This window comes from Nocardia vinacea, from assembly GCF_035920345.1.
Classification (GTDB): Bacteria; Actinomycetota; Actinomycetes; order Mycobacteriales; family Mycobacteriaceae; genus Nocardia; species Nocardia vinacea_A.
Genome location: NZ_CP109149.1, coordinates 738,557 through 967,730 on the forward strand (window position 1 = coordinate 738,557; position 229,174 = coordinate 967,730).

General features: G+C 65.9%; 204 protein-coding genes and 12 pseudogenes (1 of these 216 only partly in view). 104 read left to right on the plus strand and 112 right to left on the minus strand.

Annotated features, from left to right (window positions below; genetic code table 11):
* The first annotated feature begins 76 nt into the window (after window positions 1-76).
* Window positions 77-634, plus strand: a complete 558-nt coding sequence (locus OIE68_RS03540; RefSeq protein ID WP_327097964.1) for a helix-turn-helix domain-containing protein — start codon at window positions 77-79, stop codon at window positions 632-634.
* Window positions 635-699: 65 nt separating this feature from the next.
* The gene (locus tag OIE68_RS03545; protein ID WP_327097965.1) at window positions 700-1,368 is read left to right on the plus strand and encodes a cyclase family protein; all 669 of its coding nucleotides are present in this window, start codon (window positions 700-702) and stop codon (window positions 1,366-1,368) included.
* Here OIE68_RS03545 and OIE68_RS03550 read toward each other — a convergent pair.
* From OIE68_RS03550 to pruA, 9 genes are all read right to left on the minus strand, one after another.
* Window positions 1,354-2,631 (minus strand): glucarate dehydratase family protein, encoded by a 1,278-nt coding sequence (locus OIE68_RS03550; protein WP_327097966.1) that lies wholly within the window; start codon window positions 2,629-2,631, stop codon window positions 1,354-1,356. The genes OIE68_RS03545 and OIE68_RS03550 overlap by 15 nt on opposite strands.
* 1 nt (window position 2,632) lies before the next feature.
* Window positions 2,633-4,111 carry an aldehyde dehydrogenase (NADP(+)) gene (locus OIE68_RS03555; RefSeq protein WP_327097967.1) on the minus strand — a complete coding sequence of 493 codons (1,479 nt, stop codon included), beginning with the start codon at window positions 4,109-4,111 and terminating at the stop codon, window positions 2,633-2,635.
* On the minus strand, window positions 4,108-5,022 hold the full coding sequence (gene kdgD / locus OIE68_RS03560) for a 5-dehydro-4-deoxyglucarate dehydratase (RefSeq protein ID WP_327097968.1): 915 nt from the start codon (window positions 5,020-5,022) through the stop codon (window positions 4,108-4,110). The genes OIE68_RS03555 and kdgD overlap by 4 nt, the downstream gene beginning before the upstream one ends.
* 10 nt (window positions 5,023-5,032) lie before the next feature.
* Window positions 5,033-5,923, minus strand: a complete 891-nt coding sequence (locus OIE68_RS03565) for a LysR family transcriptional regulator (protein WP_327097969.1) — start codon at window positions 5,921-5,923, stop codon at window positions 5,033-5,035.
* A gap of 124 nt (window positions 5,924-6,047) precedes the next feature.
* A complete protein-coding gene (locus OIE68_RS03570; protein WP_327097970.1) occupies window positions 6,048-6,314 on the minus strand; it encodes a beta-propeller fold lactonase family protein in 267 nt (88 codons plus the stop codon).
* Between the two features lie 54 nt (window positions 6,315-6,368).
* A complete protein-coding gene (locus tag OIE68_RS03575; RefSeq protein WP_327097971.1) occupies window positions 6,369-7,169 on the minus strand; it encodes an NAD(P)-dependent oxidoreductase in 801 nt (266 codons plus the stop codon).
* A gap of 231 nt (window positions 7,170-7,400) precedes the next feature.
* Complete coding sequence (locus OIE68_RS03580; RefSeq protein WP_327097972.1) at window positions 7,401-8,834, minus strand: amino acid permease; 1,434 nt, start codon at window positions 8,832-8,834, stop codon at window positions 7,401-7,403.
* Between the two features lie 165 nt (window positions 8,835-8,999).
* Window positions 9,000-9,959, minus strand: coding sequence for a proline dehydrogenase family protein (locus OIE68_RS03585; RefSeq protein ID WP_327097973.1), 960 nt, complete (start codon window positions 9,957-9,959; stop codon window positions 9,000-9,002).
* Window positions 9,959-11,605 carry an L-glutamate gamma-semialdehyde dehydrogenase gene (gene pruA / locus OIE68_RS03590; protein ID WP_327097974.1) on the minus strand — a complete coding sequence of 549 codons (1,647 nt, stop codon included), beginning with the start codon at window positions 11,603-11,605 and terminating at the stop codon, window positions 9,959-9,961. The genes OIE68_RS03585 and pruA overlap by 1 nt, the downstream gene beginning before the upstream one ends.
* 180 nt (window positions 11,606-11,785) lie before the next feature.
* Here pruA and OIE68_RS03595 point away from each other — a divergent pair.
* Both OIE68_RS03595 and OIE68_RS03600 read left to right on the plus strand, forming a co-directional pair.
* Window positions 11,786-12,979: pseudogene (locus OIE68_RS03595) on the plus strand (PucR family transcriptional regulator); the annotation flags it as partial.
* Window positions 12,980-13,062: 83 nt separating this feature from the next.
* The gene (locus OIE68_RS03600; RefSeq protein WP_327097975.1) at window positions 13,063-13,677 is read left to right on the plus strand and encodes a dihydrofolate reductase family protein; all 615 of its coding nucleotides are present in this window, start codon (window positions 13,063-13,065) and stop codon (window positions 13,675-13,677) included.
* Between the two features lie 76 nt (window positions 13,678-13,753).
* Here OIE68_RS03600 and OIE68_RS03605 read toward each other — a convergent pair whose 3' ends face one another.
* The 3 genes from OIE68_RS03605 to OIE68_RS03615 all read right to left on the minus strand — a co-directional run bounded on the left by OIE68_RS03605 (window position 13,754) and on the right by OIE68_RS03615 (window position 19,018).
* Window positions 13,754-14,914 (minus strand): glycoside hydrolase family 19 protein, encoded by a 1,161-nt coding sequence (locus OIE68_RS03605; RefSeq protein WP_327097976.1) that lies wholly within the window; start codon window positions 14,912-14,914, stop codon window positions 13,754-13,756.
* A gap of 116 nt (window positions 14,915-15,030) precedes the next feature.
* The gene (locus tag OIE68_RS03610; protein ID WP_327097977.1) at window positions 15,031-17,424 is read right to left on the minus strand and encodes an ATP-binding protein; all 2,394 of its coding nucleotides are present in this window, start codon (window positions 17,422-17,424) and stop codon (window positions 15,031-15,033) included.
* 43 nt (window positions 17,425-17,467) lie between these two features.
* Window positions 17,468-19,018, minus strand: coding sequence for an amino acid permease (locus tag OIE68_RS03615; RefSeq protein ID WP_327097978.1), 1,551 nt, complete (start codon window positions 19,016-19,018; stop codon window positions 17,468-17,470).
* Window positions 19,019-19,188: 170 nt separating this feature from the next.
* Between OIE68_RS03615 and OIE68_RS03620 the strand changes: the two genes are divergently transcribed.
* Window positions 19,189-20,718, plus strand: coding sequence for an NAD(P)/FAD-dependent oxidoreductase (locus OIE68_RS03620; protein WP_327097979.1), 1,530 nt, complete (start codon window positions 19,189-19,191; stop codon window positions 20,716-20,718).
* A 358-nt stretch (window positions 20,719-21,076) separates the two neighbouring features.
* Window positions 21,077-21,781, plus strand: a complete 705-nt coding sequence (locus OIE68_RS03625; protein WP_327097980.1) for a hypothetical protein — start codon at window positions 21,077-21,079, stop codon at window positions 21,779-21,781.
* Window positions 21,782-21,865: 84 nt separating this feature from the next.
* Here OIE68_RS03625 and OIE68_RS03630 read toward each other — a convergent pair whose 3' ends face one another.
* Together OIE68_RS03630 and OIE68_RS03635 are read right to left on the minus strand one after the other, a co-directional pair.
* Window positions 21,866-25,138, minus strand: coding sequence for a protein kinase domain-containing protein (locus tag OIE68_RS03630; RefSeq protein WP_327097981.1), 3,273 nt, complete (start codon window positions 25,136-25,138; stop codon window positions 21,866-21,868).
* A gap of 205 nt (window positions 25,139-25,343) precedes the next feature.
* A complete protein-coding gene (locus OIE68_RS03635; protein ID WP_327097982.1) occupies window positions 25,344-25,472 on the minus strand; it encodes a hypothetical protein in 129 nt (42 codons plus the stop codon).
* Window positions 25,473-25,605: 133 nt separating this feature from the next.
* Here OIE68_RS03635 and OIE68_RS03640 point away from each other — a divergent pair, with 133 nt between their 5' ends.
* The 3 genes from OIE68_RS03640 to OIE68_RS03650 all read left to right on the plus strand — a co-directional run bounded on the left by OIE68_RS03640 (window position 25,606) and on the right by OIE68_RS03650 (window position 27,680).
* Complete coding sequence (locus OIE68_RS03640) at window positions 25,606-26,487, plus strand: LysR substrate-binding domain-containing protein (RefSeq protein WP_327097984.1); 882 nt, start codon at window positions 25,606-25,608, stop codon at window positions 26,485-26,487.
* A gap of 151 nt (window positions 26,488-26,638) precedes the next feature.
* Window positions 26,639-26,824: a 4-oxalocrotonate tautomerase DmpI gene (dmpI, locus tag OIE68_RS03645; protein WP_040689632.1), complete on the plus strand. Its 186-nt coding sequence runs from the start codon at window positions 26,639-26,641 to the stop codon at window positions 26,822-26,824.
* A gap of 97 nt (window positions 26,825-26,921) precedes the next feature.
* Window positions 26,922-27,680 (plus strand): YoaK family protein, encoded by a 759-nt coding sequence (locus OIE68_RS03650; protein WP_327097985.1) that lies wholly within the window; start codon window positions 26,922-26,924, stop codon window positions 27,678-27,680.
* 90 nt (window positions 27,681-27,770) lie between these two features.
* Here OIE68_RS03650 and OIE68_RS03655 read toward each other — a convergent pair whose 3' ends face one another.
* Together OIE68_RS03655 and OIE68_RS03660 are read right to left on the minus strand one after the other, a co-directional pair.
* Window positions 27,771-29,093: a family 1 glycosylhydrolase gene (locus tag OIE68_RS03655; RefSeq protein WP_327097986.1), complete on the minus strand. Its 1,323-nt coding sequence runs from the start codon at window positions 29,091-29,093 to the stop codon at window positions 27,771-27,773.
* 174 nt (window positions 29,094-29,267) lie between these two features.
* Entirely contained in the window at window positions 29,268-30,050 is a 783-nt protein-coding gene (locus OIE68_RS03660; protein WP_327097987.1) for an IclR family transcriptional regulator, read from the minus strand.
* Window positions 30,051-30,146: 96 nt separating this feature from the next.
* Here OIE68_RS03660 and hutH point away from each other — a divergent pair, with 96 nt between their 5' ends.
* From hutH to hutI, 5 genes are all read left to right on the plus strand, one after another.
* Complete coding sequence (gene hutH, locus OIE68_RS03665; RefSeq protein ID WP_327097988.1) at window positions 30,147-31,703, plus strand: histidine ammonia-lyase; 1,557 nt, start codon at window positions 30,147-30,149, stop codon at window positions 31,701-31,703.
* 140 nt (window positions 31,704-31,843) lie between these two features.
* On the plus strand, window positions 31,844-33,496 hold the full coding sequence (gene hutU / locus OIE68_RS03670; protein ID WP_327097989.1) for a urocanate hydratase: 1,653 nt from the start codon (window positions 31,844-31,846) through the stop codon (window positions 33,494-33,496).
* Window positions 33,493-34,692 carry an allantoate amidohydrolase gene (locus OIE68_RS03675; protein WP_327097990.1) on the plus strand — a complete coding sequence of 400 codons (1,200 nt, stop codon included), beginning with the start codon at window positions 33,493-33,495 and terminating at the stop codon, window positions 34,690-34,692. Before hutU ends, OIE68_RS03675 begins: the two co-directional genes overlap by 4 nt.
* A gap of 73 nt (window positions 34,693-34,765) precedes the next feature.
* Window positions 34,766-36,070 carry a formimidoylglutamate deiminase gene (locus OIE68_RS03680; RefSeq protein WP_327097991.1) on the plus strand — a complete coding sequence of 435 codons (1,305 nt, stop codon included), beginning with the start codon at window positions 34,766-34,768 and terminating at the stop codon, window positions 36,068-36,070.
* A gap of 49 nt (window positions 36,071-36,119) precedes the next feature.
* Window positions 36,120-37,289, plus strand: coding sequence for an imidazolonepropionase (gene hutI / locus OIE68_RS03685; RefSeq protein WP_327097992.1), 1,170 nt, complete (start codon window positions 36,120-36,122; stop codon window positions 37,287-37,289).
* Window positions 37,290-37,308: 19 nt separating this feature from the next.
* On the opposite strand, the gene OIE68_RS03690 is transcribed toward hutI, so the two are convergent.
* Window positions 37,309-37,959, minus strand: a complete 651-nt coding sequence (locus tag OIE68_RS03690; protein ID WP_327097993.1) for a TetR/AcrR family transcriptional regulator — start codon at window positions 37,957-37,959, stop codon at window positions 37,309-37,311.
* 146 nt (window positions 37,960-38,105) lie between these two features.
* On the opposite strand from OIE68_RS03690, the gene OIE68_RS03695 reads away from it, so the two are divergent.
* Complete coding sequence (locus tag OIE68_RS03695; RefSeq protein WP_327097994.1) at window positions 38,106-38,795, plus strand: hemerythrin domain-containing protein; 690 nt, start codon at window positions 38,106-38,108, stop codon at window positions 38,793-38,795.
* Between the two features lie 6 nt (window positions 38,796-38,801).
* Here OIE68_RS03695 and OIE68_RS03700 read toward each other — a convergent pair whose 3' ends face one another.
* Entirely contained in the window at window positions 38,802-39,884 is a 1,083-nt protein-coding gene (locus OIE68_RS03700; RefSeq protein ID WP_327097995.1) for a PQQ-dependent sugar dehydrogenase, read from the minus strand.
* Window positions 39,885-40,011: 127 nt separating this feature from the next.
* On the opposite strand from OIE68_RS03700, the gene OIE68_RS03705 reads away from it, so the two are divergent.
* Window positions 40,012-40,767: a DJ-1/PfpI family protein gene (locus OIE68_RS03705; RefSeq protein WP_327097996.1), complete on the plus strand. Its 756-nt coding sequence runs from the start codon at window positions 40,012-40,014 to the stop codon at window positions 40,765-40,767.
* On the opposite strand, the gene OIE68_RS03710 is transcribed toward OIE68_RS03705, so the two are convergent.
* From OIE68_RS03710 to OIE68_RS03720, 3 genes are all read right to left on the minus strand, one after another.
* The gene (locus OIE68_RS03710) at window positions 40,764-41,132 is read right to left on the minus strand and encodes a DUF1304 domain-containing protein (protein WP_327097997.1); all 369 of its coding nucleotides are present in this window, start codon (window positions 41,130-41,132) and stop codon (window positions 40,764-40,766) included. The two genes, OIE68_RS03705 and OIE68_RS03710, sit on opposite strands and share 4 nt — an antisense overlap.
* A 109-nt stretch (window positions 41,133-41,241) precedes the next feature.
* The gene (locus tag OIE68_RS03715; protein WP_327097998.1) at window positions 41,242-42,936 is read right to left on the minus strand and encodes a serine/threonine-protein kinase; all 1,695 of its coding nucleotides are present in this window, start codon (window positions 42,934-42,936) and stop codon (window positions 41,242-41,244) included.
* Window positions 42,937-43,029: 93 nt separating this feature from the next.
* Window positions 43,030-43,920 (minus strand): bile acid:sodium symporter family protein, encoded by an 891-nt coding sequence (locus tag OIE68_RS03720; protein ID WP_327097999.1) that lies wholly within the window; start codon window positions 43,918-43,920, stop codon window positions 43,030-43,032.
* Between the two features lie 168 nt (window positions 43,921-44,088).
* Between OIE68_RS03720 and OIE68_RS03725 the strand changes: the two genes are divergently transcribed.
* Window positions 44,089-44,637 (plus strand): LppP/LprE family lipoprotein, encoded by a 549-nt coding sequence (locus OIE68_RS03725; protein WP_327098000.1) that lies wholly within the window; start codon window positions 44,089-44,091, stop codon window positions 44,635-44,637.
* Between the two features lie 8 nt (window positions 44,638-44,645).
* On the opposite strand, the gene OIE68_RS03730 is transcribed toward OIE68_RS03725, so the two are convergent.
* Window positions 44,646-46,154, minus strand: a complete 1,509-nt coding sequence (locus tag OIE68_RS03730) for an FAD-dependent monooxygenase (protein ID WP_327098001.1) — start codon at window positions 46,152-46,154, stop codon at window positions 44,646-44,648.
* 153 nt (window positions 46,155-46,307) lie between these two features.
* On the opposite strand from OIE68_RS03730, the gene OIE68_RS03735 reads away from it, so the two are divergent.
* The 3 genes from OIE68_RS03735 (at window position 46,308) to OIE68_RS03745 (ending at window position 53,091) form a co-directional block, all read left to right on the plus strand.
* Window positions 46,308-47,039, plus strand: coding sequence for a TetR/AcrR family transcriptional regulator (locus OIE68_RS03735; protein ID WP_327098002.1), 732 nt, complete (start codon window positions 46,308-46,310; stop codon window positions 47,037-47,039).
* A 263-nt stretch (window positions 47,040-47,302) separates the two neighbouring features.
* Window positions 47,303-49,327 (plus strand): CocE/NonD family hydrolase, encoded by a 2,025-nt coding sequence (locus OIE68_RS03740; protein ID WP_327098003.1) that lies wholly within the window; start codon window positions 47,303-47,305, stop codon window positions 49,325-49,327.
* A 317-nt stretch (window positions 49,328-49,644) separates the two neighbouring features.
* Entirely contained in the window at window positions 49,645-53,091 is a 3,447-nt protein-coding gene (locus OIE68_RS03745; RefSeq protein ID WP_327098004.1) for a DNA-directed RNA polymerase subunit beta, read from the plus strand.
* Here OIE68_RS03745 and OIE68_RS03750 read toward each other — a convergent pair.
* On the minus strand, window positions 53,080-54,000 hold the full coding sequence (locus OIE68_RS03750; RefSeq protein ID WP_327098005.1) for an LLM class F420-dependent oxidoreductase: 921 nt from the start codon (window positions 53,998-54,000) through the stop codon (window positions 53,080-53,082). The two genes, OIE68_RS03745 and OIE68_RS03750, sit on opposite strands and share 12 nt — an antisense overlap.
* A 67-nt stretch (window positions 54,001-54,067) precedes the next feature.
* On the opposite strand from OIE68_RS03750, the gene OIE68_RS03755 reads away from it, so the two are divergent.
* The gene (locus OIE68_RS03755) at window positions 54,068-58,012 is read left to right on the plus strand and encodes a hypothetical protein (protein WP_327098006.1); all 3,945 of its coding nucleotides are present in this window, start codon (window positions 54,068-54,070) and stop codon (window positions 58,010-58,012) included.
* Between the two features lie 47 nt (window positions 58,013-58,059).
* On the opposite strand, the gene OIE68_RS03760 is transcribed toward OIE68_RS03755, so the two are convergent.
* Window positions 58,060-59,154, minus strand: coding sequence for a serine hydrolase domain-containing protein (locus OIE68_RS03760; protein ID WP_327098007.1), 1,095 nt, complete (start codon window positions 59,152-59,154; stop codon window positions 58,060-58,062).
* 284 nt (window positions 59,155-59,438) lie between these two features.
* On the opposite strand from OIE68_RS03760, the gene OIE68_RS03765 reads away from it, so the two are divergent.
* Both OIE68_RS03765 and OIE68_RS03770 read left to right on the plus strand, forming a co-directional pair.
* Window positions 59,439-59,957, plus strand: a complete 519-nt coding sequence (locus tag OIE68_RS03765) for an RDD family protein (RefSeq protein WP_327098008.1) — start codon at window positions 59,439-59,441, stop codon at window positions 59,955-59,957.
* A 41-nt stretch (window positions 59,958-59,998) separates the two neighbouring features.
* A complete protein-coding gene (locus tag OIE68_RS03770; RefSeq protein ID WP_327098009.1) occupies window positions 59,999-60,529 on the plus strand; it encodes a gluconokinase in 531 nt (176 codons plus the stop codon).
* A gap of 1 nt (window position 60,530) precedes the next feature.
* Here OIE68_RS03770 and OIE68_RS03775 read toward each other — a convergent pair whose 3' ends face one another.
* Window positions 60,531-60,752 carry a hypothetical protein gene (locus OIE68_RS03775; RefSeq protein WP_327098010.1) on the minus strand — a complete coding sequence of 74 codons (222 nt, stop codon included), beginning with the start codon at window positions 60,750-60,752 and terminating at the stop codon, window positions 60,531-60,533.
* 289 nt (window positions 60,753-61,041) lie between these two features.
* On the opposite strand from OIE68_RS03775, the pseudogene OIE68_RS03780 reads away from it, so the two are divergent.
* Window positions 61,042-61,440 (plus strand): annotated as a pseudogene (locus OIE68_RS03780) (phosphatase PAP2 family protein); the annotation flags it as partial.
* Window positions 61,441-61,457: 17 nt separating this feature from the next.
* On the opposite strand, the gene OIE68_RS03785 reads toward OIE68_RS03780, so the two are convergent.
* From OIE68_RS03785 to OIE68_RS03795, 3 genes and pseudogenes are all read right to left on the minus strand, one after another.
* Complete coding sequence (locus OIE68_RS03785; RefSeq protein WP_327098011.1) at window positions 61,458-62,258, minus strand: M50 family metallopeptidase; 801 nt, start codon at window positions 62,256-62,258, stop codon at window positions 61,458-61,460.
* A 51-nt stretch (window positions 62,259-62,309) separates the two neighbouring features.
* Window positions 62,310-63,359, minus strand: coding sequence for a Gfo/Idh/MocA family oxidoreductase (locus tag OIE68_RS03790; protein ID WP_327098012.1), 1,050 nt, complete (start codon window positions 63,357-63,359; stop codon window positions 62,310-62,312).
* 283 nt (window positions 63,360-63,642) lie between these two features.
* Window positions 63,643-64,197: pseudogene (locus OIE68_RS03795) on the minus strand (nitrate reductase subunit alpha); the annotation flags it as partial.
* A gap of 145 nt (window positions 64,198-64,342) precedes the next feature.
* On the opposite strand from OIE68_RS03795, the gene OIE68_RS03800 reads away from it, so the two are divergent.
* Together OIE68_RS03800 and OIE68_RS03805 are read left to right on the plus strand one after the other, a co-directional pair.
* A complete protein-coding gene (locus OIE68_RS03800) occupies window positions 64,343-65,284 on the plus strand; it encodes a tellurite resistance/C4-dicarboxylate transporter family protein (protein ID WP_327098013.1) in 942 nt (313 codons plus the stop codon).
* 115 nt (window positions 65,285-65,399) lie between these two features.
* Window positions 65,400-66,035: a LysE family translocator gene (locus OIE68_RS03805; RefSeq protein WP_327098014.1), complete on the plus strand. Its 636-nt coding sequence runs from the start codon at window positions 65,400-65,402 to the stop codon at window positions 66,033-66,035.
* Between the two features lie 3 nt (window positions 66,036-66,038).
* Here OIE68_RS03805 and OIE68_RS03810 read toward each other — a convergent pair whose 3' ends face one another.
* The 3 genes from OIE68_RS03810 to OIE68_RS03820 form a co-directional block, all read right to left on the minus strand.
* Window positions 66,039-66,578, minus strand: coding sequence for a hypothetical protein (locus OIE68_RS03810; protein ID WP_327098015.1), 540 nt, complete (start codon window positions 66,576-66,578; stop codon window positions 66,039-66,041).
* 126 nt (window positions 66,579-66,704) lie between these two features.
* Window positions 66,705-67,379: a response regulator gene (locus OIE68_RS03815; protein ID WP_327098016.1), complete on the minus strand. Its 675-nt coding sequence runs from the start codon at window positions 67,377-67,379 to the stop codon at window positions 66,705-66,707.
* The gene (locus tag OIE68_RS03820) at window positions 67,361-69,061 is read right to left on the minus strand and encodes a sensor histidine kinase (protein WP_327098017.1); all 1,701 of its coding nucleotides are present in this window, start codon (window positions 69,059-69,061) and stop codon (window positions 67,361-67,363) included. The genes OIE68_RS03815 and OIE68_RS03820 overlap by 19 nt, the downstream gene beginning before the upstream one ends.
* Before the next feature lie 146 nt (window positions 69,062-69,207).
* Here OIE68_RS03820 and OIE68_RS03825 point away from each other — a divergent pair, with 146 nt between their 5' ends.
* Genes OIE68_RS03825 through OIE68_RS03835 form a run of 3 tightly spaced genes read left to right on the plus strand, consistent with a single transcriptional unit; the run spans window position 69,208 to window position 71,946 of the window.
* Window positions 69,208-70,014 (plus strand): ABC transporter ATP-binding protein, encoded by an 807-nt coding sequence (locus OIE68_RS03825; protein WP_327098018.1) that lies wholly within the window; start codon window positions 69,208-69,210, stop codon window positions 70,012-70,014.
* Window positions 70,004-70,891, plus strand: a complete 888-nt coding sequence (locus OIE68_RS03830; protein WP_327098019.1) for an ABC transporter permease — start codon at window positions 70,004-70,006, stop codon at window positions 70,889-70,891. Before OIE68_RS03825 ends, OIE68_RS03830 begins: the two co-directional genes overlap by 11 nt.
* Window positions 70,852-71,946, plus strand: coding sequence for an ABC transporter substrate-binding protein (locus OIE68_RS03835; protein WP_327098020.1), 1,095 nt, complete (start codon window positions 70,852-70,854; stop codon window positions 71,944-71,946). The genes OIE68_RS03830 and OIE68_RS03835 overlap by 40 nt, the downstream gene beginning before the upstream one ends.
* Before the next feature lie 60 nt (window positions 71,947-72,006).
* Here the strand turns inward: OIE68_RS03835 and OIE68_RS03840 are convergent, their stop codons facing one another.
* Window positions 72,007-72,771, minus strand: a complete 765-nt coding sequence (locus tag OIE68_RS03840) for a siderophore-interacting protein (protein WP_327098021.1) — start codon at window positions 72,769-72,771, stop codon at window positions 72,007-72,009.
* Window positions 72,772-72,882: 111 nt separating this feature from the next.
* Here OIE68_RS03840 and OIE68_RS03845 point away from each other — a divergent pair, with 111 nt between their 5' ends.
* From OIE68_RS03845 to OIE68_RS03860, 4 genes are all read left to right on the plus strand, one after another.
* Window positions 72,883-73,710 carry an NADPH-dependent oxidoreductase gene (locus OIE68_RS03845; protein ID WP_327098022.1) on the plus strand — a complete coding sequence of 276 codons (828 nt, stop codon included), beginning with the start codon at window positions 72,883-72,885 and terminating at the stop codon, window positions 73,708-73,710.
* A gap of 97 nt (window positions 73,711-73,807) precedes the next feature.
* Window positions 73,808-75,238 (plus strand): amino acid permease, encoded by a 1,431-nt coding sequence (locus OIE68_RS03850; protein ID WP_327098023.1) that lies wholly within the window; start codon window positions 73,808-73,810, stop codon window positions 75,236-75,238.
* A 23-nt stretch (window positions 75,239-75,261) separates the two neighbouring features.
* Complete coding sequence (locus tag OIE68_RS03855) at window positions 75,262-76,284, plus strand: FAD-dependent oxidoreductase (protein WP_327098024.1); 1,023 nt, start codon at window positions 75,262-75,264, stop codon at window positions 76,282-76,284.
* A gap of 25 nt (window positions 76,285-76,309) precedes the next feature.
* Window positions 76,310-76,969 (plus strand): class I SAM-dependent methyltransferase, encoded by a 660-nt coding sequence (locus OIE68_RS03860; protein WP_327098025.1) that lies wholly within the window; start codon window positions 76,310-76,312, stop codon window positions 76,967-76,969.
* A gap of 14 nt (window positions 76,970-76,983) precedes the next feature.
* On the opposite strand, the gene OIE68_RS03865 is transcribed toward OIE68_RS03860, so the two are convergent.
* Entirely contained in the window at window positions 76,984-78,369 is a 1,386-nt protein-coding gene (locus tag OIE68_RS03865; protein WP_327098026.1) for a flavin monoamine oxidase family protein, read from the minus strand.
* Window positions 78,370-78,531: 162 nt separating this feature from the next.
* On the opposite strand from OIE68_RS03865, the gene OIE68_RS03870 reads away from it, so the two are divergent.
* The gene (locus OIE68_RS03870; protein WP_327098027.1) at window positions 78,532-78,741 is read left to right on the plus strand and encodes a hypothetical protein; all 210 of its coding nucleotides are present in this window, start codon (window positions 78,532-78,534) and stop codon (window positions 78,739-78,741) included.
* A complete protein-coding gene (locus tag OIE68_RS03875; protein ID WP_327098028.1) occupies window positions 78,738-79,481 on the plus strand; it encodes a hypothetical protein in 744 nt (247 codons plus the stop codon). Before OIE68_RS03870 ends, OIE68_RS03875 begins: the two co-directional genes overlap by 4 nt.
* 151 nt (window positions 79,482-79,632) lie before the next feature.
* Here the strand turns inward: OIE68_RS03875 and OIE68_RS03880 are convergent, their stop codons facing one another.
* Entirely contained in the window at window positions 79,633-81,045 is a 1,413-nt protein-coding gene (locus OIE68_RS03880) for an MDR family MFS transporter (RefSeq protein WP_327098029.1), read from the minus strand.
* 321 nt (window positions 81,046-81,366) lie between these two features.
* Here OIE68_RS03880 and OIE68_RS03885 point away from each other — a divergent pair, with 321 nt between their 5' ends.
* From OIE68_RS03885 to OIE68_RS03895, 3 genes are all read left to right on the plus strand, one after another.
* Entirely contained in the window at window positions 81,367-81,762 is a 396-nt protein-coding gene (locus tag OIE68_RS03885; protein ID WP_327098030.1) for a hypothetical protein, read from the plus strand.
* Window positions 81,762-82,280 carry a hypothetical protein gene (locus OIE68_RS03890; protein ID WP_327098031.1) on the plus strand — a complete coding sequence of 173 codons (519 nt, stop codon included), beginning with the start codon at window positions 81,762-81,764 and terminating at the stop codon, window positions 82,278-82,280. The genes OIE68_RS03885 and OIE68_RS03890 overlap by 1 nt, the downstream gene beginning before the upstream one ends.
* Before the next feature lie 178 nt (window positions 82,281-82,458).
* A complete protein-coding gene (locus OIE68_RS03895) occupies window positions 82,459-83,340 on the plus strand; it encodes an SDR family oxidoreductase (RefSeq protein ID WP_327098032.1) in 882 nt (293 codons plus the stop codon).
* A gap of 12 nt (window positions 83,341-83,352) precedes the next feature.
* On the opposite strand, the gene OIE68_RS03900 is transcribed toward OIE68_RS03895, so the two are convergent.
* Window positions 83,353-84,102, minus strand: a complete 750-nt coding sequence (locus OIE68_RS03900) for a hypothetical protein (protein ID WP_327098033.1) — start codon at window positions 84,100-84,102, stop codon at window positions 83,353-83,355.
* 158 nt (window positions 84,103-84,260) lie between these two features.
* Between OIE68_RS03900 and OIE68_RS03905 the strand changes: the two genes are divergently transcribed.
* The gene (locus tag OIE68_RS03905; RefSeq protein WP_327098034.1) at window positions 84,261-85,277 is read left to right on the plus strand and encodes an NADP-dependent oxidoreductase; all 1,017 of its coding nucleotides are present in this window, start codon (window positions 84,261-84,263) and stop codon (window positions 85,275-85,277) included.
* A 15-nt stretch (window positions 85,278-85,292) separates the two neighbouring features.
* On the opposite strand, the gene OIE68_RS03910 is transcribed toward OIE68_RS03905, so the two are convergent.
* The 5 genes from OIE68_RS03910 to OIE68_RS03930 all read right to left on the minus strand — a co-directional run bounded on the left by OIE68_RS03910 (window position 85,293) and on the right by OIE68_RS03930 (window position 88,506).
* The gene (locus OIE68_RS03910; protein ID WP_327098035.1) at window positions 85,293-86,279 is read right to left on the minus strand and encodes a zinc-binding dehydrogenase; all 987 of its coding nucleotides are present in this window, start codon (window positions 86,277-86,279) and stop codon (window positions 85,293-85,295) included.
* A gap of 15 nt (window positions 86,280-86,294) precedes the next feature.
* On the minus strand, window positions 86,295-86,717 hold the full coding sequence (locus tag OIE68_RS03915) for an organic hydroperoxide resistance protein (protein WP_327098036.1): 423 nt from the start codon (window positions 86,715-86,717) through the stop codon (window positions 86,295-86,297).
* The gene (locus OIE68_RS03920; RefSeq protein ID WP_327098037.1) at window positions 86,714-87,169 is read right to left on the minus strand and encodes a MarR family winged helix-turn-helix transcriptional regulator; all 456 of its coding nucleotides are present in this window, start codon (window positions 87,167-87,169) and stop codon (window positions 86,714-86,716) included. The genes OIE68_RS03915 and OIE68_RS03920 overlap by 4 nt, the downstream gene beginning before the upstream one ends.
* Window positions 87,170-87,249: 80 nt before the next feature.
* Window positions 87,250-87,609, minus strand: a complete 360-nt coding sequence (locus tag OIE68_RS03925; protein ID WP_327098038.1) for a hypothetical protein — start codon at window positions 87,607-87,609, stop codon at window positions 87,250-87,252.
* Window positions 87,610-87,657: 48 nt separating this feature from the next.
* On the minus strand, window positions 87,658-88,506 hold the full coding sequence (locus OIE68_RS03930) for an SAM-dependent methyltransferase (protein ID WP_327098039.1): 849 nt from the start codon (window positions 88,504-88,506) through the stop codon (window positions 87,658-87,660).
* A gap of 280 nt (window positions 88,507-88,786) precedes the next feature.
* On the opposite strand from OIE68_RS03930, the gene OIE68_RS03935 reads away from it, so the two are divergent.
* From OIE68_RS03935 to OIE68_RS03945, 3 genes are all read left to right on the plus strand, one after another.
* The gene (locus tag OIE68_RS03935; RefSeq protein WP_327101563.1) at window positions 88,787-89,062 is read left to right on the plus strand and encodes a hypothetical protein; all 276 of its coding nucleotides are present in this window, start codon (window positions 88,787-88,789) and stop codon (window positions 89,060-89,062) included.
* An 83-nt stretch (window positions 89,063-89,145) separates the two neighbouring features.
* Entirely contained in the window at window positions 89,146-90,141 is a 996-nt protein-coding gene (locus OIE68_RS03940) for a pyridoxal phosphate-dependent aminotransferase (RefSeq protein WP_327098040.1), read from the plus strand.
* A gap of 804 nt (window positions 90,142-90,945) precedes the next feature.
* Window positions 90,946-91,413 carry a hypothetical protein gene (locus OIE68_RS03945; RefSeq protein WP_327098041.1) on the plus strand — a complete coding sequence of 156 codons (468 nt, stop codon included), beginning with the start codon at window positions 90,946-90,948 and terminating at the stop codon, window positions 91,411-91,413.
* 197 nt (window positions 91,414-91,610) lie between these two features.
* Here the strand turns inward: OIE68_RS03945 and OIE68_RS03950 are convergent, their stop codons facing one another.
* Both OIE68_RS03950 and OIE68_RS03955 read right to left on the minus strand, forming a co-directional pair.
* On the minus strand, window positions 91,611-92,201 hold the full coding sequence (locus OIE68_RS03950) for a dihydrofolate reductase family protein (protein ID WP_327098042.1): 591 nt from the start codon (window positions 92,199-92,201) through the stop codon (window positions 91,611-91,613).
* A gap of 102 nt (window positions 92,202-92,303) precedes the next feature.
* Complete coding sequence (locus OIE68_RS03955; RefSeq protein ID WP_327098043.1) at window positions 92,304-93,317, minus strand: AraC family transcriptional regulator; 1,014 nt, start codon at window positions 93,315-93,317, stop codon at window positions 92,304-92,306.
* Window positions 93,318-93,432: 115 nt separating this feature from the next.
* Here OIE68_RS03955 and OIE68_RS03960 point away from each other — a divergent pair, with 115 nt between their 5' ends.
* Genes OIE68_RS03960 through OIE68_RS03970 form a run of 3 tightly spaced genes read left to right on the plus strand, consistent with a single transcriptional unit; the run spans window position 93,433 to window position 97,447 of the window.
* Entirely contained in the window at window positions 93,433-94,290 is an 858-nt protein-coding gene (locus tag OIE68_RS03960) for an SDR family NAD(P)-dependent oxidoreductase (protein WP_327098044.1), read from the plus strand.
* Window positions 94,291-94,322: 32 nt separating this feature from the next.
* On the plus strand, window positions 94,323-95,972 hold the full coding sequence (locus OIE68_RS03965; protein ID WP_327098045.1) for an acyl-CoA synthetase: 1,650 nt from the start codon (window positions 94,323-94,325) through the stop codon (window positions 95,970-95,972).
* The gene (locus tag OIE68_RS03970) at window positions 95,969-97,447 is read left to right on the plus strand and encodes an NAD(P)/FAD-dependent oxidoreductase (protein ID WP_327098046.1); all 1,479 of its coding nucleotides are present in this window, start codon (window positions 95,969-95,971) and stop codon (window positions 97,445-97,447) included. Before OIE68_RS03965 ends, OIE68_RS03970 begins: the two co-directional genes overlap by 4 nt.
* 224 nt (window positions 97,448-97,671) lie before the next feature.
* Here the strand turns inward: OIE68_RS03970 and fadD11 are convergent, their stop codons facing one another.
* The 7 genes from fadD11 to OIE68_RS04005 all read right to left on the minus strand — a co-directional run bounded on the left by fadD11 (window position 97,672) and on the right by OIE68_RS04005 (window position 106,317).
* Entirely contained in the window at window positions 97,672-99,492 is a 1,821-nt protein-coding gene (gene fadD11, locus OIE68_RS03975) for a fatty acid--CoA ligase FadD11 (protein ID WP_327098047.1), read from the minus strand.
* A 13-nt stretch (window positions 99,493-99,505) separates the two neighbouring features.
* Complete coding sequence (locus OIE68_RS03980; RefSeq protein ID WP_327098048.1) at window positions 99,506-100,480, minus strand: alpha/beta hydrolase; 975 nt, start codon at window positions 100,478-100,480, stop codon at window positions 99,506-99,508.
* A gap of 79 nt (window positions 100,481-100,559) precedes the next feature.
* Window positions 100,560-101,417, minus strand: a complete 858-nt coding sequence (locus OIE68_RS03985) for a short-chain dehydrogenase/reductase (protein ID WP_327098049.1) — start codon at window positions 101,415-101,417, stop codon at window positions 100,560-100,562.
* A complete protein-coding gene (locus tag OIE68_RS03990) occupies window positions 101,414-102,871 on the minus strand; it encodes an NAD(P)/FAD-dependent oxidoreductase (protein ID WP_327098050.1) in 1,458 nt (485 codons plus the stop codon). The genes OIE68_RS03985 and OIE68_RS03990 overlap by 4 nt, the downstream gene beginning before the upstream one ends.
* The gene (locus OIE68_RS03995) at window positions 102,872-104,365 is read right to left on the minus strand and encodes an aldehyde dehydrogenase family protein (RefSeq protein WP_327098051.1); all 1,494 of its coding nucleotides are present in this window, start codon (window positions 104,363-104,365) and stop codon (window positions 102,872-102,874) included.
* Window positions 104,366-104,383: 18 nt separating this feature from the next.
* On the minus strand, window positions 104,384-105,424 hold the full coding sequence (locus OIE68_RS04000) for a PDR/VanB family oxidoreductase (protein ID WP_327098052.1): 1,041 nt from the start codon (window positions 105,422-105,424) through the stop codon (window positions 104,384-104,386).
* Window positions 105,424-106,317, minus strand: coding sequence for a metal-dependent hydrolase (locus OIE68_RS04005; protein ID WP_327098053.1), 894 nt, complete (start codon window positions 106,315-106,317; stop codon window positions 105,424-105,426). Before OIE68_RS04005 ends, OIE68_RS04000 begins: the two co-directional genes overlap by 1 nt.
* A 99-nt stretch (window positions 106,318-106,416) precedes the next feature.
* Here OIE68_RS04005 and OIE68_RS04010 point away from each other — a divergent pair, with 99 nt between their 5' ends.
* A complete protein-coding gene (locus OIE68_RS04010; RefSeq protein WP_327098054.1) occupies window positions 106,417-107,037 on the plus strand; it encodes a helix-turn-helix domain-containing protein in 621 nt (206 codons plus the stop codon).
* Window positions 107,038-107,090: 53 nt separating this feature from the next.
* On the opposite strand, the gene OIE68_RS04015 is transcribed toward OIE68_RS04010, so the two are convergent.
* Entirely contained in the window at window positions 107,091-107,675 is a 585-nt protein-coding gene (locus OIE68_RS04015; RefSeq protein WP_327098055.1) for a TetR/AcrR family transcriptional regulator, read from the minus strand.
* A gap of 96 nt (window positions 107,676-107,771) precedes the next feature.
* Between OIE68_RS04015 and OIE68_RS04020 the strand changes: the two genes are divergently transcribed.
* The 5 genes from OIE68_RS04020 (at window position 107,772) to OIE68_RS04040 (ending at window position 112,958) form a co-directional block, all read left to right on the plus strand.
* Complete coding sequence (locus OIE68_RS04020) at window positions 107,772-108,911, plus strand: acyl-CoA dehydrogenase family protein (protein WP_327098056.1); 1,140 nt, start codon at window positions 107,772-107,774, stop codon at window positions 108,909-108,911.
* A gap of 764 nt (window positions 108,912-109,675) precedes the next feature.
* Entirely contained in the window at window positions 109,676-110,992 is a 1,317-nt protein-coding gene (locus OIE68_RS04025) for a glycosyltransferase 87 family protein (RefSeq protein WP_327098057.1), read from the plus strand.
* Between the two features lie 374 nt (window positions 110,993-111,366).
* On the plus strand, window positions 111,367-111,543 hold the full coding sequence (locus OIE68_RS04030; protein ID WP_327098058.1) for a hypothetical protein: 177 nt from the start codon (window positions 111,367-111,369) through the stop codon (window positions 111,541-111,543).
* A 355-nt stretch (window positions 111,544-111,898) separates the two neighbouring features.
* Window positions 111,899-112,552, plus strand: a complete 654-nt coding sequence (locus OIE68_RS04035) for a hypothetical protein (protein ID WP_327098059.1) — start codon at window positions 111,899-111,901, stop codon at window positions 112,550-112,552.
* Between the two features lie 4 nt (window positions 112,553-112,556).
* A complete protein-coding gene (locus OIE68_RS04040) occupies window positions 112,557-112,958 on the plus strand; it encodes a hypothetical protein (protein WP_327098060.1) in 402 nt (133 codons plus the stop codon).
* 184 nt (window positions 112,959-113,142) lie between these two features.
* On the opposite strand, the gene OIE68_RS04045 is transcribed toward OIE68_RS04040, so the two are convergent.
* Window positions 113,143-113,511, minus strand: a complete 369-nt coding sequence (locus OIE68_RS04045; protein WP_319753851.1) for a VOC family protein — start codon at window positions 113,509-113,511, stop codon at window positions 113,143-113,145.
* Between the two features lie 63 nt (window positions 113,512-113,574).
* Here OIE68_RS04045 and OIE68_RS04050 point away from each other — a divergent pair, with 63 nt between their 5' ends.
* Together OIE68_RS04050 and OIE68_RS04055 are read left to right on the plus strand one after the other, a co-directional pair.
* Window positions 113,575-114,033 carry a MarR family transcriptional regulator gene (locus OIE68_RS04050; RefSeq protein ID WP_327098061.1) on the plus strand — a complete coding sequence of 153 codons (459 nt, stop codon included), beginning with the start codon at window positions 113,575-113,577 and terminating at the stop codon, window positions 114,031-114,033.
* Between the two features lie 182 nt (window positions 114,034-114,215).
* On the plus strand, window positions 114,216-114,710 hold the full coding sequence (locus OIE68_RS04055; protein WP_327101564.1) for an amidase family protein: 495 nt from the start codon (window positions 114,216-114,218) through the stop codon (window positions 114,708-114,710).
* Between the two features lie 11 nt (window positions 114,711-114,721).
* On the opposite strand, the gene OIE68_RS04060 is transcribed toward OIE68_RS04055, so the two are convergent.
* Genes OIE68_RS04060 through OIE68_RS04075 form a run of 4 tightly spaced genes read right to left on the minus strand, consistent with a single transcriptional unit; the run spans window position 114,722 to window position 119,810 of the window.
* Window positions 114,722-115,819 (minus strand): MCE family protein, encoded by a 1,098-nt coding sequence (locus tag OIE68_RS04060; protein ID WP_327098062.1) that lies wholly within the window; start codon window positions 115,817-115,819, stop codon window positions 114,722-114,724.
* Window positions 115,820-115,828: 9 nt separating this feature from the next.
* On the minus strand, window positions 115,829-117,787 hold the full coding sequence (locus tag OIE68_RS04065; protein ID WP_327098063.1) for an acetoacetate--CoA ligase: 1,959 nt from the start codon (window positions 117,785-117,787) through the stop codon (window positions 115,829-115,831).
* The gene (locus tag OIE68_RS04070) at window positions 117,784-118,737 is read right to left on the minus strand and encodes a cyclase family protein (RefSeq protein ID WP_327098064.1); all 954 of its coding nucleotides are present in this window, start codon (window positions 118,735-118,737) and stop codon (window positions 117,784-117,786) included. Before OIE68_RS04070 ends, OIE68_RS04065 begins: the two co-directional genes overlap by 4 nt.
* Window positions 118,734-119,810 (minus strand): alpha/beta fold hydrolase, encoded by a 1,077-nt coding sequence (locus OIE68_RS04075; protein WP_327098065.1) that lies wholly within the window; start codon window positions 119,808-119,810, stop codon window positions 118,734-118,736. The genes OIE68_RS04070 and OIE68_RS04075 overlap by 4 nt, the downstream gene beginning before the upstream one ends.
* A gap of 107 nt (window positions 119,811-119,917) precedes the next feature.
* On the opposite strand from OIE68_RS04075, the gene OIE68_RS04080 reads away from it, so the two are divergent.
* Complete coding sequence (locus OIE68_RS04080) at window positions 119,918-120,535, plus strand: TetR/AcrR family transcriptional regulator (RefSeq protein ID WP_327098066.1); 618 nt, start codon at window positions 119,918-119,920, stop codon at window positions 120,533-120,535.
* A gap of 90 nt (window positions 120,536-120,625) precedes the next feature.
* Here OIE68_RS04080 and OIE68_RS04085 read toward each other — a convergent pair whose 3' ends face one another.
* Window positions 120,626-120,799, minus strand: coding sequence for a hypothetical protein (locus OIE68_RS04085; RefSeq protein ID WP_327098067.1), 174 nt, complete (start codon window positions 120,797-120,799; stop codon window positions 120,626-120,628).
* Window positions 120,800-120,820: 21 nt separating this feature from the next.
* Here OIE68_RS04085 and OIE68_RS04090 point away from each other — a divergent pair, with 21 nt between their 5' ends.
* Complete coding sequence (locus OIE68_RS04090) at window positions 120,821-121,999, plus strand: alpha/beta hydrolase family protein (protein WP_327098068.1); 1,179 nt, start codon at window positions 120,821-120,823, stop codon at window positions 121,997-121,999.
* Window positions 122,000-122,124: 125 nt separating this feature from the next.
* On the opposite strand, the gene OIE68_RS04095 is transcribed toward OIE68_RS04090, so the two are convergent.
* Entirely contained in the window at window positions 122,125-122,811 is a 687-nt protein-coding gene (locus OIE68_RS04095; protein WP_419150671.1) for a site-specific integrase, read from the minus strand.
* A 240-nt stretch (window positions 122,812-123,051) separates the two neighbouring features.
* Here OIE68_RS04095 and OIE68_RS04100 point away from each other — a divergent pair.
* The 4 genes and pseudogenes from OIE68_RS04100 to OIE68_RS04125 form a co-directional block, all read left to right on the plus strand.
* Window positions 123,052-123,246 (plus strand): annotated as a pseudogene (locus tag OIE68_RS04100) (IS3 family transposase); the annotation flags it as partial.
* Window positions 123,247-123,693: 447 nt separating this feature from the next.
* On the plus strand, window positions 123,694-124,191 hold the full coding sequence (locus OIE68_RS04110) for a MarR family winged helix-turn-helix transcriptional regulator (RefSeq protein ID WP_327101565.1): 498 nt from the start codon (window positions 123,694-123,696) through the stop codon (window positions 124,189-124,191).
* The gene (locus tag OIE68_RS46945) at window positions 124,184-126,772 is read left to right on the plus strand and encodes an MFS transporter (protein WP_419150672.1); all 2,589 of its coding nucleotides are present in this window, start codon (window positions 124,184-124,186) and stop codon (window positions 126,770-126,772) included. The genes OIE68_RS04110 and OIE68_RS46945 overlap by 8 nt, the downstream gene beginning before the upstream one ends.
* Entirely contained in the window at window positions 126,772-127,593 is an 822-nt protein-coding gene (locus tag OIE68_RS04125) for a YceI family protein (RefSeq protein WP_327098069.1), read from the plus strand. The genes OIE68_RS46945 and OIE68_RS04125 overlap by 1 nt, the downstream gene beginning before the upstream one ends.
* Here OIE68_RS04125 and OIE68_RS04130 read toward each other — a convergent pair whose 3' ends face one another.
* Window positions 127,594-128,133: a hypothetical protein gene (locus OIE68_RS04130; RefSeq protein ID WP_327098070.1), complete on the minus strand. Its 540-nt coding sequence runs from the start codon at window positions 128,131-128,133 to the stop codon at window positions 127,594-127,596. It lies immediately after the preceding gene.
* Window positions 128,130-128,594, minus strand: a complete 465-nt coding sequence (locus OIE68_RS04135) for a hypothetical protein (protein ID WP_327098071.1) — start codon at window positions 128,592-128,594, stop codon at window positions 128,130-128,132. Before OIE68_RS04135 ends, OIE68_RS04130 begins: the two co-directional genes overlap by 4 nt.
* A gap of 78 nt (window positions 128,595-128,672) precedes the next feature.
* Between OIE68_RS04135 and OIE68_RS04140 the strand changes: the two genes are divergently transcribed.
* Window positions 128,673-129,212 carry a MarR family transcriptional regulator gene (locus tag OIE68_RS04140; RefSeq protein ID WP_327098072.1) on the plus strand — a complete coding sequence of 180 codons (540 nt, stop codon included), beginning with the start codon at window positions 128,673-128,675 and terminating at the stop codon, window positions 129,210-129,212.
* Window positions 129,213-129,580: 368 nt separating this feature from the next.
* Here the strand turns inward: OIE68_RS04140 and OIE68_RS46950 are convergent, their stop codons facing one another.
* A complete protein-coding gene (locus tag OIE68_RS46950) occupies window positions 129,581-130,660 on the minus strand; it encodes a transposase (RefSeq protein WP_419150747.1) in 1,080 nt (359 codons plus the stop codon).
* Between the two features lie 334 nt (window positions 130,661-130,994).
* On the opposite strand from OIE68_RS46950, the gene OIE68_RS04150 reads away from it, so the two are divergent.
* From OIE68_RS04150 to OIE68_RS04165, 4 genes are all read left to right on the plus strand, one after another.
* A complete protein-coding gene (locus OIE68_RS04150; RefSeq protein ID WP_327098073.1) occupies window positions 130,995-131,906 on the plus strand; it encodes an SGNH/GDSL hydrolase family protein in 912 nt (303 codons plus the stop codon).
* Between the two features lie 132 nt (window positions 131,907-132,038).
* Complete coding sequence (locus tag OIE68_RS04155; RefSeq protein WP_327098074.1) at window positions 132,039-132,410, plus strand: hypothetical protein; 372 nt, start codon at window positions 132,039-132,041, stop codon at window positions 132,408-132,410.
* Window positions 132,411-132,527: 117 nt separating this feature from the next.
* Complete coding sequence (locus OIE68_RS04160; protein WP_327098075.1) at window positions 132,528-132,938, plus strand: hypothetical protein; 411 nt, start codon at window positions 132,528-132,530, stop codon at window positions 132,936-132,938.
* Entirely contained in the window at window positions 132,935-134,203 is a 1,269-nt protein-coding gene (locus OIE68_RS04165; RefSeq protein WP_327098076.1) for an acyltransferase, read from the plus strand. The genes OIE68_RS04160 and OIE68_RS04165 overlap by 4 nt, the downstream gene beginning before the upstream one ends.
* Before the next feature lie 102 nt (window positions 134,204-134,305).
* Here OIE68_RS04165 and OIE68_RS04170 read toward each other — a convergent pair.
* The 3 genes and pseudogenes from OIE68_RS04170 to OIE68_RS04180 form a co-directional block, all read right to left on the minus strand.
* A pseudogene (locus OIE68_RS04170) lies at window positions 134,306-134,623 on the minus strand (phosphoribosyltransferase); the annotation flags it as partial.
* A gap of 48 nt (window positions 134,624-134,671) precedes the next feature.
* The gene (locus OIE68_RS04175) at window positions 134,672-135,727 is read right to left on the minus strand and encodes a site-specific integrase (RefSeq protein WP_327098077.1); all 1,056 of its coding nucleotides are present in this window, start codon (window positions 135,725-135,727) and stop codon (window positions 134,672-134,674) included.
* A gap of 1,205 nt (window positions 135,728-136,932) precedes the next feature.
* A complete protein-coding gene (locus tag OIE68_RS04180; protein WP_327098078.1) occupies window positions 136,933-137,538 on the minus strand; it encodes an alpha/beta hydrolase in 606 nt (201 codons plus the stop codon).
* 745 nt (window positions 137,539-138,283) lie between these two features.
* On the opposite strand from OIE68_RS04180, the pseudogene OIE68_RS04185 reads away from it, so the two are divergent.
* Window positions 138,284-138,481, plus strand: a pseudogene (locus OIE68_RS04185) (cutinase family protein); the annotation flags it as partial.
* Between the two features lie 85 nt (window positions 138,482-138,566).
* Window positions 138,567-139,049: pseudogene (locus tag OIE68_RS04190) on the plus strand (FAD-dependent oxidoreductase); the annotation flags it as partial.
* 111 nt (window positions 139,050-139,160) lie between these two features.
* Here OIE68_RS04190 and OIE68_RS04195 read toward each other — a convergent pair.
* From OIE68_RS04195 to OIE68_RS04210, 4 genes and pseudogenes are all read right to left on the minus strand, one after another.
* Window positions 139,161-140,966 (minus strand): serine/threonine-protein kinase PknD, encoded by a 1,806-nt coding sequence (locus OIE68_RS04195; RefSeq protein ID WP_327098079.1) that lies wholly within the window; start codon window positions 140,964-140,966, stop codon window positions 139,161-139,163.
* A gap of 491 nt (window positions 140,967-141,457) precedes the next feature.
* Window positions 141,458-141,733, minus strand: a pseudogene (locus OIE68_RS04200) (hypothetical protein); the annotation flags it as partial.
* A gap of 549 nt (window positions 141,734-142,282) precedes the next feature.
* Window positions 142,283-143,302 carry an NAD(P)/FAD-dependent oxidoreductase gene (locus OIE68_RS04205; protein ID WP_327101567.1) on the minus strand — a complete coding sequence of 340 codons (1,020 nt, stop codon included), beginning with the start codon at window positions 143,300-143,302 and terminating at the stop codon, window positions 142,283-142,285.
* 48 nt (window positions 143,303-143,350) lie between these two features.
* Window positions 143,351-143,605 (minus strand): hypothetical protein, encoded by a 255-nt coding sequence (locus tag OIE68_RS04210; protein WP_327098080.1) that lies wholly within the window; start codon window positions 143,603-143,605, stop codon window positions 143,351-143,353.
* A 427-nt stretch (window positions 143,606-144,032) separates the two neighbouring features.
* On the opposite strand from OIE68_RS04210, the gene OIE68_RS04215 reads away from it, so the two are divergent.
* Complete coding sequence (locus tag OIE68_RS04215) at window positions 144,033-144,791, plus strand: hypothetical protein (RefSeq protein WP_327098082.1); 759 nt, start codon at window positions 144,033-144,035, stop codon at window positions 144,789-144,791.
* 208 nt (window positions 144,792-144,999) lie between these two features.
* Here the strand turns inward: OIE68_RS04215 and OIE68_RS04220 are convergent, their stop codons facing one another.
* The 9 genes from OIE68_RS04220 to OIE68_RS04260 all read right to left on the minus strand — a co-directional run bounded on the left by OIE68_RS04220 (window position 145,000) and on the right by OIE68_RS04260 (window position 153,449).
* Entirely contained in the window at window positions 145,000-147,750 is a 2,751-nt protein-coding gene (locus OIE68_RS04220) for a cation-transporting P-type ATPase (RefSeq protein WP_327098083.1), read from the minus strand.
* A 29-nt stretch (window positions 147,751-147,779) separates the two neighbouring features.
* A complete protein-coding gene (locus OIE68_RS04225) occupies window positions 147,780-147,902 on the minus strand; it encodes a universal stress protein (protein ID WP_419150673.1) in 123 nt (40 codons plus the stop codon).
* A complete protein-coding gene (locus OIE68_RS04230; RefSeq protein ID WP_327102063.1) occupies window positions 147,892-148,239 on the minus strand; it encodes a hypothetical protein in 348 nt (115 codons plus the stop codon). Before OIE68_RS04230 ends, OIE68_RS04225 begins: the two co-directional genes overlap by 11 nt.
* A 67-nt stretch (window positions 148,240-148,306) precedes the next feature.
* Window positions 148,307-148,519 (minus strand): hypothetical protein, encoded by a 213-nt coding sequence (locus OIE68_RS04235; protein WP_327098084.1) that lies wholly within the window; start codon window positions 148,517-148,519, stop codon window positions 148,307-148,309.
* 192 nt (window positions 148,520-148,711) lie between these two features.
* Window positions 148,712-149,359, minus strand: a complete 648-nt coding sequence (locus OIE68_RS04240) for a response regulator transcription factor (RefSeq protein ID WP_327098085.1) — start codon at window positions 149,357-149,359, stop codon at window positions 148,712-148,714.
* 27 nt (window positions 149,360-149,386) lie between these two features.
* Window positions 149,387-150,922, minus strand: coding sequence for an AAA family ATPase (locus OIE68_RS04245; RefSeq protein WP_327098086.1), 1,536 nt, complete (start codon window positions 150,920-150,922; stop codon window positions 149,387-149,389).
* A gap of 194 nt (window positions 150,923-151,116) precedes the next feature.
* Window positions 151,117-151,596, minus strand: a complete 480-nt coding sequence (locus tag OIE68_RS04250; RefSeq protein ID WP_327098087.1) for a GNAT family N-acetyltransferase — start codon at window positions 151,594-151,596, stop codon at window positions 151,117-151,119.
* Between the two features lie 163 nt (window positions 151,597-151,759).
* On the minus strand, window positions 151,760-152,680 hold the full coding sequence (locus OIE68_RS04255; protein WP_327098088.1) for a universal stress protein: 921 nt from the start codon (window positions 152,678-152,680) through the stop codon (window positions 151,760-151,762).
* Between the two features lie 322 nt (window positions 152,681-153,002).
* Window positions 153,003-153,449, minus strand: a complete 447-nt coding sequence (locus OIE68_RS04260) for a CBS domain-containing protein (protein ID WP_327098089.1) — start codon at window positions 153,447-153,449, stop codon at window positions 153,003-153,005.
* 389 nt (window positions 153,450-153,838) lie between these two features.
* Between OIE68_RS04260 and OIE68_RS04265 the strand changes: the two genes are divergently transcribed.
* Entirely contained in the window at window positions 153,839-154,804 is a 966-nt protein-coding gene (locus OIE68_RS04265) for an Acg family FMN-binding oxidoreductase (RefSeq protein WP_327098090.1), read from the plus strand.
* A gap of 455 nt (window positions 154,805-155,259) precedes the next feature.
* A complete protein-coding gene (gene ppsA, locus OIE68_RS04270) occupies window positions 155,260-157,539 on the plus strand; it encodes a phosphoenolpyruvate synthase (protein WP_327098091.1) in 2,280 nt (759 codons plus the stop codon).
* Between the two features lie 64 nt (window positions 157,540-157,603).
* Here the strand turns inward: ppsA and OIE68_RS04275 are convergent, their stop codons facing one another.
* Entirely contained in the window at window positions 157,604-158,500 is an 897-nt protein-coding gene (locus tag OIE68_RS04275) for a universal stress protein (RefSeq protein WP_327098092.1), read from the minus strand.
* A 33-nt stretch (window positions 158,501-158,533) separates the two neighbouring features.
* Window positions 158,534-159,427, minus strand: a complete 894-nt coding sequence (locus OIE68_RS04280) for a universal stress protein (RefSeq protein WP_327098093.1) — start codon at window positions 159,425-159,427, stop codon at window positions 158,534-158,536.
* Window positions 159,428-159,684: 257 nt separating this feature from the next.
* On the opposite strand from OIE68_RS04280, the gene OIE68_RS04285 reads away from it, so the two are divergent.
* The 4 genes and pseudogenes from OIE68_RS04285 (at window position 159,685) to OIE68_RS04300 (ending at window position 163,403) form a co-directional block, all read left to right on the plus strand.
* The gene (locus tag OIE68_RS04285) at window positions 159,685-159,879 is read left to right on the plus strand and encodes a hypothetical protein (protein ID WP_327098094.1); all 195 of its coding nucleotides are present in this window, start codon (window positions 159,685-159,687) and stop codon (window positions 159,877-159,879) included.
* A gap of 239 nt (window positions 159,880-160,118) precedes the next feature.
* Window positions 160,119-161,832, plus strand: a pseudogene (locus tag OIE68_RS04290) (SulP family inorganic anion transporter).
* 78 nt (window positions 161,833-161,910) lie between these two features.
* Complete coding sequence (locus OIE68_RS04295; RefSeq protein WP_327098095.1) at window positions 161,911-162,513, plus strand: hypothetical protein; 603 nt, start codon at window positions 161,911-161,913, stop codon at window positions 162,511-162,513.
* Window positions 162,510-163,403: a universal stress protein gene (locus OIE68_RS04300; protein WP_327098096.1), complete on the plus strand. Its 894-nt coding sequence runs from the start codon at window positions 162,510-162,512 to the stop codon at window positions 163,401-163,403. Before OIE68_RS04295 ends, OIE68_RS04300 begins: the two co-directional genes overlap by 4 nt.
* Window positions 163,404-163,688: 285 nt before the next feature.
* Here OIE68_RS04300 and OIE68_RS04305 read toward each other — a convergent pair whose 3' ends face one another.
* From OIE68_RS04305 to OIE68_RS04325, 5 genes are read right to left on the minus strand one after another with little or no spacing between them, the layout of a single operon-like run.
* Window positions 163,689-166,109 (minus strand): lysylphosphatidylglycerol synthase domain-containing protein, encoded by a 2,421-nt coding sequence (locus tag OIE68_RS04305; RefSeq protein ID WP_327098097.1) that lies wholly within the window; start codon window positions 166,107-166,109, stop codon window positions 163,689-163,691.
* Window positions 166,106-166,348: a hypothetical protein gene (locus OIE68_RS04310; RefSeq protein WP_327098098.1), complete on the minus strand. Its 243-nt coding sequence runs from the start codon at window positions 166,346-166,348 to the stop codon at window positions 166,106-166,108. The genes OIE68_RS04305 and OIE68_RS04310 overlap by 4 nt, the downstream gene beginning before the upstream one ends.
* A gap of 26 nt (window positions 166,349-166,374) precedes the next feature.
* Window positions 166,375-168,399 carry an erythromycin esterase family protein gene (locus OIE68_RS04315; protein WP_327098099.1) on the minus strand — a complete coding sequence of 675 codons (2,025 nt, stop codon included), beginning with the start codon at window positions 168,397-168,399 and terminating at the stop codon, window positions 166,375-166,377.
* A gap of 40 nt (window positions 168,400-168,439) precedes the next feature.
* The gene (locus OIE68_RS04320) at window positions 168,440-169,606 is read right to left on the minus strand and encodes a site-2 protease family protein (protein ID WP_327098100.1); all 1,167 of its coding nucleotides are present in this window, start codon (window positions 169,604-169,606) and stop codon (window positions 168,440-168,442) included.
* Between the two features lies 1 nt (window position 169,607).
* A complete protein-coding gene (locus tag OIE68_RS04325) occupies window positions 169,608-170,273 on the minus strand; it encodes a DUF2267 domain-containing protein (protein ID WP_327098101.1) in 666 nt (221 codons plus the stop codon).
* Window positions 170,274-170,548: 275 nt separating this feature from the next.
* Here OIE68_RS04325 and acsA point away from each other — a divergent pair.
* The 5 genes and pseudogenes from acsA (at window position 170,549) to OIE68_RS04350 (ending at window position 176,225) form a co-directional block, all read left to right on the plus strand.
* Window positions 170,549-172,353: pseudogene (gene acsA, locus OIE68_RS04330) on the plus strand (acetate--CoA ligase).
* Window positions 172,350-173,327 (plus strand): pyruvate dehydrogenase (acetyl-transferring) E1 component subunit alpha, encoded by a 978-nt coding sequence (pdhA, locus tag OIE68_RS04335; RefSeq protein ID WP_327098102.1) that lies wholly within the window; start codon window positions 172,350-172,352, stop codon window positions 173,325-173,327. The pseudogene acsA and the gene pdhA overlap by 4 nt, the downstream one beginning before the upstream one ends.
* The gene (locus OIE68_RS04340; protein WP_327098103.1) at window positions 173,324-174,292 is read left to right on the plus strand and encodes an alpha-ketoacid dehydrogenase subunit beta; all 969 of its coding nucleotides are present in this window, start codon (window positions 173,324-173,326) and stop codon (window positions 174,290-174,292) included. Before pdhA ends, OIE68_RS04340 begins: the two co-directional genes overlap by 4 nt.
* Window positions 174,293-175,948, plus strand: coding sequence for a 2-oxo acid dehydrogenase subunit E2 (locus tag OIE68_RS04345; protein ID WP_327098104.1), 1,656 nt, complete (start codon window positions 174,293-174,295; stop codon window positions 175,946-175,948).
* A 22-nt stretch (window positions 175,949-175,970) separates the two neighbouring features.
* On the plus strand, window positions 175,971-176,225 hold the full coding sequence (locus tag OIE68_RS04350) for a phosphopantetheine-binding protein (protein ID WP_327098105.1): 255 nt from the start codon (window positions 175,971-175,973) through the stop codon (window positions 176,223-176,225).
* Between the two features lie 171 nt (window positions 176,226-176,396).
* On the opposite strand, the gene OIE68_RS04355 is transcribed toward OIE68_RS04350, so the two are convergent.
* Window positions 176,397-177,251, minus strand: a complete 855-nt coding sequence (locus OIE68_RS04355; protein WP_327098106.1) for a universal stress protein — start codon at window positions 177,249-177,251, stop codon at window positions 176,397-176,399.
* A 402-nt stretch (window positions 177,252-177,653) separates the two neighbouring features.
* On the opposite strand from OIE68_RS04355, the gene OIE68_RS04360 reads away from it, so the two are divergent.
* From OIE68_RS04360 to OIE68_RS04395, 8 genes are all read left to right on the plus strand, one after another.
* Window positions 177,654-179,000, plus strand: a complete 1,347-nt coding sequence (locus OIE68_RS04360; RefSeq protein ID WP_327098107.1) for a phosphoribosyltransferase family protein — start codon at window positions 177,654-177,656, stop codon at window positions 178,998-179,000.
* Window positions 179,001-179,057: 57 nt separating this feature from the next.
* Window positions 179,058-179,300 carry a universal stress protein gene (locus OIE68_RS04365; RefSeq protein WP_327098108.1) on the plus strand — a complete coding sequence of 81 codons (243 nt, stop codon included), beginning with the start codon at window positions 179,058-179,060 and terminating at the stop codon, window positions 179,298-179,300.
* Window positions 179,301-179,652: 352 nt separating this feature from the next.
* Entirely contained in the window at window positions 179,653-180,024 is a 372-nt protein-coding gene (locus tag OIE68_RS04370; protein ID WP_327098109.1) for a hypothetical protein, read from the plus strand.
* Complete coding sequence (locus tag OIE68_RS04375; RefSeq protein ID WP_327098110.1) at window positions 180,021-180,746, plus strand: hypothetical protein; 726 nt, start codon at window positions 180,021-180,023, stop codon at window positions 180,744-180,746. The genes OIE68_RS04370 and OIE68_RS04375 overlap by 4 nt, the downstream gene beginning before the upstream one ends.
* Window positions 180,747-180,759: 13 nt before the next feature.
* On the plus strand, window positions 180,760-181,011 hold the full coding sequence (locus OIE68_RS04380) for a DUF1918 domain-containing protein (protein ID WP_327098111.1): 252 nt from the start codon (window positions 180,760-180,762) through the stop codon (window positions 181,009-181,011).
* Between the two features lie 77 nt (window positions 181,012-181,088).
* Complete coding sequence (locus OIE68_RS04385) at window positions 181,089-181,706, plus strand: lipocalin family protein (protein WP_419150674.1); 618 nt, start codon at window positions 181,089-181,091, stop codon at window positions 181,704-181,706.
* Between the two features lie 227 nt (window positions 181,707-181,933).
* On the plus strand, window positions 181,934-182,815 hold the full coding sequence (locus tag OIE68_RS04390; protein WP_327098112.1) for an ABC transporter ATP-binding protein: 882 nt from the start codon (window positions 181,934-181,936) through the stop codon (window positions 182,813-182,815).
* A gap of 6 nt (window positions 182,816-182,821) precedes the next feature.
* Window positions 182,822-183,616, plus strand: coding sequence for an ABC transporter permease (locus OIE68_RS04395; protein WP_327098113.1), 795 nt, complete (start codon window positions 182,822-182,824; stop codon window positions 183,614-183,616).
* Between the two features lie 145 nt (window positions 183,617-183,761).
* On the opposite strand, the gene OIE68_RS04400 is transcribed toward OIE68_RS04395, so the two are convergent.
* From OIE68_RS04400 to OIE68_RS04455, 12 genes are all read right to left on the minus strand, one after another.
* Window positions 183,762-184,763, minus strand: a complete 1,002-nt coding sequence (locus tag OIE68_RS04400; protein ID WP_327098114.1) for an Acg family FMN-binding oxidoreductase — start codon at window positions 184,761-184,763, stop codon at window positions 183,762-183,764.
* 345 nt (window positions 184,764-185,108) lie between these two features.
* Entirely contained in the window at window positions 185,109-185,447 is a 339-nt protein-coding gene (locus OIE68_RS04405) for an Hsp20/alpha crystallin family protein (protein ID WP_327101569.1), read from the minus strand.
* Between the two features lie 59 nt (window positions 185,448-185,506).
* Window positions 185,507-186,427, minus strand: coding sequence for a 1-phosphofructokinase family hexose kinase (locus OIE68_RS04410; RefSeq protein WP_327098115.1), 921 nt, complete (start codon window positions 186,425-186,427; stop codon window positions 185,507-185,509).
* Between the two features lie 168 nt (window positions 186,428-186,595).
* Window positions 186,596-187,510 carry a universal stress protein gene (locus OIE68_RS04415; RefSeq protein WP_327098116.1) on the minus strand — a complete coding sequence of 305 codons (915 nt, stop codon included), beginning with the start codon at window positions 187,508-187,510 and terminating at the stop codon, window positions 186,596-186,598.
* Between the two features lie 242 nt (window positions 187,511-187,752).
* Entirely contained in the window at window positions 187,753-188,226 is a 474-nt protein-coding gene (locus OIE68_RS04420) for a hydrogenase maturation protease (RefSeq protein ID WP_327098117.1), read from the minus strand.
* Window positions 188,223-189,515 carry a Ni/Fe hydrogenase subunit alpha gene (locus tag OIE68_RS04425; RefSeq protein ID WP_327098118.1) on the minus strand — a complete coding sequence of 431 codons (1,293 nt, stop codon included), beginning with the start codon at window positions 189,513-189,515 and terminating at the stop codon, window positions 188,223-188,225. The genes OIE68_RS04420 and OIE68_RS04425 overlap by 4 nt, the downstream gene beginning before the upstream one ends.
* Window positions 189,499-190,287: an oxidoreductase gene (locus OIE68_RS04430; RefSeq protein ID WP_327098119.1), complete on the minus strand. Its 789-nt coding sequence runs from the start codon at window positions 190,285-190,287 to the stop codon at window positions 189,499-189,501. The genes OIE68_RS04425 and OIE68_RS04430 overlap by 17 nt, the downstream gene beginning before the upstream one ends.
* Window positions 190,287-191,159, minus strand: a complete 873-nt coding sequence (locus OIE68_RS04435) for an FAD/NAD(P)-binding protein (protein WP_419150675.1) — start codon at window positions 191,157-191,159, stop codon at window positions 190,287-190,289. The genes OIE68_RS04430 and OIE68_RS04435 overlap by 1 nt, the downstream gene beginning before the upstream one ends.
* Window positions 191,156-191,668: a cyclic nucleotide-binding domain-containing protein gene (locus OIE68_RS04440; RefSeq protein ID WP_327098120.1), complete on the minus strand. Its 513-nt coding sequence runs from the start codon at window positions 191,666-191,668 to the stop codon at window positions 191,156-191,158. Before OIE68_RS04440 ends, OIE68_RS04435 begins: the two co-directional genes overlap by 4 nt.
* Complete coding sequence (locus tag OIE68_RS04445) at window positions 191,655-192,776, minus strand: 4Fe-4S dicluster domain-containing protein (protein WP_327098121.1); 1,122 nt, start codon at window positions 192,774-192,776, stop codon at window positions 191,655-191,657. Before OIE68_RS04445 ends, OIE68_RS04440 begins: the two co-directional genes overlap by 14 nt.
* A gap of 138 nt (window positions 192,777-192,914) precedes the next feature.
* On the minus strand, window positions 192,915-193,076 hold the full coding sequence (locus tag OIE68_RS04450; protein WP_327098122.1) for a hypothetical protein: 162 nt from the start codon (window positions 193,074-193,076) through the stop codon (window positions 192,915-192,917).
* A gap of 106 nt (window positions 193,077-193,182) precedes the next feature.
* Window positions 193,183-194,580: a wax ester/triacylglycerol synthase domain-containing protein gene (locus OIE68_RS04455; RefSeq protein ID WP_327098123.1), complete on the minus strand. Its 1,398-nt coding sequence runs from the start codon at window positions 194,578-194,580 to the stop codon at window positions 193,183-193,185.
* A gap of 648 nt (window positions 194,581-195,228) precedes the next feature.
* On the opposite strand from OIE68_RS04455, the gene OIE68_RS04460 reads away from it, so the two are divergent.
* Window positions 195,229-197,601 carry a heavy metal translocating P-type ATPase gene (locus tag OIE68_RS04460; RefSeq protein ID WP_327098124.1) on the plus strand — a complete coding sequence of 791 codons (2,373 nt, stop codon included), beginning with the start codon at window positions 195,229-195,231 and terminating at the stop codon, window positions 197,599-197,601.
* 118 nt (window positions 197,602-197,719) lie between these two features.
* The gene (locus OIE68_RS04465; RefSeq protein ID WP_327098125.1) at window positions 197,720-199,558 is read left to right on the plus strand and encodes a long-chain fatty acid--CoA ligase; all 1,839 of its coding nucleotides are present in this window, start codon (window positions 197,720-197,722) and stop codon (window positions 199,556-199,558) included.
* 406 nt (window positions 199,559-199,964) lie between these two features.
* On the opposite strand, the gene OIE68_RS04470 is transcribed toward OIE68_RS04465, so the two are convergent.
* The 4 genes from OIE68_RS04470 to OIE68_RS04485 form a co-directional block, all read right to left on the minus strand.
* Window positions 199,965-200,837 (minus strand): universal stress protein, encoded by an 873-nt coding sequence (locus OIE68_RS04470; RefSeq protein WP_327098126.1) that lies wholly within the window; start codon window positions 200,835-200,837, stop codon window positions 199,965-199,967.
* Window positions 200,838-200,874: 37 nt separating this feature from the next.
* Window positions 200,875-201,792, minus strand: coding sequence for a universal stress protein (locus OIE68_RS04475; RefSeq protein WP_327098127.1), 918 nt, complete (start codon window positions 201,790-201,792; stop codon window positions 200,875-200,877).
* Between the two features lie 191 nt (window positions 201,793-201,983).
* Window positions 201,984-203,729 carry a GAF domain-containing sensor histidine kinase gene (locus tag OIE68_RS04480; RefSeq protein WP_327098128.1) on the minus strand — a complete coding sequence of 582 codons (1,746 nt, stop codon included), beginning with the start codon at window positions 203,727-203,729 and terminating at the stop codon, window positions 201,984-201,986.
* A gap of 258 nt (window positions 203,730-203,987) precedes the next feature.
* Complete coding sequence (locus tag OIE68_RS04485; RefSeq protein ID WP_327098129.1) at window positions 203,988-204,752, minus strand: SDR family NAD(P)-dependent oxidoreductase; 765 nt, start codon at window positions 204,750-204,752, stop codon at window positions 203,988-203,990.
* 251 nt (window positions 204,753-205,003) lie between these two features.
* Here OIE68_RS04485 and OIE68_RS04490 point away from each other — a divergent pair, with 251 nt between their 5' ends.
* Window positions 205,004-205,924: an NAD(P)H nitroreductase gene (locus tag OIE68_RS04490; protein ID WP_327101571.1), complete on the plus strand. Its 921-nt coding sequence runs from the start codon at window positions 205,004-205,006 to the stop codon at window positions 205,922-205,924.
* 11 nt (window positions 205,925-205,935) lie between these two features.
* Here OIE68_RS04490 and OIE68_RS04495 read toward each other — a convergent pair whose 3' ends face one another.
* Together OIE68_RS04495 and OIE68_RS04500 are read right to left on the minus strand one after the other, a co-directional pair.
* Window positions 205,936-206,844, minus strand: a complete 909-nt coding sequence (locus tag OIE68_RS04495; protein WP_327098130.1) for a DUF302 domain-containing protein — start codon at window positions 206,842-206,844, stop codon at window positions 205,936-205,938.
* 8 nt (window positions 206,845-206,852) lie between these two features.
* A complete protein-coding gene (locus OIE68_RS04500; RefSeq protein WP_327098131.1) occupies window positions 206,853-207,380 on the minus strand; it encodes a flavodoxin domain-containing protein in 528 nt (175 codons plus the stop codon).
* A 124-nt stretch (window positions 207,381-207,504) separates the two neighbouring features.
* Here OIE68_RS04500 and OIE68_RS04505 point away from each other — a divergent pair, with 124 nt between their 5' ends.
* Window positions 207,505-207,708 (plus strand): hypothetical protein, encoded by a 204-nt coding sequence (locus OIE68_RS04505; RefSeq protein WP_327098132.1) that lies wholly within the window; start codon window positions 207,505-207,507, stop codon window positions 207,706-207,708.
* Between the two features lie 25 nt (window positions 207,709-207,733).
* On the opposite strand, the gene OIE68_RS04510 is transcribed toward OIE68_RS04505, so the two are convergent.
* Window positions 207,734-208,726, minus strand: a complete 993-nt coding sequence (locus tag OIE68_RS04510) for an Acg family FMN-binding oxidoreductase (RefSeq protein WP_327098133.1) — start codon at window positions 208,724-208,726, stop codon at window positions 207,734-207,736.
* A 298-nt stretch (window positions 208,727-209,024) separates the two neighbouring features.
* Window positions 209,025-210,029 (minus strand): Acg family FMN-binding oxidoreductase, encoded by a 1,005-nt coding sequence (locus tag OIE68_RS04515; RefSeq protein WP_327098134.1) that lies wholly within the window; start codon window positions 210,027-210,029, stop codon window positions 209,025-209,027.
* Between the two features lie 240 nt (window positions 210,030-210,269).
* Here OIE68_RS04515 and OIE68_RS04520 point away from each other — a divergent pair, with 240 nt between their 5' ends.
* Both OIE68_RS04520 and OIE68_RS04525 read left to right on the plus strand, forming a co-directional pair.
* Entirely contained in the window at window positions 210,270-211,172 is a 903-nt protein-coding gene (locus OIE68_RS04520) for a universal stress protein (RefSeq protein ID WP_327098135.1), read from the plus strand.
* 392 nt (window positions 211,173-211,564) lie between these two features.
* A complete protein-coding gene (locus OIE68_RS04525) occupies window positions 211,565-211,945 on the plus strand; it encodes a carboxymuconolactone decarboxylase family protein (protein WP_327098136.1) in 381 nt (126 codons plus the stop codon).
* 191 nt (window positions 211,946-212,136) lie between these two features.
* Here the strand turns inward: OIE68_RS04525 and OIE68_RS04530 are convergent, their stop codons facing one another.
* The 4 genes from OIE68_RS04530 to OIE68_RS04545 form a co-directional block, all read right to left on the minus strand.
* Window positions 212,137-212,367 (minus strand): hypothetical protein, encoded by a 231-nt coding sequence (locus OIE68_RS04530; RefSeq protein ID WP_327098137.1) that lies wholly within the window; start codon window positions 212,365-212,367, stop codon window positions 212,137-212,139.
* Window positions 212,368-212,509: 142 nt separating this feature from the next.
* Complete coding sequence (locus tag OIE68_RS04535; protein WP_327098139.1) at window positions 212,510-213,049, minus strand: hypothetical protein; 540 nt, start codon at window positions 213,047-213,049, stop codon at window positions 212,510-212,512.
* Between the two features lie 545 nt (window positions 213,050-213,594).
* A complete protein-coding gene (locus OIE68_RS04540) occupies window positions 213,595-214,275 on the minus strand; it encodes an SRPBCC family protein (protein WP_327098140.1) in 681 nt (226 codons plus the stop codon).
* 38 nt (window positions 214,276-214,313) lie between these two features.
* On the minus strand, window positions 214,314-214,448 hold the full coding sequence (locus OIE68_RS04545) for a hypothetical protein (RefSeq protein WP_327098141.1): 135 nt from the start codon (window positions 214,446-214,448) through the stop codon (window positions 214,314-214,316).
* A gap of 209 nt (window positions 214,449-214,657) precedes the next feature.
* Here OIE68_RS04545 and OIE68_RS04550 point away from each other — a divergent pair, with 209 nt between their 5' ends.
* From OIE68_RS04550 to OIE68_RS04560, 3 genes are read left to right on the plus strand one after another with little or no spacing between them, the layout of a single operon-like run.
* A complete protein-coding gene (locus OIE68_RS04550; protein WP_327098142.1) occupies window positions 214,658-214,900 on the plus strand; it encodes a hypothetical protein in 243 nt (80 codons plus the stop codon).
* A gap of 52 nt (window positions 214,901-214,952) precedes the next feature.
* Window positions 214,953-215,099 (plus strand): hypothetical protein, encoded by a 147-nt coding sequence (locus tag OIE68_RS04555; RefSeq protein WP_327098143.1) that lies wholly within the window; start codon window positions 214,953-214,955, stop codon window positions 215,097-215,099.
* Between the two features lie 59 nt (window positions 215,100-215,158).
* On the plus strand, window positions 215,159-215,353 hold the full coding sequence (locus OIE68_RS04560) for a hypothetical protein (protein WP_327098144.1): 195 nt from the start codon (window positions 215,159-215,161) through the stop codon (window positions 215,351-215,353).
* A gap of 76 nt (window positions 215,354-215,429) precedes the next feature.
* Here OIE68_RS04560 and OIE68_RS04565 read toward each other — a convergent pair whose 3' ends face one another.
* Entirely contained in the window at window positions 215,430-215,957 is a 528-nt protein-coding gene (locus OIE68_RS04565; RefSeq protein ID WP_327098145.1) for a hypothetical protein, read from the minus strand.
* Window positions 215,958-216,172: 215 nt separating this feature from the next.
* On the minus strand, window positions 216,173-216,727 hold the full coding sequence (locus OIE68_RS04570; RefSeq protein WP_327098146.1) for a flavodoxin domain-containing protein: 555 nt from the start codon (window positions 216,725-216,727) through the stop codon (window positions 216,173-216,175).
* 149 nt (window positions 216,728-216,876) lie between these two features.
* On the opposite strand from OIE68_RS04570, the gene OIE68_RS46955 reads away from it, so the two are divergent.
* The 9 genes and pseudogenes from OIE68_RS46955 to OIE68_RS04605 all read left to right on the plus strand — a co-directional run bounded on the left by OIE68_RS46955 (window position 216,877) and on the right by OIE68_RS04605 (window position 227,116).
* Window positions 216,877-217,041 (plus strand): hypothetical protein, encoded by a 165-nt coding sequence (locus tag OIE68_RS46955; RefSeq protein ID WP_419150676.1) that lies wholly within the window; start codon window positions 216,877-216,879, stop codon window positions 217,039-217,041.
* Between the two features lie 31 nt (window positions 217,042-217,072).
* A pseudogene (locus OIE68_RS46960) lies at window positions 217,073-217,120 on the plus strand (hypothetical protein); the annotation flags it as partial.
* 24 nt (window positions 217,121-217,144) lie between these two features.
* Window positions 217,145-217,363 (plus strand): hypothetical protein, encoded by a 219-nt coding sequence (locus tag OIE68_RS46965; protein ID WP_419150677.1) that lies wholly within the window; start codon window positions 217,145-217,147, stop codon window positions 217,361-217,363.
* Between the two features lie 143 nt (window positions 217,364-217,506).
* A complete protein-coding gene (locus tag OIE68_RS04580) occupies window positions 217,507-217,782 on the plus strand; it encodes a hypothetical protein (RefSeq protein WP_327101572.1) in 276 nt (91 codons plus the stop codon).
* Window positions 217,783-217,817: 35 nt separating this feature from the next.
* On the plus strand, window positions 217,818-219,248 hold the full coding sequence (locus tag OIE68_RS04585; protein ID WP_327098147.1) for a serine hydrolase domain-containing protein: 1,431 nt from the start codon (window positions 217,818-217,820) through the stop codon (window positions 219,246-219,248).
* A gap of 295 nt (window positions 219,249-219,543) precedes the next feature.
* Window positions 219,544-223,509: a trehalose-phosphatase gene (gene otsB, locus OIE68_RS04590; RefSeq protein ID WP_327098148.1), complete on the plus strand. Its 3,966-nt coding sequence runs from the start codon at window positions 219,544-219,546 to the stop codon at window positions 223,507-223,509.
* Window positions 223,510-223,556: 47 nt separating this feature from the next.
* A complete protein-coding gene (locus OIE68_RS04595) occupies window positions 223,557-224,027 on the plus strand; it encodes a nitroreductase family deazaflavin-dependent oxidoreductase (RefSeq protein ID WP_327098149.1) in 471 nt (156 codons plus the stop codon).
* 200 nt (window positions 224,028-224,227) lie between these two features.
* Window positions 224,228-225,592 (plus strand): wax ester/triacylglycerol synthase family O-acyltransferase, encoded by a 1,365-nt coding sequence (locus OIE68_RS04600; RefSeq protein ID WP_327098150.1) that lies wholly within the window; start codon window positions 224,228-224,230, stop codon window positions 225,590-225,592.
* Window positions 225,593-226,756: 1,164 nt separating this feature from the next.
* Window positions 226,757-227,116: an ArsR/SmtB family transcription factor gene (locus OIE68_RS04605; protein WP_419150678.1), complete on the plus strand. Its 360-nt coding sequence runs from the start codon at window positions 226,757-226,759 to the stop codon at window positions 227,114-227,116.
* Window positions 227,117-227,252: 136 nt separating this feature from the next.
* Here OIE68_RS04605 and OIE68_RS04610 read toward each other — a convergent pair.
* Window positions 227,253-227,839: pseudogene (locus tag OIE68_RS04610) on the minus strand (formate hydrogenase); the annotation flags it as partial.
* Between the two features lie 90 nt (window positions 227,840-227,929).
* Window positions 227,930-229,174: the 3' portion of a SulP family inorganic anion transporter gene (locus tag OIE68_RS04615; protein ID WP_327098151.1), read on the minus strand. The gene runs 438 nt beyond the window's last position; 1,245 of the gene's 1,683 nt are visible here — the last part of the coding sequence; its start codon lies beyond the right edge, outside the window; its stop codon occupies window positions 227,930-227,932.

The window sequence follows — 229,174 nt, forward strand, 5'->3', positions numbered from 1 at the left end:
AACCGGACGGTCTTGTCCGGTTGGTTCGACAGTTTGCTGGAGACTGTCGGCGGAGTCAAGCGGTAGCGTTGGGTGGATGACAGCGTCGCGCCGACAGAACCCGGGGCCCAAAGCCGCTGCCGAAAACCGGGCGGCGCTGATTCGGGCGGCTCGAACTGTGTTCGCGGAGAACGGTTTCGACGCACCGTTCAGTTTGATAGCGCGCGCGGCGGGTGTCGGGCAGGGTGTGCTGTACCGGCATTTTCCGACCAGGGAGAGCATGGCGCTCGCGGTATTCGAGGAGAATATCGTCGAGATCGAAGTACTTGCCGCCGACCCGGCGACCACGGTCGCGGACGTGCTGGCCCTGATAGTCGATCAACTGACGGCGTCCGCGGCCTTTATCGCCATGATCTACCCGACGAACACCGAGGATGAGGAGTTGCTCGGCACGGGATGGCGGCTGCTCGGCCTCATCGCGGAGATGCTCGACGACCCCCGCCGGCGTGGCGAGATCCGGGCCGATGTCACGGCGACGGATATCGTCATAGCGGTGGCGATGCTTGCGACACTGCTGGCGAAGATCGACCCGCAATCCAGGGAGGTCACCTCCCGGCAGGCATGGGCACTTTTGGAGCGTGGCCTGCACGCGTGAGGTGCGTGGCATGGGTGTGTAGTAGCTCGCCGCGCGGCGTGGGATCGGCGAGTACGGTCTCTAGCATGAGCAAGGCCATAGTTGAGCTGTCTCATCCGATCTCGGACGGCATGCTCACCTATCCGGGCCTGCCTGAGCCGCGAGTCACCACACACATTGCGCGTGACCGGTCGGCGCTGATCGATATGACCTACGAGATCGCGCGCATTGATACCGTCGGCAAAACGGGGACATTTATCGACGCGCCCTTCCACTTCCACGCCGAAGGCGCCGATATCGCGGAGTTGCCGCTGGAACGGTTGTTCAACGTGCCGATCGTAATGATCCGCGCGATGGGAACACGCGTAGTCGGGCCGGATGTGCTCGGCGACCCGGCACGGCTATGGGGCAAGGCGGTGCTCGTGCACACCGGATGGTCGGCGCGATGGGGTTCGTCCGAGTATCGAGGCCCCGGTCATCCGTACTTGGTCGGCGAGGTCGCCGATGCGCTGGTCGCCGCCAATGTGGCGCTGGTCGGCATCGACTCGCTCGACGTCGACGACACGTCTCTGCCGACGCGGCCGTGCCACCACACGCTGCTCGGGGCGGGAATCCCGATCATCGAGCAACTGACGAACCTGGACGCGGTCCCCGACACCGGTGCCAGGCTGGTCGCGCTCCCGGCGCCGGTGCGTGGGATGGGCTCGTTCCCGATACGCGCGGTCGCCTGGACCGATTCCTCAGTATTTGGGTGAGGTCGGCGGCTGGTACGCCGGATCGACCAGGCGCATGCCCGCGATGTCATCGCGATTGTGCCACTGCGGCAAGGCTTTCCAGCGATGATGGAGGCGCTCCAGTCCGTCTGTATCGAGTTGGATGCCGAGGCCGGGTGCATCGGGGACGGTGACGGCTCCCCCTTCGAAGACGATGGGTTCGGCGATCACGTCTTCGGGTTGCCACGGGTAATGGGTGTCGCAGGCGTAGGTCAACTCGGGGACGGTGGCGGCCACATGGGTCATTGCCGCCAGGCTGATTCCGAGGTGGGTGTTGGAGTGCATCGAAACGCCTTTGCCGTAGGCGTGGCAGACGGCGGCCAGGTCGCGGGTGGCGAATAGTCCGCCCCAGAAGTGATGGTCGGACAGCACGATCTGGACGGCATCGAGATCGAAGGCGGGACGGACCTCCTCGATCGAGGTGACGATCATATTGGTGGCCAACGGCATTCCGGTGCGACGATGCACTTCCGCCATATCCTCGCGGCGGGCGGTCGGGTCTTCCAGATATTCGACGACACCCGAAAGTTGTTCGGCAACAGTCGTTGCGTTGCTCAGCGACCAACCGCCGTTGGGATCCAGCCGCAGCGGATGATCCGGAAATGCCTTGGCCAGTGCCTCGATCGCGGCGACTTCCTCCTCGGGCGGGAATACGCCGCCCTTGAGTTTGAAGGAGCGGAATCCGCCATGGGCGGCAAACTTCTCGGCCAAACGGACGACGCCGTCGGGATCGATGACCTCGCCCCAGTCATCGGTCGGTGCGTCGGGGAACGGATGGTCGGCCCACTTGTAGAACAGATAGCCCGAATAGTCGACCCGGTCGCGAACCTTGCCGCCGAGCAAGGCGTGCACCGGCAGGCCGAGTTCGCGACCGTGGGCGTCGAGTGCGGCCGATTCGAAGGCCGATATCACGCTGAGTCGGACCTTGTCGGTGGTGAGGGTGCCACGCAGTCCGCCCGCGATCGGGTTGTCGATCAGCACCTCCCCGGTGGTGTTCGCGCCGAGCATGCGGATGGCGTTGACCGCGGCGATCGGCATGCCGATCAACTGTGGGGCGAGGTCGGCCGCGCGATCGAGGTAGACGCGGTCGCCATAGGTTTCGCCGAGACCGCAAGCGCCGCTGTCGGTTTCGATCTCGACGATCAGGCGCGGCGTATACGGCTGGTGCACGCCACCGACATTGAGCAGGGGAGCGTCGGCGATGAGGATCGGGGTCAGTCGAACATCGGTGATAACGGGGGACATATTAGTCTCGCTTTCCGTCGACGCGGCGCGGCAGCCGCCACGGGTTGGCCTCGCGCAGCGCGGGTGGGAGCAGTTGATCCGGGAAGCCCTGCCAGGCGATCGGCCGCAGGAAGCGGGCGATGGCGGCGGTACCCACCGAGGTGGTGGTCGGTGCGGTCGTGGCCGGGTAGGGGCCGCCGTGCTGTTGGGCCCAGCTGACCGTGACACCGGTGGGCCAGTCGTTCCACAGCAGGCGGCCGGCGAGTGCGGCGAGGGCGGGCAGGAGGGGGCGCACATCGTCGATCTCGGAGTTCTCCGCAACGATCGTCGCAGTGAGTCCGGGCTCGAGCTGGTGCAGAACCTGTTCCAACTCAATGGGATTCGCGTATTCGACGACCAGCGCCGCCGGGCCGAAGCATTCCGCCTGCAGGGCCGCACCGCCTGACCGGAAATCGGTGGCGCGCACGCTCAGTAAGGTCGGTGCGAGCAGCTCGTCGGGTGCCGAAAGGGCAGTGACTGCGGAATTTCCGCGCAGGGTGGTGACGCGCGATCGGAAGCCGTTGGCGATGTGCTCGTTGAGTAGCGGCCGGTGCGGCACGGCCGCGACCGCGGTGGTCAGCGCATCGGTGAGTCCGTGCTCCGAAGGCAGCAGCAGCACACCGGGTTTGGTGCAGAACTGTCCGGCACCGAGGGTGAACGATCCGACGAAACCCTCGACGATCTGTTGTCCGCGCGCGCGAATCGCGCCGGGGAGTACCACTACCGGATTGACGCTGCCGAGTTCGCCGTAGAACGGGATCGGACGCGGTCGTGACGATGCGATATCGAACAGCGCCCGGCCACCCGCCAGTGAACCGGTGAACGATGCGGCGGCGATATCTGGATGGCGCAAAGCGGTAGTGCCCGCTTCGACGCCGTGGATGACCGCGAAGGTGCCGTCCGGTGCCCCGGCCGCTGTCAATGCTTCGCGCACAATCGTGCCGGTCCGATCGGACAGTCGCGGGTGACCCGGATGTGCCTTGAGGACAACGGGACAGCCCGCCGCCAGTGCCGAAGCGGTATCGCCACCCGCGACGCTGAACGCGAACGGAAAGTTGCTCGCGGCGAAAACGAGCGTGGGGCCGATCGGTACGAGGCTGCGCCGGATATCGGGTCGCGGTCCCATCGGCCAGCTCGGATCGGCGTGATCCACGGTGGCGGCGAGGAATTCTCCATCGGCGAGCACGTCGGCGAACAGTCGCAACTGAAAGGTGGTGCGGGTCAATTCGCCACGCAAGCGGGGTGTTTCGGGCAGATGGGTCTCGGCTGCGGCGAGCGGTACGAGTTCATCGGCGGCGGCATCCAGGGCATCGGCGATATGGGTGAGCCACTGTGCGCGTTCGGTGGGTGTGGTGTCGGCGAGGCGGCCTGCGGCGTCGGTCGCAGCGGCGATGATCCGCACGAGTTCGTCGAGGTCGGTGTCCATGGAATCCTCCCGAAGGTTGTGGGTGGTGCTGTTCATGCGATCGTGTCGACCAGTGCGGTCAGTTCGGCGAGCTCGGGCGCGGTGAGATCGGTCAGGGGCGGCCGTACCGGCCCAGCCGGGTGACCGATGGCGGTCAGCCCGGCCTTGACGATGGACACCGCATAACCGGGAGCACGGTCACGGATATCGAGATAGGGGATGACGAAGTCGCGCAACCGCCGGTAGACCTCGTCGCGGTCATGGGCCCGCACGGCCCGGTAGAAGTCGAGTGCGAACTCCGGCACGAAGTTGAAGATCGCGGAAGAGTATGTGGTGACACCCATTTCGGTATAGGGCAGCGCGAAGGTCTCCGCCGTCGGCAGCCCGCCGATATAGGTGAGCCGGTCGCCGAGCCGGGCATAGATGCGGGTCATCGTCTCGATATTGCCGACACCGTCCTTGAACCCGACCAGATTCGGGCAACGCTCGGCCATCCTGGCCAAGGTCACGTCATTGCATGTCGCGTTGGCGCGGCTGTAGAAGATGACACCGAGCGAGGTGGCGGCGCAGATGGCCGCGACATGTTCGACCAGCCCGTCCGGCCCGGCCTCGGTGAGATACGGCGGCATGAGCAGAATGCCTTCGGCCCCAGCGGCTTCGGCGGAGCGGGCCTGTTCGATCGCCGCGGCAGTGCCCGCGGTGGCCGGTGCGACAACCGGGATCCGGCCACCGGTCTCGGTGACCGCGGCGCGCACCACCTGATCGATTTCGGGTGGCGTCAGCGAGAAACCCTCACCCGTACCGCCCGCGGCGAACAGACCCGCCACCTCGTATTCGGACAGCCAGGCAATGTGTTTGCGGTAGGCGGCCTCGTCGAAGGCCAGCTCCGCATCGAAATGCGTGACGGGGAAGGACAATAGCCCGCGGCCAAGTGCCGGGCCCAGCTCGTCGGCGGACAGATGGGACATGTGGTTCCTCTCATGGAGCGGGCGGCAGCGAATCGAGCAGTTCGATGACTCGGTGCAGCGCCGGATTGGCGCAGTCACGCCGCCAGACCGCGTGCAGGACGACGGGATCCTCGACACCGATGAGCGGCCGGAACCGCACGCCGTCGGGATGCAGATGGGTGGAGGTTTCCGGTACCAGGGCCAAGCCGCGTCCGGCGGCCACCAGCGCGAGCATGGTGTGCACCTGGGTGAGTTCATGGGTGGCGGTGTAGGGCACGGCGGCGAGGATGCCGGAGACCAGATCGGCGAAATAGCGGGCCGGGCCCGGCGCATACACCAGCAGAGTTTCGCCGCCCAGCTCCTCGATCGCGATCGGATCGTCCCCGGCCAGCTTGTGCTGTTCCGGAACCGCCAGCATCAAGCCTTCGGAATGCACCAGCCGCGAATCGAATTCGGTGCGGTCGAACGGCGGGCGGGCCAGCGCGAGATCGAGGCTGCCGCTGCGCAGGTTCTCGAACTGGTCGGAACTCACCATCTCACGCAGCACGATCTCGACGCGGTCGAGTCCGGCCTCGATGTGATTGAGGAATCGGCCGAGGAAGCCGAAGCCCGACGCCGCGGTGAAGCCGATCCGCACCGTGCCGGCCCCGCCGGCGGCTACCAAGCGGGCGGTGCCGGGCGCTGCGCCTGCCAGGGCAAGGAGACGGCGCGCCTCGGTCAGGAAGACCTCCCCGGCCGGGGTCAGTTGGACCTGCCGCTGGGTGCGGTCGAAGAGTTCCACGCCGATATCGCGTTCGAGCTTCTGAATCTGGCGGCTCAGCGGCGGCTGCGTCATCCGCAAGCGTTCGGCCGCCCGCCGGAAATTACCCTCCTCGGCCACTGTGACGAAGCCGCGGACCTGCTCCAGCGACAGCATCGACATCGTTCTCCTCCTGCGTTGTGGCGTGCACTCCGCCTGGCCCGCAGATTGCGCTCTCCGCAGGCTATGACTCGCTACTGATACTCGTCCAACGCCAATTAGGCATCAACCGATACCTTGAAGGTATTCATCGGCGGGCGACGATCTCGACCCAGTTAGGGTCGCGGCCGACCTCGAGCCGCTGTCGTGGGGTGAGCGAGCCGGTCACCGGATCGATGGCGTAGCTGGTGACGGCATGAGATTTCTGGCCCGCGACCACGAGGAACCGCCCGCTCGGATCGATGGCGAATCCGCGCGGCTGGGTCTCGGTGGGTGTGTGTCCGAGCGGATCGAGCAGGCCGGTTGCCGGGTCGATACGAAATCCCGTGATCGTGCTCGAAGTCCGTTCGGCCACATTCGGAGAAAGACGATTCCGTCTGCGTATCGAGTGATGCGTTTTCGGTGGAGGTCAGAGCGGATTCGGTTTGCCGAGTGGCGTTTCCACGAAGGGGCCGCCGATAAGCCACGGGCCGGGTTCGCCGACGACCGGAATATCGATGGCGAACTGTTCGGCGTCGTCCTGGCTGCGGTAGCCGAGTTCTTCGGCCTCGCGCAGGGATACGACGGCACGGGTGTTGGCGGAGACGCCCCAGATCACCCGATAGCCGGGTCGCTCGGCGGCCAAGCAGGCTTCGAACAGTCGCGCACAATCATTGGGGGACAACCACATCGACAGTCCGCGTGCATCATGTGGACGCTCGAAACACGAGCCGATCCGAATACAGATCACATCCATGCCGAACCGGGAGTGGTAGAGACTGCCGAGCGCCTCGACGGCCACTTTGCTGACACCGTAAAAGGTATCGGGCCGGGGCGAAGCGTCGCCGGGAATCGGTTCATCGCCCACGGCGCGGAAGCCCACGGCATGATTACTCGAGGCGAGCACGATCCGCGGCACACCAGCCTGCCACGCCGCCTCCAAAACTGTATGCGTGCCATCGATATTGACGGCGAGCACGTTGTCCCAGCTGTCTTCTCGGCTGATCCCGCCGAGATGGATGATCGCATCCACATCCCGGCAGGCCCCTGCCATGGTGGCCGGATCGGTGAGCGATCCGGTGACGATCTCGACCCGCTCGCCCGCTGTCGGCGCGGGGAGTTCGGTCAGATCCAGTAGCCGCAGAATCCGATCGGGACGCTGTAGACGGGGCCGCATGAGCGTGCCGATACCACCGCCGGCCCCGGTAATGAGAATTCGGTGATCATTCATGCGGCATCGGTCTCGCTGTGCGTACCCACGCCGCCGACTGCCATCCCCCTGGTACAGCCGAAAATGTCGACAGAACTGCTGTTTTCGCACATTGTGTCCTCCTGTGTGCGAGCGGCAGTGTGGGGTAGGTCACTTCCGCTCGAACGTGTCAGAAGGGTATGGCGCTGAATTGATGCCTGTCCAAGACCGTTTCTGTATCGACCGATGCCGTAGCGGCATCGGTCGATCGCCCTACTTCGCCAGCGAGACGTCGCCGCCGCGCTCCAGCTTGGAATGCATCCGCGAGTATCCGAAGTACACGGCGAGCCCGATCACCAGCCACACCGCGAAGCGCAGCCAGGTCTCCCACGGCAGCGACCAGATCAGGTAGATCGAGAAGCCGATGCCGACCAGCGGCACCACCGGCATGAGCGGCAATTTGAACGCGCGCGGCTCATCGGGTCGAGTGCGGCGCAGCACCATCACCGCGACGGAGACCACGATGAAGGCCATCAGAATGCCGATATTCGTCAGCTCGGCGACCACGGTGATATCGAGCAGTCCGGCCATGGTCGCGGATCCGATGCCGACGATCCAGGTCACCCGGGTCGGCACCTTGCGGACCGGATGCGTCTTGGCGAACCATTCCGGCAGCAGCCCGTCGCGGCTCATCGCGAACCACACGCGGGTCACGCCGAGCATGAAGGTGAGCACCACGGTGATAATGCCGACGATGGCGCCGATCGCGATGATATTCGCGACGCCCGGCATGCCGACCGACTCGAAAGCGGTGGAGAAACCGCTGGTCGGGCTGATCTCGGTGTACTTCTGCATCCCGGTCAGTACCAGCGTGGCCAGCACATACAGCACCATCGCGATGGCCAGCGAGTAGATGATGGCCTTGGGCAGATGCTTCTTGCCGTCGACGGATTCCTCGGCGGCGGTGCTCATTGCGTCATAGCCGAAGACGGCGAAGAAGACCGTTGCCGCACCGGTCCACACCGCGCCCGCACCGAATGGGAAGTACGGGGTGTAGTTGGAGCTGTCGATGTGGAAGACGCCGAGCACGATGATCAGCACGACCAAGGCGACCTTGATGCCGACGGCGACCGTCTCGAAGCGGCCGACGCTCTTGATGCCGCGCGAGAGCAACCACGCGGTGCCCAGACAGAACAGCACCGCGAAGACATCGATCACGTGCCCCTCTCCGGTGCCGTGCGCGCCCATCATCCAATCGGGCAGCGTGATATCGACTTGTCCCAGTAGGAATTTGAAGTATCCGGAGACGCCGATCGCGACCACCGCCGCCACCGCGATGTATTCCAGCAGCAGATCCCAGCCGATGAACCAGCCCGCGATTTCGCCGAGGGAGACATAGCCGTAGGTGTAGGCGGATCCGGCCTTCGGCACCATCCCGGCGAATTCCGCGTAACACAGCGCCGCGCAGGCACTGGCGACACCGGCGATCAGGAACGAGATGAGTACCGCCGGGCCCGTGACGGAATGCGCGACCGAACCGGCCAGGGCGAAAATGCCCGCGCCGATGATGCCGCCGACGCCGATCGCCGTGAGCTGCCACAGTCCGAGTGACCGCTTCAGTTGCTCGTCCGCGGGCCCGGCCTCCTCCTCGATCTGCTCGAGAGGTTTGCGGCGCAACATCTGGCTGCGCAACTCCGCGAGGAACATGGGTCTTCCTTTCGTCCTCTGCGATACCCGACAGTGCAGTAACGCAGATCACAATCTGAGCAGCACTCAGCTAATCGGACCACAAACGCGCTGTGATCGGCGAGTTGGATAAATAAACTTCGGCGGCCTTGTCCGACTGCACAGACAAGGCCACCGAGCTGTGCATCAGCGCTGGCTGCCCGGTCGCAGCGAGCGCAGGAAGAACGCCACATTGGCCGGGCGTTCGGCGAGTCGGCGCATGAAGTAGCCGTACCACTGATCGCCATAGGGCACATAGACCCGAACGTGGCGCTCTTCGCGGACGAGTCGGCGCTGTTCGGCGTCGCGGATGCCGTAGAGCATCTGGAACTCGAAATCGTCGGAGCTGCGCCGGGTTGCAGTGGCGAATACCTCGGCGGCCTCGATGAGTGCCGGATCGTGGGTGGCGACCATCGGATAGCCGTCACCGTTCATCAGCACCCGCAGACAGTCCAGATAGGACTGGTCGACCTCGGCCCGGCCCTGATACGCCACCGACGCGGGTTCGCGATATGCGCCCTTGCACAGGCGAATTCGCGAGCCCGGACCGGAAAAGTCTCGGCAGTCGGCCTCGGTGCGTCGCAGATAGGCCTGCAGGACGGTGCCGAGCGACGGGAAGTCGGCGCGCAACTCCCGCACGATCGAGAGGGTCGAATCGGTGGTCGTGTGATCCTCGGCGTCGATGGTGACCAGCACGCCCGCATCCGCTGCGGCGGTACAGATCTGGTGCGCGTGCTCGTGGGCGATCGCATGACCGTCCGCGGGCAAGGATTGCCCGAGCGCCGAGAGCTTGAGCGAAACCTCCAGCGGCCCAACGGTTCCTGAGTCACGCAGCAATGTGAGCAGCGACAGCAGCGACAGATAATGCGTCACCGTATTGCGTGCCTGCTCGATATCGGTGGTGTCCTCGCCGAGGTAGTCGACGGTGATATAGCGACCCGAACTCAGCAGATTCTCCACGGCCGCAACCGCATTCGGCTCGGATTCACCGGCGACGAAGCGGTCCACCAGCTTCTTGGTGGTCGACATGCGGGTGACGGTGCGCTCCATGCGCGGCGAGCGTGAGGCGGCCAGCATGGCGGGGCGAAGCAGACCGGAAATGGCCATCAGATCTCCTCGGGTGCCTGGTGCGGATAGGTGTGCTCGGTCGGCGGGACGAAGGTCTCCTTGATGGTGCGGGCGGAGGTCCAGCGCAACAGATTCTGCGGCGAGCCGGCCTTGTCATTGGTGCCCGACGCGCGAGATCCGCCGAAGGGCTGCTGACCGACGACCGCGCCGGTGGGCTTGTCGTTGATATAGAAGTTGCCCGCGGTGAAGCGCAGACTTTCGGTCGCCTTGGCCACGGCGTTGCGGTCGTCGGCGATGATCGCGCCGGTCAGGCCATAGGCCGAACCGCCGTCGACCAGTTCGAGTGCTGCATCGAAGGATCCGGCGACCGAATCGTCGTACACGTGGACCGCGAGAATCGGGCCGAAGTATTCGGTGCTGAATGCCTCGTCGGTGGGGTCGTCGCCGAGCAGGATGGTCGGGTCGACGAAATATCCGACGGTGTCGTCGGCATGTCCGCCCGCCGCGATGGTCAAGCCCGAGGTGGCCTTGGCGCGGGCGATGGCGTCGGCATTGCGATCGAAGGCACGCTGGTCGATGACCGCGCCGCCGAAGTTCGCGAAATCGGTGACATCGCCGTAGCGCAGCGCACCGACCTTGTCGATGAGATCGCGGCCCATTCTGGCCCACACCGACTTCGGGACGAACGCGCGCGAGGCGGCCGAGCACTTCTGGCCCTGATAGTCGAAGGCGCCGCGGATCAGCGCGGTGGTCAGCACATCCGGATCCGCCGAGCTGTGTGCCAGCACGAAATCCTTACCGCCGGTCTCACCGACCAGGCGCGGATAGGTGTTGTAGTCGGCGATATTCATCGCTACCGAACGCCACAGATGCTGGAAGGTCGCGGTCGAACCGGTGAAGTGGATGCCCGCCAGCCGCCGATCGGTCAGCGCGACATCGGAGATCTTCGGGCCCGCGCCGTGCACCATATTGATGACACCGGGCGGCAGACCCGCGGCCTCCAGCAGTTTCATCGTCCAATACGCGGCCACCGCCTGGGTGGGCGACGGCTTCCACAGGACCGTATTGCCCATCAGGGCGGGCGCGGTCGGCAGATTGCCCGCGATCGCGGTGAAGTTGAACGGGGTGATCGCATAGACGAAGCCCTCCAGCGGACGGTACTCGACCTTGTTCCACACACCCGGGGTCGAGATCGGCTGGTCGGCCAGGATCTGCCGGGCGAAATGCACATTGAAGCGCCAGAAGTCGACCAGTTCGCACGGTGCGTCGATTTCGGCCTGGTAGGCGGTCTTGGACTGCCCCAACATGGTTGCGGCGGCAATGGTTTCGCGCCACGGACCGGATAGCAGATCCGCGGCCCGCAGGAAGATCGCGGCGCGATCCTCGAAGGACAGCGCCCGCCAGCCGGGTGCGGCGGCGGAGGCGGCGGCGATCGCATCCTCGACATCGCCGGCCTCGGCGGTGGTGAGGGTGCCGAGTACGGCGGCATGATTGTGCGGCTGCACGACGTCGATACTCTTACCCGAGGTGCGTCGATGCTCGCCGCCGATGACATGGTGGATCTCGGTCGGCGCCGCGGCGAGTTCGGTCAGTTTCGCCCGCAGTCGTGTGCGTTCGGCGCTGCCCGGTGCGAAGGTGCCGACCGGCTCGTTGGCCGGGCGTGGCGTGGACACGATGGCGTCCATGAGTCCTCCTGTGGTGTTTCGAGCGATCTGCAAGCAATCGCTAGCGGCGCTGGTATATGACGGTGAGCCGAAGTCAACACGGCAAAACAGCCCGCAGAATCGGACAAGCGGACAAAGATGGGATGACCGGATTGGCGAGTCGTATGAAAGTGGGCAGTGGTCGTGGCTAGCGAGGGTGAGTTGGTGGCCGCGGACCTGGACCTGTTCGGATTGGCGCAAATGGTCGCCCAGAATGCGGGCGGGATGGTGTCCATCGAGGACCCGCAATCGCATGTGCTCGCGTATTCGGCCTCGGATCAGGCGGCCGACCAGCTGCGGGTGCTATCGATCCTCGGCCGGGAGGGGCCGCGCGACTATCTGCAGGTGCTGCGCAAGTGGGGTGTGTTCGATCGGCTGCGCGGTACCGACGATGTCATCGACATACCGGCGCACGAAGAGCTGGATATCAAGCGCCGCCTCGTGGTGAGCATTCGCGAGCATGCCGAGGGGAGTGCCCCGCGGGTGCTCGGCGCGATCTGGCTGCAGCAGGGGGACCGGCCGTTCAAACCGGATGCCGCGGAGATCCTGCGCGGTGCGTCGGCCATCGCCGCCCGGCTGATTTCGCGCAGCCTGGACGCGCCCTCCACCGAGGCGCTGCTGATTCAACGGCTGTTCGGGGGTGGAGGCACTGCCGATGTGCCCGCCGTGGCGAGTGCGTTGAATCTGTCGCTGACCGGTCCGGCCGCGGTGGTCGGCTTCGCGGTCGCTCCCGGTGTGAAGTCGCCGGCCGCCTTCGGCAATATGCTTCGCTTGCGCGCCAGCTCATTTCGCGGTGATTCGGTGACCACCATCCTCGGCGATCGGGTGTATGTGCTGCTGCCGCAGTACCGATCCGCGCATGCGGTGACCGCATGGACTCGTCAACTGGTCGAACAGCTCGAAGCCAAATTCGAATTGCGCGCCGCCATCGCCTGCCCCATACCGGATCTGGCTCATGTTGCGGGCGCGCGGTCCGAGGTGGACCGGGTCCTCGACAGCACAGCCGCGACCTATCCGCGCGGCCGGGTGACCACGCTGGCCGAATCGCGCACCGCGGTACTGATCGGAGAAATCCTCGATCTCGTCGGCACGCGGCCGGAACTGCACGATCCGCGCCTGCGCAAGCTATTGGACTACGACCGCAAGCATTCCGCGAATCTGTGCGAGAGCGTCGAGACCTATCTGCGTGAACACGGCGATGTGCGCAATGCCGCGACGGCGCTGCAGGTGCATCCGAATACCCTGCGCTACCGGATCCGCCGGGTCGAGGACATTCTCGGGATGGACCTCACCGATCCCGCCGATCGCCTGCTGCTCGAACTCCAACTCGCCCTGCATCGCCGATCGCCCGAATAGGCGCGCACGCGAGCGATGATTTTTCCGGCTCCCGTCCGTCTGTTCTGGTGACGCGGCATCAACCACCGACCAAGGAGATACCGATGCGGAAAATCACCGCCGGACTGTTCATCGCACTCGACGGCGTTGTCGAGAACCCCCAGGATTGGCACTTCCCGTACTTCAACGAGGAGATGGCCTCGGCCGTCGACAGTCAGCTCGGCGCGGCCGATACGCTGCTGTTGGGACGCAAGACCTACGAGGGGTTCGCCGGGGCATGGCCGGAGCGGGAGGCCGCGGGCGATGTGGACGCCGAGATGGCCAAGAAGCTCGGCGACGCGCGCAAGATCGTGGTCACGCATCAGGATCTCACCTTCACCTGGCGCAATTCCGAAGTGCTGAAAGGTGATCTGGCAGAGGCCGTCGCGGCGTTGAAGGATGAGCCCGGCGACGCACCCATCGGCATCAGCGGATCGGTATCCGTTGTCCGCCAACTGCTCGAGCTCGGACTCTTGGACGAACTGCACCTGCTGGTGCACCCGATCGCGGTGCGCAAGGGCTTGCGATTGTTCGAGGAGACCGACGCTGCGCTTCCACTGCAACTGCTTTCGTCCAACACCTTCGAAACCGGTGTCGTCCACCTGGTGTACGCCAAGGCGGCTGCCGAAGGTACCGAAGGGTACGAGTACGCGAAACAGTTCCTGCCCCAAGAGGATTGAGCTATAAGTGGCACATGGTTTCGTAACCATGTGCCACTCTGGCAGCTACGATGGCGGAGCCATCGTCTTCGTTCGATCATTCTGCGTCGAGGACCTTACGCGCGCGGCTGTAATTCTCGTTGCGCTCCGCGCTCCCGTTGCTTCCGCCATTGATCGCATGTGTGATCGCGTCAATATCCGATTTATCTGCGTCGTCGTTCAAATCCTTTGAGTCCCAGTACCATCCCGCAGTAGCGAAGGCGTACTTCGGGTCTTTGGCCCGGTCGGGGTTTCCGACGAAATCGACCTCGAGGGCATCGCTTGCCTTCCGGTAGTTGGTGCGCCCGGTCAATTGCAGAGCGCCGCGACCGTGAAAGTTTGCGCCGTCACTGGGCCGCTCGTTTCCGAGGTCCTTGCGCGCCCCGTAGTTCCGCTCGAAGTAGGCCTTGTCACCGTATTCTTCGAGGGTTTTCAGATTGTCGGTCTCCACTCCGACCTGTGCAAGGAAAGCGGCCGCACGTTTGGGCGTGTCGATCCCGTAGTCACGCATCGCCTGATCGAGGTAGGGGAGATACCTCGCTAGTTTACTCTTGGGTGTGTCGGGGAAAATCTTCTCGAGTTGTTCCAGTGTTACGGGGCTAATCTGCTCAGCCCGGTCCGAATTGGTTCCGAGAAGGTCGCGGAAGTCCTTCTCCACATGCAGGACCCGCGTGACAATGTCGGTCAACAGCGACTTTTCCTCACTCGCCGTCAGCTTGCCCGATCGCGCGGAGATCGCCAACGAGGCCGCCTGCAGTACCAACCCCAGCATTTGCGCTTCGTCCCGGATCTCCTTGGCCATCTTCGCGTTATCGCCCGCGACATCGCCAACCTTGCCGGAGAGCTTGGTATCCCGCTCTTTCAAACCAGTGGTCAGCTCTGCGATTTTCGCCGATTTCGTATTGTAATGCGCGGTCACTACAGACTTATTGGCCACATCGTAGAGGTTCGCCGCATCGAGCTGAGCCGTCAGATCAAGGGCATCGGAGGGGTTTCCGGTGCCGAGTTGGTCGACCGCCAATCGAAATGCCGTCCGAGCGAGTTCGACCGTGCGTTGCACGGCGTCCGACGCACCCGGCGGAGCGGCGAGCTTATCGATCTGCGCGCGCGCCTCCGCCACCACTGGCGATACGGTCGGCTTTTGCTCTTTCGGCGGTAGCAGTCCGTATTGCGCTCCCGCCCAAGGATCATCGGTGACCGGGTCGTACTGGGAGCCCATCCGTGGGATTCTCGCACAACCGCCTCGGCGCTTTCGGGCCTCGACTCCCCAGCGGTGGCCGGGGACAAGTCCACTGTCCTTCAGTGTTCGCGGCGATCGCTCCTACGATGCTCGCTCTACTCAGATAGCGCCTGGTCGGCGCGGGGGATAGTCAAGGACCAGGCGGTTTCGGTGGGTATGGGCGTAGTGACTGTCAGGTTTGCGCCGTAGCCGACAAGTGTTTCCGACAATGGTTCGGGCTCATGGTTCGATAATGCGAGATCAGTTGGCGTCCAAGTGATTTCGTGCATGACGATGGCAAGTTGGCGGTCGTCGAGGATGACGTTGACTCGGATATCCTCGGCGACTGCCCGCTGGCGCATTGTCCGCAGTACCCGCGCTACGACTTCGAGCGCTGCGGATGTGAGAGCGGGATCGAGATCGTTGACCGGTCCGGTGAAGCCGACTTGGGACTGTGCGCCGAGTGCCTCGGCGGCCTCGCTGGCGAGTTCCATGATCTCCGTGCGGAATGGGGTCTCCTTTTCGACTTCCGAGGCGAGTTCCGCGACGGTGTCGCGGATGTGATCGATGACGGCGTCGAGTTCTTGGACCGCATCGTCGATGCGGGTGGCAACGGCCGGCGCGCGGGCCAGGGGACGGATCCCGCTCAATCGCATCCCGATGCCGAACAGTTGATCGATCACCGTTCGGTGCAGTTCGTGGGCGATGCGGTCGCGTTCATTGATGATCCGCAAGGCTCGCAGTTGTGTCTCGGCCAGCCGGAGGTTCACCAGATTGTCCACCCGTGCTCGGAGTTCGGCGACCTCGAATGGTTTCCGCAGGAAGTCGTTGGCACCGGCACGCAGCAGATCCAGCCGCGACCGCTCGTCTGCGCGTGCGCTGACGATGAGTACCGGGGTGTTGCGCAGCTCGTGGTCGGTGCGGATCTCGTGCAGAAGTTCGTCGCCGCTCATGCCCGGCATCATGAGGTCGCACAGGATCAGATCCGGCCGGTGTGCTCGGGCGAGCAGCAGTCCCATGCCGCCGTTGTCGGCGGCGGTGACCCGATAGGACTCGGAAAGCGCTTCCCGCATCAGGGCGTTGAGGTCGGCGTTGTCCTCGACGACAATGACCGACGGCTTCGGTTCCGACTCATCCGATCCGGTATCCGGGTGTGTGGTGCGGTCGCCGCTTTCGGGCGTCAGCTCCGCGATCAGCGCGTCGGCGGCGTTACCTGCCCGAATCGGTGTGGGCTCGGTGGCCGAGTGGCGGACCGGGGTGCCCGGTGGGGCGGCTCGCGGCAGCTCGATCACGATCATCGTGCCGCCCTCCGGTGCGTCGGTGATAGTGATATCCCCATGCTGCAGGCGCACCAGGTCACGGACGATGCTGAGGCCCAAACCCGTGCCGCCCACCGCGCGGGTCGCCGCGCCATCGACTTGGCGGAACCGCTCGAAGACCGCGGTACGGTGCGATGCCGGTATGCCGGGGCCGCTATCGGCGATCTCGATGACCACATCGTCACCGGCAGGACGTACGGTGCAGCGGATCATGCCGCCTTCGGGTACGAACTTGAAGGCGTTGGACAGCAGGTTCAGCAGAATGCGCTGCAGGTGTTCGGGATCGAGTGCGGCGGGGACGGGCTGCGGCGCGTCGACGGCCAGGCGGATGCCGCGGTCAACCGCCATGGACTCGAAGAAGGCCGAGCCGAGCCGCACCTGCTCGGTGACATCGATCCAGGCATAGTCGGGTCGTATCGCACCCGACTCCAGCTTCGAGGCGTCGAGCAGATCGTCGATCTGACGCTGCAGTATGCGCGCATTGCGCAGGATCAGCTCGAGCTCATCGCGGTCGGCCGGCCCGCACCGGTCGAGCAACTTTTGTGTCGGCGCCAAGATCAACATGAGCGGGGTTCGCAGCTCGTGGCTGATATTGGCGACGAACTGGCTCTTCAGTTCGTCCAGTTCCTTCGCGCGAGCGTACAACTGAGCCAGCTCGACATTGGCCTCCTTGAGCTGCCTGCTGGTTTCGGCGACCTCACGGGCTCGGGCGAACACCTCCTGTTCCATTTCCCGGCTCGAAGCCCGCAGCGCGGCCGTTTCCTCTTGTTTCGCCGCGTCGGATGCTTCGAGCCGGATGAAATCGGTGACATCCTCGACGCGGTGGATGACATAGCGCAGCTCGCCTGCGGTGCCGAGGACCGGGGAGTTGGTCGGACTCCAGAATCGCGGTTCGAAGGCGCCGTCGGGCTTGCGGATGTCGTAGCGCTGAACCGGCATCGCATCGGTGATCCGGTCACGCAGCACCCGTTCCAGCGATACCCGCAGGTTACGGACGCCTTCGGCCGTCGGATCGTCCGGATTGTCCGGAAATGCCTCGAAAATGCTCTTCCCGAGGATGTCCTGTCGTTCGGTCATCGTCGCGGCGACATATGCGTCGGTCACCGCGACGATACACAGGTCGGCGTCGAGTACCAGGTACAGACCTGGTGCGGACTCGAACACGGCGCGGAAATCGATTTCCACGGACACACGTCGACTCTATCCCCACCGTGCGGCCACCGATATGGCCAGGTCAGGCCTGTACGGGTGCCTCGGACTTGCCGGTGTCGACGACCGTTCGCCTGGGGCCGGTAAACCAGTGTTTGGCCGATGCGAGCCACCAGATGCCGATCGCGCCCACCACACCGACCAGGGTGATCGGTGCGTAATTGACGGTGTTCCAAGTGAACTCGCTGTTCCACGGATAGCCGCGGTCATCGGTCGGCAGGATGAACAGCAGGCTGATCAGCACGATCCAGATCAGGGCGATGATGCCGACGGGTCGATACCACGGGCCGAGTTGCCAAGGGCCGGTGTGGAATCGGCTGCCATGCAGTTGGCGTAACAGGATCGGGATGCCGTAGGCGATGTAGAGGCCGATGGTCGCGACGGAGGTCGCTGCCGCGTAGGCGGTAGGCGCGTTTTCCGCGGGCACGAGCATCGATGGGATCAGCAGGACGAACGAGAAGAACGAGATGAACAGCACCGCGTGCACCGGCACCTTGCGGGCCGAAAGTCGGGACCAGTAGGCCGATCCCGGCACCGCGCCGTCACGGGAGAAGGCGAACAGCATGCGTGAGGCCGAGGTGACCGAGGCGTAGCCGCAGAACAGCTGCGCGATCGCGGCGATGATCAGCAGCAGCCCGGACCAGAACGAATTCAGCGAGTTCTCCAGGATGTAGATCACCGGGTAACCGCTGTTCTTCGTCGGATCCAGGGCATCGTCGAGATTCGGAATGGCGAAGGTCACCGCCATGATGAGCAGATATCCGGCAACGGCCGAGACGACAATGGTATTGATGATGCCTTTGGCCGCCGTCCGCGCGGCATCGTGGGTTTCCTCCGACATATGCGCCGATGCGTCGTACCCGGTGAACGTGTACTGCGCGTGCAGCAATCCGAGCAGGAAACTGAACGCCACCCCGCCGAAGCCGACCGCGCTGTTGTCGACAGTTTCGGTGAAGACGAAGCCGACGCTCTGATGGTGGCTCGCGCCGAACCCGAGTACCACGACGAAGATCGCCACACCGCCGACATGCCACCAAGCGGAGATATTGTTGATCACCGCGGACAGATGCGGGCCGATCGCATTCAGTACGGCGTGCAGGATCAGGATCGCGGTGAAGACCAAAAAGATTGCGGTGCGGTCGGTTCCGATATCGATGCCGATCACATTGAGCACCGCGGTGGTGAAGATGGCCGCGCCGTAGTCGATGGCGGCGGTCACCGCGATCTGGCCGATCAGGTTGAACCACCCGGTGAACCAGCCCCAGACCGGACCGCCCAATTCGGACGCCCACCAGTACAGACCGCCGGAAGTCGGGTAGGCCGAGGCCAATTCGGCCATCGCCAGGCCCACGAACAACACCATGACCGAGACCAGCGGCCAGCCCCACGCCATGGTGATCGGGCCGCCGTTGGCCAGACCGATGCCATAACTGGCCAATCCGCCGGTCAGGATGGAGACGATGGTGAAGCTGATGGCGAAGTTGGAGAATCCGGACCAGGATCTGGCCAATTCCTGTTTGTAGCCGAGTTCGGCGAGGCGCCGTTCGTCATCGGATGGTGTGGTGGCTTCGGTCATGATCGCTCCCGGGTGAAAACGCCGCCCTCATACAGCGTTTGCCAGAAGCTAAGTGTGAAGTGAGTGCTGGTCAATCGCAGGAGAATATGGAAACCGGGCCGTAATCTCTCGGCATCGCACATTCCGGGCGTGATCCGCGTGATCCGTGGTAGGCAGGATGGATGCGACCGATGCGCTCCTCCTATGACGCGGTGGTGGTCGGTGGTGGTCACAATGGGCTGGTGGCCGCCGCATACCTGGCGCGAGCCGGGCGTTCGGTGCTGGTGCTGGAGCGGCAGGAGCACACCGGTGGGGCCGCGGTTTCGGCGCGGGTGTTTCCGGGCGTCGATGCGCGATTGTCGCGGTATTCGTATCTGGTGAGCCTGCTGCCGCGGCAGATCGTCGAGGAACTCGGGCTGCGGTTCGCGACGCGGCGTCGGCGGATCTCCTCGTATACGCCGGTCGGGGACGGTGGACTGCTGGTCGATACCGGTTCCGAGGCCAGGACCAGGGAGAGCTTCGTGCGGCTCACCGGATCGGACCGGGATTTCCGAGCGTGGCAGGAGTTCTACGGCGCGACCGGGCGGCTCGCGCAGCGGGTGTTTCCGACGCTGACGCAACCGTTGCCGACGCGGTCGGAGCTCGAGCGGGTTGTCGACGATCCCGCCACCTGGTCGGCGCTGTTCGAGCGGCCGCTGGGGGAGACGGTCGAGTCGACCTTTGTCGACGACACCGTGCGCGGGGTCGTACTCACCGACGCACTCATCGGGACCTTCACCCATGCGCACGATCCTGAGCTGTGCCAGAACCGGTGCTTCCTCTATCACGTGATCGGTGGCGGCACCGGCGACTGGGATGTGCCGATCGGCGGTATGGGCGCACTCACCGACGCACTCGCCGACGCGGTTCGCGCCGCCGGTGCGGAGCTGATCACCGGCTGTGCCGTGACCGGGGTCGAATCCGACGATTTCACAGCCGAAGTGCGCTATGAGGACGGTGTGATCAGTGCGCGGCATGTGCTCGTCAATGCGGCACCGCATGAGCTCGCGCGGCTGCTCGGCATACCAGGGGAGCCGAAACCCGAAGGCTCCCAACTGAAAGTGAATATGGTGCTGCGGCGGTTACCTCGGCTGCGCGACGTTTCGACAGATCCGCACGAGGCATTCGCCGGGACATTTCATATCGCCGAATCGTATTCGCAACTGGAGCAGGCATATCGGGAGGCGTCCGGCGGACGGATCCCGTCGGCCCCACCATCGGAGATCTACTGTCACACCCTCACCGATCCCTCGATCCTGGCGTCAGACTCCGATCTGCACACCCTCACACTTTTCGGATTACACACTCCGGCAAGGCTTTTCGAGTCCGATCCGGAGGCGGCGAAGGCGATGGCCGTGAAAGCCGCACTGGCCCAACTGGATGCGGTACTCGCCGAACCGCTTGTCGATTGCCTGGCCCTCGACGAGGATGGCGCACCCTGTATCGAGGCCAAGTCACCGGTAGACCTGGAACGTGAGGTGGGTCTCCCCGGCGGGCATATCTTCCACCGAGACCTGGCCTTCCCTTATCGCTCCGACGAAGCCGATACTCCGGCGGCTCGCTGGGGTGTGGCTACCGACGTCCCCAACGTCTTCATCTGCGGTGCGGGCGCGATTCGTGGCGGCGGTGTCAGCGGTATCCCCGGTCACAATGCCGCCATGGCGGTTCTCGAAACGCGCTGACTACGAGTGGGTCACCAATGTGAGCGGAATCACATTGGGAATTATGTCATGCGTATTCCGCATTACTGTCCCGCGCGGGGTGGTCGAAGCCGGATGTGTCGTGGCGGTTTTTTGGGGGAGGATTTGCGTTTGCGCATGATGGAATCCGATTGCGGCGTTCCGATTTCCCGCATGAGGTGCCATCGGCTGGCGTCAACGCTGATCGGGATATCAATGTGATGTAGATCTCATCGCGATCGACTTGAGCATGACTCTGCGGCAATTGATGGGCAAATGGTAACAATTTGATCACGCACCATTGGCGCGCTGCGGCTTTAATGGGGCTGCTTCCGAAGTCCACCCCGTTAGGAACCAAAGCATGTTGATGAGGAAATTCGCCGCGACCTCGGCGCTGGTGATCGCGGCGCTCGGTGTCACGGCCGGGACCGTGAATGCCGCTCCCGAAACCGACAACGGCGTCGTGAACTACACGGCCACCACGACCCCGTCCTCGACCATTATCAAGACCGATGTCGGTTCGCTGGTCGACGAGAACGGTGTCTTCAAGATCAAGGCCGTCGACGGAACCACCCTTGCGGGCACCGACCTTTCGTTCCGGGTGGACGATTACGTCTTCCCGATCGCGGCGGATATCCAGGATCACACGGCGACGCTGACTCCGCAGTTCGATATGGCCCACGCCGTGTACAAGCCGGTCGCGCTGCCGTTCGAGGACAAGGCCCCGTGGAAGTCCGACTACGACCGTGAGCAAGCCGCCTGGAACCGCCTGACCAGCACCATCAGCATGGGCGCCACCGTCGGCACCCTGGTCGGCGGTCTCGGCGGCGGCGCCGTCGGCTGTGTCCTCGGCGGTATCGCGGGCGCGACCGTCGCCGCGGCCACCATTGTCGGCCTCTTCGGCCCATTCATCCCGGCCGCGGCCATCGGCTGCATCGGCGGCATCATCGCCGTCGGCGCGCTCGGCACCCTCGCCGGACAGATTTTCATCACGGCCCCCGTCGCCATCGCCGCCGCAATCCAGTACTTCACCACCATCAACCAGCCCTTCGCGGCACCGAAGTAAATTCGGCATACCGATCGGCGGGCGCTCCTACCGAGCGCCCGCCGATTGTTCTGTCGGGCGCAGAAGCCGGATGTCGGGCAGAGGTCAAAGACTCTCTTGTTTGGATTCCTCCACGATCCAGGCCGCGATCTGAGAGCGCGAGGTGAAGCCGAGTTTGGTGAGGATGTGTTCGACGTGGCCTTCGGCGGTGCGTTGCGAGATCACGAATTTGGTGGCGATCTGCTTGTTGCTGAGCCCCTGGGCAACAAGGTCGGCGACCTGCAGTTCACGCTTGGTCAATTTCGTGGATGCGCGCGCCGTATCGGCGGGCTGTTCCCCGAGTGCGTACGTGACAGCGGCGCCGATACCCATCGCCTGGCCTTGGCGGAAGGCCGCGTCGAATCCGCGGGTGCCGAGGGTGCGCCGCGCTGTCTGCTCACAGTTTTCGTGAAAGCGCGCCATGTCCGGGAAGACGGCTCCAACGCTGCTCCCTACGAGCCAGATTCCTTGCGCGGTTCCCAGCAGCACGGCCGCGCGATCAGCGTCGCCCTGGTCGGCAACAATCCAGGCCAGCGCCTCGAGACTGAATGCGGTGAGCACCGGGCTATTCGGCCGCCGGTTGACTCGCAGCGCTTCCTCGAGCAGCTGTTGGGCTTTCTCCCGCTCGCCTTGCTGCCATGCAGCCACGCCCAATCCGCGTAGCGCAGCCGATCGATAGAGCAGTTCGCCCTGCGCTTCGGTGATGGAAAATACCCGGCGATAATACTCGGTTGCTCGAGTCATGTCGCCGCGTAGCTCATATGCCCAGCCGAGGACGGTCAGGGTACCGATGTAGAGAGCCCCGGTCCTGTCCCAGCTGAGTGTCTCGATGTCATGTTCGAGGGACGACGCTACGTTGACCGTTTCGCCGCTAGCGAGTGCGAGAAGGGCGGTCGCGTAGGCGATCTGCGCCTGGATCGCGGGGGCGGGGGCCTGTTCGGCGAGCACTCGTCCCTGCTGCAGAAGGGCGGCCGCGGACTGGATATCCCCCTGCGGCGCGGCCAGTTGGCAGCCGACGCAGAACGCCTTGATGCGGTCGAGTGCCGGTTGCGCGCCAGGGTGAGCAAGAACGCGGTCGATCCAGGATCGGCCTTCCCCATACAGACCGCATAAGCTCCAGAAATCGTACAGTGCGGCTGTGGTGCGCAGCCCTGCTTCAGCTGCTTCCTGGGTGTCCTCGGACAGGCAGGATTCGAGCGCTTCGCGCAGGTTGGGTAGTTCGCGTTCGAGGCGGATGATCCAGTCGAGCTGCCGGGCGCTGATCCACCCGGCTTCCGCGTCCAGCGCCAACTGCCGATACCAGTCACGGTGCCGTCGGCGCAGCTCGGTGTGTTCGCCGGACTCTCGTAGCTTTTCCCGGCCGTAGTCGCGAATTGTCTCGAGCATGCGGAAACGCACGACGGTGTCCGATTCCTCCCGGATCAGGATGGACTTGTCCACCAGGGAGGAAAGCACATCGAGCGGCGTGTCCGGTGCCAGGTCTGTGCCACATATCTGCTCGATGGCGTCGAGTTCGAAGCTGCCGGCGAACACCGACATCCGGGCCCATAGTCGCTGTTCGGTCCCGGTGCACAACTCGTAGCTCCAGTCGATGCTCCATCGCAGCGTCTGCTGCCGTGTCGGGGCTGTACGACTGCCGCGGGTGAGCAGCGTGTACCGGTCGGTGAGCCGGGCCAGGATCTGCTGCGGTGACATCGTGCGCATTCGGGCCGCGGCCAGCTCGATTGCCAGCGGCAAACCGTCCAGCCGCGCACAAATCCAGGCCACGGCGGACTTGTTGTCCTCATCGAGCTCGAAACCCGGCACCGCTGCCGCAGCGCGGTCGGCGAACAATTTCACCGCATCGAAACCGGGCAGCCCTACCAGCGTCGGCTCTCGGTCGGGGTCGGGGACCGACAGTGGTGCCACCCGCAGTACCGCTTCCCCGGCGATATTCAGAGGTTCGCGGCTGGTGGTGAGAATCCGCAGCTCCGGAGAAGTCCGCAGCAACGTCTCGGTCAGCTTGGCCACGGCCTCCACGATCTGCTCGCAGTTGTCCAGAACGAGCAGTGTTTCTCGCGAACTCAGGAAGTCGATCAGAACCTCGAGCAACGGGGTGGCCGACTCGTTGCGCACACCGAGCGTGGCCGCCACCACGTCGACCAGCAGCGCCGGATCGGACACATCGGCCAGTTCGATCGACCACACACCGTCGGCGAAACCGCGTCGCGCACTGGATGCGGCCCGCAGCGCCAGTCGCGTCTTGCCGACACCTCCGGTCCCGGTCAATGTCACCAGCCGCGCGCTCGACAGCAGATTCTTCAGCTCCGATACCTCGGTGCGTCGATTGATGAAGCTGGTCAGCTCGAGCGGCAGATTGCCGCTGTGGTCCCGAGTAGCCGCTGTCCGCTTGCGCGCTGCCCGCATCGGTGGCTTCTGGTCGGGCTCCTCGAGATTCGGTTCGCCCCCCACCGCCATCTCGCCCACCGCGAACCCGTGGCGCTGCTGCAGTTGCCGAAATGTCTCCCCCAGCGCCGCCGCCGACGGCCGCTCCTTGCGGTCGCGGCTCATCGCTGTTGCCACCACCGCCGACACGTCCTCGGGGATGCCGTTCTCCTGCAGGTCGGGCACCGGCTGGGTGGTGATCCGGACAAACTGCGCGACCATGTTCTCACCGCTACGCCGCTCGAACGCGGCGTGCCCGGTCAGTGCGCAGAACAGGGTGGCGCCGAGCCCGTAGACGTCCGCGGCCGGGGTCGGATCGTCGCCTTCGAGCACTTCCGGTGCGGTGAATGCCGGTGATCCGGTCACGATGCTGGCGGTCGTCTGGAACCCACCGGTGATGTGGGCGATACCGAAATCGGTCAGGGCTGGTTCACCGTATTCGGTGAGCAGAATGTTTCCCGGTTTCACGTCCCGATGCACGATTCCGAGCCGATGCGCGCTGGCCAGTGCCCCAGCGATCTTCACCCCGATCTGCGCCACCTTCTCCAAAGGAAGCGGTCCATTCTCGCGGATCCATCCGTCCAGGGAACCCAGCGGGTGATACGGCATCACGAGATAGGGCCGCCCGCTCTCGGTGGTACCGGCCTCGAGCACGGTGACGATGTTCGGATGCCCGGTCAACCGGCCCGTCGCGTGCTGCTCCCGCACAAACCGCGCCTGATTGTCTTCGTCCAGTTCCGCGGTCAGAATCTTCACCGCCACCGTCCGATCCAACTTCGGCTGCCAGCAGCGATACACCACCCCGAAACCGCCGTGTCCGATTTCCACGGCGTCCTCGAAACCAACCGCAGTCAACTCCGCCGCTGCGGGCGTCACCACCTCACGGCGCGTCGGCAGCGGATCATTATCAGTCATCGGCCGGGTGTGATCCGACCAGCATCTCTCCGGACACCAGGCAACATGCACTCACCTTTCGCCAATGTCAGCGTATCGCCGAAAACCTCGCCGGAGGAATATCGAGCTGGAGGCGCGTAGAGCGCGACACCGACCGCCATCACCGGACCTGCATCAACTTCGTCAGCGGGATCGGCTGCTCCAACGCGGAGGAAGGAGCAGCACGTCATACGGCGTGATCGATCACGGCGAGTTTCGGGGCCTTGCTCAACGTGCTCGATTCGGACTGGTACTGAGCTTCCTTGCCGACTATCCGATCCACCACAGCCGGTCCCTCGGCATGGATTCCGGGCAATTCGGGCTCTCCCTCAAGAGCAGCCCAGCTGCAGTAATCCCTGGCACATCGAGGACGGATGGCGGCGCAGTACGGGCGCGCGGCGGCTGGTTCTATGGACCGACAGGACCGCTATCTCTCGAGGAGCCACCCCATGGAGCTGCGCCAATTGCGCTATTTCGTCACCGTGGCCGAGGAACTGCACTTCGGGCGCGCGGCCGCGCGGCTGCATATCGCGCAACCGGCGGTGAGTCAGCAGGTGCAGCGGCTCGAGCGGGAATTGAAGGTTCAGTTGCTGGACCGGTCGCCGCGGCGGGTGCGGCTGACCGAAGCCGGGCAGCGGTTTCTGCCCGCGGCGCGCGGTGTGTTGATCGCGGCGGATCAGGCGCGGGCATCGGTGGCCGATCTGGCGGGTGCGCGGGCCGAGGTGTTCCGGCTCGGCACGGTCACCGGACTCGGCGTGCGGCTGGACGCGATCCTGGATGCCTTTGCTGAGCGGCTTCCGCAGGTGCGGATCGAGTTGGTCACGCTGCCGGTGCGCGAGCGGTTGGCGCAGGTGGCCGACGGACGACTGGATGCGGCCTTCGTGCGTGCGCCCGCCACCGACGACACTCCGGAGCTGGAGTATTTGCGCGCATGGGATGATCCGCTCGTCGCGGTGCTCCCGGCCCGGCATCCGCTGGCCGCGCACGAGACGGTGCGATTGGCCGATCTGGCCTCGGTGCCGCTGCGGATGACCGAGCGGCGCAATCATCCGGCACTGGTGGATCTGGTGCTGATGTCTTGTCAGCGTGCGGGTTTCGAGCCGGTTCCGGCACCGACCGCCACCACGCTGCAGGACAATTTGGCCGCGATCGGCACCGCCGCCGCGATGTGGACAGTGATCTACGCCGCGAATGCCGACCAGGTACACAACCCTCGAGTGGCCTTCCGTCCGTTCGCCGACGGCGGCCTGAGCCTGCCGATTGCCGTCGCCCTGCGAGCCGGGACCGATTCGCCGAGCTCGGAGTTGTTGCGCGACCTCCTGGCGAAGTGAGCCGCCGACAATAAGCGTTCGTTATCGCTGCGCGAACGAACTGGCCCTTGGTCGACGATCTTTGTTCGGGTGAACTGATAACAGACCGCCGAACAACTCGGAATCAGCCGGATGCGGTCTGTCCCAACCTTTTTCAGTCAGGAGATCAGTCATGCCCATCGTTACCGTCCAGCAGGGTCCGCGCACCGTCGAACTCAAGCGGGATCTGGTCCGCCGGATCACCGACGCCTTCGTCGACGCCTACCAAATTCCGGCCGAAACCGTCCAGGTGTGGATTCACGAGACGCCCGCCGACAGCTGGGGTGCGGCCGGACAGCTGACCGCCGATAAGAAATAGCCGAAATATCGAAATGCCGCCGGTTCGTCGCGGTCGACGGGTTCCGTAGCCTGTCCCGCGGCGGATCGTATCCGGCACCGATTTCGCGAAGCCCGCTATGCCGATCGCGGTAACCGAGCGCGTCGCCTCGGCAGCGGTCATCGACATCGATAGCGTCGCAGTTATGCCGATGAAGCACCAACTTACCCAGTGGCTTCCGGTCGGACCCGCGGTGCTGGTTCTGTTGTCCGCGGGGGCGGGCGCGACCGACGCCTTGGTCTTCACCGAACTCGGTAAGGTGTTCGCTAGCATCCTGACCGGCAATCTGGTGCTGCTCGGTGCGGCCGTCGGGCTGTCCGGTATCGAACTGATGCCGCCGTTCACCGTGCTCGCCGCCTATCTCGTCGGTGTGGCTGTGGCCGCGCGTTGGTGTCGCGCAATGCCGCCGGGGATGCGGCGCACCGCACGCATCCGTCACTGCCTCGCGGGTGAGGCGACATTGGTGGTTGTCGTGGCCGTTATTGCCTTGGTCGCCGATGCAATTGGTGCTGTTCGCATCGTCCTGCTGGCGGTGGCGGCTCTCGCCATGGGTGTCCAGTCCGCCGCGGTCCTCGTCATCGATCGCGGATCGCCGACCACCTACATGACGAGCACATTCACCGGCCTGGTCAGCGACCTGGCCGCGGAGCGCCGTGCCGATCCGCTAGCCGTCGCCCGAATCGCCGCCGTGGTTCTCGGAGCCACCGCCGCTGTCGCACTCTATTCCGCAAGTGCCCATTGGGGTTTCGTCATCCCCGCCGCCCTGATCGCATCGGCCGTAACTCTCGCGTACACCCGCTCGTGGCGTGACGTCGCGCAACCGATGCTGGACGAATAGCCACCTGTCGCATCAACGGCGTAATCGGGCGACGGCAGGGTTGAATCAGTCGTTCGAATCCGGCTCGGGCGAACCCCGATCCAATTTCGGCTAGGGAACGGCGACGGTTTCGTCGCAGCTGTCGGGTGGGTCGACCAATCCGCATTCGACTGGTGGGCGGGTCGGGTGGTAGCTGGTGGGGACGCCGCCGGATTGGATGATGCCGCGGTAGGCGTCGACGGCGTCGGTGGGTTTGCGGGTCAGGGTGGGGTCGGTGCGGACGTCGACGGTGTAGAGGCCGAAACGTGGTGTGTAGCTGCCCCATTCGTAGTTGTCGGTGAGGCTCCAGTAGTTGTAGCCGACGACATTCATTCCGTCGGACTTGGCGCGCTGGAGCCAGTAGACGGTGTCGCGGAGGTGGTCGGAGCGGGTGTATCCGTCGACGCGCGGTTTACCGTCCTCGGTAGGCATGCCGTTCTCCACGACATACAGTGGGCGGTCGGGAAACAACTGCGCGTAATGGCGCAGCGCGTAGTAGATGCCCTCGGTGTGAATCGGGAGTTCCCAGATCGCCGGACCTTCGTTCGAACCACCCTGTACCGCTTTATTCGTTTCCGGCAGGGGCGCGAAATAATAGTCGACGCCGATGAAATCGAGCTTATCGGCGATCCGGTCCACGAGCGGCTGGTTCACCTCGGTTTCGGCGCCCGCGACATAGCCGAGGTTGCTGGTGACCTGCGCGTCGGGCATGTTTTGATGGATGGTGTCGTAGATCGCGTTGTGCGCCTGGGCGATTCGGTCCAGCATCGCTGGCGCTTCGTCCGGCGTGATGGCACCGATGCGCAGTTCGGTGCCGATGTAGGCGGCGGGCTCGTTGAAGGTGACCCACAGTGGGTTGCGAGAGGTATATCGGTTCACCACCTTTCGCATACTGGCCAGCCAATCCTCGACCATGCCCGGATTGCGCCAGCCGCCGCGATCGGCGGCCCAGCCTGGATACACCCAATGATCCAGGGTGAGCATCGGCCGCATGCCGGTGGCGAGGATGCGCGCGATCACGTTGTCGTAGAAGCCGAATGCCGTCTCGTCCCAGGTATCGGGTTGCGGCTGTATCCGTGCCCATTCGATGCCTATCCGATACACCCGGACCCCGAGATGGGCGGCCAGGTTGATGTCGGAGATGTAGCGCTTGTAGAAGTCGACCGAATTCTCGTAGTCGTCCCCGGCCATGCCGGTTTCGATATAGCGGGTCCAATTGCTGTCCGGCGCACGGCCTTCGGATTGAAAGCCCGATGATGCGACGCCCCAGAGGAATTCCCGGCCGAACGGTGCGATGGTGGCCTGTGCGGTCGGCATGGCGAGGCTCGGCAGCAGTAGCGCGCTCGCGATGATCGCGAGCCCGACCAGGGCGCGGCGGCGCATCGGTGTTCGCATCGTGCTCCTGTCCCCATCCGGCACTGTTGGTCGTGCGTCACCCGGCGGGCATTGCCCGGTCGGTGATCCATCAGCGTAACTGTCTGATTGCTGAAATCCGGATAGTCGGTCGGTGTGTCGCGATTGCAGCCGAAGGACCTGGGAGTTTCTCCTTGTTGCTATCTATTCACTTCGTCAGCTCACCCGCCCGCCGATGCGGCGGGTGAGATCGTCAGCGGTCGATCGCACCTGAGCGGCGAGACCGGACCAATCGGCAGCACAGGGGATCTGCTCGCAGTGGTGCCGCAGCGTCACGCTGATCGCCGCGATCGGCCGATGGTCGTGATCGAATGTCGGATAGGCGACCGAGGCGAATCCAGCGGTGACATGTCCGTCCTCGCTCGCCCAGCCGCGGCGACGCTCGACGGCCAGGATGGTGCGCAGCGCCGCGAGGCTGGTCGGCCCGCGATCGGTGCGGCGTACGAAGGCCGCCGCCGACGGGAACAGCGCACGCACATGGGCGGCGGGCAGATGCGCCAGGATCGCCCGGCCCGATGCGGTCAGCTGGGCGGGCAGGCGCACGCCGACATCGGTCACCAGCGTTTCGGGACGCGCTGGGCGTTCTTTGATCAGATACAGCAGTTCACTGCCGTGCAGGACCCCGAGGTGCGCGTTGTGCCCGACCCGTCCGGCCAACTCGCGCAGCAACGGTCCGGCCACCCGCTCCAGCGGATCGTGACGCAGATAGGCCGAACCCAACTCGAAGGCGGCGATACCGAGGCCGTAGCGCCGTTCGGCGGGCAGCCGGGTGACGAAGCGGGCCTGCTCCAACTCCGCGAGCAGGTGATAGGTGGTGGAGCGGGGGATGTCGAGCTCGCGCGCGATTGTGGATGCGGAGACCGGTCCGGCACGGGTCGCCATCAGCTGCAGCACCGCCAAGCCGCGCCGCAGCGCCGGGATATCGGTGCTCGTTCCCATGCCACTTCCTCGGATTGTCTCGGAATGTCTCGGATACCAGACAGAACCTGGCTCAGCCTCATTCTCCACCCGCCCCCGTGGCGGTGGAATGGGCCTATGCCGGATACCACGCAGTTACCGCCCGTGGAGCTGGACGGGCCGCTGACCGTCGAACGCATCGTCGCCGTTGCCCGCGACGGCGCGGAAGTTCGATTCAGCGAGGCCGCCGAGAAGCGGCTGACCTACGCGCGCCAGCATGTCGACGCGCTGGCGGCGGGCACGGTCCCGACCTACGGCGTCTCGACCGGCTTCGGTGCACTGGCCACCCGCCACATTCCGCCGGAGAGCCGGGCCGCGCTACAGCGGTCGCTGATCCGCTCGCATGCCGCGGGCGCGGGCGCGGCGGTCGAGACCGAGGTAGTGCGCGCCATGATGCTGCTGCGGCTGCGCACGTTGGCCACCGGACATACCGGTGTGCGACCGGAGACGGCGCTCACCTTGGCCGCGTTGATCAATGCGGGCATTACGCCGGTGGTGCACGAGTTCGGATCGCTCGGCTGCTCCGGCGATCTCGCGCCACTGGCTGCGGTCGCACTGGCGCTGATGGGGGAGGGGGAGGTCACGGACTCCGCTGGCAATGTGGTTACGGCGGCAGAAGCCTTGCACGCCAAGGGAATCAAGCCGGTGACCCTTGCCGAGAAAGAAGGGCTCGCGCTCACCAACGGCACGGACGGCATGCTGGGCATGCTGGCGCTCGCGATCAATGACCTGCGCCAACTGCTCGACGTCGCCGATATCACCGCCGCCATGAGCGTGGAGGCGCTGCTCGGCACCGACCGGGTCTTCGCCGATGATCTACAGGCGCTGCGCCCGCATCCCGGCCAAGCCCGCTCGGCACGGCGCATGGCGGCCGCGCTCGCGGGATCGGAAATCGTTGCCAGCCACCGGGGTCCGGACTGCAACCGGGTGCAGGACGCGTATTCATTGCGTTGCGCACCGCAGGTGCACGGCGCCGCCCGCGACACCCTCACGCACGCCGAACTGGTCGCCGAGCGCGAAATGGCCTCGGCGATCGACAATCCCGTCGTGCTCGCCGATGGCAGATTGGAATCCAACGGCAACTTCCACGGTGCTCCGGTGGCGTATGTGCTGGACTTCCTGGCCATTCCGGTCGCCGATGTAGCGAGCATGGCCGAGCGGCGCACCGACCGGATGCTGGATGTCGCACGCTCACACGGCCTGCCGGCCTTCCTCGCGGCCGATCCGGGGGTCGATTCCGGTCACATGATCGCGCAGTACACCCAGGCGGGAATCGTCAGCGAGCTCAAGCGCCTCGCGATGCCGGCCTCGGTGGATTCGATTCCGAGCAGCGCGATGCAGGAAGACCATGTGTCGATGGGCTGGTCGGCCGCGCGCAAATTGCGCAGGGCCGTCGACGGGCTGGTTACCGTGCTCGCCGTCGAATATCTCACGGCTGCAAGGGCATTGGACTTGCGATCCCCGCTGCGTCCCGGCCCGGCAACCGCGGCCGCCCGCGCTCTGCTTCGCACCGAGGTCGACGGCCCGGGACCGGACCGGCACCTCGCCCCGGAAATCGCCGCCGCTACGGAACTTATTCGTTCCGGCGAACTGCTGGCCGCGGTCACACCCCACCTCGACACCTCAGGAAAGTGAGCTCCCTTGCCAACACCCGAAGCAATCCGGTTCCCGCATAGCGAATCGGGCTCGTGCACATGGTCATACGAGGTCACCAGTAGCTATGCGACACCGACCTGCGGGGCGGACGGAAAATTCGTTGATATGGAGGCAATCCGATGACACGGACAGTACGCGCGGCACGTGGCACGCAACTGACGGCCAAGAACTGGCAGACCGAGGGCGCACTCCGGATGCTGCAGAACAATCTCGATCCCGAGGTGGCGGAGCGCCCGCAGGACTTGGTCGTGTACGGCGGCACCGGTAAGGCGGCGCGGAACTGGGCAAGCTTCGATGCGATCAGCCGCACGCTCACCACACTCGAGGCCGATGAGACCCTGCTGGTTCAGTCGGGTAAGCCCGTCGGCGTATTCCGGACGCACGAATGGGCGCCGCGGGTGTTGATCGCCAATTCGAATCTGGTGGGGGACTGGGCGACCTGGCCCGAGTTCCGCAGACTGGAATCGCTCGGCCTCACCATGTACGGCCAGATGACCGCGGGTTCGTGGATCTACATCGGCACCCAGGGCATTCTGCAGGGCACCTACGAGACCTTCGCCGCCGTGGCGGATAAGCGTTTCGGCGGCACCCTCGCCGGAACCCTCACGCTCACAGCGGGATTGGGTGGCATGGGCGGTGCGCAGCCGCTGGCCGTCACCATGAACGGCGGTGTCGCCCTGGTCGTCGAATGCGATCCGGCCCGTGCCGAGCGGCGGGTGCACGACCGCTATCTCGACGAGATCGCCACCGATTTCGATGATGCGGTGCGCCGGGTCTCGAAAGCACGTACGGAGCGAAAGGCATTGTCGGTCGGTCTGATCGGCAATGCCTCCGAGGTGCTGCCGAGGCTGTTGGCGGCAGGAGTCGAGATCGATATCGTCACCGACCAGACCTCGGCGCACGACCCCCTCGCGTACCTGCCGCGCGGTGTCGCACTCGAAGACTGGGCCGATTACGCCGCGAAGAAGCCCGACGAATTCACCGATCGCTCCCGCGAATCCATGGCCGAACACGTCGATGCGATGCTCGGGTTTCTCGATCGCGGCGCCGAGGTCTTCGACTACGGCAATTCACTGCGCGGCGAGGCGAAACTCGGTGGCTGCGAACGGGCCTTCGACTTCCCGGGATTCGTGCCCGCCTACATCCGGCCGCTGTTCTGTGAGGGCAAGGGGCCGTTCCGTTGGGCCGCGCTCTCCGGTGATCCGGCGGATATCGCCGCGACCGATCGCGCCATGCTGGAACTGTTCCCGGAGAACGAATCCCTGCGTCGATGGATCACCATGGCCGGGGAAAGCATTGCCTACCAAGGACTTCCGGCCCGCATCTGCTGGCTCGGCTACGGTGAACGGCACCTCGCCGGACTCCGCTTCAACGAGATGGTCGCCAACGGCGAGTTGCAGGCTCCGGTGGTGATCGGCCGTGACCACCTCGACTCCGGTAGTGTCGCCTCGCCGTATCGCGAAACCGAGGCCATGGCCGATGGATCCGATGCCATTGCCGACTGGCCGCTGCTCAACGCACTGGTCAACACCGCTTCGGGCGCGAGCTGGGTATCGATCCACCACGGTGGTGGCGTCGGCATGGGCCGGTCCATCCACGCCGGACAGGTCTGTGTCGCCGACGGAACCGCGTTGGCCGGACAGAAGATCGAGCGTGTGCTCACCAATGACCCCGGTATGGGCGTCATTCGGCATGTGGATGCCGGGTACGAGCGGGCCGGCGCGGTCGCCGAGCAGCGTGGCGTGCGAATCCCCATGCAGGAGAACAAGTGACAGCGAACGGCCTGCTCGCCGAAATTGCCGATGTGGGCCGGGATACGCGGCGCGGCGGATACTCTCGACACGCCTTCGACCGTGCCGAACTGGAATTGCGGGACTGGTTCATCGAGCAGGCGGCCCGGCGCAGTCTGGATGTGACGACCGACCGCAACGGGAACATCTGGGCGTGGTGGGGGAGGCCCGGTTCCGGTGCGGTGGTCACTGGGAGTCATCTGGACTCGGTGCCCGGCGGCGGCGCATTCGACGGACCGCTCGGGGTGACGAGCGCCCTCGCCGCCGTGGATATCCTGCGCGCCAAGGGCTTCACTCCCGCGAAGCCGCTTGCGCTATTGGTGTTCGCGGAGGAGGAGGGCGGACGTTTCGGTGTGCCGTGTCTGGGATCCAGACTGCTCACCGGTGCCATCGACGCCGACCGCGCCCGCGGACTGCGGGACGCCGCCGGGATCACCTTCGCCGAGGCCGCGGCCAACGCGGGGCAGGACCCGGATAGATTCGGCGCAGATCCCGAGGCGCTCGCCAGCATCGGCTGCTTCGTCGAATTGCATGTCGAACAGGGACGCGGGCTGATCGACCTGGACAGCGCGGTCGCCACCGGCAGCAGCATCATCGCGCACGGCCGCTACCGGTTCTCCTTCACCGGACAGGGCAATCACGCGGGCGCGACACGCATACCCGACCGCCACGATCCGATGCTGCCCGCGGCCGCTGTGATCGCGGCTGCCCGCCGGGTTGCCGCGGCTACCGACGATGCCAGGGCCACCGTCGGCAAGCTGATACCCACACCGGGCGGCACGAATGTCATTGCCTCGACGGTGGATCTGTGGCTGGATGCGCGCGTCGCCGGAGACGGACGCACCGCCGCATTGGTCGAGGATATCGCCGGATTCGCACGCGAGGCCGCGGCTGCCGAGGGCTGCGAGGTCACCGTGACCGAGGAATCTTATTCCGACGATGTCGTTTTCGACGAGACGCTGCGGGGCCGAATGGACGCGGTACTCGGCGGCGTGCCCGCCCTGCCGACCGGCGCGGGGCACGACGCGGGCATTCTGGCCGCGCACGTGCCATCCGGCATGCTCTATGTGCGCAATCCGACCGGTATCAGCCATGCGCCGCAGGAGTATTCGGAACCGGCGGATGTGGACTTCGGTGCCGAGAGCCTGGCTCGTGTGCTCGAGGACTTGGCGAAATGAGCGCGGATCACTGGGCGCGCGTTCAGATGTCGTATCGGCGCGACCGGAATCCGATGTGCGGGAGTTCGGCCAAATGAGCGTCTATTGGGCCGAATATGCCTGGCTACCAGACGGATTGGCCGAGCGGGTGACGATCGATGTCGCCGGATCGACGATCCGCTCGGTGGCCCGGGGAACCGAGCCGAATGGAAATGTGTTGCACGGCTTGACCGTTCCCGGTTTCGCGAATGCGCATTCACACGCTTTCCATCGCGCCTTGCGCGGGCGTACCCACCATGGCCCGGGCTCGTTCTGGACGTGGCGGGAACGTATGTACGCGGTCGCAGATCGACTGGATCCCGACTCCTACTACCGGCTGGCACGCGGGGTCTACGCGGAGATGGTGCTTGCCGGTTACACCAGCGTCGGCGAATTCCACTATCTGCATCACGCACCCGGCGGCGTGGCCTATACCGATCCGAATGCGATGAGCGCCGCCCTGGCCGCGGCGGCACAGGACGCCGGAATACGGCTTACTCTGCTCGATACCTGCTATCTCAATGGCGGATTCGGTCAGCAGCCGGACGAACATCAGCGTCGCTTCAGTGATGGTGATGCGGCGGCCTGGGCCGAGCGATCCGCCGCATTCAAGCCGGAATCGGAGTTGGTGCGCACGGGTGTGGCCGCACATTCGGTGCGCGCGGTGCCCCCGCGAGCACTGGCCGTGGTCGCCCAGCAGGCCGACGGTCGGCCGGTGCACGTCCACCTCTCCGAACAACCCGCCGAGAATCTTGATTGCCTTGCTGCACACGGGCTTACGCCGACCGCGCTGTTGGCAGATAGCGGGTTGCTCGGGCCGGATACGGTGGCCGTGCATGCCACGCATATGAGCACCGCCGATATCCAGATGCTGGCCGACGCAAGGTCACGGGCATGCTTCTGCCCGACCACCGAACGCGATCTCGGCGACGGCATCGGCCCCGCCCGCGAACTTCTCGATGCCGGAGTCCGGCTGTGCCTCGGCACTGACAGTCACGCGGTCGTCGACGGCTTCGAAGAGTGGCGTGCGCTGGAGTTGAACGAACGTCTCGCCTCCCACACCCGCGGACGATTCGAGATTGCGGAGTTGTTCGGTGCGGCAACAGATCACGAATCGATCGGCTGGCCGGAAGTAGGTCGCATCGAAGCGGGTGCGGCGGCCGATCTGGTCACCGTCGATCTCGACTCGATCCGGACCGCGGGCACCGAACCAGCGGCCGCACTGTTCGCCGCCTCGGCCACCGATATCCGCGAGGTGCTGATCGCCGGTCGGCAGGTGGTCTCCGAAGGCCGTCATGTATCGGTGGAAAGTCCCGAAATTATTCTGCGCGAAGAGATTCGGGCCTTGTGCACACCGTGAGCATTCGCGGAAACGAAAAGACAGAATCTCCACCGACAGAAAGGGCACCGTGTCGACCCTCATCACTGGAATCGGCGAGCTGACCACCAACGCCCCGGACGGCCCGCTGCACGATGCCGCAGTGGTGCTCGAGGGTGAACGCTTCGCCTGGATCGGCCCGGCGGGGTCCGCACCCGCCGCCGATGATCAGGTCGATATCGGCGGCCGCGCGGCGTTGCCCGGGTGGGTCGACAGCCACACCCACCTGGTCTTCGCCGGTGATCGCACCGCCGAATTCGAGGCCAGAATGGCCGGTCAGCCCTACCGTGCCGGTGGTATCGCAACGACGGTCGCCGCCACCAGAAGTGCCTCGGACGAACAGCTTTCGGCCAACCTGCGCCGCCACGTCATCGAGGCCTACCGCCAGGGCACGACCTGCCTGGAGACCAAGACCGGATACGGTCTCAGCGTGCCCGACGAAGCACGCTCGGCCCGCATCGCCGCCGCCATCGCCGACGAAGTGACCTACCTCGGCGCACACTTGGTGCCGCCCGGTGCCGATGCCGAAACCTACGTGGACCTGGTCTGCGGCGATATGCTCGACGCGGTCGCACCGCATGTGCGCTGGGCCGACGTCTTCTGCGAGACAGGCGCTTTCGACGAGGATCAGTCCGATCGCGTCCTGCGCGCCGCCGCCGCACGCGGACTCGGTCTGCGCGTCCACGGCAACCAATTGGGCACCGGCCCCGGCGTGCAACTGGCCGTTCGGCACGGCGCGGCCAGCGTGGATCACTGCACCTACCTCACCGACGCCGATGTCGAGGCCCTCGCCGCCTCGGACACCGTCGCCACCGTCCTGCCCGCCTGTGACCTCTCCACCCGCCAACCCCTCGCTCCCGCCCGCGCACTGCTCGACGCGGGTGCGACCGTCGCACTGGCCACCAATGCCAATCCGGGCAGTTCCTACACCACATCGATGGCCTATTGCGTCGCAACGGCCGTACTCCAGATGGGCCTCTCGATCGCCGAAGCGGTGTACGCGGCCACCGCAGCGGGCGCGAAAGCATTGCGCCGCGACGATGTCGGGGTCGTCGAAGTCGGTGCCCGAGCCGATCTGCAGGTGCTCGACGCCCCCTCGGCCACCCACATCGCCTACCGTCCGGGCGTGCCACTGACGCTGGCCGTCTGGCGCTCGGGACAACGCATATCGACGGCCGAATGGCCGAGTGTCACAGGATGATCGAGTGCGGCGCTGCGGCCTATGAGTTTTCGAGCGAGCGTAGCGCGGCATCCACGAGAGTCGTTGCGGTGCGGGCACATACCTCGACAGCCTTATCGGGCTCGAGGCCGCGCACATCGATCAGCACGATGAACGCCTCCCAACCCACCACGAGCGCGATACTCGACACGAGATCGTCGAACTGCCGCTGGGGCAGGCGATCACGCAATGGTTCGAGCGCCCATTCGATCCAACGCACCCGACGATGCCCACGTCGTGGTGCGTCCTCCGCGGGTGGGTCGACGGTGAGCTTCACCAGCCGCCGCCCCATCGGTAGCAGCTCGGTGATCTCCGCACCCATCGCCCGCACCAGTTCGGCGATGCGTACGCGCGGGTCCGCGGAATGGATATTCGTCAGCGCCTCATCGGTATTCGCGCTGAGCAGGCCGATGGTGGCGTCGAGCATCAACTGGTCGAGAGTGGGGAAATGCAGGTAGACGGTGCGTCTGGACACGTCCGCAGCGGCGGCGATGTCGTTGACCGAGGGTTCGATGCCGCGGTTCAGCAGTGTCATGGAGGCGTCGACGATGGCCTTGCGGGTGCGTCGGCGCTGGGCGACGCGGCCCGAAGTGAGCTGGGCGGTTTCCTCGACCTGGGTGGTCTCGCTGCCCCGGGCGCGGTGCTCGGTCATTCGCTGCGTGTCCTCCGAGTGACATCTTGACAGTGTTAGCTCGGCCAAAAGTATACTAAGTTGCACTTATTGCACAGGAGTGCATTTAGTATCGGGAGGAACTAAATGGCTATCGGGGATCTTCTGTCTGCGCTGGAGCAGGTGTTATGAGCCGCCGGGCGGCCGAGTCGCCAGGTTGTGATACCCACGACATGGTGCTGGTGCACCGGGTGTTCCGACGCGAATTCCGTTTGCTGGCAGACATTGTCGAGGCGACCTCGCCCATGGATGCCGAACAGGTAGTGCGGGTGAGCGCACATGCGCGCGAGATGCTCGCCGCTCTGCATCATCATCACAGCAATGAGGACGAGCTGGTTTGGCCGAAACTGCGTTGGGCGGAACTGGATTCGACGCTGGTCGACCTCATGCAGACCCAGCACGAAGAGGTCGATGCGCTCATGCGCCGCGTCGATTCCGAACTGTCCGAGTGGGAACATCAGGGCGGCGCGGAAACGGCGGATCTGCTGGTCGAGGGGTTACGCCGACTACATGAGGCGCTCACCGAACATCTTCGCCTGGAGGAAGATTCGGTACTGCCGATGGTGGCCGAGACCTTGACCGAGTCGGAGTGGGCCGAGCTCGGCAAGCGTGGTTTGGCATCGTTTTCGAAGGGGCGGGCGCTGGTATTCCTCGGTCATATCGCCGAGGAGGCCGATGAGCGTGAATGGTCGGAATTCGCCGGGCATATCCCGGCTCCTGTCCGGCTGCTGTATCGAGTATTCGGCCGCCGTGGCTATGCCAGGGAGACCGCACTGCTGCGCCGCGATCTGCGCTCGGTCGGAAACGTTGTGAAATAAGGGAACTCAGCGCGCCGGGAAACGGATGATCCGATCATCACCGGCACGGACGTCACCGCGGCCGTCCGTATTGGAGGTGGTCAGCCACAGTGCGCCGTCCGGGGCTATCGTCACCGTGCGCAGGCGGCCCAGGTCGGGCAACTGGGTCTGTGGTGTGCCCAGCGTGCCGTCGTGCAGTGGAACCGTCCACAGTCGTTCGCCGCGCAGCGCCGCGACATAGAGGGTGTCGCCGGAGATGGCAATGCCGGACGGCGATGCCTCCGAAGGTTTCCAAATGACTTGGGGGTCGGTGAATCCCCGATCGGTGCCGCCTTTACCTTCGACGATCGGCCAGCCGTAGTTGCGGCCCGGCTCGATCAGATTGATCTCGTCGAAGGTGTTCTGGCCGAACTCCGCGGCGAAGAATCTGCCTGCCCGATCCCAAGCCAGACCTTGCACATTGCGGTGTCCCAGGCTGTACACCGGCGAACCGGACGTTGGATTGTCCGGTGCCGGAGCGCCATCGGGTGTCAGCCGCAGGATCTTGCCGTTGGGGCTCGCCGGATCCTGAGATCTGGCGCCCTGCCCCGCATCTCCGGTTCCGACATACAACATGCCGTCGGGCCCGAACGCGATCCGGCCGCCATTGTGGTTGCCGGCCTTGGCGAGACCGGCGAAGATGACCTCCGGTTGCCCGTCGAGCCGGAACCGCACGATCCGATTGTCGTCGGCCGCGGTGAAATACGCATAGATATACCGTGTTTCGGCATAGTCCGCCGCCACCGCGAGCCCGAGCAGACCGCCCTCGCCGCGCGCGACCACACCCGGAACCTCGTACACCTGCTCGGGCTCGCGTCCAGGCACCACCCGCAGGATTCGGCCGGTATCTCGCTCCGCGACCAGGGCACCACCATCAGGCAGAAAGGCCAGTCCCCACGGCACATCGATACCGTGCGCGATTTCCTCCCCCGCCGCCAGATCCGGCACCCCCGATGACGTGCTGGGCGCGGTGCTCGTGACAATGTCCGGCCCGGCGCCGGAATCGTTGCCGCATCCGGCCACCGCGCCGACCATCAGCACGGCGATCGCGAGCTCGATGAATCTCCGCATGCGTATCCCTCCGATTGATCATTCGGCGGTGCTGTCTCGATGGTGCCCGCTTACGTGCAGGTCCGCCATCCACCGCACCATCAGGGGCTACTGTCGAGGGCGGGATCCACCATGGGAGGGAAGGTAAATGCAGATCGCCATCGTCGTCTATCCGGGTATGACCGCGCTCGATGTGATCGGGCCGTACGAGGTGCTGCGGATGCTGCCTGGTGCGCGGCTGCGCTTCGTCTGGCACGAGCCGGGACCGATCACCACCGACAGCGGTGTGCTGTTGCTCGGCGCGACGCACTCCCTCGATGAGACGCCTTCTCCCGATATCGTGCTCATCGGCGGCTCGGGTCCCGCGACCGCGGCCACGGCGGCCGACGAAAAGCTGCTCGCCTGGCTGCGTCAGGTGCACGAGACCTCGACCTGGACCACTTCGGTGTGCACCGGATCGGTGATCCTCGCCGCCGCCGGGATTCTGAAAGGTAAGCCCGCGACATCGCATTGGGCCGGTTTGCCGATGTTGAAGGCGCTCGGTGCCGAACCACGCGCCGAGGAACGAATCGTGCGCGATGGCAAGATCGTCACCGCCGCGGGCGTGTCCGCTGGAATCGACCTCGGGCTGTGGCTGGCCGGTGAGATCGCGGGCAAGGACCAAGCCGAGGCAATCCAGCTGATGATCGAATACGATCCCCAGCCGCCCTTCGACAGCGGCCATATGAGCAAGGCGAGTTCGGCGACGCGACGCAAGGTGACCGGCCTGGTAGGTCGGGAGGGTGTCGATCTGCTTACTGCCGATCCGCGTGCCGTCGTGCGGGAGGCGAGCGCCATCGCGAAGCTGTCCTGGGCGGCGACCATCGAGCGAGCCCGCGCGCGTCGACGGTTCGGCAAGCGTTAGTTGCTGCCCGCGATCAGCACGGCGACCAGGGCGATCGCTCCGGGCAGCGCTTGGACGAACAGGATCCGACGGTTCGCGGTCGCCGCACCGTAGATCCCGGCGACGACAACGCATGCGGTGAAGAAGATCATCGCGGCGAATCCGACCGGGTCCGAGGCGATGATGCCCCAGATCAGACCGGCCGCAAGGAAGCCGTTGTAGAGGCCTTGGTTGGCGGCCAGAACCTTGGTCTGCTCGGCGAATTCGGCGGTGCTGCCGAAGGACGCGCGCACCCGCGGCGCGGTCCACAGGAACATCTCCATGACCAGGATGTAGATGTGCAGCAACGCCACCAGGCCGACCAGCACCTCGGCTACTACGCGCATTCGATGATCCCTTCACACAGGTACGGCTCGTTGTCGAACCGGTGATCGTCCACAGGATGGACGATCGGCGTCGAGTGCGTCGGAAGGCGCGCCCGACGAATGCCGCGCCTTAATTCTTGTGCAGAGTGCCGGTGACATCGCCGAGCACACCGCTGAAACCGCCGCTGAAGCTGTAGGTGACCGAACCGTCCGGCTGCAGGATGACCTTCGAGGTCGACCCTTCGTCCATACACCCGCTCGCACCGCCGCTGAGCCGTGCCACGAAGGTGAGCTGGGCGTCGGTGGCATTGGTCAGACGTTCGGCGCGTTCGCACCGACTGCGCGATGCCTGACCGGTATTGGCCGAGGTGGCGACCTCCTCGCCGATTTTCCCGTCGTGAATGGTCAGCTCGATATCGAAGGTGGCGAGCGCATCCCTTGCCGTGCCGGTCCACTTGCCGACGAACGCTTCGGGTACCGCCGAATCCGTGGCCGCTGCCGAAGTGCTCGTCGCGGAGGTCTGACTCGTCGCGGTGGTCGTGGGCGCGACGGAGGTGACCACCGCCGAAGTGCTCACCGTCGCTGCGGAATCGGAGGACTTGTCGGTCAGTTGCGTGCCGATGAGGAATGCGCCGCCCGCGACGATGAGACCGACCACCACGGCCGCGACGGTCCATGCGGTCCGACGTGAACGACTCTTCGGCGCAGGCGGCGGGTAGTAGTAGGCAGGTTGCGGCCCCGACTGGTCCTGTGCCGGCGGATACGGCGCGTACACACGGCTCGAATTGGCTTGCGGCCCAGGGGGTCCGGATTGCCATGCGGTATTTCCGGATTGCCAAGCCACCGTATCGGCCGCAGGCCGGGACAGCGCGTGGGGCGGTGTGTGTGGCCCCGAATTCGATTGTGGCAGCGGCCGCGAAATCGTCGCCGCCGACCGCGCCGGATCCGGTCCGACCGCCTCGACCGGCCCGGATTCCAGATCGAGCAGCGCAACCGCCCGCCTGCTCACCTCTTCGAGCACCGGCGCGGGCAGCCAGCCGCCGCGTTCCGGAACCCCGAGTTCGGCAAGCTGATCGAGCAACTGCTGCGGTGTCGGGCGCGCCGCCACATCCTTGTTCAGGCACGCCGCGACGAGCGGCCGCAGCCGGTCCGGCACCGCCGTGAGCCGTGGCTCCTCGTACACCACCCGATACAGCATCTGCACGGTCTCGCCGGCGCCGAACGGCCCCTGCCCGGTCGCCGCGTAGACGAGCACGCCGCCGAGTGCGAATACATCACCTTCGGGTCCCATGGTCGGTCCGACCACCTGCTCCGGACACATGAATCCCGGTGAGCCGATGACATTTCCGGTGGTCGTCAATGCGCTGTCCTCGGCGGCGCGCGCGATGCCGAAGTCGATCACCTTCGGACCGTCCACGGCCAGCAGCACATTGGACGGTTTCAGATCGCGATGCACGATCCCGGCACCGTGCACGGCGATCAATGCCTCGGCCAGACCGTGCGCGAGCACCAGCAGCGTGTTCTCGCTGAACGTGCCGAACTGCTCGACCGCATCGGTCAACGAGAATCCGGCCACGTAGCCGGTCGCCAGCCACGGCGGCGTCGAATCCACATCCGCGTCGAGCACCGGCGCGGTGAACTTCCCGCCGACCCGCCGCGCCGCGGTGACCTCGCGCCGGAACCGCTCCCGGAACTCGTTGCCGATCAGATCCGGCCGGATCACCTTCACCGCGACCGTGCGGCCACCCGCGCTGCGCCCGAGGTACACCCGGCCCATACCGCCCGCACCGAGCAGGCCGAGTAGCCGGTAGTCCCCGATCCGCATGGGATCGTCTGTGCCGAGCGGTCGCATCGCGAACTGGGGTCCTCTCACCTGACGTCGAACACGCAAAGGCTACCCAGGCCGCGCTCGGTTGCCCTAGCCGGTGGCGGCCGGAATCGGTGTGGGAGCCGCGCGGCGCAGCTGCCGCGCCAACAAGTATGCGGCGATGGCGGCGGGCACATTCATCAGCACCCCGTAGACCGCGGGCGGCACCGCCATCTGCGAATTGTGCAGCACACTGGAGGCGACCGCGATCGCCAACGCGCCGTTGTGGATGCCGATCTCCATCGCCGAGGCGATCGCCTGATCGGTCTCCACCCGGAACAAGCGCGGCACGGTGTACCCGATGACGAAGCTCAGCGTCGACAACAGCAAGCTGAGGGTGGCGAGCTTGCCGATGTTCTCGGTCAATGTGTCGAACTCGCGCCCCACCGCCGCCACCACGACCAGCAGCAGCACCACCGCCGAGACGATCTTGACGTTCTTGCGCATCCGCTCGGCCCAGTCGGTGAACCGGCGATGCACCCACATTCCCACCGCGACCGGGACCAGCACGATCGCGAACACCTGGGCGAACTTATCCGGCCGCAACCCGATCGCGGCGTCATCGTCCATGAACAGCGTGAACGACAGCGTGACCACCAGCGGCAGGGTGAAGACGGCGAGAATCGAATTGATCGCGGTCAGCGTGATGTTCAGGGCCACATTGCCACCGGCGATATGGCTGAACAGATTCGCCGACGGCCCGCCCGGCGAGGCCACGAGCAACATCACTCCGACGGCCAGCGCACCCTCGAGCCGGAATAGATAGACCAGACCCAGGCAAATCGCGGGCAGCACGATCATCTGGCACACCAGCGCGACCACCGCCGCCTTGGGATACCGCAGCACTCTGGCGAAATCGTCGACGGTCAAGGTCAACCCGAGTCCGAACATCACCAGCGCCAGGGCCAGCGGTAGGAACACGGCGAAAATCGTTGAACCCATTCAGATCTCCTCATCAGGACTCGGACGGATATCGACGTTATCTACTCACCGTCCGGGCAGCGACCCCACCCGTGGGAGTCCGGCCGCGGCGACCGCCGGATTCGACGATGCGATGATGGTGAGTGGAGCGCGATCGAGATATTCGTCCGACCTGAAGGGCTTTCCTCGATGCAGATCTATCGGCTCGTTTTGCTCAGCCTCGGTATTGGACTCACCTGTGTGACCGGGTGCGGCTCGGGCGATAACAGTGGCCGGATAACCGATTTCGACCCGACCACTACGGTGGCGACCACGTCGAGTGCTGCGCCTACGGCGAAATGCGGCGTCGACCTGACCGCACCGGTGATCGGTTCCGCCATCGCGACGCTGCCCGTCGATCCGCTTACCAAGGTGCCGTGGTCCACCGATCCGGCCGGATTCGAGGGCACCTTCGATCCGTGCGTCACACTGTCGGCCGTGATCATTACGGTTGAGGGCGCGACCGGCAGTTCACCGAATCAAGTGCTGCTGTTCCACAAGGGCGAGTTCGTCGGCACGGCGACGCACGAGAGTCTCGGGTTCACGTCACTGGATCCCGGACGCACGACCGATGACACCGTCGGCGTGACCTACAAGTCGCCCGGAAGTTGTAATGCCTGCCCGGACGGCACGCTGACGCCGGTCCAATTCCATTGGGATGGAAAGCAAGTCCGGACGATCGGGACGCCACCGAAATAACCGCAGGCTCATCGCATTATGCGATCCAGGGCTGCATGCAGCTCGGCGGCCGGATCGCTCGGCAGGCTCGGCATACGCCAGGCAATGATCTGATCGGGGCGCACGAGGAGTGCGCCGGTAGGGGAGAGGCCGACCGTGTCGGGCCAATCCTGGTCCAGCTCATGTACTTCCGGCGGTAGATGGGACTTCCATGCGGTGCCTGCTGGGCCGACCAAGACAGCGCAGGAGGTTCCGATGAGGTCGAGCGTCGAGCGCCCGTCGGTCAGCCAACGATGAGGCAGCCGGGTGCCGGGTTGGCCGGTGAGATCGAGATGCGCCATGGTGTGCGTGCTGCCGTCGTCGATGAGTGCCCCCGCGCGGTAGCGATTGCCCAGGATCAGAGCGATCGGATCGGCGAGTGGCGTGGCGTCGGTGGCTTCGCGATTCATGGTGCGCAGGTCGGCGGTTCGGATGCTCGACTGGTCTGCGATGTACCAGCCGACCGGGTGGCGTTCGGTGTGGTAGGTGTCCAGCAATGCCGGATCGGCCTCGTCGCGCAGGACGGCCGCCAACTTCCAGGCGAGGTTGTGCACGTCCTCGATACCGGTATTCGCGCCCGCGGCGGCGAAGGGCGGCATGACATGAGCCGCGTCACCAGCCAGGAAGACGCGACCCGCACGGTATTGCTCGGCGACGAACATCCCTGGCTCCCAAGGCAATACGCTGAGCAGCTCGATCGGCATATCGGGAACACCGATGGCCGTTCGCAATACGCTCGGCCATTCATCCGGGGAACGGTCGACTCCCTCGGTGGTGGTGAATATCCAGCGCTGTACGCCATCGATCGAGGCGAAAGCTCCTGGCACATCGGCATTCTCGATCTGGCAGAGGTTGAATTCGCGGCCGCGCACCAGCTCGGTGAGATCGGCGCGGAAGTAGACATTGACGGCTCGGCCGAGCGTGCCACGACCATCGCGCGCAATACCGAGCCGCTCGCGGATCGGACTCGCCGCACCGTCGGCGGCAATCAGATAGTCCGCGCGCAACCGCTCGACCGTGCCGTCGTCGGCGCGAATCGTGGCGGTGATGCCGTCGGGCTCATCGGCGAAGTCCGTTAGCTCGACGCCGAACCGCACATCGCAGCCGCGATCCACGGCGATGCGCCGCAGCACCGGCTCCAGCAGATCCTGGGCACACAGGCAGGCGGCCGCCGGGGTGATGGTCGACCAGTCCGGCACCCCGCCGGGCAGTGTGAAGGGGATCCGTTCGGCCTGCGCGAGCGTCGGACCGGCCGCGAAGTGCTGGTACGCCGCGAGGTCACGGGCCGCGTCCAGAACCTCCTGGGCAATGTCGAGCTGGCCGAACAGTTCCATGGTCCGGATATTGATGCGCCGGGCCTTGGGCTGCGGTGAGGTGGTCGGCCTGCGTTCGACCAGCACCGTCGCCACGCCCTGCCGGCGCAGGAACAGTGCGGCCGACAGTCCGACCAGTCCGCCGCCGACGATGAGAACACCAGGTGCGTGTACGTTGTACATCATGTGTACTTTGTACACGAATGGTTGAATGCCCGGCAAGGAGGTGGCAGTGAGCGAGCTCAGCGAGCGAACCATCAACACAGCCGAGCACTCGCTCGTGCCGGAACCGAGCGCCGGCGAGGTGGAGGCATGAGCGAGCGCCGGCGAGGTGGAGGCATGGGCGAGGAATCGTCGCCGCCTGGACCGTTGATCTGGTCGCTACCCGAACCGCCGGGCCGACCGACCACGACGTTGAGTCGGGCGAGCATCCTGCGTGCGGCATTGACCGTGGCCGATGCCGAGGGTGCGCGGGCACTGACCATGCGGCGGATCGCCACGGCGGTCGGTGCGTCCACGCCGATGTCGCTGTATCGCTATGTCGGGAGCAAGGATGGTCTCGTCGACTTGATGATCGACGCCGTCTACGGTGAGATTCCGCTACCCGCAACACCTTCGGGCCACTGGCGCACCGCACTCGAAGAGCTTTCGCTGGCCACCTGGTCGGTGATCCAGCGACACCTCTGGTTCGGTGAACTCGTGCACACACGACCGCCGCTCGGGCCGAATGCGCTGTGCTACTTCGACTTCCGTTTCGCCCTCTTGGAACCCCTCGATATCGCCGCCGACGATATGACGCTGATCACCGCCGCCGTCGACGGCCATCTCATCGGCGCCGCACTGCAACTCGCCGAGGAGAACCGCATGCGGGCCCGCTCCGGACTGCACACCGACGACGAGTTGGCCGCCGCCGCGCAACCGATGCTGGCGCCGATCCTCGCCGACGGTCGCTACCCGGCCTTCGCACGCTGGATCGCCGCTCGTACCACCACCGGTGGCGTAGACCCCGTCGAGTGGACGCTGTCCAGCCTGCTCGACGGCATCACCGATCGCCTCGGCCTGCCGAAGTAGGCCGTTGGCTCAGTTCGCGGCATCGAGCGGGAGGTGGCGCACGAGGATGTTGTCGGAGTCGTCACGGTTCGATAACGCCTCGGTGTGGGTCCAGCGAGTCTGCGGGGAAATCCGACGAACCGAATGGACCGTACCTAGCGGGAGATTCGCCAATGGATTGCTATGTGGTCGTCGCGCGTCGATCGGGCGATCTCGTCTGCATGCTGCGTACCAGCCGAGAGGGGATCACGAGTTTGTCGGGGCATGGAGTGACACCTGCGCTTATGCGTTTGGTCCGTCTGGCGACCGTTGTCGCGGCCGTGGTGGCACTGGCTTCGAGTGGCGGCGGCTCCGCGACCGCCGAGCAAAGCGTCGACAGCACCCTCGGCGAGCGGTGGACCGCTATGCACGACGGTCCGCAGGAGTATGCCGATGTCCATATCGACTGGGATGTCCCGATTCGCATGAGCGACGGCGTCGTACTCAAGGCCAATGTGTATCGGCCCGTCGATGCGGCGAAGACAGTGGTAGGCAAGCCGTTGCCGACAATCGTGAACCTCACGCCGTACACCAAACTCATGGGCAATCTGATCGATTCGGCATTCGCCGCGCCCGGACTGCGGCCCTTCACCATGGATATGGTCCGGCGCATCAATCTGTCCGGCACGCCGATCAGCGGATTCGGCGAGCTGATGCACGCACTCGACGGCGGCATGCTCCAGACTGTGCTCGGCATCGACCGCAATCTCATCCGCAGCGGGTACACGTTGGTGGTCGCGGACGTCCGCGGCACCGGCTTCTCCCAGGGCGCCTGGAACACGCTCGGTAAGCGTGAACAATTGGACACCCGCGAGGTGATCGATTGGGCGGCGCAGCAGCCGTGGTCCAACGGCACTGTCGGAATGAGCGGCGGTTCCTACGCGGGCATCAATCAGCTTCGCGCGGCCGAAAACGCCCCTGCCGCACTGAAAGCCATCTTCCCGGTGGAGGCGGGTAGCGATCTGATGCGTGATGTCGTCGCGCCGGGCGGCGGCGTCGGCACGACCTTCCTGCCGCTGTGGTTGAACAATGTGAACCAGACGAAGTTGATTCCCGACGTGCAGTCGATGCTCAATGGCACCTTCGACTGGAAATGGCTCCAGGCCAGGTTGGCCGATCCGGCAACCAATTCCGATCTGCTGGCCCAGGCGCTGCTCACCCCGTCGCTGGACCGGGTGCCGACGACGTTGGCCGCCGCGCTCGACGACGATAGTGAATTCCGCCAGGGGATTCTCGGACATCCCGACCGAATTACGGTGCCCACCTTCATGTATGGCGGCTGGCATGACATCTTCGCCAATAGCGCGTCCAAACTCTACAACGTGATCCCACTGCCACAGGCGAAGAAGCAGTTGCTGATCGGCGATACCTATCATGCGAATCCGGGTGCCGGTACGGGTGCGGCCGGCGCGCCGCCCCGGCTGGATGTGCTGCAGCGGGTGTGGTTCGACAAGTGGCTCAAGGGCATCGATAACGGCATCGGTGACTTCGGGCCGATCACGCTGTGGGAGCAGGGCTCGGGGTGGAAGACCTTGGGGCAGTTCCCGGAATACGGTGTCACGCATCGTCGTGTCTATCTGTCCTCGGTGTCGAGCGATACCGCCGACCATGCGGTGCACGACGGATCACTGTCCTCGACGAAGCCGAAGGAGCGCACTGCACTGCAGGTGGCGCCCGGGATGACCATGGTGTGCTCACGTGATGCCGCTCAGGGCTCCGCCGGTCTCGCAGCGCCATTCGATATCTGCGCCAAGGATTCTCGCGTCGCCGAGGGCAACGGGCTGACCTTCACCAGTGCGGAGATGAGTGAGCCGACGGTGATATCCGGGCCGATCAATGTGCACCTCAATGCGGTTCACGATGCGACGGACGGCTATTGGGACGTCACCGTCAACGATGTCTCGCCCGATGGCACGTCGACCGTGTTGTCCACCGGCCAGCTCACCGCGTCGCTGCGTGCGGTGGACGAGGCGAGGAGCATGCGCTCGGCGAGTGGCGATTACACCGCGCCGTACAACCCGATCACCCTGGAGAGCCTGCTGCCCGTCGTGCCGGGCAAGCCGATGACGCTGGATATCGCGGTCATCCCGACGCAGGCCGTCTTGTCGCCCGGCCACCGGCTGCGGGTGGATGTGTTCGCCGGAAACGTGCCGAAGGCATTGGCTTTTAGGCCGATGCTCAACGCCACCGAACTCAAGCCGCAGTACCTGCAGCTCGATCCGGATGCGCCCAGCTTCGTCAATGTGCCTACGAACCGGCCCATCGCCTGAAATGTTGCGAAAACCTTGACGCAGCCTGGATGCGCAAGTTATTCTATAAATGGGAAGCAATTCAGCGCGGGTCCGACGTGGCCCAAAAACATTGATTCCTATTCTGATTCCGCACTCGACATTCAGCGAGTGCGAGTGTAATTTTGGACGTTGCGCTGGTTGCCTCCTGTCCACCTCACGAACCAATCGTTGTAAACATCATCCGCTGTGGTGATGTTTCCTTCGTGGTGCGCGAGTTTCGTTCGGGTGCGCGGCCGGGGCGGAATTCGTCAGTAGACAAGCGATGTTCACGCATTGCGTGAGGGGAAGGACGCACCTTGTCAGAATCGAGCCGGACGGTCGGTGCACCGAAGCGGATTTCCTTCGCCAGGATCCGGGAGCCACTGGAGGCCCCCGGCCTGCTCGACGTGCAGACCGATTCGTTTGCCTGGTTGATCGGCGGCCCGGAATGGGAAGCCCGCGCCGCCGAGCTCGGCGTGGGTAATTCAGTGGGCGGGCTGCAGGAGGTGCTCGAGGAGCTCTCGCCGATCGAGGACTTCTCCGGGTCGATGTCCCTTTCTTTCTCGGATCCTCGTTTCGAGGAGGTCAAGGCCTCCATCGACGAGTGCAAAGACAAGGACATGACCTACGCGGCGCCGTTGTTCGTGACCGCTGAGTTCATCAACAACAACACCGGTGAGATCAAGAGCCAGACGGTCTTCATGGGTGATTTCCCGATGATGACCGATAAGGGCACGTTCATCATCAACGGCACCGAGCGCGTCGTCGTTTCGCAGCTGGTGCGTTCGCCGGGTGTGTACTTCGATCACAGCGTCGACAAGGCCACGGAGAAGGATCTGCACAGTGTGCGGGTGATTCCGTCGCGTGGCGCTTGGCTGGAGTTCGATATCGATAAGCGCGACACGGTCGGTGTGCGCATCGACCGCAAGCGCCGCCAACCCGTGACGGTCTTCCTCAAGGCGCTGGGCTGGAGTTCCGAGCAGATCACGCAGCGCTTCGGTTTCTCCGAGGTCATGATGTCGACCCTGGAGAAGGACCATACGGTCGGCACCGACGACGCCTTGCTCGATATCTATCGCAAGCTGCGTCCGGGTGAGCCGCCCACCAAGGAGTCCGCGCAAGCGCTCCTGGAGAACCTGTTCTTCAAGGAGAAGCGCTACGACCTGGCGCGCGTGGGTCGCTACAAGGTGAACAAGAAGCTCGGCATCAGCACCACCACGGACCAGGTGCTGACCGAGGAGGATCTCGTCGCGATCATCGAATACCTGGTCCGGTTGCACGCGGGCGAAAGGACCATGACGGCGCCCGGTGGTGTCGAAGTGCGGGTCGAGGTCGATGACATCGACCATTTCGGTAACCGTCGCCTGCGCAGGGTCGGCGAGTTGATCCAGAACCAGCTCCGGGTCGGCATGTCGCGGATCGAGCGGGTGGTTCGCGAGCGGATGACCACCCAGGACGTCGAGGCCATCACCCCGCAGACGCTGATCAATATCCGTCCGGTCACCGCGTCGATCAGGGAGTTCTTCGGAACCTCGCAGCTGTCGGTGTTCATGGACCAGAACAACCCGCTGTCTGGTCTGACCAATAAGCGTCGGCTCTCGGCGCTGGGCCCGGGTGGTCTGTCCCGTGAGCGCGCCAGCCTCGAACTGCGCGATGTGCACCACAGTCACTACGGCCGGATGTGCCCGATCGAGACCCCGGAGGGCCCGAATATCGGCCTGATCGGCTACTTGTCGGTGTACGCGCGGGTCAATCCGTTCGGCTTCATCGAGACGCCGTACCGCAAGGTGGTCGATGGCAGGGTGACCGATGAGGTCGAGTACCTCACCGCCGATGAAGAGGAACGGTATGTGCGTGCGCAGGCCAATTCGCTGACCGACGCGGACGGATACCTGGTGGAGGACAAGATCCTGGCCCGGCGCCTCGGCGAGGAGGTCGGATCGGTTCCGGCCGACGAGGTCGACTACATGGATGTTTCGCCGCGCCAAATGGTTTCGGTCGCGACCGCGATGATTCCCTTCCTCGAACACGACGACGCCAACCGTGCCCTCATGGGTGCGAACATGCAGCGTCAGGCCGTGCCACTGATCCGCTCCGAGTCGCCGATCGTCGGCACCGGTATGGAGTTTCGTGCCGCCCTCGATTCGGGTGATGTGGTCGTAAATGTGAAAGCCGGTGTGGTCGAGGAGGTTTCGGGCGACTTCATCACCGTCATGGCCGACGACGGCACCCGCAAGAGCTACCGGTTACGCAAGTTCGCCCGCTCGAACCAAGGCAATTGCGTCAATCAACGCCCGATCGTGGACGAGGGTCAGCGGGTCGAGTCCGGTCAAGTGCTCGCCGATGGTCCGTGCACCGAGAACGGTGAGATGGCGCTCGGCAAGAATCTGCTGGTGGCGATCATGCCATGGGAAGGGCACAACTACGAGGACGCGATCATCCTGTCGCAGCGCATCGTCGAACAGGATGTGCTCACCTCGATCCACATCGAGGAGCACGAAGTCGATGCCCGCGATACGAAACTCGGTGCCGAGGAGATCACCCGCGATATCCCGAACGTCTCCGACGAGGTGCTCGCCGATCTCGACGAGCGCGGCATCATCCGGGTCGGTGCGGAGGTGCGACACGGCGACATCCTGGTCGGCAAGGTCACTCCCAAGGGCGAGACCGAGCTGACGCCGGAGGAACGATTGCTGCGGGCGATCTTCGGTGAGAAGGCGCGCGAAGTGCGCGACACCTCGCTGAAGGTGCCGCATGGTCAGTCGGGCAAAGTTATTGGTATTCGGGTGTTTTCGCGCGAGGACGACGATGATCTGCCGCCCGGTGTCAATGAACTCGTGCGCGTCTATGTGGCGCAGCAGCGCAAGATCCAGGACGGCGACAAGCTCGCCGGCCGTCACGGCAACAAGGGTGTCATCGGCAAGATCCTCGCGACCGAGGACATGCCGTTCCTGCCCGATGGGACCCCGGTGGACATCATCCTGAACAGTCACGGTGTGCCGCGTCGTATGAACATCGGCCAGATCTTGGAGACCCACCTCGGCTGGATCGGCAAGGCGGGCTGGGAGATTCAGGGCACACCCGACTGGGCGATTTCGCTGCCCGAGGAGATGCGGGCCGCGCCTGCGGACAGCAATCTCGCCACCCCGGTCTTCGACGGCGCACGTGAGGAAGAGCTCAGCGGGCTGCTCGGCTGCACACTGCCCAACCGCGACGGCGAGGTGATGGTCGGTGCGGATGGTAAAGCGACATTGTTCGACGGACGCTCCGGTGAACCGTTCCCGTACCCGGTGGCCGTCGGCTACATGTACATCCTGAAGCTGCACCACCTGGTCGACGACAAGATCCACGCCCGTTCGACCGGTCCGTACTCGATGATCACCCAGCAGCCGCTCGGTGGTAAGGCGCAGTTCGGTGGTCAGCGCTTCGGTGAGATGGAGTGCTGGGCCATGCAGGCCTACGGCGCCGCTTACACGCTGCAGGAGCTGCTCACCATCAAATCCGACGATATCGCGGGCCGGGTCAAGGTCTACGAGGCGATCGTCAAGGGCGAGAACATTCCGGAGCCGGGCATTCCGGAGTCGTTCAAGGTGCTCCTGAAGGAGCTCCAGTCGCTGTGTCTCAACGTCGAGGTGCTGTCCTCCGACGGCGCCGCCATCGAAATGGGCGGCGCCGACGAGGACGATATCGATCGGACGGCGGCAAATCTGGGCATCAACCTGTCCCGCAACGAATCCGCCACCGTGGACGATCTACAGCTTTGACATCACCTGGGCCGCAATGAGTTCCAGGTGCGATAGATCATCGAGGTCGAGGATCTGGAGATAGAGACGGGACGCGCCGATTTCGGCGTAGCGGGCGATCTTGTCGACGACTTCGGCGGGGGAGCCCGCGAGCCCGTTGGTCTTCAGTTCCCCGACCTCGCGGCCGATGGCGGCGGCCCGGCGCGCCACCTCGGCATCTGAGGCGCCGACACAGGCCACCAGGGCATTGGAGTAGATCAGATCGTCCGGGCGGCGGCCGCGAGCCTCGGCGGCGGCGCGCACGCGGTCGAATTGACGGGCGCTGTCCTCGAGCGAGGAGAACGGCATATTGAATTCGGTCGCGTAGGTGGCGGCAAGGCGCGGAGTGCGCGCCGCACCGTGCCCGCCGATGAGCAGCGGCACCGGGTCCTGCACCGGCTTCGGCAACGCGGGGGAGTCCGTGATCTGGTAGTGCGCACCGTCGAAGGTGAACTTATCGCCGACCTTTGTCGCCCACAGGCCGGTGATGATGGCCAGCTGCTCCTCGAACCTGGTGAACTTGTCCTGGGGGAACGGGATGCCGTAGGCGGCGTGCTCCTCGGCGAACCAGCCGCTGCCGAGCCCGAACTCGACCCGACCGCCGGACATCTGATCGACCTGGGCGACCTGGATGGCCAGCGGTCCGGGCAGTCGGAAGGTTGCGGCCGTCACCAGGGTGCCGAGCCGGATGCGCTTGGTCTCCCTGGCCAGCCCGGCCAGGGTGAGCCAGGCGTCGGTCGGTCCCGGCAGGCCATCGATGCCGCCCATGGCCAGGTAATGGTCGGAGCGGAAGAACGCATCGAATCCAAGATCCTCGGTTGCTTTGGCGACGGCGAGCAGCGTGTCGTAGCTCGCTCCCTGCTGCGGTTCGGTGAAGATGCGTAGTTCCATGCCGACCATGGTGCCCGAAATCGATCTTGTTGGTCGGGTCCGGACCGCCCCCGCTTATCATTGGCCCGTGGTTGGCGCGGTCGAATCGGAATCCGATCTACGCAAGGGCGTGTCGCCGAGATCGGTGTTCGCCCAACGTCTGGTGAGCCTGTTCGAGGCCGCGGGCAATCCGAAACTCCGGCAGGTGGCCACCGCGGCCGAGGCGCGCATGAAGGCCACCCGCGGGCCGGCCAAGGGCGGTACCGCATCACTGCAGCGGATCAGTGACTGGCGCTCGGGCCGGAATGTACCCGCGCAATTCGAGACGCTGCTGCCGATTCTGCTGACCTTGATCGATCTGGCCAAGAAGTCGGCCGCGCCGGTGCAGCGCCCGCTGGTAGATCTGCCGGAATGGCGGCGGCTGTGGCAGGCGGCTGTCAGCTGGAAACCGGAGCACGATCGGGCCACCGCCGTGTGCCCCTATCGTGGGCTGACGTCGTATCAATCCGATGACGCCGCATGGTTTTTCGGTCGCATCCGGGCCACTACCGATTTCACCGAACTGGTGTCGAGCACGCTCGATGCGCCCCAGGGCGGGATAGTCGCCCTGGTCGGCGCGTCGGGTGCGGGCAAATCCTCGCTGCTGCACGCGGGTTTGATACCGGCGGTCAGGAAGGTCGAAAAGGATTGGCAGATAGCGACTGTCACTCCCGGCGCACAACCGCGGACCATGCTGGCCGAGGCCGTTGGCGACGACTGGGCGATCGGCAGATGCGGCTTGTTGATCGTGGACCAGTTCGAGGAACTGTTCACTGCCTGTCAGGACGAGCAGGAGCGCGAGGATTTCCTCTCCGCGCTGGCCGATCTGGGCGGCCGGCACGAAAATCGCTGGGTTACTGTGGTGTTAGCCGTCCGCGCCGACTTCTACGCGCCGTGCCTGGACTATCCGCTCCTCGAAGACGTACTGAACAACCGGGGTTATGTGCTCGGCCCGATGCGCCTGAGCGAACTGTCCGAGGCCATTACGGGCCCGGCCGCGGCGGCGGGGCTCGAACTCGAGCCCGGCTTGGTCGAATTGGTGGTCACCGAACTCTGTGGCCTCGGCGATCACCAGAACCGGCGCAGCTACGATCCCGGCGCACTGCCGCTGCTCTCCCATGTCATGGCGGCGACCTGGGAACATCGGGAACGACTACGCCTCACAGTGGTCGGTTATCGCAAGGCGGGCGGGGTCACGGGCTCGGTCGCGGCGACGGCCGAACAGGCCTGGGACGAACTCACCGTCAGCCAGCGGATCGAGGCGAAACCGCTACTGCTGAGCCTGGTCAGCGTCGGCTCGGACGGTCACGACACCAGGCGTCGCGCCGCCCGCGCCGAATTGATCACTCGGGCAGTGGATTCCGAGGCTGCCGATGCGGTGCTGGAAACGCTGGTGCGCGCCAGACTGGTCACCTCCGATGCCGACAGCGCCTACTTCACCCACGAAATCGTGTTGCGCGCCTGGCCCCGACTGCGGGCCTGGATCGAGGAGGATCGGGTCGGCTATCTGGTGCGCCAACGGCTGGAAGCCGACGCGGCGGACTGGTCCGCATCGGACAATGATCCCGCCCTGCTCTACCGCGGCACCCGGCTGGCAACCGCGAAGGAAGCCGCCGACCGGCACCCGGCCACCGAAACGGTGACCGAATTCCTCACCGCGGCACAGACTTCCCGAACAAGGTCACGACGCTGGGCCGCCGCGACCCGTGCGGTGCTCGCCCTGCTCGGCGTCGGTGTGCTCGTCCTCGGCATCGCAGCCTACGGCCAGGTCCGGCTGAAGGACGAGCAGCAGGACAATGCCCTGCTGTCAGCGGTGCTCGCCGAATCCGAGAGCCTGCGCAACACAGATCCCACCCTGTCGGCCCAACTCGCCCTGGTCGCCCATCGTCTCAAACCCGATGACCCGGACGTGAATTCGCGACTGCTGAGCACCCAGAATCTGCCGCTGGCCACCCCGCTGTCCGGCCATGTCGGCGCGGTCGACCAGCTCGCGTATCAACCGGGCGGCGCGCTGCTCGCCTCGGCGGGCGAGGACCACACCATCCGACTGTGGGATCTGACCGATCGCGCGCATCCGCAACCCACGGGCAAGCCATTGAGCTGCGAAGGCGCGGCGACCTCGGTGACGTTCAGCCCCGACGGGAAACTCCTCGCGGCGGCCTGCGGCAAGGTATTACAGCTGTGGAACGTCGAGGATCCGCGACATCCGGCCCCGGCGGCGGCCCCGATTGCCGGGGGTGTGTTACAGGTGGCCTTCGGTCCGAGCGGACGGATGCTCGCGGCGGCCGACAACAATCGCACCGTCACGCTGTGGAATCTGCAGAATCCGGCGACTCCGGCGAAAATAGGTGCCCCGCTGCCGATTCCGCAACAGATTCGATCGATGTCTTTCCACCCCAAGGGATCCTGGCTCGCCGTCGCCTACGACGATGCGATCCAACTCTGGACCATCGGGGCTGCCCCGGCACCGCTGGGCGCGCCGATCCCGATTCCGGCGCGGCCGGTACGTGCGGTGGCGGTCGGCCCGGACGGTGTGACCCTGGCGGTCGGCAGCGGTGGCGATTCGCCGTGGGCGGAGAATACCGGCGACGCCACCGTCGGCCTGTGGGATATCGCCGATCCGGTCCGGCCCGTCTTCCGCAGTTCGCTGCTCGCGGCCGCCAACTCGGCGGTGCGTTCGCTCGCGTTCGGCCCGGACGGCGACGTCCTCGCCGCGGGCAACCGCAATGGCGTCACGGTGTGGAACATCGCCGACCGTGCCAATCCGAGGCCGCTCGGTGAACCGCTGCTGGCATCGTCGTCGCCGTGCCCCGAGGTCAGCACCATGCTGGTCTGTCAGGACGCGCAGAACTCGCTCGCCTTCGGTCCGGACGGACATACCGTCGCCGCCGCGGGCGCGCTCGGCGTGGTCCGGCTCTGGTCGCTGGCGCCCGCCGTGCTCCCAGGGCGGCTCGGGTGGTTGCCGGTGCCGCCCACATTCAGCACCGAGGGCACCATGGTGACCGGCGCGATCAACGGTCGGGTCGCGCTGTGGGATGTGCGCGATCGCGCCGAACTGCGCAAACTCGCCGACCTCGGCCCCGGGCCGACCGAGCTTTATGCGGCGGGAGCCACGCTGAGCCGAGACGGACGCACGGCCACCTCGACGGTCGGAGCACCGCCGCGCGTGCTCGTGCACGACCTCAGCGATCCCGCGCATGCGCACACGATCGCGGAACTGCCCGGCGTCTTCGCCGCCATGATCAGTCCGGGCGGTCGCTATCTGTGGACCATTGCCGACGACGCGGCCTGGTCGTTTCAAGTATGGGATCTGGCCGACCGGGCCCATCCGGTCCCACTCGGTCGCCGGATGCCGCTGGCCACCGGCAGCGGGGGTGCATTCGCCATGTACGGCGTGCACGACGATTTGATGGCCAGCCTGTCATCGGATCGGTCGGATACCGGCCAGGAGCGATACGTCATCCGGCTCTGGGATCTGTCGAACCCGGCCGAACCCCGTGTGGTGAGCGAGGTTCCGAGCGAGCCCGGCAAACCGTTCGGCTGGATCGGCATCACACCTGACGGTAAGACACTGGTCAGTCTCGCCGCCGACACCCTGCAGACCTGGGATATCTCCGATCCCGCCGCGGTGCGCAGCCTGGGGGAGCCGATCGCGACGCACGGTTTGAACATCGTGTCCGTCGACTTCAGTCCGGACAGCGCGGCGATGGCGACCTCGAGCGCCGATTCGACAGTGCGAGTCTGGGATTTCACCGACCGTGCGCATCCGAAACCGCTCGGCCATTCGATTACCGTGCCGAGCACGACGAGCTGGCAGTTGGCCTTCGATCCGGCGGGCCGATATCTGATCGGCACCGGGAACGGCGTGATGAGCATGTGGGATCTGGATCCGCAGCACGCGATCGCGCGGATCTGCGATGTCGGTCGCGCGGTACTGACCCGCGAGGTGTGGCAGGCGCATGTGCCGCGCATGGCCTATCGTCCGCCCTGCTGATCAGAGGGGATGGCAGCCGACGGAGCTTGCGGAGGCGGCGGGGTGGGTCAATACAGTGCGCAGAAGGTTCGCGTGGCCGCATCGTCGAGAAACCGTGCGGCGGAGGCGTTGTCGGCGAGGTAGTGGAATTCGTTACCGGTGAGCAGCACTATGCGGCTGCCGTCCGGGCTGGCGACGACCCGATTGTCGTAGCCGAGTGTCCGGCCGAGGTAGGTCCAGACCGGACCGCAGGGTGCCTGCGCATGCAGGACGCCGAGTCCGTAGCCGTTGCCCGCATCGGGTGTCGGCACGGTGGTGGTGAGCTCGGTCTGTTGCGCGGGTGGCAGCAGTCGGCCGGAGTACAGGGCGTGGGTGAAGACGGCGAAGTCGTCCAGGGTGGAGACCATCGCGCCCGCCGCGCCGAAGATCTGTGGATCGACGACCGAGATATCGCGTTGCCAGGTGTAGCCGTGCAGCCAGTTGCCGTGTGGGTTCGGGTCGGTGACGGGAAAGGTGGTGTCGCGCAGCCGTAGCGGTTCGATAATGCGTTCGCGCACTTCGTCGGCCGTATGTCGGCCGGTCACGGAAGTGATCACCATGCTCGCGAGGACATAGTTGGTGTTGGCGTAGGAAAACCGCTCGCCGGGCGCTCCGGTCCGACCCCGCTGCAGCGCGATATCGACCTCCGCCTGGGGCGACCACGCAGGCCATGCCCTTACCCCGGCGATATAGGGCAGCGAGATCCTGGGATCGTCGGCGTATTCCGGCAGCCCGGAGGTGTGGTTGAGCAGTTGGCGCACTGTGATACCCGCACTGTCGGGCACCGCGCCGGGAATCCAGCGGTCGATGGGGTCGTCGAGGGACAGTCGATGTTCGGCCTCCAGTTGCAGCAGTACCACGGCCACGAACGCCTTCGTGAAGCTGCCGATGCGGAACCGCGCCTTCGGGTCGGCGGGGGTGCGCGTGGACAGCTCGCCGTAGCCCGCGTGCACGTATCGCGTTTCGGCTCCGTTCCGGACCATTCCGATGACGCCCGGAAAACCGTTCGCGACTCCGGCGTCGGCACCCGCCTGCAAGATATCGCCCGGTTCCTCGGCCCGCGCGACGCCGGGTATTGCCAACACGACGAGCACAGCGGCGACCATCCCCCTGATGGCAGTCATTCCCCTCCTGCGGCATGCGAGCCTGTTGCGAGACTCAAGCTACCGCAACCGGTCTGACACACCGGCATTCCGGTCCGGAATTCCGGTCTGCGTTCGTGAACTGCGCGGATGCGCCACTCGGCTTGCCGGTCGCTGGCTGCGTGCTCGCGTCGCCGCATAACGTCGGCTCGTCGAGCGGGAACAGGAATCACGCCGGCCGGGCCATGCGGAGGGGAGTTCGGCGGGTACGACTCCTGTTCCCGCCGCACGCCGCGATGCCACCAACCACACACCCGAGGGGAATTTTGAGCACGTCCAGTACCGCCTACCTCACCATCCCCTCCGGTCGGTATCGGCTCGCGGGCATGGGGACCCGGCTGGGCGCGCGGCTCATCGATACCGTCATCGTCGGCATACCGATCGGTATTGTCGCCGCGGTCGTGCTCGCGAACACAGACTCGTCGCATGAATTCCCCGCCGATAGCGATACCGATTCCGGATTCGGACTGGCGACCGCGCTGCTGGTCGTCGCACTCGGTTTGCTCGCCTGCATCGCCTACGAGGTCGGCTTGACCGCGACCCAGGGCGCGACCTTCGGGAAGAAGGCGCTCGGCATTCGCGTCGTGCGGATCGACACCGCCGACGCGCCGGGCGAAGGTATCGGCGGTGCGGCCGCCTTGATTCGCTGGGCGACGCTCATGCTCCCCAGCGTGCTGTGCGGTGTGTGGGGTGTGGTCTGTGCGGCGTCGCCGTATTTCGATCATCTCGCCCGGCAGGGCTGGCACGACAAGGTTGCCAAGACTTTCGTCCTCGCGGCGTTGTAGCGGATAGGGTCGCGGGTGCCCGACGAATAAGTGGAGGCCACATGGCGGCAACATCCTCGATGAAGGGTCCGCCCGATCGGCCCGTTGTCGTCGTGATGGGCGTCTCCGGATGCGGAAAATCCACGGTCGGTGCCCTGCTTGCCGAGACGCTGCAGGTCGAGTATGCCGAGGGTGACGATTTCCATCCGGCGTCGAATATCGAGAAGATGGCGGCCGGTGTGCCGCTGACGGATGCGGATCGCCTGCCATGGCTCGATATCGTCGCGGCATGGCTGGGGGAGCGGCGCGAGCGCGGCGGGGTGGTCAGCTGCTCGGCGCTGAAGCGCGACTACCGTGATCGGCTGCGGGCGGCCGCACCCGAGACGTTTTTCGTTCATCTGTCCGCATCGCGCGCGGAACTGGCCCGCCGAATGGAGACCCGCCGCGGCCATTTCATGCCCGCGACCTTGCTGGACTCGCAGCTGGCCGCGTTGCAGCCATTGGCCACGGATGAATTCGGTATCACCGTGGACGCGACCGAGGACCCCGCCGAGCTGGTCCGCGAGGCGGTAGCCGCCTGGGAGTCGAGCTGACTCAGGTGTCTGTGCGGCGCCGTGCGACCCGGGTCGCGAGCCAGGCCACACCGAGAATGAGCAGTGGGGTGAGCAGCAGCAGCGGTACCGTCGCCGCACCCGCGAGCGGATGCAGCCAGCCCGCGACGGTATCGCATATCGCGTCGATCAGGCCGCGAGCCAACTCTGCCACTGGCGAGTGCTCGTCCGGTCCGGTGCTGGCGTGGTCCGGCCATCGATTCACGGCCAACACCCTACGACATCGGAGCGGTATGTCCGGTAGATCCACGGCCGGACACTCAGCAACCTCACAGCTGCGGATCTGGCATCGTGGAGGTATGGCAAGTCGTTCGCTACCGGTTTGGAGCATCGCGGTGCTGACCGCGATGGTCTTCGCCATTACCGGAAGCGTGCTCGGACGCGACGGCATCACCGCGATCGATCAGCCGGGGACCGAGTGGATGGTCCAGCGTCGTACCGCGCCGGTGACGCCGGTCGCGATCGGGGCCAGCTACTTGGGTGGCACGCTGGCGATGACCGTGCTTGCGGTGGTCCTGTGTGTCGTGCTGGCCTGGCGTCGGAGGTGGCCGGAGGTGGTACTGGCTGGTGTGGCATCCGCAGGTGCGTGGCCGCTCGTTGTGGTCGGCAAACATCTCGTCGGACGTACGCGCCCGCCCGAGGCGGATCGTCTCGTCACCGTGACCAATCAGGCGTTTCCGTCCGGACACAGTCTCGGATCGATCGTGGTGGTCGGACTCCTTGCCGCGGTGGTGCTATTGCAACTGCACCGCCCGGCCGCCCGCCGGATCGCGGTGACCGTCGCGGCCGTATTCGTTGTGGCCGTTGGTCTTTCCCGCTGGTATCTCGGCGTGCACTGGCCGACCGATGTGCTCGGCGGCTGGTGTATCGGCGCGCTGTGGCTCGCGCTGTGTCTGGCGGCGTACCGGGCCTATCTGGTCGGCAGGGCCGGTGTGGTGCACTCTCCGCCGGAGACATTGGGAATGCACACACCCGCGGCCTCGGACAGCAGCAGCGCCCCGCCGACCAGCGCGGCCACCGCGATCGCGCCGAAGACGAATACCCACAGCAGCGCGGGGATATGAGTGAGCCGGGCGAGCTGATCGGCGTCGGAGTCCGCGCCCTGCGGCATATTCCAGCGGCGGACCCGTCCGCGCTGCAATTCGATCACCGGCCGGGTGCCCGCGAGCAGTAGGAACCACGCGCCGAGATATGCGAAACCGGCCTGGACCGTATCCGTTCCGAACCAGGAGACCGCGAAGATGAGAGCGCCCAAGCCGAATACCGTCAGCAGTCCGTAGACGTTGCGCACCTTGATCAGGACGGCGGCGAGCAAAGCGATCGCGGTCCAGAGCATGAGGGTGATCCGGTTGGCGCCGAGCAGTGCGGCGAAGCCGAGACCGAGCAGCGGTGGCGAGGGATAGCCCGCTACCGCGGTCAGAATCATGCCGAGGCCGTAGGGTTTTCCGCTCGATACGGTCAGGCCGGAGGTGTCGGAGTGCAGTGTGATGCTGTTGAGCCTGCGGCCGGTGAGCAGCGCGGTGAGTGCGTGGCCGCCCTCGTGCGCGATGGTGACCACATTGCGGGTGATCCGCCACAGCGGGCTGTATCCGACCAGAATCAGGGCCGCGACTGCTGTCGCGATGACCAACCACCATGGTGGCGCGGCCTGGGTTGTGGTGAGCCGGTCCGCGATGGAGGCACCGCGCTCGACGAATTCCGCTGTTTGCACCGCCGCACCTTATCCGGCCGCGGCGAGCTTCGCTGAGTCGTCGCGAGCCGGTCAGGTGGTGACGAGCTCGCCGAGATCCGCCGATCTGCGGGCAGCGTCGAGCAATCGCAAGGTGGTGACGGCGTCGCGTGGGTCGACCGGAACGGGTGCGCCGTCGAGGAGTGCGGCGGCCATGGCCTCGTAGAACGCGGGGTAGTCGCCTGCGATCGTGGGGACGGGTTCGACGGCGGGTTCCGCGCCCACCGTGCCCCACCGCTCGGGTTCGACTGTGCCCCATGGGCCGTCACCGGGGCGACGGCCCGACCGCAGAGCCTCTTCTTGTGGATCCAATCCGTAAGTGACGTAACCGGCTTCGGAGCCGAGCACCCGAAAACGTGGTCCCAGCTGCGGAGTTACCGCGCTCATCCAGAGGTGTGATCGCACACCCGAGATGTGGGTGAGTGCGACGAAGGCGTCGTCATCGGTCTGGATATTCGGCCGTCGCCGGTCCAGCTCGCCGTACACCGAGCGCACCGGACCGAACAGCGTCACCGCCTGATCGATCAGATGACTGCCGAGGTCGAACAGTAGTCCGGCGCCGTCGTCGGCGGAACCGACCTCGCGCCAGCCGCCCTTTGGTACCGGACGCCACCGCTCGAACCGGGACTCGAAACGGCGCACTTCGCCGAGCCGCCCATCCGCGATCAGCTGCCGCACCGTCAGGAAATCGCCGTCCCAGCGCCGGTTCTGGAATACCGATAGCGCCAGACCGGCATGCTCGGCCCGCGTGATCAGATCCTCGCCCTCGGTCACGTTCACCGCGAACGGCTTGTCGACGACCACCGGCAGCCCGGCGTCCAGCGCTTGCCGAGCCAGCGGCGCATGCGTTCGATTCGGCGTCGCGATAACCACGAGATCAATTCCCGCGATATCGGCGAACAGTTCGTCCGCGCTCGCCAGCACCCGCACCCCGGGATGCTCGCGCCGCGCCTGCTCCGCCCGCACAGATGACCCCGTAACCACCGCCGCCACCCGCATCCTCGGCTGCGCGGCGATCAGCGGTGCATGGAACACCGACCCGGCCAATCCGTACCCGACTATGGCGACCTGCAGGCTGCTCATCGTTCCGACGCTACCGGACCTCTCGACAACAACCTTCCGGCTGATCTGGGAGCGCGGCATTCGCACCGATATGCAGCTGACCATCGCGGCGCTGGAGCTCGCGGCTGAACCCACAAGGCCCGCTGATGAGTCCGGGCTTCTGGCTGCATCACGCCTCGCTGGAATGGCGCGCCATCGTAGAACGCAACCTGCGCCCCCTCGGACTTACCCTCACGGTCTGCTGCTGGATCATCGGCCCGGATTGGAATTACTGCGCCCTTTGCGCGACCCCGCCCGGCCCGTCGCCGCGCGATTTGATGGTGTGCACTTGAGCGGTGGCGATGATTTCGACGACTTCATCCCAATTCGCCCGCACCAGACCGTATTTGCCCCTGAATTGCTGGTATTCCCGACGCAGTACTGGATCGGCCTGGATTTCGGCCCATTCGGTGACCGGATCACCGGTGCGATGCTCGGCATCTCGATACATTTGCAGGAGCATGCCGTGGATATAGGGATAGTGGATCCGGGTCGGCGAATAGGTGTATCAGGAGAACACGTCATCGCGCGGGTAACCCCGTGGCTCGTATTCGGGACGGTCCGCGCCGACCGAGGGATAGTCGGTCGCCTGAGTCTCCCAGATGATGATTCCGTCTTTGACGTACACCTTCCGGCGGCAGGATCCGGTGCAGTTCACCCCGTATGTCGAGTACACGACCTTGTCGTCGCTCCTGCGGTCGCGGTAGAAGGTGTCGCCTTCGCGACCGCCGACATACTGCATGGTGTGCAGGTCCGGAGACAGTCGCTCGCGGTGAAAGAATTTCCCGGTATGCAACAACAGCGCATCCGGTTCGGTCATAGATCCTGCCACCTACCTTCGGACGGTGTGTACGACTATCCGGCTCCATCAAAACCCAATTGTGTCGCATTCCCCAGCCGCCTCGCCGAAATCGCTTGCTATCGAGTTGCTTGACCAAGATCGCATTTCGAGATGTGATATCGGGGTGGCACAGCGATGGTGGCAGGACCTACCGCCGATGGCGGGGGCGTTCGTCATGGCGACCGGAATCGTGTCGGTGGGGTTGCATCTCACCGGATTCGAGGTTGTCTCGTGGCTGGTATTCGCACTTGCGGCGGCGGTCTGGCTGCTGCTCGCGATCGACTTCGGCACGCGACTGCTGTGGCATCGTTCGCAATGGGAGGCCGAGGCCGATACCCCACCCGCATTGACCGGAGTCGCGGCGACAACGGTGCTCGGGACACGGTTATCACTGTCGGGCTGGCAGATTGCGGCTTGCGCATTATTGGTGCTGGCCGCGGCGATCTGGCTCGGACTATTGCTCGCGGTACTGCGACATTGGAATCGGCGAATGCCGGGCGGGGCATTCCTGGTTTGTGTTTCTACTCAGGGCCTCGCGGTGCTGGCGGGGACACTGGCCCTGGCCGATGTCGGTGATTGGCTCGTCTGGGTGGCGTTGGCGTTGTTCTGTGTCGGCGTGCTGCTTTATCTCGCGGCCTTCACTCATTTCGATATTCGGCAGGTGTGGATCGGTGCGGGCGATCAATGGGTCGCCACCGGTGCGCTGGCGATTTCGACGCTGGCGGCCGCCGAACTCGTTGGCGCACACCAGTGGACCGGCGCCGCGCATCTGCTGCTCGCGGTGGTCGCGCTGATCGTCCTCGGCCTCAACCTGTTCGGCTACACGATCCTTCTGGTCGCCGAGGTGATCCGCCCGCGACCCGAGTACGACATCCGGCGTTGGGCCACGGTTTTCCCGCTCGGCATGACCGCGGTGGCGACGCTGGCCACCAGTACGGCCACCGACCTGCCCGCACTGCGCACGCTCGGCGACCTGCTGCTCCTGGTTGCGGTGGGCGCGTGGGCGCTCACCTTCGCCGTATTGCTCGCGGACCGAACGACATTCGAATCCGGTCGGTCCGCGTGATCGACATCGGATTCGCTGGGCCTCCAGCACCCAGGCCCGCGCGTCGGCGTAAACACGAAAAGGCAAGGTCGAAGACGATGATTGGAACGGGTGTCGAAGCGGTAGGCTCCGACGAATGGTGCCCGCCTCTCACTTGGCCGCTTTCGCCTTGGCCGCACTGATCATCATCGTAATTCCCGGCCCGAATGTGCTTTTCGCGATCGGACGAGCCTTGGCACACGGTCGGCGCACGGCATTGCTTTCGGTGTTGGGGGCGACGGTGGGGTCGGCGGTTCCGCTGATTGCCGTTGCACTGGGGTTGGGTGTGGTGCTCGCGGCGTCGGCCGTGCTGCTGACGATCGTCAAGGTGGTGGGTGCGGGTTATCTGATCTACCTGGGCGTCATGGCGATTCGGGAAAGGAAGAGTCTCGCGGGGGCGCTGCGTTCGCCCGCGCTGGAAGCGAATCCGCGACGCATGTTCCGGCAAGGTGTGATCGTCGGCGCGACGAATCCGAAGACCATCGTGTTCTTCGCCGCCGTCCTACCGCAGTTCGCCGACCCAGCTACGGGCGCATTGCCTTTGCAGTTGCTGACGCTCGGGTCGGTAGGGCTCGGCATCCAAATACTCTCCGATGGAACGTGGGCCATGATCGCGGGTGCCGCGCGATCGTGGTTCGTCCGTTCACCGCGCCGCCTCGAATCCGTCGGCGCCACCGGCGGATTGATGATCATCGGCGTTGGTGCGAGCGTCGCGCTGAGCGGTACCAACTGAGGATTACGCGTGGTTGGTGGTGTTCCAGAACCCGATCCAGAGCGCACCCCACCAGCATGCCTGGGAGATGAGCAGGGTTAGCGCGCCGCGGGCGATCAGTGGTCGATCGAGGATGCCGCCATGGGCTGCGACTCGGTCGGTGAAGGCGGATGCTTGTAGACCGTTCAGCGTCAGGGCGACGACCAGCGCCATTTTGGTCTGGGTGGTGTGGTTGGCGATATTCGGTTCGAGGAGTACGCCGCTGGCGACCAGGCCGGTGACGCCCAGCCAGATGGGCAGTTGGAGGCGGTCGGCGACGGTCAGCATTTCGCGCAGGGGTGTGCGGCGCAGGACCCAGGCCACGGCGAAATAGTCGACCGCCAGCACCGCGCCGAAGCCGAGGACCAGCGATGCCAGGTGGATGAGCAACGCCGCATGGTGTAGTGCTGGCGTGCAGTGCAATTGGGTCGACAGCCAGATCGCCGTCGCGAGCGCGGCGCAGGTGGCAACCGTCCGGATTGCGAAACCGCGCCGGGTATGTACCCCGCCCACCAGCGCCGTCATCGGCGCCGCTTCAAGTCGCGGCCCTGCATTGTCGATCCTCACTCACACATAACTCGCCCGACCTGGTTAAGGTTAGGCACGCCTAATGCTAGTGTCTCCGATTTCGGTCGAGATCAACAGGGGTATTCAGCGGCGGCGCGGTGCTGCGGTGTACTCCTGTTCGGGGCGGCCGGTGGTGCCGTAGCGCAGCCGCATCTGGACCGTGCCCGCGGCGACCAGGGTGGCGAGATAGCGCTGGGCGGTGGCGCGGGAGATGCCGATGGCGGTGGCCACCTCGGCGGCGGAAAGCGGTGCGGTGGCCTCGAGAATGGTGTGCAGGACGAGGTCTTTGGTGGGGGAGGCGATGACGGTGGTCGCGGTGGGCGTCGAGGTCGGGCGTAGCGCTTGGAGTGCGGCTTCGATGCTCGCGTTATCGATCTGGGGTGCGGCGAGGGTGCGGCGGTAGCGGGCGTATCCGGCAAGGCGGGCCGCGAGCATGGTGTGCGGGAAAGGTTTCACCAAGTATGCGAGTGCGCCTGCGGCGAATGCGGCTCGCACGGTTGCGCTTTCGGTGGCGGCGGTCAATACCATGGCGTCGCAGTGCAATTCGCGCACGAGGTCGATGCCCGAACCGTCCGGCAGGTACACATCGACCAGCGCCAGGTCGATCGCATTGGCGGCGTTGAGTTCTCGCGCGGCGGCCAGGGTGTTCGCGGTGCCCGCGACAGTGAAACCCGAGATGGATTCGACGATTCCGGCGTGCAGATTGGCCACGCGGAAGTCGTCGTCCACCACCAGCACGGTCAGATCTGTTGCGGCCATGGCATCTCGCTGTCTACCAGTACTCCGGGGATTCGGGCGATGAATTCGGCGCCGGTGAGCGGCGGCGCACCACCGCGCGCACTGGCGAGCCGGACATCGCCGCCGTGCGCGCGGGCGATCTGGCGGATCAGCGCGAGGCCGACCCCCCGCCCGCCCGGCACGCCGTGATCGTCGCGAGTGGAGGTGCCCTCGGTGAATAGGGTGTCGATCATTTCGGGTGCGACACCGTCACCGCTGTCCACGACCGCGATGTGCAGCGTCGAATCCTCCTGCACCAGTTCGACTTCCACCTGTTTGGTGGGATCGGCGGCGATGCGCGCCGCCTCGATGGCGTTGTCGAGCAGATTGCCGAGCACGGTCGTGACATCGACGGGTTCGGCGAGATTGCCGTCCACCCAGGTATTCGGACCGAGTACGAGTTCGACGCCGCTCTCGCGCGAATGCGCCGCCTTGGCTGCGAGGAAGGCCTGCAGATACGCGTCGTGGATCGCGTCGATGCCGGGCGTCGCCGCACCGAGCGGGCCCGCACCGATCAGCTCATCGATGACATGTGACGCCTCGTCCGTGCGCCCGCCGTGCAGCAGTCCGCTGAGCAGGTGCATCTTGTTGGAGAACTCGTGGCGCTGGGCGCGCAGCACGGTACTCATCGATTGCACCGCGTCGAGTTGGCGGGTCAATGCCTCCACATCGGTGCGATCGCGCACGGTGAGCACGGCACCGAGGTTGCGCCCATCGCGGGTGACCGGTCGGGCCGCGACCACCACGATATGCGAGCCGATGGTGGCGGGCGTCGGCTGTTCGTCGAGCGCACGGAAGACCTCCAGCACCCGTGGCGTCAAACCGATCTCGTCGACCGGACTGCCGATCTCGGCGCTGATACCGAGCAGCCGTCGCGCCTCGTCATTGACAAACGTTGTGCGCCAAGCGGAATCGGCGGCGAGCACACCGCGGCCGATGCCGTGCAGCACCGCCGCCTGACCTTGGACGAGTTCGGCAAGTTCGGCGGGTTCGAGTCCGAGCGTCAACCCGCGCCATCGCCACGCCAGCAATGCCGAACCCGCGACGCCGATCAGTAGCGCAGCGGCGATGAACAGCGCCGCGGTGCGCAGATCGGAGAGCAACTGCCCGCGAACCGCGGTGGTCGAGATACCAACGCTCACCGCACCGACAATGCGATCCGAACCAGCTTCCACCACAGGAACTTTCGCGCGCACCGAAGGCCCGAGCGTACCGCGCTCCTTAACGATCACCTCTCGGCCCGCCAGTGCCTCCGACGGATCCGTGCTCACATGTTCGGTCAGTCGCGCCTCGTCCGGATGTGCCAACCGGATTCCGGCATCGTCGGTGATCACCACGAACAGCGCGCCCGTGCGCTGCGTTGTATCAATGGCTATCCGCTCCAGCGGTCCCGCGGTGAGCTCGGGCCGCAACTCGGGTGTCACCGTGCCGGGCGCGTATCGGGCGACCTCTTCACGTACCACCGGTTCGGCCGCGATGCTGCGCGCGATGGCCAGCGCACGCTGCCCGTACTGGTCGTTGAGGCGTTGGCCGCTGACGTAGCCGAATACCGCGAAGGCGGCGCCGAGGGTCACCGAGACGATCACGATCTGCAGCAGCAGCACCTGGGTGCGCAACCGGAAGTGTCCGGTCGTGCGCCGTCGTGCTCTGCCGTCCTTGGCCATTTCCGCAGCATAAACCACGCAGACGGGCGTGAGCAGAATGCGCACAACCTTCGAATCGGTCGTTTGCGCCGGTTGTGCGCACAAGCCTCGAAGTGTGACCCGGCCCACGTAGGTTCGCTCTACCTGATCCGCTAGGAGCAAGAAAAATGACCGAACCACTTATCGAGCTGCGGAGCGCGACGAAGCGCTTCCCCGGCACCGGCGGCGGAATCCATACCGCCGTTCGCAATCTCGATCTCGCGGTGCAACCCGGCGAATTCGTCGCCGTGGTCGGCCCGACGGGTTGCGGAAAGTCGACGACGCTGTCGTTGGTGTCCGGGCTGGAACCGGCCTCGGCCGGGCGGACGCTGGTGCGCGGCAAGGATGTCCACGGCATCCCGGACGGCATCGGCTACATGTTCCAGCAGGACGCGGTGCTGCCGTGGAAGAGCGTGATCGATAACGTCGCCCTCGGCCCGCGCCTGCGTGGCAAGTCCAAGGCCGAAGCGCGCGAACAGGCCCGCGGCTGGGTGCGCAAGGTCGGTCTCGCCGGATTCGAGAGCTACTATCCGCATCAGCTCTCCGGCGGTATGCGCAAGCGCGTCGCGCTCGCGCAGACATTGGTCAACGATCCCGAGATCCTGTTGATGGACGAGCCGTTCAGCGCGCTGGACGTGCAGACCAGGCAGCTGATGCAGGACGAACTGCTGCGCGTGTGGGCGGGTACCGGCGCGGCCGTCATCTTCGTGACCCACGATCTGGAAGAGGCCATCGTCCTCGCCGACCGGGTCGTCGTCATGACCGCCAGCCCGGCCACGGTCTGCGGCAACTTCCCGGTCTCGCTGGAACGTCCGCGCGATGTCGAAGAGGTCCGGCTCACCAACGAATTCCGGGACATCTACAGGGAAATTTGGGAAACGCTGCGCGATCAGGTCGAGGCAGCCCGAGGCAAGGGAGCCTCCCGTGTCGCATAACGTGCTCGAAGATGTGGCGAAGTCCTCGCCCGAGGTCGAAATCGAAACCGAGGAGCAGATTCTCGCGCGCGTGCGGACCAACCTCCGGCGCAACCGACTGCGCACCTGGGGTCTGCGGATCGCACTGATCGCCGTGTGGCTGGGCGCCTGGGAGCTCACCGCCACGCTGTGGATCGACCCGTTCTTCTATTCCAAGCCCTCGCTGATCTGGGACCGCCTGGTCGAATGGTTCACCGAAGGAACGCAATTCGGCTCGATCTGGCTGCAGATGTACACCACCGTGCAGGAAGCGGTGCTCGGCTTCGTCATCGGCGCGGTGGCCGGTGTCGTACTCGGCACGCTGCTCGGCCGCAGCCGGTACTGGGCCGAGGTGCTCGCGCCGTTCATCAAGGCGCTCAACGCCGTTCCACGTATCGTGCTGGCGTCGCTGTTCATCATCTGGTTCGGTCTCGGGCTCAGCTCGAAGGTCGCGACGGTCGTGGTGCTGGTGTTCTTCGCCGTATTCTTCAACGCCTTCACCGGTGCGCGTGAGGTCGACGGCAATGTCATCAATAACGCCCGCATCCTCGGTGCGAGCAAGCGTCAGGTACTGAGCTCGATCGTGTTGCCCAGCGCGACCACCTGGATCTTGTCCAGCCTGCACACCGCCTTCGGTTTCGCGCTGATCGGTGCGGTCGTCGGTGAATACGCCGGGGCCAGTAAGGGTTTGGGTCTGCTGATCAGCAACGCCCAGGGCACCTTCGATTCGGCCGGTATCTACGCGGGCATGATCATCATCACCGTCATCGCGTTGCTGGCCGAATGGGCGATCGGTGCGGCGGAGGGCCGATTGCTGAAATGGCGTCCGTCGCAGGCGACTTCGAACCACGGGATCTGATCATGCGGTACGTCAAACATCTGACGATCATTGTCGGGGTCATCGCGGCGCTGCTGCTGGCGACCGGTTGCCGGGACTCCCGAACCATTCCGATGGCCAACGGCCGGCCCCAGATCACCATTATGGTCGGCGGTTTGGAAAAGGTGATCTACCTGCCCGCCATGCTCACCGAGAAGCTCGGCTTTTTCGAGAAGAACGATATCGACGTCAAACTGCTCGGCGAGCAGTCCGGCGCGAGTGCCGAAACCGCGCTGCTGACCGGCGATGTGCAGGCCGTGGTGGGCTTCTACGACCACACCATCGACCTGCAGGCCAAGGAACAGTGCCTGACCTCGGTGGTCCAATTCGCCGATGTGCCGGGCGAAGTGGAGCTCGTCTCCAAGGCGGATGCGGCGGGAATCAATTCGCTGGCGGATCTGCGCGGCAAGAACCTCGGTGTGACCTCGCTCGGCTCCTCGACCGACTTCCTCACCCAGGCGCTCACCGGGCAGTCGGGTATGACCACCGCCGACTACACGCGCGTGAAAGTCGGTGCGGGACAGACCTTTATCGCGGGTATGAACCACAACGGCATCGATGCGGGCATGACCACCGACCCGACGGTCGCCACCATGGTGAACTCCGGTGATGCGAAGATCCTGGTGGATATGCGCACCGAGGAAGGTACCCGCGCCGCATTGGGCGGGCTGTATCCGGCATCGTCGCTCTACATGCGCTGCGACACCGTCGACGCGCATCCGGATGTCGTGCAGAAGATCGCGACCGCCTTCGTGCAGACGCTGCAGTGGATCAAGACGCACACCGCCGAGGAGATCGCCGCCAAGATGCCCTCGCAATACGCGAGCGCGGGCCGGGATCTCTACGTCCAGTCCATCCGCGACTCGATCGGCATGTTCAACGGCACCGGCCTGATGAAATCCGAAGGCGCCGAAAATGTGCTGAACGTGCTCGGCAAATACTCGAAGAACGTTGCGCCCATGCGGGACCGCATCGATCTCTCGAAGACCTACACGACCCAGTTCGTGCAGGAGGCGCTGCGCGCGAATCAGCAGTAGCGACACCACGGAATCCCATGGCGACCGGCGAACATCCGGGCGCCATGGGATTCCGGCCGTTCACCTGGTCGGCGCATCCTCGGTGTCCTGGGCCTTGAATTCGGCCTTCCATTCGCGGAAGCCCTCCTCGGTGCGGCCGCGCCGCCAATAGCCGGAGATCGAGTTCGCCCATTCGGCGGAGACGCCACGTTCACGGCGGACGTAGCGGCGCAGGTCCTGCATGACGGCGCGGGCCTCGCCGTGGATGAACACCTGCACCTGGCCCTCGCGCCACGTCGCCGCGCGTACAGCTTCGGCCAGCGCATCGCCGGGCTCGCGTGAGCCGCGATACAGCCAGGTCAGCTCGATGCCGGTCGGCTTGTCCAGCTTCAGTTCGTCATCGGGTCCGGCGACCTCGACGAAGGCCTGTCCGACCGCGTCGGCGGACATACCCTCCAGCGCGGCCGCGATCGCGGGCAGTGCTGCCTCGTCGCCCGCCAGCAGGTGCCAGTCGGCATCGGCACGCGGCGCATAGGCTCCGCCCGGTCCGAAGCAGTCGATGGTGTCGCCTGGCTGCACCGAAGCGGCCCACGGACCGGCAATGCCCTCGTCGCCGTGGTAGACGAAGTCCACGGCCAGCTCACGGGCCTCCGGATCGACCGAGCGCACAGTGTAGGTGCGCAACACATCGATACCGTCGTGCGGGTAAATGAACTTCACATACGAGTCGGTGAACTCGCTCGGCCGAAACGCGGCGAATCCGGGTCCGCCGAAATACACCCGGATCAGATGCGGGGTCAGCCGCTCGGTGCGCTGCACCGTCAGGGTGGTGCGGGGTCGTGCCAAGGTAACCTCCACTAATTGCTAATTAGGCTTGCCTTACCAACCGTACCCGGTTCGGTTCATGCTGAGGGTTACCGCAGACGGGCGCGCCGTAGATGTCACAGGATGATCGGCATGACGCAGACCGTGCCGAGCCCCGCCCACGCCGTCCAGCAGCGCTATCGGGATCCCGATCCGACCGAGCCCGCCGAGTGGAATCCGGTGCTGCAGGTGCTGCATGAGCACCGTTCGGTGCGCCGCTACCTCGCCGATCCGGTCTCCGACGACACCCTGCGGTTGCTCATCTCGGCGGCCCAATCCGCGCCGACCTCCTCCAATCTGCAGGTGTGGAGCGTCATCGCGGTCCGCGATCCGGCGCGCAAGGCCCGCCTGGCCGCGCTGGCCGGCGGGCAGGCACATATCGAACAGGCGCCGGTGCTGCTGGTGTTCACCGCCGATTTCGCCCGGCTGCGCCAACTGGCCGAGGACCACGAAGCGCCACTGGCCGGTGCCGACTACCTCGAATCGAGCTATGTCGGTTTCATCGATGCCGCCCTGGCCGCGCAGAACGCGGTCGTCGCCGCGGAATCCCTCGGCCTCGGCACCGTCTACATCGGTGCGATCCGCAACAACCCGGAACAGGTTGCGGCGGAACTGAAACTGCCCGAACAGGTCTTCGCGGTCTTCGGACTCGTTGTCGGACATCCGGATCCGAGCGAGGACGCCCGCGTCAAACCGCGCCTCCCGCAACCGGCGGTCCTCCACCACGAAACCTACGACCTGCCCACCCAACGCACCCACGTCGCGGCCTACGAAGACCGCATCGCCGAGTTCTACGCCGAACAGCGACTCTCGCACTCCTGGACCGAGCGCGTCCTGGCCCGCCTCGCCTCCGCCGCCAGCCTCAACGGCCGCCACCGGCTCCGCGAGTCCCTGGCGAATCACGGCTTCCGCCTGCACTGATCGCGGTGTGGTTCGGGTCGCCCGGCGCTCCGGTGGTGCGGCCGGTAGCGTGACGGGCTGATCGATCTCGAGCTCCAGGGGAAGGACCGCACGATCCATGACAGCCTCTGACCGTCAGCTACAAGCTGATTCGGCGCCCACTGACCCGGCCGTATCCGGTGAAGAGGGGTACTCCCGGGGGCTGAGCCCGCGGACCATTCAGATGATCGCGATCGGTGGTGCGATCGGCACGGGTCTTTTCTATGGTGCGGGCGGTGCGATCGAGCAGGCGGGGCCGGGGCTGATCCTGGCCTATCTCGCGGCGGGTCTGGCGATCTTCGTGATCATGCGGGCGCTGGGGGAGTTACTGACCTACCGGCCGATCTCGGGCAGCTTCGCCGAGTACGCGCACGAATTCCTCGGGCGCTTCGCGGGATTCGTCACCGGGTGGTCGTACTGGGCGGTGTGGGTGGCCACTTGTATGGCCGAGATCACTGTCGCCGGGAAGTATGTGCAGTACTGGTTCGATATCGCGCCGTGGCTGACCGCGCTGGTGGTGTTGGCGGTCATGTTCTGCGCCAACCTGATCTCGGTGCGGCTGTTCGGTGAGGGCGAATTCTGGTTCTCCGCCATCAAGGTCACCGCGATCGTCGCGATGATCCTCATCGGCATCGGAGTGCTGACGATCGGCTTCGGCCATGCCGCCAACCCGACGGTCACCAATCTGTGGGCCGATGGCGGTATGTTCCCGAACGGTTTCGGACAGTCGCTGCTGGTGCTGCAGATCGTGCTGTTCGCCTACGTCGGCGTCGAACTGGTCGGTGTGACCGCGGGCGAGGCGCGGGATCCGCGCACGACGCTGCGCAAGGCGATCAACACCCTGCCGTTCCGCATCGGCCTGTTCTATGTGGGCGCGCTCGTGGTGATCATGTCGGTGGCCAGCTGGCGTAACTTCCACGCGGGTAACAGCCCGTTTGTCGAGGTGTTCCAGCAGATCGGCATTCCAGGTGCCGCGGGAATCATCAATTTCGTGCTGCTCACCGCGGCGCTGTCGTCGTGCAATTCGGGCATCTACTCCACCGGCCGCATGCTGCGCACCCTGTCGCTGCACGGGGAAGCGCCCGCGGGGCTGAACAAGCTCAGTTCGCGCGCGGTGCCGTATGTCGGCATCATCGCTTCGGCGGCCGCGATGGTCATCGGGGTGATCGTCAATGTGATCTCGCCGGACAAGGCGTTCAACTACATCACCTCGGTCAGCACCATCGGCATCATCTTCGTCTGGGGCGTAATCTTGGTGTGTCACTTGATCTATCGCGCCAAGGTCGGCCGTGGTGAACTGCCCGCCAGCGATTACCGCCTGCCCGGCGCGCCGATTACCACCTGGCTGGCGCTGGCCTTCCTCGGTTTGGTTGTCGTCCTGCTGTTCTGGACCGACAGCGGGCGCACCGCGATTATCGTCGGAGCGGTCTGGGGTGTGCTGGTCTGCGGCGGCTATCTGGCGATGACCAAGCTCGGCAAGGGCGGCGCGGTAACCGAACCGGTGGCATAGGGGACGGCGGCCTGAGGAGGCACATGGTCACGATCATCGGCGGTGGTATCGCGGGCACTGTGCTCGCCGGCGCCCTTGCGCGCGAGGGACTTCCGGCCATCGTGTACGAACGGCGGCCCAGCGTCGACGCCGGTGCGTTTCTCACCCTCGACAGCCGGGCGCATGCGGCGCTGGGCGAACTCGGGATCGGCCGCGACGACCTATCCGCCGCCTCGTGTGAGGTGCGCGCGCTCGGCTTGCATGACCTCACCGGGTATCGCGCTCAGCCCTGTGACGGTCGGCGGCTCTACCTCCGCCCGGATCTGCTACGAGTGCTCACCGACTTCGCCCACGCCACGGCTGCGGAGTTCCACTACGACCGTCCGGTGACCGATCTGGAAATCGAGAGCGGAACCCTAAGTCTCGCAAGCGAATCAGTGACACCGGACGGGCCGGTGATCGCCGCGGACGGTATCGACTCGCTCGTGCGCGCCCGCCTGGAACCCGACCGGCCCGCTGTTTATGCCGGTCAGGTCGTCGTCTATGGGGTCACCACGACCCCGATCACCCTGCCCACCGAAGAATCGGTACTGCACTTCCATCGCACCGGCAATGCCCGGCCGACCGACACCTTCGGGCACCTGTGGAACGACGAGACGGCGGTGTGGTTCGCCAGAATCCGCCGCCCGCCGATCCCGGTGGCGGACAACGGTTTCCAGCCCGTCGAGGCCTGGGCGGAGCAGATCCATGCCGCGCTGCCGGCCATCCCGGGACTGATCGACTCGCTACTCTCGATCACCGAGACGGTGCACGTCAGCAATGCTCGCAATGTGCCGTTGACCAATCCCCGCCCGCCCCGAGACGATGTAATCCTTTGTGGCGACGCCGATCATGCCATCAGTCCCGCCGCGGGCGTCGGCGCTCGCGATGCGATCGAAGACGCCGCCGCCCTCTACCGTGCCGTCCTCGCGAAGACCTCGATAGCCGAGACCATGGCGAACCGCCGCCGCCAGATCCTCATCGAGCGAGCGGAGGTCGCCGAAGCCTTCCGGCGGGGGCGCTTCTGATATCTGCCCGTGCGAGACTGGCTGGATGGCCTTGAATCGAGATGCCGATGCCAGCAGGTTGGCCGCGGAGTCGCTCGCGCAGGATGATCCGACCGGGTGGTTCGAGCAACTGTATGCGGAGGCCGCCGCCGGGGACGCGATTGTGCCGTGGGATCGCGATGAGCCCAATCCGATGGTGGTCGAGTGGGCCGAGCGGCGCGCGGGGGACGGGGCCGGGCGTCGGGCATTGGTGATCGGCTGCGGGTACGGGCAGGACGCGGAGTACATCGCGCGGATCGGCTTCGCGACCACCGCTTTCGATATTTCGCCGACCGCGATAGCTGAAGTGCGCCAACGGTTTCCGGAGTCGGCGGTGGAGTATGTAGTGGCCGATCTGCTGGATCCGCCCGCCGCGTGGCGGGATGCGTTCGATCTCGTCGTCGAGTCGATCACGGTGCAGTCGATGCCGGTGTCGGTGCGCGACATCGCGATCGCCAATATCCGTCGGGCCGTGGCGCCCGGTGGTCAGTTGATCGTGATCGCCGGAATCGCGGCGGAAGGGGAGGAGGTCAACGGACCGCCGTGGCCACTCACGAGGTCGGAAATCAATTCTTTTGCGGCCGAGGGAATTCGGACAGTGGATATCGAAACGAATCACGAGACGCAACGGTGGCGGGCCGAATTCACCCGATCGGCTGCGGGATAAGCCGCACCCGAGGGTCAGATGACCGCTGTGGGCTTCCGGTCCCCAGCAACCAACGCGGCGATCTCGGCGGCGGCACGTTCACCCGAGCGGATCGCCCCGTCCATGTAACCCATCCATACGGTCGCGGTTTCGGCTCCGGCCCAATGGATTCGGCCGATCGGTGCGCGTAGGGCCGGGCCGTATTCGGTCCAGGTGTTGGGTGGCATGAAGGCCCCGTAGCAGCCGCGGGTCCATTCGTCGGCGGACCAGTCCTTCTCGATGTAGTCGATGGGCGTGGCCGCTGCCGAGCCGAAAAACCTGGTGAGGCTGGAGATCACGATATCGCGCCGTTCCTCGACCGGGTATCGGCCCAGTCGCCGGGCATCGCCGCCTTCCAGGAAGGCGAGCAGCACACCGGGGTTCCCGTCCGGTGGGGAGTTGTCGAAGGTGACCTTCACAGGTCCGGTGGCCGCGGTGACCTGTCCGGACAGCCCATCGGCACGCCAGAAGGGTGTGTCGTATACAGCCATGGTCTTGATGACCGAGCCGTTCGGCATGCGCTGAGTGAGCTGGTCACGATCGGCGGGCAGCGCAGGGGAGTACACCAGCCGACCTGCCAGTGCCGGGCTCATCGCCACGATCACGCGGCGGGCCAGAATCCGGGTGTCATCGCCGTGTACGACGACGGAACCCTGGGTCTGCTCGATCTTGCGCACCGGCGTATTCAGCAGCACGTGCTCGCCCAACCGCTCCGCCAGCGCGATCGAGATTCGTTGCGAACCGCCCACGATGCGGGTTTGCTGTGCGCCACCGTCGGTCTCGATCATCGAATCCACACCGCCACCGGCATTGAGATAGGCCAGCAGATGCAGCAGTGACACGTCGGCCGGATCGGCGGCCCACACCGCCTTGCAGACCATCGTGATGGCCCGGCGCGCGATCTCCGAATGCAGATTGCGTCGCATCCACGACTCGACGGTCTCGGCGTCCCATTGCCTCGCCCGCGCCGCCGACCAAGGGGCGTCCGCTGGTACCAGGCGGGACATCCGATCCAACCGCTGCAGACCGATATAGGCATCCAGCAGGGCGGCGGAGGCGATCAACGGAATCCGACCGCGATAGCGCCGCAGCTTCCCGCGGTATTCGAACAGATGCCGACCGGTGGTGTAAGTGGGAAACGTCTCCAGCCCCAATTCGTCGATCAGAGCCAGCACCCGGTCCTGACCGGGACCTACCCACTGCCCACCGACCTCGACGATCTTGCCGCTCCCGATCGGGTGGTTCAGTGTGCGACCACCTACCCGGTCCCGCGCCTCGACGACAAGCGCATCGAATCCGTCGCGCCGCAACTGACGGGCCGCCGTCAATCCGGCCAGTCCGCCGCCGATCACCGCGATATCCACCGTGCGCTCGACACCCATGGCGACCACCGATCCACCCGTGACCGATCGGACGACTCGGTCGTATGCTCCGACGTTAGGGCACACGACCCCGTCATTGACCCCGAACAGCACCGTTTCCTTGCATCCAGCCGCAAATCGCCCCACGTGATCATGAACCCGACGCGCCCGACGGAGGCAACCATGACAGAGCAGACGCTGGCCGAACTTATAACCGATGACCTACCCCCGGGCATTGCCGCGCTGAGCCCGGAGCGGCAAGCCGAACTCGCGCAGGCGATCGTCGATGCCCGATGGCGGGAGGCGAACGAGTTGAAGGCCGCGGCCTTCGGCATGCTCGACTTTCTGCCGCGCTTCCTGCGTGGCCCGGTCAAGAAGGCGGCCGGACTATGACCGCGCAATTGCTGAAACTCGCACGGACACTAGGGGTTCCGGTCGAGCAGCTCGCTTACCTCGCCGACGTACCCGATGCGGATCTGCGGGAATTCCGCCGTCAGGTCACGGATCTGTTCGTGGCCGGACAGGAGGCCGGACTGCGGCGGGTCGCCCAGGCGTCCAAAGTGATTCCGACGTCTATCACCGCGAAAATGGTGGCGCGCAGCCGCGGTGCACTGCTCGCGGCCCGGATGTCGGGCGTGCTCGATCCGTCGCATGCGGTGGATGTCGCCAAACGCCTGCCGGTCGACTTCCTCGCCGAAATCGCCGCACGACTCGATCCACGCCATTCCGCGGCAATTATCGGTGGTTTGCCCGAGGCGACCATTGTCGCCGTGGGCAAAGAGCTTGCGGCACGCGAAGATTGGATCACGCTCGGCGAGCTGGTCGCGTCGATCCCCGATACCGCGGCCCGCGCCACCGAATCCGCACTCGATGGCATCGCACTCGTCCGCTCCGCCCACCTCGTCGACGATGCCGCACAGCTGGAACGCTTCGTCAACCTCGCTCCTCGGGACAAGATCGTCGAAATGCTGTGGGCCACCGCCGAATACGATCTATGGCCGGAGTATCGCGGCACGCTGGACGTGCTCTCCGAATCCGCGATAGACGTGGTCCGCGCCGCCGCCGAAGAGTTGCCTGTCGAGCAGCGTGATCGCGTGTTGACCGAAATCGCCGATCGGCGTTCTGCTTGGTAACGACGGATCTGACCGATCACTCGGCGATCGTCGGGCGGGGCAGCCGCACCTCCACATCGCGCGGATCGAGTCCTGGCGGCAACGGCACAGACGACGACCGCGTGGGTGTCGTTCGCAGGGTATGTGGTGGAGGTGGGCGGGTTCGCTGCACCTAGGCGGCGTTCGCGCCCCGGCGCGGCATCATCGCGGATGCGATCACCATGACCAAGGCCATCGCGGCGACCGCGAGGAAAACCAGATGCACCGCCGAGGACAACAATGCCGGAGCCGGATGGTCGGTGTCGCCGACGCGCGAGTTCACGATCGCGCCGAATATCGCGACACCGACCGCGCTGCCCAATGACCTGGCGAACATATTCGCCGAGGTGACCACGCCGCGCTCGGACCACTCCGCCGTCGTCTGCGCCGCGATCAGGGTGGGGGTGGCAACAAGGCCCATGCCGGTGCCGATCACGAAACACGAAGCGGCGACCTGGATCAGCGTGGAATTCTCATCGATCAGCAGGGTGGTGGCGGCACCGAGCGTGGCCAAGGTGCTACCGATCAGCGCGGTCGCGCGAAAACCGATGCGCAGGTAAACCTTTCCGGCCTGGGAGGCGGCCAGCGGCCAGCCGAGGGTGAGCGCACCGACGGTGAGACCGGCGATCAACGCCCCGGTGCCGAGCACACCCTGGGTGAAAGTCGGTACATACGAGGTCATGCCGAGCAGGATCGCGCCGACCAGCACCGAGACCAGACTGCTGGCGATAATGACCCGTCGCGTGAAAACCCACAGTGGCAGAATCGGATTCGCGGCCCGACGCTCCACCAGGCCGAACAGCACCAGCACGAGTGCGCTGCCCACGAAGATGCCGATACCGGTGGGCGACGACCAGGCCCAGGCCTGTCCACCCTCGAGCAAGCCGAGAATCAGCGCACCCGCGCCGATGGTGAGCAGTGCCGCACCGAGATAGTCGACGCGCTGTTTGCGCCGCACCGTGCTCTCCTGGAAGCTGCGCACCAACATCCACGCGGCGAGTGCGGACAGCGGGATATTGATCAGGAAGATCCAGCGCCAGCTGATGTATTCGGCGAACAGTCCGCCCAGCAGTGGCCCGACCACCGCCGAGATGGCCCACACACTGGCCAGATAGCCCTGTACCTTGGCGCGTTCGGTCAGGGTGTAGAGATCACCAGCGATTGTCATGGTCATCGGCATGATGGCGCCCGCACCGATACCCTGCACCGCGCGGAAAATGATCAGCCCCAACATGCTCGTCGCCACACCGCAGAGCAGTGAGCCGAGCGCGAAAACCGCGATGCCGAACAGGATTACCGGCTTGCGTCCGACCGTATCGGCAACCTTGCCGTACACCGGAACCGTAACCGCTTGGGTCAGTAGGTAAATCGAGAACAACCACGGGAATTGCGAGAAGCCGCCGAGGCTGTCGGTGATGGTCAGCACCGCAGTGGCGATAATGGTGGAATCCAGCGCGACCAGCCCCGTCGCGAGCATCAGCGAAGCAAGGATCGCACCTCGATCGGATCGCAGACCGACGGACGATTCCATTGCCTCGGTTGCCACCGACCGGCCCCTCTCCTTCGCTTCACTAACCACCCCGAAGCAACGTAGCGCGGCCGCAGCTATTCCCGCACGGAATTATTCGGCACTGGTTGGTCGCGATCTTCGCTGCCGTCACCTTGTGGCGGGCACCGCGTCTCTTGGCTGGGCACCCCATGCGCGGGATGCCTGTTCCTTGTATGCCGGATCGATGTCTACTAATCAAGTACGTGACATCCATCGCAATCACACTGAAAATGCCTGCTAGATATGGTGATGAATTTTCTCAGGTTGCTCATCTACTGTTTATCTCAGTAGTTGGAGCACCGAGGCAAAGGGGCCATGATGCATCGAACAACAACCACGACCAAGCGCGGTGGGGCACGAGGCAGGGCCCTCGCACTGTTCGTCGGCGCGATCACCCTGGGCACGGTGGTCGGCGCGGGCGAGGCGCTCGCGAATCCGGATGCGCGCTCGGACCATTCGAACAATCGCGGCAGTACCAGCGGTCGCGATACCACCGGCTGGCATCACATCGATCCGTTCGGCTACCACCACACCCCGCAGAATTCGTTGCGGCGCAACGAACAACAGAACAATCTGCGTGAATACCGCAGCCAGAACGTGTCCGGCGCGGATTCCTCCGGCAACCGTACCGGTGGCACGACGACATGGACCCGGGTACCGCGTCCGGACGGCGACGGCTGGACCGTATGCCGCGCCGCGGCGAGGACGTGCTGATGATCACGACTGTGCGAAAAGCCAAGGCATTCACCCTGCTGGCGGCCGCCGCTGTCACCGCTGGCGGCCTGGAATTCGGTGTCGGGACCGCATCGGCGAGTACCGGATCCGGTGGCACCTGTCTCTGGGCGGGCACTGCGCACGCTCAGGGCGCGACCGTTGTCGCGGGTGGCCGCGACTTCCGTTGCGAATCCGACAGCCGCGGCGCGGCGCACTGGTCGAAGGGCGGACCGACGAACCGGCCGAGTACCGTGCCGAACCCGGGTGCGTACGCGCACCCGCACCGGCTGTTCAGCGCGGGTGCGCACCAGCCCGGCACCGAGTACACCGACTATTGCGTCGGCAACCAGCTCGTCGACGGTGCGGACGATGTGTACCGAGTGGTCGCGGACGGCAGCGGTGGGCTCTATTGGAAGGCCGCAGGGCCGATTTCGGATTGGACCTTCGATTCCGATTCCCCGCGCCCGGGACCGTCGTCGCGGACCGCGAGTCTGTGTTACGAAGGAAACCTGACCTGATCGGGCAATCCAGCGAAATGCGTTGGGGCGTAAAGCAAGCGCTCCACCGTTTCGCTGGCTGACCGAGTCTCGGGGACGCTGTAGCCACATACGGCCCACCCGGTCGCCAGGTCACCGACCCGTGACGATGCAGCGATGTGGATGCTGCCAGGTAGCGGACGGTTTAGAATTCAGGACCATGACCGCCTTCAACGGCAAGGTCGTACTCATCACCGGCGGCGCGCGCGGCATCGGCGCAGAGGTCGCCCGGCGGCTGCGTGCGCGAGGCGCGCACCTTGTGCTCATCGATATCGACTCACCCCCGCTGCGAGAACTCGCGGCCGAACTCGGCGGCGACGAGCATGTGGTGGCGGCTTCTGCCGACGTGCGCGACTTCACCGCGATGCAGGCCGCGGTCGCGCAGGGGATCGAGAGGTTCGGCGGCATCGACATCGTCGTCGCGAACGCGGGAATCGCCAGCTACGGGTCGGTCCTGACGGTGGACCCCGCGGCCTTCCGGCGGGTGATCGAGGTCAACCTTGTCGGTTGTTTCCACACCGTGCGCGCCGCTCTGCCATCGGTCATCGAGCGGCGCGGGTACGTGCTGATCGTCTCCTCCCTCGCGGCCTATATGGCGATGCCGGGGATGACGGCCTACGACGCCTCCAAGGCCGGGGTCGAGCACTTCGCGAACGCATTGCGGCTCGAGGTCGCGCACCGCGGCGTCGATGTCGGGTCCGCGCACATGTCGTGGATCGACACCCCGCTCGTGCGGGAAAGCTTCGCCGATCTGCCCGCGGTCGGGCGAGCGCTCGCCGCACTTCCGAGGCCGATCCGCAAGACGACCTCGGTGCAGAAATGCGCCGCCAGATTCGAGCGGGGAATCGAGCGGCGCGCCAGACGGATCAACGTGCCCGTCTGGGTCGGCGCCCTGCGTTGGCTGAGGCCGCTGCTGCAGACGCCGGCCGCCGAGCGCGCGGGCAGCAAGACCACCTCGACGTGGCTGCCGGATATGGACGCCGAGGTGGCCGGGCTGGGTCGTTCGCTCAGCGCCCGGACGCAGGCGCTCGGCGAGGACTAGGGTCGGTTTTCATCAGGGCTGCCAGGTGATCCGACCGCCCTGGAAGTCCTGCGCCTTCCCACCCTGGTAGTCGTATTCCTCGCCCGTCGGGAACCCATAGCGCCCGGATTCCGCGCCATTGGACACCCACAGATCGCGTATAGCACCCCAGACGACATGCGCACCGGTACGCGCGGACCAATAGATCGCGCCACCGGGGAACAGGTTGTAGCGTCCGTTGTCCGCGCGCGCGGACGCCTCATCGGTGAGCGGGAACCCGAGCGCACCGCTCTCCCAGCCGTAGGCCCCCCACTTGTCGCGGATCGGGCCGCCGATCTGGTGCGCGGCGGTACCGAGAGACCAGTAAATGGACCCGCCCTGGAAAACGTTGTAGGCGCCGGATCCCGACGGCGTCGAGAGCTGACGGGTGACGGGGTAGCGCAGCACACCGGTTTCCCAGCCGAGATCACGCCACTTGTCGCGGATCGCGCCGCCGACCGCATTGGCGCCGGTATCGGGATGCCAATAGATCGAGGCATTGCGCTCGAAGGTCTGATACCGGCCGCCGTTGGCGGCATCGGCTTCGGGTGCGGTCGGGTCGCCGAGCGCGCCGGGGCCGCCCACCTGGTCGTATTCGACCTCGATGGCTCCGCCGACGTCGAACGGACCGACAGGGCGCGCCGTTGCGGTGCCGAGGCCGACGCTCAGCAGCAGGGCCAGTGCGGCGGTGGTCGATGTGAGTGCTGCCCGCGCGGGGCGTGCGGTGCGAAATTGCGGTGCCAATTGAACTCCTGAGCAGGTCGTAGTCGAATACGAACTTCAGTGAAGCCGCGAACTGTCGTCAGAGGAGTCGACAGCCTTCTATCGGTGGCAGCGCGATATCCGTTAGCCAACCTAGCTATTCCGTGCTTCGCTGAGTGGCCAGCGATAGGCTAGAGCATATGGTCGAGTCGACGAGGATTGTGCTGGTATCCCGGCCGGAGGGCGCACCGACCCCGGCGAATTTCCGCATCGAGACCGCGGCACTTCCCGAGCCCGGCGAGGGCGAGGTGCTGCTGCGCACCCTGTACTTATCCCTCGATCCGTATATGCGCGGGCGGATGAGTGCCGCCAAGTCGTATGCGGCGCCGGTAGAGGTCGGCGATGTGATGGTCGGCGGCACCGTCGCCGAGGTGCTCGAATCCGGGGATCCGTCGATCGCGAAAGGTGATGTGGTGCAGGCCTATTCGGGCTGGCAGACGCATCAGGTCGCGCCCGCGTCGGGGCTGCGCAAGTTGGATCTGGACAAAGCGCCGATATCGACCGCGCTGGGTGTGCTCGGCATGCCGGGGTTCACGGCGTATTCCGGGCTATTGAAGATCGGGCAGCCGAAGGCGGGGGAGACCCTGGTGGTCGCCGCGGCCAGTGGCCCGGTCGGTTCCGCCGTCGGCCAGATCGCCCGTATCAAGGGTGTGCGGGCGATCGGCATTGCGGGTGGCCCGGAGAAATGCGCTTATGTGCGTGAAGAATTGGGCTTCGAAGCCGCAATCGACCATCGCGCAACAGATTTCGCCGATCAACTGCGCGCCGCAGTGCCCGACGGCATCGATATCTATTTCGAAAATGTTGGTGGCGCGGTGGCGGACGCGGTGTATCCGCTGCTGAATACCTATGCGCGCGTGCCTGTTTGCGGACTCATCGCGAATTACAACGCGACTGGCGCACCCGAGGGGTCGGATCGCTTGCCCGGTTTCTACGGTCGCATTCTGACCAAGAGTCTCACGGTGCGGGGATTCATCCAGACCGAATTCGTCCGGGAGATGTACAAGGACTTCCTGCACGAGATGTCCGGCTGGATCGCCGAGGACCTGGTCCGCTACCGCGAGGACATTGTCGAAGGCCTCGAGCATGCACCGGAGGCGTTTATCGGCATGCTCGAGGGCCGTAACTTCGGCAAACTCGTGGTACGGGTCGGGTAGCGGACCAGGATCGGATTACACCGGCTGCGGCGACAGCGCGATCTTGGCCGACCGTCCCGGTGTTTCGCTCGCGGCCGCGGCATCGGCGGCGGACTCCAGCGGATACACGGCCTCGACATCGAGGCGCAGTGCACCCGTCGCCGCCATCCCAACGAGTTCACCGATCAGGCGCCGCATATCCTCGCCGCTGGTCTGCTCAGCCCGCTTGGAGCCCCAAAAGCCCTTGACCACAGCCTGTTTGAAGATCAGCGGACCGGGATTGATGGACAGCGGCTGACCGGACAGTGCACCGAACGAGATCAGCTCACCGTCCTGGCCGAGCAGCGAAAGCAGCGCATCGGCCGCCCGGCCACCGACCTGGTCAACGGCGCGCACGATCGGCGCACCCGCCGTCGCCGCGACCGCCTGGTCGAGCCAGCCCTCGGATTCGGTATCGAAGACCCGTTCGAAACCCAACTCCTGCAACGCTTTAACGGAAGCTGGGCCGCGAACCAGGTTGAGCACATTGAGACCGCGTTGCCGCGCAAGCACATTCACCAGGCGACCGACCGCGCCATTGGCGGCATTGATCGCAATCCAGTCGCCCGGCGAAACCTGCAGATCCTCCAGCAGCATCAGGGAGCTGAGCGGCATCGCGAGCAACTGCGCCGCCGTCTCATCGGAAATGCTGTCCGGCAGCGGAACCACCTGCGTCGCCTTGGCCACGAAATACTCTGCCCACACATTGTGGATGCCGGAAACGCTCACGCGCTGACCGACTTCCAGGCCGGTCACATCCGATCCCAGTGCATCGATCCGACCCACGGCCTCGGTTCCCGGAATCGCGGGCAGCGACGGCTTGTAGCCGTAAACCCCGCGAATGGTCGCCAGATCGTGGTTGTGAATGGGCGCGAGGATCAGCTCGATCCGCACCTGTCCGGGCCCGGGTTCGGGCGTCGGCTGCTGTGCTGTGGTGAGCACATCCTTCGGCTCGCCGAAACTTTCGATGACTACGGCACGCATGGTGGATTCCTTTCGTCAGTCGTCGGCGAGGGTGACCTGGACGTCGATATTGCCGCGGGTCGCGTTCGAGTACGGGCACACCTGGTGCGCCTTGTCGGCGATGGTCTGCGCCTCGGCGGGGGACAGGTGCGGCAGCGAGATCTCGAGGGTGACGGTCAGCTCGAAGCCGCCCCCGTCGTTCGGGCCGATGCCGACCTTCGCGCCGACCGCGGAATCGTCGACATTCGCGCCTTCGCGCTTGCCGACCAGGCGTAGCGCACTGTGGAAGCAGGCCGCGTAGCCCGCCGCGAAGAGTTGCTCCGGGTTGGTGCCCACGCCGCTGCCACCCATTTCCTTGGGGATGTCCAGCGCGAGGTCGATCTTGCCGTCGGAGGTGCGGGCGTGGCCGTTGCGTCCGTCGCCGGTCGCGAGGGCTTCGGCGGTATACAGGGCGGTCATGTCTGGCTCTCTTTCGATGGGGGTTGGGATACCAGCGAATCGGCAAGTCGCCGAAGGGTTTCGCGTAGTGCGACGAATTCATCAGGGGTCAGGCCGCTGACCTCGCCCATTTCCGTTGGTAGACAACGGGCTTCGGACCGCAATTCGCGGCCGCGTTCGGTGAGTTGGATATCGACGCGACGTTCGTCGGCCGCTGCCCGGCGCCGTTCGACCAGGCCTGCCGCCTCCAACCGCTTGAGCAGCGGCGACAGCGTTCCGGAGTCGAGTAGCAGTGCTTCGCAGAGGTCGCCGACGCTGCGACCGTCGCGTTCCCACAGTGCCAACATCACCAGGTACTGCGGATAGGTGAGCCCTAAGCGTTCGAGCTTCGGGCGATAGACCGCCGTCATCGCCCGCGACGCGGCATACAGCCGGAAGCACAACTGCTCGTCGAGGGTGAGGTGATCGGTCATGCCCATGACGGTAGTGGGCAATTAAATTGTGCACAACCAAATTGGCTATGCTTCACGTCACACCCGATAGGCGCCTGCGCTCAGCCGGCGACGCTGCCGCCGCCGATGCCCAGGTAGACGATCATCATGGTGAACAGGAACCAGCCCGCGCCCTGCCAGATCGGCCAACTCCGGCCGCGCCGCCACACGCGATAGGTCTGCACGAATGCGCAGATACCGCCGAGCATCAGCACCACGGTCGGTCCGGTCAGGATCGCGGTCTTCGCGGCGGTGTCACAGAGCATCGTCTCCGCGGCCGCGCAGGCCCTCCGGTCGGCCGCCCATATCGCGGTGATCACGAAGACGAACGCGGCCACCACGAGCACCGCCGCCACATAGATCGCCACCCGGCGAAACGTCCGCTCGTCCGCCGTCCACCGCTTCTCCAGATCGTTGACCATGATCGCTCACCTCATGGGTGGAGTTGCCGACCGTCGCGGACCCAAACGTCAGGACTTGCGGCCCACGCCCGCCCAGTACCAAGCGGACTCCGGGTCTGCCGGAATGGCTTGCATTCGACCCGATAGGTCGCCGATCAACTCCGGATGCCAGGTGACGACGGGGACGACGCCCGGTTCGACGATTTCGGTTCCGGCGAACAGAGTTTCGGTTTCGGTGCGGCTGCGCGGATTGAAGGTGATGCCGGCGGATTCGGCCGAGGCCACCACCCTGGCCATGGCGCGGGCGTCGAAATCGGCCGTGGGATGGGTGATCACGATAAAGCTGCCGGAGGGAACCGATTCCAGCAGGTTCTCGATGATGGCGTGCGGATCGTCGCTGTCGCGGAAATACATCATGATCGCGACCAGTATGATGGCGACCGGACGGTTCAGGTCCAGAGTCGCGGTCAGGGACGGATCACGCAATATCGAGGCCGGATCGTGCAGATCCGCATGAATAAAGGCCGTTTTGCCCGCACGGGTGCTGGACATGAGTGCCCGCGCGTGCGCGAGAACGATGGGGTCGTTGTCCACATAGACCACGCGCGCGTCCGAAGCGATGCCCTGGGCGATTTCGTGGGTATTGCCCGCGGTGGGGATTCCGGTGCCGATATCGAGGAACTGGGTGACGCCCGCATCGACGACGTAGCGCACCGCGCGGCCGAGGAAGGCCCGGTTGGCGCGGGCCATACTGCGGATTGCCGGAATATGGGTGGCTATCGCATCGCCGAGTGCCCGGTCGGCCGGGTAATTATCCTTTCCGCCGAGCCAATAATCGTAAACACGAGCTTCATGAGCCACAGTCGCGTCGATTGTGGTCGGCAATCCAGTGGCGGTTTCGGCCCAGCTATCCGGCATGACGATTCCCTCCTGTGGCGGGGCGGGCCGTCGGGTGCCCACAACCGCCGAGCCGCCCACTGTCGGCGGCATACTCCGTCGAATTTTCCTCGCTCAGGATAGGGGTGGCGAACGGCGGGCATGCCGGGATTCGGACTGCATTAGGGGATCGATTTCGGTGTGTCGGCTGCATCACGTGATCTTGATGAGGTTGAATCATGAGGTCAATGCGTTGCAGCGGTCCATTGCGAAGTCTGTTCTTCTCCCAGCACCGGCATGCGACAAGGAGCTTGAAGTGAGCATGATTCTCGCCGCGTTACACGACACTGTGCTAGCCGAGGTCAGTAATCCGGAACCGGAGGCGCCGCCGATGGCGGACAAACTGATGCAAATGGGCCGGTATTTCACCTGGCTGATTCAGTTGTCCGGGGTCACCGCCATTACCTACGGCGGCGGTCGGTTCGCCTGGGAGAAATGGTCCGGAGGCGGGCTGCAGTCGCCGAAGATGATTGCCAGTGCGATGGCTGGTGGCGCGGTCGCCACCAGTGCGGGCACGATCATGAATACCGTGCTCTAGCGACCGCATAGCATCCGTTCGAATCGAGCGCCCGCACGAATAGTCGTGCGGGCATTCATCGACGCTGAGCGAGGGGATTCGATATGTCGCCGACCTCGGAACTGGAGCATCGGCTCGCGCTCGACGAAAACCCTTATGGCCCTTTACCATCCGTGCGTGCCGCGCTGCGTGGCGCACGGATGGCGGCGAACCGGTATCCGGAGTACCTGCCGCGCAGGCTGCCCGGGGTGATCGCCGAACGGCTCGGCGTGCCGCCCGACCAGGTGGTGGTCGGAGCGGGTGCCACCGGGGTCATCACGTATATCCTGCGGGAGTTCGTCGCGCCCGGCGACGGCGTCGTTATGGCGACGCCGACGTTCGACGGGTTTCCGTTGCTGACCGAGACCATCGGCGGTCGGGCGGTGCAGATTCCGCTCACCGCGGACGGTCATCAGGATCTCGACGCCATGGTTGATGCCGTCGATACGCGCACGCCGGTGGTTGTGCTGTGCAGTCCGCACAATCCGACCGGCACCTGTATAGCGAAGGCCGAAATCGAAGAGTTCCTCGATCGGATCGATCCGTCGGTCACGGTCGTGCTCGACGAGGCGTACATCGACTTCGTCGCCGTGGCGGATCGGGTGGACACGGCCGCCCTGTTGGCGCGGTATCCGAATCTGGTTGTGACACGGACCTTCTCCAAGGCGCACGGGTTGGCGGCGCCGCGGGTCGGATATGCGATCGGGGCGGTCCCGATGATCGCGCGAATTCGACGGTGGCAGTTGCCGTTCGGGGTGACCGCGCTGGCCGAGACCGGTGTGCTGGCATGTTATGACGCCGAGACGGAATTGGCGGTGCGCACCGCCGCGATCACCCGCGAATGCGGTCGGCTCACCGAGGGGTTGCGCGCGCTCGGCTTCGCGGTGCCGACAAGTGCGGCGAATTTCGTATACCTGGGTCGCTGCCGTGCCGCCGAAATCGACCGGCTCCGTACGGCTTTCGCGCGAGATCGCATAGCGGTCAAGCATTACGGCACGGGTATCAGGATTACGGTCGGCGATACAGCGGCGACCGATGCGGTGCTTGCCGCGTCACGCTGAGACCGGTGGCTTGGGAGTGTGGTCCGAGGTCACCTGATCTGGGGGCTTTCGCCCCACGACGGCCATCCGGTTCCGGACCATAGTGGCACTCGTAAAGTTCGATTCCACCGGGTAAGGGAGGCAGCTGCGGCGGCCCGCCGCCATTCGGATCCGTGCCTCCGATACAGCTTCGACGCCTCGACCCCGATCCGCGGAGTGCGTACTGCGGGAGGCGATTCGATAACTGCCGACCGCTGACCGGCACGACGGGCCGACCGCGCCCCTCAGCGCACTTGGAGGGACGTTGGGCCTCAGCGCGATCACTTCGCGTGGGAGTTGGGCCCGTTCGTCGACGAGCCGCCGACCCTGCGTGCGGCATGGCGTGCGACACGCCCGGCAGGACGGTTGATTGCGCCTTGCGCGAGGTTGAGCTGGTTGGGAGTCGGTCAGTGACGAGATTATTCGCTCGATAACCCATCGACGGTGGCCTCGTCGCATGCTGGGCTCGATGCCCTCGCGGACGGCCTTGCGCCAGCATGTGCCGAAGCTCATGCTTCATATAGGAACACCGCGCACGTTGAGGGCGATCATTCGCCGAATTAACTCCGGCGGACGGTGCTAGCGGCTGGTGCCAGCGTGCTCTACCGCGGGCGCTAATACCCCGAGGAGGACCTCGCTCAGATTGTTCTCACCTCCTGGATTGAACCAGTGCCGTCGATGCCGACGGGAGCAACACGGGCCCGCGAGCCGCCCAGGTCTCGACTGCTGCGGACGCGCCGCCCGAGCCGCGATCCTGACCCGTCACCCCTGAGCAAAGGAGCAACGATGTCCACCATCCACTTCAAGGAGACCACGAGCTCGACACCGGAGCAGTTCGTGGCGGCGCTGACCGATTTCGGGCCGGGCCGCTCGCAGGTGTTCGGCAACAGCGCCGACAAATATCTCGAGGTGCACGACCGGGGCCGACGTGATGCCGACGTCACGGAGGGCTCGCACGGCATCTGGGAACGCCTGCACTACGACTGGTCGAACCCCGACCGCGTCGTCATGACGACCACCGACTCGAACGTATGGGGCGGCCACTCGGGTCACACCTATAGCTTCACGCGCCGGACTGACGGGAAGACCGACGTGGATGTTGTCCTGGTGCGCGAGGGCAAGAACCTCAAGGGACGGGTCCTCGGAGTCGTGGTCGGGACCGTCGGCAAACGCGTCCTGAAACAGGCCCTCGACAAGACCGTCAAGGCTATCGAAACCCGAGACAACGAAGGGGGCGCGGCAGCACCCTCGTGACGCGACAGCTCCACCTGACACCGCGGCAGGTGCCAGGACGCTCGCCACCGGCCGCGAACGGCTCGAACTGGTGACCGCCGAGACCGCGGAACAGATCCGCACCTGGGCGGACGAGACAGCGGGGATTCAGAGGGTTGAGCGGGACTGCCCAGGACACGATCGAGACGTCGGGTCGACGACGCGGGACGCTGTGGTCGTCAGCGGGTGCGGTCGTAGACCAGGGCGATCTCGCCGAGTTCGCCGGTTTCCTGGTGTGCGAGTGTCCATTTCGAAGGTGGCAGGCCGTCGTCGAACAGTCGTTGGCCGCCGCCGGCGATCTCGGGGCAGATGATGAGATAGAGCCGGTCGAGCAGGTCTGCTGCGAGGAGCGGTTTGATGATGCTTGCGCTGCTGTTGACGAGGATGTCGCCGTCGCCGGTGGTCTTCAGTTCGGTGACGATGTCGGCGGCGGGGGCGTTCACGATGCGGGTATGTTCCCACGGCGCTTCGGTCAGGGTGGTCGACAAGACCACCTTTTCGGTATCGACCAGCCATTTCGCGTATCCGCGGTCACGTGGATCGGCATTCTCGTCCTGGGCGACCGTCGGCCAGAACCCAAGGAAGCCTTCGGCATTGAGTCGGCCGAGCAAGGCCGTTGTGGCGTGTTCCCAGATGCGGTTCATGTGGTTTCGCGCGACTTCGGTTGTCGCGTAGGGGATTATCGCGCCCATGTCGGCGGGCCCGCCGGGGCCGCTGTAGCGCCCGTCGAGGGTGAGGCTGATGTTCGCGGTCACCTTGCGTCTGGTCATGGTGGTGCTTCCTGCTCGATTCGATGGATACGGTCTGGAGATCATCTCGTCATAGGTAGTCGCCGCACATGTCGGGAACGCATGCCGCTACAAGGTATTCGGTCAATGGCGGGCTCGGGCGAAGCGGCCCGGGGTGGTTCCGGTCCAGCGGGTGAAGGCGTGGGTGAAGCTGGAGGCGTCGGCATAGCCGAGGCGCTGGGCGACGTCTTCGACGGTGGTACCGATGGTGAGCAGTTCCTCGGCCAGCAGCTGGCGGGTCTCGGTGGCGAGTTCGCGGAAAGAGGTGTCCTCGGCGTCGAGGCGGCGACGCAGGGTGCGCACGCTCAGGCGCAACTGGGCGGCGATCTCGTCCTGGCTCGCAGTGACACCGTGGGTGAGCAGGGCCGCGCGGACCCGGGCGGCGATGCCCTGCCGATCGCGGCGGCGCTGCATGATCTCGCCGGCCTGCTGCTCGGCCAGGACGGCGGCATGTGGATTCGCCTGGGGCATAGGCAGATCCAGGATCTCGCGGGTCATGACGATGCGGGTCACCGGCGCGTCGAAAACCGGCTCGATACCGATCAGCTCGGTGAACATATCAGCGTATTGCGGTGCGGGACAGGACAGTTCGACGATATGCGGCGATACCGGCGCCCCGAACACCTCGCGGTCCACGGTGATCAACTCGGCGATATCGCGTTCGAGCAGGAACATTCGCACATCGTCGGGGACACCGGAGTAGTCGATGATCGCCGCCGCGTCGTCACCGTTGTGCTCATCGAAACGCCACCGGCCGAATGAGTAGGCGATGTCCATGTATTCCACCCCCGCCCGCCAGGCGTGCCGCACGGTCGGGCTGCTGACCACGGCGAAAGCCCAAATTCCGTGGGAGGATAGGTGATAACGCTGGCCTGCCTGCAATCCGAGACCTGGCACCGAGTGCAACGCGGTGACCAGGTTGCGCACTACCTGCAACTCCTGGCGGGCGCGGATTTCGGCGCGCGGGTCCTCGAGTTCGGTAGGGGTGATCCCGGAGCCGCGCAGGCACTGCGCGAGCGTCATGCCGTGCTCGATGCCGAGTTCGACCAGGATCGCCGCGCTCGTTGTCGAGCGCGGCAGGTTCATCCGATCGGTCATCTGTCGATCGTCCATCGAAGTGGCCGGAATAATCAAGTTTTGGCCCTGATGCACATGGTTCCACTCGTGTCGGCTTCCTAGCCTGGTGACACACGACACAGGCAAGGACTCGATGATGAGTAGCAATCTCCATGGCACGCGGGTCGCGATCACCGGCGGCGCGCGAGGTATCGGCCGGGCGACCGCGGCGGCCTTTCTGGCGGCAGGCGCGAGGGTCGCGATCGGCGACGTCGACACCGAAGAAGTAGCGAAAACCGCTGCGGCGCTGGCGGAATCGACCGGTGGTCGGGTCTTCGGACTGACGCTGGACGTGACCGATGCACAGTCGTTCGACACATTCCTCGACCTTGCCGAAGCACAGCTGGGTGGTCTCGACGCGTTGGTCAACAATGCGGGGATCATGCCGACCGGGCGATTCCTGGACGAGCCGATCGAACTGGCCGACCGGACGATCGATATCAACCTGCGCGGGATGCTGATCGGCACGAAACTGGCCGGACGCCGGTTCGCCGCGCGGCGGCGCGGCCACATCGTCAATGTCGCCTCGGTGCTCGGGTTGGTCGGCACACCCGGCGTAGCGACCTACTGCGCATCGAAATTCGCTGTGGTCGGACTCGGCGCGGCGCTGCACCAGGAGCTGGCCACGGATGGGGTGGCCGTGTCCACCATCTGCCCGGCCTTCGTGAATACCCAACTGATCGAGGGCCTGACGCCGAACTGGTTGGCGCGGCGCATCGGATTCGTCGAGCCCGCCGATGTGGCCCGCGCGGCGGTGGCCGCGGTGGCGAGCGGTCGCGGCGGACGACGGGTGGTTCCCGCACTGACCGGTGTGACGGCGCGGGTGCTGAGCCCGCTGCCGGAGAACCTGGCCAACCGCATCGGCCGACTGCTCGGCACCCACGACACGATCGGCAAGGCCGACACCGCCAAGCGGGCGGCGTATCTGGATCGTGTGACAGGGCCGCGGGCCTGAATGTCATCGACCTATCGAGGAGAGAACCGACAATGACCTTGTCTGCCGTCGCGATCCTGAATCGCCTCGAAATCGCGGCCGAGGATGTGCGGGCCGTCGTCCGGCTGCACCGCAGCGGCGTCATCGATCTGACCCGGCCCGACCGGGTGCTGCGGACCACCAGGAACAACAAGACCTACGGGCCGCAGGCCACACTGATCATGAAGGCCGCGCTCGAACATCCCGATGCTCCGGCGGTGGCCGACGAACGCGGCGTACTCACCTACCGCGAGCTCGACGAACAGTCCAACGCCCTGGCGAATGCGCTACTGGTACAGGGGCTGCGACCCGGCTCGGTGGTGGCGGTGCTGGCCCGTGATCACCGTGGGCTGATCCTCGCCATCAGTGCTGCGGGCCGCGCCGGATTCCGGCTGGCCATGATGAACACCGGCTTCGCCAAACCGCAGTTCGCCGAGGTGTGCAAGCGCGAGAACGTGCGAGCGGTATTGCACGACAGCGAATTCAACGACCTGCTCGACGCCCTGCCACCCGAACTGCCGCGCGTGCTGACCTGGCTGGACGATGGCCACGGCGTCCCGGCGGGGGCCCGCACGCTCGACGAGCTGATCGTCGGCGGCGATAGCAGTCTGCCCCCGTCACCCGCGCGGCCCGGCGGGTTCATCATTCTCACCTCCGGCACCACCGGTCTGCCCAAGGGCGCGCCGCGTACCAAGCTGACGCCGCTGGTGAGCGCGCTGTTCGTCGACCGCATCCCCTTCCCGCGCCGCAGTGCGGTGGTGGTCGTTTCCCCGCTGTTCCATGCCACCGGATTCGGAATGTGGAGCGTCGCAACGGCTTTGGTCAACAAGACGGTGACGCAGCGCCGCTTCGACGCCGAGTCCACGCTGCGGCTGCTGGCCGAGCACCGCGCCGGGATGCTGGTCGCGGTACCGACCATGCTGCATCGCATGGTATCGCTGCCGCCGGAAGTCCTTGCCCGCTACAACCTTTCGGCGCTGCGAGTAATAGTTGTCGCCGGTTCGGCGCTGTCGCCGGAACTGGCCGCCCGGGTGCAGGACACCTTCGGCGAGGTGCTCTACAACCTGTACGGCTCGACCGAAGTCGCTATCGCCTCGGTGGCCCAGCCGGACGAATTGCGCAAGGCCCCCGGCACTGTCGGTCGGCCGCCGGTCACCACCCGCATCGCACTGTTCGACGATGATGATCGCCGAATCGAGGGGGTGAACGTCAAAGGACGGGTGTTCGTACGCTCGGGTGCGCCGTTCGAGGGATACACCGACGGCCGCCACAAGCAGATCATCGACGGCTACATGTCCACCGGTGATATGGGCCACTTCGATCCCGACGGACTGCTTTTCATCGATGGCCGCGACGACGACATGATCGTCTCCGGCGGCGAGAACGTTTACCCGCTGGAAGTTGAGAATCTGCTCGCCGAACTGCCCGGCGTGGACGATGTCGCGGTGATCGGCGTCGATGATTCGGAATTCGGAAAACGGCTGCGCGCCGTCATCGTTCCTGCGGTCGGGGCCGAACTGGATGCGCAAGCGGTCAAAGACCACGTCAAGTCGAACCTGGCCCGCTACAAGGTGCCGCGCGATGTGGTCTTCATCGACGAACTACCGCGCAACGCCACCGGCAAGGTGCTGCGCCGTAAACTGGAGGAACTGGACTTCGCATGAGCAGCAACGAGAACCCGCCTGTATCCGTCGCGATCATCGGCGCGGGATTCGGCGGCTTGGCCGCCGCCATCGAACTGGAGCGCAACAATATTCGCGACTACACCGTCTTCGAGAAAGGTGACGGCGTCGGCGGCGTGTGGCGGGCCAACCACTACCCGGGCGCGGCTTGCGACGTGCCTTCGCCGACCTACTCCTACTCGTTCGAACTGGAGACCGAGTGGTCCCAGCGCTTCGGCACCCAGGCCGAGATCCGCGCCTACTTGGAACGTACCGCGGTCAAATATGGCGTGGCGCCGAAGGTTCGGACCAATGCCGAGGTGGTCGCCGCGACCTTCGACGAAGATAGTGGGCGCTGGCAGGTGGAGCTGGCCGATGGCGAGAAACAGTGGTTCGACGCGCTGATCTGCGCCACCGGACAGCTGTCGCGGCCGAAGATCCCGGTTCTGGCGGGGTTGGACACCTTCGGGGGCAAGCACTTCCACTCCGCCGAATGGGACGAGTCGGTGGATATCACCGGCAAACGAGTCGCGGTCGTGGGCAGCGGCGCAAGCGCGGTGCAGATTGTTCCCGCCATTGCCGAGCAGGTGCGCGAACTGCATGTGATCCAGCGCTCCCCGAACTGGGTCGGCAACAAGTGGAACCACAAGACCAACCCGCGGAGCCGTCGACTTCTGGGCACGGTCCCCGGCTTAGCGCGTGCCCAGCACAATCTGGAATGGCTGTGGTACGAGTCGCGGGTTCCCATTATCTTCAATGGATTCGATCCGCTGCGGGTGGGTATACACGCCTGGCTGCGCTGGAAGATCCGGCGCGAGATCGGTGATCCGGACCTGCGTCGCAAGGTCACCCCGGATTACAAGGTCGGCTGTAATCGATTGCTGCTGTCCAACGACTGGTATCCCGCACTGGACCGTGAGCATGTCGCTGTGCACACCGAAGGCGTTGCGCGCGTGCAGGAGTCGGGCCTGGTGTTGACTGACGGCACCGAGGTCGACGCGGATGTGATCGTGTGGTGCACCGGCTTCACCGCCACCGAATACCTCGCCCCGATCGACATCACCGGCCGCGATGGACGCAAACTGCACACCGAGTGGAAAACCGGACCCGAAGCCTATCTCGGCGTCACGGTCTCGGGTTACCCGAATCTGTTCATGATCTACGGCCCCAATACCGGTTCGCTCACCAACACCATCATCTTCCTGCTCGAGAAGCAGGCTCGCTACGCCCGCCTCGCCCTCGAACACAGCGGCCGCACCCGTGGCTGGCTCGATGTCCGCCGCGAGGTCCAGGACGCCTACAATCGCGACCTGCAAAACCGCCTCACCGGAACGGTTTTCACCAGCGGTTGCCCCGGCTGGTACCACACCGAAACAGGCAAGGTCGTCGCCGTATGGCCCGGCTCCCATATCGCCTACGCTCGTGCCACGGCCCGCGTCGACCTTACGGCCTACGAAACCGGTACCCGCACAGAGTGATCGGACTCCGACGGTGACCTCGCGACGGGTGCCGATACCGAAGGGGCGCGGGGTGATCCAGTCGACGCCGGTAATGCCGCGAGCCCAAGAGACCAGGGCGTCGTCGGCGGTGAGGAGTTGCCAGACCCGTTCGGGTTCGGCGGGCACGATCACGCTGTGGCGGAAGCGGATCGGGCCGTTCTGAATGAGAGTGTCGTCGCTGTCGGCGAGAGGGAACCAGCGGGTCATCGGGAGACGGTCTCCTTCGTGGCCGGGGTGTACACGCCGGCGGGCTGCGGGTCGGCATAGAGCAGGTCGATGTCGGCGGCGTACACCTCGCCGATGGGCTTGCGCCGCAGCTTCATGGTGAGGGTGAGTTCGACGCCGCCGGGTTCCCAGAAGGTCGGCAGCAGCCGGAACCGTTTGATCTGCTCGACGCGGGACAGGACCTCGTTGGCGGAATCGATAGCGGCGCAGACCCGTTCGATGATGTCCGGATGTTCGACGAGTGCGGTGGCGGTGACCGGTAGTCCGCGCTCGGCGGCGAAACTCGCAGCGGTGTCCGGATCCAGCGTCACCAGGGCGGTGACATAGGGGCGGCCGTCGCCGACGGCGACGACGGTGCCGATCAGACCGGAGGCCGCGCGTACCGCGTTCTCGATATTGGCGGGAGACATATTCTTTCCCGACGCATTGATGATGAGTTCTTTCTTGCGGTCGACGATGCGCAAACAGCCATTACCGTCGCGGGTCATCACATCGCCGGTCGCGAGCCAGCCGTTGGTGTCGATGGCTTCGGCCGTCTTCTCCGGTTCGCCGCGATAGCCCTTCATGACCAGCGGGCCGCGCACGAACAGCTCACCGTCGTCCGCCAGCCGCATCTCCATACCTGGTACGAGACGCCCAACGGTGCCGAGTTCGGTTGGCTCGTAACGCGATACGCTGGCGATGCAAGTGAGTTCGGACATGCCCCAGATTTCGGAGATGGGTAGTCCGAGTGCGGCGAAGAATGCGAGGGTGTCTGCGGGGATCGGCGCCGCGCCGGAGACCGCCCATTTCAGCTCGTCGAAGCCGAGTTTCGCGCGCAGCGCCGACAGGACTGCGTCATCGGCCTTCTCGAATTCGGCGGCCAGGTCGGCGGGAACGGACGCTCCGGCGCGCAATAGGTCCATGCGCTTGCGTGCGGTGTCGAGGGCCCAGCGCAGCGCCCTGGCACGCGCCGCATCGGATTCGTTGGCGACGCCGAGTTCTATTGCGGCCTTCAGCTTCTCCCACACCCGCGGTACCGCTCCCCAGATGGTCGGGCGGCAATCCGGCAGCGCGGCCGCGATGAGCGCGGGTTCGGCCACCACCGTCACCTGTGTGCCGAACACTATCTGCAGGTAGAGCGCGGTCAACCGGTCGGCGATATGGGCCGAGGGCATGAACGAGGTGATCCGGTCGCCGAATTCGATCGGCAGCACCTGGGCCAGCGCATAGGCCTCGAACAGCAGATTGGCGTGCGTGGTTTCGACGCCCTTGGGGTTGCCGGTGGTACCGGAGGTATAGATGAGGGTGGCGACATCGTCGGGCCGCGTCTCTTTCCAGGACTTCTCGAAATCGAAGTCGCTGGTACCGAGCGTTTGCAGCTCCTGAAGGGTCATTGTGCCCTCGACCGGGTCGCCGTCCAGTACGACGATGTGCGCGGGGGCCGCTCCGGAGCTTCGGATGCGGTCGAGATATTGCGCCTCACACACCACCACCGACGCGCCCGCGTTGCTCAGCACATGGGCGATCCCCTCCGGCGGCAGTGTGTTGTAGACCGAGAAGGACGTGGCTCCGGCGTGCAGCGCGCCGACGTCGATCGGGTAGAACTCCACCCGGTTGCCCATCATCAGCGCCACGGTGTCACCGCGACCGATTCCGAGCGCAGCGAAGCCAGCGGCGATGCGGCGCACCTGGGCGGCGTATTCACCCCAGGTGAGTTGCTGGGAGCCGCCCACGGTGCGCACCGCGACAGCGTCGGGATCGATGGCCGCGTTGTGCTCGAAGGCGGCGCAGAGGGTATCGAAACGAGTAGCGCTCATGACTTTACTTTCTTCAGATCGCCTGTGCGGCAGGGGATTCGAGGGCATCGATAACAAACCGGCCGCCCGCGCGGTATGCCGTTCGCGATTCGGGCACCAGCGCCGCCAGGGTGTGGAACACGTGCATCTGTTGGGGCCACAATCGCAAGTCGCAGCCTGCGCCGGCGGCGTTGAGCCGGTCGGCGAGCGTGATCGCGTCGGCGGCGAAGAGCTCATCCTGGCTGGCTTGAATCATGGTGGGCGGCAATGGTGTTCCCGCGCGTGGACGCAGTTGCCGCGGCGCGTCGGCGAAGTTGGCGACGGCGGCGCGCGCGGTGGCCAGGCTGAGCAGGGCATCATGGCCGTCGCCGCCGCGCGCGAGGTCCAACGCGAGGTCGGCCATAGGCGAGAACAAGAGCAGGGCCGCGGCGCAGCGACGACCATGATCGGCGCTGCGTATCACGAAATCGGTGGCGAGGTAGCCGCCCGCGGAGTCGCCCGCGATGACGATCCGGTCCGGGGCAAATCCCCGTTTGCGCAGTTGGTGGTAGGCGGCGGCAACATCGGATGCCGCTGCGGTATACGGGTTTTCGGGAGCGAGCCGGTAGTCCGCGGCCAAGACCGGCAGCCGGGTCGCGGTCGAAAGCCGTGAGGTGACACCGCGATAAGAGCGTGCGGACCCGGTGATGAAACCGCCGCCGTGCACATAGAGGATGGCGGCGTCGTCGCGATTCGCACGGGGACCCCGGACCCACTCGGCGCGCACCGGACCGTCCTCGACGGCCTCGATGGCCGTGCCGTTCAGCACCGGCGCGACAACGCGCATGACTCGATCGATGATCACCCGAGCCGCCGGTAGCGTGTGCTCGTTGACCGGGATGGCGGCCAGGACCGGACGCACGGTGTGGCTCGAGATCTGCCGCAGCGCCCGAGCCCGCAGGGACGCGGGTTCGGCGCGCGTAACTGCCCTGGCGCCCGGGCTCATCGGTCGTTCGCTGCGCTCGCTCATGACCACACCTCGCCGGCGCTCGGCTCCGTCATGACCGAGCGATGCTCGGCCGCGCCTATTGTTCGTTCGCTGCGCTCGCTCATGACCGCACCCGGGCTTCCACCGCGCGCACGAGGTCGTGCACGCGCGGGTCGCGCGCGAGGCGGGTGTCGAGCACCACGTTCACCGCACCGCGCAGCAGTGCGTATGGCCCCCAACCGGTCGCGGGTGCGATGGTGCGCGGGGCGCGTTGTTCGATACCGTCGGCGACCGCCCGCGCGGCCTCTGCCGCGGTGATCCGTCGGCTCAGTGGCCACGGAAGCAACTCGTCGAGGGCGCGGCCGAGGTCGTCCCTGTCGAGGGTGTCATGGGTCATGGCGGTGTCGACAATGCCGAAATAGGCGACCCCGGCGGTCGCGCCGAATGGTGCGAGCTCGACGCGCAGTGCGCGGCCCAGCTGTTCCACGCCTGCCTTGCTGATCATGTACGGCGCACCCGCCATTCCCGGTGCGAAGGCTGCGCACGAGGACACCACAACGACATGGCCGCGGGCGGTGACAACGTGATCGAGCGCCGGGCGCACGGTGTTGAAAACGCCGGTCAGGTTGATATCGATGACGCGGTCGAAGTCCCGGCCGTCGAGGGTGCGCAGGGTGGCGGGGCGCGGCACCACACCGGCATTGGCCACCACCACGTTCAGACAGCCGAAGTGATCGACCGCGTCGGCGATCGCCTGGCGCATGGCTTCTCGATCCGCCACATCGGCAGCGACCGGCAAAGCGCGCGGGCCGAGGGCGGTCGCTGCCGCGGCGACGCCCGCACGGTCGATGTCGACCAGCGCGACCGATGCGCCGCGTGCGTGGAGAATATTCGCCAGTTCACGGCCGATGCCCTGTGCGGCTCCGGTGATCAACACGACCTTGCCGTCCACGTTGTAGCGGCGGCTCCCGATCGTCATGGGGTCACCTCGTACGCGTCGGCGTCGAACGCGCGTGTGCGACGGCGGTATTCGAAACTCCAATTCGGATACAGCCCCGCATTGAGCCCATCGGGTGTGGTGTAGTAGCTCGTGCACCCGCCGGTCAGCCAGACGCTGGTGGAGCTGCGCCGCGCCATCTCGGCGAGGAAGTCCTCCTGGGCTTCCGGTCGTACCTCGACGCGGCGAGCGCCGCTGCGGCGCACGGATTTCAGCGCATCGACGATGTAAGCGATCTGCGATTCGATCATGTAGATGGCCGACTGGTTGCCTGCCGCGCCGAAGGGGCCCAGCGTGCAGAAGAAGTTGGGGAATCCCGCGACCGCCGCACCGAGGTAGCTCTGCGGTTGTTTGTGGTAGAGCTCGGCCAGCGAGATCCCGTCTCGGCCGATGAGCCGTTCGTAGGCGGTCGGGATCGCGGTGAACCCGGTGCCGTGGATTATGGTGTCGACTTCGTGTTCGGTGCCGTCGCGCAGCACGATCGAATGCGGACGCACCTCGCCGATACCCTGCGTGACGACCTCGACATTGGGTTGGTCGAGCGCGGGTAGATATGCGTCGGAAAAGATCGCACGCTTGCAGCCGATCACATAGTCGGGCGTCAAGGTCTTGCGCAACAGCGGGTTTCGCACCTGCCGCAACAGTTGCAGCCGTGCCAGCCCCTCGTAGGGATGCCGGAAGCGTTGGTCCACCAGCGAGATCAGTCCGAATGCCTCGATGGCCGAGTACCAGAGACTGCGAACGGCCTTCTGTGCCAGAGGAACACTGCGCAGCAGAAACCGCTCGGCGGAGAGTGTTCTGCGGTCCATGCGCGGCACGATCCACGGCGCGGAACGTTGGAACAGCAGCAGTTTGCCGACCCGGGGCTGGATTTCGGGAACGAACTGCACAGCGGAGGCTCCGGTGCCGATGACCGCGACGCGCTCGCCGGTGAGGTCGTGTTCGTGGTCCCAGTGCAGTGAGTGAAAGCTGTTGCCCGCGAAGGTGTCCAGACCAGGCAGGTCGGGATACTTCGCCTCGGCGAAGATCCCCGTCGCCGACACGAGAAAGTCCGCGGTGCGCGAACCCTGCGCGGTCTCGATGCGCCACAGCGATGCGGTCTCGTCCCAGCGGGCGTCGAGGACCTCCGCGTCGAAGCGAACGGAGCGGACCACATCGTGGTCGACGGCCACCGAACGGAGGTATTCGAGGATCTCGGTCTGCTTCCCGTAGGTGCGCGACCAGTCGGGATTGGGCGCGAACGAGTAGCTGTACAACTGCGAGGGTACGTCGCAGGCGCAACCCGGATAGGTATTGGCGCGCCAGGTTCCGCCCAGATCGTCGGCGCGTTCCAGGATGACGAAATCCTCGAATCCGGCCTCGCGCAGTTTCACCGCGAGCCCGATGCCGCCGAATCCCGCGCCGACGACGGCGATATGGGTGTGTTCCACGTTCATCTATCGGCTCCTTGCGTGCAGCAGCGCGACCAGCCGGTCTGCCACCGCGTCTATTCGGGTGGTGCGCCGGAAGGTGGTCAAGGGCAGCGGCGATGGAAACAGCTGCCTGGTGGTCGCTTTGGCGTAGGCGAATTCCGCGAGTCCATCGGGTCCGTGTACCCGGCCGAATCCGGAGTCGCCGACCCCGCCGAGCGGCAGCGTCGGGATCGTGGCGTGGGTGACGAACGAGTTGATCGAAACGCCGCCGGCGCGAATGCGATCCGCGATGGCGCGGCCGCTGTGCCGCGAGAACACTGTGCCGCCCAAGCCGAACGCGCCCGCGTTCACCTTCTCGATCGCTTCGTCCATATCGCGCACGCGGGTGACCGTCAGGGTCGGGCCGAAGGTCTCCTCGGTAATGGCCGTGGCGTCGTCGGGCACCTCGGCCAGGATTGTGGGCTGCACGAATTGCCCCGGCACAGTGTCGATTCCGCCGAGCAGGACGCGAGCGCCCCGGGTGATCGCGTCCTCGAGATGGCGTCGGATGACGTCGAGCTGCTTGGGCATAGTGATCGGTCCGATCTTGGATTCGGGCCGACCGGCGTCGATGGTGCTCGCGAGCGCCACCAGTTTCGTGACGAAGGCGTCGTATACCTCGGTGTGCACGTAGACGCGTTCGACGCCGAGGCACGTCTGGCCCGCATTGGACAACCCGCCCCACACCGCGGCTTCGGCGGCAGCGTCGAGATCGGCGTCGGCATCGACAATGAGCGCGTCTTTGCCACCGCACTCCATCAGCACCGGGGTCAGATTCTCGGCGCAGGCCGCCATGACCTTCTTGCCCGTTGCGGTGGAGCCGGTGAACCCGATCTTGCCGACCTTGCTGCGGCACAGCGCGTTTCCGGTCTCACCGAGACCGGTGACCACCTGCAGCACCGGTCGCCCCGGAGTAGTGCGGGCGAAGGCATCGGCGAGCCACACACCCACGCCGGGCGTGTATTCGCTCGGCTTGAACACCACGGCGTTCCCGGCGGCCAGCGCGAACGACACCGAGCCGAGCGGCGTGAAAACCGGATAGTTCCACGGGCCGATCACCCCGACGACGCCGAAAGGCCGGTACTCGACCTCGGCGGCATGGTTGACAGTGAGCAGGCTCGACCGCACCCTGCGGCGGCCGAGTACGCGTTCGGCGTTGTGCGCGGCCCAACGCAGATGTTCGAGCGCCATGGCGATCTCGAGTTTCGCGTCCGAGACCGGCTTACCCATCTCCGCATGGATGATCCGGGCCAATTCGTCACGGCCCTGCGCGATTTCGGCGCGCCAGGCGTCGAGCCGCTGTCTGCGCTCGGTGAATCCGAGTGCTGCCCACCAGTTTCCCGCTTCGTGCGCGATTGCGACAGCGTCGTCGACCTCGGCCTGCCGGTGGATCGGATAGCGGCCCACCATTGCGCCGGTGGCTGGATTGCGCACCTCGAAGGTCGCCACTGCTCCAAGGGTTTTCATCGATGTAGCCATCAGTTGGTCTCCGGCCGTTCAGAGGTCGAGTACGAGCGCGTCGCCAGCGGCGCGCGATACGCAGGCCAGCATGTGATCGGCTCGTTCGGATTCGGTGAGCAGCCGGTCGCGGTGTTCGACCGATCCGGCGACGACGCCGACCTTGCAGGTGCCGCAGAAGCCCTGCTGGCAGGAATAGGCGATATCCGGAATCCGACGGCGCAGCGCGGTCAGTGCGGTCTCGTCCGCGGCGACGCGAACGGTGCCGCCGGTGTGCGCGAGGGAGATATCGAATGCGCGGCCATCGGTGACCGGTAGCGCCGAGAATCGCTCGGTGTGCAGCGACCCGGTCGGATTCGATTCGAACATGCAGCGTTGCGCCGCCGCCAGCATCGGCGGCGGTCCGCAGACGTACACGGCCGCACCGGGTTCGGCACGAGCAATGAGTGCGGCGATGTCGGTGACACCGAATTCGTCGTCGGGACGGATATCCGCGCCGGGCAGCTCGTGCAGGAACGGCATGGTGTCGCGCGAGCGGCCGAGGTACACCAGCCGACCACGGGATCCCGCTGACTTGACCATCGGCAGGATCGGTGTGATGCCGATGCCACCGGCCAGGAAGAGATACGACGGGGCGTCGACGAAGGTGAACGCGTTGCGGGGGCCGCGAATTCGCAGCCGGTCATCGGTGCGCAGCGTCTCGTGTACCTCCCGGGAGCCGCCGCCGCCGTCCGGGATGAGGCGCACCGCGATCCGGTAGCGGAAGCGATCCGACGGGTCCCCGCACAGCGAATACTGCCGCTGCCGTCCGGAGGGCAGAATTACATCCACGTGAGAACCTGGCCGCCATGTCGGCAGCGGGCCACCCGCCGCCGCACGCAGCGTCAGACTCACCACATCGTCTGTCTGGCGTTCGATGCTCTCGACGCGCATATCCAGCTCGAATCCCGTGCGCCGCACTGGCTTCGGTCGCGACAGCAGCGGCGCGGCGCCGCCTTTCACGAAGACGCTTTTGTAGGCGTCCATGACCCCGCCGAGTATCCGCAGACTCATCGGCGTGGCGTCGGTCGGCTTGCCCATCAGTGACCCGCCGCCCGTGCGGCGGGCGAGTGCCCGAGATACCGCAGCGCTTTGTCCATCGGACCCAGCTGTGCGGGATGGAAACCCGGCCGCAGGTAACGTGGGATTTCGGTCAGGAACACCGTCCAACTGGGGATCACGCCGCGGCGGGTGGCACTGGCGAACTGCCGCAACCAGAATTTGCCTCTATCGGCCTCCGGATCTTTGCGGTACATGTACGCCGTCGACACGATGAACAGCGGCAGCAGGGTCAGGCTCGCCAGGATCGCGGTCCGTGCTCGGCGTGCGTAACTACCGTCGACGTACATGAACGCGTCGTAGACCACGCTGCGGTGCTCGACCTCCTCCGCACCGTGCCAGCGCACCAGATCCAGCATGGCCGGATGCATGCCCTTCTCCTCGAGAATGTCCGCGTTGAGCAGCCATTCGCCGAGCACGGCGGTGTAGTGCTCCATCCCGGCGAACAGGCCGAGGCGTTCCTTGAGCCACTGGTCCTTCGCCCGTCCGGTCAGGCCGTGATCACCGAGAATGCGGTCGACCAGCCAAGCCACCTTGCGGACATAGGAGTCCACGTCCAGGCCGATGGACTGCAGATGTATGCGCGCGGCCTCATGGCTGTTGGCGTGCATGGTCTCCTGCCCGACGAACCCGATCACCTCCTCCCGCAGCCGCTCGTCGTGGATATGCGGTAATGCCTCGGACAGGGCTTGCGCCATGGCCCGCTCACCCTCGGGCAGCACCAGATGCATGACGTTGACGATGTGGGTGGCCAGCACCTCGCCGGGGATGTAGTGCATCGGCACGGAATCGAACTCGAAATGGACATCGCGCGCCTTGATCGCATGCGCGTCGTCGCCGTAGGTGCGCTTCGTCGCGCCAGCCGTGTCAGCCATGCCCCGACCGTACAGCGCCACAAATTTCATTGCAATGTTGCGGGCTACATTTTCGCATGGATTGTTGCACGGCGTGTGTTGTCTGCTAGCGTCGAACAGGTGAAGACGGCGTCGAAAGCACCCCTGAGCCGCGACGATGCGGACGATCTCGAGACACGGATCCTCGACGCCGCCCTCGTGCAGTTCGCGAAGGTCGGCGTCAAGAAGACGACGATCGAGGACGTCGCCCGGCAGGCCGGGGTGGATCGTGTCACGGTCTACCGGCGGGTGGGCTCGCGCGATGATCTCGTACAGGCCGTGATCAGCCGCGAGGTCGCGACGCTGCTGACGGAACTCGCCGCAATGCCCGAGCGGCACGACAGCATCGACGATCTCATCGCCGACATATTCGTCACGGTCGTCACGCGCTGGCGCACTCATCCCATGGTCGAACGAATGCTGGCGATCGAACCCGAGCGAGTGATCATGAAACTCACGGTCGACGGTGCCACCACCTTCGCCATGTGTGTCACCGCAACCGCCACCACACTCGAACGCGCGGTACAGCGCGGACTACTCGCAGACTCCGGCGACCTGATGATCCGCGCTGAAATCGTCTGCCGCGTAGTCCATTCCCTGATCCTCGCTCCGCACGGCACAACACCGCTACGGTCCGACGACGAGCTCGCCGAGTTCGCACGCAGGTACCTGGTGCCAGTCGTCACCAATGCCCGCGGCTGAGGCTCTCCTTCGAGTACTTGTGCTGATACACCGTGGCGGGGCCACCGTCATGACTAGGCGCTGATGCCCGCGGTGAGGATGGCGGCCAACTCGCGGTAGGCATCGGCATCGTCGAGTCCGGTGTGCTCGCGCACCCCGCCCTGCTGGATGCGGACCATCATGGTCGCGGCCATATCGGCGGCGAAGGCGGCGTGGACGTCACGGAATTCGCCCGCCGCGACACCTTCATCGATGAGTTCGCGGACCCGTCGGGCGGCGATCCTGGTGTTCTTCTCGTAGATCTCCCGCGCGGGCGCGAAACCGCTCAAGTCGGCCATGAATCGGTCGGAGGCCGCGGCCAAGGCGGTACCGACCGCGGACAGGTAGGCGGTGATGCGCTCACGGGCATCGGTGATCGGCGCGATGCCGGTTTCCACGTCGTCGGTGGCGCGGCGGAAAAAGTGCACTGTCGCGGCCCGGACCAGCTGTTCCTTACTGCCTGCGAGGGTGTAAAGGGTCGATTTGGAGCAGCGCAGTCTGGCGGCGATCTCGTCGAGAGTCAGGTGTGCGAATCCCTCGGTCAGAAACAGGTCGACCAGTGCGTCGAAGAGTTCGGTACGCCGCCGGGTGGCGAATCCTGCGTGCGTGAGCTGCTCCATATCAGCGAATAGTACTGGTGAGGTTCTTGCAGTACTGGATTGTGCACAGTACTGTGATCAGTAATTCAGTACTATTATTCGTAGGCGAGGAGTCCTGTGGCCGTCGAACGTCTGCTGCCCACCACCGAAGCCCGGGAATTGATCCAGCTCACCCGAGACATCGCCGATAAAGTCCTCACGCCGATCGTCGATGAACACGAACGGGCCGAGACCTATCCCGACGGTGTGTTCGCCACGTTGGGGGAGGCCGGGTTGTTGAGCCTGCCGTACCCGGTCGAATGGGGCGGCGGTGGCCAGCCGTACGAGGTGTATCTGCAGGTCCTCGAGGAGATCGCCGCGCGGTGGGCGGCGATCGCGGTGGCGGTGAGCGTGCACAGCCTGGCCTGCCATCCGCTGCTCGCCTTCGGTACCGAGGAGCAGCGGCGACGCTGGCTGCCGGAGATGTTGGGCGGCAATACGATCGGCGCGTACAGCCTGTCCGAGCCGCAGGCCGGATCAGATGCCGCCGCGGTGGCATGCAAGGCCGGTCCCGTCGACGGCGGATATCTCGTCAACGGCACCAAGGCATGGATCACCCATGGCGGCATCGCCGACTTCTACAACCTTTTCGCGCGCACGGGCGAGGGGTCGCGCGGCATCTCCTGCTTCCTGGTACCGCGTGAGACCACCGGCCTGACGTTCGGCAAGCCCGAGCAGAAAATGGGGCTGCACGCGGTGCCTACCACGACCGCGCACTACGACGACGGGTTCCTGCCCGTCGAGCGACGGATCGGTACGGAGGGACAAGGTCTCCAGATCGCCTTGAGCGCACTGGATTCCGGCCGACTCGGCATCGCAGCGGTCGCGACCGGACTGGCCCAGGCCGCGCTCGACGAAGCCGTCGCCTACGCCAAAGAGCGCACGGCATTCGGCAAGCCGATCATCGACCATCAGGGTCTCGGGTTCCTACTGGCCGATATGGCTGCCGCGGTCGATTCGGCCCGCGCCACCTACCTCGATGCCGCGCGGCGACGCGATGCGGGGCTGGCGTATTCACGGCAGGCGAGTGTGGCCAAACTGATCGCCACCGACGCGGCCATGAAGGTCACCACCGACGCGGTCCAGGTATTCGGTGGCTACGGCTACACCCGCGACTTCCGGGTCGAGCGGTATATGCGCGAAGCCAAGATCACCCAGATCTTCGAGGGCACCAACCAGATTCAGCGCCTGGTCATCGCACGCAGCCTCGCACAATGACCAGTCGGATCCGCACCCCAGCCCACGAGCTTGCCGTGAAAGTCTGGGGCACAGGTGAATTCGATGACGATGTCGACGCTCAGTTCCCGGCGCGGCCCAAGCCCGCGCCTCGCGCCAGGACGATCGCGTTGGCGCGGTCGGTCCGTGCCGTCAAGATACGCCGACCGCCCGACTCGGCAGAGCCCCGGGACTTGGGCGGGCGGTTAGCCAGGACAAGTCGGGCTCTGCCCGTGCGAACACCGGATCAGCGATATCCGCCGTAGTTCTGTCGATTCTGGTCGTAGTCGTACGGTTTGTAGCCGGAGTCGTTCGGACCGGCGCACCCGGGCTGGTAGGTGTCGCACGCACCGTAGGGTGCATAGCAGCCGTACCGGTTCGAACCGCACGGATCGTATGGCCCTGAAACACATACGATTTCGCTGCCGGTGTCGGGCGGGACCGGCGTCGCCTCTGCCACTCGAAACGATATCGAGAACGCTGACGTGATCAAGACCAAGGCAGCTGCGGCACGACCCAGGTGAACACCTCGGTGAGACATTCGGCTCCTCCTTATCTTCGGATGACTGTTGTGATTCCGGTTGTGCGCCTGACGGTTTCGATCGAACGGCCATGCGTGCGATCAAGTGCCCGTCATGCGCGCAGCAGCGTATCGGCGGTAGCGCCGGACCGGTCCCGGCGCTGTGCTGAGCGCGACGATGTTTGCGCCCGGTGTCGGATGAGCCTCGCGATCGTTAGGCTGCGGCCTTGTGCGCAGGCTGTCGTCGGTGTCGAGGTTGTGGTTGGTGTGGGTGGTTACGCGGATGCTGATGGTGGCGTTGACCGGGGTGACGGTGCTGCCACACAGCGTCTGGGATGCCTCGGCCGCGGACTTGACGCTGTATCGCGGATGGGCCGAGCAGATCGTGTACCAGAACATTTTCCCGCTGGCGGACGAGCGCTGGCAGTATCCGCCCGGGGCAGGCGCACTGCTCGTGGTGCCCCGACTGCTCGGCGGTGGGCTCGGTTACAACTGGTTGTTCTTCGCGCTGGTCGCCGCCGCGGATGCGGGCGTACTCGGCTTGTTGATCCGGGCCGCGCGGCGCGACGGCTGGGAGACAGCTCAGACAGGGCCGTGGGTGTGGGCGGTGGGCGTCGCGCTGTTGGGCAGAGTCTGCTATGGCCGATTCGATTTGATCGTGGCCGCGACCGCGGTTGCGGCACTGCTGTGGGCGACGCGCCGCCCGGCGGCGGCGGGTGCGGCCGCCGCTGCGGGCGTGCTGTTGAAAGTCTGGCCGGTACTGGTTGTGCTGGGTTTGCGCTGGCGAACGCTGCGGCGGATGAGTGCGGGCGCGGCCGGTGTCGGTATCGCCGCGATCGTGGGATTGACGGCGTTGGGTCCGGGGGCGTGGTCGTTCCTGGAGTTCCAGTCGAAGCGTGGATTACAGATCGAATCCGTGGCTGCCACACCGCTGCTGATCGCTCGACTGCTGAACAGCCGCTGGACCATCGTGCATCGTTATGGGGCCGACGAGTTATCCGGGCCGTCGGTGTCCGCCGTAGCTTCAGGGTGCGTGGCGGCCACGCTCGTGGGCGGCACGGTGTTGCTGATCATCTGGTGGCGAGCGCGGCCGCCGGCGACGGATCTGGTATTGGCCGCAGTGCTGCTCGCCTTGGTGACCAGCCGGGTACTCAGCCCGCAGTACCTCGTGTGGGCGGTGGCGGTCGCGTCGGTCTGCGCGCTCGACTCGCGCAGCACACAGCGGCCTGTGCTGCTGCTGGTGCTGGCTACCGCGTTGACGAGCCAAGTGGAATTCCCCTTCCTCTACGACCGGGTAGCCACCGGGAGCTGGCCGGGAGTGGTGGTGCTGACAGTCCGCAACGGCATGCTGCTCTGCGCGACGATGTGGTCGATCGTTCGGCTGTGCCGCAACGGTCTCGATCATCCGGGGCGCCCCTCAGCCAGCTCGTTGCTGGATATCGGTTCGGTAACGCCAGGCGGGCTGCGCGCGCTCTCAGCTAGGCCCGAATTCAGCCATCGAGACAGCTATTTTCCGAGTTCAGTGCCATATCTGGATGCTAGGTCACGGTTCGGTCTCGGGTGAACGCGTGGAGTCATGTGAGCAGTGGGTCTTTTTTCGAAGTTCAATTACTGACACGCTATCGCTAGCTAATAGTTAGCCTTCATAAACGTCGGGGAGCGGCAATCGCGCCGCATGACAGGGCGGATCGGTCGTCGGTGACGGCGATTATCCGTGTTGCGCCATTTCCATATCGAATCGCTACCTTGGTCGACCGGAGTGTCGGCCCGGAGAACGCTATGGCTAATCCAGCGTCCATACCCACCCCCTTCGAGACACGCGGTACCGGTCGTCGTCCCGCTGCCTCCCGACCGAGCTCGAGGGCCACCGCAGATTCGGCGCGGTCCGCCCGTGTCCTCCGCGATGAGCAACTCGCGCCACTGAGGATCCCGGCACGGGTGCTGGGTGCATTGCTGATCTGCCTCGGCGTGGCGGCGCTACTGCCAATGCGGGGATGGCTGCACGACTACGGCGGCGAGCTTGTCATCGCCGCTTACCTGCAATACATGGCGATCGCGACCACCCTCGAGGTATGGGGTCTGCGCATGACCCGGAAAGGTCCACGCCGCAGGTGATACGCGCACGATGAGGCGCTTGGGCTCTTCACGTCAGAATTCGTCGATAGTCTCCCGAAAATGACCGATTGCAGAATTGGGTCAAGGCCGAGGGGCGCACGCTGGTTACTCCGAGATCGTCACCCCGGCCGACCAACTCTTCGTGGGGGGCGCCTGCGATGTCATCGGCTCCTGACCCACAACGACCTTCGTCCGCCCAGCCGTCGGGCCGCCGAATTCCCATGCACGGCAACCGTATCCAGAGTGCATGAGCACTTGAAGCCGTGACGCGGCACCCCCGCTTCCTTCTGTGGCCCGATACTCTGAGAGACGAGACTGACGTGGCATTCGACCAGGGAACGTTTAGCATTCCGGTATGCGCCGTCGGAGGTGGCTACGGGCCGCACTGTGTTTGGTCGTACTGAGCGCAGGCGGCTGTTTCGGGGCGGTCGAGCGCGGCGACTTCGAACAGGGTTTGCGAGCGCGGGGCGGGGGACTGGTGAACGGGTTGACGGATTCAGCGGTCACCGCGGTGCGAGAGTACTTGGGAACCGCTGATTTTCAGGCGAATGTCATTCTGCTGACCGCTCCGAATTCCATGTGGTTCCGCTTGGTGTTGTCCGATCAGCCGGACCAGGTGACTCGATTCTTCTCCGCGTGGCCGGATCCCACCACACGGCAGGCGGCCGTGCGATTGCGGGTGCGCGATCCGGACGGTTCCCGTCGGCTCGACGACTACTCGTTCACGCTCGGTGCGCTGAGCGCGCCACAGCCGGTGCGGGTTTCGGCGTTCGACGACATCGACAGCGAGGGCTTCATGGTCAGTGAGGTGCCGGGACTCGCGTATATCGAGGACATCGTCGATGCCGCCCTGGTTCGCAGCGAACTCGCCGACGGCCAGGTCACCGTGATCGTCGTGAGCCGCTTCGGCCGCGAGATCCGGATAATCGCGAACGTGAGCTCGCCGCGGACGGATATGGTCGCCGAGTTCGACCGCACCGGCGCGTTCCTTCGAATCCAGCAGGTGTGAGGCCATGGCGAGACTGCTCACCACCGCATTGTCGACCGGTGTCGGCGTCGGCATGTTCAGCACCGTGGTGCCGGGATCGATCTGGCCGGGTGAAGCGAAACTCACCGCGCCACTGTTCTGTTCGGCCCCCTACCGCGAACCCGTGGTGGTATCCGACACCTTCCACGACTCCGAGGGCACCTCGGTCAACTTCACCCTCTACTGTGTGACCGACCGTGGCGCGGTCACCGACGAGGGATTCATCCTCCCCTTCCTCGTCTTGATGGCGGTGCACATCGCGATCATCACCGCCGTTGCGTTCCTTGTCGGACTGTGGATCCGTCGCAGCACCTCGCCCCCGCCCGATCCCCAGACCACAGCATTCGAACCACTCACCTACGGACCACACGAGCCCGACCCCATCTGATAGCTCCGGCACTCCGGCTTGACACACCTCGGCAAGGCTGGCCATGACTGCCGAGCAGATCCGCCAAGCCCGCGCGATCCTCACCCGGCCGGAGGAAACGGTGGTCTCCGTCGCCCGGATTCTCGAGTCTCGGGCGCAACCGCGGTCTGCGGGGGGCGGTGATCGTCCGGTGGCTTTTGGCCTGTCAGGCGCGGTCGTGGAGAGTGACCTGGTAGCCGTCGGGGTCGGCGAAGGTGAATGTCCGACCGAAGGGGCCGTCGATCGGTGCGGAGACGATGGTGTGACCGTCGGCGACGAGAGCATCGTGAATGGCCTGGACGTCTGTGGCGTGGAGCCAGATCGCGGCACCGATGCCGGGCTGAGCAACGGATGCGAGATCGGTGCCGGGAACGACGTCGCGGAGTGCGAACGCGATCGGCTTCGTCTCGAAGACGACGGCGTGCGGAGGTCCGGTCTGCGAGCGGACGAGGCCGAGGTACTGCTCGTAGAACGCCTGCGAAGCGTCGAGGTCGCGCGCTTGGAGCGAGATGAAGTCGGGGCCGGTGGCGGGCATGATGATGCTCCTTCTTTTCGTGTCAGTTTTCTGACACGGGTCAATCTATGTCAGAATTCTGACATGAGTCAAGACGGTGTCGGCGTCGACCTGGAGACGTCATTGGGCTACCTGCTGAAAGAGGCGTCGAGCGCCCTCCGTGCAGCCATGGATGAGGTGCTGCGGCCGCTCGGGATGAGCGTGACGCACTACTCCTGCCTCGAGCTGCTGGCTCAACGACCGGGCTTGTCGAACTCCGAGCTGGCGCGGGGCGCGTTCGTGACCCGGCAGACGATGAACGTGCTGCTCCAGGCCCTGGAACGAGACGGCTACGTGACCAGGCCCGCGGAGGCACCCGTCGGGAAGGTCCTTCCCACGCGGCTCACGCCTCGCGGCCGACGGAGCCTCGAGAAGGCGACCGTAGCGGTCCGGTCCGTCGAGGTCAGAATGCTGGCCGGCATGACCGAGGCCGAGCAGTCAGACGCGTTCCGGATCCTGCGGAGCATGATCCATTCCCTGCGTGATGGCAACGACGGTGCATAGCTCGTTCCCCGGCGCACGTCTCGCCGCGCCCGGATAGGAGTGCAGCCGAGCATGAAAATCCGTGCAGGCAACGGGGGTTGAGGGACAGTCGCCCGAGATCCGGAGCTAAGGAGTTCCGGCACCCCGTCGAACCGACAGAACCCGAGTGAGAACATTCGCGCGGAATCCGGCGCTAAGGAGTTATCAAGGAGTCCTACAACACCGCCGGGCTGCCCACGACCTGGGGCATGCCAGCGCAGCGGGACTATGTGCCGGCTGAGGACGCGCTACAGGTGTCGCGGTTGAAGGCCGCGGGCGCGGTGCTGCTCGGTAAGACCAATGTGCCGTTGATGTTGCGAGATATCCAGAGCTTCAACGAGATCTACGGCACCACCAACAATCCGTGGGATCACGGCCGCACCTCGGGTGGGTCCTCCGGCGGTTCGGCGGCGGCCCTGGCGGCCGGATTCGGTGCGCTGTCCATCGGCTCCGACCTCGCCGGTTCGCTGCGCACCCCCGCGCATTTCTGCGGCGTCTACGCACACAAGCCGACACTCGGGCTGGCGCCGACCCGCGGAACACCGCGATGCCCAGCGGGGTCTCCGACCATGCGGGCAGGCTCCTGGGATGGGCGAATTCCGGATCCGGCGCCGGCTGTGGCCCGTGGATTCTGCTGTGTGGGCGAGAGGCACCTGTGATGGCTGTGGTGTCATGGTCGGCAGACTGCCGATTGGGCGTTGCCGCCGATCTGGGGGATCAGTCCGCGCGGGAGCAGGACGTCGTAGAGGGAGATGTCGAGCCTGCACAGGTAGGCGTTGCCGTAGGCGCCGTCTTGGGAGACCATTCCGAGGCGACTCACGAGATCCGGGAAGTCGATGGCGGCTTCGTCGAGGCGGGCGCCGTTGCCCAGGAGCATTGTCAGTGCGTTGGTGGTGGCTGGTTGCGCGGTCACGATCTTGGGTTGGATGTGGTCGAGCATCCTTACCATCGACTCGGTTGCGCCCGCGATCTGCTCGGTGGACTGTTGCAGCGCCTGGCCTTGGTCATGGAGTCCACCGATGAGGCTTCGTGTTTGGGTGACAAGGGTTTCCAGTTCGTCGCCGCGTTTGGCCAGCGCGCTCATGGTGGCGCTGAGGTTGGTGATGATGTCGGACAGGATCGCGTCGCGGCGCTGAAAGTCGGTGGCAAGTGCCGCGGCTTGGGTGATGAACGAGCTCATCGATATGCCGTCGCCCTGTAGTGCCTGGATGAAGGTTTCGGAGAGGCGGTTGACTTGTTCGGGTGCGAGGATCTGGAACAACGGCTGGAATCCGTTGAGCAGTCCAGAAATATCGAAAGATGGTTCGGTGTGTTCGACCGGAATCGAGTCTCTGTTGTTCAATCGTCGCGGGCTGTGGCCTTTGTCAGGGGTCAGTGCCACATACCGTTGTCCGATCAGGTTCTGGTAGCGCACAAGTGCTTTGGTGTCGTCGTATCGCGGCTGGTTGCGTTGCACGATGAAGGTCACGTAGGCGTGGTTGTGCTTGTCCAAGCCGATGGTGTCGACCTTCCCGACCCGTACTCCGGCCATCCGGACGTCGTCGCCGGGTCGTAGGCCCAGCACGTCGGAAAATGTGGCGGAATAGGTGTAGGTGTCACCCGGTACGGTTCGGGCCAACGTATTCCACACCAATGCGGTCGTCACGATCGAGGCCAGGGCGAACAGGCTGAATCCCAAGAATGGTCTGCCTTGTCGGCGCAACGAGTCGGTGACCGCGGTGCCGTAGTGAATAAAGCCTCTGTTGTCGGCTTCGGCGGGAACTGTCATGTCAGCGCCTCACCGAGTCAACAGAGATGGGCGGTAGAAGGTGAGGCTGTCCGGGTTGGCCAGGGTGCCGGGGCTGGTGATGGCGGCCGGGTTCGCGCCTTGGAGTAGCCGTTTGACCGGTACCTCGAGTTTCTTTCCGGTTCGGGTATAGGGGATTTCGGGGGCGATGATGACGCGATCGGGCACCTGTCGCGGTGACAGGCCGGCGCGCAGGGTGTCGGTGGCCAACTTATGAACGTGGTCAGTGGGTTGGTCGGGCTCGGCGGGCACGACGAACAAAATGAGTTGGCCGTGGCCGCTATTCGGATCGTCGAGGTGGACGACGAGGCTGTCGCTGATTTCGGGCAGCGCGCCGAGCACCGCGTAGAATTCAGCGGTGCCCAGCCGGACCCCGTCGCGATTGAGGGTGGCGTCGGAGCGTCCGCTGATCACCGCTGACCCGCGCGCGGTGATGGTGACCCAGTCGCCTTGGCGCCAGATGCCGGGATAGGTGTCGAACCACGTCGAGCGATACCGTGATCCATCGGTGTCGTTGTACAGCGCCACCGGCATCGCGGGGACAGGGCCGGTGATCACAAGTTCGCCGTCGACGTCCACGACCGGATTTCCCTGTGCGTCAAACGAATCGACCGGTATGCCGAGAGCGCGACAGGACATCTCGCCCGTCCATACGGGAGTCATCGGGGAGCAGCCGGTCAGGATCGAGCAGACGTCGGTACCGCCGCTGACCGAGCCGAGCAGCACGCGCGGGTCGAGGTGGTCGTAGACCCAGGCGTATCCATCGGGAGGCAGGGGTGATCCGGTCGAGCCGATGAACCGCAACGCACTCAGATCACCGAGTTCGCCGGGGTCGAGCCCGGCGGCGCGGCAGCCCATGAGGAACGCCGCATTCACACCGAAATGCGTGATCGCGTCGTCAGCGGCCAGCCGCCACAACGTGGTGCGGTCCGGATGGGTGGGGTTGCCGTCGAACAGAACGATGGTGGCGCCGCGCAGCAGTCCGGACACGACGGTGTTCCACATCATCCAGCCGGTAGTGGTGTACCAGAACAGTCGGTCGCCAGCTGTGACGTCCAGGTGCAGGGCACCGTCTTTGAGGTGGGTCAACAGCATGCCGCCGTGGCCGTGCACGATCGGCTTGGGCAGCCCGGTGGTGCCCGAGGAGTACAGCACGTACAAGGGGTGATCGAAGGGGACGCGATCGAACTCCAGCGGCGCTGGCTGGTGGAGTAGTGCGTCCCAGGACAGCATGTCGACCGGCGTGGTGTCCTCGAAGATCGAGGACACCAGCACGGTCGTGGTCACCGACGGCAGGCCTGCGCGCAGCACGGCGTGTTCGGAGCGCAGGTCGATGGTTTTGTCGCCGAAGGTGTAGCCGTCGATGACGAGCAGCACGGTCGGCTCGATCTGGCCGAAACGGTCGGTGACGGCGCGGGTGCCGAACTCCGGCGGGCAGGAGGACCAGACGGCGCCGAGGCTGGCGGTGGCCAGGAACGCGATGACGGTCTCGGGGATGTTGGGCAGGTACGCGGCGACTCGGTCGCCGCGGCGCACCCCGAGGCCGAGCAGTCCGGCGCGGGCGCGAGCGACTTGGTCGCGCAGCTGCCCGTAGGTGAATTGCTCTGGTGCAGTGTCGTGTTGGTTGTGCGCGATCACCGCGAGCGCGTTATCGGGCCGGTCGTGGGTCAGGGCGTGTTCGGCGTAGTTGAGCAGCGTGTTGGGAAACCAGGTGGCGCCCGGCATGGACCGATCTGCGAGCACGAGGTGTCGGTCGCCGTCGGCTCGGATGTCGAAGAACCGCCAGATCGAGGACCAGAACCGGTCGGGGTCCGCGACAGACCAGTCCCACAGCTGCTGATAATCGACGGGCCCGTCGAGCTGGCCGTCGGCGCCGAGCCAGGCAACATAGCGGCCGATCTCGGTAGTGTCGATGTCGTGGGGCTCCCACAGCACGGACGGGGCGCTCATCGGATCGCCACCGCCGATACCGGGGAGCCGACCGCGCCGGTGATGGGCAGCGGTGAGGCCGCGAGCATGAACTCATAGCGGCCGTCGGCCGCACAGGCCGCCGACAATGCGTCCAGATCGAACATCTCGCCCATCGCGATGCCCATGTGCACGAGTGCGACCTGATGTAAGGGTTGGAAGGCGTCGATCTCGTTGGGTCGTACTTCAACCCCCCAGGTGTCGGTTGCCACCGCGGAGATGTCGTGTTCGTAGAGCCAGGGGGCGGTATGCAGGGACAAACCCGGTGCCGCCCCGCCCGCGTAGTCGCCCCAGTCCCCGCGGCGCACGCTCAGCTGGCCGGTCCGTACGATCAGCGCGTCACCGGGTCGCACGGTGCAGTGTTGTGCGGTGAGGGCGTCCTCGAGGTCATCGACGGTGATCGCATAACCGGGGTCGAGGCTGGCGACCCGCCGTCGCACCGGCAGGTCGACCAGGACGGCGCGCATCACCATCCGGTCGCTCCAGTGCTGGATCCCGTTGCGTGCGGCACCGTTCGAGGTGTGTTCGGCCGCGCTGTAGCCGTTCCACATTTTGCCTTTGCGGAAGATGTGGGACAGGGCATCCCATTGGGTGCCACACTGGGTGCCCATGACGATCATGTCGTCGGAGAAGCCGAAACCACCGATAGGACCGAACGGGGCCAGGATCTTGTCCTGAGCTCCGGCCAGGTGGTCAGTGCCGGTCGCGGTGGTGACCAGTTGCGGGTTGGAGCGCAGCCCACCTGGCTGTGGCCCGGCCTGATCGTAGGGCAGGGTCAGCGAGATGACCTCGCCGTCGCGGATCAGCGCCGCGGCGGCGCGTACCTGCTCGGGACCGACGAGGTTCATCGCCCCGAGTTGGTCGTCGGCACCCCATCGGCCCCACCGGCTGAAGCGGGCGATGTAGTCGTCGAGAATCTCGGTGCCGGTCACTGATGCGCCCCCGCCGAGAGGGCGCTGAGGGTGCGGCCGAGCCAGTCGCTCATTACCTGAAGCGCCTCGGGCATTTTGGATACCGCGCAGTGTCCGGTATCGGGGATGAGGTGGCTGCGGGTGTCGCGGCGCCCCTGGAACACCTGCGTGTCGTGGCGTGGTACGTGCACATCGTCGGCACCGTTGAGGACCAGCATCGGCGAGTTGATGTCCTGGTCGAGCAGCGAGCGCAGCGAGAAGGCGCCGAATCGTGTGGCCTGCTCATCAGCGGTGGGCTCTCGGTCGAAGCCCAGGGCGTTGCCGACGATGCCACCCATACCGAAAGCACCTGCCCCGCGCTTGTCGAACGCTTCTTCGACTGGCCCGCCCAGCACGATGGCCGCGTCGACCTCCCCAGCCAACCCGGACCGCGCCGAGTAGTACCCGCCCATCGAGACACCGATATGCGCGACGACACCATTGCCGAGGGTTCGAGCGTGTCCGATGAGGCCGCGAACGATTTCCGCGCCGCCGTCCGGGGTCATCGGCACGACGGACTCGCCGGTCCCGGCAATATCGAAGGACAGCACCCGAACACGCATGGTCGCGGCGAAGAACACCAGCAGCGTGTGCACATCCATCTTCCAGCCATCCACACCACCACTGGCGATCACCACCGGCGCATTCGTCGTATCCAAGCCGGGCGGGGTCAGGATGTGCACCGGCACGGGCGTGGTCTCGCCCTGGTACGCCACGTCGAGGATCTGTCGCTGGAAGTCGACTCCGAAACCCGGCGCCGCAAGCAGGTACTGCTCGAGCTGCCGGGTCAGCGCGGTGCGTTTGGCGTCATCGGCGAGAGTGGGGAACTTGGCCCATCCGTATGCCAGCGAGGCGAGCTGATGCGAGCCCGCCTTCGCATACCGGGAAGCGAGCTCGGACCACTCGTACACCCAGCCGCCGGGCGCGTCGACCCACATATCGGTGATCGCGGCCCGCACCGCGTCCACGTCGGACTCGGGCAGCCCAAGGCTGACCATCTGCGGATAACGCTCGCCGAACAACGCCTGCGCGTCCAACGACCATTGATACGACATCGCGACTCCTTTGACACCCGTCAGCATTAACGCAAGTACCCTGCGTTTGCAGAACGGTACGACACTCGCCACGGTTAACGCAAGGCTGCTGCATTAACATGGATGGAGTGAGCGAAGGACAAGTACGGCGCCGCACCGGCGGCCGGTCCGCCCGAGTCCGCCAAGCCGTGCTGGACGCCACCCTGCAGGCGATGGCAGAGCACGGCCCCGACGCGGTCAGCGTCGCCGAGGTCGCTCGGCAGGCGGGGGTGCACGAGACGTCGATCTATCGCCGGTGGGGCACCCGTGAGCAGCTGATTCTCGACGCCCTGCTGAGCTACAGTCAGCAACAACTCCCCGTTCCCGACACCGGAACGCTGCGCGAGGACCTGGTGACCTTCGCGCACTCGGTGGCGCACTATCTGGCCGGCTCCCTCGGCAAGGCGCTGACCCGGTCGATGGCCGTCTCCGGCGATGACCCGGTACTTGCCGCCAATCGTGCCCAGTTCTGGCAGTCGCGACTCGACCTGGCTCGCGTCATGATCGACCGCGCCGTCGCCCGCGGCGAACTGCCCGAGGACACCGACGCGGCGGCGGCCCTCGAACTGCTGATCGCGCCATTGCACTTCCGGGCACTGCTCACCCGGCAATCCATCGACGATCGCCATGTCCGGCAGCTGGTCGACGCGTTGCTTCATGGATTGCTCGGCAGTCGGCAAGTTGCGCAACAGCTCGGCAGCACTTAAAGCAAGCAACTTGCCTTAAGCTTTTCGGCAGGCTACGGTCGACAACGCAATTCTCCTGCGTTTACGCTGCCGCGCCCCTTCCGGGAACACTCAGCGACCAAAGCGCACGAAACCGGAATCGAGGCATGCCATGACTGGACGCAGTTTCGCACGCAAGCTGTTCACCAGCACATGCGCGCTCACCCACGCCACCGAACCTGCCGCGAAAAGGCTGGGTTCGGCGTTCTTTCTGCCCGCGTTGCCTTCGTAGACCGATTCACCCATCTGGGCGGGATCGACACACAGTTGTTCACCGAACAACTGGACCGTTGCCGTTCGTTCCGTGACGAGCGATGGGCAGGCCACTGGCAACAGATCGCCGCGGACCACGCGAACGTCGCTGACGCGGCGTTGGCTCAGCTCGGAGGTCCGAGCGTCAAAGAACTGCTCACCGGTGGCGTCGATATCGTGGCGCTGGGCGAGTTGCTGGCGCCTGCGGTGTCCATCCTGTCCGAGCGCGGAGCAGTGGCCACACCTGATGCTGTGGCCGAATTCTGCCGAACCAACAACGGCGTCGGAGAACAAGCGGCGATAGCGGTGGATGCCCTGATCAAGGTCATCACCTACAAGTTCGCCGCCGCCTGGCCGGGCTGGACACCACATCGCCTCGAAGCCCACAGCGAGTCGCGGCGACTCTGCGAGGTGCTCACCGAAGCGCTGGCCTCGGCGATGGACGTGCGGATCGAACATATCGACATCCCGGTACCCGGCGGCGACGTCGTCCACGGCACCGCGGTGTTCCCCCTCGACGCCGAGAACTCGCCAATGGCGTTGTTGTCCAACGGTCTCGAGGGCACGGTGGCCGAATTGCTGCTACCTGCGTTGTCCTATCGTCCGGCCGGGATGGGCTTGTTCATCATGGAGATGCCCGGCACCTACACCTACCGGCAGCCCCTCGCCGCGGATGCCGATCAGGTGTATCTCGCGGTCGTCGACCGGCTCGCCGCGGACCGCCGCGTCGACGCCGATCGCATCGGCATGCTCGGACTCAGCTTCGGCGCGTACTGGTCCACCCGCATGGCCGCCACCGACCCGCGCCTGCGCGCCGTCGTCTCCAACGGCGCACCGACACACCGCACGTTCCAACCCGCCGGCAACCTCGGTGTACCCGAGATCATCATCTGGACGCTGGCGCATGCGACGCAGGCCCGCAACACCGTGGACTTGACCAGGAAGCTGAATGCCCTGTCGCTGAAGGACCGCTACCACACGATCACCACCCCGCTGCTGGTGATCAACGGCGAAACCGACACCCTCGTCAGTACCCAAGACTCGATCGACATCGCCACCCACGCGCCCAACGCCCTGCTGAAGCTCTACCCGGGCGACGACCACTGCGCGATGGCACACGCACCGGAATGGTTCGAACTGTCCATGCGCTTCCTGGCCGACCACCTGACCCACGACACCACCACCAACAGCTGACCGAGTGGGCAACTGGCCAGTGACGGTGCCGGACCAGCTCCGGTGACCGACTGAGCCACCGCCATCATGCACAGGTCCACACGCACGCTCAACGGCATCAACGAGCAGTCCGCTAGATCAACTGGTCACGTCGTGGTGGCAAGAGCGGTTCGACGGGCTGTCAGCGTGCGGCTGACGACTTCCGGAAATGTAGGTGCCGCGAGGAAGATGGTCGTGGCGCGGCGGACTCGGTCATCGAGCTGAGCCAGCTTGTCGTTCGCTGCGGCAAGGCTGACTCGCAGTCCCTTGGCCTCGCCGAGCCATCCTTCCTGCTCAGCCTCGGCGACGCGCAGAGTGAGATTGTCTCGGATCTGTTCCAGCCGGCCGCGCTGCACTGGGTCGACCCGCAGGACGGGGCAACGGATGCAGCTGTGCTCATGCTGGCAGGTCGTTCCGTATGCGCGGCCGCATTCGCCGAGTGCGACCTTGCGGCGTTCGAAATGGCCTAGGAATTCGTCCCATTCGGCGTCGGTCGGCACGCGGTATTCTTCGCTGGGCCGCAGTGCGCGGCGACGTGCGATGAAGGCACGATGGCCGTTGATGGCTTCTTCGGGATAGACGGCCTTGTAGCCCATGGTTGTGGTTATTTCCCTGTGCCCCAACAACGTTTGAGCGATGTGCGGTGGCATGCCGTTGAGGATGGCTTCGGTGGTGAAGATGCGTCGCAGGTCGTGGGGCTGCCTGGTGGCGTGGGCCGGGTCGGTGGCCGCACGCGTGGGCAATGGATCGGTGACCGCCTGTGCATGAGAAGCCGCTGTCGCAGTCGAGAGCAACTCGCGTGCATAACTATCAGCTGCATGGTGTTGGGCCAAGCTCGGGAAAACTCGAAAGGTTCAGCCTGCGAATGAAGTTGACAAGGCTCACTCATGCCGGTGGTCGGTGGTGGGTACGGAACCTATTGAGAGGGTGGCTGACTACTACGCTGTTGCCGCGGCCCGCGAACAGGAGTGTCGGATCCAGGCTCACGCTGGGGCGTTGGAGGTATCCAGGGACCCCTTGGGCGTTCTTGGTCCAAAACCGAGCTGATCAAGCCCCGCGGTCCGTGGCGCAGCGTCGACCACGTCGAACTGGCCACCGCCGAGTGGGTCGACTGGTTCAACCATCGGCGCCTCTATCGGTACTGCGGCGACATGCCGCCGATCGAGATGGAGGCCGCCCACTACGCTCAACAACCAGACAGGCAACCCGCCGGGCTGTCACACCAATAAGTCTCCGGACTCGCCGGGACGGCTCAGCCTGGTTGCGTGGGCATTGGCACATCGAGAACCGAGTGCACTGCGTCCGCGATGTCACCTGTCGACGAGGATCGGTGCCGGGTCCGCACCGGCGCCCGAGCGCAAGTGATGGCCACCTTGCGAAACACAACGATCGGTCTGTTACGCATAAGCGGCCATCACAAACATCGCCCACGGTCTTCGCCGCTACCGCTCCTACCTGCACCAACGACCCTTAGAACTGCTCAAGAGGTGCTAAAGGGACTTTGCCGGGCCCCTGCCGCTTATCGCAGTTCTCCCGGGCCTGATGGTCCAGGGAGACGCTCGTTCGCACGTGCCAATACGTCGACGGCAATATCTCACCGTCAAGTAATTGCTTAGCACAAGTAACATATGTATAGTTGTGTAGTACAAGCAACTAATCTCGTGCTGGGAGTGGGCATGGCAGTGTCACCCGATGCGGCTCAGGGCCTGATAAAGGAGCTCTATTTCATGGGCCGGGCGATCCGCGCTGCCCTTTCGCACCCGGAAGAAGGGCAGCTGCTTCCGGGCGGTGTCGGCGTGCTGGGCTCCCTCGAGGCCAGGGGGCCGTGCCGGCAGGTGGATCTGGCCGTGGACTTGTGCATCAGCCCATCGACACTGAGCAGGCAGGTCGCCGAGCTGGTGAGCTCCGGCGACATTGCCCGCCATGCCGATCCCAGCGACGGCCGGGCCACCCTCATCCAAATCACCGACCAAGGACGCGATCTGCTGCGGCGCATCCGGGTGTCGCGGGCGCGGGGATTGCAGGCTGCGCTCGCCGATTGGAGCGAGGACGAAGCCGCGCAGGCCGCGATGGTTGTTCAGAAGCTCAGGAATTCACTGGCCGCGGTTGCCCACCACACGACGGTGGGTGAGTGCGAGCCGGTTTCGACGGAGAGTCAGGAAGTGGATGTCTAATTCAGTCGATGCGGGGCCGCGGCGCGATCCGGACGCGATGACCCATCGTCAGGTCCTGGAAGCCCTGACCGGGTTGCTGGCGGCGCTGTTCACGGCGCTGCTCAGCACCACGATCGTCTCGACCGCGCTGCCGACGATCATCGGTGATCTGCAGGGGTCGCAGACCGCATACGCCTGGGTCATCACCACGGCGCTGCTGGCCAATGCGGCATCCACCCCGATCTGGGGCAAGTTCGCCGACCTGTTCAATAAGAAGCTGCTGGTCCAATCGGCCATCGTCATCTTCGTCGCCGGCTCGATCATCGCCGGAGTCGCGCACAACGTGCCGGTGCTGTTGGTCGCTCGCGTCGTCCAAGGTATCGGCATGGGCGGGTTGACCGCCCTGGTCGTGGCGATCATCGGTTCGATCGTCGCGCCTCGCGAACGCGGTCGGTACTCGGGCTATATGGGCGCGGTAATGGCGGTATCGATGTCGGGCGGCCCCATCCTCGGCGGCGTCATCGTCGACAGCCCGCTCGGCTGGCGCTGGTGCTTCTTCGTGTGCGTGCCCATCGCGGTGATCGCGCTGGTGCTGCTGCAGCGGACGCTGCGGCTGCCCACCGAGCGCAAGGCGGGTGTGTCGATCGACTGGCTAGGTGCGGCGCTGCTGACCGCCGGTGTTTCGGTGCTGCTGATCTGGGTGTCGTTCGCCGGAAAGGCGAACTACTACGCCTGGATCTCCACGCAGTCGGCGCTCTACGTCGGTGCCGGTGTACTGCTGCTGATCGCGACCGTGTGGGTCGAGTCCCGCGCCAAGTCGCCGATCATCCCGTTGTCCATCGTCACCGAACGCACTACGGGTCTGGCGATCATCGCCTCGATCGCCGTCGGTGTCGGCATGTTCGGTGCGACCACCTTCCTCGGACAGTACTTCCAGACCGCGCGCGGCTACTCGCCGACCGTGGCGGGTGTTCTGACCATCCCGCTGGTGGCTGGCATGCTGACCGCATCGGTCGGCTCCGGCCAGCTGATCACCCGGTTCGGCAAGTGGAAGAGCTTCGTCGTCAGCGGCGGTGCGCTGCTGGTGGTCGGTTTCGGGCTGCTGTCCACGATCGACCACGCGACCAACCTGTGGCTGGTCGGCATCTACATCGCTGTCGTCGGGCTCGGCGTCGGCATGATGATGCAGAACCTGGTGCTGGCCGTGCAGAACACCGTGAGCGTGCACAATATCGGCGCGGCATCCAGCAGCGTCGCCTTCTTCCGCACCTTCGGCGGCGCGATCGGGGTATCGGTCCTTGGGTCGGTGCTGGCAACCCAGGTCAGCGATCTGTCCAAGGAAGGGTTTGCCAAACTCGGCATTCAGACGACCTCTTCCGGCGGCGGCAACCTCGATCTCGACGCCCTCCCCGGACCCATCGCCACCATCGTGCGCGCATCCTACGGCGACGCGACCGGCCGGATCTTCCTGATCGCCGCGGCCGCAACGGTCGTCGCCCTCATCGCGACCGCCTTCCTGCCGAACCGCCCGCTGCGCCGCACGATCGACATCGATCCGGGCCTCGACCCGACCACGAAAGAGTCTGCGTCGCAGGACAATCCGACCGCAGCGGACGACATGGCGGCACTGGATGCCGAACTGGCCGCATTCGCGGAGTCGAGCTGGGACGAAAACCAACTCTGGGAGGGCGCCGAGCGGGTGTTGTCCGAGCCTGAACCGGTGCCGGCAGCGTCGGTCAATGGGCATGGGGCGGTGGAACAGAACGGTCGTGTGTACCGAGTCGTCGCGTCGTCGCAGACCGGTCTGTCGACGGACGGGTTGTCCGGGTCGGACTCCGGTGGTGCGGCGTTGGGTGGTCGTGTCCATCGTGAGGACGGTCGTCCGGTGCCGGGTGCGGTGTTGACGTTGATCGACCAGGGTGGCCGTCAGCTCGCGCGTGCGAGCAGTGCCGCTGATGGTGGTTATGCGATCACCGCGCCCCAGACGGGTGGCTATGTGTTGATCGTGTCGGCGATGGGGCATCAGCCGACTGCGGTCACTGTGTCGATCGGTCAGCGGCCCCAGCACCTGGATCTGACCTTGGTGGGTTCGGGTGAGTTGTCGGGTGTGGTCCGTACCGCCGGCCACGGTGTGCCGTTGTCGGGTGCGACCGTCACATTGACCGACGTGCATGGTGAAGTGGTCGGAGCGGCTGTCACCGGCGACGACGGCACCTACGTGTGCCACGGTGTGGTGTCGGGTGTCTATACCTTGGTCGCGGTCGCTGAGCAAATGCGTCCCAGTGCCACCACATTGACGGTGCCCGACAGTGGTGTGTTGCGTCATGACATCGAGTTGGCTGCGATGGCGGTACTTGCCGGGTCCGCGTGCGCCGACGGCCGGGCGGTGCCCGATGTGCTGGTCAGTGTGCTCGACGCAGCCTGTGAGGTGACCGCGACGGCACGCACCGACGAGAACGGCCGCTATGTCGTGACCGATCTGCGCGAGGGGCAGTACACCGTGGTTGCCCGTGGTTATCCGCCGGTGACCGGGCAGGTCACTGTGTCGGGTGGCGAGGTCGCCTATGACGTGCGACTCGGTTACGAGCCTGGAGGTCGTTGATGAGTGGGGTGACCGGTCGTGTTTGCACCGTTCAGGGGTGGCCGGTGCCGGATGCGGTGTTGACGGTGACGGACATGCGGGGCCGCCAGATCGCCCGTGCGGTTGCCGACGAGACGGGGGAGGTGGGCACCGAGCTGTTGCCTGCCGGTGTTCATACCGCGGTGCTCACTGCTGTCGGGTTCGAACCGGTGGCGCGGAGCGTGCAGATCTCTTCGGTGGGGACGGGTGTGCTCGGTGAGGTGGTGTTGGTGCCGGTCGAGGGGGCGGTGGCGTCGCCGCCGCCGGGGCCGTGGACGATCGATCCGGTGCATTCGACGGTGATCGCAACTGTGCGTCATCTGGGTATCGCGAGTATCAAGGCCCGCTTCGCGGAGGTGAGTGGGCGGCTCGATATTGCCGAGCCGTTCGAACGGTCCACCGGGCACGCGGAGATCAAGGCCGCGGGTATCGATACCGGTAACTCGATGCGTGACAATCACCTGCGCTCACCCGAGTTCCTGGATGTCGACACTTATCCGACGATCATTTTCACCGGAAGCGGGTTGCGTCGTACCAGTGGTGACACGTGGGTGATGCCGGGTGAGCTGACCCTGCACGGGCAGTGTCGCGCGGTCGATCTCGACGTGACCTATGGCGGGTTCGGACCGGACCCGTGGGGTGGTGTGCGTGCCGCGTTCCACGCCGAAACACTACTGCACCGCAACGATTTCGCGATCGATTACAACGCGGTCGTGCGCGCGGGAGTAGCCGCGGTCGGCACCAGCGTCAAACTCGACCTCGACATCGAAGTCGTACAAGGCGACCAGCTACCCGCAATCTAGCTAACTGCCGCCGAAATACCTTGTACTGGAATAACATTGGGTGATCCGTGCGTCCGCGACGAAGGATGGAGTGGGGATGATGCGGTCAGTCGTTGTCGATGCGCGTCGGCTGGCGGGGCGAAGGCGTGGTTTGTGCACCGTGGCGACCGGATTGTCGGCGGGACGAATGAGGTTGTCGTCGACCGCGTGCCGGTACAGGCAGCGCAGGGCACTGACAGCGGAATGGACGGTGGCGTACCCGCCGCGATCCTGGGCGCGTACCTGCCGCTGGGACTGGATCATTGCGAGCAACTGCTTGAATTCCGACGCCGAAGGTTCATCGATGCGCCGATCCGGCCACAGGGCGATCATGCGCTGCCAATACCCCAGATAGCAGTCCCGCGTGGAGGTCGCGGGCATGGCCGCATACACCACCGGCACATACTCGGCGAAAGTCGGCACCGTCGATCCCGGCCCGGCACTGTCTCGCAGGTCGTCGAGGCTGACACCGAGGCGTTCGAGCAGCAACGCGGCGGTGTGTATATCGGCGCTCGAGGTCATCGCGCGCTCACTTCCGCGACCACAGCGCCGCAGGCGCGATGCAGCATCTGCTCGACCAGAGCCGGAGCCAGGACGAGCAGGATCCCCGCTTGCGGGTGCGCAGCGATCAATACGTTATCGCCAGCGCGCACGTCGATACGCCGACGCGCCCGCGCGGGCACTCGCAGGGCGCCACCCGCGCCGATCCGCAACCCCGCCCCGGCGCCGGGGCCGACCACCAGCATGTCCGAACAGATGCTCCAGGCGAGCGCGGTGTGCGGCGTCCACCCCACATGCGACAACACATCCTGCACCAAGACCCGACCGTTGACGTCGACCCGGCGGATGCCGCACCGCCACTGCAGCTTCGGCACCGAGGCCGCGCGGAACAGTTCGGTGACCGGACGGTGCTGGCCGTCACCATGCGGCGCGCTCCTCTCAGCCTTGCCCGGTAGAACAGGTGTCAGAAAATCGGGTGTCATCGCTACCGTTCGCTTCCCGTGCCGTCACTCCGTAACAGCACAACTTATGGAGCGAATTCGCTGGGATACAGTGTTCTGATGCCCGAAGAAGCGCATTCCACACCAGTGGTGCGTGGCGGAGCGGCCGCGGGGTCCGATGGTGTTACCGCAACCGTCGGGGGAACCGATGCCGACCTGCTCTCGCTCGCATCACAGCTGTGTTTTGCTCTGTACTCCACATCCCGATCGATGACGGCGGCATACCGGCCGTTTCTCGAGGGGATGGGTATTACCTATCCGCAGTATCTGGCCCTGCTGGCGTTGTGGGGGCGGCCCGCGATGACCATGAAGGAACTCGGCGAACAGTTGCAGCTGGACTATGGCACGGTCTCACCGCTCATCCAGCGACTCCAGGCACATGGTCTGGTCGAGAGCGTCCGGAGTGCCAACGACCGCCGCGCCGTCGAACTGCGCGCCACCGAAGCCGGACGCGCCCTGCAACCGCAGGCCCGGCAGATGATCGAGGCGGTCATGGCCGAGGTCGGCTATCCGATCGAGCATCTCATCCGGCTGCGCGACCAGGTCAACGCGCTCGGCGCCCGCCTCGACGCGGCCGTTGCCGAGCGATCCGGCCGGTAATCACCGTCCGCCCTGACTCGTGCGCCGAGTTCGGGAGTCGAGTAACTCGGGCCTGCCGATCGACCACCGGCGGTTCGGAGTCGTTGTCGGTCAGCCACCAATGTCGGCCAGGGCTTGGAAGGCTCGTTTCGGGCAGCTTGCCGCCGAAGCGCTTTCGAACCTTGGCCGCTGTGTCGGCCAGCGCGGCGTTGATGCGGGTGTTGGCGTCGGCGAGGCCGGCCATGCCGCCGGATCGCCACTGCTGAATGTTTCGATCCTGGCGTAGGTATCGGCTCCAGGGAGGAAACCGGTGGCGAACAGACTCAGTTCGCATCGGCATCGACATCATCCGATCCGCAGAACACTGGCGTGCCACGGTCGGCGTGCACTTAAGCTGACACATCCGGTGCTTGGTCGTAGTCCGCTGCACGGGAAGTGCCGATTGGGATGCGCTGCTGCCGCAGCCGATCCGGCAGCGAGATTGCCGTTCCGACGAATGTGAATTGCCGAGTTCCCCATCGGTCGAGCGTGCCGTCCTGACCGAGCACCAGGAAGCCCGCCTCTACGGCCGAGCGCGTGAGTTCCCCTCGCGCAACGCGCGGTAACGCACGTACGACCAGAGGAAGACATCGAGGTTGTCGAAGCGGGTGCCGCCTTCGAGTACCTCCTCTCCGTAAAACCGCACGGCCACTTGGCCGTTGGTGAGCACGACGTACAGATTGCCGACGCTGTCGGCACCAATCGAGCAGACATCGGCGTCGATGATCTCGATCGTGTAGTCCGAATCGCTTATGCCGCAGTCGTTTACAGCGGAGCCGAAACCGTAGGACCAGGAATAGACATCCGGTGCGGCAGGCGGCCCGAGCGCCCCCGTCGGTCGAATGCGGTCCGCGGCAGCCTATCGGAAGCGGACGCATCTCAGTGTCCGGGAAATCGGTGTGCGGTGCTCGGTTCCTGCTCAAACTTGCCAGCCAGCAGGGTATTCCGACTCGAAGGAGTGCTCGCATGGCTGGCGAACGACCGTAGCGCCGCAGGGGTATCACGGTCGATGATCTCCCCTTGTGGCCACTGACGTGGACTCGGCGGCGAAGTCGGTGAGAAATCGGCTCCCTCGAGCACGTCCCGCAGATCAATGGTGCCCCATCGGCGCCCGACCTCGGCTTTGATCGTGTCCAGGTTCGCCGGTTCGGGCAGCTTCTCCAGTTTCGGCACCGGGTCCACGGCTCCGGTTTGAACCGCCCTGTTGGTGCCTGCCGGGCCGCACCGGCTTGTGTCGGTGCATCTTTGGGCATGCAGGCCAGGGCAATTCGATGCAGTGCATTGTTCGCTCCACGATGACCACTACGCGAAAGTCGGTGCCGCGTGGTCTTTCCGGAGGAAGCCGGGACTGGAGCGGCGCCGCACAACGCCGCAAAAGGGGCGATGCGTTCGGCGAGTGTCATTGCGGAAGTGGGTATTCCGGCGATCATCGGCTCGGCGTGTGCCCCGTGGACGGAGGCGCGCAAGCGCAGCGATCAGCACCTTGGTGGCGTGTTCGCGGACAACTCCCCACCTCGGCCGGTGCCATCCCGCTCAGCGGAATCCCGCACTCGGTCCGACACCGTCGGCCACACACTCGACGCACAATCCGATCCCCTATGACCGGTCGCTCCGCTGCCGATCGGATCGGGCCGCGTCTTTGCTGGCCGCACGCGACCTCGCCGGTGCCGCACCAACCGATTAGGAGTGGACATGACTCGAGTAGCCACACCCACCGACGGATTCGACCCGCGCGCCGGATACTGAGAAGGCCAGGGAATTCAGATGTTCGGCGAAAGTGGACGATTGCTGTGCGCTGCTGCGATAGCGCTCGCGGTCTCGATGGCGGGAGCGGGGGGTGCGGGGGCGGATTCCGCCCCCGAGGGGAAAGCGCTTGTGGTGCTGGGTGATTCGTTCTCCGCGAACGCGTGGGACTTTTTCGACCCCGACAACAGTTGCCTACGCCACGGAGAGACGGCCTGGCCCGCGCAACTGGGCAGATTGATGGGCGTGTACGGCACCGATGAGATGGTCGACTCGTCGTGTCCTGGCGCGTCGATCGACAGCGGGCCGGGGTGGACAGTGAGCATGCAGGCCGCGAAGGCCGACAAGGCGGGCGCGTTCGGACCGCGGACCGAATTGGTGACCTTGCAGTTCGGGCTCAATGATCACTGGGGCCGATCCCAACAAACCCTGTGGAAATCGCTGCAGAACTGCGTGTTCAACCTCGTCGACGGTTGCGGGCCGGAGGCCGTGGAGCAGGGCCGCATGACCGATTACAACGGAGTGACCGGGGAATTGTTCGCCGATCGCATGCGCAATGCGGTGACCTACATCCGCTACTACGCGCCGAATGCGCGCATCGCGCTGGTCGGGTATCCGGAACTGTTCACGCCGGGATCGGACGTGTTGTGCCTCAATTTCTTCGGCGTCGCGCCGCTCATCCAGTCGCGCGGGCGCGCGGTGGTGGAGTACTTCGATCGAATCGATGCGGCGCAGCGGGAAGCCGCCCGGCTGTTGCGGGTGGACTTTCTCGATGCCCGCACACTGACCGCGGGGCACGGACTCTGCACGAACGAACCATGGCTGAACGGCGTGTTCGATCCGCGGACAGACATAGCGGGTCTGTACTTTCACCCGTCCAGCCGCGGCGATGCCGTTATCGCGACCGCCATACACGACAGATACGGAAGGTGACTCGATCGGCCGGGGCATAGATCGGCCTGAATATTTGGGGGTTGCCGAATCCGAGTTCGGCGCGGGGGTGGTTTTTCTTGCATATTCCAGTGAAATGATTTCCTGCACTTCAGTTTTCGATTCGAGGACACAATGAAGTTTCCTTTCCACGGGGTGTTCGCAATCCGTTCGGCGGCAGCCGCGATCGGAGGGTTCTTGCTGATCGCCGGTGCGGCGGCATGCGGCAGCGACGAGGAATCCGGCGGTGGTGACGCACCGACCAGTGCGGTGGTGGCTCCGGTAACCAGCACGACGCCCCCGGCGAACAGCCCTGTCGCACCGGTGACCAGCACAGTCGCACCTTTACCAGAAGGCGAGGCCGTGCCCGCGCCCCAGCCTGAGGCCCCCGAACCGCCTGCGACGCAGCCGGTTGCGCCGCCGCCTGCGCCGCCGCAGACCCAACAGGAGAAGCCGGCGCCGCCAACCTTGGACGCGCCCGGGTTCGAACCGCGCGCGGGTTACTGAGGAAGCCGGAGCATTCACGTGTCAGGAAACAGTGCACGATGGTTGTGCGTCGCAGCCACTGTGACAGGGGCCGCAGCAGCGAACGCGGGATCCGCTTCCGAGGGTAAAGAGCTTGTCGTGCTGGGCGATTCGTTCACGGCGAACACCTGGGACCCACTGTCCACGCAACAGCAGTGTGCGCGAGGCCAGACGGCGTGGGCCGCACAGTTGAGCCAGCTGATGGGCATTCACGGGCCCGACCAGGTGGCGAACACATCGTGCCTCGGAGCGTCGATCGACAGCGGCCCGGGGTACACACTTGCCATCGGGGCGAGCGACGCCGCAAAAGTTGGCGCGTTCGGACCGCGCACCAAACTGGACTTCCTCGACGCCCGCGCGCTGACTGCCGGGCACGGACTCTGCTCAGTGCAACCGTGGGTGAACGGCGTGTTCAACCCGAGTGTCGATATCGACGGCCTGCCGTTCCATCCGTCTCCGGCAGGTGATGCCGTGGTCGCGAAAGCACTGTACGAAAGGTACGGAGGATGACTCGCCCGCCCGAGATCGCCCCCTCGACGCGTAAGGAACCGAGTGCCGCCGCCGGGGTGCTTTCCGCGGAGCTGGGTCGGCCCGCGCTGCCGTCGCTGACCGGTGCCCGGTGGTGGGCGGCGTTCGCGGTATTCGTGTTGCACGCCTTGGTTTTCCTGCCGGTCTACCCGTTCCAGAAGTCCGAGTTGTTCCAGCAGATCCACTGGTGGGTGCCCATGCAGCTGGGGGCGGCGGGGGTCACCTTCTTCTTCGTGCTGTCCGGATTCATCATCTACTGGTCGTTCCGGCCCGGGATGTCGGTGCGTGGGTTCTATCGGCGGCGAGTGCTGAAGATCTATCCCATGCATCTGCTGGCCGCGCTGGCCTTCGTGGTGGTGGCGAGTGTGCCGCTGTCACGGCTGGTTGTGTGGGTGCCGAATCTGTTGCTCGTGCACACCTGGGTGCCGAAGTGGACCACCGTGGGCGGATTGAATGTGCCCGCCTGGTCACTGGCCTCGGAAATGCTGTTCTACCTGAGCTTTCCGCTGCTGCTTCCGCTCATCATGCGGATCCCCACTCGGCGGCTGCTGCTGGCCGCGGGTCTGTTGATGCTCGCCATCATCGCCCTGCACACCGCCTACTACCTGTGGGTGCCCGGTCCGAAGGGGATCGCCAATACCTTTGCGCCACGGCTGCTTCCGGGTGACGCCTCCCCGTTTTTCGAACTGCACGCCGATCCGCGCTGGTTCACCCAACCCGATATCCCGGTATCGCTGTCGTACTGGTTGAGCTACAACTTTCCGCTCTCCCGGCTGCCGGAATTCTTTCTCGGCGTCCTGGCGGCCCGCATGGTGCTCGAACAACGTTGGCGCGACACACGTCTCACGCCGCCCCTGCTGGCGCTGGTCTGCGCGTACGCGGCGACCTGGCTGGTGCCGGTGAACTACAAGATGTCGGTGCTGTTGCTCGCGCCGATGACAGCGGTGGTGGCCACCCTCGCCGCACGGGACCTGCACGGAATTCGCGGTCTCAACGCCCATCCGCGCATGGTATGGCTGGGCAACATCTCCTACGCCTTCTACCTGATCCAATTCCCGGTAATGGTGTTGATCACCCGAAATCTCATCGGCGGCAAACAGTTCGGCATTATCGGGTGGGCCGTATTCGCAATACTCAGCCTGATCATCTCGACCATCATCGCCGCAGTGCTGTACCACTGGGTGGATCTGCCGGTCATGCGCCGCTTCGCTCGCGCGAAACGAAACGCACAACCGACACCGGCCTGAGCCGCCGTGCCTCAATGGCTCCGCCTCCGGGTGGCCGTCCTCAACGGTCACCTGTTCACAGGCGAAGACGTTCTGCCTGAGCCGCGCGTCGAGTCGTACGGTTCAGGCGTCGAGTACTCGGGCCTGCCGATCGACCACCGGCGGTTCGGTGGACCAGGGGAAGTTGATCCAGCGGTCGGTGCGCCGCCAGACGTATTCGCAATCGACCTCGGAATGCGGCTTCTGATACACGACCGCGCAGCGCACCTCGGCGACATGGTCGATGCAGAAGTCGCGCACGAGTTTGAGGGTGGCGCCGGTATCGGCCACATCGTCGGCGATCAGGACCGTCGCACCGGCCAGATCGACCGCCTGCGGGACCGGCGGCAGCATGACCGGGAGATCGAGGCGCTGATCGATACCGGTGTAGAACTCGACGTTCTAACACCTTGATTGGGGCGAACTCGCATCATTTGCGTGTTCATAGCGTCAGAGACTACATCCACTGGGCCCTCTCGGGGCAAGTGGATGCGGAACCTTGCGCGCCAGCGGATGGGGTTGTCCGGTCAGCGCAACCAGGGCTTCGGCGATCTCCACGATTCCGGCGCGGGTGTAGATCGGGGTCGCGCTGGCGTTTGCCGACGGAGCGTGGCCAGCGTAGGCGCGCGCGACTGCTTCACCGAACTGCCGCTCCACATAGGTGAGGGTTGTGTGCCGGATCCAGTGTGGCGTTACCTGCAGACGCGCCGCCCACGGAAGGTGCTTTCGGATCCGCGCAGTCAGATAGTCGTAGCGCCGGGTGGTGATAGGGCGACCATCGCGGTATCGGAGTACCTGGCTGGTGGTCTCCTCGCCTCCACGTCTGCTCACGTGCTCGAGTAACTTGCTAATCAGAAACGGGGAAATCGGTTGCCAGCGAATGGTTTCCCCTTTCTCGCGAAGCCTGAGCAGACAGCTGTCCGGATCCAGGTCGTCGACCTGGAGACCGAGAACGCCGGCTCGTCGGCAGGCTGCCTCGATATGTATGCGGACGATCAGAGCGTCCAGTTCGGTGTCGTTTCCCGTCGAGGAAGCGACCTCTCCGATCGCGATGACCTGATCTCGAGTGAGGGCGTGGCGTGGACTGTCGAGGTGTCGGGGCTTCGCGATTTTCTGAGCCGGATTGTCGGCGGGACTGATCAGACCGTCGAGTTCGGCATGACGGTAGATGCACCGCAACGCGGACACCATGTTCGCCGCGGCACCGCGCCCACCACGGGAATTGGCGCGCACGACCGCGCGGCTGCGATGCTGCTGTACCAGGTCGGTGGCCTCGGTGACGGTGGGTTCGTCGAGTGTCCTATCGCCCCACGCATCTTCGAAAATTCGCCAGTAGGAGGAGTAGTTCCTCGTCGTGGTCCTGGGTAAGGCTGTCCGCAGCTTGGCGATGTACTCGGAAAAGGTCGGTGTCGTCTGCCGCGTTGCGATCCTATCGGTGAAGTCCGCGATGTTGACGCCGAGGCGTGACGCGATCAATTGCAGCGCGGAGTCCAGGTCGTCGGTCATGACTGCTACTGCCAGGGGTCGGGGAGGTAGTTCCATAACGCCGTCGCAACGATGGCGATCGGTAACACAACCAAGATGTCCCGCGTGAGATCGGCCGCGATCAGCGCCCGGTCACCGGGATTCAGATTGCAGCGATGACGGTTTGCGGACGGGATCCGTAGATATCCAGTACGCCCGACAGCCCAACGGCTCTGACGAGCACACCGGGCAACGACAACGCGGTGGTCCCCGTGGAACGAGACAAACTGGCCTGGAGCCCATCCGAGAGCCTTGAGTGACGATCGATCCGACAGGCGACCGTGGTCATTGATCGTCGTAGATGCACAGTGCAGTGCGCCGATTGGGTTGTCGATGACACCCGGAAACGCGAAAGGAACGTCGAGCGACTCGGCCAGTCGGTTCGAAGCTCGGTACAACTGATCGAACTGCAGGTTGGCTGCGCTACTCGCAGCCGATTCAGACGGCGGTTGTGCACGTTGACCGGCAGGGGATGGAAGGTTGAAGCCGTTCGCCGCCGAGGCGGAGTTGTCTTGGTCATGACGAAGTGATGGCATCGGGCGCTGCTTTCTGCCCTGCCTGCTGATTCTCCCTCATCCATAAAAGCTGATCTTCGACGACCGCGCCACCCCTGGAGCAGGCGTACACCCCATCGAGGTTCGAATCCTCCAGGCGCAGTCTGTCTATGAAACGCACTGTTTGCCGATTACGTGATCGCAGTGCGCAGGCATGACTGGCAGGTTGTGACCTGTTTCCAGACAAGAAAGTTCGCCGCATCACCCATACGCCGACTTGACGACGTCCGACATCGAAGTCCTGCTGTCCCTCGATGCTTTCCCGCATTTGGCGACGATCGATTCGGATGGATACCCGCACGTCACCCCTAATCTTTTCTCGGCGAGGCCTAGTCTGAGTTGGGGGTTCATGTCGGGAGGGGAGTCGACCAGTACACCAACCCGCCGCAACACCGGAAACTGCTGGTCATCGGCAAATGGCGTGATGATTCTGGTCCGGTTGCCGCAGGTCCGTGCCCCCGGCGGGGCACATCGAACAGGGGAACAGGGAAGACCTGCCTGTTTCGCGTGGGCACCTGGTCATCGAAGCCGAGTACCAGCTGTAGGGCCCCCATCCAGCGCGCGCCACCCGCCGACAAAGCTGCCGTCTGAACCAGCTCAGAATAAGGGATCTTTGGCTGGCCCCTGCCCCGGCTAGACACGCAGGACGGGGCGTGGTGGACGCCCGACGAGGTCCATTGCGGGCTGTGGAGCGACGTAGGTGGCGGCCGCGTGGCGGAACCAGCGTTCCCGTGACCCCAAGGCCCGCCGGCTCACCTCGGCGGGCGGCACCAGACGGTCGAAGCCGTGCCAGCAACCCGGATAGACCTCGAAGTCCACCGGCACCCCGCACGTACGCAAACCATCGACATAAGCGACTGTCTCGTCGAGGAACGGCTCGAGTTCGCCGACGTAGGTGAAAGTGGGTGGCAGGGATAGCCACTCAGTCACTGATCGGCTCCAGCCATGACCGCGGTGATCACGCCGCTGAAGATCGAGCGATTCAACCTTTGCCCAGCCTGCCAACCTACCTGCGGGAAGCTGTGAGGACTCGGCACTCGCAGTCTGCCGTTTCTCACCGAATCCGCAACACATCGTCGCGTCATCGGCGGGGTTTGGCTGTAACGGAGCAGAGGACTCACCCGAAATCCGCACCTGGGTTGAATCTCTGGGAGGACGGCGGCGAAAAGCCAGAAGTCCAACATCGAAGACAAGGGGCACCTCTTTCGCACCCTGTCCACTGATTCTCCCAACATCCATAAAAGCCGATCCTGGCCGTTTACGCCACAACTGCGGGAGTGCGCGGTCCCTGCCAGCATCGGTTGGGCGACACTGCCACCGACGGTCGGAAGCGCTGGCACAGGTACAGGTACCGCGACGAAGCCGTGGCTGTGGAAGTGTCTAACCCGGTCGTCGGAGGACGCGTTGGCCGCTACCTTCCGGCGTGTCTTAGCGTGGCACGCCAAGGACTCCTGCCCCCAGCGACTTTCGGCAACTTTGAGTGGGTGTGCTTTCAGCGAGTCCGCATCCTCGTCCGATTCTCGTTGGGGTCCAAGTCGGGAGAGGGATCGGACCCATATCCCCAACCTGGTGCACGCCACTGAACTGCAGCTTTCCTGAATTTTGTGTGTCTGTGTCTAGGACACGGCGAAGGACAAGGGGAATGCACCGAACTGTAGCGAATTGACAAGCTGGCGTGCGGAATCTGCGGTGAAGTTGCCGAAGGGGATGGCCGGTCGCCCGGCCGCTGGCTCGGCTGAGGTCGGCCCTGCGCGGATGTGCTTCGGTGAGTTGGTATGGACGGGTCCGTGTGTTCAGTTGGTCGGGCCGTCGATGCGGTAGAGGTTGACCTTGTACTGGCCGAATCGCTGGCGGAATATCGCGCTGGCGGTGCGGAGCATAATGCGCCGCGGGAAAGGCACCCGGGCCCGGATCCGGTCCGGCAGTTGGGACAGGTCACGGGATTCGAGGGTTCGTAGGCCGGGGTGCCAGCGCTCGAGTTCGCATGGGTCGTCGCGCGAAGGTCGACGCCGCCGCGGCGCAGATCGCCGAGACCTGCCCTGCCACGATGATCGCCGGGATCGGCTATTCCCAAGGCGCGCAGGCAGTGTCGAGCTTCGCGCGCGACGTCGGCGCGGGCACCGGTCCGATCGCGCCGGAACGTATCGCGGGGATCGCGTTGTATGCCCACCCCGACCGCGCACCGGATGCGCCGATCTTCCCCGGCCGTCCGGGACAGACGGTGCCTGACCCCGCGCCAGGTACCAGCGGTGCCGCGGTCGCCGGGGTGTGCCGGCATGCGGGCCAACCCGCTGACCGCGGACTTCGGGATCGACCGCGACCGGCTGGGTCGACTACCCGTCGACGATTATCTGCGGGTCCGCGGTGTGCCCGGGGTATTCGCCGCCGGCGACGTCGCCGCCGCGAAAATGGACGACGAGCATATGTCGGTGATGTCCTGCCAGCACAGCCGCCCGATGGGTCGATGGGCGGGATACAACGTCATCGGCGATCTTCTGGGCAAGCCCATGAAGCCGTTGCGGATCCCTTGGTATGTAACGGTTCTCGATCTGGGACCGGCAGGCGCGGTATACACCGAGGGCCGGGAGCGCCACGTGGTCGCCTGCGGCGCGCAGGCCAAAGACACCAAGCGCGCCATCAACACCCGGCGTATCTATCCTCCATTGAGCCGCGACCGCGACGCATTGCTGGCCGCCGCCGCGCCCGAACTGCAGGCCGCGCCCGAGCACGGACCCGAGTCCACCCATTGACGATCGATCGCGCTGAAGGATAAAGAATCCGTGTGGGAGGCAGTGACGCAAACACCGCCGTGTCTTCCAGATCGCGGCACCGCTGGGATCGTGTCGGCCGGTCTGAGTGGTTCAGCCGATGGGGAGTTTCACCACCGGATTGGAGCCCAGATCGGTGACGTATACGTTGCCCGCCGTGTCGACCGCCACACCCTGGGGATTCTTCAGGCCGGTGAACGGCAGCGGGGTCGGCGTCGACGCGCCCGCCGCCATCATTACGACCCATTTGTTACCCCAGTCGACGACGTATACGTCTCCCGCCGCGTCGACCGCCACACCCTGGGGATCTTTGAGCCCGGTGAACGGGAAAATGGTCGGCGCCGACGCGCCCGCCGACAATCGCGTCACATGCTCGGTACCTAATTCGGTGACGTATACGTTGCCCGCAGTGTCGACCGCCACACTATCGGGACCTTGGAGGCCCATCAACGGCAGCGTCGTCGGCGCCGACGCGCCCGCCGTCAATTTCATCACCCGATCATTACCCCGGTCGGCGACGTATACGTCTCCCGCGCTGTCGACCGCCACACCATGGGGATCCTTCAGGCCGGGGAACGGCAGGGGGGTCGGCGTCGACGCGCCCGCCGCTAATTTCATCACCCGATCGTTGCTCGTGTCGCTGACGTATACGTTGCCCGCCGTGTCGACCGTCACATCCTGGGGATTCTTCAGGCCGGTGAACGGTAGCGGGGTCGGCGTCGACGCGCCCGCCGCTAATTTCATCACCCGATCGTTACCCATGTCGGTGACGTATACGTTGCCCGCATCGTCGACCGCCACACCGGTGGGCAGGGTTACGTCGGTGAACGGCAGCGGAGTCTGCGACGAGTAGCCCGAGCCGATAATAGGTGTGGGCGAGTTGCCACTGCCGCCTGATTCTCGTTGGACACCGATGAAGACAGCTACGGCGGCCACCACCGTAACCGCGACCGCGGCGGCGAGCAGCCCGGCGGTCTTGGGCGACAATCTGATTCGCCGCGCATGGTGCGCAGCCACGCCCTCGGTGGTGTTGACCGCGGAATCGTCTACCACGGCGCAGGCCGCCGCGGCCAGCTCGTGCACGGTCTGGTAACGCTTGTCGGGGTTTTTGGCCATTCCCTTGGCGATGACCGCATCGAACTCAGGCGGTATATCGGGTGTAGTGGTGCTGGGACGCGGCGGAGGGGTGTGCAGGTGATGGGCGATCACACCCTGTACCCCCGCTGCGCTCGTAAACGGCGGCCGGCCGGTCAGGCACTCGTACAGCACGCACGTCAACGCGTATACGTCCACTCGGGCATCGGCCTTGATCTCCGAGCCGATCTCCTCCGGCGCCATGTAGGCGATGGTGCCGATGGTCTCGCCGATCGTGGTCAGCGTACGGTCGTCGGCGGCGTGGGCGATCCCGAAGTCGATCAGGGAGGCGAACTCATCGGCACCTAGCAAGATGTTGGTGGGTTTGACATCGCGGTGGACCAGCCCGGCGTCGTGGGCCGCCTGCAGCGCGCCCGCCACCTGCGCGATGATCGCCACTGCCCTCTGCGGCGACAAAGCCCCTTCTTTCGTGATCACCTTGCGCAGGTCGGTGCCCTCGATCAAGCGCATATTCAGATAGAGCCGACCGTCGATGTCGCCGAAGTCGTGGATAGGGATCACATGCGGCTCGGTCAACTGCGCTACCGCCCGGCACTCCCGCCGGAACCGCTCGCGCAGTTGCTCGTCATCGGCGAAGCGCTCGGGCAACACCTTGAGCGCCACCACCCGGTTGGTCAGCGAATCCTGCGCCCGCCACACCTGGCCCATGCCGCCCTGACCCAGCAGCGACAGAAGCCGATAGCGTCCGAACGTCTCCGCCGACCCCCGAGTGGCGTCCCCGCCACTCACTTCCGTCTCATCCATTGTGCCGTCCCATGACCACCCGACTGGCAAACGGTGTACTTGCTCGCATTCCCCCTGCCCGCGAGCGGGTGGCCCCATTAGTTGATTTAGCCAGGCCGACAGTCGAGTCGGCGCTCGTATTTCCCAGCCATGCTCGAGGCGGCGCGTACGCGGCCCGGCACTGACCGGTGCGAGTGCGCGGATCGTGTCCGGAAATCCGCCAACAAACCTGTAGCAACTCCAGCGTACCTCTGAGCCATTCGACCAACTTCGTGAATGCGGCCGTCCAACACCACTCGGATGCCGAGCCATCTCGCATAAAACGCCGGTCCGACAGCGAACCGATCACGATGCCCAGTGCTCGAACCGCCGCACTCCTTGCCCACGCCGCGTTCTAGGGTCGCACCGAACCGCCCTACCCGGCCGCGCTACAGCAACGACTACTCCACGACGGGCTTACTGCGTAGGGGCCCCGGGTCGACGAACTCGGTGCCGGCACCGGACTGGCAACGCAGTAACTGGCCGACGGTCTTGCCCTGCAGTGCCTCCGCGATCCGGTCGGCCACCGACTCCGACAACACCCCCGCCAACGACGGATCGTCCTGCACATATCCCGGAACCAGGAACCGCACCACCTGCGAGGCGGGCAGCACCGCGCGCGGCACCTGATCCGCATCCGTTACCACAATGCCCGGCAGCCGATGCTCGGCCAGCAGCCTCGCCGCGGCCAGCGCCTCGGAATCCATGCTCACCGACGGATAGTCCTCGGCAATCTGACTTGCGTGCACACCAGCACGATACGACCGCCGCGATACCTACCGCGGCACATCCGGGCTCGCCGACACCCACTAGCCGTATGGATACCGTCAAAGACAACACACGCGTGCGCACCATGCCACTCCCCACGCCGGACGGCCCGCCCCGGAACCGGGGCGGGTTGCCGACCAGACTTCCCGGCGCACCTACCGTAAAGATGCCGTAAAGACGCAACCAAGGCAAACTGCGAATAGGCCGTGAACCGGCGGTCAGAGCCCAGCGCTCCACGGTGAGGTGTGTCTGCCGCCGTCGGCTTACTCGGCGCTGCCAGCCCGGCCACCGCAAGCGGGTGGCGGGCCAAGACGTCGAGGGACTCCACCCACGGCCACGTCCCGATGGCACCCGGCGCCGGAGTACACAAGCACCGCTACGGGTACACCCCTCAATGGCTCCGCGGCGTGACTAGCAAAGGGCAACACCTGTAGTGCACGTTTGTGGTTTTCGCCTGTCCGTATCTCTCTTCGAGCCTATGGACCGAACATATGGCGAGCCTCAAAGTGGATCATCTCCGAGTCCAGCAATTATGAAGCGACGGTGAGGTTCTGAAGGTTTGCGGCGACGCGGCGGGCATCGCGACCGACACCGCGTAGCGAGCCTGATGGCAAGCTGCGTTGCCATTCGAGACCGACGTAGCCCAAGCCGTGATGGGTGGTGGACAACCCCTTGTTGTGGAGTGGTTGCCCGGAGGTGGTCAGTGCCCCGATTCCGCTGAGGTAGTGGAGGTTTGGGGTATAGCCGGTGGCGAGGATGATGGTGTCGACTTCGATATTGTTGTCGTCGGGCCAGATCGCTGTGTCGGTGTCGAGAGTCGCGAACATTGGGCGTGGTTCGGGTTGGTGTGCTGTGAGCGCGGATTGGTATCGGCCGGTGTCGAGGACGGGTGCGGTGGGTGGGTGGCGCAGCAGATGGCCGACGGGCAGGGTGTCGATTCCGGTGATGGTGATGAACCAGAAGTGCATGTCGCGGCCGAGGGGTCGTTGGGGCACGAACTTCACCGGGGTTCGGCTGGCCAGGGTGACGGTGGCTTGCTCAGCGAGTTCGGCGGCGATCTGGACTGCGGAGTTTCCGGCGCCGACGACGATCACTCGTTGTCCGGTGTATTCGGCTGGTGATCGATATTGACTGGCGTGCACGATCGTTCCGGTGAATGAGTCTTGTCCAGGGAGGGCGGGGATATTGGGTGAGCCGAATCCTCCGGTCGCGGCGACGAGCCTGGGTGCGGTGAAGGCGGTGCCGGTGTTGGTGTGCCCGGTGAAGAGCTGTCCGTCATGGGTGACGGTGTCGACGTGCTGGCCGGTTTGGAGGTCGGCGTCGAGTGTCTTCGCGTATTGGCGTAGGCAGTCGATGACGTCATCGCGGTCGGGGTCGCCCGGGAACGGAAGTCCGGGCAATGAGTTGTATTTGGCAGGTGCGAACAGGGTCAGGCTGTCGTAGTACTGAGGCCAGGACCCGATGGGTTCGCGCCCAGCTTCGAGGAGGGCGACGGAGAGTCCGCGTTGGCGCAGGTGGTGGGTGGCGGCGAGGGCCTGATTGGCCGCCAGCGATGACGACTGCGTCGTAGTCGGTGGTCACGATTATGTCCTTGTGAGTCAGGGGGTCTCGGATTGGCGAGGCGCGGAAGCGATCGCGACGATCGCGGCCAGGACCGCGATCTCGGCGAGGAGTAGGTAGGTGTGGGCGTAGCTGCCGGTCCACGACGACAGTGCGGTTCCGGCCCACGGCGCCAGGGCCATGACGATGACGATGACGACGGGTGCGGACATCAGCCCGCTGAGGCGGCCGTAATGAGTTGCGCCCCAACGTTCGGTGATCGCGGTGGCCTGGATGACACCGACCCCTCCCAACTGATGGACGCGACCGTGGCCGTCGAGACCACGCCGGGACCGATCGGTTCCTGGGCTCCCCCGACACGGCAGGAACTGACCCAGGAAACAGCCACGGACACAACATCGTTCAGTGAATCGTCCAGCGTCGATGGCGGTGGACCGCCCTTCTGAGCCTCGCAACCACCGGTCGCGCTCACGGCGAATTATGACATCGCTATCTCGGTTGCGGTACAGGGCTTCCCGTGACAGTCGCGAGGTGGGAGGAGAGTCGCTGTCGCCGCGGGTGTAAGGCAAGTCCGTTGCGAAGCAGGCGACGTACACGAGCGTGTCGATGGGAGGCCCTGTCGTCCATCTACCCGCGCCTGCCCCCGCCGACCGGCCGATCTGCAACCACACCGCCCGCGCCGCGCCCGGCTACGGTAACCTCCTCCACGGAGACCCCCTGATGACACCGCCGAGCGAACCTGACCCCCGAGAGCGCGAACCCTCCGAAACCGAAGCAGCAGGGCCGGAGTACGCCGAATCTCAACCAGCCGATTCCAGGTTTACCGCGGGGGATTGGATACTGGGGCTCTTTTTGCCGCTGGTCGCGCTGGCGACCGTATTCTGTGCCCTATGGTATGCCGCGTTTCTGGCCGATCCCGGGACAAACGATGACGGCTTCGGCCTCGGCGCCGGCGCCATCGGGATCCTCTGGTACTGCGTCTTCGGGTTTAGCGACTGGGCCCGGTTCCGGAAACGCGCGGCGGCGTTGCTGATTGTGCCGCTTGTCTTGTCCTGGGTCTGCCTCGGGTTCGGCATTCACCACATCGCCATGGAGTATCGCGGCGTGGTCGCCGACTGTGGGGTGCGTTCCAGCGAGACCTACAAGGTCAAATCCGAGTCTGGCGACAGCTGGGAGACCGCCTATTCCCTGGACTGCGGCGAGCGCGTGGTATCGCTGAAAGAGGAAGCCGATTCGTACGCTCCGCAGTCCCCGCGAATTGAATACGGCCCCGGGGGCTTCCGACTCGAGCCCGAGCCGAAGGGGAGCGTCCATGTCGAGTACGACCCGCGGGGTCTGCTCGCAGCCCGGACGCAGAACATCGGCGCCGACCCGTGGCTGTGGTTGTTGGCAAGCTTGACGCTGGCGGTGATCGGTATCGGCATGAGGATACTGATCCGCCCCACCCACAGGCGGCGCCTTCCTGACGCGAACCGGTAGGGCCCAATCGAGTTCGTAGCGGTTCTCGAACCCCGTTCGACCCTGACACCACGCCTCCGCATGCGCTTTCCATCGCGCACCGGGTAGCGATCTGATGGACCCCAGACGGGCAGTGACGTCAAATTTCACCGATAGAGTCGCCCGAACCGGGCCCCACTGACGTCAGGATTCGCCGATAAGTGGTGTCAGATTTCACCCTTACAGCCATCTACGGGAGTGTGGTGTCACTGCGCCGCAACAGCCAGCGCCGGATTTCGTCGGCACCCCAGATGATCACCGGGAAGGGTGCGACGAAGGCGAGCATGTCTGGGGTGAGCGCTGCCGTGCTGAGTAGGTGTTGAACCGGCGGGAAATAGATGATCACGGCCGCGAGCGCGAGTTCGAACGCGATGCCCCACAACAGGAGTGGGTTGGACAGCACTCCGATCGAGCGCAGGGAGGCCCGTTCGGTGCGGGCCGCGAATGCGGTGCCGATCTGACCGGCGACGATTCCGAAGAAGGTCATCGTGGTGGCTTGCAGGTAGGCGTGGTGCAGTGGCGTACCGGGGCCGGTGGGATCGCCCGGATGCCATCCTGCGCCCAGCAGCACATAGAAGAAGCCCGCCATGCCCAGCGCTGCCGCGATCGTGCCGAGAAACAGCCACGCGCGCAACACCATTGGAATCCGGATGATCGATTCGGTGCGTTGCCGAGGCGGTCGTCGCATGAGACCGGGCTCGGCCGGTTCGCGACCCAGTGCGAGCGCGGGCAGGGTTTCGGTGCCGATATCGATGGCCAGTAGCTGTAAGACGGTCAGTGGCAAGGGGATCGCACCACCTGAGAGCGCGAACACGATGAACGGGGTCACTTCGGGCGTCGCGTGGGCGAAGATGTAGAAGATGAACTTGCGAATGTTGTCGTAGACCCGCCGCCCGGCCTCGATCGCCGCGGCGATGGTGGCGAAGTTGTCGTCGGTGAGGACCATGGTGGAGGCCTCGCGGGCCACATCCGTGCCGGAGCGGCCCATCGCGATACCGATATCGGCGCGACGCAGGGCGGGCGCGTCGTTGACGCCGTCACCGGTCATCGCCACCACATGTCCGGTATCGCGAAGTGCGTCCGCGACACGGAGTTTCGCCTCGGGCGAGGATCGCGCGAAGATCAGCTCGGGCGTCGTGGAAAGGAGTGCGTCCAGATCGGCTTCGCTCATCCGGTCGAGCTGCTCGCCGGTTACCACGACCGGTTCGCCACGGATGATCCCTACCTGGGCGGCGATGGTCGCTGCGGTCAAGCCGTGGTCGCCGGTGATGACGATGATGCGGATTCCTGCGCTGTGGCACGCTGTGACGGCATCGGCGACCTCGGCGCGGGGTGGGTCCGTCATAGCGACAAGTCCGAGCAACACCAGTTGCTGTTCGGCGTGTTCGCGCACCGTGGGCACGGTATCGGTCGGCAGTCTGCGTTCGGCGACCGCGAGCACCCGAAGTCCTTGCCGCGCTTGCGTATCCACCAGCTCAACCAGCGTTGCGCGCCGGGCGGGATGCATCGGTTGTGCGTGGCCGTCGCCATCGAGTTCGGCAGTGCACAGCGGCAGCACTGTTTCGGGTGCGCCCTTCGTGTGCACCCAGATGCCGTCACTCGAGCTGTCGATCGTCGACATGCGTTTCCACGCTGGCTCGAAGTGAAACTGCCTCTGCCGCAGGCGTTGCCGGTCGTCAGGGTCCGTATGCGCACCCAGCGCCGCACCGGCGACGAGGATGGCGGTTTCGGTCGGATCACCCAGCGCCCGTCCGGTCTGATCGAAGCGGGCGTTGTTGCAGGCGACCATCGCGGCGGCCAGTCGAGCGAGCGTCGAGTCGGCCGGGGGCGGTGCGTGCGGTAGGAGCTCGTGCGCCCCGGTCGACGTATGGATAACGGTGACCTGCATCCGGTTCTCGGTGAGCGTGCCGGTCTTGTCGGTGCAGATCACATCGGTCGACCCGAGTGTCTCAACTGCGCTGAGCCGTTTCACGACCGCACCGCGTCGTGCCAAGTCGCGGACGCCGATCGCCAACGCCAAGGTGATCGTCGGCAGCAGGCCCTCCGGGACATTGCCCACCAGGAGTCCGACCGCGAAGACCACCGCGTTGAGCAGCGACAGCCCGGCGCCGATGGTGGCGAGCGGTACGAATGCCGCTCCGAGCAGCAGCGAAACCAAGGCGATCAGCCAGGCGACGCGGCGCACTTGATGTTCGAGCGGGCTCTCCTCACGGCCGACCCGTTCCGACAGTGCCGCGATGCGGCCGAGCTCGGTATGCATGCCGGTGGCGAAGACGACGGCGTGTGCGTCGCCGGCGGTGCATGCCGTCCCGCTGAAGACGATGTCCTGTGCCTGGGCGAGCGGCACACCGGTGTCCGGGGCTTCGGCCGAACGGAACACCGGCAGCGATTCCCCCGTCAGCTCGGACAGATCGACCTCGACTCCGCCCTCGAGCAGGCGGGCGTCGGCCGAGATCCGGTCGCCTTCCTGGATCACCAGCACATCGCCGGGCACCACATCGACGGCATCGATCTGGGTGATCTCCCCGTCCCGCACCAGCGTCGCTCGCGCTGGTAGGTACGCCGCGAGTAACTCCACTGCTCGCTCGGCATGCCGCTCTTGGACAAATGCGAATCCCGCGTTGATCACGATGACGACGACCACGGCGATGGCCACTGGTTCGATGCCGACCAGCCAGGCCAGGCCCGCGGCTGCCCAGAGCAGCAGTGCCAGCGGATGGGTGAACTGCGCCAGTAGCTCACGCGGCCAGGTCCGTGCGCCCCGTCGACGCAGTTCGTTGGGGCCGACGTGGATCAGCCGCCGCTGCGCCTCACGGCCGGTCAGCCCGGATCGAGAACTGTGCAGATCGCGAAGTAGCAGCTCTATCCGCTCCATCGGATCGAGCTGCAGTCCGGATGCTACCTCGGCCTGTTCGGCGCCGATCGCAGTGGCACTGTCCACTGATGGCGAAACTGGCGTGTTCATAGGAATCAGCGCGGTCGGGCGATGATGACCGGGATGTCGGCGGCGGGCAGGACCGCTTGGCCGACCGAGCCGAGCGTCATTGCTGCGAAACCACCGGGTCCGTGGCTGCCGACACAATCAGCTGCCATCGTCCTTCGGCACGACGATTGGGTCGACGAGGTGCAATCGGGCGCGCACCGGCATCGACGCGGACGATGGCATCGGTTCCCTGCAGAATCGCCGGGTCGGGTATGCGCTCCCATGAGGTGTTTCCTGGGCCGTGAAAGACCATTGCGTGCATGACTTCTCCTTTGTCGGACTGACGGGAAGCATCACTGTGGCCGCCGCCGCGACGCCGGACGCCCACGTCTGCGGGCAACTATTGCTCTCGGTCAACTGATAGATCATCGCGGCGACCATGCTGCTGGCAAATGCATCGCAGCCAGGCGGCGTATGCAGTGGTGGAGCAGAGATCTCGTAGTGCACGTCGGGAGGGTGAGCACACCGCTCCGAGTGGGCCGACGGTTGTGACGACGTTGTCGGATGCTCCGAGTTAGTTGGCCCTGCGCGGTATCTCGGGCAGTCGGGCGGCCGGGTGCGCTGGGCCAGTGACGCTGGTGCGATCGCGCATGGGATGCATCCAGGTGGGCAGCGCGCGGTAGGCGAAGGCGCGGTCGTCGGTGTCGAGACTGTCGGCGATGACGCGCAACCACCCCTGGGCTTTATATACAGCGAGTGTGAAGGGATCGTCGAGGTTGTGGGACATGATGTCCTCATCAGGGCTGGCACCGGGTGAATCGGGGGCGGCATACTGCTCAGCCTGAGGTGTGCGCGGCGAGAGCCCAAGGGTCCAAAGGTGGTGTCCAGCGGGGCGATGGTCCTCGCACAGAGTTCTTGCACGGCTATGCTCGATTCCGGGTGTCGAGATGCTGCGCGGGACCGGTGCGGGTGCGCCTGTTCATTCCTCCATATGCGGTGGGTTGAGCTTCGTGACCAGTACGGCGGCCTGGGTACGTCGTTCGACGCCGAGCTTGGTCAACAGCCGGGAGACGTAGTTCTTCACGGTCTTCTCGGCCAGGAACATCCGGCCTGCGATCTGCCGGTTGGTCAGCCCCTCACCGAGCAGTTCGAGCAGCGTTCGTTCTTGCTCGGTGAGCGTGGCCAGCGGCCCGGTCTTTGCCGCGGCTTCCTCGCGCAGTTTCGCCATGAGCGCGGCGGCGGCCCGATTGTCGAGCAGGGATTTGCCCGCGCCGACTTCGCGGATGGCGTCGATCAGCTCCAGGGTGTCGATGTCCTTGACCACGTAGCCGCTGGCCCCGGCCAGGATAGCGTCGAGCATGGCCTGTTCGTCGGTGAACGAGGTGAGGATCAGGCAGCGTAGCTCGGGATGCTGATCCAGCAGTTCGCGGCATAGTTCGATGCCGTTGCCATCAGGCAGGCGCACGTCGAGGACCACGACGTCGGGGCGCAGGGCCGGGATACGCGCCAACGCGTGGGACACGCTTCCCGCCTCGCCGATGACTTCGAGGTCGGGCTCGGCGCTGATCAGGTCGGCTACACCCCGACGCACGATGTGGTGGTCGTCCACCAGGAACACTCTGGTCATTCCGCTGTGTCTCCGTGCAGCATGCATTCAGCGTAGGGCGGTGTTCGTGATCGCGGGCCGGAGTTCGGCCCCTGATTGGTGACCGTAGCCCTTTGCCTGTTCAGTGTGAACAATGTTGTGCCACGCGCAAAGTGCTACGGCGGTGGTGTCGGCGAGCATCAGACCGGTGTCCACGGGTACCGCCTGCGGCCAGACCGCTGCGATGGCCGACATGTCGGCGGCGATCTGGGGGGTCGCGTCGGAATCGCCGTCGCCGCGCAGACGGATGCGGCGCTCTGCCACCGAGGGCTGGCAGTGGCACCGCAGTTGTAGCAGGTCGGCGTTCGCCTCGGCCGCGAGTGTGGCGGCGCGCTGCCGCTCGTCAGCGTCGATCCAGCTGGCGTCCAGGATCACCGAGCGACCGAGGGCCAGCAGCTTTTGGGCCCTTCTCCGCAGTTCGGTGTAGACACGAGCTTTACCTGCAGCGGAATACGTTCCGGCGCCGAAGGTTCCGATCGAACCGGTGACCTCACCGGTAGCCCGCAACTGCTTGCGCACATGATCACTGGAGAGTAGGACCGCTCCCGTGCTTGCCGAAAGCTCCACGGCAACGGTCGATTTCCCGGTTCCGGGCGATCCGCCGACCAGCACCAGACGAACCGCGGCCCGCTCGAGATGGCGCAGTGCGAGCCGCAGGTGCCGGTGTAGACGGTCGCGGGCCGTGGACTCGCCCTGGCCGAATCGGATGGCGTCCACCTTCGCTCGCACGAGCGCCCGGTAGGCAACGTAGTGGTCACGCAACGAGGCGGGCGCCGGATCCTCGGTGATCCGCTGGTAGTCGTCGAGCAGCCGCTCGCCCAGTTCGGTATGCCCGCGGAACTCCAAATCCATGGCCAGGAACGCGAGGTCGTCGAGGCGATCGACGTAACGCAGCCGGTCGTCGAAGTCCAGGCAATCCAGGACGCGGAAGCCGTCGGCCAGTTCGAAGATGTCCTCGGCCTGCAGGTCGCCGTGCCCGTCCACGATGTGCCCGTCGGCGATCCTGTTGTTCAGCAAAGGTTCTCGGCCGTCGATGTAGCGCACCGCGAGCCGGTCGATCCGGTCGAGGAGATCCGGGTCCGCGACGTCGGCCCGCTGTTCGGCAAGACTGCCCAACAGCACCTGCCACCGATGGCGCAGCGCGTCCGCAGTGCCCTCCGCGTCGATCTCCGGTCCGCGACGGGCCCTGTCGTGGAAGCTTGCCAGCATCTGTACCAGCGCCGACAGCTCCGCTGTGCTCTTCGCCTGGTCGGCCAGGATGTTGGACAAACGGCCGTCTTCGGGCATGCGGTGCATGACCAGCATCGGCTCGGCGGGGGAGCCCGTGGGGTCGCTGAGATGGGCCAGGCCGAGATACACGTCCGGAGCCAGGCGGCGATTCAATTCGAGTTCCCTGGCGCAGGCGTGCTCGCGCAGTTGCGGCGTGCTGAAGTCGAGGAAGTCGGTGCGGACCGCCTTCTTTACCTTGTAGGCCCGGTCCCCGTACAGAACAACCAGTCCGGTATGGGTTTCCCGTAGCTCGGCGGGTGCGGCGAATTCGAGCATGGCGCAAACCCTTTCGGTGTGCTCACTGGTGGTGCTTCAAGGATTTCGTATCGGGCTCGGCCAGGTGATGGCCGAAGGTCACCGAGGTGAAGGGACTTTCGCATCTGTCGCACCAGGTCGGCTCGCGGCTTCGGAAGTCACACGAGAAGGTGTCATCCTGCCCAGGGGCGCGCAGTCTTGCGCATTCTGGGCCGTCAGAGCTGGATGCCGACTCGCGCGATACCGTTCTGGCGGTAGGCCGTCACGGTGAATTCCGTGTCGGCGACCAACCGCATCATCCTGGTATTCGCCGGAATCAACTCGGTGACGAATCGTTCGATGCCGCGCTCACGCGCCAGGTGCACCAGGCGGCGCAAGAGTTCGAGGCCGAAAGCGCCGGTCCGGTCGTCCTGATCGGGATCGATGACTATCGCGACCTCGGCCGTCTTGGTCGTGCCGAGCACGACGAAGTTACCGAGGCCGACGATCCGGTCGTCGGCGAAGGCGCCGAGCACACAGTGCGCCCGATCGCGCAGGGCGAGGGCGCGAGCGACGTTGGGTAACTCCGTGGGATGCGGCATGAGATTTCGGAAGAGGCCGTCCTTATCGGGCATCCCAGCGTGCAGATCCGCGACGGTGGCGGCATCGGCTGGGCCGAGCGGGCGGAGGGTGATGGTATCGGTAGAGGTGATCATGCCGTGGACTCCCAGCCGCCGAGATCGAAGATTTTTCTTGAGCAAAGCATCTCTGAACGGGGTCGGATCGGGATGGGCCGAAGGTCCCCAATCGAAGGACCGAACAGCACTGTTGAGCGCTGGGCGCGGTCCATGCTCGATCCGTTGCCGGATTTTCTTGCCATTACGCGGTTCGGGTGACCATGACAGGGCAATGGGCGTGCTGCACGAGGAAAATGGAGGTAGAGCCGAGCAACAGGTCGGTGAAGCCGCCCCGGCCGCGGCTACCGATCACGATCAGTTGCGCCGATTTCGACCACTCCGTCAGCCGATCTACCGGCCCGGTCCGGTATACCTTGCGGGTGACGGGAACATCGGGGTATTTCTCCGTCCATCCGGCGAGTCGTTCGGCCAGTACCGCGTCCTCGACGGTTTCCACTGCGGGGCTGAAGCGGCCGGATTCGGCCTGACCGGCGAATTCGCCGAAATGCCATTCGCTCCAGGAATGTAGGGCGATCAGATCGGTCTTGCGGTCGGATGCCTCGCCGAACGCGGCCGCGATGGCGGCCTCACCGACGGGGCTGCCATCGATCCCGACGACGATGGGTCCGTCGTGGCGGATCTGGTCTCCGGTATCGGTGGGGCGGGCCACGACGATGCTGCCGTGCCCGTGGCTGGTGACCGCGAGCAGGGTGGAGCCCAGGTGGGCGATGGTTCCGGCATTGCCGGTGGCGCCGAGGACTACGAGGTGTGCGGTCTTCGACAGATGTGTCAGCAGATGGGCCGGGCTCGAGTCGGATACCTCGATGGCGATGTCCACCTCGGGTGCGACTTCATGGGCGAGCCTGCGCGCCGCGGCGACGATTTTCGTGCCGCGCGTGCGGACCGTCTCGACCACGGAGGTGGGGACCACGTGGTAGCCGCCGAGCAGCGATTGGGTCGCGACGAGATCCAGGCCGTGCACGATGAGCAGTTGGCGGCCGCGCCGGCCGGCGACCTCGGCGGCCCAGCGGACGGCGAGGTCGCTTCCGTCGGACCCGTCGACGCCGACGACAACCGGTGCCGAGGCCAGCTGGTGTGGATAATCGCGTTGCTGCGTGCTCACGGGAAGTCCTTCGATCTGCGCTGAATCGGATACCCGAACGGTATGAGTTCCAGATGGATCCAACTGCTGGCGATGGTCCCTGATCCGTAGGCCGAAGGACGCTTCGGCGGCACCCACCGCCACCTCGGGGCTCGAACCGGCCCGAGAAGTACCCAAGGCCCGCCGAGAGCGTCGGTGGGCCGACCGACGGTGGGCTGCGTACCGGCCCCGTCGGGAACGCGAATGGTGACAGGTCGATCACCGATCGGTCGCGATCGACCGGTGATATACGCCCACTCCACCAGGTGACCGCGCGCCGAGATGAGTTGACGGACAGTCCGATTCATGCCTCGGTGGCACTCGGCAGGTGCAGTGCGCAGACCGCTTCGACGAATTCACCCACCGTGTCCTGCGGCAATTGCCGCGACAGATCGGCCTCGGTGATGATGCCGGCCAGCAACCCGTGCTCGGTCACCGGGAGCCGCCGGATCTGGAATTGCTCCATCAGCGCCAGCACATCGTCGACGTCGGTGCCGATATCGACCGTGTGCAGTTCATCGGCACCCTGGGCCATCTCACCTGCGGTGGTCGTTGTGGGATTCGCGCCGATACCGACGACCTTGACGATGATGTCGCGGTCGGTGACGATGCCGACCGGGCGTCCCTCACCGTCGCAGATCGGCAGCGCGCCGACGTCGTAGCGGACCATGCGCTGTGCGGCGGTGGCCATCGTGTCGCGCACGCCGATGCATTCCACGTCTGGTCGCATGATGGTTTGTGCTGTGGTCATGATGAGTCTCCTCTCCGAGCGGGCAATCCGGTAGACGTCGACCATCATTCGACGGTGGCATTGCGGTGCACAGGGGCGAAGGTCACCGTGTTCCGGGTTCTTTGCCGTCGATCGATGGACTGCGTTTCGCGGGATTCCGCACCCCGATTTCGGGCGTGTGGCCGTTTCGAGGTGCGGACGGCGGTGGACACGACGCGAGATCGTCGCGCGCGGCGCGCGGCGCACAGTCAGTCGCAGGTCGGCTTGATCACCAGTGCCGAAATTCAGCGTTGTGATCGGTGAAGAGGTCACCGGGCCATCGAGTTGTGGCCTTTGGCCTCTTTGGCGTCATCGTCGGCGAATGCGACGGTAGCGGCACAGATGTTGGCGTCGAGGACAAGGAAACAGCAATGGCTAGTAGGCATCCTGATGCCGACAGCGTGCGGGCCGCGTTGGCGCTGGCCTTGCGTGCGCCGTCGGTGCACAATACCCAGCCGTGGCAGTGGCGGGTCGGCGACACCACGGTGCACTTGTACGCCGACGACAGCCGTCGGCTGCCGCAGACCGATCCGGATCGGCGCGATCTGATGATCAGTTGCGGGGCAGCGCTGCATCACTTCCGGGTGGCGGCGCGCTCGTTCGGGTGGGACACCGTCGTGCATCGATTCCCGAATCCGGCCCAGCCCGACCATTTTGCGGCCATCGAGTTCGCTCCGGTGATACCGGACGCCGACATGGTCGCGGCGGCCCGCGCGATCAGCCAGCGCCGTACCGACCGGCGGCGGGTCACATCGTGGGAGGTACCGCATATCGCCGCGATCATCGCGGCGGGCGTCGCCGAGGGGGTGCTGGTCAGTGAGATTCCTGGTGGCTCGACCCGCATCGGGCTGGTGCGGGCCTTCAAGGATGCCTCGCGTCAGCATCACGTGGACAGCGGATATCAGGCCGAGCTGGCCGAGTGGAGCGGACGTCATGCGGCCGAGGAAGGGGTGCCTGCGCGCAATGCCGTGGTCGCCGCCGATCCGCTGACTCGCGAGTTCCGCAGTCCCGGACTGACCGAGGCGGTGATCCAGGATCTCGACGACGGCGGCGCCTTGCTGCTGGTGCACACCGCGTCCGATGATCCGCTGTCCCGATTGCGCGCCGGGGAAGCCACCAGCGCGGTGCTGCTGGCCGCCACCGGCTTCGGATTGGCGACCTGTCCGCTCACCGAACCGCTGGAACTGCCGGGAACTCGTGATCTCGTGCGTGCGGATGTGCTATCCGACAGCGGCTTCCCACAGGTCATTATCCGAATCGGCTGGGCGGCCACCAGCGCCGAGCCGGTTCCGATTACCCCGCGCCGCGCACTGGCCGAGGTGGTGCGCCCCTTGTGACTTCCCGAGACCCGGTGCAGTAGCGCCCGAATTCGGATCACCTGGCTGCGCGCCCATGTGGTTGCAACGGTGGCCGCTTATCTGCTGCTGCAGGTCCAGCGAGCGGCCAGCTGCTCGCATGTGTGGTGCTGGCTGGTTCGCGGCGGCTGTCGGTTAGTCGCGAGTCGGCGACGGCGTCGATGACAGGTACCGCTGCCCTCCGGGCGCCGGGCCGCTGCCATGCGATGGTGTTTGCGACACTTGTGCCGCATTGCTCGCGCCCCTGCAGTACGGAACCCGCGTCGTTTCGTGCGGTGGATTCTCACTGAGACAGAGGATCGCCTCTCGCCGCCACGTCTGGGTGAGCGAGCGAGCACCTGCGGACAGCGCAGCGACCGGAACAAAGGACTTTCGTCCGCCGGTCGGTCGGCATTGTCCTCTCGCTGCCGGACCCGGCTGCCGCGCACAGTCGAGGCATGGACTTTGTACGTGACATTGCCGCTATCGGACTGGCCGACGAGGTCGAGGCGGGCGGAAAAGGCGCCAATCTGGGGGAGCTGACCGCTGCGCGGCTGCCCGTGCCCGCAGCGTTCGTCGTGCTGCGCTCGGGCTATCTGGAAGCCATGCGCCGCAGCGGGGTGGCCGATGATCTGGCCGCGGAGCATCGTGCCGCGCTGAGTGCCGTCGGTGACCAAGCCGAACTCGCCCAGCACTGTGATCGGCTGCGGGCGCTGGTGGGCAAGGCGGGCATGCCCGAGGACCTCGAAGAACAGATTGTGCACGCCTACGACGGACTCGGCAGCGAGGCGGGGCCCGCGCTGGTCGCGGTTCGTTCCTCGGCCACCGGGGAGGACAGCGCTTCCGCTTCGTTCGCCGGGATGAATGTGACAGCGACAAACGTGAGCGGCGCCGCGGATGTGGTCGAGGCGGTGCGCTCCTGCTGGGCATCTCTGTTCAGCCCGCGTGCCGAAACCTATCGCGCTGAACGGAAGTTCACCGGTGAACCGGCCATGGCCGTCGTGGTGCAGGTGATGGTCGCGGCGGAACGCAGTGGGGTGGCGTTCACCGCCGATCCTGGGACCGGAGACCAGAGCCGGATCGTGATCGAGGCGGCACGCGGGCAGGGCGAGGTCGTCGTCTCCGGAGCCGTAGAGCCCGACCACTACGTTCTCGCCAAGGAAGATCTGCGAATTCTGGAGTCGCACACCGGAAAACAGGGCTTCGCGATCGTCCGCGGCGTGGACGGAACTGGCGACCGGACCATCGAGGTCGATGCGGACGACCAGGCGCGGGTACTCGATGATGAGCAAGTTCGCGGGATCGCCCGGCTCGCCATGGCAGCCGAAAAACACTACGGCGCACCGCAAGATGCGGAGTGGGCGATCGCGGGCGACCAGATGTGGCTGGTCCAGGCCCGCCCGATCACCACCCTCGGTACGGTGCAAGCGCCGCACGCCGACAGTGGCGACGGAGTGGCGATGGTGACAGGGTTGGCCGCCGCACCGGGTGTGGCCAGTGGCGCCGTTCGGGTACTTGCCGGACCATCCGAGGGACATCTGCTGCACGACGGAGAGATCCTGGTCGCCGAGATGACGACGCCGGACTGGGTGCCGACCATCCGCAAGGCCGCGGCACTGGTCACCGACAGCGGCGGCGTCACCTGTCACGCCGCCATCGTCTCCCGGGAACTGGGGGTGCCTTGCGTAGTCGGCACCCGCACTGCGACAAAGGATCTCGTGGACGGGCAGATCGTCACCGTCGACGGCGCAAGGGGCCGCGTCGTCGCGGGCGTGGTCTCCCAGCCGGTCCGTGCCGTCGCGGCGGCTGTTGCGCCCCGGACGACGGTCACCACCGCCACCAAGATCTACGTCAATCTCGCCATGCCCGATATCGCGGAAGCCGTTGCGGCACAGGACGTGGACGGCGTCGGGTTGCTTCGCGCCGAGTTCCTGCTGACCAGCGCGCTCGGCGGGCGGCACCCGCACGACCTGATCGCCCGCGGTGAGCAGGAACACTTCGTCACCCGGATGGCGGACTCGCTCGGCGGGATCGCTTGCGCCTTCGCGCCCCGCCCAGTGATCTATCGCGCAACCGACTTGCGCAGCAACGAATTCCGCGGACTGACCGGCGGCGAGCAGTACGAGCCGGTGGAGGACAACCCGATGATCGGATATCGGGGCTGCTTCCGCTACATCCGCGAGCCGGAAATGTTCGCGCTCGAGCTGGCCGCGCTGGCCCGGGTGCGCGAACAGAACCCGAACGTGCACTTGATGATTCCGTTCGTGCGCACCCGCTGGGAACTGGAAGCATGCCTGGAGCTCGTCGATGCCAGCCCGCTCGGACGGGCCCGCGGCCTGCATCGCTGGGTAATGGCCGAGGTCCCCTCGGTCGTGCACTGGCTACCGGAATACATCGGCCTCGGCATCGACGGTGTCTCCATCGGCAGCAACGACCTCACTCAGCTCGTCCTCGGCGTAGACCGTGATTCGCAGTTGTGCGCGGAGGTTTTCGACGAGGCCGATCCGGCTGTGCTGGCGGCGATCGAACAGATCGTGCAGACCGCCCGCGCCCACCGCATCACCTGCTCGCTGTGCGGCCAAGCGCCCTCCACCCGTCCCGACTTCGCCGAACACCTTGTCCGCATGGGCATCACCTCCATCTCGGTCAACCCGGACGCGATCGACACGGTCCGCCGCACCGTCGCCACCGCGGAACGCCGAGTGCTGTTGGACGCCGCCCTGAACGCACAACGGTGACGTGCGAGTGCGTACAGGAGAAGACTCCCGGATCTCTGGCTGGGGGCTCCGGGGTCTTCCCGCACTACCGGGACACGGCCGCTGAGTTCTGCGGGCGGGCGATGATGAGTGGGCAATCGGTGGCGTATAGGACGGCTTGGCTGACCGAGCCGAGGGTCATACCGGCGAAGCCGCCACGGCCGTGGCTGCCCACGACGATCAGTTGGGCGTTTCCGGATTCGTCGAGTAGGCGTCTGGTCGGTCGGTCCTCGGCAACCACGCGCTGTATTTCGAGGTCCGGATACTTCTCCGCGTAACCGGCCAGGCTTTCCGACAGCAGCTTCTCGGCCTCTTTCTGCATGTCGGCGCGGGAGATGTAGCGGTTGAATTCGGACCAGGTGAGTACTGCGCGCACCGCGACATCGCGGTGGGCGGCCTCATCGAAGGCGACTTCGATGGCGTGGATGCTGCAGGTGGAGCCGTCGACACCGACCAGCACCGGGCCGAGCAGCCGATCCGGTGTGTAGTTCTCGGGTTCGGGGATGACCGCGACAGGGCAGTGTGCGTGCCGTGCGACGGCGGTGCTGACCGAGCCGAGGATGCCGCGGCGGAACGCGCCGAGGCCGCGGGTGCCGACGACCAGGAGGCGCGCGTCTTTGGAGCGGTCGAGCAGGACGGGGATCGGTGGTGCCTCGGCCACATAGGTGGTGATGTCGAGGTCACCGACGGGTGCGGCGGCCGCTGTGGCGAACTCGCTCGCCGCGGCGACGGCGGCCGCACCTTCTTGTCGGTACATGTCGTAGTCGATCTCACTGAACGCGATGTTCGGTCCGAAGTCGACCGGGGCGGCGATGCCGTACACGATGTGCAGGGGCGCGCGGTGGTGGACGGCGTCGACGGCGGCCCAGCGGGTGGCCTCGGCCGCGGTTTCGGAGCCGTCGATGCCGACCACGACGGGAGGGTTGATGAAGTTGGCAGACATGTGATTGTCGCTACCTTCCTGTAGGAGCGGGGCTTACTGCGGGTGGACGACCATGACGGGGCACTGCGCGGTCTGCACCAGCGCGTTACTGGTGGAGCCGAGCAGCAGTCCGCGGAATCCGCCGCGGCCCCGGCTGCCGACCACAAGAAGTCGAGCGGACTTCGACCAGTCGAGCAGCGGTCGGCGGGGCCCGGATAGGTACACCTTGCGGATGACATGGACGTTCGGGTACTTCGCGTGCCATGTCGTGAGCTGTCCAGCAAGGAGCGCCTGTCCTGCATTTTCGATGTCGCGGTCGGAGCGGATGTCGGGCAATGGGATGAAGATGTCGAGGTACAGCTCGCCGCAGGCATGGACCGCGACGAGTTGGGTTTTACGCTCGTCCGCCTCGGCGAACGCGACCGCCACCGCGGCCTCGCTGACCGGGCTCCCGTCCACGCCGACGACGACGGGACCGATGTCGCGGGTCTGCTGTTCGGTGCTGGCGTCGCGGACTACCACGATGGCGCCGTGGCCGTGGTTGGTCACCGCGAGCAGGGTGGAGCCGAGGTGGGTGAGTGTTCCAGCGGTGCCCGCCGCGCCGATCGCGACAAGATGCGCGGCTTCGGATCGGTGGATCAGCAGCTGGGCCGGATTTGCCTGGGAGACTTCGGTTTCCACGGTAAGGGCGGAGTCGACCCGATGGGCCAGGCGCTGGGCCGTCAGCACGTAGTCTTGGCCGCGTCGGCGGATCTTCTCGAGCACGCCGGGCAGCGCGCCGATCGAGGCGAGATCGAGGCCGTGCACGATGCGGAGTCGGCGTTGCCGTTGCGAGGCCGTTTCGGCGGCCCAGCGGACGGCGAGGTCGGAGGCTTCGGAACCGTCGACGCCGACGACCACTTCGGCCGAGGTCAGTCGGTGCGGATCATCGTTGTTCGAGGTAGTCATGAGCGCGGTGTCCCTTCGGTTCCGAAGATCCCGTTACCCGTACATTAGGAATCCGCACTGGCCGGGCACGGCTGTCGTTGGTCCCCAACCACAGGGCATAAAGACAATTCATGCCATCGTGGACGGCAAGCAGCGCAGGGGCGCTCAGGGTAGGGGCGCCGACCAGCTCAACACCGTACCCGCCCTCGCCCCGCGCAATTCGCTCGCCGATCAACTCCTCGGCGCCGGCGCCCGCTGCGGCGACCACTACCAGTTCGGTGACATCCTTCCTCGACTGGGACTTCGGGATCCTCGGGGAGTGCGAGGAAGGTGCACGCCGACTGGGTGAGTCGCAACCCCCGGTCGGCGACCAACTCGAGGGCGGTGCCCGGCTCGCCGCCCGCGAGCAGTTCGGTGGCCACATCGCGATTGGCTTCCAGCCATTACTGGCGGATCCGGGGCTGCTCATATAGGCGGGCGATGGCTATGTCAGCGGCCGCGGCCAGCGCCTGGACCACGACCTGGTCGTCCTCAGTGACCTTTATGCCTCGACCTTCGAAAACCTGTTTCGACCTCGACGCTACGTACGAGCATCGACCCTGCACAGTGCCGAACCGCCGTTTGCCGAAGGACCTTTGGCCGTCGATCGGTTCGAACAATCCATTGGTGACCTTCGGCTGTCCCGCCCGTGCAAGCGCGTCATGCTGAACAGATGCTGGTACGTCTGCTTCCAGGTTTGCGGCAATTCGACGGGTACGACCGGATTCGGCTGCGCGCCGATGTCCTCGCCGGTGTGACGGTGGCTGCCTATCTGGTGCCGCAGGTGATGGCCTATGCGACCGTGGCCGGACTGCCGCCGGTTGTCGGGTTGTGGGCGGCTGTCGGACCGTTGGCGGTATATGCGCTGCTCGGTAGCTCCAGACAGTTGTCGGTGGGGCCCGAGTCGACCACGGCCCTGATGACGGCGGTGGCACTGGCGCCATTGGCACTCGGTGACCCGGATCGGTATGCGGCGCTGGCGGCAATGCTGGCCCTGTTAGTCGGTGTGCTCTGTCTGGGTGGCGGCCGTGGCGCGACTCGGTGTGCTCGCCGATCTGCTGTCGAAGCCGGTGCTGGTCGGGTATCTGGCGGGTACCGCCGTGATCATGATCGTCGGCCAGCTCGGGCCGGTTACCGGGGTGCCGGTTACCGGGGAATCCATTCTCGCGCAACTGCGTTCGTTCGCCGCGCACGCCGGGCAGTGGCACTGGCAGACGCTGGTGTTGGGCGTGGCCGTGCTGGCCGTGCTGTTACTGCTTGCCTGGCGTGCGCCGCGGGTGCCCGGCCCGCTGCTCGCGGTGTTGCTGGCCACCGGGGCGGTGGTGGTGTTCTCGTTGCGACGCTATGGCATCGAGGTTGTCGGGTCGATTCCGGCCGGACTGCCGGTGCCGGGATTTGCCGGGGTCGCGACTACCGATATCGCCGAGTTGATATTGCCCGCCATCGGTATCGCCGTGGTCGGCTTCTCCGATAATGCTCTGACCGCACGGGCATTCGCGGCCCGGCACGGTCGGCACGTGGCGGCGAATGCCGAACTCGCCGCGCTCGGCGCCACCAATCTGGCCGCTGGTGCGCTGCACGGATTTCCGGTGAGCTGCAGTGGTAGCCGCACCAGCATCGCCGACGCCATGGGTGCCCGCAGCCAGCTGTATTCCCTTGTCGCCCTTGGCAGTGTGCTGGCAGTGCTACTCGGAGCGCGCGGCGTGCTCGCCGGATTCCCGACGGCGGCGCTCGGCGCATTGGTCATCTACGCCGCATTGCGGCTGATCGACCTCGCCGAGTTCCGACGGATCGCTCGATTCCGGCGCAGTGAACTCGTATTGGCGCTCGGCACGATCGTCGCGGTGCTCGCACTGGGTGTGCTCTACGGCGTGCTGGTAGCGATCGCGCTGTCGATCTTCGACTTGCTGCGTCGCGTGGCGCGGGGCCACGATGCCGTTCTCGGTTTCGTTCCGGGGCTGGCGGGCATGCACGACATCGACGATTACCCGGAGGCGAAACCCGTTTCCGGATTGGTGATCTACCGCTACGACGCGCCGCTGTGCTTCGCCAATGCGGAAGACTTCCGGCATCGGGCGCTGGCCGCGGTCGAGCAATGGGATGAGCGAGACCGGACGTCGGTGCGCTGGTTCATCCTCAATGCCGAGGCCAATGTGGAGGTCGATCTCACGGCGCTCGACGCGGTCGAGCAGTTGCGCGCGGATCTGGTGGCGCGCGGCATCGTGTTCGCGATGGCACGGGTCAAGGCGGATCTGCGCGACGATCTGGATGCGGCCGGGCTGACCGCGAAGATCGGCGTGGACCACCTGTACCCGACCTTGCCGACCGCGATCGCGGCCTACCAAGCGGACGAGAAAGCGAGGTCGGTAGACCCTGGGGAGCGATGACCTTCTTCCCTGCCCGCGCACTCGCCCACGCGGAATGCTCGAGTCAGGGCAAATGCCACCGGAAGAAGGTGACTGGTGATGTCGCAGGACTCGGTGTTCCCGATCCGTGGCACGTGGTCACCGCTGCTACGGCTGTGGTGGCTGCGACCGTGGCGCCCGAATCCCCTACTGCGGCCGCTGGATCGGCTCGAGGCCATGCTGCGGATCATGGTCGCGGTCGCCGTGGTCGTCGCGATACCGATCGCCGCAGCGCTGGGGACGACTGCCTACACCGACACCGCCGCCAGGATCCGCACCGAGAACGCGGCGAAATCCGCTGTCAGCGCAGTGATCACGGAAGAACCCCAGCGCACGCCGTCGCATCTGCTCGAGGCGCGGGTGCAGTGGCTCCAGGATGGCCGCCCCGGTATCGCGACGGTGCGGGTGCGCGGCAGTGCGGTGCACGGTGATCACGTGACCGTATGGCTGGGACCCGACGGCGCTCCGACAGGCCCACCACGGCCGCCCAATGTCGCCGCGATGACCGGCATCGGAGTCGGTGTCGTGGTGCTGAACGGCACCTGGGTCGTTGCATGGCTGCTGCTGCAGGGCACCGTATGGCTGCTCGAGCGTCGCCGTCGGGTGCAGTGGGACCAGCAATGGCGAAATCTCAACCGCCCGATCACAGAGGACAGGCAATGAAGGGAACGACCATGGGTAATTCCACAGTGCCGGAGATCATTGTGGCCGTCGACGGCTCGGCCAGTTCATATCAGGCGGTCGCCTGGGCGGCGGTCGATGCCGCGCTGCACCATTGCCCGCTGCGCCTTCTCACCTCGGTGGCGGTCCCAGACTTCGGTCCCGACCGGACCTTGAACGAGGCAGACATCGACTGGTTGCGCCGCGACGGCGAGCGGATCCTCACCGAAGCGACCCGCGTGGCACACCAGGCCGCCCCTGGCGAGGAGCTGGACCTGGCCACCGAGGTGATCTTCGCATCGATCATCCCGACCCTGATCCTGCACTCGGCGCAGGCCAGGATGATCGTCGTCGGCAGCCGCGGGATCGGCGCCTTCCACCGCGGACTGCTCGGCTCGGTCAGCACCGCGGTCACCCATCACGCGCATTGCCCGGTCGCCGTCATCCAAGGGAATTCGGCCATCGATCCGGTGTCGGCGAGTAGACCCGTCCTGGTCGGCGTCGAGGGGTCACCCAATAGCGTGCCCGCCATCGAGCTCGCGTTCGAGGAGGCATCGCGCCGCAAGGTCGGGCTGACGGCGCTGCACACCTGGAGCGATGCCAGCGGCATCGATCTGCCGCATTCCGGCTGGGAGGCCGCGCGTGAGTCCGAGCAAGCGCTGCTGGCCGAGAACATGGGCGGTTATCGCGACCGGTACCCGGACGTGCCCGTGTTACGCATCCTGAAGCTGGACAGGCCCGTTCGAGCGCTGCTCGAAGAGTCGGCAAATGCCCAACTGCCAGTCGTCGGCAGCCACGGCCGCGGCGGATTCGCAAGCATGGTCCTCGGCTCCACCAGCAACGCCCTGTTACACACAGTCGATTGCCCGATGATCGTGGTGCGCAAGGGCTGACGGTCACCTGCCGCCTGCAGCAGTTGGGGGTCTATTCGCAGACTCGGGCTGGGGTAAGACGGCTTTGGGTCCGTGCGCGGCTGCCGCGGTGGCTCAAGGGTGGATCGGTGTGGCCTTCGCGTGTGGCCCTCCACCACGCCGTCGGCGAGGACGTGGCGGTCCTTTGCGAACGGCCCACTTCCCGATGACTTTTCGATTCTGGTGAGCGCGGGGGTCGGGCGGTGATGGCGAGGGGGATGAGTCGCGTTGCTCCAGCCCGCTGTACAACGGGGCGGGAGCCTCACCTCAGAGCATCCGTTGACGCTGCAGGGATTTGAGGGAGACGAACCCGATTGCGGCGGGGATCCAGAAAGTCGCCAACCGGTAGGCGAGGACACCGGCGACCGCCGGAGCGCTGGGCACGCCGCCCACTATGAGACCGGCCACCAGGGCGGCCTCGATCACTCCGAGGCCCGCAGGGGTCGGGCTGGCCGCGCCCAACGCCGACCCGCCGAGGAAGACGGCGGCGACCAGGGCGGCGGACGGGTGTCCGCCGAATGCTTGTACTGAAAAACCCAGGGCCGCAATGTAAGCGACGTTTTCGCCGATTTGGCCGCCGATCAACATGGCGGCACGTCGTGGCTTGCGCAGCACATCGGCCATGGAACCGGCGGCGTTCCGCACCTGGGCGAGCTGGTCGGGGCGGCACAGCAGCAGCGCGACGGCGCCGCCGAGCACGGTCATCACGGCCACGAAGCCGATGAGCAGTACCCAGCCGCTGGGCAGTGCGGCGCTCAGCAGCAGTCGGGTCCGGCCGAGCCACACCCCCGCTCCGGCGAGCTCGATGACATGCAGGATCGCACCCGAGGCGACAGTCAGTGCGACGGCGGCGACGGCGGTGGCCCTGGTCATCCCGGAACGTTCCAGATAGCGTTCGTTGACCGCGGTAGCGCCGATGCCGAAGGGCACCAGCTGGTTGGCGAACGAGGTCGCCAGTTGCACATTCATCGTGCGGCCGAATGCGAGCGGGCGAGGACTCGCTCCCATCAGCACCAGCGCCGCCGCCGCATAGGTCGCCACCGACATCGCCAAGGCACCGGCCAGCCATTGCCATTGCGCGTCGCCGAGGGTGGCGATGGTGGTGCCGAGTTGACCGACTTGCGGTAGCAGCACGTAGGTCGCGAAGATCGTCGCGGCGATCCAGCCGAGGGTGCGCCAACGGAACCGCACCAGCACCTCCGGGGCGACGGCCGCAACACCGGTAGTATCCGCGATGGTGGCACGCAGTTCGTGCAGCAGGCGAGGCTGACGCCGGGTCGCGCTGCGGGTGGCCACGGCCAGCGGCTGGAGCAGGGGCGCCGCGCCGGTCAACGCGTCGGTGCCGAGCACCATGTGCGCTGTCGCAACCGCACGTTCCGGACCGACCTTCAAGCTCATCGAGACGAGCAGTTCGGCGACGTCGGCGTCGAGCCGATGGTCGGAGGCGCCGGATTCGCCGAAACCGAAATCGACGATCCACGGTGCGCCCTGTTCGTCGATGAGGATATTGGCCAGGCGCAGATCGCGGTGGGCGATGCGGGCTGCGCGCAACAGCGCGATCTGGCACCAGATATCGCACAGGGATTCGTCGGAGATCGGGCCGGACACCGTGCGAGCGAGATTGCGGCTCGGAACGCGTTCTTCGGCGATCCACGCGTCACCGCTCGCGGCGGCGCCGACCGAGACGATCGTCGGCGTGCGCACGCCCGCGCGTTGCGCCAGCAGAGTCAGGAACGCTTCATGTTCGGCCTCTTGTTTCGGGGTCGCGAACGGCGATTCGTCCTCAACCTCCCGAAACATCAGGTGTCGGAACAGTTTGAACAGCACATCGGCATTGCGTTCGTGATAGTCGATCCATTTCACGAACAGCTCGCAAGTCTCGGTGGTGACGTAGAACGGACGGGACCCGCGCGGGTCGAGGACGGCGGGGATGACCCGCACCGGGCGCAATCCGGCGGCGGCAAGGGCACGCAGCACCGCGGGTGCCTCGGCGCGGTGCACGGGGGCGCCCCAGAGCAGGTGCAGCGCGGCGGCAACCGTCCAACCCAGCGCCGCACCGCCGAAAACGTCCAGCACGAAATGCGCCCCGACGAAGACCTGCGACAGGGCGACCACTCCGGCAAGCGCCCAGACGACGCGCCGCCAGGGCCGGGGCAGCCACGGGCTCGCTGCAGCCGCCATAGCTACCGCGACCGCCGCATGCCCGGAGACGAAGCCGAGTCCACCCTGGTGCGTGCGCAAGTTCAGCTCGTTGAGCAGGACATCCGGTCGCGCGCGACCGATAAGCGTTTTCACCTCGATCGCGAGCAGATAGGAGAGCACGCCCGCCGCGGCGATGTCGCGGGCCATCCGGAACCGCCGCGCCACCAGCGCCGCGCCCGCCGCGAGGCCGACCGCGCCGATGGTGCCCAGTTGCATGATGCCCCACAGGACCGGCGCCACCCACGAGGGCAGGTCGTTGATCATCCGGAACAGGTCGACTTCGAGTTGTGGCACCTCGGTATGGCGGGCCACCAGCGCTGAAATGGTCAGTGCCACAAGGCCGAGCACGACTCGGACGGCATCGCCCGCGTGCCGCTCGACGACTCGGGCCCGGGGTGGGATGTCGGCCGCGGTCGTGGCCTGGGATACCGAGGCCGGTGTCACGCCAGCCGGTGTCGCCTCGGTCCGTGTCGCCTCAGCCGTCATCGTCGTCGGTCTTTCGTCGGTGCAACTGCACTGTCCTGACCGAGCCCACGACGCGACCAGGGGCGTACGGCTCCCGGATCAGGGCCGATGGACCCGTCGCCGGGGAGCCGTGTGCCGAGCACGCGGTCTACGCGCGTGAGCGCGGCGGACCCGGTGGCCAGGGCGCACAGCATGATCAGCAGCACACCGGCGACGGCGAGGCGCAGATCTGTCGCTCGCCGTCGACTCGGCACGGTCATCGCGAACATGCTGCACCGGTAGTTCGTCACAGACCGGACGGGTACGTCTCGGGGATCGTGCCCGTGACCCATTCGCCGCTGGGTTCCAGCGGCTCCAGCGCGGTGGTGCGGTCGATGTGGATGAGGGCGTCGAATTGGTCGGCGGGGCGGGTGTGGAAGTAGTGGCTCTGGCGTTCGGTGCCGGGACGGTAGACCACGCCGATGGCACGCTGTAGGCGCGGTTGGCGCAGCAGGTCGGTGGCTTCGCCTGGAATGTCCATACGGAGGAGGAATTCCGGGTTGCCGGTGTCGTGTAGCAGCTCTTCCATGCTGGATGGCAGTGCGGGGCGGACGGTTTCGCGGATGGCGGGCCCGCCCCAATCTTGCGCGGCGGTGACCGTGCCCGAGCAGGTGCTGAAGCCGATGATGCGGCAGGCGCCGCCGTGGCGTTCGCGGATCAGTTGGCCGAGGTTGAGTTCGCCTTCGCTGCCCAGTTCGGTGGCGCGGGCATCGCCGACGTGGGAGTTGTGCGCCCACACCACGATTCGGGCTCCGGGGCCGCCGGAGCGGTCCAGATGGGTAGCGAGTGCGTCGAGGGTGTCGGCCATGTGCCGGTCGCGCAGATTCCACGAGGACACTCGGTCGCCGAACATGGCTCGGTAGTAGGCTTCGGCGTCGCGCACTGACCAGGCATTGCGCAGCGCGTTGAACTGTTCGTCGGCGCCGGAAGCTTCCAGTTCGCCGCGGGCGATCTCGACGCGCTGCAGTTCGAGCAGTTGCCGGATCACTTGTGCCTCACAGGATTTGCCCGCGCCGAAGGCGGCGGCGAATCCGTAGGCCTGGCCGTCGTCGCCCGCGACGTGGTCGAAGCAGCCGTAGCGAATCTTGGCGCGCTGCGCGGCCTGCGGATCGACGCGGTCGAGATAGTCCACGACCTCCTGCATCGAGCGGTGCAGGCTGTAGAGGTCCAGACCGTAGAAGCCGGTCTGAACTTGGTTGTCGCGTTGTTGTTCGGCGTTGTGCGCGCGCAGCCAGATGACGAATTCGCGGACCTCGGTGTTGCGCCACATCCAGGTCGGGAATCGTTCGAATCCGCGCAGCGCCTGTTCGGCGCTGGTGTCGTTGCCGCGCCCGTGCACGTACTGGTTCACCCGGTAGGTATCGGGCCAGTCCGCCTCGGTGGCGACCGCGGTGAAGCCCTTCTCCTCGATCAGCCAGCGGGTGATCGCCGCGCGGGACCGGTAGAACTCGTGTGTGCCGTGCGAACTTTCGCCGATCAGCACGAACCGGGCGTCGCCGATGAGTTCCTCGAGCACCCGAGTGGGTGGGAGGCCGTCGGGTGCGTCGATGGCGGCGGCGCGGATGGTCGCCGCGGTGTCGACGGGCGGAACGGCGATGCCGGTGGTCGAGAAGCCGAGCAGAGTACGCACCTGCTCGTCGCTGACCTGGGTGAAGTCCCAGAACCATTCGCCGACCGCGCGGAACGGCGAAGGCATTGTCGCGCAAACCATTTCGTCGACCGAGGCACCGAGTTCCCGGCAGGTCGACTCCGGCGCGGCGGGGCCCGCGACAACGATCCGCTTCGGCTCGCCTGCCCGGATCGCCTCGATGGCCGCGAACATGCTCGCGCCGGTGGCCAATCCGTCGTCCACCAGGATCACCGTCCGCCCGGACACCTCGATGGGGCCGCGGTCGGCGCGATAGGCGGCCTCTCGCCTGAGCATCTCCTGGGCCTCGTCGCGGGCGATGCGGCGCACCTGATCGGCGCTCAGCCGCAGTGCGCGCACCATATCGTCGTTGAGGACGATACGGCCGCCGGTGGAGAGTGCACCGATCGCGAACTCCGGATGGCCGGGGGCACCGAGTTTGCGCACGACCAATGCATCCATCGGTGCATTCAGCGCCGCGGCGACCTCCCAGGCGACCGGAATACCGCCGCGCGGCAGTCCGAGTACCAGGACATCCGGATCCCCGCGATAGTGTTCGAGTAAACCGGCGAGCACTCGGCCCGCTTCGTGCCGATCCCGGAAGATCGGCCGCGGCGTTGCCTGCTCGACTTGCGTAGGGCTCATCGAAAGCCTCCTATCACCCGCGAAGGGCCGAATTATCTTGTCAGAGTGCGGTATTCGGTGGCCGAAACCGTTCGGGTCGGCGGGCGGGCAGGCCGAGCGCGCTGCGCTGGACGGCGAGCGTGAGATCGGTCGCGGTGACCACTCCGATGAGTCGGCCGTGTGGGTCGATCGCGGTGATGACGTCGAAGTCGGGTCGCAGGACCACCTTGGCCGCCACGGTGCTGAGCGATTCGTCGCCGGACACTCGGGCTGTCGGCGGCAGTGGGCGGGCGAGGGTGCGCACCGCGGTGCTGGCGCGTGCCGCGGCGGGCAATACCGTGAGATCGGACCAGGAGAGCACTCCAACCGGCCGCCCCTCCGGGTCGATGACCGGGAATACCCGGTGATCGGCATGCACGATCTGTGAGCGCAACAGGTCCTCGATGGACCAGGCCGCGGGAACCGATAGCGGGTGTTCGGTCATGACGTCGCGGATCCGGGTGTCGCCCAGCCGATGTCGCAGCCCGGCGGCGGCGAGCTCGACATTGGCGGCCGAGTAGAGGAACCAGCCGAGCAGCATCAGCCAGAGTCCACCGCCATTGCCGACCAGTAGCATCTCGGCGCCGCCCAGGATGAGCAGACCGAATCCGAGGATCCGGCCGCTGTGCGCGGCCACGGTGGTGGCGCGCAGCTGGTCGCCGGTGCGCCGCCAGATCAGCGCGCGCAGTACGCGGCCGCCGTCCAGTGGCGCGCCGGGCAGCAGGTTGAAAACAGCGAGCACGATATTCATCGCGCCGAGCCAGCCGAGCATCTCCGGCACCGGTCCGCTCACCAGGATGGCGACGAGGTTCGCGACGACAAGCACGATGACGCCGATCCCGAGGCTGGTGAGCGGTCCGGCCAGTGCGATGCGCAGGTCCGAGCGCGGATCTTTCGGCTCGTCACCGAGTTCGGAGACGCCGCCGAGTAGCCACAGCACGACGCGTTCGACCCGGGTGCCGCGGCGGCGCGCGACGATCGAGTGCGCCAGTTCATGACCCAGCAGTGTGGCGAGCAGACCGACCGCGCCCATCGCGGCGACCAGCCAGACCGTTACCGAGTTCCCGTGCGTATCGGCCAGCGACCGGCCGAGGAGGTAGGTGAACAGTCCGAGGGTGACCAGCGTAGACCAGTGCGCGCCGACTCGAATGCCCGCAACCCGACCTAGTGGGATCGTTGCACGCAGCATGTCAGCGGTCCTGCTTCTCGGCGCCGGCCAGACCTTCGGCGAGCAGAATGCGGTGTGCTTGCTGGGCTGCTTGGGTCGAGCGGTCGCTGTCGGGTTCGTCGGCGGGCAGCCGTTCGAGGCCTCGCGCCAGCACGGCAACGGCGTCGCCGAGCGCCTGGACGCGGTCTTCGAGACTGGCGACCGGATGGACCGCCTGCTCCTCAGCGACCGCTCGCCACTCGATCAGTGATTCGTCGACGGCCATTCGCGCACCGCACAGCAGGCCGTACAGCTGCATCGGCAGGACCGCGAAGATCCGGTCCAACTGTCCAGGGGAGAACAGCTCCGACAATGCCACCGTGACCGCGCCCGCGACCGGACCGACTTCGTCCTCGTCGATGCCCGACTCCCTGGCGAACTGCCTGAGAAATTCGGTGGTGCCATGCCGGACCGGCACGTGGCTGGGCACCCAACCCTCGTAGTAGGCCCCGCGCAGGATCTCGGGCAATTGCGCGGTCAGATGGGCCGAGCCACTGACGCTGATGCGGTCGCGCACGGTGTGCAGCCAAGCGCGCAGTGCCCGGTAGGCGAAGGCGCGGTCATCGGTATCGAGACTGTCGGCGATAGCGCGGAGCCAGTCATTGGCGGTCTGCACGGCGGGCGCGAGGGGATCGTCGTGGTGCGACATGGTTGGCCTCCTGGGTGCTAACCGGGTGCGATGGTGGGTTCTTATCGCTCAGCCTGTGTCCAGCGCAACCGCTATCCAAGGGCCGAAGGTTGCCCCTGCGTGAGCCGATGGTCCCGGTTTCGGGCTGCGGTGGCGCGGACTGATCGGGCCGGTGCTCGGACAGGGCCGGAAGTCCTCGAGGTGGTGGACGTTTCGTGTCGAATTCGGCGACAGGTGTGGGCCCGGGGACTCTGCCGTGCGGCGGTGGCGGCGCAGACGATGAGGGTATGACGAATATGGTCCCGGTCGGCGCGTCGACGAGCGGAGCGTTCGGCTGGACGCCGATCGAGAAGCCGCAGTCCGAGCGGGCGCTGGCCAATCTCGTCGACTATGACCGAGCGTGTCGCGAATTCTCCTGGGAGCAGGCGCGATCTGAACTCGCCGGGTTGCCCGGTGGCGGGCTGAACATCGCCTATGAGGCGGTGGATCGGCACGCCGAAGGTCCGGCCGCGCAGACGCCTGCGCTGCGCTGGCTGCCTGCCGCGGGCGGCGAGGTGGTGCTGACCTACGCGGAGCTGGCTGCGGCAACCAATCGATTCGCGAACGTCTCCAGGGGTTGGGGATAGGTCGCGGTGAGCGGGTCTGCGTCCTGCTCGGGCGAACCCCCGAGCTGTACATCGCCATCTTGGGCGCGTTGAAGGTCGGCTGCGTGGTCTCGCCGTTGTTCTCGGCCTTCGGTCCGGAACCGGTGCGGCAGCGTCTGGCGATCAGCGAGGCGGCGGCTCTGGTCACTTCGACGGCACTGTACCGCAAGAAGGTTGCCCCCATTCGCGCCGAAGTGCCCGCGCTGCGCACTGTGCTGATCACCGACGGGCTGACCGAGACCGGTGAAATGTACGCCGACGACCTGGCCGCCGCGATGGCCGTCGCCAGCCCGGAATTCCGGATCGCCCGCACTGGCCCCGACGACCCGGCGCTACTGCATTTCACCAGCGGCACCACCGGGAAACCCAAGGGCGCCTTGCATGTTCACGGTGCGGTGCTGGCACACCGGGTCACCGCCCGCTATGCCCTCGATCTGAGCGCAGGTGACACCTTCTGGTGCACCGCCGATCCGGGCTGGGTGACCGGCATGTCCTATGGCGTGATCGCCCCACTGTGCCTCGGCGCGACCGTGATCAGTGACGAGGCGGAGTTCGACGCGCACCGCTGGTACGACGTCCTCACAGCGCAACGGGTTTCGGTCTGGTACACCGCGCCGACCGCGCTGCGCATGCTGATGCGGTATGGGGACCGGCTGCCCGAGGGCACCGATCTGTCGGCACTGCGCTTCGTCACCAGCGTGGGGGAACCGCTGAATCCAGAGGTCGTGGTGTGGGGTGAACGGGTGCTCGGTCGCCCAGTGCACGACAACTGGTGGCAGACCGAAACCGGCGCGATCATGATCGCCAACTTCGCCGCGACGCAGGTGCGTCCGGGTTCGATGGGCCGACCGCTGCCCGGTATCGAGGCGACCACGCTGAAGCGCGGCCCGGATGGTCGCGCGATGATCGTCGACGGCGTTGTCACGCCTGCCGATTCGGGGGAGGTCGGCGAGCTGGCGCTGCGTCCGGGCTGGCCGTCTATGTTCCGCGGGTACTGGGGCGAATCCGAACGCTACGCAAGGTGTTTCGCGGGCGGCTGGTATCTCAGCGGCGATCTGGCCCGCCGCGACGGCGATGGTTACTACTGGTTCGTCGGCCGCGCCGACGACGTCATCAAATCCGCCGGTCATCTGGTCGGGCCGTTCGAGGTGGAGAGCGCGATGATGGAGCATCCCGCGGTCGCCGAGGCTGGTGTCATCGGCACACCGGATCCGGTCGCGGGGGAACTGGTCAAGGCGTTCGTGCTATTGCGTCCCGGCTATCGTGCGTCGGAGGAACTGCGTGACGAGTTGACCGCATTCGGCCGCAAAGCCCTCGGCGCGGTGGCTCCCAAGCAGATCGAGTTCACCGAGAGTCTGCCGCACACCCGCAGCGGCAAGGTGATGCGCCGACTGCTCAAGGCCCGCGAGCTCGGCTTGCCCGAAGGCGATACCTCGACGCTGGAGGGTGCGTCATGAACGGGTCGACGCTCGATAAAGACGAACGCATCGAGCTGCTGCGGCAGATGGTGCGGATCCGCCGCTTCGAGGAACACTGTGTGCAGCTCTACAGCGCCGGATCGATCCGCGGCTTCCTGCATCTCTACATCGGCGAGGAGGCGGTCGCGGCCGGTGTGCTCGGCGCGATCGGTCCGGACGACGCGGTGGTCTCGACCTACCGCGAGCACGGGCACGCGCTGGCCCGCGGCCTTTCGATGGAGTCGATACTGGCCGAAATGTACGGCCGCGCAACAGGTTGCAGTCGTGGGCACGGCGGGTCGATGCACCTGTTCGATGCCGATCGGCGTTTCTACGGTGGCAACGCGATCGTCGGCGGCGGGCTGCCGATCGCGGTCGGGCTGGCCCTGGCCGATGCCATGCGGGACCGTCCGATGGTGACGGTCTGCCTGTTCGGCGACGGCGCGGTGGCCGAGGGCGAATTCCATGAATGCCTGAATTTGGCCGCGCTGTGGCGACTTCCGGTGCTGTTCGCCTGCGAGAACAACCGGTACGCGATGGGGACCGCGCTGGCCAGCGAGCACGCGGCCACAGATCTGGCGTTGCGCGCCTCGTCCTATGGCATGCCCGCCTGGCCGGTCGACGGCATGGACGCACTCGCTGTCGCCGACGGGGCGCGGCGCGCGGTGGAGTCCATTCGCGCCGGCGGCGGTCCGTGCTTCCTGGAGTTGCGGACCTACCGCTTCCGCGCCCACTCGATGTACGACGCGGACCGCTACCGCGATAAAGCCGAGATCGCGCAGTGGCAGCAACACGACCCGATCCCGCAACTGTTCGCCGAGCTGCGCGCGTCCGGGGAGCTGCCCGAGGACGGGTTGACCGTGCTGCAGGCCGAGGCCGACGCCGAGGTCGATGCCGCCATCGTTGCGGCCGAGGCCGCGCCCTTCGAACTTGTGGGCGATCTCACCCGCTTTGTGTACACGGAGCGGTCATGACGACCTATCGCGATGCCATGCGAGAAGCCTTGCGCGAGGCGCTGATTCGCGACGATCGGGTATTCCTCATGGGCGAGGATGTCGGCGCCTACGGCGGCTGTTTCGGCGTGAGCCGCGGTCTGCTCGATGAATTCGGTCCGGACCGGATCCGGGATACGCCGCTGAGCGAATCGGCCTTCGTCGGCGCGGGCATCGGCGCCGCGCTCGGCGGGTTGCGGCCCATTGTCGAAATCATGACCGTCAATTTCAGCCTGCTCGCGCTGGATCAGATCCTGAACAACGCCGCGACGCTGCGGCACATGTCCGGTGGACAGCTGTCGGTGCCGCTGGTTATCCGGATGGCCACCGGCGCTGGTCGCCAGCTCGGCGCCCAGCACTCACACAGCCTCGAGGCGTTCTACGCGCATATCCCCGGTCTGCGTGTGCTGTCGGCCGCGACGGTCGAAGATGCTCGCGGCATGCTGTGGCCCGCACTGCAGGACCCGGACCCGGTGTTGATCTTCGAGCCGTCCTCGCTGTACAACCTCGACGCGGAATTGCCCGCCGACGCGGGGGCGACCGATATTGATCGTGCGGTGATCCGTCGTGCGGGCACCGACGTGACGCTGGTCGCCTACGGCGGCACGCTGCGGGTGGCGCAGGCGGGCGCCGAGGAACTCGCCGCCGATGGCATCGAGGCCGAGGTCATCGACCTGCGCACACTGCGCCCGCTGGATGAGAAGACGTTGCTCGACTCGGTGACGCGCACGCACCGGCTCGTCGTGGTCGACGAGGGCTGGCGCAGCGTCGGCATCGCCGCCGAAATCGCTGCCCGCACGGCCGAATACGGCTACTACGAACTCGACGCCCCGGTGCAGCGGGTATGTACCGCCGAGGTGCCGATACCCTACGCCAAACACCTGGAGGAGGCGGCGCTGCCCCAGGCCGCCGATGTGGTCGCGGCGGTGCGCCGGGTGGTGAGCTGAATGGCCGAATTCCGGATGCCGTCACTGGGCGCGGATATGGAGGAGGGCACTCTGCTGTCGTGGCGGGTGCATCCCGGCGATGTGGTGCACACCGGCGATATCGTGGCCGAGGTCGATACGGCCAAGGCGGCCATCGAAGTCGAATGCTTCGCCGACGGCGTCATCGGTGAGATCCTGGTTGCCGAGGGTACGACGGTTCCGGTCGGAAGTGTACTGGCGACGATCGAGCCGAATGGCGTCGCGAAACATGCACCTGCACACCATAATTCGACTACGCACCGCCGGGGATCTGCGGTGCGTGCACCGGCACCCGGCCCCGCGTCGTCTGTGACGGTGTCCGCGCCGGCATCCGGACTCGCATCGGCGTCGGAACCGGCACCTGCTTCGGCAATCTCGGGGTCGGCTGCGCCACCCAAGGCCGTGCGGCAGCGGGCGCGTCGCGCTCCGGCCGAGGCTGCGGCTGTCGGGCAATCGGTGGCGCGGGCCGAACCGAAGGCCAAGCGATCCCGGCGGGCGGCCAAGTCGCCGACCGGTGGTCGCAAGAGCGCGGCCGCGTTGGCGGCGGCGGATTCGGATGTGCATGCGACACCGTTGATTCGGCGGTTAGCGCAGGAGATGGGCGTCGACCTGGCTACGGTCAAGGGCTCGGGACCCGGTGGGCGGATCCTTCGTGCCGATGTGGAACGTGCCGCGGCAGGTGACACGGTGACCGGTGAGGTCCTAGGAAGCGCTGGCACACAATCGATTTCAATGTCGAGCCGCATTCCCGTGGGTGACCGTGCGCGGGCGTCGGGATATGCCAGGAGGCTGGCACATGAGTTCGGCGTCGAATTGTCGGCGTTGCGCGGCACTGGTCCGGACGGGGCCATTCGCGCGGCCGATATCCGAGCGGCCGTCACCGCGACTGCTACCGCCGACAATGCCGTGAAAACACCAGTGCCCCATGAAGTACCACCAGCGCCGCTGGAGTCTGCGCCGCCCGCGCAACGTGATAAGACGGCCATGCGCAGAGCGATCGCGGCGTCCATGACCCGCTCCAAGCAGACCATTCCGCACTACTACCTGTCCACGACGATCGACGTCGGTGTCGCCACCGACTGGCTGACCGAGTTGAATCGGGCGGCACCGGTACCGGACCGCATCATCATGGCGGCCTTGTTGTTGAAGGCGACCGCGCTGGCCGCCGGTGCGGTGCCCGCGGTCAACGGGCACTGGGTCGATGACGGATTCCGCCCGGCGGATACCGTCGACCTCGGCATGATCGTCTCGCTGCGTGGCGGCGGCATCATCGCCCCTACCCTGGCGCACGCCGGGACGATGTCGCTGCCGGAGTTGATGGCCCGGTTACGCGAAGCGGTCACCCGCGCCCGAGCAGCCCGGCTGCGTTCCACCGATACCGTCCCCGCCAGCATCACCGTGACCAATCTGGGAGAGCTCGGGGTGGAATCGGTGCTCGGTGTGATCCCACCACCGCAAGTCGCGATTGTCGGCTTCGGCGCGGTTACCGAACGCCCGTGCGCTGTCGGCGGATTGCTCGGCGTACGACCACAGGTGACCACCACGTTGGCGGCCGACCACCGGGCCAGCGACGGCGCGGTCGGCGCGCGCTTCCTGAATACGATCGCCGATCTGCTCCAACATCCGGAGCAGCTGTGAAAAGGAAAGGTCGTGAACGACCATGTCGCGAACACTGTCCCGTGAGGAGGCGGACACCGTCGTCCGAACCGCACTGCGCGGCTTCGCCTCCGACGCCGAACTCGCTGCCCTGCCGCGCACCGAGCTCCTCCGCGCCGCCCTGGACCTCGACTCCCTCGACTTCCTGACCTTCATCGAAAAGCTCACGCGCGCAACCGGAGTCCGGATCGACGAGGCCGACTACGCCCGCATGGAATCGATCGACTCATGCGTCGACTTCCTTACCGCGGTCGAATGAGCCCACTTCGAGCAGGCGAGCCGATTCGCGTGCGCCGAACATGCACCGACCGTATCGGATGAGGCGACTGGTTGCTGGGGAGTCGGCTCCGGCCGAGCGGATCGTCAGTGATCGACGGAGCTGGCCGTGATCAGTCCAGTCCGCGATAGTCCGCGCAATGCGTCACACGCCTCAAGATCGGCACACCAGGACAGGGCAGCTGGCGTGGTGGAGCAGATCTCGAGTGGTCGAACCGAACAACAGAGCCGTCGCGGTGGAGTGGCCGCGGCTGCCGACGACGAGCAATTGCGCATTCTGCGCTATCTCGTTCAGCACGGAGCGGGCCAGGCCGGGGACAGGCATCTCGATGACCTCGACATCCGGGTATTGCCTGCGCCAGCCGGCCAAGGACTCGGCCAGGAGGGTACGTTCGTGTTCGCCGCGGTCGAGATGGTGGCCCACCGGTTCGATGCGCGAGGGCCAGCAGTGCACCGCGGTCAGCGGCACCCCGAGCGCTGCGGCGATCTCGAAACCGTGGGCGATGGCCGGGATGCTGAGTTCGGTCCCGTCCACGCCGACCGCCACCGGCTTACCACGGGGAATGGGCCTGCCGTTCTCACCGCGCCACACCCCGACCGGGCAGTGCGCATGCTCGGCGACATGCACGGTGGTCGGCCCGATCAGCCGTTCCTCGTAGGCGCTCTGCGCACCCACCACGACAATGCGGGCGTGCGCGCTCAGCTCCACGAGCGCCTTGGCGGGCGGGCCATCGGGCAGGGCCGCGTCGACCGTCAGTTGCGGGTCGCAGGTGCGGACGAGTCGGCAAGTGCGACCCAGGGTTTCGGTGGCGGCGTCGTATGCGTGGGGTGCATGGACACGGTCGGCCAGCTGCTGCGCGGCGGTGCGCGGGTGCGGCAGCGCGTGGGCGATCAGCAGTGGCGCGTGCAGGGCGCTGGCGAGGTAGGCCGCCCAGCGCGCCGCATTCAACGCTGTCGCGGAATCGTCTACGCCGACGACGATGGTGTTGTAGTCGGCCCTGGTACCCATCGGTCCTCACTCCTCGGCGGCCTACTCGGCCGCTTGGCGTTCGTCAGAGGTGCGTTGGCGTAGGCGCGACTGACGCATCCGTGCCGCGCTGAACTCGGCGACTCAGCGCTGGATCCCAGCGGTGGCGTACACGACGAGCACCGCGCGTTCCGCGGTTTTCCGGTAGCCACACCTTTACTGTCCGCCGAGCCGTGTGCACGGGGTAGGGCCACCGGGTAGTGGCGGCGTTGACCAATGTCATCCACCGGAGGCGGCTCAGGACAGGCGACGGATGACCCGAGTGACGACTGCCAGGGTGGCGCTCGGCCGAAAGGACCAACGACCCTTGGGTGGGCGACGTCGGGATCTTCCGGTGTGCGCGCTGGTTCGCGAATCTGGAGTGGTCCGGCAAGGAGGTTTCCGATGGCATTTCTCGATCGACGCGATGCGGGCCGACGACTCGCGGCGCGCCTGCGGCAATTACACGATACCGATGCCGTCGTGCTCGGCTTGCCGCGCGGCGGTGTGCCGGTCGCGTTCGAAGTCGCACGCACCCTCGGTGCGCCGCTGGATGTGATCGTGGTGCGCAAGCTCGGGGTTCCACATCAGCCGGAGTTGGCATTCGGCGCCATCGGTGAAGCGGGTGTCCAAGTACTCAACGAACCCGTCATCGAGGGGGCGGGGGTCACCACTGTAGACATGTCGGCCGTGGAAGACCGTGAGCGCGAAGAACTTCGAAACCGGGGCGAACGATACCGGCGCGAGCGCCCGCGAATTCCGGTGGCGGGACGGACCGTGATCATCGTCGACGATGGTGTCGCCACCGGGGCCACAGCTCGTGCGGCCTGCCAAATGGTGCGGGCACAGGGTGCGGCTCGGATCGTGCTGGCGGTTCCGGTCGGCGCCCCGGATGCGCTGGCCGCCCTGTCGAAGGAGGCCGACGAGGTGATCTGTCTCGAACAACCGTCGCGGCTCCACGCGGTCGGCCAGTGGTACTACCGTTTCGGTCAGACCTCCGATAGCGAGGTGACCGAGCTGCTTCGCCGCGCTGCCGAGCGAGTGGCCGCGCCGTTGACGGTTCTGACGGCTGATCCGCCACTGCGTGACGACGAAGTGCGGGTGATCGCCGGAAAGGTCGAGCTCGCCGGACATCTCACCATTCCGGAGCGGCCGATCGGGATGGTCGTATTCGCGCACGGCAGCGGCAGCAGCAGGTTCAGTCCGCGCAATCGCTACGTGGCGAGCGTGCTGAATCAGGCGGGTCTGGGGACACTGTTGTTCGATCTCCTCACGGTCGAGGAGGAAATCCACCGGGCGCGGGTCTTCGATATCGAACTGCTGGCGCGGCGACTGGTGGAGGTCACCGAATGGCTTACGCGCCAACAACACATCGCCGGTTTGCGAATCGGCTACTTCGGGGCCAGCACGGGAGCCGGTGCGGCGTTGTCGGCGGCGGCCGATCCGCAGGTCGAGATCGCCGCTGTGGTGTCCCGTGGCGGCCGACCCGATTTGGCGGGTGACCGGCTCGCCGATGTCCATGCGCCGACACTGCTCATCGTCGGCGGTCACGACAACGTCGTGCTGGAGCTCAATCAGCGTGCGCAAGCGGCGATGTCGTGCGAAACCGTGCTGGCGGTAGTGCCCGGCGCCACTCACCTGTTCGCCGAACCGGGTGCGCTGGAGAAGGTCGCCGAGCTGGCCCGTGACTGGTTCGTCGCCCAACTGGGTCCGATTGCCGCGGTCCAGTCCGAGGTCGGCACGTCGAAGTGACGGCCCCGGGCCGCGCTCCCGCAGTGGCACATCAGCGCTAGAGAGGCACGAAATCCCATGTCCGACAGCAATAATCCGCCCGTTTCCGGCGCTGATGGTCCGCCCGCCGCCGACCCGCATCAGTTGGCCTCGGCGATGGTGGTCGTCGGAATCGACGGCACCGAGGCCGCGGACCCCGCGGTGCGCTGGGCCGCCGACACCGCGGCGCGGCGGGGGCGTGGCCTGCTCATCACACATGGCTTGGACCTGAGCGCGATGCCCTCGGCCGTGCACGGACACGGGTTGCGTTGTCGTCGCTGATCGACGAATTCCGGGTGACCTCGGCGACCCAGCCCAGTGATACGAATGCCAACAGTCTGGAGACCGGGTGCGTCCGCCACCGACGCCTGCGCTCACACCACCGAGTGTGCCGCGCGTGGGTGCCTGCCGCGACAGGCATTGCGCATGCAATCGGAGGTCCTTGGTCACCTCGCCGGAACTTCGCCCGGCCAAGGGACTTTGGTCACTCAGGACAGGCCGACAGTCGATGCAGCGGACTACAGGATGCCCTACTCGGGCGCTCGGCCAGCAGGTGGAATCGACAGTCAGGTGATGTCCGCCGATGGCTCCCTTACGGGGCGTAGGGACGGTGGGCGGGACCGGGAGGTTCATTATGATCGCAGGTGTCGTGGCCATGATCGGGTTCCCGACGGTGTTGGCGGTGCTGTGGTCGGCTCGCGGTTCCGGCAGCGGTGAGCAGCGTGGTCCCGGCGCCCGGTCGGGGCGGATAGCTGCCCGCAGCGCCGGTCCGGGCACATCGGTTGAGGTCGATGATTCGCCGCCGCGGCTCCCTGCGCGACTGACCGTCGAGTGGGCCGATCCGGGACAGGTTCGGCGGGCGCTGGATGTGGAGCAGGCGTTACCCGCCGAACTGCAGACGGGCCGGATCGGCCGGTTCGAATACCGTTCCCGCCTGCTCGAGTCGACCCGCGATTGCGATCCGGCGCCCGATGAGCAGCGGCACAGAGAGGTTGGCCCGTCATGACAACAGTCGCGATGGCCGCACCGCATTCGGTGGGCGACCAAGAGGCGGCGATCCCCGTGGGCGCGGTCGAACTCGCCGCACATCTGCGGGTACCGGATCACCCCATGGGCATTGTCGTCTTTGCACACGGCAGTGGGAGCAACCGGCACAGCCCACGCAATACCTTCGTGGTCGAGGGATTCGCCGGACATCGCCTGGCGACGTTGTCGATCGATCTGCTGACATCGGCCGAGGCGATCGATGGCGCCAAGGTTTTCGACGTCGAACTGCTGGGCAGTCGCCTCGCCATCGCTCGCCGGTGGTTGCGGAGTTCATCGATATGCCGGGAGCTTCCGGTCGGATACTTCGGTGCCGGCTCCGAAGCGCCTGCCGCGCTGTGGGCGGCGGGGGAACCGCGCGACAAGGTCCGCGCCGTGGTTGTGCGGGGCGCCCGACCCGACCTGGCCGGTGCGCGGCTGGGCGATGTCATCGCACCGACGCTTTTCCTTGTCGGTGGCCTCGACATCCGCGTGCGCACCGTCAACCATCGTGCAGCCGCAGCAATGCGGTGCGAGCATCGGGTAACCGTGCTGGCCGGGCACGGTCTCGAGTCGGCCGAGCCACGGATATCGCAGCGGGCCGCCTATGTGGCGGCCATGTGGTTCGCCGAGCGGTTGAGGGCAGATCGGGCTCCCGCCGCCGGACTGACCAAGCACGGCGATGTCGATGAGTCGGTCGGCTGAGGAGGATTGGACCATGCACGCCGAACCCGGGAACTGGTTGATCGTCGAGGGGCGTCACATTGATGACACTCCTCGGCGCGGACTGATCGAGGAGGTGCCTTCGGCCGACGGCTCACCACCGTATCTGGTGCACTGGACCGACAGCGGGCACCGCGCGCTGATCTTCCCGGGCCCGGACTCCCACGTGATCACCGCCGAGGAGTTGCACGCACGGGAAGACGCTGCGGCAGTTCACTTCTCGTCCAGGCCGCGCCGAATGCCCTGACCCGCAGCGCGTGCCTTATGAACTAATGGGGCGGGCAGGTTGTTATCGCTGGTATGTCGTCGACCCGAGGAGTAGGAGTGACATCACATCGAGTGATTCGCCGCATAATCGGCCTCGTGGTTGGGGGGATTGCCGCGTACACGCCGCTGTTCGCAGGTGGCACCGCCGCCGCGCCGCAACCAGGCGTCGGCCCCGCGCCGGTGGAATCGCTCGACCTGAGTCGATACCTGGGAACCTGGTATCAGCTTGCCGCTGTACCGCAGTTCTTCAACCTCGAATGCGCTCGCGATAGCCGCGCCGACTACACCCTGGACCCACAGGGGAATATCGCCGTGTACAACTCGTGCACGACCTGGTCCGGCGGTCGGAACGAGATCCGTGGTACCGCAAAGGTCAACGATCCGGTGACTCGTGCGCAGTTGCATGTCAGCTTTCCGACCGTACCCGGTCAGGATCGGGTCGACGGGCCGACGAACTACATTGTCACTGCACTCGGCCCCGACTATTCGTGGGCGCTGGTCACTGATCCGAGTAGGCTGTCGGGCTTCGTCCTGGCCCGCAGCTCGGCGCTCGATACGCCGACCTGGGATCAGGTGCGTGTGGCTATCACAACGGCGGGCCAGACTCCGTGCATGTACCTGACCTCACCAGTAACCGGTGGCCAGGCCGATATGGCCCCACTTTGCCTGCGATGAGCAACTCCTTGTTTCCGCAGGCCCGGTCAAGGAACTGATCTCGGCGCAGACCGATGAACCGACCGGTTACCCCGAGCACGATGTGACGGCCGTGGCAGTGCGCCGCGTAGCGAGCGGGGACGAACGTCCTCGGTGAGCGGGTCCTCGGGCTCTGGGACAGGGACCTACGCCAGCGGATAGTCGAGATAATCGGCGTCTCGCCGCCTGTGCGAAAGAAGGTGCCCCCGATGATTCGGATGGACGGGCTGACGAAATATTACGGCCGCAAACCCGCGCTGGTCGATGTGACGCTGCGGATCCCGTCCGGGGTCGTTTTCGGATACCTGGGACCCAACGGCGCGGGCAAGACGACCACGATTCGGATCCTGGTCGGACTCATGCGCCCCACTCGCGGTACTGCATGGGTACAGGGTGCGGACACGGTCCGTGACCGCGAGGCCGCCCAGCGCTGCATCGGGTACCTGCCCGGACAATTCGTCGCGTACCAGGATCTGACCGCACAGCAGTACCTCGAGTATCTGGCCAACCTGCGCGGCGATGTCGATCCCTCGGTACGTGACGAGCTGGTCAAGCGGCTGGACCTGGACCCGGCGGACCGCATCGGCGCGATGTCGCACGGCAACCGGCAGAAGGTCGGCATCGTGCAGGCGTTCATGTCCGAGCCGGATCTGCTGGTGCTCGACGAGCCGACGCAGGGGTTGGATCCCTTGGTGCAGCGCGAATTTCTCGCGATGGTGCGCGAAGCCCGCGACGCCGGACGCACGGTCTTCTTGTCCTCCCATGTGCTCTCGGAGGTGCAGGCTGTCGCCGACACCGTCGCCATCCTGCGGGAGGGACGAGTGATCGCCGAGCACTCGGTGGCCGAGCTGACCAGCCAGGCACGCCACCGTATCGACCTCACCTTCGCCGGCGAGCCACCGGACCTCGGCACGCTGCGCCGAATCGATGGCGTGCGGCGGGTCGAGCAAAGCGCCGTCGCCGTGCACATCGACGTGGACGGTTCGACCGCCGAACTGATCAAGGCCGTCGCGCCCTATGACGTGGTCGACATTGTCAGCCATGAACCGGATCTCGAAGAGGTCTTCCTCACCTACTACGGACAGGAGTGAAAGACCATGCTGCGCAACGTCTATCTGAAGAGTCTGCGTGATCAGCGGCGCGGGCTGATCGGCTGGAGCATCGGGATCGTCGCGCTCGTGCTGATGGAAAGCGCGTTGTGGCCGTCGATCTCGGATATGGCCGGCATGCGCGAGTTTCTGCAGAACTATCCCGAGCCGCTGCGCAAGCTGTTCAATCTGGACACCTTCGGCACCGGGACCGGCTTCCTGAACGCGGAGCTGTTCAGTATGTTGCTGCCGATCCTGTTCCTGGTCTTCGCGATCAGCCGCGGCGCGCGGGCGATCGCGGGCGAAGAGGAACTCGGCACACTCGAGGTGCTCTTGGTGACCAGGGTCTCGCCCGTGCGCTTGGCGCTCGAACAGGCGGCCGTGCTCGCGACCGCCGTGCTCACGCTGGGTGCGGTGCTGTTCGGTGCGATCGTAGTGTGTTCGGTGATCTTCGGCCTGGACATCGCAATCGGCGCCGCGCTGACCGGAGCATTGTCGATGGTGCTGCTCGGCATCGAATTCGGCTGGCTCGCATTGGCTGTCGGCGCGGCCACCGGTAAACGGACTGTGGCACTCGCCGTCACGTCGGTGTTCGCGGTCGGCGCGTATGTGCTCTACGTCGCGAGCAAACTGGTCGAGGCCGTGCGGCCATGGGGACCGGCGTCGCCGTTCCATCAGGCGATCGAGGGCGGCCCACTCGGCGCCGGGCTGCCTGCGGCATACGGCTGGCTGGTGCTGGCGGGTGCGGTGGCGCTGGTGGCCGCCCTGCCGGTCTTCGACCGCCGCGACATCGCGGGAGTGTGATCCATCGCCGTGGCGGAATTCGGCCTGCCGGTTTGATTTGGGGCGGGCTGCGGCTGGGGGCCACAGCCACAGCCGGGTTCGGCAGGTGTTGTACTCGGCCAGCTGGTGTTAAGTCGTGAGGATATCGGTGAGCGGGCGGTGCCGCTCAGTAGCGCACGGTGAGGATGTCAGCGAGGGGGCGTCGCGGCGTCGGCGGGATCTCGGCCTCGTCGTCGGGCGCTGTGCCGATGCGGATCACGACCTGGGGCACGCCGGGATGAGGGAGCAGGCTCGCGAGGGCCTTTCGACCGGTGGGTAATTCGGTGATATGGGTCAGTGCGCAGGTCGCCAATCCGGCGGCGGTGCACTCGAGTAGTAGGGCGGACAGCGCCTCGCCGGTGTACAGCCAGTTGGTTTGGGAATCGGTGATCGAGCTGAGCATCAGCAGTCGCGACTGGTCCTCGAGGCTGTCGCGGCGGGCCGAATGCGGCGCGGACGGGAATTTGCGTCCCACACTGACGCGGGCGGATTCGGCATCGGAGACCAGCGCGTTGCGCGGAATGCCCTCCGGACCACTGGAATGTCCAGCCCACCAACGCAATTCGGACTGGTACTCCATATCGTATCGACGCATCGCGGTGGCCTGCTCAGATGCCGCCGCGAGTCGGGAGCGGACGCTGTCGTCGAGGACGGACAGCTCCAGATCATGGAATGTCACCAGCATGCGCGCGGTGTGCACCAACTGCGGCCAGTCGGTCGGCGGCAGCATCGGCAGCCGGTCGGTATGCCGCCGATCGATGGCGCGAGCGCGAGCGAGCACACCGTCCGGTGGGTCGGGCCACCGGCGGAAGTCGATGACCGCGAGGTAATCGGGTTGCTCCGGATCGGGCAGGCGTGTGGTGTCGGTGTGCCAACCCTGCGCGGCGAACGCGGTGCGCACATGGTGCAGCATCGCGCCACAGCTGATCACCAACTGCCTGCCGAGCGGGTCCGCCGCGCCCAGCAGCCGGTCGTTGTCGCGGCGCAGATGCAGCCGAGTGCCGTCGAACTCCCAGCGCCACGGCTGGGTGTTGTGCACCGACGGCGCCCGGCTGGCCAGCCGCATGGCCGCCAACACGGTGGGATGGTCCGGCACGGAGGGGACTGAGGAGTGGTTGCTATCGGTCATACCGCGAGTGTCGTCCGTCGCGATATCGTTCGATATGGGACTTGCGCCCGTTCTCGAGGGCACATCGTCACCGGCCGGAACAGTCCGACCGTCTCGGCGCGTCGGGTGTCGGGCGTCGGGCGTCGCGATGCGGTTACGGCTCACCAACCGGGTGCCATCTGCACCGGGTTAGAGGCCGAATGCCCATCCTATCGACGCAGGCCGAGTCCGCGCACACCTTTCGCGCACCTCGCACATCGACTCGCCGAGCGAAACGCCGTGCCCCCAAACGCAAAGGTATGCGGTAAGCCCAGAAGCGTGTGCGAGACGCCGGGCGCCAGTGCTGGAACCGCCCGGATTGTGTTGTCACTCGGCCGATTTGATGGCGACGTGCTTTTCCTGCGGTGACGTGGCCGCGGCGACCGGAACCGCAATGGTGAGGATCCCCTTGTCGTAGGTTGCGGCGACATCGTCCTCGTTCGCGCCTGCGGGCAGGGCCACCGAACGGACGAACGAGCCGTAGCTGAACTCCGTGCGCCCCTTGGTTTCTTGGCGTTCGCTGCGCTCGGCCATCTCGTCTTCGACGCGGATAAGGCGGCCCTCGACGAACGGGCGAATGTTCTCGACGGCAGGGAATCCGGCCAGCCAATCGGTCAGATCGGGGAAGAGCGAGTGGCGCCGGTGTACGGGAAGCAGGCTCATGATGTGCTCCATGTGGTTGAGGAACTGACACTGTCGATTCGACCAAAGGTCCGCGTGCCGGACTAGGGCCCGCGGACCCACCGAGTGGGGTCGTTCGTCGCCGCGAAACGGGGGCGAAGGTCAGGAGTGCGCCCGCACAGCCTGATTGCGCTCGATCGTCTGCGTGCGTACCTCGGTGACGAGGGCGTCGACGGTGGCGCGCGTAAATATCTCGGTGCCGGGCAGCAGTACTGTGGCGGCCGCGGTGGGGGTGGCGCGGAAATATGGTGGTGGGCTTCGCGATTCGAGTACACAGCGCCGAGCGCGCCGACCGTGGTGACGGCGTGATCGGCGGCGCCGAGATCGAGCAGGTGGTCGTTGGCGGCACGGGCGGCGGCGAAACCATCGATCGGCCTGCCGATCAGTCCCGCCGCTTGCCTGCGGTCGAGCCTGATCAGGAAGACGTTCTCGCGCAGCATGTTTCGGAGCTGCATGCCCGCGATGTCGAGCACTATCCGGGTCTCGCGGGACTGTATGCGCCGGGCCACCCCAGCACAGAAGTCGTCGCGTAATCCAGGCGGGACGCTGCCGGAAATGACGAGGTAGGAAGAATGCTGAGCCATGGCCAGTATCGCCTCGAGACACCGTTGCGTCTCCGCCTCGGTGAGTTCAGGGCCCGCGGGCACGATGTGATAGCTGTGGCCGGAAAACGTTTCGGCCACCACGAAGGCGTCCCGGGTGTCGGAGCCGACCTCGATACGCCGGTGGTCGAGCCCTTCTTCGTCGAGCAGCCGATCGAGCCGCGCGCCGACCTCGCGCCCGGAGGTATGTAATGCGACCGCCGAACCGCCCAGCCTGCCCACACATCGGGCGACATTGATCCCACCTCCGCCGCCGCGCACCGAGCATAGCCGCGCGCGGTTCTTGCCCTCGCTGATCAGCCGATCCACCTCGAAGGCGGCGTCCACGGTCGGATTCAGGGTGACCGTCACAATCGTCGACACGGGATGACTCCTCTACCCGGGCGTATGACTCAGCTTCGGCCACGGCGGCCGCAGTCTCACAGTGCCGAAGGCCCCCCGAACGAATGCCGTTGGTCGGTCGGGCCGGATCGACCGTCGCCGTCACCTCGACCGCGGAATCATGACCTTTGCTGGTGTGGGAGGGCGAAACTAGTTCGGGTGCACGACCATGATCGGACAGTCCGCATGCTGCACGAGCCAGCTGCTGGTCGAGCCGAGGAGTAGACCGCGGAATCCGCCGCGGCCGCGGCTGCCGACCACGAGCAGCTGTGCGGACTTCGACCAGTACGCCAACTGCTCGCGTGGCCCGGCAACGGAGACCTTGCGGGTCAGGGTGACGTCGGGGTACTTCTCCTGCCAACCCGCGAGACGCTCGGCCAGCAGTGCGTGTTCGGCGATCTCGAGGTCGACGATGGGGATTTCGAGATATGAATTTCCGGCGTACTCGCCGAATGTCAGGTCGCTCCAGGTGTGCACGGTGACGAGTTCGGCATTGCGCTCGGACGCCTCGGCGAATGCCGCGCCGAGGGCGGCTTCACCGACCGGGCTGCCGTCCGCGCCCACCACGACCGGACCGCCGCGATGAGTCGGTTCTCCGGTGCCGGGCACGACCACGATCGCGCCGTGGCCGTGCCCGGCCACCGCGAGCAATCTCGATCCGAGGTGCGCGAGCGAGCCGACGCCCCTGGTGGCACCGAGGACAACGAGGTGCGCGCTTTCCGAGAGCGCGATCAGCGACTTCGCCGGGTTCGCTTCGGAGAGTTCGGTGGCCACACTGCGATCGGGAGCGATATCGCACGCAAGTGCACGGGCCCCGGCGAGGATGTGATCGCCATGGCCGCGCATCGCCTCGATGACCGAGGACATCCTGGTGAGGTGGCTCCCGAGGACCGCGCGAGTTACCGCGAGGTCGAGGCCGTGCACTATCAGCAGGTGCCGTCCCTTCCGAGCCGCCGTTTCGGCCGCCCATCGGACGGCGGCATCGGCGGTCGCGGACCCATCGGTCCCCACCACCACCGCAGCCGAGGCCAACTGATGTCGATCCGCATCATGTCGGGTGCTCATCCGCTGCCCCTTAGGTCGCGATGTTCGAGTCGGTGTGTATCGGAGTGTCGAACACAGCATCTCGCCCGACCGACTCGGCTGTGAGGTGCCGAACGTCATCGGCCGCGATGACCAAGAGCATGTGACGGTGCGTGGTCTGCCGGTCGCCGATGCCGAACGGGGTCGTGTGCGACCTGAACGGTCCTAGCGCGGCCTGCCGCTCTTTGCTGCGTATGCCGCACCGGGCCTCCCGCCGCTGGGGACTATCCGGTTGCGATCCCGGCGCGCGCCAGCTCGGTCAAGGTTGCCTGGACCACCCGTGGACGCGCTGCCGCGACGGGGCCGGACAGACCGACACCGAGATCGAGGGTCGCTGCTTCCACGGCGATGACGACAAGCTCGCGGGGGAGGCGGCCCAGCACTCGGCCGAGCGGCACCGCGTCGGGGATGCCGAGGGCGTGGGTGCTGGTGGCGGTGGTGAGTTCACGCAGGGCCTCGACAGTGGTACACCAGACGCGGCCCGGAGTGGACGGTTCACACTCGACGGCGTCCACGACGACGGCGAGCTCTGCGCCGTCCCACGCATCGAGCAGTCCGGTCGGTTCGCCGTCGCAAACGGTGACGAGAACACCGGGCAGACCGAGCGCTTCGATGTCTCGGGCGGCGGCCGGGCCGATCCCATCGTCGCGGCGAAACTCGTTCCCGACGCCGATAACGACAGCCTGCGGCCCGGTCACCGGCGCACCACGTCGAGTGCGAGGAAGTGTGCCGAGCACGAGATGCATGGGTCGTAGTTGCGGATGGTGCGTTCGCACAGTGCGGTGAGCGCCGCGTCGTCGAGGTCGAGGTGGTCTGTGACGACGCGACGCAGGTCGTCTTCGATGGCGGCCTGGTTCTGCGAGGTGGGCGGAACGATGTCGGCGGAGCGGATGATGCCGTCGCCGTCGACGTCGTAGCGGTGATACAGCAGACCCCGTGGTGCTTCACTCACTCCGTGACCGGTACCCGCCCGAGGAGTGACGGGAACGGCTGCGCGCACGGGTTTTTCGTAGTCTTCGATCAGCCGTAGCGCCTCCTCGATGGCATAGACGACCTCGACGGCGCGAACCAGGATGCTGCGGAACGGGTTGCGGCATTCACTGCCCAGTCCGATCTCGGTGGCGACCTGACGGGCTGTCGGCGACAACCGGGTGGAGTTGAGTGTGTACCGGGCCAGCGGTCCGGTGAGGTAGCGGCGGCCGTCGAGGGTCGCGTGCAGGGCGGTCGAGTGCGGAACCTGGCCTTCGGCGACGTGGTCGGCGAATTCGGCAGCGGAGAAGGTGAGTCCGGTACTGCTGTGGATATCTCCGGATTCGATCGCATACGCGTGCGGGTCGGAGACGGCGAGCAGGTCGTGGTTCAGCTCCGCGTCCGGAAATTCGAGGCCGCCAGCCCAGCGCGCGGTGTGCACGGCGTAATCCAGGGCGCGGCGCAACTGTTCGGCCAGTGGTGCGAAATCGGTAGGGGACGGAACGGAGTAGAAGCCGCCGACTCGCACGTTGATCGGATGGATGGACCGTCCGCCGATCAGTTCGAGCACGGCGTTACCGGCCTTTTTCACCGCCAGGCCCTGTTCTACGAGCTCACGATGATCGGCGGCGAGGGTGATGGCGTCGGGATAGCCGAGAAAGTCGGGGAGATGCAGCAGGTAAATGTGTAGGGAATGGCTGGAGATCCACTCTCCGCAATACAACAGTCGGCGCAGCCGCGCCAGGGGTGGGTCGAGCTCGGCGCCGCAGAGCTGCTCGAGTGCGTTGCAGGCACTGGTCTGGTAGGCGACCGGGCAGATGCCGCAGATGCGGGCGGTGATGTCGGGTGGTTCGGTGTAGGCGCGACCGCGCAGGAACGCCTCGAAAAAGCGAGGCGGCTCATAGATGTTCAGCTCGGCCCGCTCGACGGCGCCGTCGGAAACGACGATCCGCAGCGCGCCTTCGCCCTCCACCCGCGCAAGCGAACTGACCCGCAACTGCCTACTGCGATGACTCATCCGACCTCCTGCCCGCGAAGGCCGGGGCGGCCGCCGCGACAGTGTGGAACACTCGGTCGACATCGTCGGTGGACATGCCATTGACACTCAGAATCGGCAGCAGCGCACGGATATTCGGAGATGCCATCGGGCCGAAGCAGCCGTAGCAGCCGCGATGATAAGCCGGGCACAGCGCACCGCACCCGGCCTGGGTGACCGGGCCCAGACACGGAATGCCGTGTGCGACGGTCACACACGTGGTACCGCGGCGCTTGCACTCGGTGCAGACGCTGGTGTTCGGCAGGTCGGGGGCACGTCCGGCGAGGAAGGCGCACAGCGTGTCCAAAAGTTGGCGACGGTCGATCGGGCAGCCGCGCAGCTCGAAATCCACCGACACGTGCGCCGAGATCGGTGTCGAGGTGGCCAGCGTCGAAATGTATTGCGGGCTGGCATACACCACGGAGGTGAACTCAGTGACATCGGCGAAGTTGCGCAGCGCCTGGATGCCGCCGTGAGTTGCGCAGGCACCGATGGTGACGAGAATCCGTGACTGCGCCCGGATCTCGATGATGCGTTGCTGTTCCTCCGGTGTGGTAACCGATCCTTCGACCAGCGACACGTCGTAGGGTCCGGGTTCGACCGTGCTGGTCGCCTCGGTGAAATGTGCGATGTGGAGGCGTCCGGCCAGGCTCAGCAGCTCGTCCTCGCAGTCGAGCAGGGTGAGCTGGCAGCCGTCGCACGAGGTGAACTTCCAGACCGCCAAGGTCGGGGTCTTCGTCTGGGAAGTGTTCATCACAGCTCCCGAATCGATAGCAGCGGTTGGGCTGTCGCGTAGTCGACGACTGGGCCGTCGCGGCACAGCAGCAGCGGTCCGAGTTGGCAGTGCCCGCATCGGGCGACGCCGCACTGCATGTTGCGTTCAAGCGCGATGCGGATTTCGGTTGCGGCGATTCCCTTGCGCAGCAAGGTTTGCGCGCAGAATCGCATCATCGGTTCCGGACCGCACAGGAATGCCGTTGTGCGACCGGCATCCAGCGTGAGCCTGGTCAATGGTTCGGTGACGAAGCCGACCGCGCCGGTCCAGCCCGCCGCCGGATGATCGACAGTCTGCTCCAATTCGATGTCACCGGTTGCGGCCCACTGCTGTTGGTCGTTTCGGAACAAGATGTCGGTCGGGGTCCGCGCACCGGTGATCAGTACCACCCGCCGGTAGTGGTCGCGCGCCGCGAGTGCCGTGAGTACGACCGGCCGCAGTGGCGCCAGTCCGACACCGCCGCCGACGATCACAAGATCGCGCTCGAGTGCGGATTCGGGGTCCCAGCCGCTGCCGAACGGCCCGCGCACGCCGATCAACCCACCGACCATGGTGTCGTGTAGCGCGCGGCTGACCGCGCCGACGGCGCGGATCGTGTGTTCGAGGGCGTCGTCGGCGGCCGGGCTGCCGCTGATCGATATGGCGATCTCGCCGACGCCGAAGCTGTAGAGCATCATGAACTGCCCGGCCCGAAACCGTTGCGCTGCCTGGTGAACCGGTTCGAGCACGAGGGTCACGGTGTCGCGGTTGTGTGGGATACGGCCGACGACCCGGTAGGGCAGCATGGTGTCGCCCGGTGCCGGTGTACCCCGCGCGATGGTGGCGCTCGTCGCCGCGCCGCGCTGGCTCATCGACTGTTTCCTCGGTCGCCGACGCCGCTCAGCGGTGAGGGTGTGGAGGTGTCGCCAGGATTGCGGTACAGATCGAGCAGCCGCGCCCGGGTGGCCTGCAGGCGTTCCAGCACAACCTCGAGCAGCATGCGGTTCAGGGCACGGCCGAATACCGGGTCCAGGTCGGCGAGCTCGGTCAGTCGAGCGGAATCGAATTCGACCGCGAGTACCGGTTCGACCGCGTGCGCACCGAAATGCCAGCGGTACGGCGGCATCAGCCACGACCAGCCCAGCAGGTCTCCGCCGCCCAGCGTTTGGACGACGATATCGCCGCGGCCCGGGACGTGCGCGTCGAGCCTGACCCGGCCGACGCGGATCAGCCAGCACCGGTCGGCCGATTGCCCCTCGGTGATCAGCTGCCGGCCGGCGGGGAAGCTGACGTCGCGACCGGCGTCGGCGAGTACTGCGAGTTCCGCGTCGGTCAGTGACGCCAGCTGTGCGAACTGCGATAGTTCGTCAACTGCGGTCACTGGCACCCCCTTCGGCGAGCGCGGTCATTTCGGCGGTGATGTCGATCCCTGCCGGGCACCAAGCGATGCAGCGTCCGCAGCCGACGCAGCCGGAACTGCCGAACTGGTCGTGCCAGGTGCCGAGCTTGTGGGTGAGCCACTGCCGGTACCGGCTCTCGCCGGACTGCCGGACACTGCCGCCGTGCTGGTAGGAGTAATCCAGTTCGAAGCAGGACACCCAGCGTTCCCAGCGTTCGGCGTGGTCGCCGGTCAGGTCGGTGACGTCCTCGGCGGAAGTGCAGAAACAGGTAGGGCACACCATCGTGCAGTTGCCACATGTGAGGCACCGAGATGCCACGTTCTGCCACTGCGGCGACTCGTGGGATTCGCGAAGCACGGTGGGCAGGTCGGCGTCCGGCATCGACCGGCCCATCCGTCCGGCAGCAGCGTCGACCGCCGTCCGGGCAGTGGTGACGTCAGTGGTTTCGGCGCGCCGCGTGGTGAGGTGCGCGAGCACATCTGCTCCGCTCTCGCTGCCGACATCGACCAGGAAGCGATGCCCGTCGTCGTCGATCGTTTCGGTGAGCGCGAGGTCATATCCTTTGGAGACGCCGGGCCCTGTGCCCATCGAGACACAGAAGCACACGCCTCCCGGCTCGGTGCAGTTCACCGCGACCACGAACAGGCCCGCGTGGCGACCGGTGTATCCGGTGTCGGGATATGTCCCACCTCCGAGTACACGGCCCAGGATCGCGATCGCGGCGAGATCACACCCACGCACGCCGAGAAACGCAAACCGTTGTGCGGAGTCTTCGGCACGTTGCTCGTTCAGGTCAGGTCCCATCTCCCACACCTTGCGGTGTGGCGGATGCAGGAACTGCTTCCACGAGCCGGGCCCGGCCGAATGCGCGAACACAGCCGCATCGTCGCGGCGCCGCAGCCGATACCGTCCGGGCTCGGTATCTACGCTCCACCCGGCGGGCAGTTGCGCTCCGGACGCAACGTCGTCCAGCACGATCGCACCGTCGCGCTCCTGCGGACCGATGACCCGATACTCCGCCTCGTGCAGTACTTCCACGAGGCGGTCCAGGCCCGCGCGGTCGATCACCATGGTGTCGCCAGGCTTCATAAGGCCCCCTGCCGATCGCAGTATTCGTACGATGTCGAGTCTTGTGAGCGGATACCGGCGCGACGAGGGCCGAAGGTCACCACTCACGGCGACCGATGCCCCGAGCGGCGGCCGCCGCGCTCGCGACCGTCCCCTCGGTCAACGGGCTGCTGCCCGAGGGGGCAAGAGGGGCCCACCCTCAGGCGGGCTGGCGGCGACCAACAGGGCCGCGGACAGGCCGACCTGCCTGGTCGGCACCGCATGGGCGATGCCGACCAGGCCGATGAGGGTCGCTGCTCCGTAGGCCGGTAACTCTCGCACCGCTCCACTGTTGGGCCCGGATTTCCTATGCTGCCAGGGTCTTTCGTCGGTACCCAGGAGATTCCGTCCGCTTGCTCGATACGGCTCGTGGTCTGATCGCTCCGGATCAGACCGGTGTCGATCGAGATGCTTCGGCAGCGGCGTCGGCTTGCGGTGCGCACTCGCCGCCGAGGCGGAGTACGGTGGCGAAGCCTGCGGCGAGGCATTCGGTCAGGGTCGCGAGGTCGGGGATCGCGGCCGTGTCCGCGTTGATCGCAACGTAGCAGGTTCCGGCGTGCGAGGTCATTGTCACGTTGACGGCCGTGCCGATGGTGGGGCCGAAAGCGTACATAGCGTCTATGCGCGCCCCGGCGATATAAAGGGGCACCGGGGAACCAGGGACGTTGGAGGCGACAAAGTCGACATGCTTGAGCATCTCGGTGACCACTCCGACCGGCAACCGGTTGAACGCCGCCGCGACAGCACCGGATAGCGGTATGGCCGGCTCGCGGCGCCAACCGTCGACCGCGGCGTCCACGGCGCGCATCAAGTCTGCGGTCTCGGCGATGTCGACCGGCAACGCGAAACGTGCGAGCGTGATCCGGTTGCCGCCGAGTGGATCATCGGCCGTCCGGAGACTGATCGGCATGGTCAGCCGCAGATGGTCGACCGCCGCCCCGTGCTGCTCGTGATACCTGCGCAGTCCGATGACCACAGCGGTCAGGAAGGCATCGTTCATCGTGCAGCCCACAGCACGCGCGGCGCGGCGTATTTGCTCGACGGGTGCATCGAGCACCGCCAGTCGGCGACCGAGACTGCGTTCGATCATCACTGGCGACAGCGTCGCGGTAATAGGCTTGGCCAGGCGGACCAGCGAGGTCGCGAGCGCGGCGCTGTCGCGTACCGACCGCGCGGGATGAGTGAGGGCTCGCCACGCGGTTTGCGGCGTCGCCATGATGCCGCCGCGAAGGAGATCTGAGCCGACCGACCAGTTCCATGCCACGATATCGCGCAGAGCGCCGTCATGGTCGTACGGCGGCTCGGGCGGATGGCCGTGATCGGTGCCCGCACGATCGAAATCGAGTAGCGCGGTGGCGATCTGAATGCCACCGATACCATCGGTGAGGCTGTGGTGCACTGTCATCACCAGCGCGCATCCCCCACTCGACAAACCGCTGAGCAAGGTCGAGCGCCACAATGGACGAGCGGGATCGAAGGCGGTCATCGCCTCGGTGCGCGCGAATTCGAGTACCGCGGATAGGGTCGCCGGTTCCGGCAGCGCGCCTCGTCGCAGGTGCCAGGACAGGTCGAAGTCCGGATCGAGCGCCCACCTGGGCGGGGCGAGACCGAACGGCGCGGTGACCAGCCGATGCCGCAACCTCGGCACGAGGCGGGTGCCGCGATCGATCGTCTCCACCAGGCGATCCCAGTCCGGATCGGTATCGAGGATCAGAACCGAGACGATGGTCGAACGCAGGACCGGATCTCGCTCCATGTTCCACGAGAACAGGTCCGATTGCGACATGTGGGATTCGCGGGGGCCCATAGCCTGCTGCCTTCGTCTTCGCCGTAGTACGTCGTACCGCTTCGCTTGTGCTTCCTCAGACCTCCACGGTCTGGGTCGGTTCCGCCGAGGCCGTCGCGCGGATCTTGTCTTCCAGAACCGTCGATCGCCGCACACGATGACCAGGCATCGACGCACGTCCCTTCCGAGAACTCGACGCTGAACGCGATGTCGGCAGAATCCCGTGGCGACCAGCGGACATCGCATCCCACGCCGAGCAGCCCGCGCTCGATCTCGCGGGCCCGAAAGGCGGCGCGATCGGCGGTACCTATACCACTAAGCCTGCTCGGTCCGGACCGAAGACAACCGATCACGAAGACCTTTATGTCGAGGCCCTTTGTCCTCTCCCCGGGGCCGCTGGCGGGTCAGGAATCACCGGTGGTCCGGGGTTACGTGCCCCTCGCTCAGCGCGCGACTCTGCACTCAGGCCCGTCTCAGCACGGCACGGCATTCGCCTGAACGACTGCTGGTCACAGGCCGGATGCGCGTCGATGACGCCAGCACCGGCGCAGGCATCCGGGACAAACGGCTCTCCACTCGACGACGATCGGACCTGCCACCGCGCTCGCTCGACGCCCACGCTGGAAAGAGCCGTGAGGGAGGCATGCGATGCAATTCGACGATCGCCGCGACGCCGGACACCGACTGGCGGGGCGAGATCGAGGAGACTCCACGTCGAATACACCGGCGCGGAGGGTATTTCGGGAGGCGGTCCTCGTCGCCGTGATCGGCGTGTTGGGAGCGGCCGGGCTGGTCGCGCGACCGTTCAGTGCGGCGGTCGCCGATATGCTGTGGCTCGCGGCCACAGTGGTCGCGCTCGTGCCCGCAGCAGTGTGGGTCTTCCAGGATCTTCGACGCGGACGCTACGGTGCCGATCTGCTCGCGCTGGTGGCGCTGGGGGGTGCCGCCGCGGTCGGCGAGTATTTCGCGGGCGCGCTGATCGCGTTGATGGTGGGCACCGGCCGGGTATTGGAGGCGTATGCGAGCCGCCGGGCCGGGCGCGACCTATCCGCGTTATTGGGGCGGGCGCCGGTGCAGGCGCATCAGCGGCGTGCCGGCGGTATCGAAACCGTTGCGGCTACCGAGATTTCTCCGGGCGATGTCGTGGTCGTACTGCCCGGTGAGACGGTGCCCGTCGACGGAGTGCTCACCATGGCGGGGGTTTTCGACGAATCGGCACTGACCGGGGAGTCGGTCCCGGTGGTGCGCCGCGCGAGCACCGAGGTACGCAGCGGTGTGGTGAATGCCGGTGCGGCCGTGGATATTCGGGCCTGCGCGACCGTGGAGGAGAGTACCTATGCCGGAATCGTCACGCTGGCGCGGCAGGCCGCCGCCACCGCGGCGCCGACGGCGCGGCTCGCCGATCGAGTCGCGGTCTGGTTCCTGCCGCTCGCGCTCGTGATCGCTGGTCTCGCCTGGATACTCACGCGGGATCCGGTGCGGGCTGTTGCTGTGGTGGTCACCGCTACGCCCTGTCCGCTACTGCTGGCGGTGCCGGTCGCGATCACGGCCGGAATGTCGCGGGCTGCGCGAGTGGGTGTGGTGGTGAAGGACGGCGCAGCGCTCGAAACTCTTGGGCACGCACGGTGTCTGGCGATGGACAAGACCGGTACCGTCACCGTCGGCCGGCCAGCGGTGATCGACATCGTCACCGCGCCCGGTGCCGACGCCGACCGGGTGCTGCGACAGGCCGCCGCGGTCGAACGGTTCTCACCGCATGTGCTCGCCAACGCCGTCACGGCGGCGGCCACGGCTCGCGGGCTGGAGCCCGTTGCCGCGCAGGATGTTTCGGAACAACCCGGCCTGGGTGCGACGGGGACCGTGGACGGTCATCGGGTTCGGGTCGGGCGGCTGACGTCGCGGACCGAACCCGCGCCTTGGGCACAAGCCGCCCAGCGGCGGGCCCGGCTGGATCTGGCAGTCCTCGTGTGGGTGTGTGTCGATGATGTGCCTATGGCGGCATTGCTGGTGCGTGACCGCATCCGCGCCGACGCCGCACGCACTATGCGCCGCCTGCGATCCGCGGGCCTGCGGCGGCTGCTCCTGCTCACCGGCGACCGGGTCGACAACGCCGCCGAGGTGGCACATTTACTGGGGCTCACCGAAGTCGTCGCCGACGCCGACCCCGCCGACAAGATCGCGGCCATCCGTGCGGAACGCGGCGACGGCGTGACCGTTATGGTCGGTGATGGCGTGAACGACGCCCCGGCGCTCGCGGCGGCGGATGTGGGCGTTGCCCTCGGTTCCCGCGGGTCCACGGCCGCCGTACAGGCCGCTGACGCGGTGATCGTGGACGACCGCATCGATCGGCTCGCAGACGCGGTCGAGGTCGCCCAGCGGACGCATCGGCTGGCCGTGCAGAGCGCGGTCGCGGGAATGATGCTGTCGCTGGCGGCGATGATCGCCGCCGCCTTCGGGCTGCTCGTACCCGCTGCCGGCGCGCTGGTGCAGGAGGGGATCGACGTCGTGGTGATCCTGAACGCGTTGCGGGCCTTGCAGATTCATCGTGGGCGCCGCACCGCCGAGATCGACCCTCTGGTCGCTCGCTTCACGCGGGAGCACGACCGGCTGCAGACCGCACGCGCCTCGGTTCGGCAAGCGGCCGACGCGCTGTCCCGTGGCCCCGGCCCGAGCGCCGATGCGGCCGTCCGCCACGCATTCGATCTTCTCGTCGAGCACATACTGCCGCACGAACATGCCGAGGAGTCGCAGCTGTATCCGGCGCTGGCCGACTATCTGCGCGACCCGGAGGCAATGGTGACGATGAGCCGCGAGCACATCGAGATCGAACGCCTCGTCGACCGGATCCGCCGCCACCTCGACGACTCGCCACGCGGAATCCGCGCCGACCAGATCGACGATCTGAGAGCTACCCTCTACGGGCTCGACGCGGTCCTCACCCTGCACTTCGCGCAGGAGGACGAGGCGCTGTTCACGCTGGCGCGCAATCCGGCCGACAACCCCGCGACGAGTCCAGCCTGAAAGTGGACATCGAGGACGACGTACCCGCCTCCTGCGAATGGGGCCCGCACACGCGGGTCTATAAGTTTCTGTCTCGCTTTGGACAAACCCTCGGCCTGGGACTCCGTAGAATCGAGTGATGACGTTCCTCCGGAAATCCGAGGAACCTCCCGACCTCAGCAAGATCGAGAAACGGGCATCGTCGGTCGCCCAGATACTGGTCGACCGCGTGGCCGCGACTCCAGACACGGAGGCGTTCCGATTCCGTGACGGCGAGAGCTGGACCAGCGTGTCCTGGGAGCAGGTCGGTGACCGAATCAACGTCCTCGCCGCCGGATTGATCGCGCTGGGAATCGAGGCCGAGGACCGAATCGCACTCGTGTCGTCCACACGGTATGAATGGGTACTCGTCGACTTCGCCGTGATGTGCGCCGGTGCGGCCACCACCACCGTGTACCCCACCACCAACGCCACCGGCGTCGCGTTCATCGTCGCCAATTCGGGCAGCCGTGTCGTTGTTGCCGAGGATCAGACCCAGGTCGACAAATTGATCGAGCACCGCGCCGAACTGCCCGACGTACAACAGGTAGTGATCTTCGACGGCGAGGGCGACGGAAACTGGGTGATCACTCTCGACGACCTCGAAGAGCGCGGACGGAAACTGCTTGCCGGATCCCCCGACGCGGTGGTCGACCGCATCTGCGGGATCCGGCCCGAGCAGCTGGGCAGCATCATGTACACCTCCGGGACGACCGGCACCCCGAAGGGGGTTCGGCTACCGCATTCCGCATGGACCTACAGCGCCGCCGCGATCGACGCCGTCAACGTTCTCGGCCCGGACGACCTGAACTTCTTGTGGCTACCGCTGTCCCACGCGTTCGGCAAGGTGATGTTGGCGCTGTCACCGCTGATCGGCTTTCCCACGGCAATCGACGGCCGGGTGGACAAGATCGTGGAGAACCTCGCGATACTGCACCCCACGATCGTGGGGGCCGCTCCCCGCATTTTCGAGAAGGCGCATGCGCGTATCGAGGGCATGATGGCCGAAGAAGGCGGGATCAAGAAGAAGATCTTCGACTGGGCGATCGGGGTTGGCCTGAAAGTCTCGCGTGCCACACAAGCCGGCGAGAAGCCGTCGCCTCTCGTTTCATTGCAGCACAAAGTTGCGGACAGGCTGGTGCTGTCCACTATCCGTGAACGCTTCGGTGGTCGGCTGCGGTACTTCGTTTCGGCAGCGGCCCCCTTGGACCGCGATGTCGCGCAGTGGTTCGACGCGATCGGCATCATCGTGCTCGAGGGCTACGGCCTGACCGAGACCGCCGCCGCCTCGTTCATCAACCGCCCAGGTGCTTACCGGTTCGGTACCGTCGGCAAACCGTTCCCCGGCACCGAGGTCAAGATCGCCGAGGACGGCGAGATCCTGCTCAAAAGCCCGGGTGTGATGAGCGGATATCACGACCGCCCCGACGCCACCGCCGAGGCTTTCGACGCGAACGGCTGGTTCCGCACCGGCGACATCGGCGAGATCGACGCAGACGGCTTCCTGCACATCACCGATCGCAAGAAAGACTTGTTCAAGACCTCGCAAGGCAAGTACGTCGCGCCCTCCGCGATTGCCGCGACGTTCAAGGGACTCTGTCCGTATGCCGGAGAATTCATCGTCTACGGAGAGACACGACCCTATTGCGTCGCCTTGGTCGGTCTCGATGCCCAGGCCATCACCGAGTGGGCCGGCAAGCACGACCTAGCCGATATGCCACTCGCCGAAATCGCTCGGGACGAAAAGACCCACGACGTGATCGCCGGCTACATCGATGCCTTGAACGCGCAACTCGATCGCTGGGAACAGATCAAGAGATTCGGCATCATCGACCGCGAACTATCCGTCGAGGCAGGTGATCTCACACCGAGTATGAAGCTGCGCCGCAGGATAGTCGTCGACAATCTCGCGGACCGCATCGACGCACTCTATGACTGAGGTCGATCGCTGACGGTCACCTCGCATACGTCCGGTCGCGGGCGCACTACCTCTACAGGCGTGACCGGATCACGCGAGACCTCACCCACGTCGAGGAATTCCGGTGGGTTTCCATCGGCGACGTACAGAACCGTCCCGCGATCATCGTCGTCGGTGACATGATCTTCATCGGGCGGCACGATCGAGGCAGGCGATACGGCTCCTGCTAGACAATGGCGCGGCGCCCGACATCGTCGTCGCCCTTATGAGGGTCCCGGTACGTCCGAGCATTGTGCGGCAGGTTCGCCGCCGTACGTGGCCCGTCCACTCACGAGGCTGCCATCAGTAACCGGGCCGAGGGAACGCCAAACGGGCCGGATCCTGATGGCAATCACCCGATGCAATCGTGTGCCCGATGGGGCGTGGTTCAGGGGCGGGCGATGATGAGGGGGCAGTCGCTGGCGTGTAGGACGGCTTGGCTGACCGAGCCGAGGGTCATGCCGGCGAAGCCGCCGCGGCCGTGGCTGCCCACGACGATCAGTTGGGCGTTTTCGGATTCGGCGAGTAGGCGTCTGGCCGGGCGGTCCTCGACGACCACCCGTCGGACCTCGAGGTCCGGATACTGCTCAGCGTAACCAGCCAGGCTCTCCGACAGCAGTTCTTCGGCCTCTTTCTGCATGTCGGCGCGGGAGATGTAGCGGTTGAACTCGGACCAGGTGAGAACTGCGCGCACCGCGACATCGCGGTGGGCGGCCTCGTCGAAGGCGATTCCGATGGCGCGGACACTGGCGGGGGAGCCGTCGACGCCGACCAGTACGGGGCCGTTCAGCCGATCCGGTGTGTAGTTCTCGGGTTCGGGGATGACCGCGACCGGGCAGTGTGCGTGCCGTGCGACGGCGGTGCTCACCGAGCCGAGGATGCCGCGGCGGAAGGCACCGAGGCCGCGAGTACCGACGACCAAGAGGCGCGCGTCTTTGGAGCGGTCGAGCAGGACGGGGATCGGTGGTGCCTCGGCCACATAGGTGGTGATGTCGAGGTCGCCGACGGGTGCGGCTGCGGCCGTGGCGAATTCGCGTGCGGCGGCAACGGCCGCGGCCCCAGCCGCTCGATAGACGTCGTAATCGATCTGGTCGAAGGCGATTCCGGGCCCGAAGTCCATCGGGGCACCGATGCTGTACACGATGTGGAGGGGTGCGCGGTGGTGGACGGCGTCGACGGCGGCCCAGCGGGTGGCCTCGGCCGCGGTTTCGGAGCCGTCGATACCGACGAGCACGGGGGGATTGATGGCGTTGGCGGACATGTGAATTCGTTGCCCTTCTGGGTGGCTGGGGTGGTATTTACTGCGGGTGGACGACCATGACCGGGCAATTCGCGGTCTGCACCAGTGTGTTGCTGGTGGAGCCGAGCAGCAGTCCGCGGAATCCGCCGCGGCCTCGGCTGCCGACCACAACAAGTTGAGCGGACCTCGACCACTCGAGCAGTGCCCGGCGCGGCCTCGACAAGTACACCTTGCGGATGACCTGCACGTCCGGGTATTTCTCCTGCCAGCCCGCGAGCTGTTCGGCGAGGATCGCCTGTCCGGCGGTCTCGGCGTCGTGGTCGGTGATCGTGTAGGGGAGTCCGGCGAAGCGGTCGTAGTACAGATCGCTCCAGGCGTGCACGGCGACGAGTTGGGTGTTGCGCTCGCTGGATTCGGCGAACGCGGCCGCCACCGCAGCCGAGCTGACCGGTCCGGCGTCGGCGCCGAGCACAACCGGGCCGATGCGCCGGGTCTGTTGTTCGGTGCCGGTGTCACGGACCGCCACGACCGGGCCGCGGCCATGGCTGGCGACGGCGAGCAGTGTCGACCCGAGATGGCTCAGGGTGCCGCCCTCGCCCTGCGCACCGATCGCGACCAGATGCGCGGTTTCGGACAGCTCGATCAGCAGGTGTGCCGGATTGGCTTCGGAGACTTCGGTTTCCACGGTCAGCGTCGGATCCACTCGGTGAGCCAGGCGACGCGCGGTACGGACCAGGTCCGCACCTTCGCGGCGGATCGCATCGATCACCGGGGGCATGATCACGTCGTAGATCCCATAGACGGCCCCGGCGGCAGCGAGGTCCAGGCCGTGCACGATCCGCAGGCCGCGGCCCCGCTGCGACGCCGTCTCGGCGGCCCATCGGACGGCGAGGTCGGCTGCTTCGGAGCCATCGATGCCGACCACTATTTCGGCCGACGCCAGTCGGTGTGGATCATCGTGGTGCTGGGCGGTCATGGGCAGTGTCCCTTCGGATTTCGAAAAATCAGCTACCCCGAAGATTAGGAATCCGAGGCGGTCCGGCACGCCTGGCGTTGGTCCCGAACCACAGGGCACAAAGGCCGCTCCTGTCGTAGCTGATCCGGCATGCGCGAGCCTGCGCGGTCACATGTGCGTGTCGCCTCAGGGCGTGACCGTGTCGGCAGAACTCAGGGCAAAGGTGCCAACCAGCGCAGCACCGTCCCGCCGTTCGCGCCCTTCGAAACGCTGAAACTGCCGCCAGCCTGCTCGGCGCGCGTCGCCAGATTCGCCAATCCGCTCATGCCCGCGACATCGTCGGGCAGGCCGATACCGTCGTCGGTCACCTCGATAGTGACGTCATCGCCTACGCGCAGATGGACCGTCACCGTTGTCGCGTGCGCGTGCCGCACCGCGTTGCTGACTGCTTCGCGCAGTACTGCCTCGACGTGTTCAGATAGTGGCGGCGCCAGCACCGAGACCGGGCCGGCGAGTCGAATTGTGGTGCGCAGCCCGCTTTCGCCGACCATGTCGGCGATGATCGCGTGCAGTCGTTTGCGCAGCGTTGGGGCGCCCGCGGTGGTGCTGCTGTGCAGGTCGAAGATCGATTCCCGGATGTCTTGGACGATCGACTGGATGTCGGCGATGGTGTCGGTGAGCCGGGATTTGACCTCGGGTACGCGGGCCCGCTGCGCTGTGCCCTGTAGTGAGAGACCGACCGCGAACAGGCGTTGGATGACGTGGTCGTGCAGGTCGCGCGCGATCCGGTCGCGGTCGGAGAGCACATCGAGTTCGCGCACCCGCCGCTGGGTGGTCGCCTGCTGCAAGGCCAGCGCGGCCTGATCGGAGAAGGCGGCCATCATCGATTGCCCGGCCTCGTCCAGTGGTTGCGCCCCCGCCGGTTGTACGGTGACGAGCACGCCGATGACCGAATCCTTGGCGCGTAGCGGCAGGATAAGTGCGGGTCCGAATTTCGACGGCTCATAGAAGACCGGCCGGAAGCGCAGTTCGTCGACCGCGACGACCTGGCCGGATCGGAACGCTTCGCCCGAATTCGATTCGCCCATCGGGATGCGCTCGCCGATGAGCTCCTCGGCGCCGGCACCCGCGGCGGCGACCACCACCAGTTCGGTGACATCCTCGGTGGGGATATCGGAGTCCTCAGGGAGCGCGAGGAAGGTGCAGGCCGAGTGGGTGAGCGTCAAGGCCCGGTCGGCGACCAGTTCCAGTGCGGTGCCCGGTTCGCCGCCCGCGAGCAGTTCGGTGGCCACATCGCGGTTGGCTTCCAGCCATTGCTGGCGGATCCGGGACTGCTCGTAGAGGCGGGCGTTGGCGATGGCGATACCCGCCGCGGCGGCCAGCGCCCGCACCACGACCTCGTCGTCGTCGGTGAACTCCTGGCCACCGGCCTTCTCGGTCAGGTAAAGGTTGCCGAAGATCTCGTCGCGAACCTTCACCGGCACGCCGAGGAAGGTGTGCATCGGCGGGTGGTGGGCGGGAAAGCCGACCGATGATGGATGCTTCGAAAGATTCGGCAGCCGAATGGGTTTCGGTTGTTCGAAGAGCAGACCGAGGACACCGTGACCACGCGGCAGATCGCCGATCAGGACCCGGGTGCGGTCGTCGATGCCCTCGTAGACGAATTCGGCGAGCTGGGTGCTGGTCTTATCGGTTTCGCGCACGCCGAGCGCGCCGTATCCCGCGTCGACCAACTCGATGGCAGTGTGCACGATCGAGCGCAGCGTGTTGTCCAGGTCCAGTCCGGCGGTGACGACCAGCATCGCCTCGATCAGGCGGTCCATCTGATCGCGGACGCCGACGATTTGGGCGATCCGGTCCTGGACTTCGCCGAGTAGTGCCCGCAGTCGAAGTTGAGGCAATGTTTCCGTCACCGGCGTCAGATCGGGTCCGATGGACATACCATCCATGCCCCCCATCCTCGCATGACCTGTACCCCATGTGGCGCCGTGTAAACCTCTAGCCGATGATCATTCTTCCTTGTTGCTGAGGGCGCTGAGTCTGGAGGCCGGCACCGCGGCTCGAGTGCGGCGCTCGACTCCGAGTTTGGTCGGCAGTTCGTATGCTGAAGTCCAGAAAGTCGGTGGCGATCGGTTTCTTCGTCTTGTACGCCCGGTCCCCGCACAGCACCACGACACCGTTGTGGGTTTCCCGCAGCTGCGCGGACGCGACTGCGGTCACTGCCATGTTCCGTGCGCTTCGGCAGGTTCGACGAGTGTCATGCCTGCGGTAGCGCCACCATCGATGACGAATTCCGATCCGGTCGAGAAGGTGGCCTCGTTGACGATGAAGCCGACCATCGCCGCGACCTCCTCTGGTTCGCCGAAACGCGGAAGCGGCTGGGCCGCAGCAATACTGGTATCGAAGCCAGCCGTCATCGGGGTGTGGATCGGTCCAGGGTGCACCGAGCAGACCCGGACACCGGCGTCGCCGAGTTCGAGTGCGGCGGCCTTGGTCAACCCGCGCAGGCCCCATTTGCTGGCCACGTAACCGGCGATCCCGGAATAGCCCATCAGACCCGCGGTCGAGGAAATGTTGACAATGACACCTCCGCCATTGGCGCGCAGCCGCGGGGCCGCCAGATGCATACCGAGCCAGGCGCCGAACAGATTCACATCGACGACGTGCCGGAACATCGCGGGGGATTCGGACTCGATACCGCCGAAGTCGAGGATGCCCGCATTGTTCACCACAACGGCCAGTGGTCCGAAGTCCGCTTCGGCGTCGTCGAGTACCTGTCGCCAACCGTGTTCGTCGGTGACATCGAGGTGCCGGAATATCGCTGTCGGACCGAGGGATTCGGCCGTCGCGGTGCCCTCGGTGTCGAGGAGGTCGGCCACGACGACGCGCAGGCCGGATTTGACGAGCGTTTGCGCGATGGCCGCGCCGATGCCGTGCGCCCCGCCGGTGACGACGGCGCTTCGGCCATGGAATTCGGGCATGGTGCCCACCTCCTGATTGCTGACGCGCAGCGTTTCCTGCTGATGTACTCAGGATTTCGCAACAAGTGCCCCAGCGTGATGGCCGAAGGTCATTGATGTGACGGGACTTCCGGACCGTCTTCGCGCCCCCCGTTGCCGGCGGCCGACCGTAGCTGGCGTCCGGGAAGTCCCGTCAGGAGGGGGCGTCTTGCTCTACCTGCGGTATCGCCGGGGTGAGAGCGTGAATTGGGACGAAAGAAGGGATGACGACGATGGACCACGGACTGCCCGATGATCACACCGTGCGGGCGGCATTAGCGCTCGCGGTGCGGGCGCCGTCGGTACACAACACCCAACCGTGGCGGTGGCGAATTGCGGACCGCAGCGTCCACCTGTGTCTGGATCCGACCCGGGCATTGCCCTCGACCGACCTGGACCAACGCGATCTCGTCTTGAGCTGTGGTGCCGCGCTGCATCATCTGCGAGTCGCGTTCGCCGCGCTCGGCTGGTCAGCGGTAGTGCGACGGCTGCCGAATCCGGCGCAACCGAACCACCTGGCATCGATCGAACCGGTGCGCCATCGGCCGACCCCGAATGAAATCGAGTTGAGCGCCGCCATCGCCCGCAGGCGAACCGATCGCAGGCTCTTCACTGAGTGGCCGGTGCCGCCCGGGTACCTCGGATTGGTCACCGAGCGCGCGGCGACCCTGGGGGCGACCGTGCGGCAGGTGACCGACCGGTCGCGCGACTACGTGGTCGAAGCGATGCGGGCCTCGGCGGAGCAGCACGCCGGAGACCCGGAATACCGATTCGAGCCGGCCGAATGGCGTGACGGACCCGCCACGGCTGCCGTGTCCGCACACGAACCCGACTTTGCCGAACTGCTCGTAGTCGGCACCTCCGCCGACGATCGGCTCTCGCGATTGTGCGCGGGCGAGGCGTTGAGCGCGGTGCTGCTGACCGCGACGAATGTCGGGTTGGCCACCTGTCTGCTGACCGAACCGCTCGAGACACCGACACTGCGGGACCGTGTCCGTGCCGGCGTCCTGGACAATTACGGCTACCCCCAGGCCGTGATCAGAGTCGGCTGGGCACCGACTAGCGATGGACAGTTACCCCGCACACCTCGTCGGGCGGTCGAGGATGTGTTGGCTCCATCGACGGTAGGGGTCGCCGAGGCGACCGCCTGCTGATCGGACTTGGGCTACTTCGGATCGGGCGATCGCTTTTCCGCCGTCTCCAGGCGTTTTTCCGCGGTCGCCAGGGCAGCCGCCAATCGGTCGCGTGCTTCTCCGGCGACCGCACGTAGCTCGGGCCGGTCGGTGTGGTGCAGGACCTCGCCGGACAGCAGCAACACCGGGTCGACCGCCTCGACGAGGGTGGTGTCGCCGTCGGTGCGAATCACGACATTGCACGGCAGCAGTAGTCCGACGCGGGGATCGGCGGTCAGCGCACGCTGCGCGAGGATCGGGTTGCAGGCGCCGAGAATCAGGTAGTCGTCCATCCGCACACCGAGCTTCGTGTGCAGCGTGGCGCGCACGTCGATCTCGGTCATAATGCCGAAGCCCTGTTCGGCCAATGCCTTTCGCAGTGCCGAGACGGTGTCGGCGAACAGCGCTTGCACCCGCACAGCCAGGGTGGCGGCGATCGGCCGGCGGATCTCGGTCACGAGATCCCCGGGCCGCACGGCGGCGTCCAGTGCCACCAGATACACCTCGGTCGGTGGCCCCATCGGTTGATAGTCGGAGGAGCGGATCCAGTTGTCCAACGCGCGGTAGGCGTCACCGATGTGCCGATAGTCGCCGTGGTGCCTGATGCTTGCGCACAGCGTCGGCTCGGGACGGCGCAAGCTGACTTGTGCAGTGGTGCCGTCGAGTGCGCCGTCGGTCACCGGGAGACCGAAGTCCACCTCGGTGGTCATACCTGGTCCGAGCATGCCCAGATACGTCGTCGATGGTGGTCCGATCGGCGCGATTCCGGTGCGTTCGGCCAACTCGTAGAGTGCTCGCATCCCCTCGCGGATGTCGTCGCCGGCATGGTCGCCGTGCACTGAGCGGCGCAGTTCGAGCACGGTGGTGGTGTTCGATTCGACGACCTCGACCCGATATGACATCGCTGGCCTCAGGACCGGTGCGCGATGTGGTCGAGTTCGGCGCGGGCGAGGCGATCTGCCCAAGCCGGCGCGCGCTCCAATTCGCCCGGCGTGACCGGGCCGAGGATGCCGTCGACGAGGAAGTCCACCGGTCGGTCGACGAGCTCATAACCCAGGCGCCGCAACCGTTTTCCGGCACCACGTGCGGCCGATCCCGGTAACCAGGAGGGTTTCGCGGCCTTGGTGGCGAAGGCGGCGGCCCGGGAGCCCGGCGGCACCGGCAGTGCCGCGTCGAGCCATTCGCGCATGCCGATATCGACCGCGACCGGCGCCTCGGTCCGGCTCGCCGCGTCGCGCCGAGTCCGAGTCCGGCTCATCCCGAGGGCGTGTGTCGGGGCACCGACCACCAGCAGATCCACCGTCGGCTCGGGGCGCTGGGCGGCGGCGGCCACATCCAACACCTCCACCTCGCCGTATTCGCCCAATGCCGCTGCGATGGCCTTGGCGATGGCAGCGGTGTTGCCGAACATCGACTCGTAGACGACCCGGATCCGCATCTCGGTCTCCTCTGCGCTGCTACCTGCGGAAACTCCTGCGCACTCGACGCTACGGCCGCCCGACGGCCGCGCACAGTGCCGAACCGACGCAGGCGGAGGGACTTTCGACCATCCCGTACCCGACTTGCCGACCGCGGTCGCGGACTACCGGGCGTACGAAGGTCGGTGGACCCCGAACAGCGAACCTTTCCGCACCGCCCTGGATCTCGACTCCCGCACCTTCGTCGAAAAGCTCACCCGCGCAACCGGAGTCCGCATCAATGAGGCTGACTACCCGCACGTGGCCTCGATCGACTCCTGCGCCGACTTCCTCGCCACGGCCGGATAGCGCAACGAACGACGGGCGCCATCGGTCAAGACGAACGGACCTCGAGAACCTCGTCGAGTGGTCGTCGTGGTGTCGGGGCCGATGCGGTGTCCTCGGGTGCGATGCCGATGCGGACGATGACCTGGGGGAAGTCCCGGTGGGGGATCAGGTCGGTGATCACCGAGCGGCTGGCGGCGAGTTCGGTGATGTGGGTCAGTGCGCAGGTGGCCAGGCCCCGGGCGGTGCATTCGAGCAGCACCTCCGAGAGAGCCTCGCCGGTATGCAGCCACTGTGCCGGGGTATCGCCGAGGGTGCTGAGCACCACCAGCCGGGCCTTGTCCTCTAGGTCGTCTCGGCGGGCCGAATACGGGGAAGAGGGGAAAGTACGTCCGACATCGACCCTGGCGGCTTCGGCATCCGATACCAGCGCGGCCACGGGGATGCCCTCAAGGACCTCGGAATGTCCGGCCCACCAATGTAATTCGTTCTGGTAGTCCATATCGTAACGGCGCAACGCCGTGGCATGCTCGGTGGCCGCGGCCAGTCGGGGCCTGCTGCTGTCGGCGATTTCGTCGACCGCCACGTGATGTGGTCGCGCCAGTTCGCGCACGGCGCCCAGCACGTCGTGCCAGCCGTCCGGCGCCAGCATCGGCAGCCGGTCGGTGCGGCGCCGGTGGATGGCGCGCACCCGTCCGGCCGCCGTGTTCAGCGCACCGGGCCACGGCCGGAACTCCAGCGTGGCCAAAAGGTCCGGCAGATCGGGTTCCGGGAATCGGGTGACCTGGGCAAACCAGCCCATCGACAGGAATGCCAGACGCGCGTGGTCGAGCACCGCGCCACAGCTGATCACCAGCTGCCTGCCGAGCGGATCCGCCGATTGCAGCAGCCGATCGGTATCGCTGCGCAGTTGCAGTCGCGCGCCGTCGAACATCCAGCACCATGGCTGGGTGTTGTGCACCGATGGGGCCCGGGAGGCGAGCTTCAGCGCCATCCGCACGGTCCTCCGATCGGGTGCGCTCGCACGATCACTTGCGTTCATATTCCGAGTCTCACCTTCGGGGCCCGACCACCACGACGGGCATTGCGCACCTATCCGGGGGTCCATGGTCACCGACGCACCGGCACACCACTCGCCTGACCTCCGTCTGGACGGGTGATCACCAGGCCACGTGGCGTCAGGGGGGGCACCGCGATAGCTGGAGCGCGAAGCACGTGGCATGTCGGTGGCGCTGGACTGCGAGGCCATTCCGGTACCGGGGTTCGCGGCGCGGCCGATGTCACCGATCACGGCGACATGAAGTTCCCGCTGCCGCCCCATCGTCGTTGCCGTAGTCGGCTCAGCGGTGGTTCATTGTCAGAATGTCGGTCAGCGGGCGGCGCGGCGTCGGCGGGGTCTGCGGCTCGTCGTCGGGTGCGGTGCCGACGCGGATCACGACCTGTGGGATACCAGGGTGAGGCAGCATCCCCGCGATAGCCTTGCGGCCCGAAGGCATCTCGGTGATGTGGGTCAGCGCGCAGGTCGCCGATCCGGCCGCGGTGCATTCCAGTAGCACGGCGGAGAGTGCCTCACCGGTGTGCAGCCAGGCTGTCACGGATTCGCGGGGCGAGCTGAGTACCAGGAGTCGTGCCTGGTCCTCGAGGCTGTCGCGGCGCGCGGAATGCGGTGCTGAGGGAAAGGTGCGCCCGACACCGACGCGGGCGAATTCGGCGGCGGAGATCAGAGCCTCACACGGGATACCCTCCGGATCGCCGGAATGGCCAGCCCACCAATGCAATTCGGTCTGATACTCGGTGTCGTAGCGGCGTACCGCAGTGACGTTCTCGGAGGCCACCGCGAGGTTCGTATAGGCGCTCTCGTCCAGGACGTCGAGTTCGAGGTCGTGGGGTGTTACCAGCATCCGCGCAGTGTGCATGAGCTGTGCCAAGTTCGAGGGTGCGAACAGCGGCAGCCGGTCGGTGTGTCGGTGCTCGATGGCGCGGGCGCGGGCCAGCACACCCATCGGGGGATCCGGCCACGGCCGGAACTCGATAACCGCCAGATAATCAGAGCGTTGCGTATCGGGCAGCCGTGTGGTGTCGGTGTGCCACCCGTTGGCGGCGAACGCGGTGCGCACGTGGTGCAGCATCGCGCCACAGCTGATCACCACTTGTCTGCCGAGCGGGTCGGTCGAGGTCAGTAATCGGTCGTTGTCGCGGTAGAGGTGCAGCCGGACGCCGTCGAATACCCAGCGCCACGGCTGAGTGTTGTGCACCGACGGTGCCCGGCCGGCCGAACGCATAGCTGCCAGCACCGTCGGATGGTCCGGCCCGGAATGAACTGGGGTAGTGCCGCTGTCGGTCATGGCTTCGAGTGTTGTCCGACCGCGTGCCGGTCGATATGGGCCTTACTCCCGTTCCCGAAGGCCCATGGTCATCGCCGTAGGTATAGGCACCGCCTCGGCTGGGGCCTGGTCCCCTTTGGCGGGTATCGCGACGGTTGGATTCGGACCGATCGGCACGCTGAACAGGTCTTTCGACCCTTTCTGCGATCACCGCGCGCTGCGAGCGTTGCATCGGATGGCACATCCGATCAGGAGAGCACGATGCCCAGCAAAACCCATACGCACGCCGTCGCGGCCGACGCGCCGATCGTGGTCGCGGTCGACGGTTCGACCATTTCCCGGCAGGCGGTGGCATGGGCGGCGGTCGATGCCGCCCTGCACCGGTGCCACCTGGAGATCGTGACGTCGTTCGCGATCCCGTACGGATTCGGCCCGTCGATGACGCTCACCCAGGACGATCTCGACCAACTGCGCGCCGATGCGGAGCGGGTGCTCGACGATGCGACGCGAGTGGCGCGGGCGGCCGCACCCGATGTGGCACTGTCCATCTCCACCGAAGCGATCGACGAGCCGATAACCCCGGCGCTGCTGGCCCGATCCGAACAGGCCAGAATGCTGGTCGTCGGCGGCCGCGGACTCGGCGCCGTACGCCGCGTGCTGCTCGGCTCGGTCAGCGCCGCGGTTGCCCGGCACGCCCACAGTCCGGTCACCGTGGTGCACACCACCTCGGCCACCGACGCGATCTCGGCATGCAAGCCGGTGCTGGTCGGCGTCGACGGCACACCGAACAGCATGCCGGCCATCGAATTGGCCTTCGAGGAGGCGTCCCGGCGCAAGGTCAGTCTCATCGCGCTGCATGCCTGGAGCGACACCAGTGGACTTGCCCTGTCCGAGGTCAGCTGGCCGGGCATAGCGAACGCCGAGGACACACTCTTCGCCGAAAGCCTGGCAGACTGGACCGACGGCTATCCCGATGTCTCGGTACGCCGAGTCCTGATGTGCGACAACCCGGCGCGCGCCCTTCTGGAGGAGGCGAACAACGCCCAACTTGTCGTCGTCGGCAGCCACGGGCGCGGCGGCTTCGGTGGCAGGCTGCATGGTTCGACCAGCACCGCCCTCCTGCACTCGGTGCGATGCCCGATCAGCATCGTGCGAGGCGAATAGCGCCGCCGAGATCGGTGAGCCACGAGAGCCCTGCCGCCACCCATAACAACAGCGCCAGCGGTGACTGAGCTGCCCGATCAGTTCGCTCCGGCACCTCGTCAGCCCGGCCCGGTTGTCGCCTCATCACGCACGGCCCCGATCACGTTGCCTCCACACAACTCGCGGTCGTTGACAAATTGCCCATGTTGCAACGCTGGAAAATGGGGCTGTCCTGGTAAGGGGCGAAAGTCCTTCCTGGTCTCACCGGACCGCGAATTCTCGCCGACCCCATTACATCCGCCCAGGCGTCTAGACCACGACCAAAGCCACGCCCGAACAGGACTAAAGACCGCATCGTGGACCGGTCGACCAGCGGATCGTGGACGTGTCAGAACAAGCCGGAGGGAATGAGTATGGCCAGCTACGGTACGGCGGTCCGAGACGAGTTGCGTGCTCCGACCCGCATGCTTCGGCGCGCGATACCGGATGTGTATGCAGGTTACAAGCAGTTGCACGATGCCGCGCTCGCCGCAGGAGTGTTGGACGCGAAGACCAAAGAGCTGATCGCCTTGGCGATCGCGGTGAGCAAGGAATGCGATGGGTGCATCGCCGCGCACGCCCACGCCGCGGTGCGGCACGGTGCCACGCCGGCGGAGGCCGCCGAGGCGATCGGTGTCACTTTCCTGATGAACGGTGGCCCCGCGACCGTCTACGGCGCCCGGGCGTACGCCGCGATCACCGAGTTCTACGCCGATCGCCGCGACGACGGCATGGCGCGGGCCGATCACACCTGACGCGGATACCGAACGACCGTTGAGGTCAGCCTGCACTTCGCCCGCAAGACAGCCCGCAGGCCGCCGCCACCGCGGTGAGCAGCATCGGGTTGGCCAGCGAGCGTGGGCGAGAGCGGGAGCCGATCGCGTCTTCGAGTGGAGTTGCTCTCAGGGCGTTAGGTCGACTCACTGACCTGTCCGCCGTTGAACGGTCAACTCGAGCCGGTCGGCGGCGCCGAGAGATCCGCGGCGGCCCGACGTAGCAATTCGGCTCTGGCGGCCTGGTGCCGCAGCCCGAGGGCCTCGTCGTCGAAGGTACGACCGAACTGCGAATACCATTCGCCGACAATGGAAAGACTCGACAGTGTCCGCAGGCAGATCACTTCGTCGGCTACCCCGGAGAGTTCGGTCACTATGGCGCGTGCGCCTACCGGGACGGCCAAGAAGATACGCCTGGCACCGTGGACTTTGGCTATCTGGCGGGCGGCTCTAGCGCGGCACCGCTTGTGATTGCGTCGACGACGGTGACCGCGACGCCGGGCCAACGGAATGCGCGGGCACCCTTCCCGAACTCGGTCGACATCGTCACCGCCGGTCGCTGCCGGTCTGCCAACCGATCTGCCGCCATTCCCGTTCCCAGCCAGCACGTCGACGAGCGCCCAATGCCCACGCGATGAACCCGACCAGGGACAGGACGGTGCCCCAGATTTCGACCAGAACGGCCAGGCCGACGCCGATCGCGTTGCCGACGGCGACACTGGATCGCTGTGGCGGACCGGTCGGAGAGCCGTCGGGGGCGAGCCACACTGTGACCTCATCGCCGCGGGTCGCCGTATCCGGGACCTCGATCGTCGCCGTGCCGGATCGGCCGTTCTGATTCCAGCGCACCGGCGCCTCGGCGTGGGTCTCGGTCATCTCCGACCGCGCCGACACCACTGCGGTCCGCTTCAAGTCCCCCGAAATTGTGCCCGTCACAGCGACTTTCGCCGAATTATCAGAGCTGATCCGCGCCGCCGCCGCCGTATAGCCCGCGGTGCCCGCCGCACCCGCGATCGGAATGGCGACCAGCACCGCCGCAGCGGCCAGCATCCGGACCAGCGCCTCGAATCGATCCGACGTCCGCATCAGCGGATTGGTATTCCACGGTCGCGTCCTCCAGATACGGACCGACAGTGACGGGTACTGCGACACCCGGATCACCTCTTCTCGACGGCGCTGCCACCTCTGGTGAATTTCGTGGTCGGCTGCCTGGTTCGAGCATCTCGCTCAGCGCGGTCCCGGAGCAGAGACAAAGGTCATGCATTGTCGAGTCCTGTGACCCCGCATCCGAGGTCACAGGCCCATCGCACGTGCGACAGCGTCGGCTGCCCGGCATAGCCGTGCGAACCGAGTTTCATTAATCGAGAGTCGAACAGCGCTGCTAAACGCCGGGGTTCGGTGGGGTCCGCGCTCGAACGATGGGGCCGCTGTGCGGTTCGGGTGACCATGACGGCGCAATAGGCTTGCTATACAAGGAAATTGGATGTGCGGCCGAGCAACAGGCTAGTGAAGCCGCCGCGGCTGCGACTGTCGGCCATGATCAGTTACGCCGTTATCGGTCATTTCGTCGAGTGTCGTCGGGCGATACGCCAGTCGATGCGGGCCTTACGCCCGTTCCTGAAAGTCCATGGTCACTGGCCGCCGACCGCGGCGGGTGGGTCGGGCAGTATGACGGAAGGTACGGCCTTTGCAGAGGTGCGCTCGGCGCGCTGTTCGATGCCGAGCAGCATCTTGCGCTCCATGATCCAACTGCCCGGCTCCATGATGAACCGGTTGAGTACGCGAGTGGGCAGCGCCGCCTCGGGCAGCGCGATGCGGTTGCGGCTGACCAGTCGAGTGCCTTCGGCGCTCGGATAGAGCCCGAACGCCCACACCCAGTGCCCGTCCGTCGAGGCGAACACCAGTGCCTGTTCGGGTTCGAGCACGGCCACCCGCATCCGTGGGCCGGTCGCACCGAGCACGAAAGTGTCACCGACGGCAAGGTTTTGGAACTGCGGCAGGATGGTATCAGCGCTGTGCATATTCAGTCCGAAAAGGTTCTCGATCCAGTCGTAGGTGTAGGCACCGCCCCGGCCGGGTCCCATCTGGACCAGCCACGGCCAGATCCGCTCTGGAGCCGCGTCGATCGTAATGGACCTGGTGGCAACGACATCCGGGTCGGTGAGTAGGTCATCACCCGGCATCGCACGGGTGATCTCGTTGTCGCTGGAGCCCCAGGTGAGGCAGCGATCACGCAGGATCACTTCATAGCCCACCGCCAACCCGACCAGGTATGTACCGATTCCGATCGCGCAAGCTGTCACTGTCTTCATATCCGTACGGTCCTCCGAAACTGGCGGTGGGCACAGGGTCATTCGGCAGCAGGGGCGACGACCTTGGTCCGCCGCAGCGGAACGGCTCGGCCGCGCACGCCGTCACCACCGACGTTGCGCCGGGTGCCGTCTACCCGGATCATGGGACCACCATTGGCTTTCGGCTCCGTCACCGCCGCCGCCTAGCGAGGCTTGCGCGGGCGACACCCTGATCAGCGCGCTCACCTATCGGCTGGCCGACGAGTATCCGTGGCTGTGCGCTTGCGGAACACCACTCGCGGTACTGCCAGCGGACACCGGTTGCTCGACAAAGGACCGCTCCGTCGGCAATAAGGACTTTCGGCCCTGATGTCGCGGGCGCCCGGACTGGAGGCTATGTCGCGTGACCGATATTCAGACGGTGCATTGCTTTGAACGGATGCAGTGCGAAGCCGAACCGATGGCCTGGACCATCGATCGGCTGTGTTCGGAATTCAGCGACAGGGTCTCCCGAGAACGGGTGATCGGTGTCGTCGACGGGTGTGCACGGGATCTTGCTGGAACCCCATCCGGCGCAATGCCGGAACTGTGTGAACGACTCGCCCGCCAGCGCTTGCTGGACGTACTCGAACCGACCGCCGTCTGACCTCGGCACTGCTGACTTACGGCCCCTACTCATTTCCGCCCGAGTCGGTGCCATGGCTCTCACACACCAGGTAGAGCGAATCGGTCCCCGGAGCGCTGTACTGATGTTCCTGGCCGGAATGTTGGCGATCTGGGCTGCGGCCGGTGCGCTGGCGATGATATTCGGTCTCGTCGACCTCGGTCCGGCGATCGATAGCTGACTGCCGCTACACAGCCCAGTCCTCAGCGGAGTGGCGCTCGGTCTCATTGTCGGGCCCCGATGGCAGCGACCGCGCTGCTTACCGCCCGCGGTGAGCAATACGCGCCGTCGATCGCAATGACCTCCGGGTTGCTGCTGATCGGCTGGATTGTGGTGCAACTGGCTGTTATTCGCCACACCAGTTGGCTGCAACCGGTGTGCGTGCTGCTCGGCTCGGCGGTTTTCGTGCTCGGCTGGGCCGGGCGGCGACGATGATGTCCGTCGCTGACTGTGCCAACGAAGCCGACGTACGCGGACCGACCGGTGGTCGATGGTCCGGCCGGGGTCGGCCTCAGAATCGATGCGCGATCCGATCGGCCTCGGTATGTGCGAGGCGTTCGCCCCAAGCGCGAGCGCATTCCAGCGTACCTGCGGCCAGTGGTCCGGTCACGCCGTCGACGAAGAAGTCCATCGGCTCGTCGACGAGTTCATAACCTAAGCGCCGCAATCGTTTACCGGCACTGCGGGCGGCTGAGCCCGGCAACCATGATGGCTTCACGGCCTTCGTGCCGAAGGCCGCGGCCTGGGTGCCCGCTACTACCGGCAGCGCCCCGTCGAGCCATTCCCGGATGCCGATCTCGACCGGGACCAGCGCGTCGGTCCGTTGCGCGGCATCACGGCGGGTCCGGGGTCGGCTGAGCCCGAGGATACGTGTCGGCCCGCCCACCACCAACAGATCCGCAGCCGGCTGGGGCAGCTCCGCGGCGGCCGCCACGTTGAGCAGCTCCACGGTGGCGTACTCGCTGAGCCCCTGAGCGATGGCAGCGGCGATGGCGGCGGTGTCGCCGAACATCGATTCGTAGATGACCCGCGCCAGCATGTCGGTCTCCTCCTGATGTGAAACTGGGTGGAGGGTGCAATTGACGCTACGGGCGGACGGTGCCGTCGAACAGGGCCGAACCGACGCTTGCCGGGGGACCTTCGGATATCCGAGGGAGTTCCCGATGACTTTCGGCCGTCGCGTCGGGGTCCGCGGCGCACAACGTGGAACGGTTGCTGGCTTGGAACTTCGAGGCAGGTCGGTCAGACCTCTGGTCAGGGCGCGACCGTCGTCGATTGCGGCTGTGGCAGGCCCAGCGATTGCGCGATCATCGACGACCAGGTGCGGATCGCGCTCCAGTCGCGCAGATCGCCGTAGCGTCCGCCGCCCATGAGGCGGTAGAGCGTGCGTGCCTGTAGCGAGACACCGGCGCGTTCGTAATGCCCGGCGAAGGCGCGATAGTCCCACGGGGCGACCGACGCGACGAGGGCCGCGATCTTCTGCGGCACTTTGCCGCCGATCCATCGCCCGATCGGGCCGCGCAGTGCCGGACCGAGACCGACACTGAACATCCAGACATCGGTGTTGCGCAGCGCTTCGCGATGGGTCCGAACGAAGGTTGTCGCGGCTGGCAGGAGGTCTCTATTGTGCACCGCGCTACCGAGTACGATCGCGCGGAAGTGGGACAGGTCGGGCGCGTGTTCGATGTCGCTCAACTCCACATCGGCGCCACGAGCGCGGAAATCATCGGCGATGAACTCCGCAATATCACGAGTGGATCCCTCTGCGGTCGCGTAGATGACCGCGATCCGGGGTGTATTCGATTCCATGCCCTCAGCGTGGTGCAAAGCGGGGCTTATCGGTCAGAGTCGTGGTACCCGGGCTACCGGGACCAATGACCCATCGGAGGCAGTTGCGGTGCGGATCAGGCGACGGCAGTGCCGGGTTTCATAGAATTGTGGTTCGAAAGGCAGGTCGCATGTCTACCGACGGCAACTGGCTCGCTCGAATCACTGCGACCACCGCGCCCGGCTCGGTGGTGCTGATCCGCCTGTATGTCGGCGCGGTCTTTCTCTTCGAAGGCATTCTGAAGTTCCTGCGGCCCGAGACGCTCGGCACCGGCCGGCCGGTTCGACAAGGCTGATCTCCCGGCGGCGGGATTCGTTGCAGCACTCGACGGAGTATTCGAAATCGGCTGCGGTGCACTGATTCTGGTCGGTCTGCTTATGCGGCTCGCGGCGATCCCGATGATCGTGGACATGATCGGCGCGCTGCTGATCACCAAATTGCCCATCCTCTGGGGTACGGCCGCATTGTTCACCGGCAAGTCCGGGTGGTGGGATTTCGTGCACGAATCCCGCGTCGACCTGGCCCAACTATGCGGAAGCGTGTTCTTGCTCATCGTCGGTGCGGGCGCCTACTCGGCCGACGCCGCGCTGGGCCGGGGCACCGGAAGTCGTCGGTAGGTGTTATTCGGCGCGTGTGTCATTGGTACCCGCAGGACAGGGCGATCGGCCCTGCCGATGCCGTGTGTGCGGGCGCACAGTGGTGCTACCTGCCGAACCGATCCGCAGTCTGCCCGGTTCGTGATGTCGAGGAGATGCCCGAGATGATGTATTGGTACGACCACGACCTCAATGGGTGGGGCTACGCCTGGATGAGCGTCGGGATGGTGTTGTTCTGGGGTCTGCTGATCGCCGCGTTCGTACTGGTGGTTCGCATGGTCACCCGTTCCGATCATCCCGCCTCGACCGGTCCGTCGCTGCGGACCGCCGAGCATCTGCTCGCGGAACGCTTCGCGAGCGGCGAGATCGATGAGAAGGAATATGTGAGTCGGCTCGAGACGCTGCACGCGCATGCCGCGCCGCCGGGGTCACGGCGGTGATGAACGGTCCTACCCAGGAGTCGATCGGAGTCGCTATGCCGGTGATCGAACGAAGCAGTGTGGGGGATCGGGTCGAAGCTTTGCCGGCTCGTCGGGCGATGGTGGGATCGGCGTTAGCGGTCGTGCGGGCGGGGAGGTTGGAGTTCTTCTCCGGCAACGGTTTCGCCGATCTCGCCGCGCATCGGCCGATGACCGTGGATACGGTGGTGCGGGTCGCGTCGATCACCAAGACGTTCACCGCAATCGGGATTATGCAGCTGGTGCAGCGCGGCCTGATCGACCTCGATGTCCCGGCCGAGAGGTACTTGCGCGCCTTTGCGCTCGTTCCCGCCGACCCCGGTTTTCGGCCCGCCACCGTGCGCCACTTGTTGACTCACACTGCGGGGATCGGCGAGACAGTACATCCCACACGGGTTTTGCGGCCGGACTTCGGCGAGAGCGTGGAGCTCGGCACGCCGATACCAGCACTCGCGGACTACTACCGAGGTGGCTTGTGCCTGCGGGCCGAACCCGGCACTCGGTGGACCTACTCCAACCATGGGTTCGCCGCGCTCGGGCAGATCATCGCGGATGTCAGTGGAATCTCGTTGGCACAGTATTTGCGCGAGAATATCTTCCGACCACTCGGCATGACCGATACCGACCTGGAGCTCACGCCGAGCATGCGTGCTCGCCTCGCGACGGGCTACCACCTGCGGGGCAACGGACCCCGCGCCATCGCCCTTCGCGAGATGGTGACCGCCGGAGCCGCGTCGGCCTACTCGACGCCCCGCGACATGGCCCGCTATCTGGCAGCGCTCTCCGGCGGCGGGGCCAACGAATTCGGTGCGGTTGTCGAATCCAGCACGCTGGCAACGATGTTCGAGCCGCAGTATCAGCCGGATCGGCGGATACCGGGGATGGGTCTGGCTTTCTTCCGTGGTGTCGCGGGTAGTCATCGAATCGTCGAACATCAGGGCATACTGCCCGGGTTCGACTCCCAGATCTGGGTCGCGCCCGACGACGGACTCGGGATCTTCGCAAGCACCAACGGCGCGCACCGTGCCATGCTGTGGCTACCCGCGGAGGTTTCCGCGCTGATGAACGATCTGCTGGGTGTGCGCGCCGACGCGATTCGAACCGATGTCGGTCACCATCCGGAGATCTGGAACGAGATCTGCGGCTACTACCGCCTGCCCGGCGCCCTCACCGATCTTCGTGCCCGATCCATGATCGGCGCTGGGGTACAGGTCCGGATCCATTCCGGGAGGCCCGTACTACGGCTCTTAACCCCCGTCCCGAGCTTGCTGCGCGGATTGCCGCTGCACCCTGACGACCCCAGTGATCCGTGGGTATTCCGGGTCGACCTCACCCGGTTCGGCATCGGTACCGGCCGGATCGTGTTCACGCGGGTCCCGGCGAGCAATGCGATGCACATGCATTTCGATCTGGTCCCGATGACGCTGCTGCGCCGCGGCGACCGATAAACGAGGAATCAGCCGCGTGTGGCGCCGATGGCGGTCCGCACGGTCGGCCGCGGCGCGGAGACAGGAATTGGGCCGCTGGTCGGGGCGGGAGGGTTGGCGAAAGCTTGCGAGCGCTGTGCTCCAGCCAGCGGCCAGCCATCGCCGTACACCGATGGTGCGGTGTGATGCCGCGGCCGAGCAGAAGCTGTCGGTTCCCGACATCCACCCGATCGCCGGGATGTGGCGGGGCATTCGGCCGCTCTCCGCATGACCTCCGGCTCTTGATCGGGCCGACAAATCGCCCCAGGCTAGAGCTGTGAACACAGGCGAGCAGGCCGCACAGTTGATCGACGCGCGCCGATACGACGCGGTGATCTTCGATATGGACGGTGTGGTCACCGACAGTGCCTCGATGCACGCCGCCGCGTGGACCGACCTGTTCGACCCCTTCCTGGCGTCTCGCCCCGCCGAGCCCGGGCAGGACCGCTCGCCATTCACCGCGGCGGACTACCAGCGCTTCGTCGACGGCAAGCCGAGATATAGCGGCGTGGCGGATTTCCTTGCCGCACGCGGTATTTCGCTGCCCTGGGGTGTTCCGTCCGATCCGGAGGACGCCGCCACCGTCTGCGGCCTCGGCAACCGGAAGGATCATCTGTTCCAGGATCGGCTGGCCCGCGACGGCGTTCCGGTCTTCGAGTCCACCGTCGCCTTGGTGCGTGAACTGCGTGACGCGGGGATCGGTGCCGCGGTCTTCTCGGCCAGCCGCAACTGTGCCCAGGTGCTCGAGGCGGCCGGGATCGGGGACCTGTTCGCGGTACATGTCGACGGGGTCGTGGCCGAAAATCTAGGGCTGCAGGGAAAACCCGATCCGGCCATGTTGGTCGAGGCGGCTCGGCGGCTCGGCGCGGATCCGGGCCGGACGGTCGTGGCCGAGGACGCCGAAGCGGGGGTGACGGCCGGACGGCGCGGCGGTTTCGCGCTGGTGATAGGTATCGATCGAACCGGGCACGCCGATCAATTGCGCGCGCATGGGGCCGATGTCGTGGTTGCCGATCTGGCCGAGGTGCGGGTGCGCGCCGGGTTCCGACGCATGTCGGAGCTTCCGGGTGCGCTGGAGTCCTGGCCCCGGATATCGACTCTGCTCGACACCGCGAACGTGGCCGTGCTGATGGACTTCGACGGAACACTCGCCCAGATCGTGCCCGATCCGGACGCCGCCGCCCTGGTCGAAGGCGCGGCGGCCGCAATCACCGAACTTGCCGGTATCTGCCCGGTCGCGATCATCAGCGGTCGCGATCTCACGGACCTGCGTAAGCGGGTTGGTCTGGAGGGAATTTGGTATGCGGGCAGCCACGGTTTCGAATTGATCGATCCGGCCGGCGGATACCACGTACACGACGCGGCACCGACCGCCGAGCACGCCATTGCCGCTGCCGCGGATGAGCTGACCCGTCGTGTGGCCGAAACTCCCGGAATTCTGGTGGAGCACAAGCGATTCGCCGTCGCGGTGCACTACCGCAACGCCGCACCGGAGGTGGTGGCCAGTGTGATCGGCGCCGTGCACGCGGTCGCGCAACAGTCCGGGCTTCGTATCTCCAGCGGTCGCAAGGTTACCGAGTTGCGCCCCGATACGGATTGGGACAAGGGCCGGGCGCTCGACTGGATCCTGGATCAGCTCGCCCGCCCGGAGCTGCCGATCTACCTCGGTGACGATCTCACCGACGAAGACGCCTTCGACGCGGTCGCCGCACACGGAATCGGAATCGTGGTGCGCCACAGCGAGGATGGCGATCGGCGCACCGCCGCACGGTTCGCGGTGGACGGGCCGGACCGGGTCAGGAAAGTCCTCGACCGGCTCGCCGGGACATTGCATCGCGAATCCGACGCGGACACCGCCGATGCCTGGACGCTGGCCTTCGACGGCTACGACCCCCAGACGGAGACACTCCGAGAAGCACTGTGCACGCTCGGCAACGGCTACTTCGCCACGCGCGGCGCGGCGCCGGAGGCACGGGCGGGGGAGCACCACTATCCCGGGACTTATGCGGCCGGCATCTACAACCGGCTCACCGACGAAATCGCCGGGCGGCAAGTCTCCAATGAGAGTCTGGTGAACCTGCCGAACTGGCTACCGGTGTCGTTCCGGATCGAGGACGGCCCGTGGTTCGATATCGACACCGCAGAATTGCTGTTCTACCGGCAGGAACTGGACCTGCGCCGGGCCGTGCTCACCCGCCGCTTCCGGTTCCGCGATGCCGCGGGCCGGATCACCGCGGTCGAGCACCGACGGGTGGTCGCTATGCACCGACCGCATGTCTGCGCTCTGGAGACGACGGTTGTCGCCGAGAACTGGTCGGGACGCCTGGTGATCCGTTCGGCCCTGGACGGAGCTATCCGAAATGAACTGGTGCAACGCTATCGGGGACTGTCCGGTGACCATCTCACCGACATACAGGGTACAAAGCTGTCCGCTGATTCGGTGCTGCTCGCAGTGCAGACCAATCGGTCCGAAATTCCGGTGGCACTAGCGGCGCGCAGCAGGATTATGCAGAACGGGGAAGTGATCGTCCGGGCGGGGGATTTCGTCGAACAAGATGGAGCGATCGGACACGATTTCACCGTCGAGGTGACCGCCGGGGCGGCGGTCACCCTGGAGAAGACGGTCACCATCTGCACCGGGCGTGATCACGCGACCTCGACGCCGGAGGAGGAGGTCGTGCGCTGGCTGAGCGCCGAGGGCGGATTCGGGCAACTGCTCGACGGCCATGTCGCGGCGTGGGAACGCCTGTGGGATCGGCTGTCCATCGAGCTCGAGGACCGCAAGAACGCGGCTCGTGTGCTGCGCGTCCATCTGTTACATCTGCTGCAAACGCTCTCACCCAATACCGCCGATCTCGATGTCGGTGTCCCGGCGCGTGGACTACACGGTGAGGCATATCGCGGACACGTGTTCTGGGATGAACTGTTCGTCTTCCCGGTGCTGAACCTGCGCTTTCCCGCCTTGACCCGATCGTTGCTCCGGTATCGCTACCGGCGACTGCCCGAGGCGCGGCGCGCGGCGCACGAAAACGGTTACTCCGGAGCGATGTTCCCATGGCAGTCCGGCAGCGACGGGCGCGAGGAAAGCCAGCAAATGCATCTCAATCCACGATCCAGGCGCTGGAATCCCGACCCGAGCCAGCGAGCGAATCACATCGGTATCGCGATCGCCTATACCGTGTGGCAGTACTACCAGGTGACCGGCGACCGCGAGTTCCTACGCGAATGCGGCACCGAGATGCTGGTGGAGATCGCCCGGTTCTGGGCCAGCATCGCCACCTACGACGCAACCCGGGACCGCTACCGAATTCGGGGGGTGATCGGACCGGACGAATTCCATTCCGGTTATCCGGCACGCCCTTTCGAGGGCATCGACGACAACGCCTATACCAACATCATGGCGGTGTGGGCAATCCGGCGCGCTCTCGACGCCCTCGACCTGCTCGCGCCGCGCGAACGCACCGAACTGCTGGAAACCCTCGGGGTGGCGCCATCGGAGCCGGAGCATTGGGCCGAGGTCAGCCGCCGCATGAACGTGCCGCTCCATGATGGCATCATCAGCCAGTTCGAGGGCTACGACCAACTGGCCGAATTGGATTGGGCACGCTACCGGCAGCGGTACGGCGATATCCAGCGACTGGACCGTATACTCGAGGCGGAGGGCGACGACATCAATCGCTACCGGGCCGCCAAACAGGCCGACGTGTTGATGCTGTTCTATCTGCTGTCCTCCGACGAATTGCTGGAACTGCTGGGAGAACTCGGCTACGACCTGCCCGCATCGATGATCCCTCGCACCATCGACTACTACCTCGCACGGACCTCGCACGGATCGACGCTGAGCAGCGTCGTCCATTCTTGGGTGCTGGCCCGCGCCAACCGGGAACGAGCGATGGAATTCTTCGACAGCGTCCTCGAGGCCGATATCGGTGACATCCAGGGCGGCACCACCGCCGAGGGTATCCACCTCGGCGCTATGGCAGGCAGCATCGATTTGTTGCAACGCTGCTTCACTGGGCTCGAAACCCGCGGCGAGCGTTTGATATTCGCGCCGCACTGGCCGTCATCCCTTGGTGCGCTGACATTCCCGATCACCTACCGCGGGCACCAACTCAGAATCCGAGTCAGCGGCAGCGACGTCGAGGTCAGATCGGAGCCGGGAAACTTGCCACCGATCGAGATCGAATGCCGCGGACAGATCGAACAGTTGGCTCCCGGCTGGACCTTCCGGGCTCGCGCCTAGCGCCCCCCTGACTCGAATAGCACACTGCGGCAACGGAGGAGCGGATCATGTGGTGGTATCACGACTATCTGCGCTGGCTGTATCGCACCGGCCGTCCGAACCTGTTCGCGCGCGTACAGAATTGGCTCTCAGCCCGCGCGTTCGCGGCCGGAATCATGCCCCGTCGGGTCGCGGCGTTGGGGATCCGGGGCCGGCGCAGCGGTCGCCTCATCTGGTTTCCGATCGTGCTGACCGAATTCGACGGTCGGCGCTATGTGGTATCGATGCTCGGTGCCAACGTGAACTGGGTGCGCAATCTGACCGCCGCAGACGGCCGAGCCATCCTGCGGCACGGTCGCCGGGAAGCGGTCCGGCTGGTGTCGGTCGATCCGGAAAGCCGGGCCCCGATCCTACGGCGCTACCTCCAACTGGCACCGGGCGCGCGACCGCACATCCCGATACCACGCGATGCCCCGGTCGCCGACTTCGAGCGCATCGCCCCGGACTATCCGGTATTCCGCATCGCCGCGGGCCAGTAGGCCCCGCACCGCGCTGCGCGGCAGGACATCGGTTGCGCCCGTTCCACGCGCTGGCCCGAGTGTCGGGGGCCAACGTCACCATCCCCGGTTACCTTGGGCATCTGCCCCCGCGGCACCCCACCGAGAAGAATTGCCGTTATAGCAGGCAGTTTCCCAGCCGGTGGCCGGGCCTCGGCGGCTGCCGGGGTAGGTGGGCTGCGATGAGCGAATTGGGTCCGCTCGATTCGGGTTTCATGGAGATGGAAGACGCCGACCGGCACATCAGTCTCGGTATCGGCGCGGTCGCGATCATCGCCGGTCCGGTACCGACACGCCAGGAGTTCACCGCCGCGATGGCCAGCAGCCTGGTGCGCAATAGTCGGCTCCGCCAGCGAGTACGCCGGACCGTCGCGGATCTCACCGCCCCGGTGTGGGAGGACGATCCAAATTTCGATCTGGCACATCACCTGCGGTGGACGGCGCTGCCGGAGCCCGGCGACGAGGCGGCGCTGCGCGAATTGGTCGCCACCGAACTCGAGGAACGACTCGACCGAGACCACCCGCTGTGGCAGTGCATCGTCGTCGAGCATCTGGCAGAGGATCGCTGGGCGCTGATCATCAAAGCCCATCACACGATGGTGGACGGGGCGTCCGGCATCGGCCTGTTCGAGAGTTTCTGCGATCCTGTCCCCAGCACAAGTCCGCCGCGCCCGACCACCGGACGTCAACAGATCAACGCTTTCGGATTGGCGGCCCAGAGCATTCGACTGTCGATGGCCATGCCGAGAATGGCCATCGACATGACGCGGGCCCTGATTCCGGTCGTGTACGCCGCGGTAACGCCGACCGGCACCTCCTCCTTCAACGGCCCGATCGGCCGACAGCGGCGCTACGCCGTCGCACGCACGTCACTGGCGGACATCGCGGAGATCCGTGCCGCATACGGTGTGACTGTCAACGATGTCGCCCTCGCCGCCGTCGCCTCGGCCTACCGCACCGTGCTGCACAAGCGCGGCGAGGAACCGACCGCCGATAAGATCCGCATTCTGGTACCGGTGTCCATGCGTCACGAGGACGCGAAATACGTTCTCGACAACCGAGTTTCGGCGATGCTGCCGTACCTGCCGGTCGAGATCTCCGATCCGGTCGAGCGGCTCACGGCCGTCCACCAGCGCATCGCACGACACCGATCACACGGTGAGGCCGAAGCCGAGAAGTCCGTGCTGTCGATGGCGGGTCGGCTCCCGTTCGCATTCGTCGCGTGGACCCTGCGGCTGGCCATGCATTACCCCCAGCACGGTGTCAGCGCGCTCGCTACGAATGTCCCCGGCCCGAGGCGGAAGTTATCGCTACAGGGCCGTGAGGTCCTGGAAATCCTGCCCTGTATCCCGATCGCCATGCGACTGCGCACCACCATCGCGATCCTCAGCTACACCGACCGGCTGACCTTCGGTATCACCGGCGACTACGACACCACCCCCGATATCGACCTGATCGCCGACGAAATCGAGTACGGAATCACAGAACTGCTGGACCGCGCCCGCAAACGAAACCAGAAGACGACTCTCGGCGATCGGCCGTCTTGACTGACGCGACCGGAAACCGGCCAGGCATCGAGCTGCCCCGATTCGGCCCTTGTCCGGAAGGGTTCGGTTCGTCGGGGTCCGCCAGGGCGCGTTCCGGATGGGCGTGTGCATGATGCGGTCGGCGAATGGAGCGGAGTTTCGGGCAGCAGCACCCGGTTATGTCGATAGTCTGATCGGCGTGATCGCTCCAGGGAGTTTCGATGCGCTCGAATCCGCACGCGCTCAGCTACATTCGGCTGCCCTCGACCTGGAAGGTAGCGACATCGCGCCCGAGCTGCGAGGGCAGCTTGGATTACTGGCCGCGCAAGTAGCGCTCGCCGAGTGCCTCGCGCCCGGAGTTGCCGCTGCCGCCGACGACGGGAGCGAGGCGCCACCACCTGCTGAGGCTGATCCGCTGACGGCGCGGGTCAACGTCGGGTGGGGCGTGAGGTCGAATAGGTTGTCTGGGACATCGACCGGATCGTCCGGAGGCCTGGTCCCGCGGCAGCGAACTCGGTGAGGAGATCAACTCTGCCGGTGGCCCTGGCCCACCATGACATGGACCGGGTGCGAGAGCTGATCGCGCCGGAATTCATACTGGAGTACGGGTCCGGCTGTTGCCCTGGTGCGGGCACTACGACAGCCCGGACGGCTTCTTCGACCTCTTCCCGCCTGACCCTCTTCGAGGAAACAGCGGCACCCCTTACCGCGCTCGGACAGGACCAATGACACAGCCGCTGCGGCACAGTAACCACAGCGCGCAACCACCTGCTGTTGAAAACCTCACTGGTCCATTCTTCGGCCTCAGCTGGTGCTCGCCCTGCTGCGCAAAGAGATTCGAATCTCCGTCGTGAACACCTCATCGCCGATATTCGGCCCATCCGGAACACTCGTCTACACGCTTACGCCGCGAGTAACGCATGCATACTCGACCTGGATTCGTGTAGAGCACCTGCCGCCGACCCGCCGCGCGGAAATGGGACTGGGAGTGCGAGCGGCACGGTATCGACCGATGTTTGCTGATTCCAGAATCGACGGACCTCGTCGTGTTCCCGGACGTGATCCGTTCCGGCGTGGTGACCGTATCGTTGGCGGCGAGCGCGTCGACAGGAGCTGACTAGGCGAGTTGCTAAGATTAGAAATTAATCTCTGTTGTGGTCGGGTTTCGGATGAGTGGAGAACATCATGGGCGATGCGCGCCAGCCGCTCTATCGAATGAAGGCCGACTTCTTCAAGACCCTGGGCCATCCGGCGCGGATCCGGGTGTTGGAGCTGCTCAGTGAACGTGACTACGCGGTCTCGGAGATGTTGCCGGAAGTCGGTATCGAGGCCGCCAATCTGTCTCAGCAGTTGGCGATCCTGCGCCGGACCGGGCTGGTTACCGCTCGCCGCGAGGGACTGTCTGTGTCGTATGCGTTGACCTCGCCGCGGGTTGCAGAGCTGTTGACGGTGGCGCGGGCGATCTTGACCGGAGTCGTCGCCGGTCAAGCCGAGTTGCTCGAGGGGCCAGTCGAGCCGACGTTGATCAGCAAGTCCGCGAGCTGACATTTCGAGCCGAGCATGAGTCGTTTACACGGGCGCAATGATTGCAGATTTTCTAAGATACATACTTTAGTGGATCGATTCGTGGGAGTGAGGCGTCGACAGTGACTATCGATTCCGCCGCCGAAGGCGATGAGTTGGCGCGGGTGATGTGGTGGGTGTCGTCGAGTTCGACCCGGCGCACGATGGTGACGCGCCAGCCTTCCACGATACCGACGCCGCTCGCCGCTGCTGGTGTTCGTGCCGGGTTGGTCGTGAATTCTATTGGCCCGCTGTGGTTTCGGACCAGCTCGGTGACCAGTGCGGCCGATGCGGCGGACTCGTCGCGGCGCACGGTGTAGCGGGCCAGCACATCACCGCCGGTCGCGCTGACTTCGGTCACCGGCAGTTCGACGGTCGGGTGTTCGATTCTGGCGTCGGTGGTGATACCGCTGGCCCGGGCGGGATAGCCGAGCGCACGGGCATCGTCGGTGGCCAGGACTCCGGTACCGGCGAATCGGTCGTAGACACCCGCCTCGCCGAGGGGGAGTTCGGCAACCTCGGCGGCGATCGATCGCAGCTGGTCGGTATCGGGAAGCGCCTGCAGCACAACACCGCCCGGCCGGATCGCGCGCGCAGCAACCTCGTTCCGGTGACGGTCTCGTTGATCCGCAGCAGCTGTCCACGGATGCGCTGGGCGTGGGCGTTGGTCAAGCCGACGTCGTTGGCGAGGGCGGCGGCGTGGTTGTCGCGGCGATGCGGTTGACCGTGCTGCTCGCAGGGATGCAGGCCGCCCATGACGCGGCCTACCCGTTTCGGATCCGACGAGGCAGCCTGTCAGTGTGCCGCCGCGGTGGTGGGCTGTTCCAGCAGGTGCGGAGGTCGGTGGCCTCGGTGGGAGACCGGGAGATACCGGCGTGCGTGGTCGATCGCCTCGTGCGTCGTGGCGAAAATGCTCTGCGCGCCGTCGGCCGGTAGTGCGCCGATAGCGGTCAGGCGGCGTCTGTGGTCGCTGCGCAGTCCCGACATCAGCACCGTGATGTGGCGGTGCTCGAGCTTGCCGATGGCGTCCTTGAGCACGAGCGCGCCGGTGGTGTCCAACGCGGTGATCTTGGCCATGCGCAGGATGATGACCTTGACGTCGGCGACGTCGGCCAGCTCGAGCAGGAACCGGTGCGCGGCGGCAAAGAACAGCGGTCCGTCGATGCGGTAGGCGACGATGTGATCGCGCAGCAGGTCGTGTTCCTCGGCGAGATGGTCGCCCTCATCCAGCGGCACCTGTTCGAGCCGGGCCTCCCGCGCCACCGAACGCAGTGCGAGCACGACTGCGAAACCGACACCGACCGCAACGGCGGTGACCAGATCCAGTGCGACGGTGACACCGAAGGTGACCGCCATGACGATCGCATCACCCCGAGAGGCCCGCCCGATCGCGGCCAGCGACGCCGTCTCCACCATGCGCACGGTCGTTGCCAGCAGCACACCCGCCAGCGCGGCCAGCGGGATGTCGGCGACCAGCGGCGCGGCCAGGTAGATGATCGCCGCCAGGATTGCGGCGTGGGTGAGTGCCGCCAGGCGGGTGCGTGCGCCGGAGCGGACGTTGACCGCTGTGCGGGCGATCGCCCCGGTCGCGGGCACACCACCGAACAGCGGTGCGGCGATATTGGCCAAGCCCTGGCCGAACAGCTCCCGATCCGGGTTGTGCCGAGTGCCCACTGACATCGAATCCGCCGCGGTCGCCGACAGCAGTGACTCGAGTGCGGCGAGTGCGGCCACCGCCAGGGCCGGTCCGATCAGTGAGCCGAGTTCGTCGAGGTGCACGAAGCTCAGCGACGGTGCGGGTAGCCCCGATGGAATAGTCCCGATGCGGGCGAGATCCATATCGAACACCGCCGCGACGACAGTGGCGGCGGCGACCGCGGCCACCGCGAACGGCAGCTTGGGAAGATAGCGGCCACCGATCAGGATCACTGCGGCCACCATGAGCGCGGTGACCGGCGTGGCCACGCTCGGTGTCTCGATGAAGCGCCGCACCGTGTCGACGGCCGACTGCCACACCTTGTCGCCGCTGGCATCGGTGAT

What these genes read in the sequence shown, in the direction of transcription:
- OIE68_RS03540 (WP_327097964.1), top strand. Translation starts at nt 77, where the DNA reads ATGACAGCGTCGCGCCGACAGAACCCGGGGCCCAAAGCCGCTGCCGAA.
- OIE68_RS03545 (WP_327097965.1), top strand. Translation starts at nt 700, where the DNA reads ATGAGCAAGGCCATAGTTGAGCTGTCTCATCCGATCTCGGACGGCATG.
- OIE68_RS03550 (WP_327097966.1), bottom strand. Translation starts at nt 2,631, where the DNA reads ATGTCCCCCGTTATCACCGATGTTCGACTGACCCCGATCCTCATCGCC.
- OIE68_RS03555 (WP_327097967.1), bottom strand. Translation starts at nt 4,111, where the DNA reads ATGAACAGCACCACCCACAACCTTCGGGAGGATTCCATGGACACCGAC.
- kdgD (WP_327097968.1), bottom strand. Translation starts at nt 5,022, where the DNA reads ATGTCCCATCTGTCCGCCGACGAGCTGGGCCCGGCACTTGGCCGCGGG.
- OIE68_RS03565 (WP_327097969.1), bottom strand. Translation starts at nt 5,923, where the DNA reads ATGTCGATGCTGTCGCTGGAGCAGGTCCGCGGCTTCGTCACAGTGGCC.
- OIE68_RS03575 (WP_327097971.1), bottom strand. Translation starts at nt 7,169, where the DNA reads ATGAATGATCACCGAATTCTCATTACCGGGGCCGGCGGTGGTATCGGC.
- OIE68_RS03580 (WP_327097972.1), bottom strand. Translation starts at nt 8,834, where the DNA reads ATGTTCCTCGCGGAGTTGCGCAGCCAGATGTTGCGCCGCAAACCTCTC.
- OIE68_RS03585 (WP_327097973.1), bottom strand. Translation starts at nt 9,959, where the DNA reads ATGGCCATTTCCGGTCTGCTTCGCCCCGCCATGCTGGCCGCCTCACGC.
- pruA (WP_327097974.1), bottom strand. Translation starts at nt 11,605, where the DNA reads ATGGACGCCATCGTGTCCACGCCACGCCCGGCCAACGAGCCGGTCGGC.
- OIE68_RS03600 (WP_327097975.1), top strand. Translation starts at nt 13,063, where the DNA reads ATGCGGAAAATCACCGCCGGACTGTTCATCGCACTCGACGGCGTTGTC.
- OIE68_RS03605 (WP_327097976.1), bottom strand. Translation starts at nt 14,914, where the DNA reads ATGGGCTCCCAGTACGACCCGGTCACCGATGATCCTTGGGCGGGAGCG.
- OIE68_RS03615 (WP_327097978.1), bottom strand. Translation starts at nt 19,018, where the DNA reads ATGACCGAAGCCACCACACCATCCGATGACGAACGGCGCCTCGCCGAA.
- OIE68_RS03620 (WP_327097979.1), top strand. Translation starts at nt 19,189, where the DNA reads ATGCGCTCCTCCTATGACGCGGTGGTGGTCGGTGGTGGTCACAATGGG.
- OIE68_RS03625 (WP_327097980.1), top strand. Translation starts at nt 21,077, where the DNA reads ATGTTGATGAGGAAATTCGCCGCGACCTCGGCGCTGGTGATCGCGGCG.
- OIE68_RS03630 (WP_327097981.1), bottom strand. Translation starts at nt 25,138, where the DNA reads ATGACTGATAATGATCCGCTGCCGACGCGCCGTGAGGTGGTGACGCCC.
- OIE68_RS03640 (WP_327097984.1), top strand. Translation starts at nt 25,606, where the DNA reads ATGGAGCTGCGCCAATTGCGCTATTTCGTCACCGTGGCCGAGGAACTG.
- dmpI (WP_040689632.1), top strand. Translation starts at nt 26,639, where the DNA reads ATGCCCATCGTTACCGTCCAGCAGGGTCCGCGCACCGTCGAACTCAAG.
- OIE68_RS03650 (WP_327097985.1), top strand. Translation starts at nt 26,922, where the DNA reads ATGCCGATCGCGGTAACCGAGCGCGTCGCCTCGGCAGCGGTCATCGAC.
- OIE68_RS03655 (WP_327097986.1), bottom strand. Translation starts at nt 29,093, where the DNA reads ATGCGAACACCGATGCGCCGCCGCGCCCTGGTCGGGCTCGCGATCATC.
- OIE68_RS03660 (WP_327097987.1), bottom strand. Translation starts at nt 30,050, where the DNA reads ATGGGAACGAGCACCGATATCCCGGCGCTGCGGCGCGGCTTGGCGGTG.
- hutH (WP_327097988.1), top strand. Translation starts at nt 30,147, where the DNA reads ATGCCGGATACCACGCAGTTACCGCCCGTGGAGCTGGACGGGCCGCTG.
- hutU (WP_327097989.1), top strand. Translation starts at nt 31,844, where the DNA reads ATGACACGGACAGTACGCGCGGCACGTGGCACGCAACTGACGGCCAAG.
- OIE68_RS03680 (WP_327097991.1), top strand. Translation starts at nt 34,766, where the DNA reads ATGAGCGTCTATTGGGCCGAATATGCCTGGCTACCAGACGGATTGGCC.
- OIE68_RS03690 (WP_327097993.1), bottom strand. Translation starts at nt 37,959, where the DNA reads ATGACCGAGCACCGCGCCCGGGGCAGCGAGACCACCCAGGTCGAGGAA.
- OIE68_RS03695 (WP_327097994.1), top strand. Translation starts at nt 38,106, where the DNA reads ATGAGCCGCCGGGCGGCCGAGTCGCCAGGTTGTGATACCCACGACATG.
- OIE68_RS03700 (WP_327097995.1), bottom strand. Translation starts at nt 39,884, where the DNA reads ATGCGGAGATTCATCGAGCTCGCGATCGCCGTGCTGATGGTCGGCGCG.
- OIE68_RS03705 (WP_327097996.1), top strand. Translation starts at nt 40,012, where the DNA reads ATGCAGATCGCCATCGTCGTCTATCCGGGTATGACCGCGCTCGATGTG.
- OIE68_RS03710 (WP_327097997.1), bottom strand. Translation starts at nt 41,132, where the DNA reads ATGCGCGTAGTAGCCGAGGTGCTGGTCGGCCTGGTGGCGTTGCTGCAC.
- OIE68_RS03715 (WP_327097998.1), bottom strand. Translation starts at nt 42,936, where the DNA reads ATGCGGATCGGGGACTACCGGCTACTCGGCCTGCTCGGTGCGGGCGGT.
- OIE68_RS03720 (WP_327097999.1), bottom strand. Translation starts at nt 43,920, where the DNA reads ATGGGTTCAACGATTTTCGCCGTGTTCCTACCGCTGGCCCTGGCGCTG.
- OIE68_RS03725 (WP_327098000.1), top strand. Translation starts at nt 44,089, where the DNA reads ATGCAGATCTATCGGCTCGTTTTGCTCAGCCTCGGTATTGGACTCACC.
- OIE68_RS03730 (WP_327098001.1), bottom strand. Translation starts at nt 46,154, where the DNA reads ATGATGTACAACGTACACGCACCTGGTGTTCTCATCGTCGGCGGCGGA.
- OIE68_RS03735 (WP_327098002.1), top strand. Translation starts at nt 46,308, where the DNA reads ATGGGCGAGGAATCGTCGCCGCCTGGACCGTTGATCTGGTCGCTACCC.
- OIE68_RS03740 (WP_327098003.1), top strand. Translation starts at nt 47,303, where the DNA reads ATGCGTTTGGTCCGTCTGGCGACCGTTGTCGCGGCCGTGGTGGCACTG.
- OIE68_RS03750 (WP_327098005.1), bottom strand. Translation starts at nt 54,000, where the DNA reads ATGGAACTACGCATCTTCACCGAACCGCAGCAGGGAGCGAGCTACGAC.
- OIE68_RS03760 (WP_327098007.1), bottom strand. Translation starts at nt 59,154, where the DNA reads ATGACTGCCATCAGGGGGATGGTCGCCGCTGTGCTCGTCGTGTTGGCA.
- OIE68_RS03770 (WP_327098009.1), top strand. Translation starts at nt 59,999, where the DNA reads ATGGCGGCAACATCCTCGATGAAGGGTCCGCCCGATCGGCCCGTTGTC.
- OIE68_RS03790 (WP_327098012.1), bottom strand. Translation starts at nt 63,359, where the DNA reads ATGAGCAGCCTGCAGGTCGCCATAGTCGGGTACGGATTGGCCGGGTCG.
- OIE68_RS03805 (WP_327098014.1), top strand. Translation starts at nt 65,400, where the DNA reads ATGGTGCCCGCCTCTCACTTGGCCGCTTTCGCCTTGGCCGCACTGATC.
- OIE68_RS03810 (WP_327098015.1), bottom strand. Translation starts at nt 66,578, where the DNA reads ATGACGGCGCTGGTGGGCGGGGTACATACCCGGCGCGGTTTCGCAATC.
- OIE68_RS03815 (WP_327098016.1), bottom strand. Translation starts at nt 67,379, where the DNA reads ATGGCCGCAACAGATCTGACCGTGCTGGTGGTGGACGACGACTTCCGC.
- OIE68_RS03820 (WP_327098017.1), bottom strand. Translation starts at nt 69,061, where the DNA reads ATGGCCAAGGACGGCAGAGCACGACGGCGCACGACCGGACACTTCCGG.
- OIE68_RS03825 (WP_327098018.1), top strand. Translation starts at nt 69,208, where the DNA reads ATGACCGAACCACTTATCGAGCTGCGGAGCGCGACGAAGCGCTTCCCC.
- OIE68_RS03835 (WP_327098020.1), top strand. Translation starts at nt 70,852, where the DNA reads ATGGCGTCCGTCGCAGGCGACTTCGAACCACGGGATCTGATCATGCGG.
- OIE68_RS03845 (WP_327098022.1), top strand. Translation starts at nt 72,883, where the DNA reads ATGACGCAGACCGTGCCGAGCCCCGCCCACGCCGTCCAGCAGCGCTAT.
- OIE68_RS03850 (WP_327098023.1), top strand. Translation starts at nt 73,808, where the DNA reads ATGACAGCCTCTGACCGTCAGCTACAAGCTGATTCGGCGCCCACTGAC.
- OIE68_RS03855 (WP_327098024.1), top strand. Translation starts at nt 75,262, where the DNA reads ATGGTCACGATCATCGGCGGTGGTATCGCGGGCACTGTGCTCGCCGGC.
- OIE68_RS03860 (WP_327098025.1), top strand. Translation starts at nt 76,310, where the DNA reads ATGGCCTTGAATCGAGATGCCGATGCCAGCAGGTTGGCCGCGGAGTCG.
- OIE68_RS03865 (WP_327098026.1), bottom strand. Translation starts at nt 78,369, where the DNA reads ATGGGTGTCGAGCGCACGGTGGATATCGCGGTGATCGGCGGCGGACTG.
- OIE68_RS03870 (WP_327098027.1), top strand. Translation starts at nt 78,532, where the DNA reads ATGACAGAGCAGACGCTGGCCGAACTTATAACCGATGACCTACCCCCG.
- OIE68_RS03875 (WP_327098028.1), top strand. Translation starts at nt 78,738, where the DNA reads ATGACCGCGCAATTGCTGAAACTCGCACGGACACTAGGGGTTCCGGTC.
- OIE68_RS03885 (WP_327098030.1), top strand. Translation starts at nt 81,367, where the DNA reads ATGCATCGAACAACAACCACGACCAAGCGCGGTGGGGCACGAGGCAGG.
- OIE68_RS03890 (WP_327098031.1), top strand. Translation starts at nt 81,762, where the DNA reads ATGATCACGACTGTGCGAAAAGCCAAGGCATTCACCCTGCTGGCGGCC.
- OIE68_RS03895 (WP_327098032.1), top strand. Translation starts at nt 82,459, where the DNA reads ATGACCGCCTTCAACGGCAAGGTCGTACTCATCACCGGCGGCGCGCGC.
- OIE68_RS03905 (WP_327098034.1), top strand. Translation starts at nt 84,261, where the DNA reads ATGGTCGAGTCGACGAGGATTGTGCTGGTATCCCGGCCGGAGGGCGCA.
- OIE68_RS03910 (WP_327098035.1), bottom strand. Translation starts at nt 86,279, where the DNA reads ATGCGTGCCGTAGTCATCGAAAGTTTCGGCGAGCCGAAGGATGTGCTC.
- OIE68_RS03915 (WP_327098036.1), bottom strand. Translation starts at nt 86,717, where the DNA reads ATGACCGCCCTGTATACCGCCGAAGCCCTCGCGACCGGCGACGGACGC.
- OIE68_RS03920 (WP_327098037.1), bottom strand. Translation starts at nt 87,169, where the DNA reads ATGACCGATCACCTCACCCTCGACGAGCAGTTGTGCTTCCGGCTGTAT.
- OIE68_RS03925 (WP_327098038.1), bottom strand. Translation starts at nt 87,609, where the DNA reads ATGGTCAACGATCTGGAGAAGCGGTGGACGGCGGACGAGCGGACGTTT.
- OIE68_RS03930 (WP_327098039.1), bottom strand. Translation starts at nt 88,506, where the DNA reads ATGCCGGATAGCTGGGCCGAAACCGCCACTGGATTGCCGACCACAATC.
- OIE68_RS03935 (WP_327101563.1), top strand. Translation starts at nt 88,787, where the DNA reads ATGATTCTCGCCGCGTTACACGACACTGTGCTAGCCGAGGTCAGTAAT.
- OIE68_RS03940 (WP_327098040.1), top strand. Translation starts at nt 89,146, where the DNA reads ATGTCGCCGACCTCGGAACTGGAGCATCGGCTCGCGCTCGACGAAAAC.
- OIE68_RS03945 (WP_327098041.1), top strand. Translation starts at nt 90,946, where the DNA reads ATGTCCACCATCCACTTCAAGGAGACCACGAGCTCGACACCGGAGCAG.
- OIE68_RS03950 (WP_327098042.1), bottom strand. Translation starts at nt 92,201, where the DNA reads ATGACCAGACGCAAGGTGACCGCGAACATCAGCCTCACCCTCGACGGG.
- OIE68_RS03955 (WP_327098043.1), bottom strand. Translation starts at nt 93,317, where the DNA reads ATGACCGATCGGATGAACCTGCCGCGCTCGACAACGAGCGCGGCGATC.
- OIE68_RS03960 (WP_327098044.1), top strand. Translation starts at nt 93,433, where the DNA reads ATGAGTAGCAATCTCCATGGCACGCGGGTCGCGATCACCGGCGGCGCG.
- OIE68_RS03965 (WP_327098045.1), top strand. Translation starts at nt 94,323, where the DNA reads ATGACCTTGTCTGCCGTCGCGATCCTGAATCGCCTCGAAATCGCGGCC.
- OIE68_RS03970 (WP_327098046.1), top strand. Translation starts at nt 95,969, where the DNA reads ATGAGCAGCAACGAGAACCCGCCTGTATCCGTCGCGATCATCGGCGCG.
- fadD11 (WP_327098047.1), bottom strand. Translation starts at nt 99,492, where the DNA reads ATGAGCGCTACTCGTTTCGATACCCTCTGCGCCGCCTTCGAGCACAAC.
- OIE68_RS03980 (WP_327098048.1), bottom strand. Translation starts at nt 100,480, where the DNA reads ATGAGCGAGCGCAGCGAACGACCGATGAGCCCGGGCGCCAGGGCAGTT.
- OIE68_RS03985 (WP_327098049.1), bottom strand. Translation starts at nt 101,417, where the DNA reads ATGACGATCGGGAGCCGCCGCTACAACGTGGACGGCAAGGTCGTGTTG.
- OIE68_RS03990 (WP_327098050.1), bottom strand. Translation starts at nt 102,871, where the DNA reads ATGAACGTGGAACACACCCATATCGCCGTCGTCGGCGCGGGATTCGGC.
- OIE68_RS03995 (WP_327098051.1), bottom strand. Translation starts at nt 104,365, where the DNA reads ATGGCTACATCGATGAAAACCCTTGGAGCAGTGGCGACCTTCGAGGTG.
- OIE68_RS04000 (WP_327098052.1), bottom strand. Translation starts at nt 105,424, where the DNA reads ATGGGCAAGCCGACCGACGCCACGCCGATGAGTCTGCGGATACTCGGC.
- OIE68_RS04005 (WP_327098053.1), bottom strand. Translation starts at nt 106,317, where the DNA reads ATGGCTGACACGGCTGGCGCGACGAAGCGCACCTACGGCGACGACGCG.
- OIE68_RS04015 (WP_327098055.1), bottom strand. Translation starts at nt 107,675, where the DNA reads ATGGAGCAGCTCACGCACGCAGGATTCGCCACCCGGCGGCGTACCGAA.
- OIE68_RS04035 (WP_327098059.1), top strand. Translation starts at nt 111,899, where the DNA reads ATGCGCCGTCGGAGGTGGCTACGGGCCGCACTGTGTTTGGTCGTACTG.
- OIE68_RS04040 (WP_327098060.1), top strand. Translation starts at nt 112,557, where the DNA reads ATGGCGAGACTGCTCACCACCGCATTGTCGACCGGTGTCGGCGTCGGC.
- OIE68_RS04045 (WP_319753851.1), bottom strand. Translation starts at nt 113,511, where the DNA reads ATGCCCGCCACCGGCCCCGACTTCATCTCGCTCCAAGCGCGCGACCTC.
- OIE68_RS04050 (WP_327098061.1), top strand. Translation starts at nt 113,575, where the DNA reads ATGAGTCAAGACGGTGTCGGCGTCGACCTGGAGACGTCATTGGGCTAC.
- OIE68_RS04060 (WP_327098062.1), bottom strand. Translation starts at nt 115,819, where the DNA reads ATGACAGTTCCCGCCGAAGCCGACAACAGAGGCTTTATTCACTACGGC.
- OIE68_RS04065 (WP_327098063.1), bottom strand. Translation starts at nt 117,787, where the DNA reads ATGAGCGCCCCGTCCGTGCTGTGGGAGCCCCACGACATCGACACTACC.
- OIE68_RS04075 (WP_327098065.1), bottom strand. Translation starts at nt 119,810, where the DNA reads ATGTCGTATCAATGGTCGTTGGACGCGCAGGCGTTGTTCGGCGAGCGT.
- OIE68_RS04085 (WP_327098067.1), bottom strand. Translation starts at nt 120,799, where the DNA reads ATGGGTGAATCGGTCTACGAAGGCAACGCGGGCAGAAAGAACGCCGAA.
- OIE68_RS04110 (WP_327101565.1), top strand. Translation starts at nt 123,694, where the DNA reads ATGGCAGTGTCACCCGATGCGGCTCAGGGCCTGATAAAGGAGCTCTAT.
- OIE68_RS46945 (WP_419150672.1), top strand. Translation starts at nt 124,184, where the DNA reads ATGTCTAATTCAGTCGATGCGGGGCCGCGGCGCGATCCGGACGCGATG.
- OIE68_RS04125 (WP_327098069.1), top strand. Translation starts at nt 126,772, where the DNA reads ATGAGTGGGGTGACCGGTCGTGTTTGCACCGTTCAGGGGTGGCCGGTG.
- OIE68_RS04130 (WP_327098070.1), bottom strand. Translation starts at nt 128,133, where the DNA reads ATGACCTCGAGCGCCGATATACACACCGCCGCGTTGCTGCTCGAACGC.
- OIE68_RS04135 (WP_327098071.1), bottom strand. Translation starts at nt 128,594, where the DNA reads ATGACACCCGATTTTCTGACACCTGTTCTACCGGGCAAGGCTGAGAGG.
- OIE68_RS04140 (WP_327098072.1), top strand. Translation starts at nt 128,673, where the DNA reads ATGCCCGAAGAAGCGCATTCCACACCAGTGGTGCGTGGCGGAGCGGCC.
- OIE68_RS46950 (WP_419150747.1), bottom strand. Translation starts at nt 130,660, where the DNA reads ATGATCGCCGGAATACCCACTTCCGCAATGACACTCGCCGAACGCATC.
- OIE68_RS04150 (WP_327098073.1), top strand. Translation starts at nt 130,995, where the DNA reads ATGTTCGGCGAAAGTGGACGATTGCTGTGCGCTGCTGCGATAGCGCTC.
- OIE68_RS04155 (WP_327098074.1), top strand. Translation starts at nt 132,039, where the DNA reads ATGAAGTTTCCTTTCCACGGGGTGTTCGCAATCCGTTCGGCGGCAGCC.
- OIE68_RS04165 (WP_327098076.1), top strand. Translation starts at nt 132,935, where the DNA reads ATGACTCGCCCGCCCGAGATCGCCCCCTCGACGCGTAAGGAACCGAGT.
- OIE68_RS04175 (WP_327098077.1), bottom strand. Translation starts at nt 135,727, where the DNA reads ATGACCGACGACCTGGACTCCGCGCTGCAATTGATCGCGTCACGCCTC.
- OIE68_RS04180 (WP_327098078.1), bottom strand. Translation starts at nt 137,538, where the DNA reads ATGGATGTTGGGAGAATCAGTGGACAGGGTGCGAAAGAGGTGCCCCTT.
- OIE68_RS04195 (WP_327098079.1), bottom strand. Translation starts at nt 140,966, where the DNA reads ATGGATGAGACGGAAGTGAGTGGCGGGGACGCCACTCGGGGGTCGGCG.
- OIE68_RS04215 (WP_327098082.1), top strand. Translation starts at nt 144,033, where the DNA reads ATGACACCGCCGAGCGAACCTGACCCCCGAGAGCGCGAACCCTCCGAA.
- OIE68_RS04225 (WP_419150673.1), bottom strand. Translation starts at nt 147,902, where the DNA reads ATGGCAGCTGATTGTGTCGGCAGCCACGGACCCGGTGGTTTCGCAGCA.
- OIE68_RS04235 (WP_327098084.1), bottom strand. Translation starts at nt 148,519, where the DNA reads ATGTCCCACAACCTCGACGATCCCTTCACACTCGCTGTATATAAAGCC.
- OIE68_RS04240 (WP_327098085.1), bottom strand. Translation starts at nt 149,359, where the DNA reads ATGACCAGAGTGTTCCTGGTGGACGACCACCACATCGTGCGTCGGGGT.
- OIE68_RS04245 (WP_327098086.1), bottom strand. Translation starts at nt 150,922, where the DNA reads ATGCTCGAATTCGCCGCACCCGCCGAGCTACGGGAAACCCATACCGGA.
- OIE68_RS04250 (WP_327098087.1), bottom strand. Translation starts at nt 151,596, where the DNA reads ATGATCACCTCTACCGATACCATCACCCTCCGCCCGCTCGGCCCAGCC.
- OIE68_RS04260 (WP_327098089.1), bottom strand. Translation starts at nt 153,449, where the DNA reads ATGACCACAGCACAAACCATCATGCGACCAGACGTGGAATGCATCGGC.
- OIE68_RS04265 (WP_327098090.1), top strand. Translation starts at nt 153,839, where the DNA reads ATGGCTAGTAGGCATCCTGATGCCGACAGCGTGCGGGCCGCGTTGGCG.
- ppsA (WP_327098091.1), top strand. Translation starts at nt 155,260, where the DNA reads ATGGACTTTGTACGTGACATTGCCGCTATCGGACTGGCCGACGAGGTC.
- OIE68_RS04275 (WP_327098092.1), bottom strand. Translation starts at nt 158,500, where the DNA reads ATGTCTGCCAACTTCATCAACCCTCCCGTCGTGGTCGGCATCGACGGC.
- OIE68_RS04280 (WP_327098093.1), bottom strand. Translation starts at nt 159,427, where the DNA reads ATGACTACCTCGAACAACGATGATCCGCACCGACTGACCTCGGCCGAA.
- OIE68_RS04295 (WP_327098095.1), top strand. Translation starts at nt 161,911, where the DNA reads ATGTCGCAGGACTCGGTGTTCCCGATCCGTGGCACGTGGTCACCGCTG.
- OIE68_RS04300 (WP_327098096.1), top strand. Translation starts at nt 162,510, where the DNA reads ATGAAGGGAACGACCATGGGTAATTCCACAGTGCCGGAGATCATTGTG.
- OIE68_RS04305 (WP_327098097.1), bottom strand. Translation starts at nt 166,109, where the DNA reads ATGACGGCTGAGGCGACACGGACCGAGGCGACACCGGCTGGCGTGACA.
- OIE68_RS04310 (WP_327098098.1), bottom strand. Translation starts at nt 166,348, where the DNA reads ATGACCGTGCCGAGTCGACGGCGAGCGACAGATCTGCGCCTCGCCGTC.
- OIE68_RS04315 (WP_327098099.1), bottom strand. Translation starts at nt 168,399, where the DNA reads ATGAGCCCTACGCAAGTCGAGCAGGCAACGCCGCGGCCGATCTTCCGG.
- OIE68_RS04320 (WP_327098100.1), bottom strand. Translation starts at nt 169,606, where the DNA reads ATGCTGCGTGCAACGATCCCACTAGGTCGGGTTGCGGGCATTCGAGTC.
- OIE68_RS04325 (WP_327098101.1), bottom strand. Translation starts at nt 170,273, where the DNA reads ATGTCGCACCACGACGATCCCCTCGCGCCCGCCGTGCAGACCGCCAAT.
- pdhA (WP_327098102.1), top strand. Translation starts at nt 172,350, where the DNA reads ATGAACGGGTCGACGCTCGATAAAGACGAACGCATCGAGCTGCTGCGG.
- OIE68_RS04340 (WP_327098103.1), top strand. Translation starts at nt 173,324, where the DNA reads ATGACGACCTATCGCGATGCCATGCGAGAAGCCTTGCGCGAGGCGCTG.
- OIE68_RS04345 (WP_327098104.1), top strand. Translation starts at nt 174,293, where the DNA reads ATGGCCGAATTCCGGATGCCGTCACTGGGCGCGGATATGGAGGAGGGC.
- OIE68_RS04350 (WP_327098105.1), top strand. Translation starts at nt 175,971, where the DNA reads ATGTCGCGAACACTGTCCCGTGAGGAGGCGGACACCGTCGTCCGAACC.
- OIE68_RS04355 (WP_327098106.1), bottom strand. Translation starts at nt 177,251, where the DNA reads ATGGGTACCAGGGCCGACTACAACACCATCGTCGTCGGCGTAGACGAT.
- OIE68_RS04360 (WP_327098107.1), top strand. Translation starts at nt 177,654, where the DNA reads ATGGCATTTCTCGATCGACGCGATGCGGGCCGACGACTCGCGGCGCGC.
- OIE68_RS04365 (WP_327098108.1), top strand. Translation starts at nt 179,058, where the DNA reads ATGTCCGACAGCAATAATCCGCCCGTTTCCGGCGCTGATGGTCCGCCC.
- OIE68_RS04370 (WP_327098109.1), top strand. Translation starts at nt 179,653, where the DNA reads ATGATCGCAGGTGTCGTGGCCATGATCGGGTTCCCGACGGTGTTGGCG.
- OIE68_RS04375 (WP_327098110.1), top strand. Translation starts at nt 180,021, where the DNA reads ATGACAACAGTCGCGATGGCCGCACCGCATTCGGTGGGCGACCAAGAG.
- OIE68_RS04380 (WP_327098111.1), top strand. Translation starts at nt 180,760, where the DNA reads ATGCACGCCGAACCCGGGAACTGGTTGATCGTCGAGGGGCGTCACATT.
- OIE68_RS04390 (WP_327098112.1), top strand. Translation starts at nt 181,934, where the DNA reads ATGATTCGGATGGACGGGCTGACGAAATATTACGGCCGCAAACCCGCG.
- OIE68_RS04395 (WP_327098113.1), top strand. Translation starts at nt 182,822, where the DNA reads ATGCTGCGCAACGTCTATCTGAAGAGTCTGCGTGATCAGCGGCGCGGG.
- OIE68_RS04400 (WP_327098114.1), bottom strand. Translation starts at nt 184,763, where the DNA reads ATGACCGATAGCAACCACTCCTCAGTCCCCTCCGTGCCGGACCATCCC.
- OIE68_RS04415 (WP_327098116.1), bottom strand. Translation starts at nt 187,510, where the DNA reads ATGAGCACCCGACATGATGCGGATCGACATCAGTTGGCCTCGGCTGCG.
- OIE68_RS04425 (WP_327098118.1), bottom strand. Translation starts at nt 189,515, where the DNA reads ATGAGTCATCGCAGTAGGCAGTTGCGGGTCAGTTCGCTTGCGCGGGTG.
- OIE68_RS04430 (WP_327098119.1), bottom strand. Translation starts at nt 190,287, where the DNA reads ATGAACACTTCCCAGACGAAGACCCCGACCTTGGCGGTCTGGAAGTTC.
- OIE68_RS04435 (WP_419150675.1), bottom strand. Translation starts at nt 191,159, where the DNA reads ATGAGCCAGCGCGGCGCGGCGACGAGCGCCACCATCGCGCGGGGTACA.
- OIE68_RS04445 (WP_327098121.1), bottom strand. Translation starts at nt 192,776, where the DNA reads ATGAAGCCTGGCGACACCATGGTGATCGACCGCGCGGGCCTGGACCGC.
- OIE68_RS04455 (WP_327098123.1), bottom strand. Translation starts at nt 194,580, where the DNA reads ATGTCGCAATCGGACCTGTTCTCGTGGAACATGGAGCGAGATCCGGTC.
- OIE68_RS04460 (WP_327098124.1), top strand. Translation starts at nt 195,229, where the DNA reads ATGCAATTCGACGATCGCCGCGACGCCGGACACCGACTGGCGGGGCGA.
- OIE68_RS04465 (WP_327098125.1), top strand. Translation starts at nt 197,720, where the DNA reads ATGACGTTCCTCCGGAAATCCGAGGAACCTCCCGACCTCAGCAAGATC.
- OIE68_RS04470 (WP_327098126.1), bottom strand. Translation starts at nt 200,837, where the DNA reads ATGTCCGCCAACGCCATCAATCCCCCCGTGCTCGTCGGTATCGACGGC.
- OIE68_RS04475 (WP_327098127.1), bottom strand. Translation starts at nt 201,792, where the DNA reads ATGACCGCCCAGCACCACGATGATCCACACCGACTGGCGTCGGCCGAA.
- OIE68_RS04480 (WP_327098128.1), bottom strand. Translation starts at nt 203,729, where the DNA reads ATGGGGGGCATGGATGGTATGTCCATCGGACCCGATCTGACGCCGGTG.
- OIE68_RS04485 (WP_327098129.1), bottom strand. Translation starts at nt 204,752, where the DNA reads ATGCCCGAATTCCATGGCCGAAGCGCCGTCGTCACCGGCGGGGCGCAC.
- OIE68_RS04490 (WP_327101571.1), top strand. Translation starts at nt 205,004, where the DNA reads ATGGACCACGGACTGCCCGATGATCACACCGTGCGGGCGGCATTAGCG.
- OIE68_RS04495 (WP_327098130.1), bottom strand. Translation starts at nt 206,844, where the DNA reads ATGTCATATCGGGTCGAGGTCGTCGAATCGAACACCACCACCGTGCTC.
- OIE68_RS04500 (WP_327098131.1), bottom strand. Translation starts at nt 207,380, where the DNA reads ATGCGGATCCGGGTCGTCTACGAGTCGATGTTCGGCAACACCGCTGCC.
- OIE68_RS04510 (WP_327098133.1), bottom strand. Translation starts at nt 208,726, where the DNA reads ATGAACGCAAGTGATCGTGCGAGCGCACCCGATCGGAGGACCGTGCGG.
- OIE68_RS04515 (WP_327098134.1), bottom strand. Translation starts at nt 210,029, where the DNA reads ATGACCGACAGCGGCACTACCCCAGTTCATTCCGGGCCGGACCATCCG.
- OIE68_RS04520 (WP_327098135.1), top strand. Translation starts at nt 210,270, where the DNA reads ATGCCCAGCAAAACCCATACGCACGCCGTCGCGGCCGACGCGCCGATC.
- OIE68_RS04525 (WP_327098136.1), top strand. Translation starts at nt 211,565, where the DNA reads ATGGCCAGCTACGGTACGGCGGTCCGAGACGAGTTGCGTGCTCCGACC.
- OIE68_RS04535 (WP_327098139.1), bottom strand. Translation starts at nt 213,049, where the DNA reads ATGCGGACGTCGGATCGATTCGAGGCGCTGGTCCGGATGCTGGCCGCT.
- OIE68_RS04540 (WP_327098140.1), bottom strand. Translation starts at nt 214,275, where the DNA reads ATGAAGACAGTGACAGCTTGCGCGATCGGAATCGGTACATACCTGGTC.
- OIE68_RS04555 (WP_327098143.1), top strand. Translation starts at nt 214,953, where the DNA reads ATGGCTCTCACACACCAGGTAGAGCGAATCGGTCCCCGGAGCGCTGTA.
- OIE68_RS04560 (WP_327098144.1), top strand. Translation starts at nt 215,159, where the DNA reads ATGGCAGCGACCGCGCTGCTTACCGCCCGCGGTGAGCAATACGCGCCG.
- OIE68_RS04565 (WP_327098145.1), bottom strand. Translation starts at nt 215,957, where the DNA reads ATGCTGGCGCGGGTCATCTACGAATCGATGTTCGGCGACACCGCCGCC.
- OIE68_RS04570 (WP_327098146.1), bottom strand. Translation starts at nt 216,727, where the DNA reads ATGGAATCGAATACACCCCGGATCGCGGTCATCTACGCGACCGCAGAG.
- OIE68_RS46955 (WP_419150676.1), top strand. Translation starts at nt 216,877, where the DNA reads ATGTCTACCGACGGCAACTGGCTCGCTCGAATCACTGCGACCACCGCG.
- OIE68_RS46965 (WP_419150677.1), top strand. Translation starts at nt 217,145, where the DNA reads ATGATCGTGGACATGATCGGCGCGCTGCTGATCACCAAATTGCCCATC.
- OIE68_RS04580 (WP_327101572.1), top strand. Translation starts at nt 217,507, where the DNA reads ATGATGTATTGGTACGACCACGACCTCAATGGGTGGGGCTACGCCTGG.
- OIE68_RS04585 (WP_327098147.1), top strand. Translation starts at nt 217,818, where the DNA reads ATGCCGGTGATCGAACGAAGCAGTGTGGGGGATCGGGTCGAAGCTTTG.
- OIE68_RS04595 (WP_327098149.1), top strand. Translation starts at nt 223,557, where the DNA reads ATGTGGTGGTATCACGACTATCTGCGCTGGCTGTATCGCACCGGCCGT.
- OIE68_RS04600 (WP_327098150.1), top strand. Translation starts at nt 224,228, where the DNA reads ATGAGCGAATTGGGTCCGCTCGATTCGGGTTTCATGGAGATGGAAGAC.
- OIE68_RS04605 (WP_419150678.1), top strand. Translation starts at nt 226,757, where the DNA reads ATGGGCGATGCGCGCCAGCCGCTCTATCGAATGAAGGCCGACTTCTTC.